Consider the following 230,686-nt stretch of genomic DNA (forward strand, 5'->3'; position numbering starts at 1 on the left):
GCTGAGTGCTGAATAAGATCGAAAGAGGAGGCAGGATATCCTGCCTTTTTTAACGTTGTTTTCCTTGAGGTTTTATCACTGCTTCCTCATTTTTTTTACATATAAGATGTTGACTTTAGGTGTATTAACTTTTAGTATATGAACATATACTAATATAAACATATTTAGAGAATATCTTCGTTTAAGCATGTTATGAAAGGGTTCGAACAAACTAAGTATCGAGCTGGAGATACAGGCCTGGGAACAGTATCTGAGGCAGGCATTTATTATTTCTTAGATTGGAGGATGTGATGATGGGACATGGACATGATCATACACATGGCGCTAATAAGAAGGCATTAATGATCAGCTTCTTTTTAACAACAGGCTTTATGGTGATCGAAGCTATTGGAGGTTTTCTGACTAATAGTCTGGCACTGCTATCGGATGCCGGTCATATGTTAAGTGATTCTATTTCACTGGGGGTCGGTGTGCTGGCTTTTACTATGGGAGAACGAGCCGCGAATTACAGCAAGACCTATGGATATAAGCGATTTGAGATTTTAGCGGCTGTTTTTAATGGAGTTACTCTTGTACTGATTTCTATTTATATTTTTTATGAAGCTTATAAACGATTTACCAATCCTCCTGAAGTGGCTTCTACAGGAATGTTAGTCATTGCGGTTATTGGTTTGTTCGTAAATATTCTCGTGGCATGGATGCTTATGTCTAAAGGAGATACGAAGGAAAACTTAAATTTAAGAGCTGCTTTCCTTCACGTTCTCGGTGATTTGCTGGGATCCGTAGGGGCAATTGCAGCGGCGCTGCTGATTCTCTTCTTTGGATGGGGCTGGGCTGACCCGCTTGCCAGTGTGATCGTGGCGGTTTTAATTTTGATAAGCGGTGCGAGAGTTACGAAAGACGCTGTCCATGTTTTAATGGAAGGAACCCCTAAAAATGTAGATTTAGATAATATTATTCAAACAATAGAAGGGGTGCGCGGGATTTTTGGCATACATGATCTGCATATATGGAGCATTACAAGTGGACAGAACGCCCTTTCCTGTCATGCGGTAGTTGATGCTGATTTTACCATTCAGGAATGTCAGGAGATTTTAAGGGCTGTGGAGCATGAGCTCGAGCATATGGGCATAGGTCATGTCACGATACAGATGGAAAGTGACAGTCACCCCCATGAAGATGCTCTTCTGTGTAAGAACGAAAGCGATGATTCCGCAAGTCATGGGCATTCCCACTAAGGTTTGATATCTTGATGTTACGAGAATTATAGGAGAGAATGAAAGGACTTCCTGCTTGCAGGAGGTCCTTTTGAAATAACTAAAGACGAAATAAAGGAGAGGCCGTTTTGACGAGAGATAACCTGGAAAGTCAGCAGGTGTGGATTTATATGGCTGCGCTTTTTCTAGCGGTCGCCTTTGGTTTTATTATGCCCGGCTATGCCGATCGTTTAGGAGCCCTCATTTCTATTATTATTGCATTCTTAATGTATAGCATGTTTTCACAAATTCCATTTACGTCTTTAAAAAAAGCGTTTGGAAATCGTAAATTTATTAAAGCTTTACTAATGACTAATTTTATCATTGTGCCGATAGTGGTCTGGCTGTTATCTCAGTTTCTGCCTGATAATCCTGCACTGTTGATCGGATTTTATCTAGTATTATTAACGCCTTGCATTGATTATGTCATCGTTTTTACTTCTTTAGGAAAAGGGGATGAAAACCTCGTTCTCACCTCAACTCCTCTTCTGTTTGTGGCGCAAATGGTACTATTACCATTATATTTGTGGCTGTTTATGGGAAAAGACGCTTCGGGAATCGTAGAGGTAACTCCATTTTTAGAAGCATTTTTTGGATTGATTGTTTTACCTTTAGTGGTTGCCTTGTTATTTCAGCTTGCCGCAAAACGAGGGAATTTTGGGAAAAAGGTAGTGGAAGGTTCTGCCTGGATGCCTGTTCCTTTCATGGCTTTGACCCTTTTTATCGTTGTGGCTTCTCAAGTTATTAAGCTTCCTGACTATGGCAATCAGGTCATAAAAGTGATCCCATTATATATTGTGTTTATGGCCGTCATGCCAGTTATAGCTAGATATATAGCCGTATGGTTTCACTTAGGAACGGGACCAAGCAGGGCGCTTATTTTCAGCAGTACGACAAGAAATTCATTAGTTGTTCTGCCCCTTGCTTTATCTTTGCCGGAAATAGGGAATGTGGTGGCAGCTGTGATCATAACACAGACAATAATCGAACTCATCAGTGAGCTTGTTTATATACGGGTGGTTCCAGCTAAATTGCTGAAGGACGAAAAAACTTAAGGCTCAGAGCAGTGGAGAGACTGTTCTGAGCCTTTTTTGCTTATTTTAGCTTTTTGATTCCATATACTGATACTCGGCAAACGTTCCCCAGTACTCTTTTCTATTAAACCGTGGACTGACGGATACAAAATAAACAATAATCGGCACGTCGTCCAGCTCGGGATGGGCAGCGAAGAATTCACGGTCACCGTAGCGGATGGCCTGCAGGGCAAGCGGCAGTTCGCGTCGGAAGACATAGTCTCTTAATGTGACAATATCCTTGTGAAAAGGACCTTCACCGTCTACAAATACATAGGCCCAGTAATTGTAGCTTCTTCCAGTGGGCGCCCACTCACCGAGTACTTCATCACGCATTCGGCTCAGCTTAGAGAAGTCATATTTGGGACCGATTGTTAAAAAGAGTTCAGCCGTATAATCGGAATGGGTTAACGTATAGCGCCTTGGCTTGATCGGAGCGGTTGGAGTCACTCCTTCTTTAAAATTGACGGACAGTTTCTGTGGATTAAAGTCCATTATGGTCACTTCCTTTGTCAGCCCCTGCACCAGATGATGACTCGGTAAGGAGTCGTTTGGGCGGGAATGCTTTTCGTGCTGGGACCGTAAATGACGATCAGGTTACGATTGGCCGGGTTACTAGTAAACGCCTGCCCATTGGTGAGGAGCAGCTGAGTTGAAGGTGACAGGTTCAGCTGTAATTGGCCGTCACGGCTAACGAGCTGGCTGTCAAAATAATCAACGGTTACATTTTGGTAAGGGCTGACTTTTGCCATAATTAAGGCTTGATATTGAGGCGGGTAAATGAGAGGCACCGGTGCGTTTCCATCATAATACCCAGTCACCCTGTCTCCTGTAAGAATCATGGCATGGTCGATAAAATAAGTGGCAGGAGAGACGATAAAATGGACGATGGAGCCGAGGTGATTTTCTACGGTTATAACTTTATAACAGCCCTCTCCTTCACCGTCTGTTCCGAAATTGTAGTCGCTGATTGCTGTGACTGTCCCTGTAAAGGATTGAAAATGAATCATACAGGCCCTTACCGTCCTTCCTGGAAGAGAAAATTTTATATAATTTATGTATCAAATGGAACAGGGGTGAGCGCCTAATGGAAATTGCAGTGAGAAAAATACAGAATCGCCCATTAATAAAAGAATTTATTTTAAAACACTGGCATGCGTCTTATGTGGTAAGGCTTGACGAAAAGGTATTGATAGATCAGCTGCAAGGGATTGCCGCTGGAAAGGTAGTGGGCATGCAGGTGAACGGAGAGTGTGACGGAGGGAAATGCCGGAATAGGGACGGCTTTGATAAAAGCACTCATAAAGCTGAACAGCGGCTGGGAGAGAATCTGGCTGATCTCTACAAACGATAATATGAAGGCATTAAACTTTTATCAGAAAATCCATCAAAATGCTTTAGAGAAAGCACGAGCCATTAAGCCGGACGGGACAGACGGAATATTTCTGAGAGATGAAATCGAGCTTGAAATCTGTTTTACATAAAAAAAAGCCAGCTGCAGCAGCCGGCTTTACTCTAGGAGAAGACGTTAATATTGTAAGCTTCTAGTACATTTTTTGGAATGAAAAATCTTGCGGTTTTCAGCGGATCAACAACCTGGCTGACCTGTACTTGTCCGACAGCGCTCATTAGCATTGTAAGCTCGGACAACGTTAAGTCTGTCTGAGGATGAAGGTAGTCAATCATAAGTTCAACCGCTGTATCGACCGCTTCATCTAGCGTTTTTTTAGAGACTAAAACTGCCAGCCCTTCTTCATTTTGCAAAAACGGGTAGTCTATCGACTGTCCTTTTACGACTTCCACGGTTGCCGTTACTTTCGCTGGAATCTCAATACCTGAAACACTGATTTCTCCATCTCCCATGGCTGCGTGAAGGTCGCCTAAAGAGAACAGAGCACCCTTGTGAAAAACAGGAAAATACAGTGTGGCTCCAGTCGTTACGAGCTTCGTATCCATGTTGCCGCCATGAGCACCCGGAGTTCCGCAGTTGATCCCTTCACCTTCTGGAGCTACACCAATGACGCCGATCATCGGGTTTAGCGGCAGCTTGAGTTTTTCATTAAAAATCGCCTCATTGTCCTGGATGGGAATGATTTTCGCCTGAAATTCGGTCATCCGATGGCCCATCACACCGAGTTCTGGCCCTGTCAGCATAACGCCCCGCTCGCCAAGTTCAATATTGTCTATGTGTACTTTTAATATATCCCCGGGCTCTGCCTCTTCTACGTATAAAGGTCCTGTTGCTGGATTGATCCGGTCCCAGTCCAGCTCATCAATCGGCATCGTTTCCGACTGGATCTGATTCTCAAAGCAGTCATATGTATCAATGACAACCTGGTCACCTGATTGAATGGTTACCGCCGGTTTATTCTCTTTGTCCATAGCATAAACAAAGTGATCTGTGCTTACTTGGATAGACATAGGATACACTCCTTTTTGTAAACATTATACAGGAATTGGGAGAAGGTCATGTAACAAAAAGCTCTGAAAAACAAAGGATCAGCTGGATGTCAGCTGATCCTTTTTTCTCGTCTGGTAACGATTTCGCTTATCATACCGCTTCTTAAATTCCCAGAACGAAATCACTTCCATGTCATTCGCAGCTTGTACAAGGCGGAGGGAGATTTCCTGTTTCAGATCCTCACGCTCCTGGTAAGCGGTGTTCTGGAGGCCTCGTTTAATACTCGGCTTCATTTGCTCTATGATTTCTACTACTAAATAGTTTCTAGTCATACGTATACACTCTCCTTAAATCATGAATGGCCTGAACCTTTAATTTGGATATATTCTGCGGACTGCACGCTAAGTAAGAGGCAATTTCTTTGTTCGTAAGCTGCTTCATAATGGATAGGTCGAGGACCGTTTTCTTCTGATCGCTGAGAGATTCGTAAGCTTCTTTAAGTTTTGGGTCTGTGATGAGATCCGGGATGCAGCGGGCGATCTCGTCTTCATGATCCTCTTCACCGGCAGGGATTTGGTCAACAAGCGATGTCTGCTTTTCTTCCTCTGACTGAACAGTTGTATCTAACGTAAGTTCTGAACGCTGCTGTCTTAACTTTTGATCATAGGTTTTTGAGTAAAAGCTGGCTATTTTATGGAGATAGCCCGTCATTCTTACCTTCAAATAAAATTCTTCAAAGCGCTGATCCAGTTTTCTTGAGGCGAAAGGGTTTCTGTCTTCAACAGCGGCTTTTAAGAGTGCGAGGTTTTCTTCTTCTTTTATAAATGATTGAATCAGGGGTTCGTTGAAAAAGTCGTAATTTTTCTGCTTGAAGGCTTCCAGGGAATCCTTTTTATTTATCATGTACTTCACTCTCCTTATTTCCCTCCTGTATTCCTTAAAGAAGAAATACGGGGAAATAAACAACTTAAAAGGGAACATATGTTCTATTTTGATCCATAAATACTAGAAAAACAACCACTTTTTTCATGGAATGGTTGTTTTTCTACGGTCTTTTCTTCTTTTTAAAAGGGAGACTAAGGAGGTGAATGAAGAAAATGGGATGAAAGTTTGTCATGGGCATTACATTTCACCATGGCTCTATCTCCCTGCAGGAGTCTCGCGATTTTCCAGACGCTTACCTTTTAGTAGTTGAAACGGAACAATAAAATCTTTGCAGCTCAGAACAGCAATAAAAAGGTCACGTGGCAGAGGAGGAAAGACATCAGCAGTACGGCCTATGACTAGAGGAATTTCTATATAAATACCGTCTATTTTCACGTATGAAGTTTTGGCTTTTCTATCTATAGGGCTATCTTTGGATAAATTTACCTTCACAGTCACAATTTTCTGTATAATTACAAATAGATTACATAATAAAGGAGAGGTTATATGATTAAACGGAAAATTTCTTTGCTTTCCCTTATTGGAATCATGTTTTTGAGCAGCTGGTCGTTTGGACCGGTACAGGCTGCAGCTGCAGATACTCCTTACTACGGCAAGGATTATTCTCAGCCTGAGCAGGTTCTTGAACTATTTGACGAGCCGGATGTTGAGTTTAACACCCCTGCTTTCCAAAAAGAAACGCAGTTTACGACACAGGAAGAAATGCTGGAGTTTATCGATAGCCTGGATAAGAAGAGTAAAAACTTAGAAGTTCAATCGATAGGAAAATCGATTGAGGGACGCGACATACCGGCTCTTTTCTTTTCCAAAGATAAGAAACGGAAGCATTTCTCAAAAAAACCGATCGTTTGGCTGCAGGGGCAAATTCACGGGAATGAGCCTGCCGCAGGGGAAGGCGTACTTGTCATGGCAGAGAAGCTGACCGGCGATTTTGGTGATGAGGTCCTTAATGATGTCAATATCATCGTTGTGCCCCGAGTAAACCCTGATGGATCATATGCTTTCGATCGCCGAATGGCTAATGATCTTGATGGTAACAGGGATCATATTAAATTTGATAACCCGGAAACCCAGGCGCTGCATGATTTGTTTAATAAGTACCAGCCAGAAGTTACGATTGATGCCCATGAATACAGTGTAGGAAGTGGAGTACTCGAAGAGCGGGGAAATGAAGGGTACTTAAAGTATCACGATTTATTGATCCTCAGCGGTAAAAACTTAAATATTCCAGAGAAGATTCGTACAACTTCTGATGAGTTATTTATAGACACGGTACATGACGAATTGAATGAGGAAGGCTATACAAGCGCTGATTACTATACAATGGGCCGGGATGGCGATGACATTGAAATCCGTGAAGGCGGGACGGATCCGAGAATCGGAAGAAATGCTTTCGGATTGACACCATCGTTTTCCTTCCTTGTAGAAACCCGCGGCATCGGCATCGGAAGAGAAAACTTTAAGCGTCGTGTAGCCGTACAGGTAGAAACACATACGTCCTTGATTGAAACAGCGGCTGACAATGCTAAGTCTATCCAAAGACTCGTATCTAAAGAAAAAGCACAGATTATTAAAAAGGGTGCCTTTGCCCATGATAAAGACCAGATTGTTATTGAAGATGAACAAAAAGAAATTCCTGATCAGACCCTCACATTAATTGATATTGAAACAGGAAGTCTTGTCGATGAACCGGTAAACTATTATAGTGCGACAGAAGCCCAGCCTACCTTGACTCGCGACCGTCCAACCGCCTATCTTCTTGATCGTGATCAGGGAGAAGTGGTAGATAAGCTGAAGAACAGCGGCGTAAAAGTCTTCCAGCTGCCGCATAATATGAAACTGCCGGCGGAAGCTTATACCGTGACGAATAAAGAAGCAGACGGGATATATGAAGGACATCAATTGGTTGATGTAGATACTCAGTTGACGAATGAGTGGGTTGCTTTTGAAAAAGGAACCTATGTGGTATCAATGGCTCAGCCGAATGCGAACCTTGCAGCCGTTGCTTTAGAGCCTGAATCTAATGATAGCTTCGTTACATTTAATTTTGTGGATTCTGTGGAAGGAGAACAGCTACCTATTTATCGTTTTACCAGGGGTCTTAACGGAAGTACTTTTAAATAAAGGTAAAAAAGGAAACGCGTGAAATCAGGTAACTGGTTTCACGCGTTTTTGTGTGTTCCGTTTACCTTGCTTTAAAAAAACGAGCCTGGGGAAAGACTCGCTTTCCATGGGCGAACGGTGAGCTTCCTCGGGCTTTAGCCCTCCGGGATCTCACCTTGTTCTATCCTCCCATAGGAGTCTCGTCGTTTCCCCTGTCCCTTTATGTTTTTTAGAGTAACGGAACATTGAGTAAGAGAAAACTATTTTCTGTAAAGTAGTTACTGAAACTACAGCGTTCCGTTTATACCACCAACGGTAAAGAGGATGGGAAATGGTGAGACTCCTGCAGGGAGATGAGCCAAGGTGAGATCCGCGAGTGCAGCGAGCTAGCTCACCGGCTCCCCGCGGAAAGCGAGCTATTTCCAAGCCGATTCTCTCTTATTCCAGTAAACGGAACCGTCTTATTTCCCTTTTCAAATGAAGAGAAAAAAGGAGCTCTTTCCCTTATGAAAAACGAGCCCTTTCTCTAAAACAAGAGGACTCCTAAGCAGGAGCCCCTCTTTACATTATACTTATACAAAAATAAACCAAAGAACAGAGGTTACAACAATCGCCGTCAGCCCTTGAAGCAATGTAGCCATCGTCTGCGCTTTATAGGCCTGAGTAATCGTCATCCCGCTAAATTCTTTAACCACCCAGAAGTAGCTGTCGTTCACATGAGAGACTACCATCGCACCTGCACCGACAGACATGACAATTAGAGCAAGCGGGACAGCTCCTTCAATACCCACCTGCGGAAGCAGTGGAGCGACAAGTGTTGATGTAATAACAATCGCTGCCGTGGAGGACCCTTGTGCACTTTTTAGTGCAGCGGCTATGATAAACGGAATAAAGATGAACAGAGCACCGGCCGCCGTATCATTTCCAGCGATCCCTTTAATTAGATCAGCAATGCTGGTAGAGCTGATCACAGAACCAAACGCCCCGCCGGCTCCAGTAATTAATAAAATCGGTGCCGCCTCTTTAATGGCGATGCCTATCCAGTCTGTTAATGTTTCCTGATCGAATTTCGGAAGCAGTGTAAAGGCGATCAGCACACCGACGAGCAGGGCGACGACAGGGGCTCCTAAGAATAGGAAAAAGTCGAAAACACCGCCCGACCAGCCGGCAAACGTAATGACAGAGCTGAAGCCAATCAGAAGAATCGGAACGACGATCGGCGCGAAGGCTTTTACGGCAGAAGGCATCTCACCGAAGCTTTTGATAACTTCATCGTAATCATAATTTTTGCCGTCTTCATCGCTTTCAATGTGGATGTTAGTACCTGCCTTGATGGCCCATAAGTAGCCGACAATGATGGCAGGAATCGCCACAACAAGCCCGATTAAAATGACTGTGCCCAGAAAGTTTTCCGCACCGATATTTCCAGCCGCTGCAATCGGACCTGGAGTAGGCGGGACGAGTGTATGGGTAGCAAATAAGCCTGTTGATAGAGCAATGGCCATCGAAGCGACGGTCACGCTGGTTTTATTCGCAAGCGCTTTCTTTAAAGAGGATAAAATAACATATCCCGAATCACAGAATACTGGGATACTGACAATCCCGCCGATCGCACTCATCGCAAGCTGTGGGCGTTTTTCACCGACAAGCCGCAGCACAACTTCTGCCATTCGCAAAGCTCCGCCTGATTTTTCTAAAATCACTCCGATAATTGTACCGAACACGATGACAAGGCCGATACCTCCCATTAGGCCGCCAAAGCCTTCATTAACTACAGTGACAACATCCGGCAGCGGCATCCCTGAGAAGATCCCGATACCAAACGCCGCAATGAGCAATGACAGGAACGGGTGCAGGTTAAACTTGGCGGTAGCCACGATCACAAAGAGAACACCTAACAGAATAATTAAAATAAGTCCAAAACCGTCCATTTTCCATTCCTCCTTTATTTTATAAGTAGGCGGGCGACTTGCTGTGCCGCCTGATACAAGTTATGCTCGGCATTTTCTATACATTCCTCAAGCGAGCATGGTCCGGGAACTATAGACAGGCAGCTCGTAAATAGCTCATTCAATTTTTCATAATCTCCGCTGATACTTCCTGACATGAGAATGACAGGGGTTTTATTTTCCCTGGCCAATTCTGCGACATACCCCGGGGCTTTCCCGTAAAGTGTCTGTTCATCACTTTGTCCTTCTCCTGTCAGAACAAAATCAGCCTCAGCAATAGCTTCTTTAAGATCAATGGCTTCAGCCACAAGTTTCGCTCCCGAAGCTAATTCTGCTCCAAGGGCCAGAAAAGCAAAGCCAAGACCTCCGGCTGCGCCAGCTCCAGGCACGTCCATTAATTCCCGGCCAAGTGCTTCCTCGATTAGACGGCCATACTTCCCAAGTGCATGATCGTAAGCTTTCACCTGTTGTTCATCTGCTCCTTTCTGCGGGCCGTAAATGTGACTGGCTCCTTTAGGGCCGGTCAATGGATTATCGACATCACACGCAATTCGTATGGTCGCTTCCTTAAGACGCGGGTCAAGAGAAGAGAGATCGATCTGTTCCATTTGAAAAAGATCTTTTCCAAGGATACCCGTCTGCTTGCCATTTTTGTCATAAGCTTTCATGCCAAGCGCCAGAAGCATTCCGTGTCCGCCGTCATTTGTGGAGCTGCCGCCGATGGCGATGATTAAGTTGCGCTGGCCAGCATCTAACGCGTGGCGAATCGCTTCACCGATTCCATAAGTGGTCGTGTGGTCAGGATTTTGTTTCTCCTTCGGCACAAGCGGCAGACCAGAGATATTTGCTCCTTCAATGACAGCACGATCGTCATCGAGACGAATATACCAGCTTTCTGATGCATCCCCAAGCGGACCAGTGCATGTAAAGGAAACTTTCTCATGACTCGTTGCTTTTGCCAAAGCTTCAAGCGTTCCTTCACCACCGTCGGCCATTGGTTTAGTTATTGTCGTAATGCCCTTATCTACCGATTGAAAAGCACGAGCCATTCCTTCTGCCACTTCAATGGATGAGAGGCTTCCTTTAAACGAATCCGGTGCACATACGATGTTCATCAACCAATTCCCTCCTAAAGTAAATACTTACTTTTATTCAAAAGCAAAAAAACGATAAGGACAATTGATAAAAACACCAAATATGTAAGCGTATTCTTGTGCATTTGCACAAGCGCTGGTAGGAAGACGAAAACTGCCATGTAACCCTGTTTCATTCCAGTGGGCATGTGGTATAATGAGTATTGAAAAAGTATATATTAAAAAAGACCGCAGATGCTCGTAACATCTACGGTCGTGTAATAGAACGGTCCCTTCAAGGGGGGCGACACTGATGGTATAATAATCCACCTGAGCCGGTTAACTCAAGGGTGGATTATTTTTTATGGTTAATAGGTTTTAGTCCTCTAAAATCTTTTTCAAAAACTTCTCCCGATGCTTCAGGAAGTAACTTGTAATCTGATAGTGATCTGTGTCCTCATAATCAATCTCCTGAATATCTCCATCATCAAAACTTAAAATCGATGCCCCGGGATATCCTAGCAGGATCGGCGAGTGTGTCGCGATAATAAACTGACATTCACCTGAAGCTGAAAGATCATGAAGAATTCTTAGAAAAGACAGCTGGCGCTGCGGGGAGAGGGCGGCTTCGGGTTCATCAAGCAGATAGATTGCTTTTTTATGAAATCGGTTTAAAAACAGAGATAAAAACGACTCACCATGGGACTGATTGTGCAGGGACTGGCCTCCATATGAATCTGCGGCCCCAACGGCATCAATATGTGAAGCAAAGTTATAAAAGGACTCGGCTCTTAAGAAAAAGCCGCTCGTCACTTTTGGCAGCCAGGAAAGCCGGATATAGTCACCGAGCGCCGATTCGGAAGCCTCGACGTCATAGGTGTTGTTGCGTCCACCGCCGGCTGTATGAAAGCCGCATTTATCAGCGACCGCTTCCATAAGGGTGGATTTACCGGAGCCGTTTTCTCCGACGAAAAAGGTGACACTACTTTTAAGCTCAAGCTTTTGTAAGCTCTGGATCGCAGGAATGGTAAAAGGATATGTATCATGAGAGGTTATTTTATCTTCTTGAAGTTCGATTCGTTTTAAAAAAATGTGACCACCTTCCTTAGCTAAAAGTTATTTCACGCTGCAGGAAAAGGACTCTATAGTAAAGGTCGTGCGTTCAATGCTGACTAAGCCGCCCCTGTCATAGCAGTCACTCGTCAGCCCTTTCACTTCAAGGTGAGTGAAGTACATTTTTGAAAAAACGAGCAGGAATCCGACTATAAGTACTGTGCTGATCAGCAAGCCGACAGCCAAATGTCGTTTATTACTGTTCATAAAGAGTCACCTTCTTTTACATAGTATAAATTGTAGCCATGACAGCAAATACAAAGCCAGCCGAACCGAAGGAAATAGCGGCATATCCTATCTTTTGCCGGCGTAATTGATAGATCCCCGTCATTAATACGAGCAGTCCCACGGAAAGAAGGGCAGCATGCAGAAAATATGTACTGTCAAAAAGCAGACTTAGCACTGCCAAACTCACAGTAATAATAGATAAAATAATTCTAAGTTTTTTTAGCAATAGATTCACCTCTTAATATTTAAGTAAGAATAGAGGGCAGCTTCCAGCAGATTAACTAGCAGGAGATAAACGAAGATAGCACCCGGCATCCCGATCTCATTCGGACAGCTTCGGCTGTTCTCTCAGCTTTTAGGAAATAATCTCACTCTTTACTTTAACATACCTGATTATTCCAGCGTATCTCTTGGAACTAAATAAGCCGAGGGGATGGTGATAGCTTCCTATAAAGCCGGATTTAGAGACTATATGAAATTGCTTGTTGGAATATTTTTCATTATACTGAATTTAATAAAAAATCAGTATAAAGGGGAGAAGAACCATAAAAGACTTAGATTCCAGCCAATTACATAGTGGCATTGATCACACATTAAGTGATTTTGATGATTCCTTTGAGGGTGCGGCGCTAAGACAGGAGAAATTTATCGTTGCATTCAAGAATTAGAAAAAAAGACGGAAAATCTTGGGCAAGAGTACAATTCTAAAATGAAAGAACCAGAAAATAAATTCAATAACTAATAATGATAATGAAACCATGTAATAAGCTAAATTCATAAAAATACACCAGCGACTAAAATCAGGAGAATGGTAATATGAAACGATGGATCATATTTTTAGCGGCCTTCCTCGTTTTAGCCGTAGCAGCAGGATGCAGCAGCGCTGACGCTGCCGAAGAGGAATTCGAGAAATATAACAATGAAGACCGTATAGAGCTTTTCGAAAAATCCGAGAAGATTACGGAAATGGAACCAGAGCTCATTAATCTCTATTCTGAACCCGAAAAAGCAAAAGATTACGTAGATCAGGAGATTCTTCCTCTTTTAGATGATGTGAAAAGTCAGGCAGAGGAAGTGGATGAGCAGTTGGAAACCGATGAAGTGAAAGAGCTTCATGCTCTTTTTCTGAATCAAGTATCAAAGCTGACAGAACTGTTTGAGCTTCAAGCGGAATTGCTGGAGCTGCAAGCCCCTCCGGTAAGTGAAGAAGAGCAGCAGCAGACAGAGGAGAAGTATCCGGAAATGCAGCAGCTGTCTGAAGAAGTAGATGAAATCGGGCAGGAATACGGCGACCAGCGTAAAGAACTTGAAGAAAAATATAACAGCTCAGCCTCATAATTTTATACATGGAAAAGCCCCGGTTTTACGTCCGGGGCTTTTTATTATTCATAGTTTTCTCCATATGTTCTTTGAATTCTCTCATCTTCTCGTCAGGCTGTAAATTCAATTCCTTTTCTTTTCCTTCAAAAGCACGCTTCGTATCTGTTGTGACGCCCATCTGGGCACCCTTAGCATCATTGATGACAGATTCTCTTTTGCCATCAGGGTGAGGGGAAACCTCAGAATGAGTGTTTTGCGAATCATTCGGCATAATCTCATCCTCCTTTTTCTTAAAATGAGTGAGTGGAGGGGAAATTATGCAAAATTCTTCTTCGTTAAAATACTCTTCAACAAAATGGCGTCATTAAAAATGCGAGGATCGAGTCCAACTTTTTTACTGAGCTGGTCGAGACGGTAGATCAGCGTATTTCGGTGTATATGAAGGGCTTCAGCCGTCTGATTCATCTTTAAGTCATTTGCGAAAAAGTGTCGTAATGTTTCGGTATAGGAATAATCCAGCTGCCGCAGTATTGTGTAATAACTCTCTGTGACTTCCTGAAAAACTTCTGGATCGATATGGTGAAACAGCCGCTCTGTTTTTAGCGATTCACTGTATATCATTTTTCCCTTCTCCCCGGCAAGCTCAATCGCTTCACGTGCCTGTCTGTAGGATTGGCGAATGCCTTCCATCGAAAAGCCGGGCTCACCTACGCCGATCAGTGCGTCCTTAAGCGCGGGAATAGGGAGTTTTTTTCCGTCAAAAGGGAGAGGAGCCGCCACTGTATTTTCCTCATAGGGGAGAATGAACAGCGGGTCTAACGCTTCAAGCTGAGGCCGGACTTTTTCGGACAGCTCAAAAGCATTTTTTGACTGAAAGACGACAACCTGCCATTGTTTATGAACATCTACGTGCAGCGTGTACTTCGCTTCTCTTTCCAATTCTTCTATATTGGGTTCGGAAGGGTGAAGCAGCTGCTGCATCCACTGATTCCACTGACGTTCCTGGAAAAAGGCCTGCTTTTGTATGTGCATCTGCTCTAAAGTAATCTCGACAGATCCTTGTGTCATCCGCGCAGCCTGCATGACCTCTTCCGGATGGCCTGTCAGTCCGACAACACCCGCCAGCTCTCCGCGATGAAAAATGGGCAGGTTCACTCCTGGTTTGGCATTGGAAAAGGAATCGGCGTCTTGATGTGTGATCATTTGCGGTTCGCCGGATTCAATTACGGCACGTGCTCCGCCATGAAGCTGTCCGACTCTGTTTTTATCTGTGCTTGCAACGATCTGACCGTGCGCGTTCATGAGGTTGATGGGGACATCAATGTACTTGGATAAGCGTGAGATAATTTCCCGGCCCAGCTGCTCTGTCAATTCCATGGAGGCGCCTCCTTTTGTCCTATCATACCAGAAGCTGAACACCTTCATCTATAAGGCGGGCTGAAGGGGATCGGGCCTGGGGGGACTCACCCTGTTCTATTTTCTGAAGGAGGCTACTTTGATTCTCACTTAAAGGAGAAGAGAGTTTCCGTTTACCTTGATATAGAAAGCCGGGCATGGGGAAACAGCTCGCTTTCCATGGGCGAACGCTGAGCTTCCTCTGGCTAAAGCCTTCCGGGATCTCACCCTGTTCTATCCTCCCATAGGAGTCTCGCCGTTTCCCCCGGCCCTTTATTTTTTTGGGAGTAACGGAACATTGTGTAATAGGAAGCTGTTTTCATTAGAACGGCTACTGAAACTACAGCGTTCCGTTTATACCATCGCCCGTAAAGAGGCTGGGAAATGGCGAGACTCCTGCAGGGAGATAGAGCCATGGGGAGATCCGCGAGTGCAACGAGCTAGCTCACCGGCTCCCCGCGGAAAGCGAGCTATTTCCAAGCCTCAATCCACTTTATATAGTAAACGGAACAGCTCTCTCGGAAAGAGAACTTCTCCATAAAAAAGCCTGACCCTTTAAGGATCAGGCTTTTTGCTTATGCGTTTTGGTAGACGAGGTTTTTGGCAGCTTCTGCTACTTTTTCAAGACCCTGCTGTACGATTTCATCCGCTTTGTCAGGCTGGGCATTGTGGCCTTCGATAATGACTTCATCTTTCACCTGCATGCCGAACAGGCCGCCAAACATATTGCGCATATAATTTAAGGACATTTCCATTGGTGCCATGGACGGATCTGAATACACTCCGCCGCGCGCGTTTAAGAAGATAACACGTTTATCATTCATCAACGGCTGAGGGCCTTCTTCTGTATATTTAAAGCTGAATCCAGCTTCTGCAAGGTAGTCGACAAATGTCTGCAGCTTCGCAGGGATCGTGAAGTTCCACAGCGGGAAGGCAAACACGATAACATCAGCGGCGCTTACCACATCTTTAGCTTTTTGCTTTGCATCAAGCAGACGCTGTTCTAATTCAGTAAGTGCAACACCTTCGTGCTGTTTGCCAAGGCCGCTGAACAACTCCTGCCCGAAATATGGCGTGTCTTCTTCAAACACATCATAGGTTGTTACGTTGGTGCCTTCACTGTCTTTAATATTTTCCAGGAATGTGTCGTGCATTTTTGTAGAAATACCGTCTGGACGGTTATTTGCTTTTACTACTAATACGTTCATTTATTGGTCCCTCCATATTGGATAGTTTTATTCCTAATTAGTCAACAGCAGTTATTATAAAACCTTGAAGGTGAGATTTCAATATATCTGCTTTCAGCTTTTTCATATTAATGGCTACTTGATTCATACTATAAAGAAATCCGACTAAAGGTCTGTTTTATTGATAAATGACAGAATATTACTAAAATTCCAGCTGTGTTTTGGTATTGTTAAAGTATTACTACTATTCAAGGGGGAACCTACATATTTATGCTGACGAAATGGAAATCTCTTATGATCCTGATGTTTACTGTGCTTTTGCTTGTGACTCCTTACCAGTCTTATGTAGATCAGCCGGTGAACGCTTCTTACGAGAATGCGGAGCTTACCGACAAACTTAACGTAATTTTAACCGATGAAAAACTGAATGGTGCGCTCGCGGGTGTAAGTGTACGTTCATCAGATACAGGTGAACTGATTTATGAAAATGACGGCGACCTTCGTTTAAAACCGGCGTCTAATATGAAGCTGATTACCGGAGCGGCCGCTCTTGACACGCTTGGGCCAGAGTATCAATTTACGACAGAGGTGCTGGCAGAGGGAGAAGTAAAGGGAAATGGAAAAATGCTGCAGGGCGATCTTTACTTAAAGGGGAAAGGTGATCCGACCTTAATGGTCGAGGATCTTGAAGCGATGGCCCAGTCATTAAAAGAGAAAGGAATCCGCCAGGTGAAAGGCGATGTAATTGCTGATGATTCGTGGTATGACGATATCCGCTTATCTGAAGATATTTCCTGGAATGATGAAACGAATTATACGGCTGCCCAAATATCAGCACTGACGGTTTCTCCTAATGAGGATTATGATGCCGGCACTGTTATTGTTGAAGCCTATCCTTCTGATCAAAAAGGAGAACCAGCCGAGATAAAGGTTACCCCTGAAAATGACTATGTCAAAATCGTAAATAAAGCGAAAACTGTGGCAAAAGGGGAAACAAAGGATATTTCCATTGAGCGAGAGCATGGTACAAACCAGATTGTCATTGAAGGGGAAATCCCGTTAGATTCCAGCCGCTCCCGGGCGTGGGTAGCCGTGGATGCGCCTGCTATGCTTGCGTTGGATTTATTTGAAGAAGCCCTTAAAAAGCAGGGGATTCAAGTGAAAGGAAAGCAGAGCTACGGAAAAACACCTGAATCAGCGGAACTCCTTGTTTCTAAAGAGTCGATGCCGCTGAAAGATCTGTATATTCCATTTATGAAGCTCAGCAACAACGGTCATGCTGAAGTTTTAGTAAAGGAAATGGGCAGAGTAGAGCATGAAGAGGGAAGCTGGGATAAAGGGCTTGATGTGGTAGAAGCTTTCCTTTCTGAAGTAGGAGTCAATACAAATACCTTAAGAATCCGTGACGGGTCAGGCATGTCTCACGTCAATAATATACCAGCGAACGAATTCACGAAGCTGCTTTATGAAGCAAGAGATAAAGATTGGTTCCCGGCTTACTTGAAGTCGCTGCCGGTAGCTGGAGACAGTGACCGTCTTGTCGGCGGAACACTGCGTAATCGTTTGGCAGGGACGGCAGCGGAAGGAAATGTCCAGGCGAAAACCGGATCGATCACAGCCGTATCTACGATGTCCGGTTATGTGACCACAAAAGACGGAAAAGAACTTGTATTTTCCATTCTTTTAAATAATTACATGGATTCGGTGAGAGATATTGAAGACCAAATAGCAATTACGCTGGCAGAACACGAATTTGAAGAATAAAATAATAACTCCATATAAAAAGGAACTTCCCTCGCGTTAGGAAGTTCCTTTTTAATTTTCTATTTATGACAGGCTTCATAAGTATTTTCTCTAATAAACGCCGGCACTTCACGTAAGGAATTCAGTGTCTGCACGTTATGATTGTGAAGAACATTCGTCTCAATTTTATTATTATACTTCCATTCAAGCTCAGCGGGGATATGGATGGTGTTTAAACCGAGCTTAACTCCCGGAGTTATATCCGTCCTTAACGAATTGCCGATCATCCACGTAGCGTTCCGGTCACAATTAATTGTTTCCACAACTTCCTCGAGAGCAGTCGCGTTTTTATGGATATAAATAAAGATCCGGTCACCAAAATAAGCATATAATTCGAGCTGGTGAACTTTGCGATGCTGATTATCTTCATCTCCGCCCGTAAATAAGTAAAGCTCATGCCCATCTTCTTTCAGCTCATTTAACACTTCATACATATGGGGAAGCGGCTGTACTTCGACCTGAAAGACGCTCTGGGCGATGGTACGGATCCGCTGGACTTCACTTTCTTTAACCGGCCGGTCGTATGTTTTGGAAAAATAACAATACGTATCGACGAGCGACTCTGGAAAGCGAGCGGAGTTTAAGCCGTGTTTTTCAATGTTTTTAATATCAATCTCGAGCTGTTTTTTCTTAATTTCTTGAAGTGATGCCGATGGGAACCAGCTGTTCAGCTCACTTGTAAACTGATCAATGGCTTCCTTGAAATATTTATTGCAGTGAACCAATGTATCATCTAAATCAAAGATTAGTACTTGAGGAGTGGTCATGGTGTGTATCTCCTTTTAAAGGTAAGTACACTTATCATTAGATGGATCGTAAAAAATATGTATAAAGCGGGAAAAGTGCCCGGGAGGCAATTCTCCGGGGCAGTGGAGGGGGAGTTAATCGGGAATAAACAGCAGAGGCTGCGGGAGACCTTCTTCTATCTCCTCGCGTATTGCTCTTGTGGAATTTATAGCTTCTATGCCCGCTCCAATAGATTGAAGATAAGAACCATTGGCCGCTATAATGTCGGCTCTGATTTCTTTTTGCGGATCATCTGTAGAGACTTCGGCTACCACTCCAACAGTACCGACGATCTCGCCAATGGCCTGTACCCACACTCCTAGTAAAATGCCCTCGTCTGCTGAGGATAATTTTCCGTCCCTTTCCTCCTGTATACTGTAGAGTTTAGTGAGATTAATGGCCATCCATAGCTGTCCGGCAGCCTTCAGGATGGAGCCGTAGGCAATATTTTCCTCAAGCTGTCGTTCAATTTTTGGCTTTTTTATCTTTTTCAACCACAGCCTCCCCCTCTCTTAATGTTTCGTGAAGCTTATGATAGCCTATGCGAAAAATGCCTAAGAGAGGTGGGCGGGGATGAAAAAGTAAAAAAGCAAGGGTTACGAAATCAGCTTCCACACCTTTACGACGAGAGATCGAATATCATCTGCCCATTCGCTGTTTTCAGAGGCGGCTTCCATCGAAGCAAGGACACTTTCCATTAAGAAATGACGCGGCTGCTCTGTCTGCAGTTCATTATATAAAAACTCCAGAAAATCCTTCGTTTTACCGGCAGTTTTCGCTTTCAAGTCCTCAATTTCAGTGAGTGCCTCCTGAAGCACATCGTTTAAGTCGGTTTCCGGCGACGGACCGAGCCAGTCTGAAGGCAGTATCAGGTCTCCACGTTCTATTTGCTCCGGAAGCATGGATTTCGTACGGTCCAGGGCATAGCGGACGAGTTTTTTTACATCTACGTCCTGACTGGAGCCGAGCTTCCAGACGTGCATGAGATGATGGATCAATCCAGACAGCATCACGGCATGCTCGAACGTGAAACGGTCCGCATTAGCTGGATAGATGTCTGAGAGCCGGGCGGATATCCAGCGCAGCTCCTCTAAGTGCTGTTCTTTCATATAAGCTTTCAGTTCAGCATCATCAGAAAAAGAAACCGACTCAAAAACAGCAAGTAACCGGTGCTGGCGGCTGATGTTCATACGGACTGTCATTTGATCAATAAAGACTTCCTCATCTTCTGACTCCTTGCCGGCTGCCAGCTCTCTTCGTTTCTGATCCACTTGTTCCTTTATATAATCCAAGATGGCCATTAAGCATTCATTCTTGGAGTTGAAATAGTTATAAAATGTGCCTTTCGCAATGCCTGCTCTGTCTAATATGTCCTGTATCGATGTGGAGGAAAATCCTTGATCGATAAATAGCTTCAGGGCAGCATCGACAATCTGTTTTCTTTTTTTGTTCAATTTTTATCACCTTTTATACTGTTAGTCTACTTCTATTTTAGCTTTTAAAACGCTTAACATCAACACTTTAGAAATGGAAGTATTTTTTTGTTGATATTTTTATACTACGAGTATAAAATATATACTGCTATTATATTTAACGGAAAGAAGGTCTGATGAACATGTCAGAAACCAATCACAATAAAACTCCTTACGGCATGATCGCCATATTATTTATCGGGGCGTTTGTGGCGATCTTAAATGAAACTCTGCTTAATGTTGCTCTTCCATCAATCATGAACGAGTTTGAAGTAAATGCCACGGCCGTACAGTGGCTGTCTACAGGGTATATGCTGGTTAATGGAATTCTCATCCCGGCCAGCGCCTTTTTTATTCAAAGATTTACCGACCGTAAGCTGTTTATGACAGCGATGACTCTGTTTACTTTAGGAACATTTCTAGCGAGCATTTCCCCATCCTTCGGCGTTCTGCTGACGGCACGGATGATTCAGGCATCCGGTTCAGCAATCATGATGCCGCTGTTAATGAACGTCATGCTGACTGCTTTTCCAGTGGAGAAGAGGGGAGCGGCCATGGGAACGTTCGGGCTTGTCATGATTACAGCACCGGCGATCGGTCCGACTTTATCCGGATGGATCATCGAGCATTACAGCTGGAGAATGCTGTTTGACATCGTACTGCCTATTGCTTTACTTACTCTTGCGATTTCAATCTTTAAGCTGAAAGATGTAACACCACAGCGCTCGCTAAAGCTGGATGTATTTTCTCTTATACTATCGAGCATTGGTTTTGGTGGTTTGCTGTACGGTTTTAGTTCAGCAGGAGATCGCGGCTGGGACAGCCCGATTGTCTATGGAACCATTATTGTCGGCGCTGCCGCACTTATTACGTTCATCCTGCGACAGCTGAAAATGGATGATCCGATGCTTGAGTTTAGAATTTACAAATATCCAATGTTTGCTCTATCCTCCGCCATTTCAATTGTCATTGCCGTGGCAATGTTTTCAGCGATGATTTTAATGCCGATCTATGTTCAGACAATACGCGGCATTTCACCGCTTGAATCCGGATTATTAATGCTTCCCGGCGCAATTGTAATGGGGATCATGTCACCGATTACGGGAAGGCTTTTTGATAAGTATGGAGCCCGTGTGCTTGCCGTTACAGGATTAACGATCACAGTCATTACTTCTTATATGTTTAGTAAAATTGGTATGGATACACCGTATTCGACGCTGGTTCTTCTCTATACATTGCGGATGTTCGGGATGGCGATGGTGATGATGCCAGTGATGACAAATGGATTAAATCAATTGCCAGCAAAAGAGAACCCGCACGGAACGGCAATGAATAATACGCTCCAGCAGGTTTCCGGTGCAATTGGATCAGCACTGCTCATTACCGTTATGAACATAAGGACAGAATCAGAAGCGAAGGACCTTGCAGCATCTGCCGCTGCTAATGCGGCTTCAGCTCCAACTGCTCAGGGTGCGGCTGAAGCACAGCAGCAGATTATGAATCAGGCAATGTTAACAGGCATTAACTTTACGTTTCTTATTTCCACACTGATCGCTATTGTAGCTTTAATTCTTGCCTTCTTTATTCAACGGGTTGAGCCGCCGAAAGAGAAGCAGGTGGAAGCAAAGAAAGAAGCCATGCCTTCTCAGCAGGTTGTTACAGAACCATAAAAGTAAGATAGAACAAACGTAAACGCTCATGTTTACGTTTGTTTTTTTATCTCGATTTTCCGAGAAGAGATGAATTCTGTTCCGTTTACTGGGGCAGGAAAAAAGCGGCTGGGAAATAGCTCGCTTTCCGCGGGGAGCCGGTGAGCTAGCTCGCTGCACTCGCGGATCTCACCTTGGCTCTATCTCCCTGCAGGAGTCTCGCCATTTCCCAGCCTCTTTAATGAGGATGGTGTAAACGGAACGCTGTAATCTCAGTAAGCTCTTTAATGGGAACGCTCTTCTAAAATGTTCCGTTAGTCCGAAAAACATAAAGGGCCGGGGGAAACGGCGAGACTCCTATGGGAGGATAGAACAGGGTGAGATCCCGGAGGGCTAAAAGCCCGAGGAAGCTCACCGTTCGCCCATGGAAAGCGAGTGGTTTCCCCAGGCCCGGTTCTCTATATTCAAGCAAACGGAACTCTCTTCCCGTTTAACTGGGAAACAAGAAGCCTACTTGGGAGTTCACCGTGCTGCCATGAAAAGCGGCTCTTTCCCCAGATCCGACCCATCTCATTGAGATAAACGGACCCAGGTTCCCGTAAGCTTTCACAACAAGTATACAAAAAAAAGAGCCTTCCCGGCTCTCTTTTTTAATCATTCATTTTTGCAGTTCAATTACATAACTTCCCCGATCTGTAATCAAAGAAAAACGCCGATCATCATATTGATACTGCGCCGAATCCTCCAGCGGAATCTCATACACAGGAGAAGGCAGGGGTTCATATTCTCCTCTGTCCGTTTCCGTTTGTCCTTTACCAGTTAGCTGCAGCTCATGCGCCGGCTCGTATTCATCCGAACGCCGGGTATTTGTGGAATAGGAGACTTCATTCAAATCCATAAAAATCGTATCTTCATCTCCCTGTTCCTGCTTCGTAATTTTAATCGTCTGTCCGCTCCATTGCTGCAGCTTTTCGTTAAACTGCTCAATGCTTAATTGCTCGCTCATGAAGATCCCTCCTGTTCTTTATGTTTTCCCAGCTTTTAGGAATCATACCCTCAAGCGTCCCCAGTAAAACTATTTCAATTTCAAAATTTTTTACGGGCTGCAAACTCAGTGATAGCAATGCGTGAGTACAAAGTAATGCTCCCTTTTTTCTACAAAATTTTCAGAATATTGTTGACTCTGATGTATATACAGGATTATAATTTAAATGTAAGCCTTTTCATATATTTTTTGGTCGTTCCCTAAAACGTTTTCGTATGATTTGAAGTAAAGATACTTTGATAGCCGTAAAATGATTTTTTTCATTTTATTGACTATATACTTTTTAGAAAAAGGGGAGGAATAAACATGACATTTGGGAAAAAGATGCTCGGCATTCTGATTTTAATGCTTGTTTTCTTGGCAGCGTGCAGCGGCGGGGATTCGGGGAATGAAAGTGCGGAAGGCGAGTCTGGCGGCGATTCTTCAGGATCAGCAGACAGTATTACGATTTTCCAAAGTAAAGTTGAAATATCTGATCAGCTTGAAGCGCTGGCGGAGCAATATACAGAGGAAACTGGAGTCGATGTTGAGATTTGGGGGACTACGGGAGATGACTATTTCTCACAGCTGCAAATTCGTTTGAACAGCAACCAGGGTCCATCTATTTTTACACTTGGTAATGAAAGAGAAGCAGAGAGACTGGAATCTTACTTATATGATATGAGCGGGGAATCCTTTACAGAGGATATCGCGCCTAATATGGAATTAGCGCTTGATGACCAGATTGTAGGTATTCCATATGGAGTAGAAGGTTATGGACTTGTTTACAACAAAGACTTAGTGAATGCGGAAGACATTACAGACTATGATTCTTTCGTAAGTACAATGGAAGAATTAAAGGGACAGGATGTAAATCCGCTCAGCCTTTCACAGGAAGCTTTCTTCTTAATCGGCCATATGAGTAACTATCCTTTCGCTCTTCAGGATGATTATCGCGAATTTGTGAATCAGCTGAGCGCAGGGGAAGTAACGATGGCGGAGACAGAAGAATTTCAGGAGTTCGGCAAGTTCCTTGAAGCGATTAAAGCGAACGCTTCAAACCCGATGGACGTTAACTATGACGAGCAGATGGGTGATTTCGCTACAGGTGAAACCGCAATGGTTCACCAGGGGAACTGGGCGTATGGCATGCTGGCAGACTATGATGTAGATTTTGAAATCGGCATGATGCCTTTTCCACTAAATGGCAATGATAAGCTGGCAGTTGGTGTCGGTGGAAACTGGGCTGTTAATGGTACGAAGGATGAAGGAGAAATCCAGGCAGCTGTTGATTTCCTTGAGTGGATGCATACGAGTGAAGAAGGCAAGCGCTATATCGTTGAGGAGTTCGGATTCGTTCCGGCAATGACAACGATTGAAGCAACTGATCTTGACCCGCTTTCTCAAGCAGTCTATGAAGCTTCTAACAGTGGAGAAACGATTCCTTGGGCTCAGAACTACTTCCCGGCTAATGTCATCCAAAATGACTTTACACCGGTTGCCCAGGAGTTCTATTTAAATGAAGATATGACAGGAGAAGAAATGATCGAGCAGCTGGATGCCGCCTGGCAGAATGCCTCACAGTAATTTTTACAAAAAGGGGACTGGTTCTTTTAAGGAAGAACTTGTCCCCTGCTCTTTCATTTAATACTGCAGGAAAGAAGGGATGGACGTGAACAAAAAGAAAAACTGGGCATGGTTCCTGCTGTTTACAGGACCATTGATCCTTATCTTTGCCACGGTCGTCATTATCCCATTTATTATTGGTATCTTTTATTCATTTTTTCAGTGGGATGGAATTAGTGCTAATCCAATGGTGGCCAATGGGATCGACAACTATACAAGGCTCTTAGACGATACACGGTTTATCGATTCCGCGTGGATCACGATTAAGTTCACCGTCCTGTCGGTGATATCTGTAAATGTAGTCGGCCTCGCTTTTGCCTTGTTTGTTACTTCAAAGCTTAAAATTGCAAACACGGCGCGCACAATGTTTTTTATGCCTTATTTAATCGGCGGTCTGATTCTTGGTTACATCTGGCAGTTCGTTTTCTCTGATGTGCTTGAGCTGATCGGGGAAGTTACAGGGCTGGAGAGTGTTTTCTTTAACTGGCTGAATAATGCAGACTTTGCTTTATACGCTCTCGTTTTCGTATTTACGTGGCAGATGGCAGGATATGTGATGATTATTTATATTACCGGCATTCAAGGGATTCCTAATGAGATTATTGAAGCCGCTAAAATTGATGGGGCAGGGCGCTGGCAGCAGTTAAGAAAAATTACGTTTCCTCTGCTTATGCCTGCCTTTACGATCAGTTTATTTCTTGCTTTATCACAGGCCTTCAAAATTTACGATGTGAACCTTTCCTTAACAAACGGCGGACCGGCCAATGCTACGGAACTGTTTGCGATGAACATTTTTAATGAAATCTTCGGCTATGGCAACTACGGGTACGGCCAGGCAAAAGCCATTGTTTTCTTTTTAATCGTTGCGGTCGTTTCCTTAACTCAGGTGTACATTACGAAGAAACGGGAGGTGGAGATGTAATGAAAAAACCAGGAAATTACGTAAAAGAAGTCCTGCTTTTCTTACTGGCTCTCTTGTTTCTTTCCCCGATCTACATAATAGGGGTTAACTCGTTTAAAGATCGGGCAGCGCTTTATGAAAATGTCCTCGCTTTGCCGGAAAGCTTCAGTCTGGAGTTCTACAAAAAAGCGATGGAGGAAATGAATTTCATGACGGCACTGTATAACTCTTTATTCATCACCGTTATTTCGGTAATTATTATCGTTATTTTATCTTCGATGACAGCGTGGATGCTGGCTCGTACCAACCGTCCGATCAGCCACATTATTTTTATGACGTTTATCGCGACGATGCTGATTCCGTTCCAGACGATTATGATGCCGCTTATGCAGCTGATGGATACGATCATGGATACGACAGGTCTTCAGATGCTGAACACAAGAGGCGGGCTCATCTTTATGCACGTTGGTTTTAACTCAAGCATTTCCGTGTTTTTGTATCATGGATTTGTTAAATCGATTCCGATATCACTGGAGGAAGCAGCAACGATTGATGGGGCCTCGAAGTTCGGGATTTTCTGGAGAATTATTTTCCCAATGCTTAAGCCGATCACGGTGACGGTGCTCATTATTAATGTTATCAGTATTTGGAATGACTACCTGCTCCCATCTTTAACGTTAACATCTACAGATTTGCGGACGATCCCGCTGTCGACGTTCTATTTCTTCGGTGAATTTACGATTCAATGGAATCTGGCAATGGCGGGTCTTGTATTAACGATCATCCCTGTCATCATTTTCTATGGGCTGGCTCAGAAGCACATTATTAAAGGCATCGGAGAAGGTGCCGTTAAATAACAGCAAAGGAGGAGAAGGATATGCAGAGCTACTCGGGAATCTTCGGGGCGCTTCATTTTATTACCACATGGTTTATGCGGCTGACGTCGATTAATATCATTTGGTTTATTATCAACCTGCCTGTTTTTATCGTGGGTGCAAGTGTAATGATCAGCTACAGGACCCCCGCTGATATCGTTTATCTGTCTCCTTTGCTGCTGCTTGTGCCGGTGTTGTCTTTCCCGGCAACGACAGCGCTGTTTGCTATCGCCCGGGACTGGATGATGGAACAGGACCATGATTCTCTCACAAAATCTTATCTGTCCTATGTAAAAGGAAATTATAAAAAGAGCATGACGGCCGGATTTATCTGGGTTCTATTCTGGGTCATCTGGGCGGTGGATTTGTACCTTTTAACTGGAATAAACAGCTTGCTTGCGGCCGTTTTCGCCATGCTCGGTGTTCTGCTCTTTGTAACGACGATTCACTTTTTCTCCTTAAGTGTGCACTATCACATGAGCATCCGGCAGCTTATTGTAAACAGCCTGATGATGACCGCCGGAAAACCGCTGCTTACTATAGCCACAGGACTTATCAGTGTATTCCTGCTCTATATCAGTACAGAGATCTGGTTTCTCGTTATCTTTTTCACAGGCTCGCTGACCGCCTGTATTTCCTTTTATTTATTTTACCGTTCCTACTTAAGGATCAAGCATGAATAAAGCTTGAGATCCTTGTTACTTCACAGGGAACTTTATAGACTCCTTTTCTATGGCTTGAGATCTCTTTTCTATAAGCTTCAGATCATCTATGCTGAGAGAAGTGAGCTATTTTAATTCATAACGCGTGCAGAAAGCGGGGGAAATGCATGTCCACCATCAGGGATGTAGCCAAAGAAGCGGGGGTATCGGTGAGTGTCGTCTCTAAAGCCTTTAACAACTATGCCGATATCAATCCAAAGACAAGGGAGAGAATATTAGAGATTGCTATGGAGCTCAATTATTCTCCCAACCTTGCAGCGAAAAATCTATCTTCGAAGAAGCAGAAGAATATAGGATTAATCTCATCAGCTGTATTGAATCATAACGAAAAAGATACGAATGCCTATGAAGTCATTAAAGGGATCTATACGGCTGTAGAAAAAAGAGGCTATGATCTGTCGATTTTCTTAATAGATTCACAGAAGCAAAAGCAGAAGAGTTATGCCCAATTCTGCCGGGAGAGGAACATCGGCGGTGCGATTCTGCAAGGCATGAGGACAGATGATCCTTATTTCAAAGAATTGGTAGATACGAAAATACCGTGTGTTTGTGTCGACATGCATACAGATGATACCAACCCCTATATCGGCGGTGTATCGCTCGATAACCGTGCGGCTGCCAAAGAAGCAGCCGTCCATTTGCTTGAAAATAATCATAGAGAAATCGTCATCGTAGCCGGAACAAAGGAGACGATGGTGAATGAGGAGCGTCTGCAGGGAGTAGAAGACGCTCTGAGAGAGACTGGCCTTACTATAAAAGATATCCATATTTTATATGCGGATTTTTCAGAAGAAAAGGCTTATCAGCTGGCGAAAGAGCAGCTGAAAACAAAACAGCCGAGTGCTTTTCTCTGCTTCAGTGATCTTATGGTATTCGGTGTCATGAAAGCTGTCCGGGAGGCCGGCTTACGCATTCCGGAAGACCTGTCGATTACAGGCTTCGATAACCTGCCCTTCAGCAGCCTGACGTCACCGCCTTTAACAACGATCCAGCAGGATTTCTTTGAAATTGGAAATCAATCGGCCCGGCTGTTAGCTGATTTAATGGAAGGAAAACTCGATCGTCATCATATTTTTGTAAACTATGAACTTGTGAAAAGAAAAAGTGTCCGAAAAATACAGGCAAAGGAGTAAAGAGATGGACTATCGTGTCATAAAGGAAGGCGATGTATTTCTTACGACAGAAAAAAACGGCGACATCGCAGCAGGGGATGGGAAAGGATACGGTCTTTATACTCAGGATACGCGATTCTTAAGCTGTTTTGAGCTGAAGTTGAACGGAAAGAAACCTGCACTGCTTTCATCGAGGGATGATCAAAATTATCGAGCGACGATGGTTCTTGTTGAAAATGAAGAAGACGTTGGTGCCATAGAAGCCGTCCGTAATCGGTTTATTTACGGGGGAATCCTATATGAACGTCTGACGTTTACCAATTATTTTTTGGAAGCGAGCCAATTTGAAGCGTCTGTAAGCTTTGATGCCGATTTTCAGGATATGTTTATCGTCCGCCAATTTCAAAGCGGTGAAGTAGGAAGGCGGACGGGCCATGCGGTTAAGCCGCAATCGGTCGTCATCAGCTATGAAGGAAAAGACGACACAGCCCGTGAAACGGTGATTGAATGGGACGCTCTTCCCCATCATATCAGCAGTGAGGGAACCATCCACTTCGCATTTGAACTTCAGCCGAAGCAGCAGCAGTCCGTTACGATTACCGTTACTCCTGTAATTGATGGACAAAAGAGAGAGGCGCTCCCTTTTGAAGAAGCGCTCTCCCTGCTTGAGGCTTCCTACCATAACTGGATGGCGGAGGGGACTAAAGTAAGAAGTGACCATTCCATTTTTGACGAAGTATATAAGCGCGGGGTCCTTGATGTGAGAATGCTGATGACAGACGTTGGCTTCGGCCGCCTTCCTGTGGCAGGGGTCCCGTGGTTTTCCGTGCCTTTCGGAAGGGACAGCCTGATTACTGCTTTATTTATGCTGCCTTTTCGGTCAGACGAAGTAAAAGGGACGCTCCGGACGCTTGCCCACTACCAAGGGAAAGAAGAGCGACCGGAACGCGATGAGCAGCCAGGGAAAATTATGCACGAAATTCGTTATGGAGAATTGGCTAAGACAGGGCAGATTCCGTTTAGTCCATATTATGGCACGGTCGATGCGACACCGTTGTTTATTATACTTGCCGCTGAGTATTACGAGTGGACAGGTGATCTTGCGTTTATCCGTGAACTGAAGCCGGCCATTGATGCTGCCTTTCAATGGATCGATACTTATGGAAGCATTAATCAGGACGGATTTATTCAGTTTGCGAAAACAACAGCGCACAGCTTCATAAACCAGGGCTGGAAGGATTCTGATAACTCGAACGTTCATCAAAATGGCACACTGGCAGAAGATCCGATTTCCTTAGCTGAAGTCCAGGGATATGTTTATCAGGCCAAGCAGCATATGGCTGTGATTTACCGGCAGCTCTCGGAGGTAGACAGAGCCGGGCAGCTGGAAAAAGAAGCCGCAGTACTAAAAGAGAAATTTGAAAATACCTTCTGGATGGAAGAGGAACAATTTTACGCTCTGGCGCTTGACGGGGAAGGGAAGCGTATCAAAGCGATCACTTCAAACCCGGGCCATGTGCTTATGTCCGGCATGCTGGAGGAAGAGCGGGTGAGGCGTACAGCTGAAGTATTGACGAAGCAGCCGTTATTCAGCGGGTATGGTGTAAGGACGATGTCGAGCGAATCTGTCGGCTACTACCCGATGAGCTATCATAACGGCAGTGTCTGGCCCCATGATAACGCCATGATTCTGCTCGGTTTAAACAAAACCGGGTGTAAAAAAGAGGCCCTTACCATTATGGAGGGCATGCTTGAGGCTGTTCAGTCGTTTGAGAACCTGCGGCTGCCGGAATTGTTTTGTGGATATGATAAAGAAATTGGAAGCTTAGTACCTTATCCAACGACATGTTCTCCCCAGGCCTGGGCTGCTGCATCTGCTTTTGTTTTTTTACAAACCATAATCGGATTTTTCCCTAACGCTGTAAAAGGCGAAATAAAGGTAAATCCCTGCTTTTTAAAAGAAATGAATGAAATCAGGGTGGAGGATATGCGTGTTGGAAACGGGGTCATCTCGTTGAAAATTACCCGCATAAAAGAAAGTTATCAAGTCGAGGTAATAAAAAACACTTCAGGCTGGAAGCTGCGCCAGCTGTGAAATTGGAGGCTGTCGATCGATGGTCGACAGCCTTATAGATACATCATTGCACTTTAACTTCGATCTGTTCTACGGCATTATAACCATAGCCTTTTCTATTCCAAAACGCCTCCATCGGCTGCACGCGTCCTGCTGAATCACGGGCTCTCGTCATTATCGTATATTCTCCTTTTTCATAAGCCGGCCATTGCCACGTCCACGAGACCCACTCATAGGCTGAAGGACGGCGCTCTAAAAGAACAGGGGCCCATGATTCTCCACCGTTTGTGCTGATTTCTACTTCTGTAATTGTACCTTCTCCTGTCCAGGCAATCCCTTTTATTGTATGTTCTCCTGTATCCAGCGTATCGCGATTGACCGGCTGCTGAATGGTTGAGTTAACGTTTAGTGTTGTTACTGGAAAAGCGCCCTCATTGCTTTCTTTATTCGGGTAGTAAATATAATCTATCGCCTGAAATGGACCTTCAAATGAAGATTCTGTCACAGTAATCTGCTTAATCCATTTCACTGAAGCCATCGCATACCATTGTGGCACAATTAATCGTAATGGCTGACCGTGTTTATAGGGAAGCGGTTCACCGTTAAACTGAAAGGCAACTAGCGTGTCCGGATGAAGGGCTTTATCAAATGGCAGGCTTCTTTTGAAGGGATGGACCTGGTCTGTATCCGGCCGTTTTCCTTCATCATATCCTTCAATGACAACTTCTTTTGCCTGACTTGAGATTCCGCAGTATTGCAGGAGGTCACGAAGCGGGACGCCCGTCCAGTACCCCTGGCTGATCGCTCCCTTTTCCCACTGCTCGCCAAATACTTTCGGCTCAAAGAAGCTGCGTTTATTGCCGGCACATTCTAATGCCACTTTAAGCGTTTTAGAAGGAAACCGACTCAAATCTTCCATAGAAAAAAGTGTTGGGCGCTGAAGAGCTCCATTTACCGGCAGCCAGGAGCTGCTAGAAGAAAGGCTCGGGTATGGAAAGTGATTCCGCCGGTAAAAGAGCTCGTGCTTTATTCGATCGGCCTCTACAAATGAAACCGGCATTTCCTGGTTTTCCGGAATGACACTGCGGGTGATTAAATAAGGCTTTGAAAAGTTATAGCTGCTCATCATTTACCTCCTGTTGCAAATTCACATAATAATTGGTGTCTGTCTGTTATAGTTATAAGTAAAAGGATATGTGGAGTGTCATAATGAAACGAAAATCCATTCTTGAGAAAATGAAAAATCATCAACCGAAAGTGATTGGCCAAAAGAACTTAAACAAGTATTCCCTTCTGCTGCCTCTTATTGAAAAAGAGGGGGAGCTTCACCTTCTGTTTGAAGTGCGCTCCCTCAACATGAGGCGCCAGCCTGGAGAGATTTGTTTCCCTGGAGGAAAAGTCGATAAGGAAGATCAGGCTGCTAAAGATGCCGCGGTAAGAGAAGCGAAGGAAGAGCTCGGAATCAGCGACTTGGATATCCAGAATGTTTATCCGTTTGATTACATGGTTTCCCCGTTTGGAATGATGGTAACCACATATGTGGGATTTTTAAACTGTGAGGAGAATTTACTTAAGCCAAATCCGGCCGAGGTAGAGGAAGTTTTCACAGTGCCGCTGTCTTTTTTTAAAAATAACGAACCCGACATCCATTACGTGAATTTTGAAGTGAAACCGGATGAAGGGTTTCCTTTTGATTTGATTCCAAACGGAAGAGAGTATGAATGGACGACAAGACAAGCGGAAGAATACTTTTATCATTACGAAGGACGGGTGATATGGGGGCTGACAGCAAGGGTGCTGCATGCTTTCATTGAAAACCTTGAATAGGTGTGATTATAAAAAGGAGTGCTCTTACAGAAGAGCACTCCTTTTTATTAGAGAAGAATGAAATGCCAGTCTCCGGTAAAGTCTAGAAATAATGGTATTTCACGGAGGGGCATTATGGAAGAACATTATGAAGTCATTATACGCTCTATTATTGCGTTCAGCTTATTGATTGTGGGAGCCCGGATTCTTGGCAAGCAGACGATTTCCCAAATGACGATCTTTGACTTTGTCGCATCCATTTCTCTGGGGGCCATTGCGGCGAACCTGGCCTTTAATACATCAGTGAAGATTCATCATATCGTATTGGCCTATACTATTTTTGTTATTGTGTTATATTTGATCGCGCTCTTGTCTTTGAAAAACAGGAAAAGCCGGAAGTTCTTTGCGGGCGATCCTACCGTTATTATTGAAAATGGAAAAATCTTAGAGCATAACATGAAAAAAATGCGCTACACCCTTGATTACTTAAACCAGCAGTTAAGAGAGAAGGATGTATTTGACATTAAAGAAGTGATGTATGCGCTAATTGAAACGAACGGCTCGCTTACTGTTCTTAAAAACCCGGAGAACCGGAATATTACGAAGAAGGACATGTTGCAATACGTCCAGCCTGAACAGCAGCTTCCCATTGAATTAATTATGGATGGATAGATTATTACCCAAAATTTAAAAGATAATAACCTCACAGATTCCTGGCTGCAGGCAGAGCTTGATAAGAGAAAGGTTACCATTCAGTAAGTAAATTATGCGGTCATGGCTGCAAATGGAAGTGTTTATATCGATACTTACAAGGACAACATTCAGTCACCGGCAGATCAGGAGTAACTACCTTCTCGCCAGTCCCCTTTCAAAGGCTGCCAGGTGGTTTCGTGAGGCATCGCGAAGGCGGGTAAAAACTCGCCTCATGTCTGCTGGTAAATTGAAGGTTAGAAATTTTTCGTACATGGCAATGTTATCGATTTCTCCCTGAACCCCGGCAGCATAAGCCCCTTTAATAGTCGCGGGAGTTGTAACAAAACTGGCTGCGATCCCTGGATCAGGTACCTGCACCTGATATATTCGAAACAAAGTTAGAAGGGCCCGGATATGTTGAAGCTCCGCCTGTTTAATCCGCGTAAACGTTTGAATATAGCCGAAGTTCTGCAGGATGTTATTATAGCGGGCCTGGGCCAGGTATTCATCCTCCATGGCATATTGAAGCATTTGATTTAGTGTCAGGCTTTGAGCCTGGAGAGCTCCTTTAGCTCCATAATTTTCCTGAGTAGGCTGTCTCTCCTTTCTTACAGCTTGTTTAAAAAATATAAAAACCAGACCGCGTGGTTCTGTTCATCTGCTGCCGCGCGATGAAAAGATTCTTTCACAAATTGATTAGGCGCATTTTCAGCAATATCTAAATAAAAATCTACCGTATTTTGTTCATCCTTAAAGGCGGAGTCGATTCCTTCTGCAAAGGTTCCCGGACATTCCTCTACTAGTTCAGGCGTGTACTGCTGACCCGTCAGCTGTGTGTAAATGGACGAAAAAGTCTGGAAGTGACGCTCCTCATCACCTCTTATTTCTAATATCTTTTCCTTTGTCTGCTCATCTGGAGCCATTTCCGCTAGCTTTTCATAACACGTGATTGCTGTGTACTCCCCGTTGATTGCCTTTTGCAGGTCGGCTGTTAAATCTCTTGTTCTCTGGTAATCCTGGGCATAGTAAGGGTAATTCTGATAGTAATATGGATTCGTATACATATTGGCATATCCCCCTAAATCATAAACTTATTTTATCGTATGAATTAGGAGAGGGGGCTTATGCCTGTTTGTCTAAAAAAGCTTGTCCTGCGATTTCTGCAGAATGGGCTTTAAGAGTATTGGAGAAGCCGGCGAGCGAGCTAAATTGCATTCACGGATCTTACCCTGGATATATATTGCTGCAAGAGTCTCTTTATTGCTTCGTTTTTTCTCAATGGTGAAAGAGAAAGAGCTGTTCCGTTTATCAAGTACGGATAAAAGCGGCTGGGAAATGACTCGCTTTCCGCGGGGAGCCGGCGTTGCACTCACGGATCTCACCCTGGCTCTATCTCCTGGAAGAAGTCTCGTTATTGCTTCATTTTCTTCTTAATGGTGAAAGAGAAAGAGCTGTTCTGTTTATCAAGTACGGATAAAAGCGGCTGGGAAATAGCTCGCTTTCCGCGGGGAGCTGGTGAGCTAGCTCGTTGCACTCGCGGATCTCACCCTAGCTCTATCTCCCTGCAGGAGTCTCGCCATTTCCCAGCCTATTTACCGGTGATGGTGTAAACAGAACATTGTATCTAGAGGAAAATCCTCTCTCTAGTTTTCTTATCTTGATGTTCCGTTACTCTAAGAAAACATAAAGGGTCGGGGGAACGGCGAGACTCCTATGGGAGGATAGAACAGGGTGAGATCCCGGAAGGCTTTAGCCTGAGGAAGCTCACCGTTCGCCCATGGAAAGCGAGTCTTTCCCCAGGCCCGGTTTTCGATATTAAAGCAAACGGAACTGGACACTCATATTTTTGAGAATCAAAGAAGCCTTATGGAAACACGGAACAAAGGTAAGATCCTGTAAGGCTTTAGCTAGTGTAAACTACCCGTTGGCCCATCGAAAGCGAGCTGTTTCCCCAGGACCCGATTCTCTTCATCAAGGTAAACGGAACGGATCACCTTCCCGGGAGGTAAATTCTGAGGCAGATGTGCGTTCACCTATGGAAGCTCCCATGGGCTGGTCAGCCGCTTAAAGAGGTTTAACAAAATGAAAGCCTGTCCTGCAAATTTCCACAGGACAGGCTTTTTATGTTTAATAATTGACAGCTTCTTCCCTACGCTGTTGTTCCTGTACTTCCTTTTCCGTCTTCTTGATGTCCCGCTTCATCAGCAGGGAAAGGATAAAGGCCAGCGTAATCAGGGCGAAGAATACATAGAATACGGCCGTGTAGCCGTCGGTTCTTTCACGGATTTGAGTAACAAGCATCGGTCCGAAAACGCCCCCAAGTGACCATGTTGTCAGCAGGTAGCCGTGAATAGAGCCGAGCTGCTTCGTTCCGAATAAGTCGCCGATAAAGGCAGGTAAATTGGAGAATCCTCCACCGTAGCAGCTGACGACAAGGAAAATGAAAAGCTGGAACAAGATAACATTTGTCGTAAGCGGCAGTGTAAAGAAGGCGACCAATTGAATGATAAAAAATATGAGAAATACATTAGAACGGCCTAGGTAGTCAGACGCTGCGGCCCAGCCTATACGGCCTCCACCGTTAAAGATTCCCATAATCCCGACCATTGCGGCTGCAGAAGCGGCGGACAGCCCAACGACTTCCTGAGCCATCGGGGAAGCAACCGAAATCATCATGATTCCGGCGGTTGTGTTAATGAGCATCATGCCCCAAAGCAGCCAGAAACGCCTCGTCTTCACAGCTTCTCTTGAAGATAACTGCTGCAGGTCTTTTTTGAAGACCTTCTTTCCAGACGCAATATTCTTCTTCATAGAGGCCGGCATCCAGCCTTCAGGAGGCGGGGCAATATAAGAAGCGCCCAGCATGATGAAAACAAAATAAGCTGTACCGAGAATATAAAAGGCGTTTGATATGCCGACTGTGGACATGAGCTGATCGGCTACTGGTGCGGTAATTAATGCACCGGTACCAAACCCGAGGACGGCGAGTCCTGTTGCAAGCCCTCTGCGGTCAGGAAACCATTTGACGAGAGTCGATACTGGTGAAATATAGCCAATCCCGAGACCGAGCCCACTGGCGAGCCCGTAAGTCAGCAGGAAAAAAATCAGAGAATCAGAAGCAATGGCTAGACCAGAGCCTGCCTGTCCCAGACCAAATAGAACGGCAGAGACCATCGCCGACTTTCTCGGTCCGGCTTTTTCTACGAATTTTCCAAACATGGCGGCTGATGAACCAGCAAGCGCCATCATAATTGTAAAGGCGATCGTAACTTGTGTTGGAGTCCATCCCATTTGTTCACTGACAGGGGTTGTATACACACTGTAGGCGTACGCTCCTCCAATCGATAAGTGAATGGCAATGGCGGATAATGCAATGAACCATCTGTTCTTCGTGGCTTTCATGTAGATCCTCCTTCAGCATCTTTGCAAACGTATACATATGAGAATACATACTAAGCGGTATAAAATCAAATTATTTCGAAAAATTTAAAATATCTGCAAATTATTGTGGGATTTTGTAAAAATTTAAAAAGCCCGTCCCTTCAACTGCAAATTCGCACACATAGTTCTATTGAATTATTTATTTTGTTCTTTTTAATGAAAAAACAAAGGGATTTTAAGTAATTAGCACGATTCTCAATTTTCTGAAATTGACATATAGTTAATATGTTGGAAAATTATACATAAATGGGGAGTGTGTAAGTTTGAGGTCAAATAAAGCTTTTTCAGTGGCAATGGTCGCAGCTTTAAGTTTTGGGTTGCTGACAGGACCAGTATCTGCACAGAAAGTACAAGCAGCTGATCCCGCTTCAGCAAAACAAGGAGTAAAAACAGAACAGACCCATGGTCAGGGTCCTTTTGATTTAGCAGTCGCTAATGAAGAACGGCTGATTGAGATGTTAAAAGAAAGAGGAGAGATTCCTGAGAACGCTTCTGCTGAAGAGGCAGACAAAGCACTCAATCAATTTTTAGAGAAGAAGTCGGAAGCCGCGAAGGAAATGGATAATGAGGGAGAACTCAATGAAGAGAAGGCCAAGCTTGAAAAGGAAGTTAACGAAAAACTGAAAAAAGATAATAAAGGAAAAGCGAAAGGTAAAGGGAAGAAAGGGAAGAAAAACCTCGACTCTGTTGTGGAAGAGGAGTATAACGGTGATGTCAGAAAAGACAACGTCCTTGTACTTTTAGTTGAGTTTCCTGATCACCCTGCCAGTCAAATAAACTCTGATGATACAGATATGTATTATGACGATTATTTAAAAGAGCACTATGAGGATATGGTGTTTGGAGAAGACGGATATGAGGGACCGAACGGGGAAAATCTCGTATCTATGAAACAATTTTATGAAGAACAGAGCAACGGCGCTTATACGATAGATGGACAAGTTGCCGGCTGGTATAAAGCTAAAAAACCGGCCGCTGAATATGGCACGAATGTGCCGGCGCCTGATGGAAGTGACAAGGATGCAAGAGGCCTAGTAAGAGAGGCGCTTGAGGCTGCAGCAGCAGATCCTACTATTAATCTGGCAGACTATGACCAGGAAGACCGTTATGATTTAGACGGTGACGGAAACACACGCGAGCCGGACGGGCTTGTCGACCACTTAATGGTTGTTCACTCTGCCGTAGGGGAAGAAGCAGGGGGCGGACAGCTTGGTGGAGATGCGATCTGGTCTCACCGCTGGAACCTTGGAAGTGTATTTGCAATCCCTGGAGCTCCTGATGCTGAAGTTCCTTACTGGGGCGGCGGAATGGCAGCTTATGACTATACCGTTCAGCCGGCTGATGGTGCGGCTGGAGTGTTTGCTCATGAATACGGGCACGACTTAGGTTTACCAGATGAATACGATACCGCTTATTCTGGTGCAGGAGAAGCGGTCGCTTACTGGTCGATCATGGCGAGCGGAAGCTGGGCCGGAGATATTCCAGGCACAGAGCCGACAGGATTCAGTGCTTATGCGAAAGAGTACCTGCAGGCAGCCCACGGCGGCAACTGGCTGAAATATGAAGAAGTGGATATCAACGAAATTAATAAAAAAGGCAGCGAATACTTACTCGACCAGGCTAATACGAAAGGTACAAACTTAGATGCCCTTCGTGTCAACCTGCCGGATAAAGTAACTCAAATCAACACACCGTTCAGCGGGGAGTATCAATATTTCAGCGGAAGCGGCAATAACCTTGATAACTCAGCGATTATGAACGTGGATTTATCAAATGCCGATTCTGGTGAGCTGGTGTTTAAAGCGTGGTATGATATCGAAACCGATTGGGATTACGGTTCCGTACAAGTAAGTGAAGATGGAGAAACGTGGGAAGCAATTCCTGGTAACATTACAACAGATACCGACCCACACGAGCAAAACCCTGGCCACGGAATTACTGGTCAATCAGATGGTTGGATTGATGCCAAGTTTGATTTAAGCGACTATGCTGGCAAGAATATTCAAGTGAAAATTAATTACTGGACAGATGTGGCGGCAGTTCTTCCTGGTCTATATGCAGATGATATTACTGTAAATGTCGATAGTGAGAAAGTATTCTTTGACGATGCGGAAGGTGAGCCGAAAGTAGAGCTTGATGGATTTACGAAGGATGACGGTTCGAAAACTTCCGAGCATTACTACTTGCTTGAGTGGAGAAACCACGAAGGTGTCGATGAAGGATTAAAGCATATCCGCCGCGGCGAGAGCTTAATGGTATATGATCCAGGCTTAGTCATCTGGTATGTTGATAATCAATATAGTGATAACTGGACTGGTGCTCATCCAGGTGAAGGCTACCTGGGAGTTGTGGATGCGGATCAAAAAGGTATTTTGAGAAGTGACGGCGAACCTGCTTCGACTCGCTTCCAAATTCACGATGCAGCGTTCAGCCTTCGTCATGACGAGAAGATGTTTATCGATTACCGTGACACTTTAGGCTATACGATTGAAGATAAGAATAAACAGTTTGTAAAAGCTTTTGATGATAGCAAAAATTATTTAAACCCAGTCCTTCCTGATGCAGGACGCAACGTTCCTGAATATGGACTGAATATCGAAGTAACCGGCGAAGCGAAAGATCGTACGGTTGGAAAAGTTAAATTGACTAGAGACTAATTTTAAAGAAAAAAATAAGCCCGGCATTTTGGAGGTCCTTCCTGCCAAAATGCCGGGTTTCTTTATAGTTACAATGACGAGTGAATGACTTTTTTATAGTACATTACAGAAAGAAGGCCGAAAATGGAGTAAAGGACCGTATACACACCCATAACGATAAACATAGGCGCCCACAGTTCGGTTCCAAACAAGAACCAGCCAGATTGGACGGCAAAGTAACTGTGGAAAAGGCCAACGATCAGCGGAATACCGAAGTTAAATACCTGCTTGCCTGTAATCCCCCTGATGAGGTCGCCTCTTGTGAATCCTAGTTTTCGTAAAATTGTATAATTTGACTTCTCTTCTTCACTTTCCTCCATTTGTTTAAAGTAAAGAATACAGCCGGAAGTGATTAAAAAGGTAAGACCGAGGAACCCGACGATAAACATACCCAGTCCCATATTCTCCTTCTGCATCTGCTGATAATAGGCTTGAGACTCATTGCCGTATTCCTCGCTTAGCGGCATCGACTGAAAGATTTCATCGGCTTTATTGACAGCTCCTTCGTCTTTCAGGTCAAGGCCGATAAAGTGGGTGTATTCCTGCTCGATGTCTTCGACCGGATGCTGAGCTGCTGCGTCAAAGGTGTCCTTATCAACAACCAGGACAGGCATTCCCCACGTCGCGGAATTCGGAAGCACCGCATTCTTTTCCATGCCGAGATATTTTTTAGTCAGTGTCTGATTCTGCAGGTGTATCGTAATATCTCCTGAATCCTCCAGATCCATCAGCTGCAGGACAGCATCATTATAGCCCAGAAAAATTGCAGTTTCTTTATTAAGTTTGATACCTTCAATTTCTGTATCAGGGATAACAGCTAAATTCGTTTCTTCTCTAATATCAGCAAGGTTGCCGGAGGCTGGGCTCATAATATCCTCAAGTCCCACTTTCGTTCTCGCAAACTCTGTCATGTGCTGACTATACTCAATGTCCTGTTCTTCAAGCTCTGAGGCAAAGGATTCTGCATCATCCATATTTAGAAAGCTGAAGTCTGCCGGCACGTTATTATCCGCACCGTTGACGGCTGAGTAATAGGAAATATAGCTTAAAGACAGCAAACCTATCGCTAATGCTGAAACAGTTGTGATGATCGTCAGCAGGAGAGAATTTGATTTCATTCGGAACATAATTGAAGTCAAAGATAACACTTCATTAATATTCAAGTAGCCATTTTTATTTTTCCGGATCAGATTGGCAAGAAACCGCACAGATCCTTTATAGAAAAAGTAAGTCCCAATAATCACAGCTGCTAAAATAAAAATCATGGCCATAAACAAAGTTTTTATAGAGGTGAAATCACCACCGAATAATTTCGAGGACACATAATAGCCCGTTATGATCAGGCCGAGCCCAAGAACTCCCATTAAAATTTCCCAAATGGAAATACGCTTAATGCGTTCCTCTGTTTTGGAGGTGAAATGGAACAGCGAAAGGATACTTTGTCTTTTAATAAATACATAATTCATCAGCAAAATTAGCAGATAGATGGCAAGAAAAAGGGCAACTGTCTGCAGAAACGCCATTTCCGAAAAGTGCAGCGAAGCGACAGCATCTACTCCTGTAATTTTAAATAAAATCATGGCGGTCAGCTTTGAAATGGAAAACCCGAGTAACGTTCCAAGAATGATGGAACCAGAATAAATGAGAAAGTTTTCTGCGGATAGGATAAAAAAGATTCGATTTTTAGTCATACCGATCAGCTGATACAATCCAATTTCTTTACTGCGCCTTTTAATAAACAGTTTATTGGCATAAAGAACAAATATAGCGGCAATTGCAATCAGCAGAACAGAAGCCGTACGTATTCCGGCTGCGCCCCTTAACGTACCGCCGGCTTCATCCATGGCCGGATCGTATTGAAGGGTAACAAATGCGAAATACAAGGCGACCGTGAAAATCAGGGCGAAGACGTACAAATAATAGTTTTTAATATTCTTTTTCAGGCTGCGAAGGATCAGCTGATTAATGCTCATACTGCACCCCGCCAAGCACACCCTGTGTCTTCATAATGTCTTTAAGGAAAGCCTGCCGCGACTCGTTCCCTTTATTAAGCTGCGTGTAAATTGCGCCGTCTTTTATAAAGATCACCCGGCTGCTGTAGCTGGCGGCCACAGGGTCATGGGTGACCATCGCAATGGTCGCCTGCCGCTTTTTATTAAGGTCGCTCATTTTGTTCAGCAGGTCAGAAGCTGACTTTGAATCAAGAGCACCCGTCGGTTCATCGGCAAAAATGATGCTCGGATCGTGAATGAAAGCCCTTGCCGAAGACGTTCGCTGCTTCTGACCTCCTGAGATTTCGTTTGGATACTTATTTTCAATATCAGTAATACCGAGCTCCCCGGCAATGGCATTGAATTTTTCATTTGCTTCCTTTTTAGATGCCTTTGTGATCGAAAGAGGAAGAAGAATATTTTCTTTAACGGTCAGCGTATCCAGTAAATTATAATCCTGAAAAATAAAACCTAAATGATGCTTTCTAAATTCAGCCAGCTGCTTATCCTTCTGTTTTGTAATTTCTTCGCCTTTAATTCGAATAGATCCGCTGCTGACACGATCTATAGAGGAAAGGACATTAAGCAATGTCGTTTTACCAGAACCGGACGCCCCCATGATCGTAAGAAATTCACCCTTTTCAATCCGTAAATCAATACCCCTAATAACTTCCTGTTTCGTAAATTTATTTCCATAGCTTTTATGGAGCTTTTGAGCTTCTAAAATCATCATTATTGTTCCTCCCGATTAGTTGATAGCTTTATTGTAAATCCTGTAGAACGGTTAAGTCCTTTCATGAAACGAACAAAATAGAAAAGCATGTGACAGTTTTGTCACACGCCCTGTATTTTAAGGAATTCATTTTCTGTAGGAAATTTAAGGGTGAATGTCGTTCCTTTTTCCGGAAAAGAGGCCACATCCATTTGAACCTTTAAAGAATCGGCCGCTTTCTTAGCAAGGTATAGTCCCATGCCGCTTGCTTCCTGATTATAGTGATCTCTCGTTGAGGTGAAACCCTTTTCGTAAATACGCGGCAGGTCTCTTTCCTTAATACCAGGTCCATTGTCAGTAACGGATAAAAAAATATGGCCGTCCATCACACCGCTTTTTACGATTATTTCCGAGGAAATAATACTATATTTTACGGCATTGCTCAAAAGCTGTCGGATAATAAAACTCAGCCATTTAGCATCTGTTAAGACAGACGGAACATGTAACTGAACATCAAAACCGATGCCTTTCTGCATGCACCAGGAGCGTAACGTATGTATTTCATTGAAAACAAGCGCTTCAAGGTCCACTTTCTCGATATATAAATCATTCTCTATGGAGGGGATACGTTTCTGATGGAGCTGCTGATCCAGCAGTAAATGAATCCTTAGCCATTCATACGTCAGCTGTTTTTTAATCTGTTCCTCATTGATTCGGTCAATGATCAGGTGCATGGCTGTCAGGGGTGTTTTCACTTCATGGATCCATGCGACCAGTTCATCTTTTTCATGTTCAAGTGAAAGATCGTTTTGCACAGCCTGCTGCCTGGCAAGTCCAATCGAGCGGGAGAAATTCTCTTCCACAATCTTTTCAAAAGGGCTGGAAGGTTCAGGGAGACTGGAAGGATCAATGTCATTCTCTCTTTCATCAAACGCTTTGAAAAACTTAGACTCACGCTGGTAACGGAAGAAAAGAAAGATGGTAAACAGTATGATGGATAAAAACACGTAATAAAAAATAGAGTTCACAGAAATAGACGGGTCTAAATAAGCGATCAGCAAGACGAGGAGCTGGAGGAAAACAAACAGTCCGATCCAGCTGGCGCGTTCTACCAGGAATTTTCTTATCATAACGACTGCTCCACTGCCGTATACCCCTGCCCGACTTTCGTTACTATAGAATGACCTAATTGAATGTCGGTCAGTTTTTTCCTCAGCCGATTAACATTAACAGTCAGCGTGTTATCGCTCACGAAGCGTTGATCATCCCACAAGCGGTTCATTAAGTCTTCGCGGCTGACAATCTGATTTTTCCGCTCCATTAGGACTTTAAGAATAAACATTTCATTTTTAGTGAGTTCAACAGCTCCGTGCTCATTGCTGACACGATTTCTTTCATAATCAATCGCCGCTCCAAGCCACGTCTTTAGTTCAGGAGCTTCGGTGCTATAGTTATAAACACGGCGGAGGATCGCCTGAATTTTCGCGATAAGGACCTCAAAGTTAAAAGGCTTTTGTACGAAATCATCTGCTCCAAGATTCATCGACATGACCATGTCTGTCGGGTGATCGCGTGATGATAAGAAGATGATCGGAACATTGGAATGCTCTCTAATTTGGCGGCACCAATGGAACCCGTCGAACTTCGGGAGCTGTATATCAATAATGACCAGCTCAGGCTGAACCTGTGCATATCTCTCCATTACTCTTTGAAAATTTTCAATGCCGTACACCTTATATTCCCACTGTGCCAGCCTGTCTTTCATCTCCTGAAACAGTGAATGGTCGTCTTCAATTAGTAAAATTTTAAACAATGATCGTCACCCCTCTTTCATGGAAATTATAGCAAATTTTCACTAAGATTAGCAGTGGAGCTAAGTCTTACTCCAATTGACGAAAAGGAGACACAATTCCCCTCGGCTAATCGGCTGGACGTTGGAAAATATTTGACCAATGGAACGGCTGTCTTTAAAATTTTTATAAAATAATAGCTTTATAAGGAAGGAAGCGTTTAAATGTATAGAACAACCATCGAACCCCGTGTATCAGAAACAGACGGAGTCGGTCATATTAACAATACGGTTCTGCCCGTCTGGCTGGAGGCCGGCCGCAATCCAATCTTTAAGCTGTTCACACCTGATGATAACTTCGCCCATTGGAAAATGATCATTTTGAATATGAACATTGAGTACACGAGCCAGATCTTTTTTGGTGAAGGTGTTGAGGTGCGGACATGGGTCAAGAAAATAGGAAATACGAGCCTGCAGCTGTATGAGGAAGTGTGGCAGAACGATACGCTATGCTCGAAAGGCCATACCACTTATGTTAATTACAATCTGGAAAAGCAGGAGTCAGAAAGAATTCCGGATGGTATTCGTGAGGAGCTCGAAAAGCATGTATATGAAGAGTGAGAAGCAGCCTGATCTGTCAGGCTGCTTTTGTTTGTTCTCATAATAAAAACAGCTTTATATATTGATCGCGAGCCTGTTCAGGAATTTTTTCTCAGGTCACTTGGCTTGCCTTGAAAATAAGCGGTGGCCAATAAAGAAGATAGTAATATCAGCTCAAATATATTTGTGACAGCGCCGCTTTCTACCGGAAGCTCAACGGCGCTTCCGATGATCATTAATAGCGATCCGATGAAAAACCAGGCCCACTTTTGCTTCCGCCAGATCACTATCGAAGCAGCAAGAAGAACGAAGGAGACCATCAGAACCATAAGCGGCGGTCCGCCTGACGTCTCGGCACTGCTATAGCTGAGAACACCGTATTCCAAGCGTGGCTCTAATTCTAGACCAAAAACTTCTGTAAAAAGTTCAAGGAGTATTAAAAGAAGAGTTAATAGAAAAGCAGAAATCCGGGTGATTGAGCTTTTTGCCCAGCTGATCTCAGCCTGATCGAGCGTTTTCCAGGAGAACAGGGTGAGAAGGGGAGTGAAAAAGGCATGAATCCAGAAACGGACCAAATTTAAACCTTCCAGCAGGGGGCCTTCACCGATAAATCGGCCGGAAGCAATAATTCCATTATCATAAACAAGTCCTGCGATTACCGGCAGCAGGAACAAGACACTGCCCACCTTAAAAATCCTGAGAGCTAAAACGAGCAGAATGAAATAAGCCAGTGACAATAAGCTGAAAAGTAATGTATCCATTATTATTTCTCTCCCCATTCTTCATAATTTTTCTATGCTTACTACACCTTCCCAATTGCTTTTACTCCTAATCTTATTAAAAATAACCTTCACAATAACCAGGATGGATTTCCTATTTTCTATTTTTTCAGAAAATTACATAGATAAATTCCTTTAAATAAGTTAGAATATTAACTAAATTACAAATTGTATACAATTATTGTACACAATAAGAGGATGAAAAGCTTATGGCTAATCGAAAGAATAGTGAGGAGCTTGCTTTTGAAAAAGTGAAGCGGGCGATCATGCTTAAGAAACTAAACCCTGGTCAGCGAGTGACAGAGGAATGGGTAAGCAAGGAGCTGAAGATGAGCCGGACGCCAATCCGTGCAGCGTTTAAGAGATTGGAGAATGCCGGGTTAATTCAGCTGATACCAAATAAGGGGGCGGTTGTATATAACCCATCAGATGAAGAATTGGAAGACGTTTTTAATCTGAGAATTGTTCTCGAAAGATATGCGGCTGAATTAGCCGTCAAAAAATTGACAGAAGAGAATATAAAGACGCTGGAGCTTCTGCAGCAGCAGGAAATCAAAGCCTATCAAGAAAGAGATTTTGAAGAGTTTATGAGAGTCAATGGGTTAATTCATACATTTCCTGCCACCATCTCAGGAAATAAGTTTTTGTTAGAAGAAGTAGAGAAGCTCAATCAATGGTCAGACGGCTATCTCATTTTGCGTGATGAATTTTATTCAATACCTTTTGATGAAGTGAAGTCCATCCCGGAGCATCACGCGATCATAAGTAAATATAAGGAAAGAGATAGAGAAGGATTATGTCAGGCCATTGAAAACCATCTGCTTTCAACCTTGAACGACTTGTCCGAAAGATCATCTATTTTTAATTAAAAAAGGAGAGAGAAAACATGACAAAAAATGCTGTAGTAAGTACGAGCCTGCCAGGACCGCGCGCGAAAGAGCTTCTTGAAAGGCGTCATCAGATCGTACCCGATGCGGTCAGCTATGGAATTCCTACATTTGTAGAAGAAGCAGAAGGGGCACGGGTAACGGATGTGGATGGAAATACGTTTATTGATTTCGCAGGGGCAATCGGTACGATTAACGTCGGCCACTGCCATGAAAAAGTGAAAGAAGCCCTGCACGACCAGGTGGAGAAGTTTATTCATACAGGCTTTAATGTCATGATGTATGAACCTTACATCGCTTTAGCCGAAAAGCTCGCCGAGTTGGCTCCTGGTGAACACGATAAAAAAGTTCTCCTGCAGAACAGCGGAGCAGAAGCGGTGGAAAATGCCGTGAAAGTGGCCCGCAAATATACCGGCAGGTCAGGAATCGTGACGTTTGCCAATGCATTTCATGGCCGGACATTAATGACAATGTCGATGACGAGCAAAGTAAAGCCTTATAAATTCGGCTTTGGTCCATTTGCTCCTGAAGTGTATAAAGCACCTTTCCCATATGCCTATCGTCGTCCTGAAGCAATGAACGAGGATGAATATATCGATTATATGATTGAACAGTTTCAAGATTTTCTTATTAAAGAGGCAGCTCCGGAAACAATTGCTGCGGTCGTTATGGAGCCTGTCCAGGGAGAGGGCGGATTTATCGTTCCTGATCCGAGGTTCGTGCAGGCTGTAAAACGTCTTTGTGAACAGCATGGTATTTTGTTTGTTGCTGATGAAATTCAGACAGGCTTTGGCCGGACCGGCCGTTACTTTGCCAGTGACCATTATGATATCATTCCTGATTTGATTACGGTTTCCAAGTCTTTAGGTGCGGGTATGCCGATCAGCGGTGTCATCGGACGCAAGGAAATAATGGATGCCGCTGGACCAGGGGAACTGGGGGGTACATACAGCGGAAATCCGGTCAGCTGCCGTGCAGCGCTTGCCGCTATTGAAATCATTGAAGAGGAAAACCTGAATCAACGGGCAGAAGTGATCGGCCAGCAGGTAAAAGATGTTTTTTACGATTTAAAGGAAGAAGTCGACTGTATTGGAGATATCCGCGGCTTAGGTGCTATGGTAGCTGTTGAAATTGTCAGTGACAGAGAAAAGAAAACACCTGATAAAGAAGCCACCGCTAAAATGCTCGCTTACGCTCAGCAGCAAGGTCTGCTCGTATTGGGAGCGGGTGTATATGGAAATGTGATCCGTTTCTTAATGCCACTTGTTATTACAGATGAAGAACTGGAAGAAGGGTTAAGCATTATTACAAAGGCTGTCCGCGAAGTGTGGAGCGAGAAGTCACAATATTCCGTATAAAAGGAGTGGTTTCATGGGAGAAGACAAGAAACTGAAAAAAGTGCTGACTAACTTTGATTTACTTTTCTTAGCTTTAGGGGCCATGCTCGGCTGGGGCTGGGTCGTCCTTTCCGGGTCGTGGATTACTTCCGCTGGCTCATTCGGAGCAGTGATCGCTTTCTTAATCGGCGGCCTTCTCGTCATTTTTGTCGGTCTGAATTATGCCGAGCTGGCTTCCGCTATGCCGAAAGTAGGCGGTGAGCATGCGTATGTGCACCGTGCGCTTGGGCACAATATGTCGTTTATCGCTTCCTGGGCGATAACGCTCGGTTATGTCTCTGTCGCGACTTTTGAAGCGGTGGCTCTGCCAACCGTCATTCATTTCCTAATGCCGGATTATGAAGCTGGTTATTTATGGACGGTAGCCGGTTTTGATGTGAACCTGAACTGGGTGCTGATTGGATCGGTCGGAGCTCTCATCATTACCGCAATTAATTATATCGGTGTAAAGCAGGCGGCCGCATTTCAAACCTTTTTAACACTATTAATTGTTGGTGTAGGTCTTCTGTTAATCTTTGGGGCCGGTCTGAATGGAGAACCTGCCAATTTGTCCCCATTCTTTATTGATGGAGGCGCCGGAATTATGACGGTGCTCGTCATGGTGCCATTCTTATTTGTAGGTTTTGACGTCATCCCGCAGGTGGCAGAAGAAGCAAACCTTCCAAGAAAACAAATTGGAAAGCTGCTCATTTTTTCAGTATCAGCTGCCATTATATTTTATTTAGCCATTGCGCTTGGTGTTGGCCTTGGATTAAATCAGTCACAGCTCGAAGGTACAGAATTGGCCACAGCTGATGCGATCGCCAGCCTTTTCGGTTCACAGTTTTTTGCCCAGCTGTTAATTGTCGGCGGGGTAGCCGGGATTATTACGAGCTGGAACTCCTTCATTATTGGCGGAAGCCGTGTCCTCTATGCGATGGCAGAGTCCGGTATGCTGCCATCCTGGTTTGGCAAGCTCCATCCTAAATACAAGACACCTTCCAATGCTGTTTTATTTATTGGTGTGCTGTCTATGCTCGCACCGCTTCTCGGTGAAGCTGCACTCGTCTGGATTGTGAATGCCGGCGGACTGGGGATTGTGACGGCTTACTTTTTAGTTGCACTATCTTTTATTGTTTTACGAAAAAGAGAACCAGAGATGGAACGTCCTTTTCGGGCAGCAAAATCACCTATCTACGGCTATCTCGCCCTTATTTTAAGCTTTGGATTTATTACACTGTATATGCCGGGAATGCCGGCGGCTCTTGTCTGGCCTTACGAATGGATTATGATTGCCGGCTGGACACTGCTTGGAGCATTTTTCTTTTTTAAATCGAGAAGCGGAGCTTATGATCAACAGACAGTCAGTAAGAAAGAAGCTTTATAGGAGGAGAAGAACAAATGGATATATATATTAACGGCAAAACTCACAGCACAACTCAAGTAATCGATGTCCTTAATCCATTAAATCAAGGAAAAATTGATAATGTTCCCGATGCCGGTGAAAAGGAAGCAGAGCTGGCTGTTGAGGCTGCCTTTGAAGCTTTTCATAAGTGGAAAGAGACAGCAGCAGAAGAGCGGGCGGATTTCCTATGGCGCTGGAATGAATTGATTGATGCTCATAAAGAAGAACTTGCTGAAACAATGACAAAGGAACAGGGAAAGCCACTTAAAGAAGCATTAGGGGAAGTGGACTACGCCAACCAGTACATTTCCTGGTACGCAGAGGAAGCCAAACGAATTTATGGAGAAACGATTCCCGCTTCCAAACGCAATAAGCGGATTTTGATCCAGAAGCAGCCTGTTGGGGTGATGGCCGCCATCACTCCTTGGAACTTCCCGGCAGCTATGATTACGCGTAAAGTGGCTCCTGCCATTGCCGCCGGCTGTTCTGTTTTAATTAAGCCGGCAGAGCAGACGCCGCTTACCGCCATCAGGCTCGTAGAACTCGCCCATGAAGCGGGAGCGCCGCCCGGACTGATTAATATTGTCACAGGTGATGCAGCGACCATCAGCGATGTATGGCTGTCCGATTCCCGTGTGCGCAAGCTGTCCTTTACAGGATCTACAGAAGTAGGCAAGCTGCTGATGAAAAAGTCGGCAGATACGATGAAGCGGATTTCCCTGGAGCTTGGCGGGCAGGCACCTTTTGTCGTATTAAAGGATGCAGACTTAGATAAAGCAGCCGCCGGGGCTGTTGCTTCCAAGTTCCGCAATGCCGGGCAGACTTGTGTTTGTTCAAACCGCTTCTATGTTCATGAATCAATCGTAGAGCCTTTTACTGAAAAGCTTAAAGCAGCTGTAGAGAAGCTTAAGGTGGGAGACGGATTAGAGGAAGAGACCGATATCGGGCCGCTTATTGATAAGGATGCTTATGAAAAAGTAACCCATCATATTCAAGAGGCAGAAGAAAATGGTGCGTTAGTAGCGGTCGGAGGCAAAGGTTTTGTATCGAATCAGGGTTTCTTTGTAGAACCTACAGTGCTGACAAATGTTGAGGATTCCATGCTCTGCATGAGAGAAGAGACCTTTGGGCCTGTTCTGCCGATTTCCACTTTTATAGATGAAGCTGACGCCATTCAACGAGCAAATGATACACCATTTGGCCTGGCTGCTTATTTATTCACAGAGAATCTTACGAAGGCGCTGACGCTTTCTGAGCAGCTGGACTATGGAATTGTCGGGCTAAATGATGGTGCACCCTCAGCCGCTCAAGCTCCGTTTGGAGGATTTAAGGAAAGCGGCTTAGGAAGAGAAGGCGGCCATCATGGATTGGAAGAATATTTAGAAACAAAGTATATCTCTATAGGATTATAATTACCGGGTGAGCACCTCCAAGACGGAAAAGGTGCTCACTTTTTTACTCTGCTGCTAAAAAATTCAACTTTTCAGAAAACTATGATACGATGACGTTATTATCGAAAGGAGGGGAAATATGGAATTTTTCGCAGCAGAAAAAGTGAATGAATTATTGCAGATGGATGAAACCATCCGCTCCATCGAAGACTTCTATCTAGATGAGAAATCAGGCGACATCATTATGCCTGACCGGATGCACATTGAGGACAACGGCAATACGAGCCTGCTCATGCCCTCTTATTTTGGCGATTATTATGCAACAAAGCTTGTAGGAGTCGCTCCTAAAAACACGGAGCTCAACAAACCGACCATACATGGTCTGATGGTCCTCTACAGCCGGCAGACAATGGAGCCGCTTTTCATGTGTGATGCCGTGCCGATTACCGCACTGAGAACGGGGGCACTTGGAGGACTCGGAATGAAATATCTAGCAAAAGAAAATGCCTCCTCATTAGGTATTATCGGCACAGGTACTCAAGGGTGGAGCCACCTGCAGTCCGCCTATGCGGTACGACCGATTCAAAGAGTAACAGTATACAATCGAAGCGAGGAAAAACTGGATAGATTTATAGAAAAAGCGCGTCAATCTTTTCCGGACTTACATATCGAAAAAGCTTCTATGGAAGAACTGGTCACCACCTCAGATATTATTGTCACCACGACAACCTCAGAAACCCCTGTCCTTCCCGAACTCCCGCCTGAAAGCTATAAAGGAAAGCTGATCACAGGCGTCGGATCATTCCGCAGAGCTATGCAGGAAATTCCTGATGCTGTGCTGAAGCAGGCGGATGAAATCTATGTAGATGCCAAAAGTGCTTTTCAGGAATCCGGCGATATGATTAAAGCTCAACAGCTCGGCACAGATCCGGATCAGACGCTTTCCCTGAAAGAAATTATAGAACGTCAGCATCGACCCCAGCATCTCGAAAACAAGTCTATTATTTTCAAATCTGTCGGTGCGGCAATTTTTGACTTAGTTACCGTAAAAGCACTCTATGAAAAATTGAAATAAGGTGTCAACTTATCGCGTTTTCCATGGGAGTTCTTTTGAGGTGGGGTACCAGGTTCCGTTTGCCGGAATAAAGAGAATCGGGCCTGGGGAAAGACTCGCTTTCCATGGGCGAACGGTGAGCTTCCTCGGGCTAAAGCCCTCCGGGATCTCACCCTGTTCTATCCTCCCATAGGAGTCTCGTCGTTTCCCCTGGCCCTTTATGTTTTTTAGAGTAACGGAACCTTAATGTAAGAGGACTAAGTTAGAGAATATCCCTCCAAACATAGTGTTCCGTTTATACCATTACCTGTAAAGAGGCGGGGAAATGGCGAGACTCCTGCAGGGAGATAGAGCCATGGTGAGATCTGCGAGTGCAACGAGCTAGCTCACCGGCTCCCCGCGGAAAGCGAGTCAATTCCCAGCCTCGTTTCTCTTACTACAGTAAATGGAACAGTCTTATTCCTTCTCAAAAGTGAGAAAGAGCAAAGAAATTGTGAGTCCCTGCATATAGATTGAGTCAAATAAGAGAGGATGAAGCGGTTTGAAAGAAATAACGAGAGCGAAGTGGAAGGATCCAGGTATCATTATGGTCATCACCCTTCTGCTGATTTCATCAGTAGTATGGATCTGGTGGCCGACCGAAATTTATTGGATGGGCATTTCACTGGCAGGATGGCTGATGTTCTTTTGCTTCTTCATCTGGCTGCTGCTTACGTTCATCTATGTAATTTGGATTGAGAAAATAGAAAAAAGTGAGGAGGGGTAGGACATATGCAGGTAATGGAAGCATCCATCTTAGCCGTTTATCTACTATTTATGACGTTTATAGGAATCTATTTTGCTAAAAGAGCCCACTCTTCAGAGGATGATTACTGGACGGCAGGCAGGAATATTAACAGTTTTGTAGGATCATTCGCTTTGTTTGCTGCCGTAGCCAGCTCAAGCTCATTAATGGGAGCCGTCGGATCAGGGGTGACACTCGGAATCCCTTTTTTATTCGCCTACGGTTTTGGTGCAGTTGCGATTCCTTCATTTGCCCTATTTCTTATTTCCGGGCAGATCCGGCGTGCAGGCGTTAAAACAATGCCGGAATTTTTCCTCATTCGATTTGGCAAGCCTGTCCAGATCGTAGCCGCTGTAATTGTTGTACTCAGTATGACCTTCTATATGGTGCCTCAGCTTACAGCCTCTGGTTTAATCGGTTCTTACGTACTGGGCATTGATTACACTACAGCGGTAATTGTGCTTGGCATAGGGTTTACGCTTTACGCAGCCTTAGGCGGCATGTGGGCGATTACATATACGGATTTGATTCAGGGAGCAGTTATGGTCATCGGAATGTGTGTGCTTGCCATTCTGATTCTCGTCGATCATGAAGGATTGGGCACACTGATCCAGGATGCTCTTGCTGCCGATCCTGCCTTCGGAGAAGTTACACAGCCGTGGATGTCTTACTTTGGGTTATTTCTCGCCTTTCTTTGGTTCGGTGTTGTTTCACCATCAGCAGTTATGAGGAATTTTGCCTCCAGAGATGCAAAAACAGCACGTCGTTCAGCGCTTGGTGCTTGTATTTTATATTTGTTTGTTTTTATCTTTGGAGCGATTATCGCTTCCGCCGGTGCAAGCCTCGGCATTATTGATTCCCTTAACAATCAGGATATGATTTTTATTTCAGTCATTGAACACTACATGCCGCCGGTACTCGCCGGAATTATGCTCGCTGGTCTCCTGGCTGCGATTATGTCTTCAGCGGATGCGATGCTGCTTGCGATATCAGCCGGAGTGGCCCATGACTTGTATAAAGGTCACCTTAATAAAGAAGCATCGGAAAAAAACGTGACCCGTCTTGGATTTATTGTTATGATTCTGGCCAGTCTTGTTGGTATTTATTTTGCTATTGATCCTCCGCAGCTTATTGCCATTATGGTCGGCTGGGTCAGCGGTGCCATGCTGTCTGCCTTCGGTTTTCCGATCGTTCTCGGCATCTGGTGGAAGCGGGCCAATATGGCAGGAGCTTTAGCAGGAATGCTGGGAGGCTCGGCCGCCTTCATTATTATGGCTGCCCTGCCGTTCGCTCTCGTAGCTGAACCTATTGTAGCAGCTCCTGTATCCGCCATACTGATGATTATCGTCAGTCTGATGACACCACCGCCATCTGAAACAATGCAGCGTGAAGTCGATCGTTATCACTCCCATATTGAAACAAAAGGATGAGTCTTATGAATCAAGTAAGCAGCAAAACCCTTCAGCTGATCGGTACAGGCGAAGGGGTGAAAAAAGAAGAATTGTCAGGGCTGATTTATAGAAGTTTGGGAGTGCAAGTAAAGTTAAACAAACGTTTGACCAAGGACTACCTTAAGGATCATATTACAGAACAGCAGATGTTTTATCACCCATTGTGGGTAGGCAAGCTGCTCGTTATCGCCGACCGTAAACCATTTCCCCCGAGAAAAAAGCCGAATATGGTATTTATCGATGCGGTTTCCGGGTATCGCGGTCTTTTTCCGAGTGTACCTCCACTGAAAGGAGCAGAAGCATCTGCTGCTCAAACCGTTGGAGCTGAAATCACAAAACAGGAAGCCGAAGAGAAATACATCATCGATATTCAAGAAAAACAAATCAACCGCAGTTATGTATTAAAAAAGCCGCGTTACGAATTGAGAGAACTTTTTCTCACATATCTTCCCCTCTGGAAGATCCGTGTTGATTCTAGCTATTTAACGAAAGAATTTGTGATCAACGGAAACACGGGAGAATCTGAAGAATTTATGAGCAAGCTGTGGAAAAGCCGGGAATGGCGGCTTTAATGGAAGAGTCCCCTGCCGGGAATAGAGCAGGGGACTTTTTTAGTGAACATTAGAGAAAAGCCGTCACTTTAACTGCAGCTTTGTAACCAAAATAAAGGCCAAGGCTGATCAGAACAAGGCTGGCTGCATATGTAACCAGCTTCAGCACTCCTGGCTTTAACATGGATTTACTAAAATGAACAGTGAGCGCCAGATTTAGATTCCATAAGCCGATGCCGATAAAGATGGCACTGCTAATATAGAAGGCCCGGAGAATATTATCATCCTTTAAAGAATCACTGAGGACTGATCCGTAGATACTCAGCCAGAATAATAGATTTAAAGGATTAAACGCAGCTAAGGATATCCCCGTCAGGTAGGGGCGTATTAAACCTGATGTTCCCCCGCGCTGTTCAAGCGATTCTACTTCCGTGTCCAACCTATTCAAAAAGCTCTGAATACCTGTATAAGTTAACACAAAGGCGCCAAAAATGAGGAGGATGATCTGGACCCAGTTTAAAGCCAGGTATTCTGAAAGGCCCTGGTACATTAAGTACATAATTGTGAGATCAGCTGTCATGCCCCCTGCGCCTACAAGCAGAGAGGGCCAAAAACCTTGATGAATTCCTCTTCTGATGATCTCAATATTGATAGGGCCGATAGGGGCTGCAATCGATAATCCAAGTACAATCTGTCTTATTAATAGTAAGAACATGCCATGCCCTCCCGGGTTAAATAAGCTTGTCCTTACATTTATGAGTGATGAAGTAAAATTAGAAGTAAAAGAAGGGAGGTCCTTTAAGAAAAGGAGGAACTCCCCTTTTTAAGAGAGCTTCCTTTCCTCCATCAGCCTTCTATCTCACTCGTTAACGCGTGCGTATTGCCTTCCGTGTCATTGAAAAAAACCAGCCAGGTTTCTGTTGTTTCCATTTTGGCTACCGCGTGTGGTTCCCCACGGAAAGAGACGCCGTTCTCCACCATGTTTTGATAAGCCTCTTTTATGTCATCGACATGAAAGTAGAGGACAGAGCTCTTATGGTCAAATTCTTCTTTTTCGGGAAGGCTTAAAAGCAGACGGATCTCCCCACATTCCAGAAAAGCCATATTTTCTGTATGAAACTGCAGTTCTAACCCAAGATTGCTTTTATAAAATTCGATCGCTCTGTCAATGTCTCTTACATTAATACCGATCTGGCTGATTCTCTCAATAGTTCCCTGCATAAAACCTCTCCCTTTTGAGTTTTCCTTAATTATACTGGATATCAAGAAAAACCCTCTACCATTTATTTGGCAGAGGGATTTATTCTACAAAACGACTTGCTTACGAACCTCCTGTGCTGCATGTTTCGGTTTGAAATAAATGATACTTGCGATAAACAGAACGAGAGCGTTAGAGAAAATAAACAGCCCAATGATTCCTGCACTATGGAGCGGCTCATAAAACAGAACATTTACTGCTAAGAGTGCAACCACCGCAATGACAGTGACCGGTCCTTTTACAGAAGGAGCTCGATTAATTTTCCATTGGCCGGCATTAAGTAAAACCGTAATGATAACCATCGTCAGGACGTTGACACTCATGCCGATCCACACTGGGTGAATGTTCAGATGAAAATCTGTCGGGCTCCACCCGCTTAAATAGTACCAGAGGAAACCGGCCGAAAAGCCTCCAAACAGGGAACTGACAACAGCTCTTTTTGTAACAAGCGGCCAAAATAAAGCTGCCACAACAGGTGCAAACGTAGCTGAGTTTCTAATCGTCCATGCGAGCACGTTCCACCATGCAGACTGCTCGGTTCTTAAGAATCCAAAGACAATCATTAATCCTGTGAGAATCAGCAGAGACCATTTCGTATAGCTTACCAGCTTTTCTGGTGACGCCTCTGGAAATATTGCGCTGCCGACGTCTTTTCCTAAGCTTGTTGCGCCGGAGAATTGGCATGGGGCTCCCCAGCCAAGCGCACACGCCCAAATGCCAAGAAAGAATAATCCGGCGAGCGGTGCAGGAAGAACTTCCATGAAATATTGAGGAAGCGCCACAAGACCAAGGCTTTCATTCGGCACGACAACAGCTGCAGCTAAACCGAATAAAACGCCTAATACAATAAAAGGGATCCCCATAAAGCTGGCCACAATCAGTCCTTTTCTGCCTTCTTCAGGAGTTCGGCATGATAAAGCCATTTGGAAGGCCGCCTGAGCCAAAATAACGTTTACGAGAAATGTGGCAAACCAGACGAGAATAACCTGAAGTCCGGCGCCGCCCCAGTCAAACATTTGCGGCTTGTCTACAGCCAGCTGCTGAAGACCCGAAATTCCCGGGTTTATGAAAAAAGCGATCGTTCCGATAATAAACATAATAGCAAAAACGATAGAATTCATCGTCTGGGTAAAAGCTACAGACCACATGCCGCCGGCTTGCAAATAAATAAAGAGTAAAATAGCAGAAAACGCAACGGACAGAGACAGCGAAATCCCTGTAAATACGTGAAAAGCCGAAGCAAAGGCAATCGCTGTCGCTACAGACCACATGGGGAAAGCAACAGCCGTTATGATACCTGCCAGCCCTTTGGCGGTACGGCCGAAATTATCACCGATTAAACCGGAAATAGTAACAATAAGCTTTTCACGAAAGGATTTAATCAAAAGCAGGGCAATTATTAAAACCTGAATAGTTTCAGCGACTCCGTACCAAATCGCAGAAACACCCGTCAGATAAGAGAGCTCCACAATTGATATATAGGTAGACCCGGAAAACAGTCCTGTAATACAGAAGGCAACGGTCCACCAGCGGAAGGTGCGTCCCCCGACAAAATACTGGTTGCCGCGGCGGGCTTTTCGTTTTGCAGCATTTCCAACAATAATTAAAGCCGTGGTATAAAGCAAAGCAAGCAAAATCATCCATATTCCATAAGACGTCATCCCTGTACCTCCTCATTGATTTTCCAAATCAGTTCAATTTGAATGCCTGCATCTTGAAAAAGATTAAAAGCAGGACAGCGTTTTTTTACTAAATAAATAAAATGATACGCATCGATTTCCGGCTCCGCGAATTTAATATCCACTAACAGTGACACATGCTGGAAGTGAGGACTGACATCTGCCGTTCCAGCAAGGCCGGCTTTATCAATCGTTCCTTCAGATGAGGAGTCGAGACGTTCAATCGTCCAGCCATTTTCCTTAGCAATCATTTCGATTACGATCATTAAACAGCCGTTAAAGGATCCAAGAACATATTCCATCGGAGTCATTGCCTGATTCGTCCCTCCGAGCTTCTCAGGCTCATCGATCAGGAATTCAAAATCACGAATGGAATGTTTATTTTGAAACGCGTTGGTACGTGAGCTTTCTGCCTTAATCGAACGTAATGTTGACTTTGTTTGATTTTCCATTGATAATCCCTCCATTTATAGATAAATAAAAAAGCCTCCAACTTTTCTGAATGAAAAATTGAAGGCTTGGAAATGATGCGTCCCGGCTCTTATCTTTCAGACAGAAATGTCTGCTGGAATGAGCACCTTGTTTAAATAAACAGGTTGCCGCGGGATCACAGGACCAGGTTCCTTCTCCGCTCTTGATAAGAAAATTATGAAATTACTGAACATTGTAGAGCTTTGTTTCATTAAAGTCAATGGTAAATCCTAGGGGGATACTTGGTTTTTAAAAAGGATTTTACAAACGGAGGTTATAGTTAGAAGTGAAGGGGCATAGAAAAATAGAAGCCTTGGATATAAACTTCTTTCATTTTTGCTTAATTTAGTTAACTGTGTCTGGGAACAGGCTTCTAGGTTTCATAGTTCCGTTTACCTTTATAAAGAGAAGCGGGCCTAGGGAAACCACTCGCTTTCCATGGGCGAACGGTGAGCTTCCTCGGGCTTTTAGCCCTCCTGGATCTCACCCTGTTCTCTTCTCCGATAGGAGTCTCGCCGTTTCCCCCGGCCCTTTATTTTTTTAGAGTAACGGAACCATGAGTAAGAGAGCTTCGTCATTGGAGATCTTAATGAACCTACAGCGTTCCGTTTCCACTACTAACAATTAAGAGGCTGGGAAATGGCGAGACTCCTGCAGGGAGATAGAGCCGTGGTGAGATCCGCGAGTGTAACGAGCTAGCTCACCGGCTCCCCGCGGAAAGCGAGTTATTTCCCAGCCGCTTTTCTCTAAACGAGATGAACGGAACCGCTTATTTCGTGCAGTAATCACCAGAAATAAGAGAAATGGCGAGACTCCTGCAGGGAGATAGAGCCATGGTGAGATCCGCGAGTGCAGCGTGCTAGCTCACCGGCTCTCCGCAAAGGGAGTCATTTCCCAGCCTCTTTTCTCTACTCCAGTAAACGGAACCGCCTCCTTCTCATCAATCAATTCAAATAAAAAATACAGGCAGCATCGCCTGTATTTTATGGATTTATAAAAATGGCTTCAAGCGGCGGCTGTTCTCCCGCAAATCCAACAGCCACAATGGTATAGCTTTCGTTTGGATTCAGCGTAACCCCTGGTAGGGTCAGCACAACATTTGGCGTTCCGGCTGCGCGTACTTCGAGATCAACGGTTCCCGGCTGCAGGGTGAGATAGCGAGTAGCTTTGCCGAACGGCACATTTCGAAACAGGATATCCCCGCCTTTTACTGCTATATCAACGGCAGGGGCATTTGGAGACAGATGCCAGAATCGCACTTTGGCTTTACCGGAGGACACACTATCACTGTCTATCACGGCAAGGAGGTGCAGGTTTTCTACTGGACCTGCGGCCGCAACGGTATACATGTTTCCGGCGCCAACCTCTACCATTTGGGTGAGGACAGGCTGGCTCGTTTGTCCAGACGGATAAATATCTATTTTATATTGTCCGGCAGGAACGGTTAAATAGTCACTTCGCTGCTTATAGGCGAACCTTTCTAAAAGCGGCTGTCCATTTACATATACGTCTACTTCCGGAGCATTAGGGGAAGCATGAAGTAAGCGAACCCTGGCTTCTCCGTTGATTCTCAATGTATGATCCTGACGTTCACTCATCATCCTTTGCATACACTCCAAGTGTTTTTGGTAATAATAAATATGCATTTGAGGGTTGCTGTACTTATAAAATTGGGACATTAAATCATACTTGGCCGCTTCCCATGCTAGTTGATCAAAATTTTTCTGGTCCATTTCCGTACTCCTTTCAAACAAACTGACACCATTAGCCTATTCATCTTTTTACATTAGGCATCTTGTCTGTTTTATTTATACGAGGGATAATAAAGGTGGAGTAAATTGGAAATGATTGATGATCTCTTATTAATATAGATAAAAAAAGGGGAAATTACATATGAAAAAATGGATGGTTCTCGGTTTATTTCTCTTTCTTTTAACCGGATGTGTCAAAGGGGATTTCGCCGTTAAAATCAACAAGGACGGCAGCGGTGTAAATACAATTACCATTGGAGTGGAAGAAGAGGTGCTCGAGCAGTTCGGATCAGAGGATGGAACGATTTCTGCTCCTTATGAAGACTTGGAAGCCCAGGGGTATACAATTAAGAAAATAAATGAAGAAGGTTTTACCGGATTCCGGGCGGTCAAGGAATTTGAGGATGTCAGGGATATGAAAGTCATTCCGGAAACCGAGCAGATGAAGCAGGAATCCTCCGAAACAAATACAGCAGCCCCTGAGGAGCCGCCGATCGATTTTAGTGTAGAGGAAGGATTTTTTACAAACACATATAAACTTGAAGGAGAAGTCGATCTTGAGAATTCGCTCGGTCTTGGAGGGGGAATGGACCGGCTGCTCTCAAATCAGATGGATTTAACGTTTACGCTAGATCTGCCGGTCAAAGCCTCTGAACATAATGCTGATCAAGTGGATGGTCGGGCATTGACCTGGCAGATTGAACCGCTTGGCGTTACAAATATAATGGTTGAAGCTAAAGCACCAAATATTAAAAATATCATTTGGACAGCTGTCGGATTACTAGTGGTAGTGATCCTGGTTATCTTCGCGGTGAAAAAAAGTCAAAGGCGCAAAGAACTTCCGTAGCTAGGAAGTTCTTTTTTATTCCTCTTCTTTTATGTCTTCCCGCTTGGGCTCCTGACCATCCCGATCGAGCGGATTGACTTCATTACGAATCAATCGATCAGTTTTATCGTCATTTTCATCATAGACATTGCTGCGGTTGTTATGGGTTCGTTCAATCGGCGGACCTTCATCGCCTGGATGGTTGGTACGTTCATATAATAAGTCATCTGTCCTGTTGCCGTTAATGTTACAGGCCGATAAAAGGATGGCGGTAAGAACAAAGGTTAAACTTAAGATTTTAGAATTCAATTTCATATTTCTATCCCTCCTGTTCACTAGCTGTTTACCTTTAATATCTGCGTTAATTTTGCCAAATATCTATGGTAATAAAAGACAAGCTGGCTATTAAAAAAAGAATTGTCTTTTCATAAGAAAAGGCTTACACTATTATTGAACAGGTCATCTGATGACCTTACTAATTTATAACTTATTTAATGTAAGCGTTCGCAGCTGAGGAGGAACCAGGATGTTATTGTTAGTGGCTTTTAGTGCAATTATTGCTCCATTTGTTTTTCTCGTGCTTTTTAGGATGCCTGCAAGGAAGGGGATGTTTCTCAGTGCACTTATCGTCATTTCTCTGGCGTTCTTCGTTTGGGGAATGAACAGTAATGTTATCGCAGCTTCAATATTACAGGGGATACATAAGACGTTAACCATTCTGTTTATTTTATTTGGTGCGATTGTATTGCTTAACACCTTAAAACGTACGGGTGCTGTCAATCGAATAAACGAGGGATTCCGCAGTATCTCCACAGATATGAGGGTGCAAGTGGTTATTGTCGCTTTTCTGTTTGGCTCGTTAATCGAAGGTGCCGCCGGATTTGGTACACCGGCTGCGGTTACGGGTCCTCTGCTCGTCGCGCTTGGATTTACACCGATGGCTGCCGCGGTAGTGGCACTCGTAGCAGACAGCTCGGCTGTTCCGTTTGGTGCTGTTGGAACTCCTGTACAAGTGGGCTTAAGCAACCTGCCGAACGCAGGACTTGAGTTATTCAGAGAAATTGGTGTACAGATTGCCTTTTTGGACTTATTTGCTGGGACATTCATTCCTTTTGTGATTATTGTGCTTTTGACTGTATTTTTTGGGAAGAAAAAAGGTTTTAAAGATGCTCTTGAACTTTTGCCTTGGGCGCTTTTTATCGGGATTGTCTATACGTCATCGTCTCTGTTATATGCTTTTTTGTTCGGTTTCGAGTTTGTGGCGATCCTTGCCTCGCTGACAGGGTTAATTGTTGCTGCCTTAACAGCGAAAAAAGGGTTTCTGCTGCCGGCTGCCACCTGGCAGGATGCGCTTGAAGATGTAAAAGAAAATGAAGCAGCCGCAGCAGGTGAGCCGTCATCCATGCCTCTGCTGACTGCCTGGGCGCCTTACTTAATTATCGTTGCTCTTCTGTTGCTGACCAGAATTGTTCCATCTGTTAAAGAGGCAGCAATGACATGGGTTGATCTGACGTGGAACAACATTCTCGGTGTGGAAGGGGTCACTTCGGCCTGGGAGATCCTTTATTCGCCAGGAACGGTACTGGTAGCAGCAGCCCTCTTATCTTTAATCATTCAGAGGAAATCATTTCAATGCTTTACAGGGGCATCTAAGGAATCCTTTTTATCTATGAAGGATGCCGCTCTGGCCTTAGCAGCCACACTTGCCCTTGTGCAGGTGTTTACGAATTCAGGCATCAATACGAGTGACTTGATCAGCATGCCGGAATATATTGCTCAAACACTGGCTAGCAGCTTTGGTCCGATCTGGGTATTTATGGCGCCTTTTCTTGGAGAGCTGGGTTCTTTTATAACAGGAAGTGCTACAGTATCTACTCTTACATTTTCTCCAATTCAGTACAATATTGCAGAACAGGTGGGTTTTGACACAAACACGGTGCTGTCCCTGCAGATTATTGGAGCCGCTGCCGGCAATATGATTTGTGTCCATAACGTCGTGGCCGCAGGGACAGTTGTCGGTCTCTCCGGAAAAGAAGGAGATATTATTCGAAAAACGATTGGCCCGGCGCTGCTTTACGGACTTTTCGTAGGAATAGCCGCGTTCATCTTCGGAGCTATTGTTTAAGTCACAAATTTTCTCGTTCCGTTTTATCTCCATTAAATAAGGGCATATGCCATATCAATAACTTAAAGTAATAAAAGGAGCGATTTGGTGACATCTCATCCATTAATTAACTCTTCTGTTCTCTTATTTACGCTTACTTTCTTCAGCGTCTGGTTTGCTGTTACAAATTCTGGTGGCGTAAAGTATCTCTTTGTCGTCCTAGCCATCCTTTCATTCGCTGGAGGAGTTTACAGAAGCTTAAAGTACGGAAAGAAAAGGAATGTCTGATACTCCCTCTTTTTCTTAATCCCTCCTTTTGGAGTACAATAGAAAAAAGAAGGGTAATGGAAAGTTGAGGGACAAACGTGCAATACAAACCAATTCGACCAAAGAAAATTTATGAGCAGGTGGCTGATTCTCTGCTGGATTCGTTGAAAAATAATGAATTGAAGCCTGGGGACAAGCTTGATAGTGTGGAACAGCTGGCGAAGAGCTTTAATGTAGGTAGATCGGCGATCAGGGAAGCCTTAAGTGCTTTACGGGCAATGGGAATTTTAGAAATGCGTCAAGGAGAAGGAACGTATGTGAAAGCTTTTGAAGCCAATCGGTTCTCACTGCCGATTTCTGTAGCATTTTTGATGAGCCGCAAAGATGTTGTGGAGCTGCTGGAAGTCCGTCAGATTCTTGAAGTCGGGGCTGCTGAATCCGCAGCACTTCATCACACGCAGGAAGATTTAAAGCCGCTGGAGGATGCGCTGATCGCAATGGAAGAAGCAAAAGGCAATGGAGAACTTGGGGATCAGGCAGATCTTGCTTTTCATGTTGCATTAGTCAAGGCGACACACAATCAGATGCTTACTCATCTCATGCAAAGTGTTGCCGACATTATGGTTCAAGCCATGAGAGAAACGAGAAAGCTGCTGCATACCGATGAAGGAACGGAGCGGCTGCTTGAAGAACATCGTCAGATTTTTGCCGCTGTTACTGAACGGAATGAAAAGAAAGCACGTCAGGCGATGAGTGAGCATTTGAGAAAAGTAGAACAGTCGTTAATGGATTACTTAGAGGGTTAAAAGAAGAAAGGTGAAAGACTTTCTTCGACTAACTCATCAGATGACCTTATGTTAAAAGGGAGGAAATTCAAATGAAGGTATCCTTATTTATCACATGTCTGTGTGATATGGTGACTCCTGACGTAGGAAAAGATACGGTTCAGCTGCTGGAGAGATTTGGATGTGAGGTCGATTTTCCAGCCAATCAGACATGCTGTGGACAGCCCGCCTATAATAGCGGCTATGTTAAGGAAGCTAAAGAAGGCATGAAACAAATGATTAAAGCTTTCGAGAAAAGTGATTATGTCGTAGGGCCGTCCGGTTCCTGTGTTCACATGCTGAAGGAGTATCCGAAGGTATTAAAGGATGAACCGAAATGGAAGGAAAGGGCGGAAGCATTAAAGGAAAAATCATATGAGCTCACACAGTTCCTTGTTGAAGTATTAGGAGTCAAGGACGTCGGCTCTACCTTTAAAGGAACCGCAACCTATCATCCTTCCTGTCATATGACGCGCCTGCTCGGCGTGACGGACGCCCCTCGGATTCTGCTTGAGAATGTAGAAGGCTTAAACATTATCGACCTGCCGTTAAAAGAAGACTGCTGTGGATTCGGCGGAACGTTTGCCGTGAAAAATGCAGCCGTGTCAGGGGAAATGGTACAGGAAAAAGCGGAACACATTGATGAAACGAAAGCCGAATACTTAATTGGCGGAGACATGGGCTGTCTTATGAATATGGGAGGAAGGCTGCGCCGAAATGATAAAGAGGTCAAGGTTCTTCATATTGCTCAAGTATTGAACAGTCAATAAGAAAGGAGACCGGAAATGAGTATAAAAATCAGCGAAAAGACGTACGCAGAGCGAATACAGGCAGGCATTGACAATGCGTTTATGCGGCAGGCTGTCTCCTCAGCACAAGGACGGTTTCGAACGAGAAAGGCAGCGGCCGCAGATGAACTCGGTGACTGGGAAGACTGGCGGACACTTGGTGAAGAAATTAGAAGCCATACCTTAGAAAACCTTGATTACTACTTACAGCAGCTCAGCGAACAAGTTGAAAACCGGGGCGGCACCGTATTCTTTGCCAAGACAGCAGAAGAAGCGAACGAGTATGTACAAAAGATCGCTCAGGAAAAACAAGCTAAAAAAGTCGTAAAAGCCAAATCAATGGTAACGGAAGAAATCGGCTTAAATCATGCCCTCGAGCAAACAGGGTGTGAAGTCGTTGAATCTGATTTAGGAGAATGGATTTTACAGCTTGACGAAGATCCACCTTCTCATATTGTCACACCCGCCCTTCATAAAAATAGAAAAGAAATACGGGAGACTTTTATGGAGAAAAGAGGCTACACCGGCTCGGACGACCCTGAAGAACTAGGAGCATTCGCCCGCGAGCAGCTGAGGAAGGATTTCCTGGCGGCAGACATCGGAATTACAGGCTGTAACTTTGCTGTTGCTGAATCTGGCACCGTTACGCTCGTAACAAATGAAGGAAATGCCCGTATGGTCACTTCACTTCCTGATACGCAAATTTCTGTCATGGGGATGGAACGAATTGTCCCGACTTGGGAAGATCTTGAAGTGGTGGTCAGCCTGTTGACCCGCTCAGCTGTCGGTCAGAAGCTGACGAGCTATATTACCTCACTTACCGGCGCAAGACAGGAAGGGGAAGTCGATGGACCGGAAGATTTCCACCTCGTCATTGTCGATAACGGACGCTCGAAAATTTTAGGAACCGAATTTCAATCCGCACTGCACTGCATTCGCTGTGCAGCCTGTATAAATGCCTGCCCGGTTTACCGGCATGTCGGCGGCCATTCCTACGGATCTATTTATCCAGGACCGATTGGAGCTGTACTTACACCGCTGCTTGACGGTTATGAAGATCATAAGGAACTTCCTTACGCTTCGTCTCTCTGCGCGGCATGTACCGAAGCCTGTCCGGTAAAAATTCCGCTGCACGAACACTTAATCAGACACCGCGAAATCATTGTTGAGAAAGAAAAAATGGGGACGAAGGCAGAAAGCGCCATGATGAAAGGCTACGCCAAGTGGGCTTCCAATCCGGCCGCTTACAAACTGAGCACGAAAATGGCCCATACCGCCTTAAAGCCCTGGACAAAAGACGGACACATCGAAAACGGACCCGGTCCGCTGAAAGGCTGGACAGATTCGCGTGATTTCCCGTCACCTGCCAAGGTCAGCTTTAGAGATTGGTATAAGAAAAGAGAGAAAAGGAGGGGACACTAATGGCCGTCTATAACCGGGAGAGTTTTTTAGATCATGTTGCTGAAAACTTAGGACGCCCCCGTAAAACAGAGGTGGCTCCTCCTGAATATTCTGTTCATCCCCAGTCACGTGTACTGGCAGATGCTACTGCCGAGGAGCTCGTCGACGTTTTAGAGAAGCAGTGCGATGTTATTCACACCACTTTTAAAAGAACAACGGCAGAGGGGCTTGCTGAAGCTTTAAGAATTACTTTAGAGGAGTATGGGGCGAGGGAGGTCGTGGCAGCCGGCGGACCGCGTAACGAATCGACAGGGCTCAATAACTGCTATGAGATTTTAAAGCATGACGGCTACAATGTTCATATCTGGGATGAAAAGGAAGGGAGCCGCAATCTGACCCTAGCAGAACGAGCAGGGGCCGGAATTGTGTGCAGCGACCTTACCCTTGCTGAATCTGGGACGGTTACGCTTTTTAACGACAGATTCAACGGTCGCTCGATCAGCCTTCTGCCTGAAACGTTTATTGCCGTTATTCCTAAAAGTACGCTCGTCCCGCGCATAACGCAGGCTGGGCAGTTAATTCATGCGGAAGAGCAGAAAGGGAATGCTGTTTCTTCCTGTGTCAGCTTTGTCACCGGACCAAGCAACAGTGCCGACATTGAAATGAATCTGATTGTCGGTGTACACGGTCCTGTTAAAGCCACATACATTCTAGTTGATGATCTATAACGTGCAGAACCAGTCTGAAAAAGGCTGGTTTTGTTGTATTTTACGAGGGCTAACTCGTTTTCCAGAGACCGATGGCGAGCTTCTAAGCTTTGGTCTATGATCCTATACCGTTTCTTAGAACCGAGAGAAACGGTTCCGTTTGCTTTTTATAAAAGAATCGGGCCTGTGGAAACGACTCGCTTTCCATGGGCGAATTGTGAGCTTCATCGGGCTTTTAGACTTCCAGGACCTCACCCTTGGTCTGTACTCCCATAAAGGCTTCTTAGATTAAAGGGAATTTTGTTCCGTTTGCCTGAATGTGGAGAACCGGGCCTGGGGAAACAACTCGCTTTCCATGGGCGAACGGTGAGCTTCCTCGGGCTTTTAGCCCTCCGGGATCTCACCCTGTTCTATCCTCCCATAGGAGTCTCGTCGTTTCCCCCGGCCCTTTACGTTTAATAGGAGTAACGGAACACTGAGTAAGAAAAGACCATTTCCTTAAGAGAGGTTACTGAAACTATAGTGTTCCTTTATACTCTCCATGGTAAAAGAGGCTGGGAAATGGCGAGACTCCTGCAGGGAGATAGAGCCAAGATGAGATCCGCGAGTGTAACGAGCTAGCTCATCGGCTCCCCGCGGAAAGCGAGCTATTTCCCAGCCGCTTTCTTCTTACTTCCGCAAAACGGAACAACCTCTCCCTAGGTCAATCCATTATGAACGAGAAGAGGTTAAACAAAAAGGAAAGGAATGATATGATAGAGCAATCAAATGATCGTATGAGAGGCTGAATACAATTGGAGATCGTATGGTTTCTTCTGATTATTTTTATCGCATCCACATTGCAGACAAGCACCGGTTTTGGCTTCTCCATAATGGCCACCCCTTTTTTACTGCTGCTTTTCGAGCCAAGGGAAGCTGTGCAAATTAACCTCATATTATCACTCGTCATATCTTTAGCTATGCTTAACAAGATCAAAAAGGATATAAATTACGGGATCCTTAAACGATTTACAGCAGGCAGCACAGTCGGGCTGCCTGTCGGTATTTTTATATTTCTTATCCTTCCTATCAATATGCTGAAGCTCGTCGTAAGTATAATCATTCTTTCTTTAACGACGGGTCTCATCCTGAAATTTAGAATCAATCAGACGAAGGGGCGGGATTTGGCAGCCGGAAGCTTATCGGGCACATTAACGACAAGCATAGGAATGCCGGGTCCTCCGCTGCTGCTGTATTTTTCAGGAACAGACACGGAAAAGGCAGTATTACGAGCCACTACGCTGGCTTTTTATTTATTTATCTATTTAGTCAGCTTAATCATTGATATTTGCTGGTACAGACTCATTGATTTGGACATCAAGCTTACTTGGCCTGCCTGTATTAATCATTGGTTTGTTTGTGGGACAGCTGATTTATAAGTGGATCAGCCCTAGCATGTTTCAATGGTTTATATACATCCTGCTGTTATTTACCGGCTTCTACATGCTTTTTGAAAATACAGCAAAGATTATCTAAAACGGACAGGGAATTTTACGAGATCCTGAACACTTCCATCATTCGCACTCCGGGTGTAAACAAATATTTCTCCTTCCGCTGAAGCAGGAGAGGAGTCAAATTTTACAGGGATTGAAAAAGTGCCGTAGAGAGGACCAGCAGCCGATGCCTGAATAGGTGCTTCTTCTGTCACTACACGTCCCGAGCTGTCTGTAATCCGATACAGGATGCCGCCTTCATATGCTCTTGCAAACCCGCTTAAAGGGCTGCCTTCCTGAACGATGGTAGACGGAAACGGGCTGGTTACTAAAATGTTGACAGATGAAGGAAGGGGCACGGCTAAATAAAAACCTGGATAAATGACGTCAGGTGAAAGACCCGGACGATATTTATTAGCATTGAGAAGAGCAGACAGGGATATGCCAAAACGACGGCTTAAGCTGTTAAGTGTATCCCCAGACTCTACTTCATATATAAAAACAGGCACATTTAGAAACTGATTGGGATAAATAAACATCGGATTCGCTACTTGAGGATTAATTCCTTGGAGCAAATCCACACTGGCTGAATATCTTTGGGCAAATGAATAAAGGGTATCTCCTTGACTGACCATCTGGTAAGTTTTGTGAAGACCGGGACGAGTCAGCACCAGCACCTGCCCGGGATAGATTAAACCAGGGTCAGTAATAGGAGGATAAAGAGCATTAGCAGATACAATCAGAGAGACATCTGTTCCGAATCGATTGGCTAACGTATAAAGAGTATCTCCCGGTTGAATGGTGTAGAGAAAGTGAGTCTGGTCGACGAACGGCATTTTCCTTCACTCCTTGTATTATAAAAAACGTATGCTGTAACATATTCGTTTTGAGAAGAAGGGGTGAGCACCTAAGCGGAAGATAGTTCGTCCTTTGCGATAAAATAGAAGTTGAGGAGTTTAGAGATTGGGGAAAGCTCATCTTTGAGCAAGCAGGGGAAGAGTCCTAAGGTGTCGTGAAAAATACCGTAAGGATGATAAATCCAATAAAAAAAGGTGCCTGCATGAAGAGGCACCTTTGTGTTAAAATTTTAGTTTGTTGAATCAGCAAGCTTCACGAGTACGTGGGACATATGCTTCCGTTCTTCTTCGTCTGCAAATTTCCAAAGCTCGTTTAACAATTTTTGCTCACGGTTACGGGGATCTTCGTGCTTGGCGAGATAATCGCCAACTCGCTTAGCGCCTTTTGCAAGTCCATCTTCCCCTAATCCGAGCTTTTCTCCCTTATTAACCTGGTCACCTAGATAATCCTTAAACGTTTGAAAATTTTGCATAATATCATCTTTTTTGTCTTCGCTCATCTTTGCTGCTGCATCTTTTGGATCTTGATTAGCCATTGTATCTCTCCTTTCGGTAGTATAGTTCTTCAAGTTCCACTTGTCAGCTTTTCTGAAACGTATAAGAGCTTCTGGATGTGCTATTGAAATAATAAAAAATATTATTTGGAAGCTTCATCGGTGAAGATGGGGTTTGTAAAAAGTATATTATTAAAATTATAAGTGAATTTGTTTACTTGGCATGCATACCGGGGTGATATTTTATAAAGAAAAAGAAAGGAGGCGGGTTGTTACGATGAAGATCATTCGAATTGTTTTGCAAATCTCTATTTTCTATCTGTTTTACTTAATAGGTGAAGGGCTCGGTGAACTATTAAACCTTCCGATTCCAGGCAGTATTATCGGGCTCATCCTGCTGTTTTGCTGCCTTTCTTTTAACCTCTTTTCTGTACGCTGGATTGAAGAGGGATCGATTTTTATGCTCTCTTTTCTTCCACTGTTTTTTATACCAGCTACGGTGGGAGTCATGAAATACCCGTCTTTCCTTTCTCTGAATGGTATCTTTCTAGTCATTATCGTTAGTGTCAGCACATTACTTACTATGGCTGCAGCCGGAAAAGTAAGTGAAATCTTTTCGAAAAAGGGGGAGAAGTGACATGCAGGCAGTCTTCATGTTTGCTGGAACGATTTTAATTTTTTTAATGATGAGTCGTCTTTATATTCGCTTTCATTATTCATTTTTTGTCCCTGTCTTAACCTCAACGTTTCTTATCGTGACACTGCTTGTCCTTTTCCAAATCCCTTATGAAACTTATATGGATGGAGGGAAGGTGATCGATTTCTTTTTAGGACCAGCTGTTGTAGCACTTGCCTACCCGATGTATAAGCAGCGTAAGGAAATTAGGGCATATATCATTCCTGTGGCTTCCGGTGTGCTTGCTGGTCTTGTGACATCACTTGTCACAGGCGTTTTGTTTGCAAAAGCTTTTGGAATTGACCGCATTCAAATCTTATCCATGGTTCCTAAATCATTAACGACACCTGTCGCCATCCCGGTTTCTGCTGAGATTGGCGGAGTTCCTTCCATGTCAGTTGTTTTTACAATGATTGCCGGTTTTACAGGGATTATTATCGGCCCACACCTTGTGAAATGGATGCGCCTGAAGGGTTCAATGGGGCAGGGGATTGCTTTTGGAAGTGCTTCTCATGCTCTCGGAACTTCGAAGGCACTGGAATATGGAGAGGAAACAGCCTCTATGAGTTCAGTGGCCATGAGTTTAACAGCCATCTTTGGTTCTGTACTTGGCCCGCTGTTCGTCTGGCTGTTTCAAATTTAGAGTGGAGTTCTGTTCCATTTATGATGAGTAGAAAAAGCGGCTGGAGAGAAATGACTCGCTTTTAAGCGGGGAGCCGGTGAGCCAGCTCCTTGCACCCTCGTGTCTCACCATGGGTTCTATCTCCTGTAGGAGTCTAGCAGTTTTCACTATCTTATTCACATATTTGAGGAGGGCAAAGACGGTTTCGTTTACTTTATAAAGAGGAACGAGGCTGGAAATAGCTCGTTTTCCGCGGGGAGCTGATGAGCTAGCTCGTTGCACTCGCGGATCTCATCTTGGCTCTATCTCCCTGCAGGAGTCTCGCCATTTCCCCGCCTCTTTTACCGTTCGGGGTATAAAGGAACGCTATAGTTTCAGTACCCGCTATTAAGGAAATGGTCTTTTCTTACTCAGTGTTCCGTTACTCCTAATAAACGCAAAGGGCCAGGGGAAACGGCGAGACTCCTATGGGAGAGAAGAACAGGGTGAGATCCCGGAAGGCTTTAGCCTGAGGAAGCTCACCGTTCGCCCATGGAAAGCGGGTTGTTTCCCGAGGCCTGGTTCTCGTTATTCAGGCAAACGGAACAGGTCTCCATAATATAAGTTTTCAAAACTTTCGAAAATGTTTCACGTGAAACAAAAAAGGAGGGAACCCCCTCCTAATCACATAAGCCTCGTTATAAATGCAGTCGCAATCCCAAAATAAATAAGCAGTGATAATATATCGTTAATCGTTGTAATCAACGGTCCTGAAGCAATAGCCGGGTCTATTTTCAGCTTATACAAAATAAGAGGGATAATCGTACCCGCAATGGTGCCGATCACCAGGGTAAGCAGAAGAGAACTCCCTACAACAAGACCAAGCGTAATATTACCCCGCCAGAAATAAGCGATCAATGAAATTAACACCCCGCACGTTAAGCCGATAATAATACCTACCCAAAGTTCACGACCCACCAATTTAACGACTTGACGGAAATTCAGATCCTGTGAAGCTAACCCCCTGACGACAACTGCGAGCGACTGGGTACCGGTATTCCCAGTCATACCGGCAATCATGGGCATAAAGAAAGCCAGAGCCACGACAGTTTCAAGGGTTGACTCAAAGCTGCTGATAATACTTCCTGAAATCAGTCCAATAAACAACAGTAATATCAGACAGGGCAGACGGCGGTAAGCAGCGACGAGCGGCTTTGTTGTAAAGTCAATCGACTTACCTGAAGCGGAAAGTTTTTCAATATCTTCATTGGCTTCCTGATACACCACATCCAGGACATCATCTACAGTAATAACTCCTACGAGACGGTCCCCATCTTCAACGATTGGCAGCGATACAAAGTCATAGCGGTTAATGATGCTTGCCGCTTCCTCCTGGTCTGTAAGTACATCGGCTTTTACAACTCTAGTGTACATAATATCCTCGATTTTATCGGTGATTTCTCCAAGAATTAAGTCTTTGTAGGATACGACTCCCACTAACCTTTTTTCTTCATCAATTACGTAAAGGTAGTTTAAATACTCTGCCAGCTCTGCAAAGACCTTAAGCTTATCAACAGCATCTCTGATTGTATAGTGACGGGGAATCCAAACATAGCGGTTGTTCATAATCCGACCAGCAGTTTCGGGAGGGTAATTCATCATATTTTGAACAATTTGTGATTCTTCCGCTTTCATGGAGGAAAGAAGTTCTGTAATCTTTTCGGGTTCCAGGTCTGTCAATAAAGAGGCTAAGTCATCATTCTCCATCAGATCCAGTACCACTCTGGACTTCTTCTTACCAAGCCGCTGCAAGACATCTAGCTGGTCCTCACGCTCAAGTTCTCCCATAAGGCTGGTCAGCTGCTCAAGCGGTAAGTAAAGCAGGAACTTGTCTGAATGCTTATTCGGGATGTGATTGTACTGCCGGGCAATATCGTATGGCTGAAGTTCTGCGATAATGTTTTGGAAAGCTCTCCTCTTCCCATCTTTCAATGATTGGATAAGGGCCAGAGTAATTTCATTTTCCGAAAGCGCAATAGACATGGGTATCCCTCCTCCCGTTTTGTTTGTATACCTAACTTTCCCTGTTCTTAAATTTAATATGAAAAAGACTGAATATAAATGAACCGGACAAAAAGGACAAAGAAGAGGTTTGGTGATATGGGTAAACGTACAATCAGTAGCCGTTTGTCCTGCGTATATAAATTATGTAACGTAAATAAGCAAAAGAGAGGAGGCTGGTTGAAATGAACAAAGCTTTTCACGGATTTCACGGCCAGAACCCTAATGATATGGTGATGGGGCAAATGGAAAACAACATGATGATGGGGCAATCGGAAAATAATATGATGATGGGGCAATCCGACATGGTGCCAAATATGATGGGGCCTGATCAAGGGCAAGTTATGGGTGAAAGTTATGAGGAAAACGGTAACCAGGTGGCGCCTGCTGTACAAGAGCCAACAGAAACGATGCCTGCTCAGGTAGAGCCTGTACGGGAATTCACCGAGAATTTTAATCGTGAGGTGTTAATTCCAGTCGTTCATCCGAGTCACACAACACAAATTCATCATACGCATTATAAGTATTTACACTCTTTCCCACATACGTGCTCAGTAGTAAACACTTACTCTTGTGAGAATGTCACTGTTCCTTACCCTCCGCAAAACTGGATGGGGGCGCAGCGTCCTAGATGGTAACTCAGAAAGTATGATTAGAAAAGATATAGGGATGCTCGCTCCTCCTATATCTTTTTTTCCAAGGCGGTCTGGACAAGCACGTATGAATCTCCCTTCGCTTGTTAAAAATAATCGTAAGGGAGGTGTATCACATGGCGAAAGATGTGCTTTGTGAAGTAAACAACTGTAAATATTGGGAGCATGGAAATCATTGTACAGCTGAAGCGATTTATGTGGTCAGCCACAGCGGGAAGCAGGCTTCTAAACAGGAAGAAACCGACTGTAAGACATTCGAACTTGAAAAGCATTAAGAAATGATGAAAGGAGTCTGGAAAAAGTATCTGCCAGGCTCCTTTATTAGTTCATCGATTTTTTCTCCACGGCTTTATGACTCCTAGTAGCAATAGAAGCAGGAGATAAGTAAGCATCGTCACAAAGACTGAAACACTAAGCAGAAGAATCTGATTGGGTGTTACAGAGCTTAAATAATCAAAAGTTCCGTGACCGATGATCCCCATAAGTGCTCCTGATATCCCCACTTTTATAAAATCTCCAGGAACGAATCGAAGACCGACGAGTTTGGATATGGTAGCAAAGTGGAGCAGTGTTCCTAAAATAACGCTGGCGCTGATTCCTAAACAGACTCCGTAAATGCCAAAGTCTGGACGCGACGCTAAGAGGAAGATAAACCCGAGTTTCGCGGAATGGGCAATTAAATCGTTCACCATAACGAGATTGGCTTTTCCTAATCCGATAATCACGGACTGCAGAGGAATTCTAAAATATTGAAGCAGATGAAAAGGAGCCATCATTTTTAATAAAATTGCAGCTTCCGGCGAGTTGTAAATGACGGTCGTCAGCTGATCAGCGAACAGCCACAGAACAAGGGAACTCGGCACCCCGACGATCAGGGCAATCCGAATCGACTGCTGGGTCCTTTTATGAATCATGTCACTGTTCTTATGCTCCTTTGCTTCACTGATCGCAGGAACTAAAGGAATGGACATGGAATTCGTTACAAATCCCGGCAGCATTAATAAGGGCATAACAAAGCCCATAACAATACCAAACTGCTGTGTAGCCATGGCTGTCCCGATTCCCGCAATCGCCAGGCTTTGTGTAATCAAAATCGGCTGAACGACTCCGATTAAGGAATGGATCAAACCATTTCCTGTGGTTGGAAGCCCTGTCTGCATGAGATCAGTAAAGACCTTTTTACCCTTGTCCACTTTGGAAAAAGGCTCGCGAAACGAAAATCGCCGGCGTTTAAACCATTTAAATGCAGACATTAAATACAGCAAGGAAAAAGCCTCGCCAATAATCCCGCTTAACACAGCTCCTGCCGCAGCGAATTCTAATCCATAAGGCAGCAGCCACTGGACGAATAAAAAGATAAATCCAATCCTTGAGAACTGCTCAATAACTTGAGAAATGGCGATTGGTGTCATATTTTGTTTTCCACGAAAATATCCCTTAATAACGGAGGAAACCGCTATAATAGGAATGATCGGAATAACAGCAAGTAATGAATAATAGGCACGCTGGTCAGTCAGGAAAATGGAAGCCAGCACTTTTGCTCCAATAAGAGCACCGCCCATTAAAAGAATACCGATCACACTGGTTATCGTTAAAGATACGATCAGTATTTTTTTTACCCGCTGTGGGTCATTATTTACCTCTGCTTCAGCTACAAGCTTTGAAATCGCTACAGGCAGACCGAGTGTCGTCAGTGTTATCAATAAACCTGTAAGAGGCATCGCCATCATAATAAGGCCGACCCCTTCAGGACCCAATACATTTGCCATGACAATCCCATTAGCAAATCCTAAAACCCGTGTAATCAGGGCGCCAATGGTAAGTATAATCGTTCCTTTGAGAAGGCTTTGTTTAGTCATGTGTTCACGCATCCTTTACCTTGTCCATATATGATATATATGGCAGGGAAAGGGGAAGTTGCTCTATTTCATTAAAATCTTTTTAAATACTTTTAGCATAGGAGAGAATTACGTGAAGAGAGGAAATATTATTTTTCTTAATGGAGTATCAAGCTCTGGCAAAACGACATTAGCTTTTGAGCTTGCTTCAAAGCTTCATCATCACTTTCCGCTAAGTCTTGACCAGTATGATGATCTAATCGCAAGCATGGAGAACCGTGAACAGGAAAAACTGATCCCGGTTCCGACCGAGCATTTCTTTCACCAGACGATTACTATGTTTTCCGATCGAGGTATTGATTTAATCGTGGATCATCTTTTACATAATGAGCATACCATGCAAGATGCCTTTGCCGTTTTAAAAGATTATCCAGTTTTCTTTGTCGGCGTACACTGCCCTTTAGAGGTGTTAAATGCCAGGGAAAAAGCGAGAGGAGACCGTACGATCGGCCAAGCTGAAAAACAGTTGGAGTTTGTGCACCAGCAGGGGGAAGTGTACGATGTTGCAGTCGATACGTCTAAAGAAGGGGCAGCAGATATTATCCTTAACCTATTGAAAAAGCAGGAAAGGTATCAGGGATGGAAAACGACGGTTCAAAAAAATCCTTTGCCTTAAAGGACTGATATGATAAACTTAAACTATATTGCAAAACAATATAGTGTTTTTTAACTAACTAGCTTGTATAACAACATAGATGGTAAAGGAGCGATCCATTTGTCTTCAAGTCAAATGTTAAAAGGAATTCTGGAAGGATGTCTTCTCTCCATCATTGCAAAAGGGGAAACCTATGGATACGAAATGATGGAAAAGCTGAATGAGCATGGCTTTTCCATGGTCAAGGAAGGAAGTATTTACCCCCTGCTGCTGAGGATGAAAAAAGAGGGCCTTGTCAAAACGACTCAAAAGAAACTGCCATCAGGTGGTCCAAAGCGAAAGTATTATACATTAACAGACGAAGGGAAAAAGGAGCTGAACCATTTCAAAAAAAGATGGGAAGAGATTTCCTATAGTGTTGATCACTTATTAAAGGAGGAGAAAAGAAGTGACATTATCTAAGAACAGCCAGGAGTTTCTCGGTAACTTACGGACATATTTAACGGCTTCCGGGAAGGGTGAGGCGGAGATTAATGAAATTGCAGGCGAACTCGAAGATCATCTAACAGAAGCCGAGAAACACGGAAAAAACATGGACAGTATCACTGGACAATCACCTAAGGAATATATGGAGCAGATATCTGCAGAAATGCCTGTGAACAGCCGGACGATCATTCAGTATATCTCCATGATTTTATTAGGAGCCTTTGCCTATATTCTTCTTGGTGATGTAGTGAATGGAGGCATCACAATAAGTATGGTAGAGCTCGCTGGTTATCCAATCATTGTTCTTCTCTATGTTTTCCTTACCGCGGCGGTATTTCGGTACATTGCCAGCTCCACTCCTCGCAAATCGAAAGAGTGGCTGCTCTTTGGTTTGCTTGGAACTATCCCTGCTGTCCTGTTTCTTGCATTGATTTTTATGAGTCAGTATTATCCGGTAAGTACGATTACATTCAATACTGCTGCAAACTCAGCGGCAGCGGTCGGGTGTATTGCTGTATTTATTGGAATGGCGCTCTGGAGTAAAACATGGTTTACCATTATTATTCCCCTCCTGATGTTTGTTCCTCAGCTGATCGTCAAAGTGACCGGGTTTGCAGAAGAGACACAGCTGGCAATATCAAGTTCTGTAATGTTTATTGGCATAATGATCTATTTAATTTTAAGCGGGCGTAAATTAAGAACAGACGAAAAAAGACCTTCCTCCCTTTAAGAGAGTGAAGGTCTTATTCTTAAGCAACTTCTTTTTCAGGAGATGGGTCTGGTGTGGCCCCATCGACCATTAAGAAAATTGCGGAGAGGATATGCATAATCATTCCGATGACAGGGATCCAGCCGATACAGGAAGTAATAATTCCTAGTACACTTCCTCTGGAAGCGCCCTTATCCTTTTTCGTCAGGACTAAAGTAATAATGTGAAGAGCTAGCATAACAGCAAGCGGTGTCCAGTAAAGGGAGATAATAAGAGCACCACCGAAGAAAGGAATAGCAAGAATGGCTTCAAGACTGCCTGTAACCCATTTTAAGATTCTCGATGCTGACAACTGTTTGGCCTCCTTAGAGAAGAATGAACTCAACTTCGTAAGGATAGTATACGGAGGGGGGACACCAGGTAGAACTGCTGGTATTTCCACTTTCTAAATGAGGGGTTATTTTCCTGATTGTGGATAAAAGGATATTGAATTAAATCTTAATCCCTATTACCATGGACTCAGCTGTAATAATAAAGGAGGAAGGCTGTTGAAAGGAATCGGGATCGGCTTATCGATTGTTATTTGCTTAGGCGTTTTCGGCGCTATAGGCTATATGGCATTTGATATTATAACAGGCGACGTAAAAGAGACGACACAGACTGAAGAAAGCACGAGTACAGAGACTCAAGAACAGAAAGTAGAAGAGTTATCCCGAAAAAAATTTGCAGAAGGAGACGAAGAGGATTTAAACCCTTTTGGTGACTCAAAGAAGCAGATGGATTTAACAAGTTCGGACTATCAGGAATACATACACCAGATGTCTCACCAGAAAGTAAAGGCAGATAAAAAGTGGGGCTTTTATTTAATTACAGAGGAACGGATTGACTGGCTGATTGAAGGATTGGAAGTTGTAAATCTAAAGCAGAAAGACCGATACTCCAAGATACTAAGTACCTGGCAGAATGGAGACTTTTCAGCAGCTGATGACCATCACAATGAGATGTGGAGACTGCAGGGGGGTACTGTAGGAAAAGCATTCGGTATATTATCAGAGGCAGAAGAAGAAGCATATATTGAAAAAAGCAGACATTAAGAAATCCCGAAGGCCGCTCTTCGGGATTTTTTTGAGGTAACATAATTTTCTCCTTTAGCATTTTCAGGAGAGTCCTTTAAAAAATTCCTTGTTATTTGTAAAAAGACGCTCCAATAATAACAAGAAGAATAAACAACACAACGATGAGCGCGAAGCCTCCGCCTCGGCCGTAACCGCCATAACCGCCGCAGCCCCAGCCGCCATAGCCGCCCCAGCCACCAAATCCGTAGCCCATATTGTTCACCACCTTTATTTGCATTTGTAGCATCTTATGAAGAAGAGGATACATATGGAAAGGCTATTGTCGGATATGTATAAAAAAACACTAAAATACGGGATTGGAATATAGATATTTAAAAAGCTGCGGGAGTGAGAAGATTGAGGAGTGATCCAACTAAAACAGCGAGAGGCTTTATCGAGGAATACTTTCCACATTGTGAAGCTGCCTTGTTATCGGGAAGTGTTGTCCGGGGAGAACACACCTCTTCATCAGATTTAGATATCGTCATACTGGAAAAAGATACTTATCGAAAATCGTTTGTCTATCAAGAATGGCCTATTGAAGCATTTGTATATAATGAAGACTCCTTAGATTATACTTTTTTTATTGAAAAACAGCATGGAGTTCCACTCCTCACACGCCTCTGTGCAGAGGGTGTCATCATCAAAGGGGGAATGAGAGCAGATGCGTTAATTGAGGAGGGGAAGAAAAGCCTATTAGAAGGGCCCAATCCTCTGCCTGCTTATAAATTAGACCAATGCCGGTACATGATCTCTGACCTTCTTGATGATTTAGAAGGATCTGCCTGCAAAGCGGAGGATATCTTTACAGTTTCTGCTCTGATCGGCCAGCTGCATTCCTTTATTTTAAGGGCTGAGCAAAAATGGACGGGTGAAGGGAAATGGATGTATCGTTCTCTAAAAAAACATAATCCACTGATCGCCAGGAGGCTCGCTGAATGTACAGAGACCTTTTACAAAAGCCATCAAAAAGAGGACATCATCCAGCTGGCTGATGAACTGCTCAAACCTTTTGGAGGCAGGCTCTTTCATGATTTTATGTCACGGCACTAGCGGAAGAGTGAAATGAGGGAATGAAAAAGTGATATAATTTTTAAAATTGCTTAATGAAGGAGGTAAAGCGATGAACAGCAAGGATCTCATAGACCATCTAGGGTTAATACCTCATCCAGAAGGAGGTTTCTATAAACAAACCTATCATTCAACATTGGGGACAAATACACCCAGGGGACAAAGGAGCTTATATACAAGCATTTATTTTCTGCTGCGCTCAGAAGATGTTTCCCACTTTCACAGGCTTCAATCGGACGAACTATGGTACTATCACGGCGGCAGCACGCTAACCGTCCATATGATTACTCCAGAAGGGGAATACAAGCAAATAAAACTGGGATTGAATGTCGCTAGAGGAGAGGTGCCTCAGTTTGTTGTGCCAAGGTATACAATTTTCGGCTCGTCTGTTGATGAGGAGGATACGTTCTCTTTCGTAGGATGCATGGTTTCTCCTGGGTTTGATTTTAAAGACTTTGAACTATTTGATAAACAAGAACTTCTGGATAAATATCCGGAGCATCGTGATGTTATAGAAAGGCTCGCCATTGAGGGTAAATAACATGCTCAAGTGGAACTCCTTCCCTAACCTTTCCCCATTTACCATTTTGAGGAAGTATAAAGACTGTTCCGTTTACTGTAGTAAGAGAAAAGCGGCTGGAAATGACTCCCTTTCCGCGGGGAGCCGGTGAGCTAGCTCGTTCCACTTGCGGATCTCACCCTGGCTCTATCTCCCTGCAGGAGTCTCACCATTTCCCAGCCTCTTTACCGGCGATGGCGTAAACGGAACTCTATGTTTGTAAGAAAATCCTCTACTTTAGTTCTCTTACTAAATGTTCCGTTACTCTAAAAAACATAAAGGGCCGGGGGAAACGGCGAGACTCCTATGGGAGAAAAGAACAGGGTAAGATCCCGGAGGGCTAAAAGGCCGAGGAAGCTTACCGTTCGCCCATGGAAAGCGAGTGGTTTCCCCAGGCCCGGTCCTCTTTATCAAGGTAAACGGACCAAGGAAATCTCCTTCAACTATCTATCGGAGGAGCATAAAACAGGGGAAAGTGGTTTGCCTTTTTAAATAAATCATTCGTCATTCGCATCCCCTAATAAATTTAGACATTGTGATTACAAACATGAAAAAAATGGGGTTTATGTCAATGATTCCAGGGAATTCTACCTGTAAGAAGTTGTTTGATGAAGGAGGTATTTCAAGGTGTTCACCATTCTTCCAAGCCGGGATACGTCCACGGTGGCTGTGGAAATTGAAGGAAAAGCAACAGGTGAGGATGCCAGGAAACTTAACGAGCATATCGAGAAACACTTTGGTGAAGAGAAAAAATTTAACGTCCTTGCAGTTATTCATGAGCTGGAAGGAACGACAGCAAAAGGAATAATGGACGGGATAAAGGTGGATGCCAAAAGGTGGGACCAGTTTAATAAATTCGCCGTCCTTAGTGATAAAAAGTCGATTAACGTGTCTGCAAAGGCAGGCAGCTACCTGCCTGGAGTGAAAGCAAAAGACTTTGATAAAGATGAGATAGAAAGCGCTTGGAATTGGATTCAGGAAAAAAATTAAATGTCTTTTCGATTCTCGACAGTAAAGGAGCCTCCTGGAAAGGAAGGCTCCTTTACTATGATTTCTGCAGCGGCCAAAACACCACTCTTCTGGATTCTGCATAATGAAAAAGCATTTGCCCTCCCGACAAGGAAGAAGGAGACACAGGAAGCAGGTTATGAGTTTCAAAATGACCCTCTGCATCTTGAAGACTCCAAGGAAGATGATGCACACCTACTGTATATATTTCATTTCGAATCGGTGTAAACAAATAGTAGCGTTCCACCAGCCAGCTTGCGAGACTGCCTTTTTCAGGATAATATGCCTCTGCACCAATCTGCCAGCTTCCTTCCAGGAAAGCTCCTGACTTTCCTCTGCGCCTGCTGTAATAATGGAAGCTGTCTTCGTTACGATGCATTCTCATATCAGCATAGTAATAAGGGAGGGTGGTCATTCGCGCACCAAGTACGTCCAATAATTTTTCAGCATCAAGGCTGAAGAAATAGATGCCGGGAAGACCGTTGCGCTTTACATATGTACGGACATTCAGCTCTAAAAAATGATGAAGGTAAGGGATTTTGGGGGTCAGGCGAAAATGCATGCCGCTTACAAGAAACGGCAGGACGGTAATCCATGCCTTTCCGTTATATGTATCCAATTCGAGGCCTTCTGGTAATAGAGGAGTAAGGGCCTCATTTTTAACAGAATGATGCATAAATAATGTATGATCCCATCTTTGTGAAAAAATCCACGGTCCTTTAGGAAGAGGAGAATCACGATGCTCTGTTGTTGACAGGATTTCTTTATATCTCATTTATGTTCTCTCCTAAAACAAGCAGGTACGGCCGGGAGAGGGGGAGGTTCAACCTGGCCGTACCTGTGTTTATAAATTCACTTTACCCGCATTGGGCATTAATTATTCCCTTTTCCTTTAGAAACTTCACTTACGATATCAGCTGCTACTTCATTAGCACCTTCAATGCCGATATCTCCAAGGCTTACAACCCCTTGAATAGAATCATTCTCAATGACAAGCAGACGCTTGATCTGATGATCCTGCATAAGTCTTGCTGCTTCTTGAACATCCATATCAGGATATCCTGTCACTACATTCTCTGTCATAACATCGGATGCTTTAATATTATCAGGAGAACCTTTTGCGAGTCCTTTAACGACAATGTCGCGATCAGTGACTACACCGACGTATCTGTCATTCTCAACGAGCGGAATGAAACCAACATCTTGTTCTTTCATGTGTTTCGCTAAAGTCTGTAAATCATCGGACGCATTGCAAGAGGCTAGATTACTTGTCATATAGTCTTTTACGACACTCATTAGTTATCCACCTTTCAAATATTGATGTTATTTTGATATATATTTCTGTTTCCGTATTCCAGAAAATTTAAACATAAAAAATTCGACAAATGTTGATAACACAGGGGTTTAGTGAGCGGTGGAAGAAACATTTTAGTTTAGTGATATAAAAAGTATGGGAAGGGTTTCATGGTAAAAAAGACAGTATGATAAAATATAATGAAACCGCTGCCATAAAGGAGCTGAGTCTTATGCTGTCGATAATTAATAAATATAAAGATGGAATTTTTGAAACACTGTTTGAAAATGTGAATCAATGTATCGTGATCGTTGATAAAAAAGGCTATATTACTTATATGAATGAAGGCTATTGTGAGTTTTTACAAGTAGATAAAGCAGAAGTTAAAGGGAAACACGTCACGGAAGTGATTCATAATACTAGAATGCATATTGTCGTTGAAACCGGAAAAGAAGAAATGGCGGACATTCAGTACATCCGCGGCAATTATATGATTGCCAACCGTGTACCGCTGCGCTCTGAAGGTGAAATTGTCGGTGCCCTTGGGATGGTTTTATTTCGTGATACAGAGGAATGGCTGAAGATGAACAGCCATATTAAAACACTCCTCCTGGAACTTGAAAATTACCGTAATCAAATGAATAAACAGAACGGTACAAGCTACTCACTTCACGACATTATAACGGCTTCCCCTAAAATACAGGAAGTTAAGGACAAAGTGAAAAAGCTGGCAGCCGGGGAGGTTTCTGTACTGTTAAGGGGAGAAAGCGGGACAGGTAAGGAGCTTTTTGCCCACAGTATTCATCAGCTAAGTGAACGCCATATGAAACCTTTTGTAAAGGTGAACTGTGCGGCTATACCGGAAAATTTATTCGAGTCCGAGCTCTTTGGTTACCAGGAAGGGGCTTTTACCGGAGCTAAAAAAGGCGGCAAGCCGGGGAAATTCCAGCTTGCCGATGGAGGTACTATTTTTCTAGATGAAATCGGTGACATGCCATTACATGCCCAGGTGAAAATTTTAAGAGTGCTGCAGGAGGGTGAGGTTGAAGCGATCGGTGCTGTAAAACCGAAGAAAATCGATGTGAGGGTGGTGGCGGCAACCAATCAGTCGCTCGAAGATTTAATCGAGAAGCAGGAATTCCGAAAGGACTTATTTTACCGAATAAATGCCATGCAGGTGTTTATCCCTCCATTAAGGGAACGTTCAGAGGATTTGCGGGTGCTATCCAAATACCTGTTACAGAAGCTGACCGATCGAATCGGGAAACGGGTCACTGACTTTTCAGCAGAAGTTTACAGCTGTTTTCAACGCTATAACTGGCCGGGAAATGTAAGGGAGCTTGAGAATGTAATAGAGTCAGCAGTTTATTTAACGAATGATGAAACGATCCAGCTTGGCGACTTGCCTGATCATATGCAAAGAGAATTCCAGCCGGCCCCGAAAACTTTAAAGGGGATTCTCGAAGATACAGAAAAGAAGGCACTGGAACAGGCTTTAAAAAGGTTCAAGAATGACAAAGCGGCTGCCGCTAAATCGCTGGGAATCGGAAAAACCAGCTTTTATGACAAACTGAAAAAATACAGGCTGTGAGTCATTCCGTGAATCCGGAAGTTTATTCCGGGTAAGCGGAATGATTTTTTTATGCCTTCAATGTAAGGGTTTTCATGAATGTAGTAAATGAACATAATAACCAATTCCGGATTTCCGGAATTAAATGATGACGAACCCTGGCGAATCCTTAGTTTAATTGTTGGCACGAATCTTGCATATAAAAGGGTGAAGGGAGTGTTAGGAAGATGAAAACGATATATTCATCATTTGAACAAGCTGTTAAAGAAATAAAAGACGGATCAACGATTATGGTTGGTGGCTTCGGACTTGTAGGAATACCGGAGAACCTGATTCTTGCATTAGTAGATTCAAAAGTGAAGCACCTGACCGTTATCTCTAACAACTGCGGGGTAGACGACTGGGGTCTTGGACTGCTTCTTAAAAATAAGCAGATTGATAAAATGGTAGGATCCTATGTTGGAGAAAATAAAGAGTTCGAACGTCAGGTTCTTTCAGGGGAGCTTGAAGTCGAGCTGACGCCTCAGGGCACCCTTGCGGAAAGAATACGTGCCGGCGGAGCAGGAATCCCGGCCTTTTATACACCAGCAGGGGTAGGAACGCCAATCGCAGAAAACGGTGAAGTCAGAAACTTTGATGGAAAAGACTATCTTCTTCAAACCGGCCTTCGCGCAGATTTCAGCCTTGTGCGTGCGGTTAAAGGAGATAGACAGGGGAACCTTGTCTACAACAAAACGGCCCGTAATTTCAACCCGATGATGGCGGCTGCGGGCAAAGTAACAATAGCTGAAGTTGAGGAGCTTGTGGAAACAGGAGAGCTTTTTGCAGATGAAATCCATACTCCCGGTATTTATGTTCAAGGACTGATTGAAGGAGAACAGGAAAAGCGGATTGAACGACTGACGCTTGCTCAAGCATAACTATAGGAGGGGAAAATAATGAAATTAGATAGAGCTAAAGTGAGGGAGCAGATTGCCCGTCGAGCTGAACAGGAAATTGAAAGCGGTTACTATGTGAACCTGGGCATTGGTATGCCGACAATGGTTGCGAATTATATTCAGGGTGATAAAGAAGTTGTCCTGCAGTCAGAAAATGGCCTGCTCGGGATTGGACGGTCTCCTTATGAAGAAGAGGTTGATCCTGATTTAATCAACGCCGGAAAAGAAACCGTAACAGAAGCGATAGGAGCGTCCTATTGTGACAGTGCAGAATCTTTTGCCATGATCCGCGGAGAACACCTCGACCTGGCCATACTCGGAGGAATGGAAGTTTCTGAAACAGGAGATCTTGCCAACTGGATGATTCCCGGAAAAATGATTAAAGGCATGGGTGGAGCAATGGATATCGTTCACGGAGCGAAAAAGATTGTTATCATCATGGATCATGTCAATAAACACGGGGAGCCGAAGATTTTAAAGGCCTGCAGCCTGCCGTTAACCGGTCAAGGAGTAGTAGACCGTATTATTACCGATCGGGCAGTGATTGATGTCACGTCAGAAGGCCTAGAATTGATCGAAGTGCTCAATGGTTTTTCAATAGAAGGAGTAAAAGCTTCGACTGAAGCTGAATTGCACGTCAGCGAAAAGTTACTGACTAATAATTAGGAGGTTTTACAGATGAGTCAAGTTGTTTTTATTACAGGTGCTGCCAGCGGAATTGGTTATCAAATTGGTACGGCTTTTGCAAAGGAAGGAGCAAAGGTGGTTCTTAGCGATGTAAATGAAGAGAAAGTCAAAGAGGCAGCCGAAACTCTAAAGAAAAAAGGCTGTGAATGTATCGGTCTTAAGTGTGATGTCACAAAGGAAGAAGAGCTGAAGAATTGCATTGATGAAACGATCACAACTTATGGACGTCTTGACGTGTTAATTAACAATGCCGGCCTGCAGCATGTCGCTTCAATTGAAGAGTTTCCTACCGAGAAGTTCCGTTTTATTACAGATGTGATGCTGGTCGCCCCATTTATGGCGATAAAGCACGCTTTTCCAATTATGAAGAAGCAGGGATTTGGGCGGATTATTAATATGGCATCTATTAACGGGTTAATTGGTTTTGCCGGGAAGGCAGCCTATAACAGTTCCAAGCATGGTGTAATCGGCTTAACAAAAGTGGCAGCGTTGGAAGGAGCCGAACATGGGGTTACGGTTAATGCGATCTGCCCTGGCTATGTCGACACACCATTAGTTAGAAACCAGTTGGAAGATTTAGCGTCCAACCGCGGGGTTTCCCTTGAAAAAGTTTTAGAAGAGGTTATTTATCCGCTAGTTCCTCAGAAACGGCTGCTTTCTGTTGAGGAAATTGCCGACTATACGATGTTTTTAGCAAGTGAAAAAGCAAGAGGTGTTACAGGCCAGGCAGTCGTTCTAGATGGCGGTTATACAGCCCAATAATAAAGGAGGATGTTCAATGAGAGAAGTATATATTTTAGAAGGCGCCCGCACCCCGTTTGGCAGTTTTGGAGGCAAGTTAAAAGATTTAGATCCAACGACGCTTGGGGTGACGGCAAGTAAAGAAGCCATCAGAAGAAGCGGAATTTCTCCTGAGCAGATAGACTTTTCTGTAATTGGAAATGTGATTCACTCCGCTAAGAATGCTCCCTATCTTTCAAGGCATATTGCCTTAAACACCGGAGTCCCTCAAAGCAGCCCGGCGCTTACAGTTAACCGGCTGTGCGGGTCAGGCCTCCAGGCTGTTGTTTCAGCTGCCCAGTCGATTCAATTAGGCGAAGGTGAAGCGGCATTAGCCGGAGGGGTGGAAAACATGAGCCTTTCACCTTATGCCCTAAGAGGGAGCCGTTTTGGAACAAAACTTGGCACACCGAAGATGGACGATATGCTGTGGGCGGCCTTAACCGATGAATACATAGGCTGCGGAATGGGGGTAACAGCGGAAAACCTTGCAGAGAAATACGAAATCAGCCGTGAAGAACAGGATGCCTATGCCGCTATAAGCCATAAGCGGGCGGCAGCGGCAAGAAGAGAAGGAAGGCTGGCTGAGGAAATTACAGCCGTAGAAATCAAAAGCCGTAAAGGGACATTGGAAGTAACGGAAGATGAGCATATCCGTGAAGATACAACGCCAGAAGGGCTTTCGGCTTTAAAGCCTGCTTTTAAAAAGGACGGCAGTGTAACCGGAGGAAACGCGAGTGGAATTAACGACGGAGCTGGTGCAGTCGTTGCAGCAAGTGAAGATTTTGTCAGAGCTAATAACAGCACCCCGATCGCGAGAATCATTTCCTGGGGAGTAGCAGGGGTAGATCCAGCTTATATGGGCATCGGACCAGTCTCCGCCATTAAGAAAGCTTTACAGTCAGCAGCTCTTACGCTTGAGGATATGGATTTAATTGAAGTAAACGAAGCGTTTGCTTCCCAGTACTTAGCCGTAGAAAAAGAGCTGGGGCTTGATCGTGAGAAAGTGAACGTTAACGGCGGAGCAGTCGCACTCGGACACCCGATTGGTGCAAGCGGTACACGAGTATTGTATTCATTAATTAAAGAGCTGAAACGCCGTAACAATAAATATGGTGCAGCTTCGCTTTGTATTGGCGGCGGACAGGGAATCGCCATGATCGTTGAAGCTTTATAAAAATAAAGGGGGAGATTATCTATGCTTGGCATATTACTAGGACTTGTTGTCTTAATGGCTCTGGCTTATTTAGGATGGTCGATCATCTGGGTCGCACCGATTGCAGCCGGAGTTGTTGCGGTAACCGGGGGACTCGATCTTCTCGATGCCTATAAAAATACGTACATGGAAGGATTCGTCGGCTTTGCGAAAGACTGGTTTCCAGTCTTTATGCTCGGTGCCATCTTCGGAAAACTCATGGAGGATACGGGCATGGCCCGAACGGTTGCTGTTGCTTTAACTAAGCTGGTCGGTACGAAACGGGCGATTTTAGGAGTACTCGTTTCAGCTGCGGTTTTAACATACGGGGGAGTAAGTTTATTCGTTGTCGTATTCGCCGTATATCCTTTAGCATTATCACTTTTTAGAGAAGCCAATATCAGCCGCCGGTTAATCCCGGCGACTGTAGCACTGGGCGCCTTTACATTCACAATGACGGCTATTCCAGGGACACCACAGATTCAAAACCTGATCCCGATGGAATACTTCAAAACAGACGCCGCAGCAGCGCCTGTGATGGGAATTATTGCTGCTATTATCATGGCAGGAGGGGGCTATTTTTATCTCCGCTGGCGTGAGAAGCAGCTCACAGCAAAAGGAGAAAATTTCACCGAACCGAAGGATAATAAGATTACGAAAGAAAACGGGAAAGCTCCTAACTTTATTTTATCCTTACTGCCGCTGCTCACCGTTTTGATTACGCTCAACCTGTTGAAGTGGGATATTGTTACAGCATTAATTTCAGGAATTGTACTCATTATGCTTCTTAACGTACAACAGTTCAAAGGGTTTACAAAATCCCTTAACAGTGGAGCAGGAGGATCAGTTATTGCGATTATTAATACAAGTGCAGCGGTTGGTTTTGGAACAGTCGTAAAAGCGGTGCCCGGTTTTGAACGCCTGACCGAGGTGTTAATGGGGATTAAGGGAAATCCGCTTATCTCAGAAGCTGTGGCCGTAAACGTGCTTGCTGGGGCGACAGGCTCTGCATCAGGCGGTATGGGGATTGCCCTTGAGGCGCTTGGATCGAAATACTATGAAATTGCCATGAACAGTGGAATAAGTCCAGAGGCTTTCCATAGAGTAGCCTCATTATCTTCAGGAGGACTCGATGCCCTGCCTCATAATGGAGCTGTTTTAACGCTCCTTACGATTACAGGCATGTCACATAAAGACAGCTATAAGGATATCTTCGTTGTCGCTGTCTTAATTCCAGTAATTTCTGTTGCCGTTGTAATCTTACTTTCTTCTATTGGTATTTTATAAGGTTTATAAATGCTGGAAATTTGATAGAAAGCTGGAGGGAATTCCCTTGTTCCGTTTCCCTTGATAAAGAGGGGCGGGCCAGGGGAAATAACTCGCTTTCCATGGGCGAACGGTAAGCTTCCTCGGGCTTTGCCCTCCGGGATCTCACCTTGTTCTATCCTCCCATAGGAAGTCTCGCCGTTTCCTCCGGCACTTTATGATTATTAAAGTAAAGAAACATTGGAATAGCGAGGAAAAAATCCGATAGAAAGTTGGAGGGAATTCCCTTGTTCCGTTTCCCTTGATAAAGAGAATCGGACCTGGGGAAAGACTCGCTTTCCATGGGCGAACGGTGAGCTTCCTCGGGCTTTTAGCCCTCCGGGATCTCACCCTATTCTATCCTCCCATAGGAGTCTTGCCGTTTCCCTGGTCCTTTATGTTTTTTGGAGTAACGGAACGTTAACGTAAAAGGAGTAAGGTAGAGAATGTTCCTCCAACCTTTGGGTTCCGTTTACACCATCAACGTTAAATAGGCTGGGAAATGGTGAGACTCCTGCAGGGAGATAGAGCCATGGTGAGATCCGCGAGTGTAACGAGCTAGCTCACCGGCTCCCCGCGGAAAGGGGAGCTATTTATCAGCCGCTTTTCTACGTACTTGATAAACGGAACAGGCTGCTTTCGAACAGTCTATCTGTATTATAAAATTTACCATATAACACTAAATTAAAGGATTTCTATAATTGGAAATCCTTTTTTTCTGTACTGCTTAAACGTAAAACAGAATCTTAAGCCGGAAACCTTTAAAAAACCTTCACTTGGGCGTACAATAGTACTAATATTGCGTCTCTTTCACTTAGACGCTAATACAGACAAGAAGGAGCCAAGGAAGATGATGACAGACCAAGAATTGACCATTGCAAAAAGCAACGATCGAAAACCAAAACCGACACAGGACCAAATCCCATTTGGCACAACATTCACTGACCATATGTTTGTAATGGATTACGAAGAAGGAAAAGGCTGGTTCGAACCAAGAATCGTACCTTATGAGCCGATCACCTTAGATCCGGCCGCGATGATTTTTCATTATGGCCAAACCGTTTTTGAAGGATTGAAGGCATACCGCGGGGACAACGATAACATTCTGCTTTTCCGTCCAAAGGAAAACTTCAAACGTTTAAATCAATCAAGCGACCGTTTAAGTATTCCGCCGATTGATGAAGACAAAGTTCTGAGTTATCTTACAGAACTAATCAATCTTGAAAAGGACTGGGTTCCGACAACAGAGGGAACCTCACTATATATTCGTCCATTTATTATAGCAACAGCTCCAAATCTTGCCGTTGCTCCATCAAAAACCTATAAGTTTATGATTATCCTTTCTCCGGTAGGTTCTTACTTTTCCGGCGGAATACATCCTGTGAAAATTAAAGTAGAGGATAAATTCACCCGTGCTGTCAAAGGCGGAACCGGTATGGCAAAGACAGCCGGTAACTATTCCTCGGGCTATCAGGCTCAAGCTAAAGCCTATCAAGAAGGAAGTGCAGACGTTCTTTGGCTTGATGGTATCGAAAAGCGGTACATAGAAGAAGTCGGCAGTATGAATATCTTCTTTAAAATTAACGGGGAAGTGATTACCCCAGAATTAAGCGGCAGTATCCTTAAAGGAATCACAAGAATGTCCATTTTAGAAGTTTTACGAGAATGGGGCGTTCCTGTCACAGAACGGAAGATTTCAATTGATGAAGTTTATGAAGCCTATGAAAGAGGGGAAGTAGAAGAAGCATTTGGGACGGGTACAGCTGCAGTCATTTCACCTGTTGGCGAATTGAACTGGCAGGGGCGTAAGATGACTATTAATAATAACGTAATCGGAGAGCTGTCTCAAAAGCTTTATGACACGATCACAGGCATTCAAAAAGGAAAACTGGAAGATCGCTATGAATGGGTAGTAGAAGTGAAATAAAAAGGTAAAACCAGGCTGAACTCCAGCCTGGTTTTTTTGTAAAAGAAATTTATTTTGGTGCTATGATAAATGTATTCCGTTTCCCTATCAGTAGTAAAAAGTCTGGGAAATGGCGAGACTTACTGCAGGGAGGTAGAGCCAAGGTGAGATCCGCGATTGCAGCGAGCTAGCTCACCGGCTCCCCGCGGAAAGCGAGTGTTTTCCCAGCTATTTCTACAGTAATCGGAACAGTCTACTTTTCTTACACTAATTCATATACATATGAATTCCAGGACCAAACGGAATTCCAAGAACGGCAAAAGCAATCAGCAAAATAATCCAAATGACGAAGAAAATAATACTGTATGGCAGCATAAGAGAAATAAGCGTGCCTAATCCAGCCTTTTTGTTGTATTCTTTCATAAACGCCAGAACTACAATGATGTAAGGGTTCATTGGTGTAATGATATTCGTAGATGAGTCAGCAATACGGTAAGCCATCTGGATAAAAGCCGGATGATAGTCTAATAGATAAAACATCTGCAGGAAAATAGGAGCTTCCAGTGCCCATTGGGCAGAACCGCTGAAGATTAACAGGTTCATAAAAGCGGTTAGTATGGAAAAGCCAACGACAACGGGAAGGCCTGTCATATTCATAGCTTGCAGAGTGTCAGCCCCGCTGACCGCAATCCATGTACCTATATTGGTCCAGTCAAAGTACGCGATGAACTGAGCAGCGGCAAAGATAAGAACGATAAAACCGGACATATCCTTCATCGCTTCACCCATAAATCCAGAAATGTCACGTGTAGATTTGATCTTTTTTACTGTTACACCATAAACAATGCCAATGATAATGAAGAAGAAGAGAATAATAGGAACAATTCCATCAAGGAATGGAGAAGGAACCAGCCCTCCTTCTTCACCTCTAAGGGCAGAATTCGGCCAGGCAATGGCAGTTATAAGCAGAGCAATAAAGATAAAACCGGCAATTATAGAATTTCGGAAGCCCCTCATTTCCACAGCGGAACTGGCTTTTAGCTCGCTTCCAGCCTCGCCTTTATATTTCCCTAAGCGGGGTTCGATAATTTTTTCAGTGATCAGCGCACCAGTAATGGAGAGGACAATAACAGAGGCAATCATAAAGTACCAGTTGTCTACAGGGGTTACGACAATATTAGAATCCATGCTTTGCATAACTTCAGTAGAAATTCCGGCTAACAGGGCATCTGTTCCTGTAATAATAAAATTTGCTGTGAAACCTGAACCTACACCAGCAAATCCGGCAGCTAACCCGGCAAGCGGGTGACGACCAATCGTGTAAAATACCATGGCAGCTAAAGGGGGAATGATTACAAAGGCTGCATCTGAAGCGATGTTGCCAAGTATCCCTACAAGAATAATCGCATATGTGACCAATGATTTAGGTGCTTTAAGAATCGTACTTTTAATAGCGGTTTCGAGTAAGCCGACTTTATCAGCCAGCCCTATCCCAAGCATCATGGCTAATACTAAACCGAGGGGAGCGAAGCCGGTAAAGTTGTCCAGCATAGAGGTGAGGATGAATTCTAATCCTTCTCCAGAAACTAAGCTTTTGATAGCAACTTCTTCTCCAGTGCCTGGTTCCTGAACGGTTACACCAAATTGAGAAATAATCCAGGAAAATAGAATTGTAAATCCTGCCAGGTAAACGAAGAGCATAAAAGGTTCGGGAAGCTTGTTTCCCACCTTTTCAATCCCATTAAGAAATTTTTCTAAAACTGAAGTTTTTTTCTCTTTGTGATGCATTTCCTCTTTCTTTAATTGACTCATATTCCTCACCCTTTTCTTATTTTTGGAAATTTTCCTTTAACCTTCCGAATTAGAGTGTCATTTATGATTCACCTGTTACAAATTGATAGACTTTCCTCGGACGTCCTCTCTCTCCGGATTGAGATTCTCCGGCCTGTTCAACGATACCAGCTCGCTCCATTTCAGTTAGAATTCTTCGTCCGTTTCTTTCCGAGCTTTTCAGCCAGCGGGCGAGATCCTGAGAAGAAAATCGGTCTCGTCCGTACTGTTTAGAATAAGCCGCTATTTTTGAAATAACTCCAGGACTCAAGTGAGCCTGTTTAATTCTTTCCTTCCAGGCGGAGCCTACTTCAGAAGTCTGGTAATTGATCTCTTTTCTTTGTTCCTTTAATGAAATGGACTGGTCTTCGTCTACGACGAGGATGACTGGTTTTTCATATTCTTTAATATGCCGGAACCCAAGCCTCACATTCTGCTCTGCCTGGAGGACGGTTTCCCCGTAGCCGACAGAGACTTTAGCCTGCAAGTTTGTCTGCATCCGAATTTCTTCGATTAAGGTAAAAATGTCTGAATCGGATTCTGCACTTAGTTCACCCCGCGTTGTAAAAATAAAGAATAATCCGTCTCCCATCTGCATAACAGACCCATTTGTTTTTTCAGCAATAGCAAGGAGCTGACGTCTCACATCAAGTTCTTGATATTTCGTTTTAAACGAATAATAGTTTTCGTCGAGCTGGTTTGGACTCATTTCAACCCGGCATCCGATTACAGCCACTTGGGAATTGCGGTAAAGTTTAGACTGGGCGCGCTCTTCAAGAAACTGAATAATCATTTTAATAGAGAGATAGGAAGGTGTCACTCGAAATACAGGAATATTCTGACTCTTTAAAGTTTCATATACATCTTTAATGGATGTAATCACTACTTCTGTTTTTCTTTCATTGAATAAATCGGCATGAAACTCAATAAGCTCCTCGGAACTTTTTCCACTTTCAAATGGATGATTATAATAGGATAGGTTTTCGAGCTGGTAGAAAGACAGAATTTTTTCAAACTCTTCATCTGCAATCGTATCGATACTGAATCGGCGGCAGACTTTATTTATAGCAAGCTGTGCTTCCAGCAGAATGCCGAAAAAGCTGGACCCGTGAAGGGGAGGAAACGCCCCCTCTTGCTCGGTAATCAGTTTGTTTTCCATTGCATACGTATGATTCAAAACCCCTGAGAACAGCCACTGATCAACTTCATAACGATGATTGGTTAATATCGTGCGGACTTCCTCCAGCTGATTATAGGCATGGGGCACAAATGTGATATCTTCAAATTCTTTCGCCACATACATGATTCTCTCTAAGGAATCGTGGGGAGCAATGACACCAATTGTGGTTTTCATGATAATCCACCTGCTTCATTCTTAAGATACTGAGCAAGGACCTGTGTTCCTTTCCAAAGATCATCTGTAGAGGCGAATTCTTTAGGGTGGTGACTGATCCCTTTTTCACAAGGGATAAAGAGAAGTCCTGAAGGCCATTTGTGGGTCATATTCATGACATCATGACCTGCTCCGCTGTCCAGCAGTAAATGTTCCATTCCTAACTGGCGGCTGGCAGCTGTTAACTTTCTTTGTACTTCATCATCAAGAAAAACAGAGGCGTTATCGACGAGCTTATCTAATTGAATGGAGACGCCTGGCCGGTCTTTCTCTGTTTCTTCACAAAATTGCTGAATCTTTGCGGCCATTTTATTTTTTAAACGGTCGTCTACACTGCGAATATCTATGCCAAGCTCCACTTCTTCAGGAATAATGGTCAAGGCATTAGGGGAGAGGTGGATGGTACTCACAGTAGCAACTAAAGGGACCTTCTGTTCTTCGTTAATGATATGAGCTTGTTCCTCGACATAACGTATTAGCGGAGCAATGGCGGCAAATGCGTCAGCCCGCCGGTTCATTGGAGTTGTACCTGTATGGTTGGCCATGCCGGAAGCTGTTACTTTTAAACGGATGGGACAGGCAATGCCGCGAACCACTCCAATATCTTTCGCTTGATCCTCAATCCGGGTCCCCTGTTCAATGTGCAGTTCGATAAAGCTCTCCAAGAAATTATGATCACGCTCGGCTTGCTCGATGTTTTCCCATGACAGGTCAAAAGATTCGACAGCCTCTCTTATAGAAATGCCGTTTGCATCTGTGATCTGTTCTAAGCTGGTTTTATCGAGCAGACCTGATACCGCTTTGCTTCCAATTGTAGAAATTCCAAACCGTGCAGATTCTTCTGAAGCAAAACAGACGACCGCTAGATTTTTCTTTGGGGAGAAACCTGAATCTTTTAAATGCTTGATTGCCGCTAATCCTGTGAGGACACCGGCAGCTCCGTCAAAACCTCCTCCTGAATGAACCGTATCCAGGTGGGAGCCTATAGCGATGAGCGGGGCTTGTTTCTCTACTTCCCAAACCGCCCAAAGATTGCCGGCAGCATCTCTTGTTACATTCAGATTTAAATCCTGAGCAATCTTTTTAAATTCTTCGTGTGCCTGCATTTCTTCCGTACTGTAGCCCAGCCTTGTAAATCCTTTTTCAAAGTCCATTTGATTTACTACATTAAGTTGATTTAAATGCGTTTCCAGCCATTTATGCAACAGAGTGACCTCCTTTAACAATTTGTATATAGGTTTCCAGTGCGGTTACGAGCACATGTTCATCAAAATCAAACAGCGGAGCGTGGTGATTAGCGGGGAGAGGAGTGCCAAAAAGCATATATGTCGCCTGTCCGCCGTTTGATTGAACTTCATTTATCATAAAACTTGCATCTTCAGAACCGGAAACCTTAGCAAAATGATCTACCTTCTGAATATATCGGCTTTCTTCACAGGCGGTTGTAATGGAGGAGATCAGTTCCTCGCTGCATACTATTTCTTCGGTCTGACCTACGAATTCGATAGTTACATCTACATCGTGCATGTCAGCAGCTGACTGAAGGATACGCTTAGCCTGTGTTTGCATGTATTCATTGATGGCCTGTGTTTCTCCGCGGGTTTCAAGCTCCATATATCCTTTATCAGCAATGATGTTCCGTCCGCTTCCGGCTTGCAGCTTCCCTACATTGACGCGGTTTACACCTTCACTGTGTCTTGGGATGGCATAAACTTGAGTGGCTGCTGATGCAGCAGCCAGTAAAGCATTACGGCCATCTTCGGGCTTCATTCCAGCATGTGAGGATTGACCAGTAAAAGCAGCATTCAGCTTGGATGACGCCAGGAATCCCCTGGTTGAGGCTGCAATCGTGCCTACAGGGAGCTGCTGGATTCCAATATGGCCGGAATAAAAGCGGTCGACATCACTTAGCCAGCCTTTGTCTGTCATTGCTTTTGCTCCACGTCCGCCTTCTTCAGCAGGCTGGAACAGCAGCGTAAATGTGCCGTTTAGCTGCGCGTGGTTTTCGGCAATGTAGTGAGCCAATCCTAAACCAGTCGCTGTGTGGCCATCATGTGCACAAGCATGCATGACACCTTTTCGCTGTGATAAAAAGCTATGCTTAAAAGGGAAATGATTATCGGTCTCGGCTTCTTCAATAGGCAGGGCATCAATATCGAAGCGAAAGGCGCTATGTTTTCCATCCTTGTTCGTATCCCAAACAGCGACTAATCCGGTATGTCCGCCTTCCATTAGGTTCATTAATTGTTCTGAAACCCCGGCTTCTCGAGCGGATTGTTCTGCTTTCTTCAATTCTTCAGATGGTGGGACTCCATAACGGGACTCGCTCTCTACAGCATCTTTACCTGCATAAATTTGAAACCCCAGCTCATTTAGTGTTTCAGCAAGAAAAGCTGTCGTTTCATATTCCATAAAGCCAAGCTCCGGCTGTTCGTGTAGTTTACGGCGCCATTCAATAAGCCGGGGCTTCATATTGTCAAGAAATAGCTCGGAAGACATCAGGACACCCTTTCTTTATGAAGTTTGTTTAAAGTATCAATCGCTACCTGTGTTAAATAGCTGCTGCCGATAGGAAGAGCTTTTTCATTAATCTTGAAGCCTGGATCATGTAAAGGCTTTTGATTCGGCTGATCCTCAATCTGTGTACCCAGCCAGATGAAAGCACCTGGATATTCCAGCAGAAAGCGGGAAAAATCTTCACCGGCTAGTGCCGGAGCGACTTCTGGTACAGAATCTTCTCCAAGCAGGTTTCTGGCTGAATCTCTTGCCAGCTGGGCCCATTTAGGTGTATTAATCGTGGCTGGATAACCGTCGTAATAATCAATCACTGCTTCACCGTTAAAAGCTTCCACTGTTTGTTTAATAATTGTATGAAACCTGTCTTTCACAAGGTTTTTGACTTCTTTTTTGTAGGTTCTTACTGTTCCTTCAAAAGTCACTTGATCAGGAATAACGTTATAGCTGTAGCCGCCTTCGATTTTACCAATTGTAACAACGGCCGATTCCAAAGGATTAACGTTTCTGCTGACAATTGTCTGCAGAGACGAAATCACCTGGTTTGTCATGATCAACGCATCATTTCCATCATGAGGCATGCTGGCATGTCCGCCGCGGCCTTTAATTGTAACTTTAAAACGATCCGACGCTCCCATCATTTCTTTGTCGCGTATCCCCATCTGTCCCACAGGGAGGCTTGGCCAGACATGCTGTCCATAAATGACATCTGGCTTAAACTCGTCGAAAACGCCGGCATCCATCATAGGCTTAGCACCTCCATAAGGAGAAACCTCTTCAGCTGGCTGAAACACTAAAAGAACCGTTCCTTTAATTTCATGTTTCAGTCGGCTGAGTGCATAGCCCGCGCCCAGCAGCATAGCTGTATGGGCATCATGACCGCAAGCATGCATTTTGCCAGGCTGTTTTGAAGAAAATTCAAAACGATTAACTTCCTGAATCGGCAATGCATCCATGTCTGCACGCAGTGCTACTGTTTGGCCCGGGTGATCCCCATGAATAATTCCGAGCACCCCGGTTTTTGCAAATCCATCCCTCCATTGGATGCCAAATTCCGTTAATTTTTCTTTAATGAGAGAGGAGGTCTGATATTCTTCATTACTTAATTCTGGATGTTGATGTAATGTTCTTCTAATATTTATAATTTCATTTTCAATTGTTGAGATTAGTTCTTTGATGGCAGTCAAAAATGATCCTCCTGTTATTTAAGGACATTGTCCTTTAATATTCCGTTAATTAAGATTATAACAGAAGATAAAAGAAAATCATCCCTTATTAGACAAAATGTTGTGAAAATTAACAAATCTCCTCCTGGAAAAATTAAATGGAAGCTTGGTAATACACACTTTTGAAAAGAATAAAGAAAATAAAAAAACTTCTTCCCGAATAAAAACGAAAAGAAGGTTTTACCATTTTATTCTATTTTCTATCCTCTAATTTGGCCGATATTAAGCCGTAAAGTATTCCGAAAATACCTCCCCCAAGAACCTCGATCGGCTGGTGACCGAGCTTTTCTTTCAGCTCTTTTTCCCGTTCTACAAAATCAAAATCAATACTTGGATACTTCTCTGAAATTTCCCCAAAGTGGTCTTCCAAATCGTTAACGAGCTGTGCGATTTCTCCAGTATGCCGGCGGATTCCCTGGGCGTCATACATAACGATTGACCCAAACACAACGGCAAGAGCAGTTTCAATATGCCCTGTTCCCCGATTGGCGGCTATGTACGTGGCGAGCGAAGCCACTCCAGCAGAGTGAGAGCTCGGCATTCCACCGGTCTGAATGATCGGCCGCCAATCCCATTTCCCAGTCAGCCGTTTGTTCGTAATTATTTTAAGTCCTTGTGCGATTCCTATTGCTGATATAGCTGTAACAATTCCTCTATTCATTATCTGGCCCCTTCCATAAAAAATCTATTATAGATTCTTTCCCTAACGGAAGGTTTTTTATTCCTTCTAATGACCTTGGAGGAGGGGGAATTGTTAAAGAGACTAAACGGAGTTGCTGGAAGTTTCATTAGAGCTCAAAAGCGCCGAAAGGGATAGCAGGACCTCCAATAAAGCTTCTCGAAGCATCGAAAGGAGAAGGGGAACGGTCAAAAGAGCTTAGAAGCGCTGAAAGAGAGCGCAGGACCGCGGATAAAGTATCGCGAAGCGTCAAAAGGAGAAGGGGAACGGTCAAAAGAGCTTAGAAGCGCCGAAAGAGAGCGCAGGACCGCCGATAAAGTATCTCTAAGCGTCAAAACGCGAGGAAGAATGGTCGAAAGAGCCGAGAATAGCTGAAAGGGAGAGCGGTCCCGCCGATAAAGACTCTCGAAACATCGAAAGGCGAAGAAGCACCACCGATAGAGACCAAAAGAAGCGCAAACCTCCCGCTATCTTCAAAAAGCTGTCTGGATCCCTCCAGCCCGATTCGCCTAATATCAGCAAAATAAAAAGAGAGCCGTATTTCGGCTCTCTTTCAAAAATTATATGGCGTACTCTTTATGTCCGTGAGGAATAAATTGGGCGAGTGCATGTCTCTCTTCAGCCGTCAGTTCAACGAGCGGAAGACGGACACCGCCGACAGGAACGCCTGTCATGTTAAGTGCTGCTTTCACCGGGGCAGGACTTGGCTGGGCAAATAAAGCTTTCATGGCTGGCAGAAGTTTTCCATGCAGGTTAGCTGCATATTGAACATCGCCTTCAAGGAAGCTGTTCACCATATGTTTCATTTCGTTACCAAGCACGTGGGAGGAAACAGATACGATGCCAGCTCCTCCAACTGCCATCATTGGCAAAGTGAGGCTGTCATCTCCGCTGTAGACAGAAAAGTCATTCGGTGTCTGGCTGATAATGTGTGTAACAGCATCCAGGTCGCCGCTTGATTCTTTTACTGATACGATGTTTTCAATCTGGGAAAGCCGGATAATGGTTTCCGGAGCCATATTTACGGCGCTGCGGCTTGGTATGTTATAAAGCATGACAGGCAGGGAAGTAGCTGCTGCAATCGTTTGGAAATGCTGATATAAACCTTCCTGTGAAGGTTTATTATAATAAGGAGTGACGAGCATAATTGCATCGACTCCTGTTTTTTCAGCCTGCTGGGTAAGTTCAATAGATGCTCTCGTATTGTTAGAGCCGGTACCGGCAATAACAGGGACACGATTATTCGCGACTTGAACGACATATTGAAAGAGCTGAATTTTCTCTTCCTTTGTCAGTGTAGGAGATTCTCCTGTCGTTCCACCGACTACTAAACCGTCCGAACCGTTTGTAATTAAATGATTGACTAATGCCCTCGTTGCGTTGAAATCAATTTCGCCGTTTGCATCAAACGGAGTCACCATGGCTGTTAACACTTGGCCAAAGTTCATAATTACACACCCTTTTGTAAAATTTTTTGTTCTTAATATGAAGGTGACAGGCCATTAACGTTAAGGTATAACCACAAAAAAGCAACAGCGAGGGTACGCTGCTGCTGAGAAACAACTTCTTATAATCGTTTCCGCGTCAGATAGCCCTCCATATAGTCTCCTATATGACAGTCCTGTACTTATTCAATAACAGAACCAGCCTTATGAGATTATGAGACTCTCTCCAGCTTCGGCAAATCCCCCTTTTCACAATGGTCCCAGGGTCTCATCCCCTCGCATTGTGTACTAATGGTCTTCGCACCTCTATCCTCTCTTCATATTTGAAGAAAGAAATATTTAGTTGCCTGAACTATATCAAAAATTAAGCGTAACTACAAGGGGTAAATCGTACTTTTTTTGAATATAATGGGAAAAGTTTATGTTCCTGGGCTTTTCCCTATAATAGGAAAAGAAGAAAGAAATAAATTCTCATTTATTTCGATCTAGTTTACTATAGGTATAGGAAAGAAAATCCCATAGATGTTCAAAAGGAAGGGTATAGATGTCGATTAGTGAAGAGAACATTACAAGGATTCATTTAAACGATAAAGAACTGATTTTAATAGGAACCGCCCATGTGTCCCGCCAGAGCGCGGAGCAGGTGAAGGAGGTTATTGAATATGAACGACCGGATTCTGTCTGTGTTGAGCTGGATCAACAGCGTTATGAATCAATTAAAGAAGGCAACAGCTGGAGAGAGACAGATATTTTTAAAATCATTAAAGATAAAAAAGCTACGCTTCTGCTCATGAACCTGGCCATTTCTTCCTTTCAAAAGCGAATGGCCAAACAGCTTGGCATTCAGGCCGGCCAGGAGATGATTCAAGGGATTGAATCAGCTGATGAAATTGGAGCTGAGCTCGTACTCGCTGACCGAAATATCCAGATAACGTTCGCGCGGATCTGGGGGAATTTAGGCATGGGTGGACGTGCCAAGCTTCTCACTCAGGTGATGCTTAGTATTTTCAGTAATGAGAAGATCTCTGAAGAAGAACTCGAAAAGCTGAAGACACAGGATATGCTGAATTCTATTTTGCAGGATTTCTCTGATAACTTCCCTCGTCTTAAGAAACCACTAATTGATGAGCGTGATCAGTATTTATCACAAAAAATTAAAGATGCGCCAGGGAAAAAAGTTGTCGCTGTGTTAGGAGCTGCTCACGTCCCGGGCATCAAGGAAGAAATTCATAAAGAGCATGATTTAAAGAAACTGAATCAAAGGCCGCCAAAGTCAAAAGCACCGAAGATTATTGGCTGGACCATCCCGGTTATTATTCTGGCGATTATCGCTTATACCTTTTATACAAATCCGGCAGCAGGAACACAGCAGACGATTAGCTGGATTCTTTGGAATGGTTCGTTTTCCGCGTTAGGAGCTGCCATTGCACTTGGACACCCGCTTGCTGTATTAACGGCATTTGTAGCGGCGCCGATTACATCCTTAAACCCGCTGCTTGCAGCAGGGTGGTTTGCCGGAATTGTCCAGGCCTATTTCAAACGCCCGAATGTGCGTGATTTTGAAACACTTGCCGAGGATGTTACAAGTGTGAAAGGGTTTTGGAATAACAAAGTTACCCGAATTTTATTAATTGTAGTTTTAGCTAATCTTGGAAGCTCATTGGGAACGATGATCGGAGGAGCAGATGTGCTTCGGGTATTTTTCGAAAATCTTTAAAGCAAAGAAGCTCCCGAAAACCGGGAGCTTCTTTGTTTTCATTTTCTTCTTGGCTTTTCACACGGACTGCTGGCTTTTTGATCACATTTTACTACGATTGTCGTCAGCGGTTCCACTTTAATTTCCTTGGCATTTTTTCTGAAACCAGAAGGGGAGCTTACCCTGTCTGATCCTGCTTCATCTTCATCAACTATAACTTTTCCAGGCGCTAAGTTATAGTCATTCATCGTAAATGTTCTTTCTTTGCTATCTGCATTAATAAAGACAAAGTAGTCTCCTGTGTTATCTGTAGATTCAGCTTTAAAAGCAAGGGCCAGATCATTCTCTTTAATTTCAGGTATGTTAAGCCGTTTAATATTTGAATCTACTTCTTCTTTTGTACCTAACCGGAAAGCGTTCGTTGATCTGCGGAGTTCAACAAGTCCGGCTGTGTACTTTCGAGTAACATTATGAATAGGGTACATTTTTTCGTTCGTGGCTTTTTGCCAGTCTATCTTGTTGATTGCATCCGAAGAATCATAAGAATCATGGATAAAGTAAGGGAAGGTGAATGGATTTCCTTGTTCATCTTCCATATACGTTGACTTATAAGGAGCTTCGTTTGTCACTTCTCTAAATTGCTTTGTCCTTCCATATTCCTGACCGGCATGAAGAAAAGCAGTTCCTTGAGAAGTTAATACCATTGAATTGCCGAGGCGAATTCGCTTATGGATTTCTTCAGCGTCCTTATCAGGATCTTTCTTAATGGATTGGGCGATCACGTCATGCAGCGTTAAATTATCGTGGGCTGCGATGTAAGTAACGACATCTCCCGGGTCAGACGTTTTAAAGTTATAAGGCTGGGCTTTCATATTATTGAAAATTTGCTCGATACTGCGCGCGCCTCCTGTAATAAAGCGAGGCTGCCCTTCAATTCCAAAGCCGGATTTTAGTTCATTTCTAAAATCGTCAGAAAAAACTCCGACACTGTCCGTATCGGTCATCCAGTCTTGATCGGCAGGCTGTACATCGCTGCTGATCTCATCACCGGCATATGTTCTCCACCCTTCTCCAATCATCAGGATATTTGGGTTTAGCTTCACTGCTTCATCATAGGCCCTCTGTATACTTTTTGCGTCATGGTCGCCCATCATATCAAATCGGAATCCATCTACTTTGTATTCATCTACCCAGTATTTAATAGAATCTACCAGGATTTTTCGCGACATTTCATGAGTAGTCCCTAAGCGTCCTCCGCCAAAGCTTGTGCGAGGTGTGCCGTCAGCATTCATAAAGTGATAATAATTAGGAACTAAATCTTCAAAGATATTTACATCGGCAGTATGGTTATAAACGACATCTAAAATAACTCCCATATCCCGCTTATGGATTTCATTGATTAAACGTTTGAGCTCCTTTATACGAAGTTCCGGGTCAGCGGGGTTCTCGGAATACATACCGGTTGGAGAAAAATAACTCTGTGGATCATACCCCCAATTATAGTTATTATCTTGCGAATCGTAGTTTAACATTCTCTCTCCATTTGCAGTTTCATCTGCGAAGAAATAGCTCATAACTGGTAGCAGCTGGATATGTGTCACACCAAGGTCTTCAATATAATCTAACTTTTCGATAAAAGCTTCAAATGTACCAAACTGTGAAGAGAGTTCCCCCTCTATACTGGGATCTGAAGTGAAGTCACGGACATGAACTTCGTAAATGATGGCATCTTCACGTTTTTCATAGGCTGTAATATCAGCATAATTGAGTTCGGGTCCTATAGAAGAAGGGTCAACAATCGCGGCTTTTCCAATGGAGTCCCCTTTGCTGCTATTCCAGGAAGCCATCGATTTAGCATAAGGATCAAGGCCAATCTTTGTTTCACCATCACGTTCAATCTCGAGATGGTAGTAATAACCGGTTAAATCATGGATCCCTGTAGTATTTTCATCTAGAGTCACAGACCATACCCCGCGGTCCCCGGGCTGCATATCTACATTGGCTATTACTTTATCCTGGTCGGCTTTATCATAGAGCTTAATAGACGTACGCTCAGCTCCGGGTGACCAGAATTTCATATCTGCACTTCCGTCGCTGTTTAGTTTCATACCGAGGTCTCCATCGTAACCGTATGTATCATCGATATAGCGCCAGCTGACATTGGCTGTAACAGATTTTTCCTTAAAGGTAATACGGTAAGGGGAGTTTTTCATATCAAATGGACCTGTAACTTTTATTGTTCCGTCATTGGATAGTTCAATTTCATTAAAAGAGATTGCCTTATCTTCCTTGTCTCTAATCTTTAACTCTTTACGAATCAAGTCTTTATTAAGTCCATCCTCTGAAGAGAAGTGAATTTCTATGGTTTTTTCATTAACCAGCTGGGCTGATTGAAGTACTATTTCTGGAAGGTATTCTGGGTTTGTGTATACCGTATCATCACCCTCACGAATATAGAGGTTTTTATATTCACTGACGTTAGTAAATACCTTGTCATTTCCGTCTTTGCTTCCATTTTCCGTATTAACAACTACCATACCCAGGTCTTTTGCATTCTCCTTTAACTCTACATCTAAGTAAGCTCCCTGTCCGCCTGATTGGTCTTTAGAAAAATTGGAAGCCCCTGTCGGCCATGGCCCTGACTGTTCGGATGGCACAGCTACATCTTCAAACAACCATAACCCCCAGTCTTTATAGTTAGCATCATCCCTGTCGTAGTGGATACGGACCGTATTTTCTCCAGTTTCTGCCTTTGTTGACTCAGGTGAGAAAATACTAAAACCAAGTAATGCAGCCAATAAAAGATAAACATTTCTTTTAACCAATAAAACCTCTCCTTTATGAATTTTATGAAACCGCTTGCATTAATTATAATGTGAATTGTAATTAAATAACAATAGGTTTTGGTAAGATAGAACTTAAGTTGTGCGTGTAATTCGGACAACCGTTTGCACAAATTTCCGCGGAACTTCTTTACATAAGGAGAAAATTAAAAAAATACTCTACCAGCACTCGATTTGATAGCAAGGGGCAAAGAGTTAAATTGCCGTTTACAGATGTATAAAAAAAGATGGTCTTCCACAAAAGGGTGGAAGGCCATCTTTTTTGAATGAAGACTTTAAGCATGTTTACGTTTATATTTCCACATCATATACCGGTAGCGAATCGTACAGCCGATGCAATATCCGAGCAGAGCGGTACCTGCAGCAGCAATGACCATTATACCGAAGATGGTCCCGATAACGGACCAGCCTGTAAAAATAAACAACATGGAAAGTCCAATGCAGATTGTAGCGATCCACTGATTAAAGAGCTGTTGGTCTTTGTCTTCTGCCTGATATTGATTTAGCGGCTTATTTAGAAAGTTTTTCCCGAGCATAATAACAGGATTTTTCCTTGAAATCAGAGTATAAACTCCATTGATAAAAGGAAGCAGCAGCAGGGCCGGATAAAAAAGCAGTCCTGCGCCGACAGTTAAGATAATAAACGATTGATTCAGCTGTACGAGCGGTTTTGGAATACTCATAGGGGCACTCCTTTTTTAATGTTTATTATATAGGGTGATTTACTCGGAATAAAGATTTCAGCTCATTTATTTTTTAAAAAAAAGAGGAAAAGGTTACAAATGGAGGAAATTCGGGGATAGAAAAGTACAACTGTAGAGGAGGCTTCTGATTCATGAAGAAGATTATTAATTATGTGAAAGGTATAGTGTCAGAGTTTCAAAAAGATAATGTACCATTACTCGGTGCAGCCCAGGCTTATTATTATTTATTGGCTATCTTTCCACTGGCAATTTTATTGTTATCCATTTTGCCCTATTTAAATATCAGTCCTCAAGAAGCGATGAAGTTTATGAACAGTACCCTGCCTTCAGAGACAGCAAGTCTGATAGAGGATAATATTCTTGAACTGATTCAGACGCCGAATGGAGGACTTCTAACCGTAGGTATACTCGGTACTCTCTGGTCCGCTTCAAACGGTGTTAATGCTTTTATCCAATCTTCCAATATCGCTTATGATGTGGAAGAAACCCGTTCATTTATTAAGGTTCGTTTACTGTCAATGCTTCTGACAATAGGAATGATTGTCACTATTGCTGTAGCGCTTGCACTGCCAATTTTTGGGGAAGTCATTATATCGACAATCAGCAGCTTTTTAAATCTTCCGGAGCAGACTGTTGTTCTATTCCAGGTGCTTCGCTGGGTTATTAGTATTGTAGTCATGACTCTTAGTTTAATGGCTCTTTATCATTTTGCTCCTAATAAGACGTTTCCTTTTAAAGAGATTATTCCTGGAGCCATAATTACAGCCGTTCTTTGGCAGGTCGCTTCTCTTGGGTTTTCCTTTTATATAGGTAATTTCTCCAACTATTCCGCAACATACGGAAGTCTTGGAGGAGTGATTATCCTTATGCTGTGGTTCTTTATCACAGGCATTATTTTAATGGTCGGAGCCGAAATAAACGTCATCCGCCACCGCAGGAAGCAGAGAAGGGCACGTGCAGCATAGATGGGATCATGACGGGAATGAGTTTCCCGGCTTGAAGAAGCTCACCGTTACCCCGTGAAAAGCGAGTGCGGCTATCTTAATTCATTCAGCCGCATAAAAGAGAGGTACCATACCTCTCTTTTTTTATGTTCCCAGATCAAAATTTATAAAAAGTGGTATAAATAAGTAGAGAACTCGTACAAGTAATAGTAAGCGGTAAAAAGGGTTTAGGGGGAAGGCGAATGAAAAAGCGGTTAATGATCGGTTTGTTTATCTTATTTCCTATATATATTCTAGTTGTTTATTTATATTTGTTTCAATGGACAACACCTGGAGTACCGGAAGCCTATCAGGGTTCGGCGGCTGATCCAGCGACCTTTATGACAGCACAGGAAATGTCTCTGAGTGAAGAATATTCACGATACAGAAACCTTTTGTTCTTCATAGGTCTTCCTCTCGAGTTGCTTATATATATAGCCATTCTCGTTTTCGGCTGGTCGCCTGTTTTTAAACAGTTTGGTGAAAAGGTCTCTCGCTTTTCTATTGTTAACATTCCGATTTTTGTTCTGCTGCTCTCTACCGTCGTTTACATGATCAGCTTTCCGCTTGATTTTGTGGGATACCGGCTGTCATCTGCTTATGGAATTTCTACTCAAACCTTTTCAAGCTGGATGAAAGATGAGCTGATCAGCTTCTGGATAGGTTTTGTTATGATGGCACTTTTAGTAACCGTGTTATATATGCTGATTCGAAAAGCACCAAAGCGCTGGTGGCTGTATGGGTGGGGGCTGTTAATACCTTTTTTGGCTTTCATGATGTACATCCAGCCTGTAGTTATCGATCCGCTTTATAACGAATTTTCCGAGCTGAAGGATGCCGAGCTGGAAACTAAAATTTTATCACTGGCAGAAGAAGCCAATGTGCCGGCTGATCATGTGTATGAAGTAGATATGTCAGAAAAGACTAACAGCATGAACGCGTATGTCAACGGTATCGGTGATAATCTGCGGATTGTACTATGGGATACGACACTGAACCGTTTAGATGATACAGAAACACTTTTTATCATGGCTCATGAAATCGGCCACTATGTGATGAATCATCTGTATATGAACTTAGCAGGGGTTATTTTCGCAAGCTTCATCGGTCTCTATTTAACGTATAAACTGCTCATAAAGGTTATCACAAAGTGGGGAAGGGACTTTGGAGTTAAAAGTATTTCTGATATATCATCACTGCCTGTTCTTCTAGTACTGCTGACGGCGCTTTCGATTGCGTCCACTCCAATTGAGCTGCTGGTTTCCCGGCAGGCAGAAAAGGCAGCAGATGAATATGCTATTGAAATGACGCAGGACAAGGAAGCTGCCATCGGATCATTTCAGGAGTTGACCGTTAACGGCCTCAGTGAGGTAAACCCTCCGCTGCTCGTCAAGTGGTTCCGTTACAGCCACCCTACAATGATGGAGCGTATTCATATGCTTGAAGATTATGAAGAGGAATAAGAAAAGGCAAAGAGCACACAGGCTCTTTGCCTTCTTTTTTATTTAAACCAGCCTTTGTCCCGGAAGCGGGAAATCGCTTCAATTCGATTGGAAACTTCGAGCTTGTCTAAAATGACTGAAATATAGTTTCTTACCGTCCCTGTTGTAATGTATAACTGTTTGGATATTTCTTTCGTCGTTTTTCCATCGGCCATCAGCTGGATCACCTGTTTTTCACGTTCGGTTAACGGATTTTCTTCAGCAAAGGCGACATCGATCAGTTCAGGAGCAAATACTTTCTGTCCCTCCATAATCTTACGAATTGAATGGGCAAGCTCCTCACTCGGACTGTCTTTGAGCAGATAGCCAGTGACACCCGCCTTCTGGGCGCGTTCAAAATATCCGGCCCTCGCGAAAGTAGTCAATATGATCACCTTGCATTTATGATCTTTCAGTTCTTCTGCTGCATCAAGACCATTTTTGATAGGCATTTCAATATCCATAATGCAGACATCAGGGTTTAGATCATTGACTAAATCGCAGGCTTCTTTCCCGTTTTTTGCTGTTCCGATAACTTCCATGTCCTCTTCCAGATCAAGCAGAGAACCGAGCGCCCCCAGCAGCATTCGCTGATCTTCGGCAATAATAATACGAATCATAGCATTTCCTCCTGTTTCGGACTTTGATTGAGGTAAGGAACACTAATGGTAATTCTTGTCCCGTTATGAGAAGCAATTTCCAGACTGCCATTTACGAATTCCAGACGTTCTTTCATTCCTTGAATCCCGTGGCCGTCGAGTGAAACCTGAAGTTTACTAAAGCCAATACCATTATCCTGTACACGCATTTCAAAATCTTCTGGTGTTAATTGAAAACTCAGCCAGCACTCCGTCGCGTCACTATGCTTTACGACATTATTGACCGATTCCCGCAGGCACATACTCAGTACATTCTCCACGAGAGGAGGCAGGGGAGAATAGTGAAGCTGTTCAACGGAAAATTTGATTCCGGCTGCTTCCAGCACCTGCCGGACTCGCAGTATTTCTTCTTCCAGTTTTACACGTCTCATACTTGAGACCATTTCTCGGACTTCATTTAAGGCTGTCCGTGCTGTCTGGTTAATATCATGGATTTCTTTTTGGGCCGCTTCTGGTTTCTTTTCCACAAGCTTGCCGGCAAGATCGCTTTTTAACCCAATCAATGACAGCTTTTGTCCAAGGGTATCGTGAAGATCCCTGGCGATTCGTTCTCTTTCCTCAACCACCATCAGCTGGGCAATTTTTTTATTCGCATCCTCAAGCTGCCCTTCCAGCTTCTCCCGCTTAATCCGGTAATACACGGTGAATGGAAGCAGGATCACTCCGATCACACAAATAATAATGAAAGGAAGCTGTGGAAACAGGGCTTCATTTTGAGTAAGAAAAACAGTGGTGATTGCGGCAAGCGTTGTGACAAGGTTAACAATGTATAGTGTCAGAAATCCTGACAGCCGCGGGATATTTCCGATGAAAAAGGCAAGAAAAAGGGCAAAGTAAATGTAACCATAAAGCAGGGTCATCGTAACGCTGATCACCATTTTGAGGCTGACCCATACATAGACACTTTTGCTATGGGATATAAAGGACAGTCGATAAGCCAGGAAAAACACCAGGATCATCGAAACTCCAAAGAAAATTTCAAGGAGTGATGATGAACGGACTATGAAAAAGAAAGGAAGTAAACAAAAGATAATCCATATATATGTGCTGAGTCCCGTATTCTTAGGGATAATTTGAAACCAGTTTTGCATAATGTTCTCCTTTGCTTGTAGGTCTCTTTATTTTAACAAAAGAAGCCCTATTCCTGGAATAGGAATAGGGCTTTCTCTATTTATTTCTCAAAACTCGGATTCTTAATCGATACTTTCTGATTACGTTTTTTTACCTCTCTAAAGCTGACAAATGATTTGTTTTTCGTATCATACAGCCTGAAACGAAGTGACTTCAGGCTTGAGGCGAGCGTAATCGTCGTTGCTTTCTGCAGAGGAGGTGTCGATTCGTGAGCTTCTTCAAGCTTATAGTTTGGAACTCTTGGGCTTAAGTGATGAACATGGTGATAGCCGATACTTCCGGAGATCCACTGCAGGATTTTCGGAAGCTTATAATAGGAGCTTCCATCAACAGCTGCTTTAACAAAATCCCACTCTTTTTCATCTTCAAAGTAAGAATCCTCAAATTGGTGCTGTACATAAAAAAGCCAGATGCCAAGAAAGCCGGATATATACAAAATCGGAACATTAATCAGTAAGAATGCCTTCCAGCCGACAATGAAAATAAGAAGGCTGTAAAGTATGGCGACCGCTGCGTTTGTAAAATAAGTGTTCAGGCGCTCTTTCCTCTTTGGTCCTTTACGATTAAAGCGGTTGGTAAGACAGAACAGATAAAGAGGTCCTAAACCAAACATAACGAGCGGATTGCGGTAGAAACGGTAAGTGAGACGTTCTTTAAGAGAAGCTTTTTTATACTCCTCTACCGTCATAATCCAAATGTCCCCGGTTCCGCGTTTATCTAAATTACTGCTTGTTGCGTGGTGAATCGAATGTTCTCTTTTCCATTTTTCAAAAGGAAAGAGGGTAATGATGCCGGTAATATTTCCGATGATTCGGTTCGCTTTTTGATTTTTAAAAAAGGACATATGTGTACAATCGTGAAAGATGATAAAGATTCTGACGACAAAGGCTCCGGCTGCAAGTGAAAATGGCAGGGACAGCCACACAGAAACCGATAAGCTCTGATAAGCAAGAATCCAAAGAATCACAAAAGGCACGATTGTATTAATTAGTTGAAGAATGCCGGCTTTATTATCTGCCTTGGCAAAGGATGAGACGTCTTTTTTTAATTGTGCCTGTTTACGTTGGCTCATTTGATAACCCCTTTTTTGCTCTTTATTGTCTTCTAAGCATATTAAAAATATGTAAGTAATGTAAGACATAAACGTCAGGTGACAGGTATGACATTTATCATGGGTGTGAAGAGTTTTGACTTAATTTTTAAAATATTCCATAATTGACACTATCTTTTTTAGAAGGGAATGGATAGAGATTGGGATTAGAAAAAGAAGATTCACAGCCTGAGAGCCAACCGCGGAAAAAATGGGAAATGCCTGACACTTATGTCATTCTATTTCTTGTATTATTACTGGCTGTTGCCGCTACATATTTTGTTCCTTCAGGTACATTTGATCGAGAGACGGTTGATGGGGTGGAGCGGGTCATTCCGGACACCTTTTCATCAGTAGATGGTGAACCGACTGGATTTATGGAAATATTCCTTGCTTTGCAGGGAGGGATGGTAGAGTCCGCCGGCTTAATTTTCCTCGTCTTGTTTGCCGGTGGTGCCTTTGAAGTGATTGAAAGGTCGGGAGCCATAAAAGGCGGGATATTAAAAGCTGTACATAAGACGAAAGGGAAAGAATTCTTTTTAATCGGCGTTGTTTCCCTGCTTTTTGCTATAGGAGGAGCGGTCGGGGCAATCGCTAATGCCGTTATTCCATTTGTAGCCATTGGTGTAATCATCGCCCGGGCTCTGAAGCTTGATGCAATTGTGGCCGTCGCTATCACATTTGGCGCGACCTTTGCAGGGTTTAATGTTGGATTTATGAATCCTTATACGATCGGAATTGCTCAGTCAATTGCAGATCTGCCGTTGTTTTCCGGAATGGCGCTTCGACTGGCAGCATTTGTCGTAATTGTAGGGGTTACCATCTGGTACACGTGGCGTTATGCGAAAGGGATATTGAATGACCCATCGAGAAGCTTGATTGGCGTATTAGATAAAAGTGGCTCTTCAACGGAAGATTTAAAGGCCCCTTTTACGATGAGGCATAAACTGATGCTCAGCTTTGTCGGGCTGGCTTTAGCTTTCTTTATTTTTGCCACCATTCAATTCGAGTGGACGACAGACCATATGGCTGCTTTCTTTATTATTATCGGTTTAGTATGCGGCATAATTGCCGGGATGAATTACAATAAGATCGCTTTAACGTTTCTTGATGGCTGTCAAAAGCTTGTCTATGGTGCGCTTATTATCGGTGTGGCCCGGGCTATTTTAATTGTTATGGAAAATGCCCAGATTCTCGATACTGCTGTAAATGCTTTAGCAGTGCCGCTTGAAAGCATGACACCTATAATGGCAGCTATGGGGATGTTTGCCGCCAATGGAGTGATGAACTTCCTCGTCCCATCGGGAAGCGGCCAGGCGATGATTGCCATGCCTATTTTGACTCCACTGGCAGATATGGTGGGAGTAACCCGCCAGGTAGCCGTGCAGGCATATCAGTTCGGTGATGGATTTACAAACAGTATCTTTCCGACATCCGGCCCACTAATGGCCAGTCTGGCTGTTGCCGGTGTACCGTGGCTTAAATGGGCAAAGTGGATGCTTCCGCTCCTGCTTATATGGATGGTTATTGCTGTGGTTATGTTAAGCATTGCTGTTCTGATTAACTGGGGCCCTGTTTAAGAGATGGAGGGGCAGTTCCTGTATAAATAGGAGCTGTCTTGTTTAATTTGTAAGGGTTTTCATTATGTGTGATATTATGGATGTAGAACAATAATGGAGGAGGAATACGGTGGGAAATCACGGAAACCAAGTTCAATTTCAAGTGTATCAAACGATGCATAACCCTGACCCTGACAGGCTGCCTGTTATTTTTGAAGAGTGGGAAGAGAAAGCACGTGAAGTATTAGCTGATGGGCCTTATTATTATGTAGCCGGAGGAGCCGGCGGAGAAAGTACGATAAAAGCCAATGTTCAGGCTTTTGATGAATGGAAAATAATTCCTCGTATGCTCCGTAATGTAGAAAAACGGGACCTGTCGATTGAACTTCTTGGCCATTCGCTTAAGTTTCCTATTTTACAAGCCCCGATAGGCGTTCAGTCGATTATTCATCCAGATGGAGAACTAGCTTCAGCCCAAGCTTCCGCAGAGATGGGTATCCCTTACATAACGAGCTCAGCAGCTACGGTGCCTATGGAGCAGATTTCAACAACTATCGGTGAAGCACCTCGCTGGTTCCAGCTCTACTGGAATAAAGACCCCGAGGTGACTGCAAGCTTTCTAAAACGGGCGGAGAATGCCGGTTACTCAGCGATCGTTATTACGTTAGATACCCCGATGATGGCATGGCGGGAGAATGATTTAAAAAATGTATATCTGCCGTTTTTAGCAGGCGAAGGTGTAGGCAATTATTTTACAGATCCTGTTTTTTGCTCCCGCCTTTCACAGTCGCCAAAGGAAGATCCCACAGCTGCTATTACGCAGTGGACCCAGACCTTCGGAAATCCTGGCCTAACGTGGGAGGAGCTTTCTTTTATTCGTAAACATACCACTCTTCCGATTCTGTTAAAAGGCATCCTTCACCCTGAAGATGCACAGCTCGCTTTAGAACATGGGGTGGATGGAGTCATCGTATCTAATCATGGGGGCCGCCAGGTAGATGGGGCAATTAGTGCCTTACATGCTCTGCCATTAATTCAGGAAGTTATTCAAGATCAAATCCCCGTGTTAATGGACAGCGGGATCCGGCGCGGGGCTGATGTGATCAAGGCGCTGGCACTCGGAGCGAAAGCGGTGCTTGTCGGGCGCCCTTGTATGTATGGCTTAGCAGTGGCAGGGCAGCGCGGTGTCCGGGAAGTGCTGAGAAATTTAACAGCAGATCTGGATATTACGCTTGCTTTAACAGGAGAAAGTACGGTAAGAAATTTAGATGCTTCTCATTTATATAAAATGTAACATTGGGTAAGATCCTGATAAAAAGCATCAGGGTCTTTTTATTTTTGAGCTTTTTCGACATAATAAGAGGGACTTATTATTCGGGGAGGTCGATTTATGAAAAAACCAGCTATTACAGTCGTAGGAAGCCTCAATATGGATCTCCTTACAACGGCTTCGAGAATACCGGATCAGGGGGAGACGAATTTCGGTGAGTCTTTTTCCATGAAGCCCGGGGGAAAAGGAGCAAATCAGGCCGTAGCAGCGGCCCGTCTTGGTGCTGACGTTTCATTAATAGGCAAGGTCGGAAATGATTCTATCGGGGAACAATTAATCCAGCATATGAAGCAGGAAAACATAAATACAGAGTTTATTGGGTCTTCAAATACACAGGCAACGGGTGTGGCCAACATCCTGCTCACGAACAAGGATAACCGGATAATGGTTATATCCGGTGCAAATAAGGAAGTAACTCCTGATTTGTGCACTCTTTTAAAGAAAAACTGCTGAAAAGCGATGTTGTCCTGAGTCAGCTTGAGGTACCGATTGAAACGGTAGAATGGACGGCGGATTACTGTCATAAGCATGGGGTTCCATTTATTTTAAATCCTGCACCCGCTGTGCCTCTTGCTAAGACTGTATGGGAGAAGTGCAGCTATATCACACCAAATGAGCCGGAAGCTTCTCTATTATTTTCTAAGTGCTCTTATGACCAGCTGATTATGACCTTAGGTCCGATCGGGGCAAAATTTAAGGAGCTGATTATTCCGGGATATCCTGCAAAAGTAGTGGATACAACAGGAGCGGGCGATACCTTCAACGGGGCTCTTGCCTTTTCATTGGGGGCGGGCTATGCTGTAGAGCAGGCGATCGGGTTTGCGAATGCAGCTGCTGCTTTTTGTGTAGAGAGTTTTGGGGCACAGTCTGGCATGCCGACTTTTGAACAAGTCGAAGAGCGGATGAGACTTAACGCCTAAAGATTAAATTTCCTTTTATTTCCCAGGGGAAATTTGATACGATAGAAACTACAATTTAATCTCTTATCAAGAGAGGTCGAGGGTATGGCCCGCAGACGCCTCAGCAACCTGTGTTTTTAACGCAAGGTGCTAATTCCTCCAGGTGATTGGACCTGAAAGATAAGAAGAGTCATACGTACATAAAACGGTCTCTTCTTATTTATAAAGAAGAGATTTTTTTGTGGAAAATCATTCAGAGGAGAGGATAGACATGATTAAGACAGAACAGGCACCGTTTAAAGCAGACCACGTGGGAAGCCTTCTTCGCCCGAATCGAATAAAGGAAGCGAGAAATCAGAAAGAGCAGGGAGAGATATCTGCAGAAGAATTGCGTAAAATAGAAGATGAAGAAATTATTAAGCTTGTTGAAAAACAAAAGCAGACAGGCCTCCAGTCAATTACTGATGGTGATTTACGCCGTTCATGGTGGCACTTTGACTTCCTTGAAGGATTAAAAGGGGTAGAAGGATTCACACCTGAAGAAGGAATAAAGTTTAAAGGGGTAGAAACGAAAGCTCATTCCGTCCGGGTAATTGATAAAGTAGACTTTGACAGGCACCCGATGCTGGAAGATTTTAAATTTCTGCATTCTGTAGTTGGACCGGATCATGTCGCGAAATTTACAATTCCGAGCCCGAATATGCTCGTTTTCCGGGGCGAAATCGACAGAAACGTTTACTCAGATGATGAATCGCTCCTAAAAGATCTTACGAAAGCTTATCGAAAAGCGATTCAGGCTTTTTATGACGAAGGCTGCCGCTACCTTCAGCTTGACGATACTTCCTGGGCTGCCTTTTTCTCAGAGGAAGGACGTCAGAAGATAAAAGACCGCGGGCAGGAACCTGAGCGGCTTTTACAGCTTTTTATTCAAGCGATTAATGAATCAATAGCTGAAAAACCCGAAGACATGGTTATTACGATGCATATCTGCCGCGGGAACTTCCGCTCAACCTATACAGCGGCAGGAGGCTATGACACGATTTCAGAGACATTGTTTAATGAACTGAATGTTGATGGGTTATTCCTTGAATACGATACGGAACGTTCAGGCGGATTAGAGCCGCTCAAGCAAGTAAAACGGGACGATTTAAAAGTGGTGCTTGGATTTGTTACTTCAAAATTTCCCGAGCTTGAAGATAAGGAGAAAATCAAAGCTCGATTGAGAGAAGCCGCTCAGCTTGTACCTAAAGAACAGCTTTGTTTAAGCCCTCAATGCGGATTTGCATCAACCGAAGAAGGGAATATTATAACGGAAGAGGAGCAGTGGGCAAAACTGCGCCATGTTGTAGAAATTGCTGATGAGGTGTGGAACTAGAAGCAAGCAGGAATAGGAGTGAAAGCCGATGGATTCTTTTTTGAAACGGGTAGAGCCTTACTGGAATACAAGTGATGAAACAGTCTTGAAAATTATTATGCTTTCATTAAGGGGACAGGCAGGTATACCTGACCGACTAATCGCCGAAAGTTTAAGAAATAGCAGGCAGAACGGCTGGTTTCCTTATATATCCTGGTTAAATGGAATCACTCTTAAAGAAGAAGCTGTACAGGAACTCACAGTATCCCTGAAGGCTTCAGAAAATCCTCATTTTTTTCAGCCGCTGATAGAGAAGATAGACATTGGGGTTCTAGCCCGGTATAAAGATGAGCTTTACTCCTTTATAACGAATGACGTGTGGGATTACTATGAAAAAATCCTCTCTTGTAATACAAAAAACGAACTTTATCCACTTTATACGGAAATTATTCGAAAGCTCGATGAGAATTATGAACCGCAATTTTTAATTTCAGCTAAAATGGCTGTTGATTATATGGTGAAGAAAAACTGGATGGATGGAGAAGAAGCGGTTGGTGAGTTAGAAGAAGCTCTTCAATCGCCTTCCACTTCCTTTCATACTGCAATGAACGCCTATGCGCTTAGTTACTTCCCTGATGATCGATATGTATATCCATTAGTAAAAGCCTTGACCAGTGAAGATATTCTTCTCCGGGGTATGGCTGCCCAAACACTGTGTACTTATCATTCAAGTGCCGTTATAGAAGAACTTTATCCACTTTGCCAGATGGAAGAGGAAACACTCCCTCTTCAAGTTCTTATCCAGATAAAAACGGATGAAGCTTTACAGGCTCTGCGGCAGCTGTATTCAGAATCGAAGGATTTGGAGTACAGGGAAGCAATTGTGGAAGGGATGTGTCTCCACTTTTCCGAGGATACACTGCATGAAATTGAGGAGTTTATGGAACAGGGACAATTTACAGGGCTAATTGATCTCGATGAAGTAACCTATGTTTATTACAAAGTTGTAGATTTAGACCGGATCCGGCTTTTGCTTTGGAAGGATCATGAAGAACAGGAAAGCTCGTAGAGGACGATTTAGACATTTCTAATTCGTCCTCTGCCTGTGTTATAAGATATTAAGTGTGGCTGAGTTTTTCTTTTAATGCGGAAGCAGTGTGTAAAGCGGCTTTATCATTATGGATTTCGCCAGGCTTATTGGCTTCTCCTAATATGTAACCATTTAATGTGGTTCCAAAGAATTGAAGAATATATTCAAACTGCTGAATGAGCGGAAGCCCTTTGACAGAAGGCTGATCCCCGCCAACAGCAATTACATATACCCACTTTGACTGCATCTTCTCTTTAAAATCTTTATATTTTTCTTCACGCAGTGATTGTGAAAAGCGGTCAATAAAGGTTTTCATCACACATGTCATGCTGTACCAGTAAATCGGTGTAGCAAATATAATGACTTCATGTTCTAACAGCTGGTCAAAAATATCGCTGAAATCATCAGTGATTGGCTCAAATCCTTCTGCTGAATGACGACCATCCTTAATAGGGGTAATCTGATGATCCCTTAAAAAAACATGAGTAGTTTCATCAGGAGGAACCGCGAGCATGGCTAGTGTTTCCGTATTTCCATTCGGTCTTGTTGATCCGTGAATCACTAAAATCTTCATTGTTCTCCCTCCTTTTCACTAGATATTAATACCATATACTAATTCTTTATTTCGTTCCATAGCCAGTGTGTAAACTTTTTCTTGAATAATATAGTTAGTGGGTTCTATCAGCTGTAAAAGGGTATATGGAAAATGAGGTGTTCTGTGAATAGCTTTTTGTTCATTTAGTTTAAAAGCTTCCTATTTAAATGAAGCTTACGGAAAATGACTCCCTTTTTGAGCGGCGAGCTAGCTTGATTCGCTTGCGTGTCCCGCCATTTCTCAGCCTCTTTAACGATAATAGTGGTAACAGAATGTTAAATTTTCGTAAAGTTCATGGGGAGAAGCACGAGAAATTTTAAAAGACCGTTTATACTTATAATCATAGCCGGGGAACGGTGATAATCCTATCGGAAAGAAGAACAGGGCAAGATTCCGGAAGGCTTTAACCTGAGAAAGCTCACCATTTGCCTATGGAAAGCGAGTCTTTCCCCGGCCCCGGTTTTCAAAAAGCAAACAGAACCTCTTTTCCGATAATGGAACAAAAAGAAGTCTTCAAATATTTTCCTTTTGATGCTGAAACCCGCAGCTGGTTTCGTTCGTATTATAAGAAAACCTGTCACGGAGGAAACCAAAATGAGTAATCAATCCGTACTCCGCGTAAACCAGTGTCATGTCTATATACGGGAGGAAAAAATTCTTTCAGACATTTCTTTTGAGGTCCCTAAAGGTGTCATAACAGCGCTTGTCGGTCATAATGGTGCTGGAAAATCGACTCTAATGAAAGCTATCATCGGCAGTCTGGAACGTTCTGAAGGAAGCATTAAAATTAATGACATGGATCAGGATGAAAACTATGCAGATTACAAATATCAATACAGTTATATCCCGGAAGAACCGCTTCTTCTGCCTGAACTGACTGTATTTCAGCACTTTCAGCTTTATCAGAAAAGTTATGACATTCCAGATGAAATTTTTATTCCCCGTGCCAATCATTACGCGGAGACTTTTGAACTGATTGATAAACTCGATGAATACCCGGAGGCACTGTCTAAAGGAATGAGACAGAAAACACAGGCTATTTGCGCGCTTCTCCCTGATGTTCCCCTCCTTTTAATAGATGAACCGTTTATGGGGCTGGATGTATACGCAGGAGCCTCTCTTATTGAAGTTCTCCAAGATAGAAAAAATGACGGGACAAGTATATTGCTTACAACTCACCAGCTTGACAAAGTACGAAATCTGGCTGATGAATTTGTTATGCTGACGGGCGGGTCTGTTTCTGATTCAGGAGCCATTGAAAATTTTGAGACACTGGATCGGAGGGAATCTTGATGAACCTTTCGACATGGGAAGTGTACAGATGGGTCCGTGGTCAACGTATTAAAAAAAAGTTTGATCTTTATAAACAAGGGTTCAGGCTTGTCTTTGATTGGACGGTTTTTATTTACATGGTGGTCTTCGGAATGGTGTTTCTCATTATGCTGGCCGATTGGCTGACACATTTTCTCCCTGTTATTGCAAGCTGGGAGATGAGAGTGGAACAGTGGCTGTGGATTCTTCCTTCAGCACTGCTCGTAAAAGCCGTTCTCCAGTCATTCACACACTCAGGTTTAACTTTTACCTCTTCTGAATTAAAGCTCAGCATGCTTCCTCATACTCGGAAAGATATGCTTTGGCACATGGCTTTAGTATATGGGTTCTGGCAGCTCCTGGCTGTTTTTGGGCTGGCGGCCATTATCGGGATCATGACGCCTTTTACTAATTCATTTACATTTCGAATGGCTGCCGTTTATTTTCTCTTTTTTACTTTAACGATCGTTGTTCAATGGAAATTGTATTCTGTTTCAAAATGGAAAAAGCTGTTGTGGGTGGTTTTCATACTGGCTTTTGTAGCCGGGATGAGAGGAATGACAGAGTCCTTTCAGTGGGATAAGGCATGGATCGGCTTATGCCTGGGTTTAATTCTATTAGCGGTAAATGTTTACCTGCTTCCGCGTCTTCTTCATGGGGTAAATTGGGGAAGAGTCGTTGAGGTGAATGATGCAAGGGTTTGGAATATACGCTTAATCAGCCAGATGACAAGTGTAAATATCAGACCGCCGAAAAGGTATGGAATAGTCCAGACTTATTTCAGAAGCCGTAGTGCCAAACAGAGGTTTACCACCATTTACCAGCTGTATCACAGAATGTGGCGGCGTTATTTTCTGCAGAATTTCGGTTATATATGGAAAACAATGGGCATCTGCCTTCTTGTAATCGGCCTTTTTCCACATCAGGCGTCGTGGCTGATTTACTTTGCATGTCCCATAGCGTTATTTGTGTATGTTGAGATTTCTGGAAGCTTATTCATCAATCATTTTACTGAACATCCTTTATTGTCTGTTGTACCTATTGAAGAGAAAGGCTGGCAGGAAAGCTACTTTCGGTGGGGAGCATGGGGGCTTGTTCCTTTGCTGTTTGTCTTCTTTATTACAGGGTGGAGTATTAAAGAAATAAGTTTGTTTTTAATTATTCAAACAGGATGTATGGCAGTATGGGGATTAATTGACCTGAAGCAGATCCTGTTGATTCGAACACAGATTTATCTTAGAAAAAGAACAAGACAGCAAAACTGGCTGCGCCTGTTTGGATATCTCGTGATAGGAGCAGGGATTTATTTTCCGCCTGCCCTTTTAGGATTGCTCGTACCTTTTTATGTAAACCGGCAGATTCATCTTCTCTTTTTGCGACCTAAAGTTTAATATATCTGAGATTTTTATTTTTTTCATATAATTTAAATATTTAATTTTTTGTAAACTGCCCCTAAAACCGACAAAAACCGGCAAGCGGGGCGGAATGTTATATAGTTGGAAAAATATTGGTTGTTTGTGAAATTTATAGGGTACTAGGTACTAGATATTATGTTACGATAGAATGGCGAGCGTTTTTTCAAGACAGCTCATCTTTATCTGGGAGGAAAGTTCTATGAGTGAATTAGTATATCTGATGATCTTTGCGGTTTTGGTCATTGTTTTCGGGCTTCGGGAGAGACAGTCATTGGACCGCCGGTTAAAAAGGATTCCCACCCGGATTCTAGTGAACGGTATTCGAGGGAAATCAACGGTTACCAGACTCGTAATGGGGATTTTAAAAGAGAACGGTGATAGAGTAGTTGGTAAGACGACCGGAACTTCTGCCCGTATGTTTTATTGGGATAAGGAAGAAGAAGAGCCTATTGTTAGAAGTCTTCAAGGTCCGAACATCAGCGAGCAGATGCATATGGTCAAGAAGGTTGTAAGGAAGAGAGCCGACGCTTTTGTGAGTGAGTGTATGGCGGTAAATCCTACATACCAGGAAGTATTTCAGGAAAGACTTGTCAAATCAAATATTACTATTATTGCAAATGTGATAGAAGATCATCTCGATGTTATGGGTCCTACATTAGATGATATTGCTAAAGCGTTTAGTTCTACCATTCCGTACGATGGATATGTAGTTATACCAGAAACACCCTACCAATCTTACTTTGAAAAGATTGCGAAAAAGCGGGGCAGTCAAGTGGTGGTGGCTGATGAAAGCTTGATAGATGAAGAGTATTTGAAGAAGTTCCCGTTTATGATCTTTCCTCAGAATGCTGCATTGGCATTAGCTGTAGCTGACATATTAGGGATAGATCGAGACACGGCCATGCAGGGTATGCTCACAGCACCTGTTGATCCCGGAGCGATGAGGGTTCACCATTTAGGCGATCCACATGCTCCGAAATACTTTTTCAATGGATTTGCGGCTAATGATGTGACTTCAACTCTTAATATCTGGAATAGGATTAAAGAATTAGGTTACCCAACGGAAGACGTCACGGTTGTTGTAAACTGTCGTCATGACCGTGTAGAGAGAACCATCGAATTTGCTGAAAAAGTACTGCCGAAAATGGATATAGATCGTCTTGTTTTAATCGGACGAGAAGTTCATCCGATTTTAACGGCTTATGATGAAGGAAAGATTTTAACAAAATATATGGTGAATCTGGAGAAGCAGCCAGTAGAAGAAGCCTTGGATTACATTGAAGGCTTGCCTCCTCATGCCGTCATTTATGGTATTGGAAACATTCATGGAGGCGGGGATGAGCTGGCAGAAGCCATAGAAGCAAGAGAAAGCTCGCCTGCTCAAATCAAAGAAGTATTCATAGAGGAAGAGAAAGAAGAGAAATACTCTTACTCTGCCACTGGAGCTAAGAACAGCTTCCAGGCCAATAAGTATTAGAATAAAGGGGTTGGACGTACAGTGTTCGGTACGGATTTATATATAGCCATTGTCATAGGGGTTTTACTAAGTTTATTATATGCAGAAAAAACAGGCATTGTCCCGGCAGGACTAGTTGTCCCCGGGTATATTGCCTTAATTTTTGACCAGGTCATGTATGTGCTTGTCGTAGCTTTAATCAGTGTAATTACATATTTGCTGGTGACGCAGGTGCTTTCAAGGTTTACAGTTTTATACGGACGGAGAAAGTTTGCTGCTATGCTGACAGTAGGCGTACTGTTAAAGATGTCTATGGACTATCTCTACCCACTAACCCCGTTTCCGGTAATGGAACTCAGGGGGATTGGAGTTATCGTGCCAGGATTGATTGCCAACTCCATTCAAAAGCAGGGTGTCATTCCTACGTTTAGTTCTACTTTCGTGATTGCCTTCTTTACCTTTGTTTGTATTACGGTCTATCACTTGATCTAGGGGAGTTTATTTATGAAAGAATCAAAATTAAAGTCATTTATGCAGGTGTGGGTTAAAAAACACCGGCAGAGAGCTTTACCGCATTCTATTATTCTAGCGGTGCTTTTGGCCATTCCTTTTTTTGCCCATGGGAAAATTGATGAAGTCGAGCCGCCTTCTAATACGAGACCTGACAATGTAGATTACCGTGTCTCTATGGTTGGGGACATGATGCTCGGGCGGCACGTTCAGGAAGCAGCTGACAGAAGCGGTGAATCAATCGGTCGTGTTTTTGACTATGTAACACCATATTTTCAGGAATCTGATTATTCAACGGGAAACTTTGAATCACCTATTATAGATGCAGAGAACCCGGAAATAGAAAGCCAGATGGAAGATTATGAGCTTCATAATAAAAACATTCATCTCTATTCAAATAAAGGAGCAGAGCAGGCAATTGTGGATGCCGGCTTTAATTCCGTTAACATGGCGAACAACCATGCGATGGATTATGGAAACCTCTCTTTAACGGAAACGTTAAAGCACATGGAGACCGTTGATCTTGATTTGCTGGGGATTGGGGAAGTACTCGATTCCGGGGAGGCCCGGGGTGATGTAGAAAATCCTGAGCACCTGGAAGATGTTAAGGATGCTGGTGAAATCAAATATTTTGATATTAATGAGAACTATAAAGCCGCTATCCTGGGATTTACGGATGTCTATGTTAGTGGATACAGTGCCGGTGATTATGTAGGCGGCGTATTGACGAATGATGGATTAAATGTCCTCCAGGATAGAATTAGAGAAGCGAAAGAACAGGCTGATATCGTTATTGTTCACAGTCACTGGGGAGAAGAATATCAGGTGGGCTCCAGCCGTGAGCAGGAGAATTTAGCCTGGCTGATGACAGACATAGGCGCTGATATTATTATTGGACACCACTCCCACGTTCTTGAGCCGGTAAGTATTGTAGAAACAGCAAATAATAAGTCTCTTGTGATGAACAGTTTAGGGAATTTTGTTTTTGACCAGGGATGGTCACGGACGAAAGAATCAACATTGGCACAGCTTGATTTCCTTGACGATGGAAGTGTCGATTTATCGTTTGTTCCAATGCAGATTTCAGATACAAGACCGAGAGAGACATCAGGAATTTTAAAACCATATCGTGATTACAGAATATACCGCACGCTCCGCAAAGAAATAGATAGAGATCTGTGGCGTGTGGAAGACGGCCGCTTAAAAATTGATGTAGAGAAAGCAGGCGTACTTGATTACGGGGGGTCTGCTTCATGAAAAATTACAAAGTTTATTTAAGAATTACTAACATTACCGCTATCATAGTTTTTATCGGCCTGGTAGCGTGGAACTATTATTTCGAAGATGAATTTGATGCTTTTCGCGAGCCTTATCAGGACCAGCAGACCTCTGATACGATTCAAGTAGACACAGAGGATGATAATGCATTCGTCTACGGGGTAAGTGCCCTTCACCCTCTTGCTGTTGAAGCAGGAATGGAAGTACTAAATAATGGCGGAAATGCTGCAGAAGCCGCGATTGCAGTTTCCTTTACATTAGGTGTAGTTGAACCTTATGGGTCAGGAATCGGCGGAGGCGGACAGATGATTGTTCATGAACCAGGAAAACAAGCCATGACATATGATTACCGTGAGGCAGCTCCAGTGAGCGGATCCTGGCCCGAACGGGGAGTGGCCATTCCTGGTTTTGTAAAAGGAATGGAAGCTCTCTATGAAGACTATGGCGAAAATGTAAAGTGGGAAAGCTTGCTGGATCAGGCGGTTACTTACGGTGAAGAAGGGTTCGCCGTTGGACGGATTTTTAATGAGCAGATTCAGAGCTCAAACCGTTATCTGGATATGCCTCCAGCACAACAGGAATTGTATTATCCGCAGGGTCAGCCAATTGCGATGAATGAAACACTCGTTCAACAGGAGTTAGCTGATACCTTAAAGGTCATTCAGCAGCAGGGAGCGGACGGCTTCTACGGTGGGGAGCTCGGTGCACAATTGACAGCTGAACTTGGTCTGCAGGAAGGAGACCTGGCTTCCTATGAGGTAGCCAAACGAGAAGCCCCCTCCGGAACGTTTAAAGGACAGAAAGTATATGCTGGATCTTCACCGACATCAGGTATTATCGTCATCCAGGCGTTAAAAATGATAGAGGATTTAGAAGGAAATCTGGACGAGGTCATAAACCAGGAATTTGCTGATCAAAATGGCCAGCTCCCAGAATTTTTACAAAATGGGACTCCGGAAAATATGGAGGATTTAATAAATAATCCTCAATGGAGGCCTATTTACATCCATTTGATCAACAAAATGTCAGACGCGGTCTACTCAGATCGAGTCAAGACACTGGGTGATCCTCAGTTTGTAGATGTCGATCAGCAGAAATTGACCTCTGATGCCTATGTGGACAGTCTTTTCCAGGAAGAGTTCCAGAATGGAGACGGATTGACCAGCTCTAACGATTGGTTCAGCAGTCCAAATGACTTCAAAGATTCTCGAAACACGACACACTTTGTAGTTGTAGATAAAGACGGCATGATGGCATCTGCGACAAACTCATTAGGAGAGTTTTTCGGTTCAGGCCGCTATTCTAACGGCTTCTTCTGGAATAATCAGCTGAATAACTTCGATACCGCAGAAGGATCGATGAACGAATATCAGCCGGGGAAACGTCCGCGTTCCTTTGTTTCACCAATGATATTTGAAGAAAATGGAGAAGCTGTGTTGGGACTTGGATCTCCAGGAGGTTCCAGAATCCCGGCAATGCTGTTCCAAACGATCCTTCAGTATGAATATGGTCTAACCGAAGATAATGAAAAGCTGTCACTTCAGGATGCAATTATGAGATCACGCTTCTATACCGAAGATAATGTTGTTCATTTAGAAAATATGATCGCCCCTGAATCAGTGGATATTTTGCGAAATGAACTGAATTATTCAGTAATTGAACATAACTCTCCGCTCTACTATGGAGGGGTTCAAGGTCTCGGTATTCGAACAGAAGGAAATACGAAAGAAATGTACGGCGGCGGTGACCGCAGACGTCTTGGGACATGGCAGATTGCCGACCAGGATGGCCTTGTAGAAGATGAAACAGAAGAATAAAAAGGAAAGACTGTTGAGCGTTAGCTCGGCAGTCTTTTTTTCTATATACAAACCATATTTAGTGAAATAAAATTTCTAAATATGAAACATATTATTGACAAAATAATTCAAAGGAAATATGATAAAGATACCTTCATAATTGTCGCAATTTTTACAATACTATATTAAAGCGTTTACATAGAGAACCATTATCTTCAATATATAAAACCAACCATAGATATTAAAGGTAAGGAGAAGATCGGGCGCATGGAGTTATCGAAATTAACAACAGAGCAAAGAAACAAAAATAGTTACAGCCTGGATAAAATGACAATAATGGAAGCCTTACATACGATCAACAATGAAGACAAAAAAGTAGCCCAGGCCGTAGAAACCGTTCTTCCAAAACTTAATAAATCAATAGAGAAAATCTATGAATCTCTATCTGCGGGAGGACGGCTGTTTTATGTAGGAGCCGGTACTAGTGGAAGATTGGGAGTGCTGGATGCTTCAGAATGCCCTCCCACTTTTATGACACCTCCAGGCATGGTTCAGGCCGTAATGGCCGGTGGAAGTGACGCCTTTTTCAACGCGGCAGAAGGATCTGAGGATAATGAGGAACAGGGTGCTGCTGACCTGAAACAACGTGATCTTAAGGCTGGAGATGTAGTCATTGGGATTACAGCCAGCGGGCGGACACCATATCCAATCGGTGCCTTAAAATACGCTAAAAAGATCGGAGCGTACGCTATTTCACTTTCATGTAATGAAAATTCACTGATCAGCCAGTATGCGGATTGCGATATCGAAGTAGTGGTGGGGCCGGAGGTGCTGACAGGTTCTACAAGGATGAAAGCAGCAACTGCCCATAAGATGATCCTAAACATGATCAGCACGACTACAATGGTTCAGCTTGGAAAAGTTCATGAAAATCTAATGGTCGATGTTCACGCCAGTAATTACAAGCTGATGGAACGGGCTAAACATACGATCATGGAGATTACCAATGCAAGTTATGAACAAGCAGAGAATGCCCTTAAGCAAACAAATCATGAGGTAAAGCCGGCTGTAGTCATGATTGAAACAGGGGCAAGCTGTGAGAAAGCCGAGCAGGCGATTAAAGAAGCAAAGGGCTATGTAAGAGAAGCAATCGCTAAAATAGTAAATCAGCAGCGCACGTAAACTTCAGAAACTACATCAGCAGCTCCTTTTTCAGCTATTGATGCGTTTCATATACTTAACAATTATTTAAAAGGGGGAAGTATTTTGAAGAAGCTGTTTCAAGGGCCAAAGGCTTTATTATGGACAGGATTATTAATGTTGATTCTTGTCGTGGGCTGTTCATCCAATGAATCCTCTTCTGAAGGTGAAGGAGGTTCATCCGAAGGGTCTGGAGAAGGAGGAGTCTCCGGGGAGCTTGAACTGCAATACTTTGTCGGTGGTTACGGCGATTCCTGGTGGAAAGAAGTCATTGCAGACTTTCAGAAAGAGTATCCTGATGTATCCGTCGTGGAACATGCAGGACCTAATATTAATGAGGAAATGAGATCGCGCTGGGTCTCCGGCGATCCGCCTGATGTTGTTTATATCGATGGAGCAGGCTCGAGTGAAACGCAAATGGTGGAAGACGGTCAGTTAATGAACTTAACCGATTGGGTGAAAGAACTGGAAGTCGAAGGCGACCCTCTTATGGATAGTTTTCTCGTAGAACCAGCTACTTATGATGGTGACATTTACTCCCTTCCTTTAGTGTTTGATACGTGGGGCACATGGTACAACAAAGCCATGTTTGAAGATAAGGGTTATGAAGTTCCATCAGACTTTGACAGCTTTATGAGTACGATGGGCGAGATTCAGAAAGGTGAAGATATCGCACCTTTTGTTACAACAGGTCAGCATCCTTATTATTTCTTAAGAGGTGTATTATATCCGGCGTTTGGCGCAGCTGGAGGGGATGAGCTTCTTACAGATGTTATTACAGGAGCTGAAGGTGCATGGACGAGTGAGCCAGTCCTTGAAGTTATGAAAAAAGTAGAAGACATGCAGAAAGCGGGATACATTGATGATGGATTTGGCGCACTGAACCATACCCAGTCTCAAATGGACTTCCTGCTCGGAAAAAATGCTTTTATCCCAGTAGGATTCTGGCTTCCAAATGAAATGAAGAATGATGTGCCTGAAGACTTTACATTTGGTTTTATTCCTTCTCCAATGCAGAACGAGGGCGAGCCGTTCTCTATCGTCCCTGACCTGCGTCCGCTGGCAATTGCGGAAGGAGCAGAAAACCCTGAAGCTGCAAAAGCTTTCGTGGAGTTCGTATTCACAAGAGAATATGCAAAATCATTCTCTGAGCATACCGGAGCCATTATGAACTTAAATGGTGTGGATCTTGCAGAAAGTGAAGGAGTACCAGAGTACTTGATTGAAGCAAACGAAATGATCAACGATCCTGAGAAAGTTCAGCTGAATAATAAGCCTCACCCAATGAGTGCAGATCTGGAAGAGCCGATCAGTAATGCACTTGTATCCTTAATGCTTGGAAATATTAGCGCTGAAGAATTTACGGAAGAAGCAGAGAAAGCCGCAGAACAATACCGTAACAGCAACTAGGTGACTGATGGATATGGAATATAGAGGCAGCGCCTTTATATTCCATATCTTATTTCATAAAGAAAGAGTGATTGGGTGGTACAGTCTAAGAAACAAAAATATACGTTTTTAGCCTTTTGTTTAATTCCGACATTCATTATGTTTTCAATCTTTACTCTCTATCCATTATTTAATGGATTATATTCTTCATTCTTTGATTGGTCAGGTGCCTCGCAAGCTAAAATCTTCGTTGGATTTGACAACTACATAAGGCTGTTCAATGACAGTATAATTCCCCGCACAATCTACCACGATTACTTTTTAGTCATCACAAAGGTTGTAGGGATCATGATACTGGCTCTTTTCTTTGCCGTAGCTTTAACACAGCTGAAGATAAAAGAAGCTCCGTTTTATCGGATTATCTTCTTCTTTCCCAATATCATGTCTGTAGTGGTTATCGGTATTTTATGGGCCTTTATTTATAACCCGAGCCTTGGATTAATTAACTCTGGTCTTGAAGCAATTGGACTTGAAAGCTGGACCCGCCCCTGGCTTGGAAGCGAAGATTGGGCCCTGCCAAGTCTAGTGCTGCCATCTGTGTGGGCAGGAATTGGCTTGTTTATGCTGATGCTGATGGGCGGCATTGCTAACGTATCAAAAAGTTATTATGAAGCGGCGGAAATTGACGGTGCGAATGAATGGCAGCAGTTTTGGAAGGTTACATTGCCGCTCGTCTGGCCGCAAATTAAAATCTCTATTCTATATATTGTCATCACTACACTTAATGGCTCATTTATAATCGTCCAGGTTATGACTGGCGGCGGACCTAATAACTCCACTCATGTCATGGGCTCCTACTTGTACCAGCAGGCGTTTAAGCAATATAACTTCGGCTATGGTGCAACAATTGGAGTAATGATTCTCATTTTTTCATTAATCACTGTTCTCATTCTTCAATTCTTTATGAGACGTGAGCGTGTGGAATATTAGGAAGGAGGGAAAACCTGTGCATAAGAAAAGAAGTGTCAGTCAAATACTTGGCAGAGCAGGAATACGAATCCCGCTCATCCTTTGGTCAATTGCTGTTTTATATCCGATTCTATGGATGTTTATTGGTTCATTTAAATCCAATGGTGAAATTTATGCTAACCCATGGGGGCTGCCGGCAGAATTCAAGCTCGATAACTTTATTCAGGCCTGGTCCGATTTTAATATCGATACGAGCGTTTTTAACAGCTTGATCGTCACTGTGCTTGGAGCTGTTCTAACTTTAATGATGGCCATTCCAACGGCCTATGCAATAGAAAGAGTCCGATTTAAAGGGAGTCACATTCTCTTTATCATCTATGTGTCGGCGATGATGATTCCTATGGTGCTCGGATGGATCCCTTTATTTTTCTTGCTTCAGCAGATTAACCTGCTGAATAATATTTACGGTTTGGCCATTGTTTATGCAGTCAGTCAGCTGCCCTTTACCATTTTTGTGCTTACTAGCTTTATGGGGACTATTCCAAAATCACTGGAGGAGTCCGCGTCAATGGATGGCCTTTCCCCATATGGCATTCTTTTAAAGATTATTACACCTTTATCTATGTCAGGGATTATTACAGTTACAATTATGAATGCTATTCAGTTTTGGAATGAATATTTTATGGCTCTTATCTTCCTGCAGACAGAAGAAAATTATACGCTCGCTTTAGCCATCGACTATATCAGCAATGAAGCCCAGTATACAAATGCCTGGGGAACGCTTTTTGCCAGTCTTGTTATTGCGATCGTACCTGTTATTATCTTATACGCCATTTTCCAGCAGCGGATTGCTAAAGGAATGACGGAAGGGGCAATTAAAGGTTAATATGGAAAACTTCTATACCACCCTGCTGATAGAAAGCCGATTTTGGCTTTCTTTTTTTTGCTTTAAATAGATTGTCCTGTTTAACGTGGTAGAGAGAACCGGGCCTTGGGAAACGGCTTCCTCCGGTTAGAATATTTCGGAACGAGCCCTGATCATTGTTTTCCATGGAGGGTACTTTGTTTCTCACTAAAGGGCAAATGGTTCCGTTTAACATGGTAGAGAGAACCGGGCCTGGGGAAAGACTCGCTTTCCATGGGCGAACACTGAACTTTCTCAGGGAAAGCCTTCCGGGATCTCACCCTATTCTTCCCTACCATAGGAGCCTCTCCACTTTCCCCGGCCCTTTGTGTTTATAGTAAAAATACATTGGAATAGCGAGAACATATTCCATAGAAAGTTGAATTGGATTCCTTTGTTCCGTTTACCTTGATAAAGAGAAGCAGGCCAGGGGAAACAACTCGCTTTCCATGGGCGAACGGTGAGCTTCCTCGGGATTTAACCCTCCGGTATCTCCCCCTGTTCTATCCTCCCATAGGAGTCTCGCCGTTTCCCCCGGCCCTTTATGTTTTCTTAGAGTAACGGAACATCAAGGTAAGAAAACTAGAGAGAGGATTTTCCTCTAGATACAATGGTCTGTTTACACCATCACTGGTAAAGAGGCTGGGAAATGGCGAGACTCCTGCAGGGAGATAGAGCTAGGGTGAGATCCGCGAGTGCAACGAGCTAGCTCACCAGCTCCCCGCGGAAAGCGAGCTATTTCCCAGCCGCTTTTCTCCGTACTTGATAAACAGAACAGCTCTTTCTCTTTCGCCATTGAGAAGAAAATGAAGCAATAACGAGGCTCCTACAGGGAGAAGAACCATGGTGAGATCTGCGAGTGCAACGAAATAGCTCCCCGGCTCCCCGCGGAAAGCGAGTTATTTCCCAGCCGCATTTATCTAAACATGATAAACGGAACAGTTTCTGCTCTGTACGAAATCGTTGTAAGGATTATGCAGAGAGAGCTTAGTGATAGATTTAAGTGGGAATAAATGAATTTTTTTGATTAGTAAAAAAAGATCTTCCGAAATAGAAAAATTCTAAGAGACTGATAAATTAATAAACCTTTTTCCATTAAAAGGTTTCAGACAATACAAATTAGGTAAAAAAAGTAATATAAAGCGCTTTCATTCATATCTCGACAAAACCAGACATAATTTTCAGATATTTTTAACAAAATTTAATTGATATCGTTACACTAACCTTTTATGCTTAGTAATAAGCAAATGAAGCAGGAGGTGATGGCGTGTTAGACACAACAGCATTTGAGCACGATATTTATTTATTCCACCAGGGAAATCTTCGATACAGTTATCAGCTCTTTGGAGCCCATCCTCATAAGAAGAATGGGAAAGAAGGGATTCGGTTTGCCGTTTGGGCGCCGAATGCCAAACAGGTCAGTATAGTTGGAGACTTTAACCAGTGGGACGGCCGGGAACACCCCATGAAAAAGGTTAATGATAATGGCATCTGGCAAGCGTTTATTCCAGAGCTTGAAAAAGGAACGATTTACAAATATGAAATATTAACCCCGCATGGGCATCTTCGATTAAAAGCTGATCCTTACGGCTTTTCCAGTGAAGTAAGACCCAACACCGCCTCAGTTGTTTACCCTCTGACTGAATATGATTGGAGTGACAAGCAGTGGATGAAGAGACGGGAAAGCTTAAATATCTATGAAACTCCTATTTCGATATATGAGCTTCACCTCGGGTCGTGGAAGAATATCGAAGAGGAAGTGTACTATAACTACCGGGATTACGCCGAAATGGTCATTCCGTATGTGAAGGAGCTTGGCTATACTCATATTGAATTGCTCCCAATCAGTGAGCATCCTTTCGACCGCTCCTGGGGGTACCAGGTGACGGGTTACTTTGCTCCTACTTCGAGATACGGCACTCCAGATGATTTTAAATATTTCGTGGATGAGTGTCATAAGAATGGACTTGGCGTAATTCTTGACTGGGTTCCCTCCCACTTTTGCAAAGACGAACATGGATTGCGAATGTTCGATGGCGAAGCGGTGTATGAATACAAGGATCCAAGAAAAGCGGAAAAGCCCCAATGGGGAACCTTAACATTTGATTTTGGCCGAAATGAAGTCCAAAGCTTTCTAATTTCCAACGCTATCTATTGGCTGAAAGAATTTCATCTGGATGGCTTGAGAGTAGATGCGGTCGCCAGTATGCTCTATCTCGATTTTGGGAAAGAAGATGGCCAGTGGGATTTAAATGAACATGGGGGCCGTGAGAATCTTGAAGCGGTTGCTTTTATTAAAAAACTGAATGAAGCAATTTTTGAAGAAGTACCGCACGTGTTAATGATGGCTGAAGAATCTACATCATGGCCGTTGGTCAGTGCTCCCACATACATAGGGGGGCTGGGTTTTAATTACAAATGGAATATGGGCTGGATGAATGACATGCTCAAGTATATTGAGATGGACCCTATATACAGAAAGCATCACCACCATCTCATTACATTTTCTCTGTTTTATGCGTTTTCTGAAAATTTTGTCCTGCCGATATCTCACGATGAAGTGGTTCATGGTAAGAAATCTCTTCTTAATAAAATGCCGGGGGACTACTGGAAAAAGTTTGCGAACTTAAGGGCGTTTCTTGCTTTTATGTACGCGCATCCAGGGAAGAAGCTGCTCATGATGGGGACAGAATTCGGTCAATTTGATGAGTGGAAAGACTTAGAAGACCTCGACTGGGAACTGCTGGATTATGAAGCACATGCTTCCACCCTGGAATACACAAAACAGCTTCATCAATTTTATCAGGATATGCCGGCATTGTGGGAGCTGGATCATAAACAGGAAGGTTTCTTCTGGATTGATCCTAATAATTTTGAGCAGAGCATCGTTTCCTTCGCCCGAAACAGCCGTAAATCTTCGGATCAGCTTATCGTAGTCTGTAACTTTACTCCGGAGGTTTACCACAATTATAAGGTGGGCGTTCCTGAAGAAGGAGAATACGAGGAAATTTTCAACAGTGATGCCACTCACTTTGGGGGATCTGGTCAGACCAACGCCCTCCCATTATCTACAATTAAACAATCGTGGCAAGAACAAAGCCAGCATGTGGAAATGACGATTCCTCCACTTGCCGTCAGCTTCCTCAAACGAAAAACATCATCAAAGGAGGACAAACAATGAAAAGTAAAGAATGTGTAGCTATGCTCTTAGCGGGTGGGCAGGGAACACGATTAAAATCATTAACGAAAAAGATTGCCAAACCTGCCGTCTATTTTGGAGGAAAGTACCGAATCATAGACTTTCCACTTAGTAACTGCACGAATTCTGGTATCGATACCGTTGGTGTTCTTACTCAATATGAACCCCTCATTTTAAACAGTTATATTGGAATTGGATCATCATGGGATCTGGATAGAAGTTACGGGGGTGTATCGGTGCTTCCCCCTTATATGCAAGCTGAAGGAGGAGGATGGTATACAGGTACCGCAAATGCGATTTACAGAAATATAGATTTCCTTGACCGCTTTGATCCTGAACACGTTCTTATCCTTTCAGGAGATCATATCTACAAAATGGATTATAACGATATGCTGGAAGATCATATTAACAAAGGAGCGGACGCTACCATCTCTGTTCTTGAAGTTCCATGGAACGAAGCAAGCCGATTTGGCATTATGAACACGAATGATAATGGAAGAATTATAGAATTTGATGAGAAGCCTGAGGTTCCGCTCAGTAATCTGGCGTCCATGGGTGTTTACATTTTTAAATGGGATGTATTAAGACGCTACCTGATCGAGGATGAAGAAAATGAGCATTCCTCCCACGATTTCGGTAAAGATATTATTCCTGCCCTCCTTGGGGACGACAGATTACTAAATGCTTATACGTTTGACGGTTACTGGAAGGACGTCGGAACAGTTGACAGCTTATGGGAAGCCAATATGGATTTATTACGTGAAGGCCGTGAAGAACCAGAGCTGAATTTAAGTGATAACAACTGGCGTATTTATTCTAAGAACCCTAATCAGCCGGCCCAGTATATTTCATCAAAAGCAACTATAAAGAATTCTCTTATTAATGAAGGATGCCGCATCTACGGAAACATTGATACATCGGTTGTTTTTTATGGAGTACGTGTAGATGAAGGGGCGGAAGTGAAGGATTCCGTCATTATGCCGAATGTAAAGATCGGAAAGAATGCAAAAATTAACCGCGCGATTATTTCTGAGGGCAGTGTTATTGAAGACGGTGCTATTATCGGGGACGAGACACCAAACAGCGCGATTACACTAATTGCAGAAGAAGGAAGCGTAATGGCTTCAAGCTATGCAACTATTAAATAAGGGGTGAAGGTATGGACCGGATCGCAGGAATTATTAACTTGGACCATGAACAAGACTTACTAGAAGAATTAACTTACTTTCGTTGCGGAGCGGCTGTCCCTTTTGCCGGACGTTATCGATTGATAGATTTCACAATTTCTAACATGACCAATTCACGGATAGAATCTATCGCTGTATTTGCGAGAAGAAAGTACCGGTCGCTTATGGACCACTTAGAACAGGGGAAAGCCTGGGATTTAGACCGTAAGCGCGGAGGATTATTTATCCTTCCGCCGGACTGGAATGATCCGACCGATATTTCACGGGGAGATCTCCAGCATTTTCATAACAACATTGATTTTATTAACCGCACGTATGCGGATTATGTAGTCGTTTCTGGTTCACAGAATATATGTAATATAGATTACCGTGAAGTAGTGGAATCTCACAAACAATCTGGAGCGGATGTCACGGTTGTCTATAAAAAGGTGAAAGAACTTTATCCAGAGTACAACCTCTCTCATAAACTAACCCTCGATGACAGCAACCGAGTGATGGCGATTCACAATGATCAGCAGGGGACAAATGTTTATATGGATATGTATATCCTTTCAAAAGATTATCTCCATTATCTTGTAGAAAACTGCATTGCCCACGGGTGCTCTCATTTGTTCCTTGACGGCATTAAGGGCAGGCTGCCTGACATAAACATTCATGCGTATGAGTATAAAGGGAATCATTCACTAGTGAACTCTGTGGAAAGCTACTTTAGAAATAGTAAAGAGCTGCTCAATGAACAAAATCATGATGAATTATTTAAAGAAGAATCCCCAATCTATACAAAGGTGAAGAATGAGCCTCCTTCTAAATATATGGCTTCTTCTAACGTAAATAATACCCTGGTAGCCAATGGCTGTATTATCAATGGAGAGGTCGAGGATAGTATTTTATTCAGAGGAGTCCGGGTAGGAAAAGGCGCTGTAATAAAGAATTCAATTATTATGCAGAGGTGTGATATTGAAGAAAATGCTGTGCTTGAAAACGTTATTTTAGATAAGGATTGTTCAATCTCGCCTGGCCGCACCTTGATAGGGGCTCCTGAAAAACCTTTTGTCGTCGCCAAACGAAAAAAGATGTAAATAGGATAAAAAAGGCTGTCTGAACGTCTGTGTCCAGCAGCCTTTTTTCATTATTTGATGAGTAAAGGAGTGGAAGTTAGTGAACGTGTTGATGATTGGTTCAGAATGTACCCCTTTTGTAAAAACTGGAGGATTAGCCGATGTACTCGGTTCCCTGCCTCACGCTTTAAAGGAGCAGGGACACGATGTACGTGTCGTTCTTCCCAAATATGAAACTATGGATGATGAATGGAAAATGAAAATGGAAACATTGGATACGTTCGGTGTCGAACTTGGCTGGCGTAACCAGTACTGCGGAGTGCAATTCATAGAACACGAAGGAATTCCTACTTACTTTGTTGACAATGAATATTACTTTAAGCGTTCCAATTTGTACGGATATGACGATGAAGCGGAACGATTTGTATTTTTTAATAAAGCGATTATGGAAATGGTAAGGAAAATGGATTGGAAGCCTGATGTGCTGCACTGCCATGACTGGCAGGCGGGACTGATTCCTGTGCTTCTTCATACGCATTATGGTAACAATCCTTATTTTCACGATATGAAAACCGTTTTTACGATTCATAATTTAAAGTATCAGGGAATTTATCCAGATGCTGTGCTTTATGATCTGCTTGGCTTTGATGAAAACATGATGACAGCTGAGGGGATGGAGTTTTTCGGGAACATTAATTTCATGAAAGGCGGGCTTAATTACGCGGATCATATCACAACAGTGAGCGAAACATACGCAAAAGAGATTCAAACACCTTATTATGGGGAAAACCTAGATGGAGTACTTAGAGAGCGCTCAGAAATTTTAACAGGAATTGTAAATGGGATCGATGATCAAGCATACAATCCTTTAAAAGACCAAAGTTTAGCTTTTCCTTATCGCAGTTCATTTGTGAAAAAATCTCTTAACAAAATGTGGCTTCAAGAGGAGTTAGGCTTACCCGTTCGGAAGGATGTCCCTATGATTGGGATCGTTTCCCGTCTTGTTGAACAAAAAGGCTTTGATTTAGTGGCAAGAGTCATCAGTGAATTACTGGAGACTGAAGATGTACAGATGGTTGTTTTAGGGACAGGGGAAACAGAGTATGAGGATTTGTTTCAATGGGCACAATCCAAGTATCCGACAAAGTTGTCCGCGAATATTATGTTCAGTGACTCCCTCTCCCGTCAGATTTACGCAGCAAGTGATTTATTTTTAATGCCTTCACGCTTTGAGCCTTGCGGAATCGGCCAGCTGATCGCTCTCCGATATTTATCAGCGCCGATTGTACGCGAGACAGGTGGGCTGGCGGATACTGTTCAGCCATTTGATGAAACGACTGGAGAAGGCAACGGATTTTCGTTTACCAACTATAACGCTCACGACATGTTGTTTACAATCCGCCGGGCGGTAGAAATATATAATGATCCAGCCGCCTGGAAGCAGCTTGTAAAAAACATGGGAAAAAGCCAGTTCCCATGGAAGTACTCTGCAGGCAGGTACAGCGAATTGTATGAGGCAACGTTAGAGTAGTGAGGGAATGAATGGAGGAGACCGTATGTTCAGCGGTAAAGAGGAATTTAAACAGTTATTTTCTGAAAAACTCGAAACAAGCTTAGGGAAAAAAGTAGAATCAGCAACAGAGGACGATGCCTATCGGGCTCTTGGCTCATTGCTCTCAGACAAAATTAATAAGAATTGGCTGGAGACGAACAAGCAATATGAAGAGAACCAGGAGAAACAGGTGTATTACTTTTCCATGGAGTTCCTCATGGGGCGCTTACTTGGAAATAATCTTATCAATATGCAGCTGTACGATACCGTTCAAAATGGGCTGAAGGACCTCGGGTTTTCCATCACCGACCTTGAAGAGCAGGAATGCGACGCAGGTCTTGGGAATGGAGGATTGGGCCGATTGGCAGCATGTTTCCTAGACTCCCTGGCTTCCTTAAACATCGCTGGGCATGGATACGGCATCCGCTATAAGTATGGAATGTTTGACCAGAAAATTATCGATGGCTATCAAGTAGAACTTCCTGATGGCTGGCTTTCTAAAGAGTATATATGGGAAGTCAAAAGGCCGGAAGAAGCCGTAAGTGTTAACTTTGGCGGAGAAGTAGATATGATTGCCGGAAAAGACGGCAAGCTGGAATTTAAAATGAATAACTACGAGCAGGTACGAGCAATGCCGTATGATGTTCCGGTTGCGGGCTATAACAATACGACCGTTAACACGCTGCGTTTATGGTCGGCAGAGCCTACTGAAGTGGATACCCTTCTTAAATCCGCTCGTGATGAAAACTATGAAAACTTTCTCGACCACAAGCGCTCACTTGAGGAAATCTCGGGCTTTCTTTACCCTGATGATTCACATGAAGATGGCAAGAGACTTCGCTTGAAGCAGGAATATTTCCTTGTTTCTGCAGGAGTACAGGATGCCGTACGCCGTTTTGAGCGTCGAGGATTGCCGTGGAGCGATTTTCATAATCACGCCGCGCTTCATATCAATGACACGCACCCTGCCCTTGTCATTCCTGAATTAATGAGGATACTGTTAGACGATAAGGGACTCGGATGGGAAGAAGCCTGGGAGATTACACAATCTTCGGTTTCGTATACAAATCATACAACATTGAGTGAAGCCCTTGAAGTATGGCCTGTAGATATGGTCCGCTCTCTGCTTCCAAGAGTTTTTATGATTATCGAGGAGATTAACGAACGCTTCTGTCAGTCTCTATGGGAAAAGCATCCTGGAGAGTTTGACAGAATTGCCAGCCTTGCGATCATAGCAGACGGTTATGTGAAAATGGCACACCTTTCCATCGTAGGAAGCCACAGCATCAATGGGGTAGCTAAGCTTCATACAGAGATCTTGAAGAAACGGGAAATGAAAATCTTTTATGATACATTCCCGGAGCGGTTCAACAATAAGACGAACGGCATTACTCACAGGCGCTGGCTTATGCATGCAAACCGGCCGCTTTCGGATTTAATTACAGAATCGATTGGTGAACAGTGGAAGACACAGCCTGAACGTCTGCAGGACCTTTTGAGCTATCAGAATAGCTCAGCCTTCTTAAATGAATTAAAGCAAATTAAACTGAAGAAAAAGGAAGAGCTTGCTGAATTTATTAGAAGCTTCCACGGAATCGACATAGATCCGACTTCTATTTTTGATGTGCAGATTAAACGTCTGCATGGGTATAAGCGCCAGCTTCTTAACGCGCTTCATATCATGCACTTATATAATCAATTAAAAGAAAACCCTAATCTTTCAATAACTCCTCGTACTTTTATATTTGGGGCCAAAGCAGCGCCAAGCTATCATTTTGCGAAGAAGGTCATTAAGCTGATTCACACGGTAGCCGATGTAGTGAATGCCGATCCCGCGGTGAATAAGACTTTGAAAGTAGTGTTTATGCCTAACTATTCCGTTTCTCTGGCCGAACGTATTATCCCGGCAACAGACGTTAGTGAACAAATTTCCACAGCTGGTAAAGAAGCCTCTGGGACAGGAAATATGAAGCTGATGATGAATGGGGCACTCACACTTGGCACAATGGATGGGGCGAATGTGGAGATTCATGACCTTGTTGGGGATGAGAATATTTACACATTTGGTCTGACTTCAGAGGAAGTATTGGAATTCTACAATAATGGCGCGTATCGCTCCTATGAAGTATATGAGCAGGAGGAAAGCGTGAAGAAAGCAGTTAATCTCCTGGTGGGTGACGGCCCATTTGCAAAAGGCGGCTATGAATTCCAGGATCTCTATGACCACTTGATCACATATAACGATGAGTATTTCCTTCTCAAAGATTTTCCAAGCTACATGGCTACACATGAACAGATTGGCAGGGACTATCTGAAGACGGAAGAGTGGACGAAGCGGAGTCTGGTTAACATCGCAAAATCCGGAAAGTTTTCAAGTGACCGCACGATTCAGGAGTATGCAACAGACATTTGGAATATTGAGTCATCCGGGGTGTTAAAGTAAATAAGTGTGAAGGAGGACTGCATGTGAAGCAGATGGATGTTTATCATAACAGTTTCGACCCAAAATACAGAGAACCCTTTGGGGCTGCCCCAAAAGGATCCAATGTAACACTTACAATTGACGTGCCGAACCGTCAGAATGTTTCGCGTGTTGTGCTTCATTACATCTACGATAAAACTGATAAAGAACATACCATCGAAATGGATGTCTATAGTGAAGAACACCAGAACAATTCTTTTGAAGCTACAATCGAAATGCCTGAGGAGCCTCAGCTTGTTTGGTACTATTTTGAAATTGTGACAAAGGATAAGAGCTTTTATTATGGCAGGGTAAATATTGAAGAAAGCGGGGAAGGGACACTTTACGAGCAGGTGCCTCCTTCCTGGCAGATTACAGTCTATGATGCCGATTATGATACACCGTCATGGTGGCGTCATTCAACGATGTATCAAATATTCCCCGACAGGTTTTACAGAGAGGGGCCGCCTGATTTAAGCAAGGCGCCGAAAACAAGCCTCATGCACTCCCACTGGGAAAATGATCCCTACTATATCCGCGATGAAGACGGAGGAGTTGTACGCTGGGATTTTTTTGGAGGAACACTTCAGGGCATTATTCAAAAGCTTGATTATATTCAATCCCTGGGTACAACGGTTATATATTTGAATCCTATTTTTGAAGCAGAAAGCAATCACCGGTATGATACTGGCGATTACCATTCAATTGACCCCCTTCTTGGAACGAAAGAAGACTTTGAAGAGCTGATTCGTAAAGCCGAAGGGCTTGGAATGGAAGTTATGCTTGATGGGGTATTCAATCACACAGGAAGCAACAGTATCTACTTCAACCAAAAAGGAGAATATGATTCCCTGGGAGCCTATCAGTCACAAGACTCTCCTTATTATCCGTGGTACCAGTTTCATAGCTTTCCAGATGAATATGAAGCCTGGTGGGGAGTAGGTACACTGCCGACGATTAACAAGGATGAAAAAAGTTTTCAGAATTTTCTCATTCATGACAAAGACAGCGTCCTTAAAACATGGCAGAAATCCGGACTAAACCATTGGCGGCTTGATGTAGCCGATGAATTAACGGATGATATCATCCGTCAGATCTATCAGCAAATTAAGCAGAAGAATTCTTCAAGCGTGCTCCTCGGTGAAGTCTGGGAGGATGCTACTAACAAAATAGGACATGGAAAAAGACGGGAATACTTCCTTGGCGGGGTGCTTGATTCTGTAATGAACTATCCCCTGCGTGATTTAATGCTAGGTTTTGTACAAGGAGAAGTGGATGCTCTCTATATTCATAGACGTCTGAAGACGTTGCAGGAACATTACCCAAAGGCGAACTTTTTCTCGCTTATGAATATGCTCTCCAGTCATGATGTGGAGAGAGTCCTAACGATGCTTGATAATTTTCTGCCTGAGGAAATGGAAGAGGAAGAGCGCAAAGAAACGATATACGCTCAAGTAAAAGCTCTTAGTCTATGGCTCTATGTTTTCCCAGGAGTTCCTTCTCTTTACTACGGCGATGAAGCGGGAGTAACCGGAGGGAGTGATCCGGATAATCGCAAACCTTACCCGTGGGGAAGAGAAGATGAAGAACTTCTCTCATGGTATAAAACCATAGGGTCCTGGAGAAAGGATCATCAAGCCTTGAGGACGGGAAGCTGGAATGCTTACGCCCCTCATCAGGACATCTATGCATTTGAACGCTCGATTGATAATAATGTAGATTATTTCGGAGATGAAGCAGCGAATGAGCATCTGATTTACGTATTTAACCGAAATCTCCACGAATCCATTGAGTTTACCTTGCCTGCACGCAAGGGGAAATGGCAGCACCTGGAGAATAAAAAGCGGATTTTTAAAGCAAAAGACGACAAACTCACTCTATCGCTTCAACCCTCAGAATCCATGCTTCTGCGTCATATGCATTAATAATAAGGCCAGCCCGTTATGGGCTGGCCTTTTGAAGGTTTTAGAGAAAGGAGAAAAACAGTTCTGTTTACATGAATTTAAAGGAGCAAGGCCTTCTTATTCGAATGTACCTGTAACCATTGGCTTTTTTTGTTGAACCATAATCTGTCCCATCGCGATAACTGTATCAATTTCAAGGGTAGTTTCATCTAATAGCACCATATCTGCATCCTTACTTTCCTCAATTTTCCCTTTATTTTGCAGACCTAGAATACGAGCAGGGTTGGAAGTGATCAGCTTTAAGGCATCTGCTATATCAATTCCATACTTGATGGTATCGAGAAAGGCTTCGTACAGAGAACTTATTTTTCCAACTTTCAACCCAATTAGTTCTCCTTTCTTATTAAAGTCAGGCAGGCTGCCCTGGGCATCAGAGGTAAACGTCATCTGCTCGATTGGAACACCGGCATTAAGCATTTCCCGTACAGCACGGCTGCACTTTACTTCCCCGTCCTCTAAAAATTTAGGAATTGTACTAGTCGTGAAATCTACATATCCTCCTTTCTTAGCAAATTGAATGCCAGCTTCAAAAAGTTCTTTTGTTCGGTTAATATGTGTTGGATAAAATTGAGTGATCGGTATATCTGTCTCTTCTACAATTCGTTCAATAAGTTTTAAATGGGATGGACTGTCGCCTATATGAATATTGACAATTCCTTTTTTGCCGGCGAGCATACCGCCAATCCGTGCCTGGGAAGCAATTCTGGCTAACTCCGAAATGCTTGGCTGTGAAGACCTGTGATCCGCAATGGCGATTTCCCCTGCCCCTATCAACAAGTCAACGAATAGAAGATCGTCTTCTATTTTCCCTGTAAGAGTGCGCACGGGTACCTGGTAGGAGCCTGTATGGGCGTAGCAGGAGATTCCTTCTTCTTGAAGCATTCTAGCTTTGGCTATCAAATTAGTCATAGTCCGAGTAGTTCCATCAGTGCCTATGACACCAACGATCGTTGTCACGCCACTAAGAGTAGCATCAGTAAGTTTAAGTTCAGGGGTACGCGTATGGAATCCTCCTTCTCCACCGCCCCCTGCAATATGGACATGGCCATCAATAAAACCGGGAACAAGAATTTTTTCGGTTCCATCTAAAACTTCTAAATAATCGCTGGGATTAATGTCTATATGTTCACTGATCCTGGCTATGCGCTGATCAGCAATTAGAATATCCATTATACCTATATATTCCGGCTTATAAATTTTAACTTTTTTGATGAGCTTTAACATAGAAGTATCTCCTATCTATTAGTTGAAATTAATCAAAACGGCCGCTATTATAAACAGGCTGGATAAGCCAAATAAGAGCAGCTGAAACTTTATAATAAACTTAAACCACAACCCCCAGTCCAGACGGGCTGCTCCAAGACTTCCCATTAAAGCAGCGGAGGTAGGTACTATAATATTTGTTAACCCGTCACCCAGCTGGAAGGCAAGGACTGCGACCTGCCGCGTGACACCTGCGATATCAGCAAGAGGGGCCATAAGCGGCATCGTTAAGGCTGCCTGGCCAGAACCAGAAACGACGAAGAAATTGAAGATCGATTGAAAGAGGTACATTAACCAGGCGGAAAGCACTTCCGGCATACCGTTAAATATTTGGCCTGCTGAATGGAGAATAGTATTCAATACAGAAGCTGATGCTGGATCATCCCCGCCAAGAATAATAATGATTCCTTTGGCCATTCCTACCACCAGCGCAGCTGGAAGCAAGTCTTTTGCTCCTTGAGCAAACCCTTCAGCGATATCGTTCACTCTCATATTGTTCAATTTAAAAATAACTCCAATAATACCGGCAACAAGGCCAATGGTAAAAAATTGACTCGCTATTTCCGGAATATAGTAGGCATTCTCGATGACTCCCCAGATAATCCAGCTTATACCTGCAGCAACGGTCAGAATAACAAGCAAATGTCCCTTTTTAAAATTGACATTGAGATCATTCTGTTCAAAGTCCTTTCGAAAATATTCATCTGAGGTATATGAGAGAGAACTGGCAGGGTTCTTTCTCACTTTATTTGCATATCGCCATGTATACCACGTCCCTATTGTTGTAAAAACAATCCACATAAGAATGCGAAACGGGGATCCCGACAGTACAGGGACATCTGAAACTCCCTGAGCAATAGCCACACCGAAAGGATTCATCCAAGAGGTTGCAAATCCAATTTGTGTAGCCACATAAGTAATCATTACCCCCGTTATCGCATCGTAGCCGAGGGCAATAACTAAAGGAATTAGAATCATCGCAAAGGCAATGGCTTCTTCACCCATCCCAAATACTGCTCCACCAAGTGAGAATAAAAAGAACAGGATGGGTATTATGAGTGCTTCCTTTCCTTTTGTCTTATCAATTACTGATAGAATGCCCTCTTCTATGGCTCGCGTTTTCATAATAATACCGAAAGCACCGCCAATTATTATAATAAAAGCGATGACTCCAACAGCAGATCCCCATTTATCACCACTGACAAGTCCTTCAAAAACATAGTTAAGAAGGCCTGTTTCTCCTCCACCTTCGAATAAAGTAGTTTTAACGGCTTCACCTTCTTCTGTTGAAAAGCTATCGGGGATTAATACGGTTCTCGTTTCCTCCGTACCAGAATTGTTATAGGTTACTTCTTCTGTTTCAAATGTTCCTGCAGGTGCAATATAGGTGAGAATAGCAGCGAATAATACGACGAAAAATATAATGACGTACGTGTGCGGCATTTCCCAAGCTTTTTTTCTTTTTTGCAATTTTATCCCCCCATTACTTTTGTTATTTTTAAATATGCAAATTCCGTGCCAACTTTATTTTCTGAAAATTCCAAGGGTAATAGAGGGTATTGTGTTAAATTGGTTATAAAAGGTTCTTACTGTAGTAACCAAAAGGAGCAAAGTATGAACAAACATTTAACACTTATTACGGGTACCTTGGAAACGAAAGTCGCTCTTCACAGGCAGCTAAAAGATATAATGGGAGAATTCATTGAGATTACAAGCTTTGCAGCAGATGAATTTTTACCAGATGTCATTCCTGAAGACTTGATTGTTTATTCTTCAGACCAGATTGAAAAAGAAACTGGTCATATTGCAGGGGAGGACTGTACTACCCTGACAGCAGAAAGAGCTATAAATTATCAGTATATTGAAGGCTTACTCCACCTTCCTGAAGGAACTAAAGTTCTATGTGTAAATGATTCACGGCAGATGACCGAGCAGATGATAGATACACTGGAAAAAACAGGATTAAACCATGTTTCCTATTTCCCTTATTACCCGGGGATAGACAAAGGTTTCAAAAAGGTAAAGGTGGCGGTGACTCCTGGAGAGGTTCCTATTATACCGAAGGGAATAGAACGTATTGTGGATGTCGGTGTACGGCTGATCGATATTACTACTTTAATGGATATACTGGAACACTTTCATTTAAAGGAGCAGCTGGGAGGTTTGATATCCAGCCGCTATACGGGTAAAATTATTGAACTTAGTAAAAAAATTGTTCAGATGAACCATAAAACCGAGATTCTAAATGAACATTTAAAACAGGTTGTTGACGGAGTGAATGATGGCATTATGGCAGTGGATCATAATGGGAAAGTTACTGTCTTTAATCCATTTATGGAGCAATACACGGGTATTTCTTCTGAACAGGCGGAAGGAAAAAATCTCTCACAGCTTTTTAATCAGCATGATCTTTTACAGTTTCTTTTACAGCCACAGCAAGAGGGCAGGTTTTTTACAGTTAATACTTATAATGTAATGGTGTATCGCTGCCAATGGGAAGATACAAATAGTATAATTTTTATTTTTAAAAATACAGATGAAACGATCTCAATGGAAAAAGCCGCTCGAAAAGAGCTTACCAGGACAGGATATATCGCAAAGTATCACTTTTCGGATATAATCGGGAACAGCCCGTTAATTGAACAGACGAAATCGATTGCTAAAAAACTGGCCAAATCAAATCTGCCAGTATTAATTGAAGGTGAGAGTGGAACAGGGAAAGAATTATTTGCTAGTGCGATCCATAATCATTCTGAAAAAAAACTGGAGCCCTTTCTGGCTGTTAATTTCAGTGCCCTGCCTGAAGATCTGTTGGAAAGTGAGCTTTTCGGTTATGAAGAGGGGGCATTTACAGGGGCAAAAAAAGGCGGGAAAAAGGGATTGTTCGAGCAAGCGGACGGAGGCGCGATTTTTCTTGATGAAATCGGTGATATCAGTTTGAAGCTTCAGGCCCGGCTGCTTAGAGTGATACAGGAGAAAGAAGTAAGAAAAATAGGCGGCAATAAAAATATTCCTATTGATGTGCGTGTCATTGCAGCAACAAACAAAAATCTTCTGGAATTAATAAAAGAAGGCAAGTTTCGAGAGGATCTCTATCATCGCCTAAAGGTACTATACCTTCAAGTCCCTTCACTTAGAAAAAGAAAATCAGATATACCTATTCTTGTCCGGCAATTTCTCATTGAAAATGGAGAAAGGAAAAAGCAAATAAGTCCGGACTTAATAGATCATTTGCTATCTTACAACTGGTACGGAAATGTTAGAGAGCTCCAAAATACAATTTCCTATCTAATCACCGTATCCGAAGGTGAGAAGATTTCAAGTGAAGATCTGCCTCAATCGGAGTTTTTTCAGCACGAAAAGGAAAAGGTTAAACAGCCAGGAAAGCTTTACCTGCAAAAGCATGAAATCGTCTTATCTATTTTATCTGAGCTAAACAATTCATATAAAGGCGCTAGCAGGAAGAAGATAAGCGAGCGGAGTTACCAACTAAAAAGTCCGCTTTCTGAACAGCAAGTACGAAAGATTATAAAGGAACTTGAAGAACGGGACTATGTAAATGTGAAAAAAGGAAGAGCGGGTACGGAAATTACTCCTGCAGGGCAAAGTTATTTAAATGAACTTCAGCTGTAAGGAGAACTTGAAAATCAGCGTAAAATCAAGGAAAATAAACATAACGACAAAATGGAAAAGAGGAGCAGCATGAAGCTTGAGTTAAGCCATAATCAGTCGACCCGTTTGAAAATGACGAATGAGCTGCGCCAGGCTATTTCCTTATTACAATATTCTGCTAAGGACATGGTTGAATTTATAAGAGATCAGGCTTCAGAGAATCCGCTACTTGAAGTAGAAGAAAGGCAGCCCGCCTCTTATACAGCAAAAGCCGGGGATGTGGAAGACTTTCCTGATCAGGAACAAGACTGGCGCCAAATGTTAATGGAACAGGTTCAGTTTTTAGAACGCCCCTCTGAAGAAAGAAGAATTCTTCTCTTGCTGATTGAAACGCTCGATGAGCATGGTTTTCTCCCATACTCTTTGCATAAAATTGCTGAACTTTTCCAACTTACCGAAGAGCAGGTCCATCAAAGCGTAGAACAGCTCAAACAGCTGGACCCCGGAGGTTTAGGCTGCAGAAATTTCACAGAATACCTGCTTTTTCAAATTGAAGATGTACATTCTTTAGCTCCCATTATGAAAAAGCTGGTTAGTGATCACCTGGCAGATGTCGCGGAAGGGAAATATAAATATTTAGCTCAGCAGCTGGAAGTAGACTTAACAGAGGTTGAAGAGGCTGTCTCGGCCATTAAAGAGCTTCAGCCGCGGCCGCTGCTTCCTTCAGCTTCACGTCCGGAATACATTATTCCTGATTTTTATTTAATTAAATCAGCCAGCGGCTATGAGGTTCATATCAATGATGGAATCCTGCCAAAGGTACGTTTTAACTCGTTATACAGTGATTATAAAGATCTCGGTGAAGATTTTATAAAAGAGGCTTACAATCAGGCATCCTGGCTTTTAAGGAGTATTGATAGAAGGCAGTTGACAATGAAAATGGTCGCACAAAGCATTGTGGACAAACAGACCAGCTTTTTTGATCAAGGGGGAGGGCCATTTAAGCCGCTGACGCTTCGGTTAATCGCTGATGAGCTCGATATTCACGAATCAACAGTCAGTCGTACTATTGCTTCTAAATATATCGAAACTGAGGCAGGTCCTATACCGCTTACAATGTTTTTCACTTCTCGTCTTTCTAATTCGCAAGGAGAGGATGTTTCTTCTTCACATGTTAAGGACTTAATCCTGCAATACATTAAGGCAGAGGACAAGCGGAGACCGTTATCTGATCAGAAAATTAAAGAACAGCTTCACCAGGATCACCATATTCAGGTTTCCCGGCGAACGGTCGCTAAATACAGGGAGGGCCTTCATATCCTTTCTTCGGTAAAAAGAAAACACCAGGCTTAAAACAACAATGAAACAAAGGAGATAATCAATATGAACTCGTATATCCAAGAACAAATCCGCTCTTATCAGGAGAAATACAAGCATACTGGACGGCTGTTAATTAAATGTCCGGATCAGCCAGGAATCGTTTCAGCTGTTACTCAGTTTCTGCATAAACATGAGGCCAATATTATTGAATCAAATCAGTACACGACAGACCCGCATAACGGCCTGTTTTTTATGAGAATCGAATTTGATTCACCTCGGCTTCCTCAAGAAGAAAGTGTTTTGAGAGAGAAGTTTAAAGAAATTGGTGATCAGTTTAATATGACGTGGACACTAAAAGGAGCCTATAATATTAAGAAAACGGCAATTTTTGCTTCAAAAGAGCTTCACTGTCTGCGTGAACTTCTTCTCGAATGGCAGAGTGGTGACCTGATTGCCGACATTCAAATGGTTGTCAGTAACCATGAAGATGCAAAAGAACTGGTAGAATCCTTTAACCTGCCTTTTTATCACATCCCGGCGAATAAGCATATTCGCAAGCAGGTGGAAGAACAGCAGCTTCAGCTTTTAAAGGACCATGAAATTGATGTCATCGTGCTTGCGCGCTACATGCAGATCCTGACGCCTGAGTTTGTAGCGGCTCACCCGTTTAAAATAATCAACATTCACCATTCTTTCCTTCCTGCTTTTATCGGGGCAAACCCTCATAAGCGTGCACATGAAAGAGGAGTAAAGCTGATAGGAGCGACGTCTCATTATGTAACGAATGACCTGGATGAAGGGCCGATTATTGAACAGGATATTATGCGCGTTGATCATCGGGACAGTGTAGATGACTTGAAGAAAATGGGGCGGTCCATAGAGCGTAGTGTTCTGGCGCGTGGAGTGAAATGGCACTTAGAAGACCGCTTGATCGTTCATGAGAATAAAACTATTGTTTTTTAATAAAGCTTACTATTGATACGATTAAAATGAGCTTCCGCAAAATCGGAAGTTCTTTTTTGTGTCTTAATAAACGAGTGAGATCACTTTAAGTAAAAAAAGAGAGCTCTCGGAAGGCTTTAGCCTGTGGAAGCTTATTTCAGGCAAACGGAACTCACTACTGTAATAATTGAAAATCAAAACATACACAAAAAGGGCTGTCCTGGAAAGTCTGTTTAGACTTCAGGACAGCCCTTTATTTTATATAAAAAGGGGGAGGCCTTTTATATTAATTGTGGAGTCTGATTAAATCAGCCCTTAAAGGGAGGACTACTTGAACCAGTTAATAGCTTCAGGCTTTTTGTTTCTGAAAATGTGTTTAGTTTCCGTGTATTCTTCTAAACCTGGACGACCCAGTTCACGGCCGATGCCGGACTGTTTATAGCCGCCCCATGGAGCTTGGGCAAAGTATGGGTGGAAATCGTTAATCCAGACTGTACCCATTCTAAGTTTAGCTGCTACAAATTCTGCCTTTTCGATGTCTGTTGACCAAACAGCACCAGCGAGACCATAGATAGTATCGTTAGCAAGAGATACAGCCTCCTCTTTCGTAGAGAATTTTTCTACTGTTAATACAGGTCCAAATACTTCTTCCTGAACAATTTTCATGTCAGATGTACAGCCTGTAAAGATAGTTGGAAGGTAGAAGAATCCGTCTTGCAGTTGAGGATCCTCAGGACGCTTGCCGCCAAGCGCAAGGTGTGCACCTTCTTGTTTACCGATTTCTACAAAGCTTTCTACTTTATCGCGGTGCTCTTTTGAAATAAGCGGTCCACTTTCAGTATCTTCGTCGAAGCCATTACCGAGCTTAATTCGACTTGCGCGTTCTACAAGCTTTTCAACGAATTTATCGTGAATGCTGTCCTCGACAAGCAGGCGGGAACCTGCAGAGCATACTTGTCCCGCATGGAAAAATACCGCGTTTAATGCTTGATCGACAGCTGTATCAAAATCAGCATCGGCAAATACGATATTCGGGTTCTTACCACCTAATTCAAGGGCGATATTCTTAACGTTGACGCTGGCCGTCTGCATAATTTTTTTCCCAGTTTCAATACCGCCTGTAAATGAAATTAAGTCGACATCCGTATTTGAAGCAAGTTCAGCACCGACGTTGTGGCCAGGGCCAAGCACGAGATTGGCAACACCTTTTGGAACACCGGCTTCTTCCATTAGTTCAAATACTTTAACTGTAGTTAATGGAGTGATCTCACTCGGTTTAACAATAATGGTATTTCCTGCAGCCAGTGCCGGAGCAATCTTCCAGGCAGCTTGAAGCAGCGGGTAATTCCAAGGAGTAATCTGGCCGCACACCCCTACAGGCTCGCGTACCACTTTACTATCAGAATCCGGGAACGGTGAGTTGATTACCTCTCCACCTTCTTTATCAGCAAGACCGGCAAAGTAAAGGAATACATTCGCGATGTCATCCATATCTGCACGGCTTTCTTCAAGCGTCTTACCTGTATCGAACGTCTCTAAACGTGCAAGTTCTTCATTGTTCTCTCTAATTAATTGGGCAATCTTAAGAACGATTTCCCCACGTTCTTTAGCCGGAGTTTCTGCCCAGTCACCTTGATCGAAAGCCTTACGGGCAGCTTCAATCGCTTTTTTAGTGTCACGTTCGTCGCCTTCAGCTGCTTCGGCAACAATCTCTTGATTATAAGGATTAATGATCGTCCGGGTATTTTTTGAAATGGCATCTACCCATTCGCCATTAATAAACATGCGTTGTTTTTCCATACTTTACTTTCACTCCTTTTAAACCAATCGTAAAAATTGTTAAGAAAAAATTTAACGTTTTTAACTGTTTTTACTTTATCAGCTTCGAGAATTCTTGTCAAAGAATAATAAGCGGGCAAAAAAATAAAAATTTCTATAACCTATGAGCTGATAGGTCTTAGTGCGTTTTTTTGAATATTTAATTTTGACAAGCTGAAATTATTCGTTAAGATATAATTTGTAAAGAAAAAACTTAACAAACTTAACTCTATGGCCGAGAGGAGGTTACAAATGGCTGAGAATCAGGAGGAGAGTGCACGTGCTTCTATTGATGAGGCCAAATCACTGGTCATTGATTCAATTGCGGAAACGATGGATCTATATGGAGTGACCCGAAGTGCAGGAACCTTATATGGGACCATGTATTTTGAAAAAGATATGACCCTTGATGAAATGCGCGAAAAACTTGGCATGAGCAAACCAAGCATGAGCACTGGAGTTAAAAAACTTCAGGATTATGACGTCGTAAAAAAAACCTTCCGTAAAGGAACCCGCAGACAAACATATGTAGCGGAGAAGGATTTCTTTCAGTTCTTTGCCAGCTTTTTTACGAAAAAATGGCTTCGTGAAGCTAAAATAAACTTAAGTGCCATCGAAAAAGCCAAAAAAGAGCTGGATAAGGTTTTAGCGGAAGAAAATGTCGATGAAGAAGTCCGTAAAGAAGCCTTATTCGTTTATCAACAGTTGGAATCTTCCATTCCTTATTATCACTGGCTGCAAAAGCTGGTCTTTGCGATTGATAGCGGTGAGCTTTTCGATAAGCTTCCAATTGAAGAAGAAGAAAATAATAAATAAAGAACTATGCGCCTTTCCTGAATAACTATATGTTATTCAAGAGAGACGTACGTCTTTTATAAAATACAGAATATTCAAAAAACGACTGTTAATTTGATAGGAGTGAAGCTGATGCAAGATCAATCGAATCAATCATTTATTAAAAAGAACTCTGCCGTTCTTATATTAGGTGCAATTATGGCTGTGTTTACCATTTATATCGCTTTTACGAGTGAAGATATTCAGTGGGGCGGCTTTATCGCTATGATTGTCTTCTATGCGGCGGTTTATTACATCGGAGCCGTTATGGCATCTAAGAAGACAAACTCTCTCTCTGACATGATGGTGGCCAAACGAAGCATGCCTTTAGGTGTAGCAATGTTTACAATGGCTGCAACCTGGGTGGGCGGCGGTTATATTAATGGTACGGCCGAATCTACTTATGTCGATGGTTTAGTTTGGGCTCAAGCCCCATGGGGATATGCCTTAAGCTTGATTATTGGTGGTATCTTCTTTGCCAGGAAAATGCGCCGTTATGAGTTCATGACAATTATTGACCCACTTGAGCAGCGTTTTGGAAAGAAGATGGCTGGAGTCTTGTACATTCCTGCCTTATTGGGAGAAATGTTCTGGAGTGCAGCGATCTTAACCGCTCTAGGTACTACTTTCGGAACGATTCTAAATATTGATTTCACAACATCTATTATTCTTTCTGGAGTTATTGCGATTGCTTACACTGTAGCTGGAGGGATGTGGGCTGTAGCCTATACAGACCTTTTCCAAATGGCAGTTCTGCTAATAGGTTTATTCCTTGTACTTCCATTTGCCCTAGGACATGCAGGAGGTCTCGGCAGCGCATGGGGTGACTATTCCACAGAGCTTGGTTCTTTTGCAAACCTACTTCCTCCGATGGATGCACTCAGCGATCCGGAGTGGGGTAACTACTTTTGGAACTGGCTGGATTTTGCTTTACTATTAATCTTTGGTGGTATCGCATGGCAAGTTTACTTCCAGCGTGTACTTTCTGCAAAAAATGAAAAGACAGCTATGTGGCTTTCTATTACTGCAGGTGTTGTCTGCCTGATCGCAGCGGTTCCTGCCGTACTTATAGGAGTTGTAGGGTTTAACATTGATTGGGCTGGTATGGGGCTTCCAACACCAGACAATGCATCTGTTATTCTTCCACATGTGCTTAGGTATCTTACTCCTGAACTTGTTGCCGCAATCGGGTTAGGGGCACTAGCCGCTGCCGTTATGTCTTCTATGGACTCTTCCATTCTATCTGCCTCTTCAATGGCCTCATGGAACATTTATCGTCCATTAATTAACCCAAAAGCTGACGACGAAAAGCTTAAGAAGGTAATTAAGAGGACAATTATTATTGTAGGTGTAGGTGCGATGATTATCGCATTGAACGTTCAGAGTGTTTATACCTTATGGTATTTGGCATCTGACTTAGTTTATACCGTACTGTTTCCACAGTTAACGATGGCGTTGTTTTATAAAAATGCGAACTTATACGGTTCCATCGCCGGGTTTGTTACCGCACTCTTCTTAAGACTTGGCGGGGGAGAGCCTGCCCTAGGATTGCCGGCCTTTCTGCCTTATCCAATGATTGAGGACGGGATTGTATTATTCCCATTCCGTACGCTTGCTTGTATTTCTGCATTTACAATGATCTTTTTCGTCTCAGAATTAACAAAGGCGAAATGCAAGCCGCAGTCTCTTATTCTTCCTTCTGAAAAAGAAGAAAAGAAAACTGCATCATAATATGAAAAGACCCTGTTTCCTCTATATAAAGAGGGGGCAGGGTTTTTGTTTTGTTCTTAGCTTTTTTTGTTTAGAATGTTTCTTAATTCTCAGCTTTTTGAGAAGTGAGTGCCGGGCCTGGGGAAAGACTCGCTTTCCATGAGCGAACGGTGAGCTTCCTCGGGCTTTTCGCCCTCCAGGATCTCTCCTTGTTCTACCCTCCCATAGGAGTCCCACCGTTTCCCCCGGCACTTTGTGTTTATTAAAGTAAAGATAGATTGGAATAGCGAGGACGACAAATCCGCTAGAAAGTTGAAGGGAATTCTCTTGTTCCGTTTACCTGGATATGGAAAATCGAGCCTGGGGAAACACCTCGCTTTCCATGGGCGAACGGTGAGCTTCCTCGGGCTTTTCGCCCTCCGGGATCTCACCCCTGTTCTATCCTCCCATAGGAGTCTCGCCGTTTCCCCTGTCCCTTTACGTATTTTTGAGTAACGGAACATATAAGAAGAGAGGATTGATTTCATTAGAGAGCTTAATGAGATTACAGCGTTCCGTTTCCCCATTAAATGTAAAGAGGATGGGAAATGGCGAGACTCCTGCAGGGAGATGGAGCCATGGTGAGATCCGCGAGTGTAACGAGCTAGCTCACCGGCTCCCCGCGGAAAGCGAGCTATTTCCCAGCCGCGTTTCTCCGTACTTGATAAATGGAACAGCTTATTCTTTTCATAAGAAAGGAAAGAGACACGGAACAGCCCTCCCTCAATGTTCAAACTAAGGCTTCTGGAGGGAGAAGAGCCAGGATGAGATCCGCGAGTGCATCGAGCTATTTCCCAGCCACAAAACGGAACTTTCTCTCTTCCCGTGAATAGACGCTTACAGGAATATATTATCCTTTTAAAGTAATCCCATAACTCTGCATCAATTCCCTAAGGGATGCGCGGTAATTCCCGTCTCTTCCTGTAACTGGCTCAGCAGCAGTGAGCGAGTTCAGGACAGCTTCTTCCACAGCTTCACCGGCCGCTCGAAAAGCATGGTCTATTTCTTCCTCGTGGATGGAAGCAATAGATAAGGGACGGCCAATAGGGTTATGAGGAATCTTTGTAAATGTTGAGAACCCTAAGGCTATATCCCCGCTGCCATTAGAAATAATACTTCCTGTCCGCGCAAGACCGGCTGAGCATCGCTTAAGAATCCGATTAAGCTGACGGTCAGTTACTGGCAAATCACAAGCTAAAATGATCATAACAGAACCTTTGTCCGTACCTTCCTCACCTTTTTGTATCTCGGCCAGCTGTATACCAACAGGCTGTCCGCCTATTTTAAGATCACTTAACTGGCCAAAATTGGTGACCACTAATACCCCAATTGTATAGGATCCGTGGGGAAGCCGGATAATTCTTGAAGAGGTACCTACGCCTCCCTTTAAGGAATAGCACACCATTCCTCTTCCTGCTCCAACTGATCCTTCTTTTACATGGGTAGTAGCTTCAGTTAATGCCTGTAGAACATGTTCTTTTTTAACAGCCTGTGCCCGAATATCGTTAAGAATCATATCATTGCATTCTCCAATAACAGGATTGACAGTGCCGGTTGTCCGGCCGATTTGGGGGTGGTCTCTCAGGATAAAGTTTATAACAGAATCTGCTGCCGTCCCGATGCTTAATGTGTTGGTAAGAACAATTGGTGTCTCTAGTGTACCGAGTTCTTCTAACTGAATACTTCCCATTGTTTTGCCAAATCCATTAATGACATGTGAGGAGGCGATCAGTTTTTCTTCAAATATGCTTCCCTGATGAGGTAGGATAGCCGTAACTCCTGTTTGAATAGGACCTTCATTTAAAGTAACATGACCTACCGTAACTCCGTGTACATCCGTAATCGAGTTTTTAGTCCCTAATTCAAGATTGCCTATATTAATTCCAAAGTCCCTTATTCTCATTTGGCACATCCCTTTGTGTATTTTAGTGATTAATTATACATAAATTGACGGTTTTCTTGTATAAAGTGCAATTTTTTACCAAAAATTCAAGGTCTAAGAAGAGTATTGTTAAATTTTTTTACATAAATATGATTACGCTTACAATAATTTATTAGTTTTTGAAAAATCCAATCATTACGGGCGTTTTCAGCTAAATTTAAATAGTTGAAAAATTCTGATAATAGGGTGAGAAACCCTCTGTCATCGCATTATCTACGTGAAAAGTGCTGTCCTTCATGCTATACTGTATACAAACTGAAAAAAACAGAATTTTGTCACTTTTGTGCAGAACTTCGATGAATAGTTAATGAGGGGGAACATATATGCAAAAACACGGATATCCAATCCCACAAGGATTATATCATCCTGAGAACGAACATGAAGCTTGCGGCATTGGGATGCTTGCAAATATTGATGGAACAAAATCACATAGCATCGTAGAAAACGCCATTACTATTCTTTGTAATTTAGAGCACCGCGGAGGCCAGGCGGCCGATATAAGTACAGGAGATGGAGCAGGAATCTTAACACAAATTCCTCATTATTTTTTCGAGAAGCAGTGTGAGAAAGAAGATATTGAGCTTCCTCCTGAGGGGCAGTACGGAGTGGGAATGATATTTTTCCCGGAAGATCATAAGTCTCGTCTGCGCTGTAAGCAGGTGTTTGAACGAATCGTTGAAGAGGAAGGGCAGCACTTCCTGGGCTGGCGGACTGTACCTATCAACGATTCCTTTGTCGGTAAAGATGCAAAGAAAACAAAGCCGTTTATCCGCCAGGCGTTTATTGCTCCAGCGGAAGGAATTACGGAGCACTTAGAAATAGAGCGTCGTCTATACATTATTAGAAAACGTGCTGAAATCGAAATTGCGAAAGAAGAAGGCTATGATGATTTTTATATCAGCAGCCTGTCTTCCAGAACGATTGTCTATAAAGGGATGCTGATTCCAGAGCAGCTGGACTCTTTTTATATTGACCTAAATCACCCGGACTTTAAGACAGCCCTTGCCCTTGTGCACTCTCGCTTCAGTACAAATACATTTCCGAGCTGGAAGAGATCTCACCCGAACCGTTATACGATTCACAACGGGGAATTCAATACCCTTCGCGGAAACGTAAACTGGATGAGAGCTAGACAGGAACTTTGCAGCTCCAAACACTTTAGTGATGAAGATTTAGAAAAGCTTCTTCCTGTCATCGATTCAAACGGAAGTGACTCTTCCATGTTTGATAACGCTTTTGAATTCTTATATTTATCTGGTCGTTCTCTCGCTCATACGGTGATGATGATGGTTCCAGAACCTTGGGCGAATGATGATTCCATCCATCCTAAGAAACGTGATTTTTATGAATATCACAGCTGCTTAATGGAGCCATGGGACGGACCGGCAGCCCTTGCTTATACAGATGGAAAGCAAGTCGGTGCGTGTCTTGACCGTAATGGTCTGCGTCCAGCTCGTTATTATGTTACAAAAGACGGCATGATTGTACTTGGCTCTGAAGTTGGTGCCCTGGACATTTTTGCTGATGATATCCTTTATAAAGATCGTCTTCATCCAGGGAAAATGCTCTTAGTCGACCTTGAGAAAGGTGAAATTATTCCTGATGAAGAGATTAAACTCGATGTGGCTAACCAGGAGCCTTATGGCGAATGGCTTAAAGAATATAAGATGGATCTTGAAGAGCTACCGAAGCCGGTAGAAGAGCCTGGGCATAAAATTGACAGCTTAATAGACCAGCAGCTTGCCTTTGGATATACAACTGAAGAGCTGAATAAAATCTTGAAGCCTCTCGTATCCGGTGGAAAAGACCCTGTTGGATCAATGGGATATGATTCCCCGCTAGCTGTTCTTTCGAAAAAGCCTCAACTGCTATACAGCTATTTTAAACAGCTGTTTGCACAGGTTACCAACCCTCCGATTGACGCCATTCGAGAAAAACTTATTACAATGGTTGAAACAACAATTGGGGCAGAAGGAAACCTTGTGGATCCTAAGCCTGAGAGCTGCCGCAAGATCCGCCTGGCAACTCCGCTGCTGAGAAATGATCAGCTGGAGCAGCTGCGCCAACAGGACCTTGATGGTTTTAAAGCAAGTACACTTTCTATTTTGTTTGAAGCTAAAGAAGGCGAAAACAAAATGGAGAATGCTCTTGAAGAATTATTTACTAAAGCAGATAAAGAGATCGAAAATGGTACCACTTTATTAATTTTATCTGATCGTGGAGTCAACAAAGAAAATGCTGCCATTCCGGCTCTGCTTGCAGTTTCCGGTCTTCACCATCACCTCATACGACAAGGCACACGTACGAAAGTGAGCCTCCTGCTTGAATCCGGTGAACCGCGTGAAGTCCATCATTTCGCAACATTGCTGGGCTACGGAGCAGAAGGAATTAATCCTTACCTTGCGTTCGAATCATTAAGCGACCTTATGGATAAAGGATCTTTAGAAACCGATACGCTTGAAATTGCCGTTAACCGCTATATTAATGCTGTAACAGACGGTGTTATTAAAGTGCTTTCTAAGATGGGGATTTCCACTATACAGAGTTACCGTGGAGCTCAAATTTTTGAAGCTGTCGGTATTCACCCTAATGTAATTAACCGCTACTTCACCCGCACCTCTTCTCGTCTTGGAGGTATTGGTGTTGACACGATTGAAAAAGAAGTACTGATGCGCCATGCTGAGGCGTATGGTGATGAGCGTAAGAGTGATAAGGGGCTTGATGCAGGTGATGATTATCAATACCGTGCAAATGGTGAAGATCACCAATACAATCCACAGACCATTCATACACTTCAGCATGCCTGCCGTACGAATGATTATAATCTCTTTAAGTCTTACTCTGAGATGCTCACAGATGAAACGAACAATCTGCAGTCATTAAGAGGCTTGATTTCGTTTAAAAAGCGTCCATCTATTCCAATTGAGGAAGTGGAGTCTGTAGATGAAATTTGCAGGAGATTTAAAACTGGCGCCATGTCTTATGGATCCATTAGTAAGGAAGCACACGAAGCTCTTGCTGTTGCTATGAACCGTGTTGGCGGCCGAAGCAATACAGGAGAAGGCGGGGAAGATCCTGACCGTTTTACGCCAGAAGAGAACGGAGACTCACGCCGCAGTTCGATTAAACAAGTAGCTTCCGGTCGTTTTGGGGTAACGAGTCATTATCTTGTAAATGCAGATGAAATTCAGATTAAGATGGCTCAAGGTGCAAAGCCTGGAGAAGGTGGACACCTGCCTGGTAAAAAAGTTTATCCGTGGATTGCCGAGGTGCGTGGATCTACTACAGGTGTAGAATTAATTTCACCGCCGCCGCACCATGATATCTACTCCATTGAAGACTTAGCTGAATTGATTCATAACCTGAAGAACGCCAACCCTAAAGCTCGTATCAGCGTAAAACTCGTATCCGCTGTCGGTGTAGGAACGATTGCCGCCGGTGTAGCTAAAGGACGTGCCGATTTAGTTTTAATCAGTGGGTATGATGGAGGTACAGGGGCTGCCCCTCGTACAAGCCTGAAACATACTGGGCTTCCGTGGGAGATCGGTTTAGCCGAAACTCACCAGACGCTTATGCTCAACCGTCTGCGTGACCGTATTGTTGTTGAAACCGACGGTAAGATGATGACAGGCCGTGACGTTGTAGTCGCTACGCTCTTAGGAGCTGAAGAATATGGGTTCTCTACTGCACCGCTTGTTGTTCTTGGTTGTGTCATGATGAGAGTCTGTCACTTAAATACATGTCCTGTTGGTATTGCTACACAGGATCCAGAGTTAAGGGAGAAATATAACGGCGACCCTGCACACGTAGCAAACTTCATGCGTTTTGTCGCACAGGAAGCCAGAGAGGTTATGGCAGAGCTAGGTTTCCGTACGATTAACGAAATGATCGGACGTACAGATATTCTTGAAATTAATAAAGACATTGATCATTGGAAGGCAAAAGATGTGGACTTGTCTGCTCTTCTTTTCAAACCAGAAACCAGTGGAGACGTTGGCCGTTACGCTACAGAGAAACAGGATCACGGCTTAGATAAAGCCCTCGATGTGGAAGAACTTATGCCGATGTTTAATGATGCAATGGAGAAAGGTGAACGTTTTACAGGTACAGGTTCCATTCGAAACATTCACCGTGTAACAGGTACAATCTTAGGAAGTGAAATTACCCGCCGCTACGGCGAAAAAGGTCTGCCTGAGGATACGGTTGATCTTACGTTTAAAGGATCTGCCGGACAGAGCTTTGGTGCTTTTATTCCTAAAGGAATGACATTGAGACTTGTAGGAGACGCCAACGACTACGTCGGAAAAGGACTTTCAGGTGGTAAAATCATCGTTCGTCCTTCCAAGAAGTCTACCTTTGCTCCTGAAGAGAACACGATCGCGGGTAACGTATGCTTCTATGGTGCCTCAGAAGGAAAAGCCTTTGTTAACGGACTTGCAGGCGAACGCTTCGCTGTCCGAAACAGTGGGGCGGAAGTAGTTGTTGAAGGAGTCGGAGACCACGGTTGTGAGTATATGACAGGCGGAAAAGTAGTAGTGTTAGGCGCTACTGGCCGAAACTTCGCAGCGGGTATGTCCGGCGGTACAGCTTATGTACTTGATGAAACAGATAACTTTATTGCTAAATGCAACACGGAACTTGTCCAGGTGAGCCCGTTAAAAGATGATGAAGAAATTACTGAACTATATAAATTGATCCAGCAGCATGTAGAGTATACAGGAAGTCCTAAAGGACAGAGAATTCTTGATAACTGGGAAGAAGAACTTCCTAAATTCAAGCGAGTCATCCCTGAAGCTTACCTTACAATGCAGCAGAGAATTAAAGTGCTTAAAGAAGGCGGACTTAATAAGTTTGACGCTGAGATGACCGCTTTTGAAGAAAGCACAAAAGAACCAGTGAAAGCCAACTAAATTACAACAGGAGGGGATTCGATGGGAAAGCCAACTGGTTTTATGGAATATAGCCGGCAGACGCTGAAGGAAAGAAATCCTGCCGAGCGTACGCAAGACTGGAAGGACTATACACTTCCTCTGTCTGATGAAGAAGTACAATTACAAGGAGCACGCTGTATGGACTGCGGCGTGCCTACCTGCCAGTCTGGAATGGAGATAAGTGGATCTACAACAGGTTGTCCTGTCTATCACTTAATTCCTGAGTGGAATGACCTTGTATACAACGGTCAGTGGAAGGAAGCTTTGAAAAAAGAACACGAAATGAACAACTTCCCTGAATTTACAGGTTTCGCCTGTCCGGCCCCTTGTGAAGGAGCTTGTGTGCTGGGAATTAACGAGCCTCCTGTAGCCATTCGGACAGTAGAACGCTCAATTATTGAAAAAGGCTTTGAAAACGGCTGGGTTACGCCTCAGCCTCCAAAACAGCGTACGGGCAAGCATGTAGCTGTTGTAGGATCAGGTCCTGCCGGTTTAGCAGCTGCGGATCAGTTAAATAAAGCCGGCCACTTTGTAACGGTTTATGAGCGTAATGACCGTATAGGCGGATTATTAACATATGGAATTCCTGAGATGAAGCTTCCATACTCCATAGTTAAACGCCGTATCGATATTTTAGAGCAGGAAGGCATCAAGTTTGTAACGAACACAGAAGTCGGGCGTCATTTTCCTGTATCCCGTCTTCGTGAAGAATATGATTCTGTGATTCTTTGCGGCGGTGCTACGGTACACCGTAATATCGATGTAGATGGAAGAAGCTTAAAAGGAATCCACTATGCAATGGATTTCCTTCACTCCAACACGAAGAGCCTTTTAGATTCTGACCATAAAGACGGAAATTATATCTCTGCTAAAGACAGAGACGTTATTGTTATCGGAGGAGGAGACACGGGTACAGACTGTCTGGCTACCTCTGTCAGACACAACTGCCGCACCCTGACTCAGTTTGATATCTACGATAAGAAAACGGAAGACCGTGATGATTTAACAAATCCATGGCCGCAGTATCCAATCGTGCACCGAGTGGAATATGGACATAAAGAAGCCGCTGCTAACTTAGGGCGCGACCCGCGTGCATATGCGGTCATGACGAAAAAGTTTGTCGGAGATGAAAATGGCCGCGTAAAAGAAGTTCACACGGTAAATGTTGAATTGATCTTCGATGAGAAGGGCAACCGTGAACGTCGCGAAATTCCTGGTACAGAAAAAGTTTGGAAAGCTGACCTTGTGCTGCTTGCCATTGGTTTCAGTGGACCGGATCAGGATTTAATTGAAAAAATCGGAGTGGAAACGACCGAACGTTCTACTATTAAAGCCGAGCATGAAGACTACAGAACAAATGTAGAAGGTGTGTTTGCTGCAGGAGATATGCGCAGAGGCCAGAGCCTGATCGTTTGGGCCATTAATGAAGGACGAGGAGCTGCACGGGAGTGTGATCGTTATTTGATGGGTTCCACTGTTTTACCATAAATCAGTTCCCTTAGAACTAGACTGGATGCCAGTCTGGTTCTTTTTTTATGCTCGATCTGAGAATTTTGAAGGAATTCGTATATTTATTGTTTGAGAAAGAGATAAATAAGGTAAGTAAGTAGTAGTAGTAAACAACTTGCAGGGAGGATTCAGGATGCTTAGAACGATATTAATGATTATTGGTGCCATCGTAGTCATATCATTTATTTTATCAATGCTATAAAAACGAGAGAAAACTCAACCCCCATTAGGGGTTGAGTTTTTTACGTGTTCACCTCTTTCGTTTATAATAAACAGGGGATTAGAAAAATTTAAAAAATATTTAGAGGTGATGAATTGGGAAAGGTAACAACCGTTTTTTGGATTTCTCTTATTATCTGCGGGGCCGTTGTTATATTTGGTGCAATATCCCCAGATTTACTCCAAACCTATACAACCAGTATCACTGGATTCTTTTCTAATCAGTTTGGCTGGTATTACTTACTTATTGTTGTTTTAATGCTTCTATTTTGCATCTATTTAATTTTTTCTAGACTGGGAAAGATTAAGCTGGGAAAAAAGGGAGATACTCCTGCCTTTAGTCTGCCTACATGGTTCGCGATGCTGTTTAGTGCTGGAATGGGAATGGGACTAGTGTTTTGGACCACAGCCGAACCATCTTCTCATGCTTTCTTAGCACCACCGATAGAAGAAGCCGGATCAGATGAAGCGATGAAGGATGCTCTCAAGTATTCTTTCTTTCACTGGGGTGTTCACGCATGGGCTGTTTATGGAGTCGTTGCACTTTCACTCGCTTATTTTAAATTTCATAAAGGATATAAAGGGCTGATCAGCTCTACTCTTATTCCGATATTCGGGAAAAAGGCAATGAACAGCTGGCCAGGGAAGATGATTGATATATTAGCCGTAGTAGCTACCGTAGTAGGGGTAGCCTCTACTCTTGGATTCGGCTCTGCTCAAATAAAAGAAGGTCTCGTTTTCCTATTTGATCTACCCAATACGTTTGGCCTTCAGCTCATCATCCTCTTTATAGCTACCATCCTTTTTATCTTTTCAGCCTGGTCTGGGATCAGTCGTGGGATTAAATACTTAAGTAACATTAATATGGGTCTTGGTTTTTTACTTATGATTATGATGTTTATAATTGGGCCCACTGTTTTAATCTTAAATATGTTTACTTCAACACTGGGCGCTTACTTAACAGATTTCTTTAATATGAGCCTGCGTCTGTCTCCGCTGAATAATGACAACAGGACATGGATTAACAATTGGACGATTTTTTATTGGGCCTGGTGGATATCCTGGTCTCCGTTTGTGGGGATTTTTATTGCCAGAATATCAAAAGGAAGAACCATTAAAGAGTTTATGCTTGGGGTTTTAATTGTTCCTTCTGTTGTCTGTTTTATTTTCTTTGCTGTATTTGGTGTATCCGCAATGGATTTAGAACAAAAAGGCATTGCGGCGATTTCTGAATTTCCAATGGAGACGGCAACATTTGGAATGCTTGATCAATATCCTTTAGGATTTCTAATGTCGATTATTACGATTTTCGTTGTGGCCATTTTCTTTATTACATCTGCCGATTCAGCGACATTTGTCCTGGGGATGCTTAGCACGGAGGGCTCACTGAATCCTGCAGGTTCTGTGAAAATAATTTGGGGAATCGCACTCTCAGCAATGGCTGCCACAGTTGTTTACTTTGGAGGAACAACAGGCTTGCAGAATGTCCTGATTATTGCAGCTTTCCCTTTTTCTATTGTCATTTTGTTAATGGGAGTTTCTTTCTTTAAATCAGCTCGGCAAGAAGCCCCTTCAGCGAAAACTCATCGGTAATTCCTGCCGGTGAGTTTTTTATAGGTGATGCATTAACCTTTTATTATGTACATCATAGACAATAGGAGGATTGAGGTACTTTCTATTATAAGTGTATCTTCTATATAATAGAGAGAAGAAAAAGGAGGCCTAGAGTATGAAAGAGTTAGTTCAATTACATAAAGATCAATTTATTGATGAATTGAAAGAGTTCCTCAGAATTCCCAGTATTTCAGCTTTGTCCGAGCATAAACAGGATGTTCAAAAAGCAGCTGAATGGCTGGCAGGGTCATTAGAAAAGATGGGGATCGAGAATGTAGAAGTGATTGAAACGAAAGGGCACCCTATCGTTTATGGAGACTGGCTTCATGCAGAAGGGAAACCAACTGTTTTAGTATACGGTCATTATGATGTTCAGCCTTCTGTTCCGCTTGAGCTATGGGAAACTCCTCCGTTTGAGCCCGTTATTCGCGATGGTAAGATATTTGCACGTGGGGCTACCGATGATAAGGGGCAGCTGATGATTCATGTGAAAGCTGCAGAGCTTTTATTGAAAGAAAACAATGGAGAACTGCCTGTAAATTTGAAGTTCTGCATCGAAGGGGAAGAGGAAGTCGCCAGCCCTAATCTGTCTCCCTTTATTGAAGAAAACCTGACCAAGCTGGCGGCAGATGCTGTCGTGATATCGGATACATCATTTATTAATAAAAACCAGCCGGCAATCGCGACATCGCTTCGCGGGGCGCTTGCTTTAGAATTAAAACTTACGACAGCGAATACCGACCTGCATTCCGGCTCTTATGGAGGAGGCGTACCTAACGCGGTTCATTCTATTATCCGCCTGCTGGATTCCATGCATGATGAAAAAGGAAAAGTAGCGGTAGAAGGGTTTTATCAAGGAGTGGCAGAGCCGACAGGTGAACTGAGAAAAGAAGTGGCTGAAATTCCCTTTGATGAAAACTCTTTAAAAGAAGAGCTTGGAATTGATGAACTGGATGGGGAAGAAGGGTTTACATTCAATGAGCGGACAGGCATAAGGCCGACTCTGGAAATTAACGGTGTTGGCGGAGGGTTTACAGGAGAAGGGTTAAAGACCATTGTCCCCGGTGAAGCGGTAGCAAAGATCAGCTGCCGGCTTGTAGGTGAGCAGGATCCAGATAAAGTGTATGAAAGTATTCAGAAGCATGTGGAAAGGTTTAAGCCTGCAGGAAGCAGAGTGGATATTAAGAAATTGATTGGAGCTCATCCTGTTTCCCTGAATTCAAATAATCCTATGATACAAAAAGCAGCAGATGCTTATGAGAAGGTATACGGGGTCCGTCCGCTGTTTCCTAAAGAAGGAGGATCCATCCCTATCGTTGAAGTGTTCGCCCGCGTTCTCGACGCTCCTGTGGTGCTGATGGGCTTTGGTTTGAATACAGAGAATCTTCATGCTCCGAATGAGCACTTTCATTTAGAGAATTATACAAAAGGTATAGAAACTGTCTGTAACTATTTAACCAGTCTATCGAGAGAGCTTCCTTAACGGGAGCTCTTTTCTTTTTCCTCACAGGCAAAGCAACGAAGCTTGCGGTCTTCACTAACTACCCCATTTAAAAAGCCATCCTCACAGTACACTTTCTTATCACAGGCTGCACATCTTCCTACCAATTCTTTCACTTCGATTACCCCCTTAGTTTAATTATAACTAATAAAAAACCCGGGAAAAGTGCTATCCCGGGTTTTAAAAAATTATTTAACAATTTCTGATACAATCTCATATGATCGCAGTCTGGCTTCGTGATCATAAATTTGAGAAGCAATAATCATTTCATCAGCCTGTGTATCATCAAGGAAACTTTGAAGGTGTTTTTTCACTTTTTCAGGACCGCCGATGACAGATGCCCCAAGCTGCTGCTGAAGGGCATGCTTTTCGTGCTCCATCCAAATATCATCCATATTATCCACCGGAGGCTGAAGCAGCTTGTTCGTGTTCCTGATGATATTCAGGAACTGCTGATAAAGAGATGTAGCAAGGCGTTCAGCTTCCTCATCAGTATCTGCAGCAATTACATTAACCCCGACCATCGCATAAGGTTCATCAAGCGTGTCAGAAGGCTCAAAGTTCCTGCGGTATAAATCCAGCGCTCCTAATGTATTGTTTGGGGAGAAATGGCTCGCAAAAGAGAATGGCAGACCAAGACGGCCGGCAAGTTGGGCACTGAAGCCGCTGGAGCCTAACAGCCAAATGGGAATATCGAGTCCTTCACCAGGAAAAGCGCGAACACGGCGGATACCGGTAGTAAGCTCAGGATTGAAGTATCCCCTTAGTTCATCAACCATAGCGGGAAAATTCTCTGCATTGCTGTCTAAGTGGCGTCTCAGCGCATATGCTGTCGTTTGATCTGTTCCAGGAGCGCGTCCGAGGCCTAAGTCAATTCGGCCGGGGAAAAGCGTCTCAAGCGTTCCAAACTGCTCTGCAATGATCAGGGGAGCATGATTAGGAAGCATAATGCCTCCAGAGCCCACTTTAATTGTGGAAGTATGGTGAGCCACATGGCTGATCGCCACTGCTGTAGCAGAGCTTGCAATGGCCGGCATGTTATGGTGCTCAGCCATCCAGTATCTCGTATAGCCCCATTGCTCCACATGCTGAGCTAGATCAGCTGAATTCTGAAACGATTCAGCGGCATTGCCTCCCTCTTTAACAGCTGCTAAATCAAGAACGGAGTATTTTATATCTTGAAGTTTTTTATTGGTCATTAGAATCTTCCTTTGTAAGGTTTATTTCAATTCATCGTATCAGGATTATTTCGGGACTCAAAAGAATTTGCCTGAGTTATCTATAGTAGTGGATAGTCTTACGAAATTGCTCTTCAACGCTTGTTTAATTCAATGAGATTGGAATTCTGGGTTTCTTTTCATATTGTCTATCTGCCTTGATATACTAACTCAAAATCATTAACATATAGGTTAATGACAAAGAATAGGAGACTTCTATGAGCAGTGAAACAATTTTAAAAGTCAAACAAAACCATTCAGGAAAATATCGTAAGGGCTATCCCCTGATTTCAAAGAACGCTATTACTGATATTAAATTGCTACGGGAAGAAGGACAAATCATTAAGCTGACAGATGAAAGAGGAAAGTTTATCGGCCGGGGGTATTATGGTCATCAAAATAAAGGGATTGGGTGGGTGCTGACACAAAAGGAAGAAGAAGCAATAGACCAGGGTTTCTTTCATAAAGCCATTCAGACAGCAGTTAATTTTAGAAAGAAACTATATAATGATCCCGAAACGACGGCTTTTCGTGTTTTTAACGGAGAAGGCGATGGGATAGGCGGCCTGACCATTGATTATTTTGATGGGTATTATTTAATTAACTGGTATAGTGAAGGAATTTTTGCTTTTCGTTCTTTCGTACTTCAATCTTTGGAAAACCTGGTAGAATACAAAGCTATTTATGAGAAGAAGCGGTTCGGTAAACAAGGTCAGTACATTGATGATGATGAGTTTGTTACCGGAGAAAGAGGAGATTTCCCAATTATAGTTAAGGAGAATGGCGTTAATTTTGCCATTTACTTAAATGAAGGAGCAATGGTAGGTGTGTTCCTTGACCAGCGGGAAGTGAGAAAAAGAATTAGAGATCATTATTCTAAAGGGAAAAAAGTACTTAATACCTTCTCATATACAGGAGCTTTCTCCCTCTTTTCGGCACTTGGCAGCGCTTCTCACACTACCAGCGTTGATCTCGCCAACCGCAGTTATGCCAAAACTATAGAGAACTTCAGTTTAAATGGTATAGACTATGAAGCTCACGATATTATTGTAGAAGATGTCTTTAAATACTATAAATATGCCAACCGTAAGAACCTTAGTTTTGACTTAGTCATTCTCGATCCTCCAAGCTTTGCACGCTCTAAGAAGACAACTTTCAGGGCTGAAAAGGATTATACAGCCCTTCTCCAGCAAACCATCTCTATTACCGAATCAATGGGGACAATTGTTGCCTCTACTAACTGTAGTAAATTTAATATGAACAAATTTAAAACCTTTGTGGATCGTGCTTTTAAAGACTCTGACCATCAATATAAAATTATCGAAGAATACTCTCTCCCTCATGATTTTAAATCTATTCCCTCTTTTCCAGAAGGAAACTATCTCAAAGTTCTTTTTATACAAAAACTTACTTAAAAAAAAGCTGCTTTTATTTTGCAGCTTTTTTTATGCCAAAATATATTTTATGTTTACATTTATGTATACTTGCGTACAAAAATGTATTTATGTATGCATATTTGCATTCATTTGCATTCATTTATGTATACTTGCAAACAAATTAGTACGCATGTTGATTTATAGGTATGCGTGCAGTTTTGTATTCGTGTGTACGTTAATGTACACAATTGTACACAAAAATGTATATTTGTATGCAAATACGAACACGTAAATAGTCACATTGACTAATAGGTTCAGATCTAATATGTTTAATATATAGCTAGAAAAACTAGCAAATCTTTCTATTAAAGGAGAACTATTTATATGACAAAAACTAGAATTGCTGCAGTTGACGTGGGGAATGACGCAGTAAAAGCGAATTTCGGCAAATTAGAATCAGAACTATATATCCCAAATGTAATTGCAAGAGATTTAGAAGATCGTCCGGTTATTGGAATTGAGGAATTAGATGAGAAGGAGCCGATTGATAACTTACATATTCGTGTTCATTCTCCTGCATTAAAGGAAAACAACGCGATTTACCGTGTAGGAAATCTTGCAGCTAAAAGCGATAACTCTACTGAACTGGATCCAGGAAGCAGCAAGTCTGAGGAAGACCAGACACTTATTATGCTGTTTGCTTCAATTGCTCTAGATGCTGTATCAGATAAAGATGCTAAATCAGCTCAAAATAATGTAATAGAAGCGAATTACACATTAGGCACAGGACTTCCGCTTCGAGAAGTAAAAGAAGGCAAAGATGTAGGGTACCGTTCTCAGCTGCTTGGCTCCGTACACCAGGTGGAATTCCTCGTAACTCCTCGTTATCAGGGGATGAAAGTAAATATTAAGTTTGACGAAGTGAAAGTATATCCTGAAGGCTTTGCGGCATATGTAAATCTTGTAATGGATAATGACCTTAACATTATCAACAAAGAACTTATAGACAAGCAGATTTTAATTCAGGACATCGGCGGGTTATCTACAGATATTGCAGTTATCCGTAACCGCAATGTAGATGATGATAAAGCACAAGGATTTAACCTTGGTGTAGCAGAGTCGCTGGAGCAGATCCGTGATGAAATCCTGACAAAACATGGAGTTGAGCTTGACAGCCGTCGTGATGTAGTCGATATCATTACAAGAAAAAATGACCGTCATCATATCATGGTAAGAGGTAGCCGTACAAGCGTCCATGACATTACAGACCGTATTCTTCTGGAGCTTGCGAAGAAACAGTACCGTTTCTTAAGAAATGTATGGCAGAAAAACTCCCAGTCTGAAATCTGCTATTTTGTAGGTGGAGGATCTGCAGTATTGAAAGATTATATTAAATCCTTAAACAACAAGCTTGATGGGTTCAACATTGACTTTTTCGAAGACGAGAATGAAAGCATCTGGATGATGGCAAATGCATATTACAAGCTCATCTCAGACTTTATGCGAAAATCTGAAAGGGCTAAACAGCCAATGAAAGACAAAAAAGAAAAAGCAGCATCAAAGTAAGGTGATTAGATGAGCAATGGCAAGAGGGCTATAGAGAGGGGGCAGTCGATTACGTTCAGAGTCCCTTCTGATACGCCTGATCATTTATTGAAACAGCTTTCCGATCTTAAAGAAACGGAACGGCGAAACTTCTCCAGCAAAATCGCGCAGTTTGTGATGGAAGGGGTTACCAACTCTTTAACAAAAGAGAAAGAAACCGTTACGATTCCCCTCCCCCGCCAGCTCACGAAAGAGCAGCGTAACTGGATGAAGCATGAGCATTCCGAAGCTTTGATGGGGAGCATAATTTATCAATTAATGAGTGACCCTACAAGAGCTATGACATTACTGGCTTCTCTTAACAGTAATTCTGTCAATATTGATGATGCCTTGTTTCTTCAAGAAGCAGCTCCTACTGAAGAGGCCTCAAGCAAAGAAGAAGAGGCCGGAGAGGTTTCATCTTTAACTGTTGAGAAGGAATTTGATGATAATGATCTGGACGACTTAGATCTAGATAGCCTTCAGGATGACCTTCATACTGCAAAAGATAATGATTTTGAGGAAGAAGATGAAGATCCACTTGGAGATTTCCTTTCAGCTATGAATAAATAAAAGAAAGCCCCTGGAGAACACTCCAGGGGCTTTCTAATTTGCGGACTAACTTTTTCAAAAAGATGGACTAAGTCAATGGGTTATGTTCAGCGAAGCTTAAGAAAGTGCGCTCATCTTCAATAAGACCGCAGGCTCCACACTGAACTTTATATTCTGGTCCCTGATAATCCATATGATACGACGCCAGCTGACCATTGCTGCATTCTGAAATTACTTCTCCAGAACGGGGATCAAGCTGGATAGAAGTGGAAACTTGCTTAATTCTATTAAATCGTGACCGGTTGGTTTTACAGTTGGGACACAAATAAGGTTTCATAGATTTCTTCTCCTTTATTTCGTATTCCTTGTTTTATTATTATGGTGTATAAAGGAAAAGAATATACATGAGTGCCTATTTCCCGGGAAATTAATGAAAAATAATGAAGCAATACAGATGGCCGTTATTTTATATGTGTTGAATCTTCTTCATTATCCATCCATTCTTGGGACCATGACTCTATATTTTTAATAATCGGTGTTAAGGATTGACCTTTTTCCGTTAAAGAATACTCTATACGAACGGGCGTCTCAGCGAAAACTTCACGTTTTATCAATCCCTGCTGTTCCATATCCTTAAGTCGATCGGATAATACTTTGCCGCTGATACCGATAGCCGTTTCAATATTCTTGAAACGTTTGCTGCCATCCAGTAGTTGGTGAATGATAAGTCCTGTCCAACGCTGACTTAATATTTTTATTGCTCTTTCGAACCGGGGACATACGGATTTATTCATGATCATCACTCCTAGTCTAAATATACCATATTACACACCCCAGTTACATAGGAGAGATTCATGGTTGTAGCGAGTTAGCGCCAGAGTTTTATTACGCTGGTTTTCAGTGGGGATGGGCAATGTAAAGAGAGAAAGAACTAAAAAAACCCCGTTGCTGGGGCTTTTTTTGCTGGAAATGAAAGTTTCTCAGTTTGTAAATATCATGGGAATGGCTCACTCTTCTATAAATGTCAATTCAGGCAGCCATTGTGAAAGATGGGATTTTGTATCAGTCATAACTTTCTCTTTATTTGGAAGAAGTTCCTTCGAAATTTTATGTAATGGGATAACCTTAAAAGCTTCTTTGTCTTCGGAAGTTACATAAGTTATCACAAAACGAGGATTTTCTATGCTTGTTTCCTCCTGTTCTTTTAGAACATCAAATTTCATAATCCCTCCTATCCTTTTTTCATGTGACTCCTGTCCTGAGAAAAAATTTCCCAGGGAATAGACTGTCAGCATTTGATGTCCGCCTTTTCCTTTTACCCATTCCATAGGCTGAAGAACATGAGGATGGTGGCCAATTACGACATCGACACCTAAATCTGCTGCATATTGCACAAGATCTTTCTGATAATCGTTCGGGTAAGGTTCATACTCATCACCAAAGTGAAGACTTAAAATGGTTATATCACTTAGTTTCTGGGCTTTTTTTACATCGTTTGCGATTCTCTTTTTATCTATTAGATTCACTAGGTAAGACTTATTTTTAGGAACAGGGATACCATTCGTTCCATATGTATAGCTCAACACCGCTGTATCAATACCTTCTTCTGTTTCCACAATTCTTATTTCGCTGCGGTCTTTTTCATTTTTGTAGGCCCCCGTATACACCATTCCAATTGAGTCCCAATGACTTAAAGCTTCCTTGATGGCTTTCTCGCCCCGGTCCAGCGTATGGTTATTGGCAAGCGTGACGATATCAACGCCTAGTTCTTTTATTTGGGTGCCAAATTCTTTTGGACTGTTAAAGCTGGGATAGCTGGATAAGCCGATTTCTTCACCACCAATCATTGTTTCCTGATTAGCGATAGTAAGAGTCGTATCTTCGAGGTAAGGCTTCACGTCCTCCATCATCGGCATGAAATTATATCCACCATTTGTTTCTGCATTTTCGTATACCCGATCATGCAGCAAAAGGTCTCCTACAGCCGAAATGCTGATTCTGCTTGTAAATCCTTTTTCTTTTAATGTGGGAGTAATATTTGAGTAGGAATGGGGTTGGGCAATCTGAGGCTGATCCCCACAGGCTGTTGTGAAAAGACAACAAATGATTAGTAATATTTTCTTCAACCAAACCTCTCCTTTACAATGAAATACACAACTTTTTACCTGTTCTATCAAAAAATGAAAAAGAGTATTCATATTAGAAGTTACATAGGTGGTCAAGCGGCTTTAAAAAGGCTGTCCGATAGCAAGGATATTCGAGTAAGACGTCTTCTGGCTTTAATACCGATCCAGCTTGCCAGGAATGCTTTAACAAAACCTCCAATAAGAAAGGGGTAAAAACCGGCTGCCAGCGCGCTGTTCCAGTTAAAATTGAGGTGGATCTTCAGCCATATCGTTCCAAAGAAAAGAGTGACAAACATTCCCGCCGTATTTGCAACTAATGCCGCGGGGATAGTAAAGCAGGTTTTTTCTAAAATGATACCAATTATGGCAACTGCAGCTATGAATCCGATAATATATCCCCCTGTTGGACCTGTAATGACTTGAACCCCACCGCTGAAACCTAAAAATATCGGTGAACCGACAGCGCCAATTAAGGCATACTCAGCCATAGCTGCTGCACTTTGACGGCTGCCTAAAATAGTAGCCGTCAGGCCAACAGCCAAGGTTTGTCCGCTGATAGGAATGAGGGAGAGGGGGATTTCAATTTGGGCGAGCCCTGCAGTTACAGCTGCGAATACAGTACTGTTTCCTATGAATCTGAGTTTTTTGTTTTTTATAGAGAGCCACCTTCTTTGTTAATTTCTGTTAAATACAAATTTACCATATTTACATTTGGAATCCTATAAAGGGGATATTTTTGAGAAAAAACTTTATTATCTATATTAATTGGTATATAATGGACGGATACTCTATTTTTTATTCTACTACTCTTTAAATTGCTTGAGTAAAGGAATCTAAAGTAGATTTTTCTATATGTAGTTACGTTTGCTTATTTTGAAATTCTCAAAATGAAGACACTGCATTATAAGTTTTTTAAGTAAAACGCCAGCCATACGGGATGAGAGAGCCTTTAGAGAAAAGGGCTTTTTTCACGTGTAGGCCATAACTACTAATGTTTGTGACAAAACTGAGTACATTTTGTTACAATTATTTCAATTTATTAAAACTCGATCGTTTTAAGTACAAAAAATAGGGGATATAAGGTAAAATAAGTGAGTGCAAAATTAACGGAGGTTTTACTATGTTTACAAAAAATAAACATTCCAAACGAGACAAACGAGATGGAAATTATAAACAAAAGATTTTAATTTACACTTTAGTCATCGCTCTTTTCTGGGCGAAGATGTACTTCATACAAGGAAGCATTTTTACGCTGGGAGTAGAGAACTCCAATGAAGCAGCTATCCTTGCATTTAACCCGCTGAGCAGTATTTTCTTACTGTTTGGTTTAGGTGTGTTCCTTTTTGGAAGAAAGGGTTTATTAGCTACTTATATTTTTGGTTCTGTACTTCTATATGTGAACGTTCTATTTTATCGTGAATACAATGACTTTATTACAATTCCAATGCTGGGACAGGTCGCTAACCTAGCAGGATTAGGCAGCAGTATTACGAACATTCTATCTATTTCTGACATTCTATTGTTTGTAGATGTTTTTGTCGCTGTATTTCTATTATTCTATGTAAAACCTTCTCGTTTTACTTTCTTTATACCCAAACGCAGGGAAGGTTTAATCCTAGCAGTTATTGCAATTCCTCTTTTTCTTGTAAACCTTGCATGGGCAGAAACTGAGCGTACAGATTTACTTGAGCGGGCTTTTGACCGCAATATGCTTGTTAAATATATCGGTGTAATGAACTATCATGTATATGATATTGTGCTTCAAGGCCAAACAGAAATGAAGAAAACATTTGCTGATAGTAACGAATTAGTCCCTGCTATTAACTATTTAAATGAGAAGCATACAACGCCAAACAAAGAGATGAAGGGTGCCGCAGAAGGCAAGAATGTCATCATGATATCGCTTGAAAGTACTCAGACATTTGTTGTAGACAACACACTAAATGGTGAAGAAATCACCCCTTATTTTAATGAATTAAAAGAAGAAGGGGCGTATTTCAATAACTTCTATCATCAGGTCAAGCAGGGCCGTACGTCAGACTCTGAGTTTATCACTGAGAACTCCCTATATGGTTTGAACCGTGGAGCCGCCTTCTTTACTCATGCAGGCAATGAATATGAGGCCTCCCCAGAATTGTTAGGAGAGAATGGCTACTATACAGCAAGCATGCACGCGAATGATAAATCATTCTGGAACCGTGATGTTATGTATGACTCCCTGGGTTATGATAAATTTTATTCAAAAGCTGATTATGAAGTAACAGAAGATAAATCGTATGGCTGGGGCTACTTGGATGAATATTTCTTCGAGGATTCATTAGATAAAATGGAAGAAATGGAACAGCCTTTCTATACGAAGATGATCACATTGACGAATCACCACCCGTTTGTACTGCCTGAAGATAAGAAATATATTGAGGAAGGCGATTTCTCAAGTGGTACATTGAATCGTTACTTCCAGACAATGCGCTACCAGGATGAAGCTCTAAAACAGTTCGTTGAAGATTTTAAGCAATCTGATCTTTATGATGATACAATTTTAGTAATCTATGGGGACCATGAAGGTATTTCCGAGAACCATACTCAAGCGATGAGTGAATATCTGGATAAAGATATTAATGATTATGAGCAATTCCAGCTTCAGAGAGTACCGCTTCTTATCTTAGGTGAAGGAATTGACGGAAAAGAGTATGATACAGTTGGTGGTCAGATTGATCTGCGTCCGACACTTATGAACCTTCTAGGAATAAAAGACGATAACCCGGTTCAATTCGGTCAGGATCTCTTTAGTGAGGATCGACGAGAGATGATGATTACTCGTGATGGGGATTTTGCTAATGAAGAATATGTAGGTGTGAAAGACCAATGCTATGACCGTGAAACAGGGGAACCAGTTGAAGGTGAAGCTTGTGCACCTCTATTTGAAGAAGCACAAGAAGAGCTGGCCTTGTCTGACTCCATTATATACGGAGACTTACTGCGTTACCTCGATGAAACAGAAGTCGTTGAGGAAATGGAGAGCGAAAAAACTGAAGAAACAAATAAGTAATATAAAAGCCTTCACTCTTAAAAAGAGTGAAGGCTTTTTAGTATTTCGAGAAAGGCTGCTCTGTTGTTTTAAAAGAGGGGAACCGACAGCTCGTTATGCTCGCGGATCTCGCCTTGGCTCTATCTCCCTTCAGGAGTCTCGCCATGTCCCAGCCTCATTATCGGGGGGCGGTGTAAAAGGAACATTATGGTTAGAGAAAGATCGTCTGCCTTCGTCCTTTTACGGTAAGGTTCCGTTACACTAATAAACATAAAGGGCCGGGGAAACGATGAGACTCCAATGGGAGAAAAGAACAGGGGGAGATCCCGGCTGAGGAAGCTCACCGTTGGCACACGTAAAGAGAGCCTTTTCTACAGACCGGTCTTCTATATGAGGACAAATGGAACCAAAAAAGCTTTCACTCATATAAGAGTGAAAGCTTTTTTGGTCTAAGGGCTGTTTAAAAAATATCCCACCAGATTTTAATAGTTGTAACCAGAATCAGAATGGCAAGAATCGATTGCAGCACCTTCGTATTCATCACTTTTCCTGCTTTCGCTCCTAGAGGGGCGGCAAGAAGACTTGCTATAATCATAATAAGTGCTGCCGTATAATCAACCTGCCCTGTTGTAATTTTGCCTATAGTAGCTCCAATAGAAGATATCAGCGTGATAGCCAGTGAAGAAGCAATCGTCATTCTCGTTGGTATTTTTAAAACGACGAGCATAATAGGAACTAACAGAAAGGCTCCGGCAGCCCCGACAATTCCAGCTCCTATACCGACGATTAATGCCAGACCAGAAGACAGCCATTTAGGGAATGTAACCTGATCAAAGGGAATATCATCGATTCCTTTTTTAGGAACGAACATCATTATAGCAGCAATTAATGCAAGCAGACCGTATACCATGTTAATAGCTGATTCCGGCATAAACCGTGAGCCGAAACCTCCGATGAAGCTTCCAATTAAAATACTCACACCCATGTACAAGATGAGCTGTTTATTGAGATAGCCGCCCTTACGGTAGGCCCATACTCCGCCAATCGTGGCAAAAAATACTTGAACAGCACTGATTCCTGAAACTTCATGAGCTGTAAAGGCGGTCATTCCGACAAGAGGAGGTATATATAAAAGCATAGGATATTTAATAATTGAGCCGCCTATACCTAACATTCCAGATACGTAAGAACCTATAAAACCGATAATAAATATTGTTATTATTAATCCTATTTCCATTTTGATTCCACACCTTCCTAAATAGAGAGAGGAACCTGTGCAGGTTCCTCTTTCTTAGCCTTTTTTAATCCAGAATTTCAGCACATCTGCTTCTTCTTCACTTTGCAGAAGCTCATGGTCTCCAGACTTAGCCCAGGCTGTAAGATCACTCTTTGCGCCTTTATCTGTTGCGTGAATTTCTAAAATGTCTCCTGTATTAAGTTCTTTCATTGCTTTTTTTGTCTTTACTATGGGCATCGGGCATGCTAAGCCTTTGGCATCTAATATTTTTGTAGAATTCATTGATAATCCCTCCGATAATGTGATTTGATTTGTTTTTTATCTAACCGCACAGCGGTTAGGGCCGATTTCCATTTCGCGCTGTTCTTCTGCTTCCGGGTTAATTTTACCCATGTTTGTTTCTCTGATTTGCTCATAAGCATTGGGCTGTAGCGGCAGATTCTCTGTAACCATTTTTCTAAACTCTTGATCGTCCGTCATGTTTAAGCCGTGGTTCTTCTCAAAGAGCGTACCCAGCTTTTCAGCGACTGTACCATCATCATTAAGTTCTTCCATGATCATAAAGTGGGCAGGAAGTACAATTAGCGCTTCAGATAATTCTTTATAGCGGTCGTAAAGTGTATCACGCAAATCTTGTACCCAGTCTTCTGCTTTACCAGCTAAGTCTGGACGGCCGATGGAATCAACAAACAGGATATCTCCTGAAAGCAGGTATTGATCATCAATGATGAAAGAAGTAGATCCTTTCGTATGGCCGGGTGAATACAGGGCATTAATTGAGATTTCTGTATTACCTACTTGAACAACGTCTCCGTCTTTTAGAGCTTCATAAGAAAACGTTACTTCTTCCGCGTCTTCAGGGGGCAGCCAGTAAGCTGCTCCTGTTTGCTCAGCAATAGTACGTCCACCGGAAATGTGATCGGCATGAAGGTGAGTATCAAAGACATGCTTAATGGTGGCACCTTTTTCCTCCGCGAACTGTGTGAAAATATCCGTCATACGAGTGGCGTCTACTATTGCTGCTTCTCCTTCAGAAATGACCATATAAGATAAGCAGCCTTTTCCGATACGGACGAATTGATAGAGTTCTCCGCCGTTAGACAAGTCTCCTGCTTTAACGGGATGGAGGTATTCACTCCAGGCTTTCATTCCGCCTTTAAGATAAGAGACATCTATTCCTTCCTCTGAAAGCATTTCAGCAACCATTACGGATGAGCCTTCTTTCGCACACACTACTATAATTTCCTCATCCTTCGGCAGCTGTTCCATAATCTCTTCAACACCATCCAGAAGTTCAAAATAAGGGATGTTCAGGTAGGAAAGGTTTTCACCTTCAATTTTCCAGTCTTTAAAAGCATCTTCGTTACGCACGTCTAAAATAAACATCGGTTTATTATTAAAAATACTATTAGTCACTTGTTGAGCTGTCATAGCTTTAACTGTCATCTTTTATTACCCCCTAAGGTATTATTTTAGTTAAAAAAATTTAGTTTTCTTTTACAGTTTCGCCTTTCCATTGACTCATGCCTGGTTCTACATTATAAACTTTCTCAAACCCTTGATCAGAAAGCTTTTGAGCCGCCATGTCACTGCGGTTCCCTGTATGGCAAACGACATAAATTTGTTTCTCTTTATCCAGTTCATTGACACGTATATCCAGCTCTCCGAGTGGAATGGAAACAGCACCAGGAATGTGTCCAAATGCATATTCTGCAGATTCGCGGACATCAAGGATTAAAGAATTTTCCGAAAGAGAAGCAATTGATTCATTATCCACTACTTGCGGATGTTTCTTTTCCTGTTTCTCTTCATCCGACGATTTACGAATGTAGTGATAAAGTACTTCGTCTTCCTCATGGGTTCCTAAATACTGCTGGCCGGTCTTCTCCGACCATGCTTTAATATCAGCCGTAGATCCTTTATCTGTCGCCTGCACTTCAATCACCTGGCCGGGTTTAAGTTCTTTGATTGCTTTTTTAGTTTTTACTATTGGCATAGGACATGCTAAACCTTTTGCATCTAAAAGTTGATCAGCTTTAATAGCCATATTTACATCATCCTCCTGTTATATTGTTTTACCTTCATAGTTCATCATACCGCCATCCATATTGGAGACTTTATATCCTTGCTTCTCAAGAAATTGCGTGGCCTGGCCGCTTCTGCCTCCAGATCGGCAGACCATAATATACTCTTTAGCTGAATCTAATTCATTCATTTTAAATTGTAATAGACCAAGGGGTATATTTACGGCTCCTGGAATTTTTCCTTCAGCCACTTCTGATGTTTCCCTAACATCAATAATGTTTAAATCCTGATAAGCTTTTTCAACTTCTTTTGGTGTAATTGTTTTCAACTTCAATTCCTCCTTTTATTAGATAAACAGGTTAACTTGTCCATCTTCCGCTTCGCCAAGGTAGGCAGCGACTCCCGCATACTCAATATGGTCGAGGAGCTCTTCTTTCTGAAGTCCAAGTAAATCCATTGTCATTGTACATGCAACCAGGTTTATATCCTGTTCCTGAGCCATATCAATCAAATCTGGAAGAGGCATTGCGTTATGCTTTTTCATTACATTTTTGATCATTTTTGGACCAAAACCGGCATAGTTCATCTTAGATAAACCCATTTTGTCTGCGCCTCTCGGCATCATTTTTCCAAACATTTTTTCAAGGAAGTTTTTCTTCACAGCGACATGACCGTCTTTTCGAAGGGCGTTAAGGCCCCAAAATGTGTGGAAAATCGTCACTTCATGGTCATAGGCTGCAGCTCCATTGGCTATGATATAAGCTGCCATCGCTTTATCGTAATCTCCGCTGAATAAAATAATATTAGTTTTCTTTGTTTCTGACATTAATATTTCCTCCTTATTAATTATACATATACATGTATGGGTATATGAAAAGATAAAAAATTTTATCTGCTTCTAACTAGCAGGTGAACAGCTTCATTAATTGATTCTTCTTTTGTTTCTTCGTCCTCAGCCTCTTGAATGCAAGCGGCAAGGTTTTCACTGACAACAAGACCGATCGTGCGGTCAAGCCCGCTTCGTGCAGCGGACAGCTGGGCAATGACATCTTTACAGTCTTTGCCTTCTTCCATCATTTTTAGAACTCCGCGCAGTTGACCTTCCATCCGTTTGATGCGGTTTTTAACAGCTGTATTGTATTCCATAATATGAGCCTCCCTTTTTGGAAGTGTTGTTTTTATTTAAAATGATCACATGACACATAATATACCCCATGAGGTATAATGTCAACAGTTAAAAATAAACTTTTTGGTTACGATAAAAGAGAAGGAGGATTGTACGATGGATATTCTATTAGAAAGTGTGAAGGTATTAGGAAGAATTGCTACAATACTTCCGCTGCTCCTTGCGATCGGCTTATACATGGGGAAAAGGTCAATGGGTGAACTCCCTGTGTTTGATTTTCTTGTTGTACTAGTGCTTGGTTCCGTTGTTGGAGCAGATATAGCTGATCCAAAAATTAATCATATTCATACGGTAATTGCTATGATAGCTATCGCGATTCTCCATCGGTTGATCACCTATTTGAAATTAAATTCCCCCCGATTTGGAAGAATGATTACTTTTCAGCCGACAGTTGTTATATATAATGGTCGTTTTGTTGATAAAAATATGAAAAAAGTAAAGTTTTCTATCGATAACATTATTCAATTGCTTCGAGAAAAAAATATTTTCACAGTAAAGGATGTCGAAATAGCGGTTGTAGAAGCGAATGGACGTATATCGGCTAAATTGAAAACAGGGAAAGAGTGGGTGACTAAAGAAGAATTTGGTCTCCGGCCAGTGCAAGGAGAATATGATATTCCTGTCATATTGGATGGTTATGTACAGGTAGATTTACTGAACCGAATGGGCAGAGATGAAAACTGGCTGCGTCAGCAATTAGCAAAAGATAATATTACAAATTTTCAGGATATCTTTTACGCCGCACTTACCCCTGGAGGTACATTTTTATATTCACAAAGAGATGGAAAATCGTCGCAAATTCCTCCTATAGACCATTAAAGCCAAGAAGTAATCGAATATTACTCCTTGGCCCTTTATTATTATTAAACAGCTTTATCCATACAATCTATTAGCCGCTCTTCAATATCCTGTGCAATGGTTTCAAGCTTTTCGTCATTTACCATGCTGATTAAAGAGGTAGGTCTTGGCATGCCGATTTTCGTCTTCCCGCCGTCTTCATATACTACCATTTTACATGGGAGGAAGTAGCCCGCCATTTGATTCTCGGTTAATACTTTCTGGGCTTCCTTCGGGTTACACACTTCAAGCACTTTGTATTCCTTATTGAAATCCAGTCCTTTTTCCTGAAGTTTATCTTTAATATCAAATGTCCATAATACCCCGAATTGTTTATCCTTTAATTCTTGTGTCAGACTGTCTACGGCATCATTCATATTTTTTGAAGTCTCTACAGTATAATCAAACATTTAATCGCCTCCTAAAGTTATTACTTCTATAAAAATATACCCGTATATGTATATAATTAATCGTAAATAACCTGAAAAACTTAGTCTGTATAACTGTATCATTTAGCTTATTTGTATTAGAATAAGGGGAGCATTAAAGAAGGACGTGACACGAAGATGGAATCAGAGATTAAATTAATCGCATTAGATATGGATGGAACACTTCTTAATTCAGACGACATTGTCAGTGAAGCAACAAAAGAAGCTATTCAAAAAGCAAAAGACCGGGGAATTCATGTAGTGATCAGTACGGGCCGTTCCTTAGACAGATGCCGGGAGATTGCTGAGTCGCTGGGACGCTCATCTTATATAGTAACAATCAATGGCGGTGAAATTTACAATGAGAAGTTCGAGCTTGTGGATCAGACACTTCTGGAGCCTAAGCTTGTTGACCGCCTTTGGGAACTCAGAGAACAGCACAATGTACACTTCTGGTCTTCTACAGTAGAAGGGCAGTTTAACTCGGACAGCCCTTTTGAAAAAGAAGTTAATGAATATCAGTGGCTTAAATTTGGTTTTGATATTGAAGATGATGAAGTACGGCAGGTTATTCTTGATGAGTTAAATGCCAATGATCAATTAGAGGTTACAAACTCAAGCCCTACAAATATCGAAGTTAACCCAGCGGGAGTTAATAAAGCGGCCGCCTTATTGAAGGTATGCGAACGTCTTAATATTAAGATGGAAAACGTAATGGCCGTCGGAGACAGCTTAAATGACTTGGCGATGATTCGCGAAGCAGGCTTAGGAGTCGCTATGGGCAATGCTCAGGAAGATGTAAAAAAAGAAGCAGCCTGGGTTACTTCGGCTAACGATGAAGATGGTGTAGCCGAAGCGATTGAACGATTATTAACTGCTCAGCAATAAGTTATAAATAAGCGGGGATACTCATAAAATAATAACACCCTACCTAAAGTCTCCTCCTATTTAAAAAGCACAGGCCGATCCTGTGCTTTTTTATTTTTCCCTTGTGCGTGTAAAAAGCTGCTTTGTAATTACTTGCTTTTAAGCAGGGAGCCATGATGCCAGCTCGAACTAAACAAGTCTTTCCCTCCGGCCCGTCTATCTGTAAATCAGAAAACGGCACCTGCTCTTTTTCTTCAATACCTATCGGTAATTCTTAAATATCATCGATTGATTCTTAAATAACGGGGACCGTTTCGCTACTATCTCCTCACTACCTGTACCAAATTGCAGATTCATTCTAAATCTGCAAAGAAAACGCTTTCTTTATTGGCAGGAAAAAGGGATTATAGCAAGAACTATATAGAGAGAGGTTTTTTAATTTATAAAAGTAAGATAAAACGAATAAACAGAGGGAGTGTGAGTATCTGGTGAATGAAGTTGTCATCGTAGAAGCAGTCCGTACACCAGTGGGAAAAAGAAAAGGTCTTCTTAGTGAGATAAGGCCGGACGAGCTGCTGGGCAGAGTTTTTCGAGAAGTTGTTGACCGTGTGAACTTAGATGCAAAGGAAATAGATGATGTTATTGCAGGATGTGTATCCCAGGTTGGGGAACAGGGAGGAGATGTAGCACGAATTTCTGCGTTAATCGCAGGTTTTCCTATAGAAGTGCCGGGAGTAACCATTGACCGTCAGTGCGGCTCCAGTCTTCAGGCCGTCCAATTTGCTTCTCAGGCTATTGCCTGTGGGGATATGGATATAGTTGTAGCTGGCGGGGTGGAAAGCATGTCCCGGGTGCCTATGTTTTCTAATATGAAAGGTGTGAACTACAGCGCAAAGCTTACAGATCAATTCGAAATGATTAATCAGGGATTATCAGCAGAAAGAATTGCCGATCAGGCAGGCTTTCCCCGAGAAGAGCTTGACGCGTTTGCAGTAAGAAGTCATGAAAAAGCGTTTAGCGCGATGAAAGAAGAGCGATTCGAACGGGAGATTCTCCCGATTGAAACACAGGACAGACAGGGATTGCCTCTCATGATGAAGGAAGATGAAGGACCGAGAAGGGGGACGTCTGTGGAGACGCTGGCTGACTTAGCACCAGCCTTTGAGGAGCATGGAAAAATTACTGCAGGAAATGCAAGTCAGATCAGTGACGGGGCTTCTGCTGTGCTGTTAATGTCGCGAACAAAAGCGGAAGAGCTTGGCTTTAAGGCGCGCTGCAGGATTATCGCGCGTTCTGTTGTCGGTTCAGATCCGACACTTATGCTGACAGGACCTGTGCCTGCTACTCAGAAAGTTTTAAAGAAAGCTGGACTGCAGCTGAGTGATATTGATTTATTTGAAGTGAATGAAGCGTTTGCTTCTGTGCCGCTGTATTGGTTGAAAGAAACAGGGGCCGATGCAGGCAGATTAAATGTGAATGGCGGAGCAATTGCCCTTGGACATCCTCTAGGTGCCACAGGTACGAAGCTTCTGACCACATTAGTTCATGAGCTTGAACGATCACAAAGCCGGTATGGGCTTTTAGCCATTTGTGAAGGATTAGGTATGGCGAATGCCATGGTTATTGAACGGATAAGCGGCTAGTTAAAAGACGACTAAATGAAATCGGAGGGGAAACAATGGGGCCAACTTTAAAAAGTATGTTTGAACAAACGGTATCCAAGTATCCAGAAAAGGAAGCTCTCGTAGATTTACGTTTAGGAACAAGGTGGACTTATAAGCAGTGGGATGAAGAAGTGAATAAACTCGCTAACGCTCTCCTTAGCGATGGAGTTGATAAAGGTGATCGTGTATCCACCGTTTTATTTAACACGGCAGAATTTGTTACAGTTTTGTTTGCTTGTATGAAAATAGGAGCTGTCTTTAATCCGATTAATTTCAGGCTCACTTCTCAGGAAATTGATTATATATTAAGAGATGCTGAACCGAAAGTCGTCTTTTTTGAAAAAGCTACATCAGCCTCTGTAAAAGAAACCGCCGAAGCCATGCCGGACACAAGTTTCTGGTGTATTGATGAAAATGATCTTTCTTACGCAGAAAATTACTATGACAGGACGAGAGACAAGCTGGTGAGACGCCCGGACTGTTTAGTAGAAGAGGATGACCTTTATGCTATTATGTATACTTCAGGTACGACAGGGGCTCCTAAAGGGGTTCTCCATACCCACAGAGACATGATAGACCAAGCCTTAATACTTACGGCTACCCTCAGGCTTACTCCTCATGACAGAGGATTATCCGTCGCCCCAATGTTTCATTGTGCTGAGCTTCACTGTGCGTTCTTCCCGAGGGTGCTGATAGGAGCCACAAGTGTTATTCTCCATCACTTTGATGCCGCACAAATGATCGAGACGGTAAAAGAGGAACAAATCACCACATTATTTGCAGCGCCTACCATGTGGAATATGGTGCTGCAGGAAGAGTTCGATCCGGCTGACTTTCAAACATTGAGGCAGGGATTATACGGAGGTGCCCCAATGGCTCCTGCCTTAACGACAAGGCTGCATGATGCTTTAGGGGTTCAGCTTCTACAGGCTTATGGGATGACAGAAATGGGGCCTGCGATTACCGCTCTTATGGAAGATGAACAAATAACAAAAGCAGGGTCTGCGGGCCGCCCGATATTAAATCATGAAGTTCGTGTAGTTCGAACGAGAGAAGGGGGGCCGGCTGATCCTGACGATATCTGCCTGCCGGGAGAGCTTGGGGAAATTGTCGTTCGCGGCCCGAGTACGATGAACGGCTACTACAAACGGCCTGAGGCTACAGAAGAAGCAATGTATAAGGGTTGGTACCACTCCGGTGATATAGGCTCTTACGATAAGGAAGGTTATCTATGGGTCAGTGACCGCGTGAAGGATATGATCATATCGGGCGGTGAAAACATCTATTCTCGTGAAGTGGAGGATGTTTTGTTTGATCATCCTGATGTCGTCGATGCTGCCGTTATCGGAGAACCTGATGAAATGTGGGGAGAGCGGGTCGTCGCTTATATTGTGAAAAAAGGGGAGCTGTCGATGGAGGAGTTAGAAAGATTCTGTACGTCGAGCAGCCGTCTTGCCCGTTATAAACGACCGAGACGTTATGAGTTCGTCGATGAACTGCCGCGAAACGCCAGCGGAAAGCTTCAGAAGTTTAAGCTGAGAGAAAAATTAAAGAGCCGAACTCCATAAGTGAAAAAGGACGCCCCGGCGTCCTTTTTTATTTTTTAAAAGACTAAAGTTCTTTCATCGTTTCATACGGCTGCAGCTCCCGGCATAGGTCATAACTTTCAAAAGGACAGCCTCTGTCCCAAATCCTTTCGATCACATTTTGAATCGTAAAATCAGAGGGTGAGAGGTGGTCAGTTAATTCACTCCAGAAAAGCGGTGTGGCTACACTAGCTTCATTTGTTGCTCTGGCTGAATAGGGAGCGATGATCGTCTTGCCTTCTGCGTGTTGAATATAATCGATATATAAACGATTCCCACGGTTCTTTTTTAATCGTTCAGTCGTAAAGAAATCTGGTTTTTCTTTAACTAAAAGAGAGGTAAGCTTCTCGGTAAACTGTCTTGTTTCTTGATAAGTCAAACTGCCTTCCGTAATAGGGATATGAATCTGCAGTCCCTTTCCTCCTGATGTTTTAACAAAGCTGTGGACCTCTAGTTTATCGAGGAGGTATTTGAGCAGCTGAGCGGCCAGGACAGCAAGGGGAAAAGCTGAGCGGTCAGGCGGATCCAAATCGAAGACAATTTCATCCGGGTGCTCGGCTTCCGCCCGCTGAAAAGGCAGGTGAAGCTCTAACGCCCCCTGATTTCCAAGCCATAGAAGCGGGGAGAGCTCATCTGCTCTCAGGGCTGTTTCTCCATCGCTCTGCTTCCATCCTTTCACATAATCAGGAGCATATTCAGGCAAATGCTTTTGGAAAAAAGACTCATCCCCTATACCGTGAGGATAGCGGATCACGGTCAGCTTTTTCTCTTTAAGAAAAGGCTTCATGTAAGGGAACACGTGCCTCAAATAAACTAAGTAATCTCTTTTCCGGATACCACCAGGCCATAACGGTTTATCTTCGTTCGTAAACTCAACATTTTCAGGAAGGAGAGCAAGATCCCACTTTAGTTTATCTACTGTACATTCACCAGGCTTTAAATCGAACCGAAAATTACTGAACAGCGGCTCCCTGAATTCGCTGTCTTCAACACCAAGACAGTGAATATCCACTACTATACTGGGGGATAAGCGCCAGTTTTCCCCTTTCTCTTTAAAAAATGTCCTTAGCGTTTCTCCCTGTTCATTAGAAAGACCATTTTTAAATCTCCCTAAAGGAACTTGTTTATCCTCAGCAAATATTTCGACAGTAAAATAATTATTTCCCGGGTAATATTCTGACAAAAACCCTGAAACTGTTCGCCACAGTTTAATTTTCAACCAATGTTTCGACCTTTTGTTGTAAGTGTAGCTGCTATTATTTTTTTTAACGACAATGCCTTCACTTAAGTGCTCAAAAGCTGTTTCATATATTTCTGTCCAATTCTTAAAAGCTTGTACTTCTTGGATATGAGAATGGTTTACTGAGTTGATCACTTTTTTTAATAGTTTTTTTCTGTCGATGTAAGGTGTGCCAGTGCGATCATCCTGATAATAAAGAACATCAAACGCCATAAATGTTGCCGGACGTTTCAATGCAAGTCTATCTACTTTATCCTTTCTTTTCGTACGTCCACGGATTTGGAGGTGTTCGAAATTGGCTTGAAATGGATTGTTTAAGATGACGAGCTCTCCATCAAGAATGAGCGGGAGATCTGCAGGAGGTTCCATGTAATCAGGATTGGTGATCTCAGGGAACTGAGCCGTCAAATCCTTCCCGTTTCGACTCGTCAGCGTAATGCCTTTCTTTGTCCACTCCAGAAGGACGCGAAAGCCATCGTATTTAATTTCATAACTCCATTCCTTAGATTTCGGAGCATTATCTGACAGGGTAGGCAGCATGGGGCGGTTAAACATTTCTACTCACCTTCTTTTTGTACGGTTAGTTTGACGCATACATGCCTGAATTAGTCATAAAAAATAGAAGAAGGCACATCCTAACCAAAAAGGAGTGTCGAATATGCATACAATGTGGAAAGGAACGATCAGCTTTGGTCTTGTAAATATTCCAGTGAAACTGCATGCAGCCACAGACAATAAAGACGTGAAGCTGAGACAGCTGCATGATGAATGTAAGTCCCCGATTGAATACAAAAAAAGATGCCCGGTGTGTGAAAAAGAAGTGGCGAATGAAGAAATTGTGAAAGCATATGAATATACGAAAAATAAATTTGTCGTCCTGGATCCAGAAGATTTAGAGAACCTAAAGCGGGAGCAGGAGGATAAATCGGTTGAAATATTAGATTTTGTAAAGCTTGAAGAAATTGATCCCATCTATTTCGACCGCAGTTATTACTTATCCCCGAATGAAGGCGGCACAAAAGCTTACGGATTGTTAAGGCAGGCTTTAAAGGATACAGGTAAAATTGGTGTAGCTAAAATTATTATCCGCTCGAAAGAACAGCTGGCGATTCTTCGTGTGTATGATAATACGCTCATTATGGAAACCATTCATTTTCCGGATGAGGTAAGGAATGCTTCAGACGTACCTAATGTACCTGAAGAAACAGACTTAAGTAAAAAAGAAATCAGTACGGCTATCTCACTGATTGACCAGCTTACAGAGGAATTTAAACCTGAAAAGTATACGGATGAATACCGTGAAGCTTTATTAGAGCTAATTGAAGCGAAGCGAAACAATGAAAAGGTTACAACTGCCAAGACAAAACCTCAGCCAGCAAATGTAACAAACTTGATGGAAGCTTTAGAAAGATCATTGGAAGAAACGAAAGAATCGAAAAAAGTGGCACCGAAGAAAAAGACAGCCGCCAAAAAGAAAACGACCAGCAAGAAAAAAACGTCTTAAATCCCTATTATGAAGCCATTTGTCGAACAATAACCCTGTCTAAAACCGCGAATTTGTAGTATAATAATAATAGACTAATTTGGTCGGAGGGTTGTTTTGATGAGGTTTCGTACAAACGAGCAGGCTGAAAGCTTAATCCATTCTGCTAAAGCTTCTATGGCTATTGAAGGTCTTCAGTTGACGAAAAAGGAAGAAAGCCTTGTAAAGAAACGCTTAACAGGCTCGATCACTGAAAAGGAGTTTTTAAAGCGAGCATTGGAATTAGCCCGTCATGCCTGAGTCCAGGTATGGAAGCGGCAAATCACGATATTGCTATGAAGGAACATCCATTCTTATCAATAATTATGATATAAAAGATGATCGTCAGCTCCAGAGTATGGAAAACATACTTTCAGCCCAGCGGCTGTCCGAACTGCAGGAAAAACCGGTGGAAGGGGAGTTCGATCTCCGGCATTTACAGCGGATACATGAATGCTTATTTAAAGGCTTGTATCCATTTGCCGGGGAGCTTCGAACTGAAAATATAACGAAGGGCGGTTTTTCTTTCGCCCAGGCCCAATTTATCAGGGAAGCTGCAGACCCCATTTTTTCTGAACTGCTTGAGGAAGACTGGGAGCATATGAACCGTGAAAAGCTGGCCGGTCGATTAGCATATTACATGGCAGAGATTAACGTGCTGCATCCATTTCGCGAGGGGAATGGAAGAAGCTTAAGGGAATTTGCCCGCTGTCTTGCTTTAGAAGCGGGATTCTCACTGGACTGGTCTGCTGTACCGCGTGAAGAAGTATTTGAAGCAAGCGTTGATTCTGTTCCAAACAGGCTTGAGAGCGTTATACACCGATCGTTAAGCCGTAAATAAGAAGAGGTCGTACTTTATCGTGCGGTCTTCTTTTTTTATATGTTTTTATCAGAATAATCAGAACTGAGGAGGTTCATATTATGTCGATTACACTACGCGAGATATGGAAGGCTAAGAAACGGATTGATCCAATCATTGAACGGACACCGCTTATATATTCGGAGGCTCTTTCGTTGAAAACTGGAAATCATATCCACCTCAAGCTGGAAAACTATCAGCCGACAGGCGCTTTTAAACTAAGAGGTGCAGCTAACAAGATTCTCTCGCTTTCTGATGAAGAAAAAGCAAAAGGAGTAGCAACCTTCTCTACCGGTAACCACGGAATAGCCGTATCCTATGTTGCTAAACAGCTTGGGATAAGAGCTGTCGTTTTTATATCAAATCGAGTGCCGAAGGAGAAAGTAAACAGGCTGAAGAGACTTGGGGCCGAGGTGGTCATTGTTGGAGAGAATCAAGATGATGCGGAAGCCGAGTGCTATGAACTTGAAAGAAAAGAAGGGGTAACTGTTATAAAACCGTTTGATGATCCTTATGTTATTTCAGGGCAGGGGACCATTGGACTTGAAATAATGGAACAATGCCCGGAAGTAGAGGAAGTGATTATTCCGTTATCAGGTGGAGGACTGTTGTCCGGAATTGCTTATACACTCAAAGAGATGGTACCTGAAATTATAATCCAGGGTGTATCTATGGAAGGGTCTGCGGTCATGAATGAAAGCTTAAAGCAGGGAGCTCCAGTAGTGATGAAAGAGTCCGCTACATTAGCCGACAGCCTGCTTGGGGGCCTAGGTCCGAATAATGATTATACGTTCACCTTAACGAGGGATTATATCGATGAAAGTGTTCTTGTATCGGAAGAATTAATAAAAAAAGGAATGGTTTTTATGATGGAATATCATAAAATGATCGTAGAAGGAGCTGCAGCCGTCGGGGTGAGCCATGCGCTTAACCAAGATGATCAAAGAGGCAGACATATTGTCATCTTGATCAGCGGCAATAATGTCGATCATCAGGCCATTTGCGATTTGTTATAAATTCAATCGGTGGGGGGGCAGTAACATGGGAATGCAAGTAAGAGAGGTTTTACAGCTGCCTGTAATGGCGCCGGCAAAGATTTTATCAGGAAATCATCTGCTTAGCGAAAGAGAAATAGAATGGATATCCGTTATTGAAACGCCAGTCGAGAATTTTGTGAGAAAAAATGAATTCGTATTAAGTACAGGCATAGGATGCAGTGATGACCCTGAGGCGCTTGAAGATTACGTGAAAGATGTCATTGATTCGGGGGCTTCAGCTTTGGCATTTGCCACAGGCCGCCACCTTTTTAAGATTCCGGACAGAGTATTGAAAGCTGCTGAGGAGCAGCAGTTTATAGTACTGGAACTGCCATGGGAAGTCCGCTTTGGGGATGTGCTTCATGATGTATTATCAGAAATTAATGAGAAGAAACAACTGGAGCAAAAGCAGGCAGAACAAATCAGGCAGGAGCTCATCAACTGTGTACTGAATGGAAAAGGTCTTCAGGAAATTATGAAAATCGTTTATGAGAATACTAATATTCCTGTCGCGATCAGCGATCATAATAAAATTGTCCGAGCTAATTATTATTTTAAACGACATATGATTGATGTGTTGAACGGAGATGCGGAAGGTGAGTATAAACTTCTGCCTTCAGAAGAAACACCTTTTAAAGATCATCCACTCTATCACTATATCGAAGAGTTTCAAATCGGAGAAGACCGCTGCTATCAGCTGACGATTTTATCCAATTATAAAAAGCAGGGATACCTGCTTTTTAAACCAGAAACAACGGGTGAGCTGACATGGTCTAATTTAAATATTTTAGAACATGCTCTTACGGCCTGTGCTTTGTATTTTGTAAAAGAAAATGCGATTGAAATGACGGAAATTCGTCTTAAAGACAATTTTCTGCTTGATTTAGCTAAAAAAGATATTGAGATGGATAAACAGCTTCAGTCGAAAGCGCAGCTGCTTGGATATGACTTAAGCAAGCCTTATATTTGCCTTGTCGGTGAGATTCGCTTTTCAAAAGCAGCCGATGATTTAATTAAAGGATCGGAGCATTCCGTTTTGTCTTCCTCTATGCACAGCCGTAACTACTATATTCAAAAAGAAGTAGCACATGCGGGAGATGTGCTGAAAAGAAGAACAATGGCGACTTTTGAAGATGGAGAGGTCATCGTCTTTTTAGAAGCTGATAACAGCAGCTCCTATGTTGAAACTGCTAATCAATTTCTTGATTTAGTGGAGCGGCGATTGAATGAATTGTTGGCGGGTCTTAATATTTCCTGGGGAATATCGATGAATAAAGACGGAATTTATACTTTTAACAAAAGCTATAATGAAGCAGTTACTGCATTTAACATCGGCCGTCAGCAACATGAGCTGGGTGAACGAACGTTTTTCAGCGACACGCGTATGAATCGGCTGCTTATGGCTTTAAGTCATGAGAAGGAAATTGAAGAAATTGTTAAAAATACGCTTCATAAGCTAATTGAATATGACCAGAAACGGCAAACCGATTTGATTCATACGTTTATTGTTTATAACAAATACAACAGCAATGTCAGCCAGACAGCGCGTGCGTTAAACCTGCACCGTCAATCGCTGCTCCACAGGCTGCGTAACATCGAACAGCTGACAGGGCTCTCGCTTTTAAATGCGGATGATATGTTTCTGCTTGAGCTTAGTGTAAGACTTTGGATGCTGAAGAAAGTGGAAAATTAGAGCAAAGATAGGGGATGTCCTGTAGTCTTTGAAAGACTGTAAGGATAGCCCCTTTTAAGCTCTTAGCCTTCGAAATTTCGATCGGGAACCATGACTTTCTCTGTTCCGCTTTCCGTAACGGTGGAGCGCATTTTGATCACCCATTGGTCCTGATCTTTATCATAAGTCATACTTTCAACAGCAAGGGCATTGCCGCGGTCTACCTCAGACAAGGCACTGGCAAGAGCCTGATTTTCATTTAAGTCGGCACCTTCTGTATCTTCAGGTTCCTGGACACTGACTTCCCCGGCTTCTGCCTGCATTGGATAAGATTCGGCAACAGGGCCGTCTATAGTGACTTCGACAAATTTACCAAGCCACATGTCCTTTTCGACCCCTGTAATCCAAATCGGTGAGCCCCCGTTATTTTCAATTTTATCTACAACGAGGATACTGTTTTCCTGCTGATCCATAACATATCCAGAAAAGGTGTCGTTATCCGGCTGTTTATCTGCAGGCTCTTCTGTTCCTTCCTGACTGCTGCACCCAACAATAAGTAAGAGCAATAGTAATCCCCATTTTTTCATTGTGCAGACTCCTTTATAAAAATCTGGTGAAACAATTTAGACTTTACACCCATTTTAAAGCTCTTTCACAAAATGTTACACCTTATTTCATGACAAATCAAAGAACCTTTGATAAGATATTACCATCCAATTGAATATTTTTTAAACTACTAGGGGGGCCCAACTTGGGCTGAGAGGAAAGCAATTCTTTCCGACTCTTATGCACCTGATCTGGTTAATACCAGCGGAGGGAAGTAGTGACGTAACTGTCTATTACTTATACATAAGCCAGCTCCTCTAGAGAAGCTGGCTTTTTCTGCTTTCTCCTTTAGAATTCTTACCCCCTTATAGAGAAGGGAGGATGTAAATGAGCCGCACTCGTTTATTAACGACGATGGCTGTATTCGTGGCGATAGGCACATTTAGTGCTCAGTTGATATGGTTTCCGGCAGGGATCGCCAAAGCTTATCCGGTACAGCATGCGGTAAACGTTATGGCTGCCATCACCTTAGGACCGATCCCCGCTGTCAGCATAGCGTTTACGATTGGTTTACTGAGAAACCTGCTGGGCCTGGGAACACTGCTTGCTTTTCCAGGAGGCATGGTGGGAGCCTTGCTTGCCGGATGTTTTTACAAGTGGCTAAAACGGAAAGGAGCCGCACCTGTAGGGGAAGTTATCGGTTCAGGAGTGATAGGTGCCCTGTTTGCTGTCCCTTTTGCACAAGTATTAATGGGAAGTCCTGCAGGTGCCTTTGCTTTTGTTCCATCGTTTCTAATCAGCAGCATCAGCGGATCACTGCTTGGGTGGTTCGTCACATTAAAAATATTGAAAACGGCAAAAATTCCACAGCTTTCACACTAAAAGGAGGAGAATTGTATGAGTTTTACAGAAGATCTCAGAAGGGAAAACAATGATATATTCGAAGCGATTTTTCAGCACCCGTTTGTTGATGGAATTGGTAAAGGAGAAGTACCTGATGAGTCCATTTCCCATTACATTAAAGCCGATTATGAATATTTGAATGCTTTTATGCGTATCTACGGCATTGGAATTTCTAAGTCGGCAGATCGTAAAGACATTGAATACTTTAATGAACAGATTTCTTTCACATTGGATAGTGAAACACATCCTCATCAAAATTTTTGCAAAGTAATAGGCGTGGGATATGACGAGCTTCACGGATATCCGCTCCCGCCGACAGCTGACCATTATGTAAAGCATATGGAGCATCACGCTTTAAACGGCAGCTTAGGAGAACTTATTGCAGCTGTCCTGCCCTGTCCGTGGACTTACCTTGAAATAGGGCAGCATCTCATGGAAAAGTACCAACCCTCTAAAGAGCATAAATTTTACCCATGGATTAAATTTTACGCAGACTTAGAATTTGAAACATTATCTGAAAATATGTGCAGACGCCTCGATGAACTGGCCGAACAAGCTTCAGAAACTGATCGTGAACGGATGAAAGAAGCATTTCGTAAAAGCTGCCAGCTTGAGTGGAAATTCTGGGACATGGCTTTCACTTGTGAAGAATGGCCGGAAGGTAAAGAGGTGAACATTCGATGAAACGCGTATCTACAGCATTAACTATTGCAGGAACGGATCCAAGTGGAGGGGCCGGCATTCAGGCTGATTTAAAAACGTTTCAGGAACTTCAAAGCTATGGAATGAGTGTTATAACTTCTGTCGTTTCGCAGAATACAACAGGTGTTAAGGATGTCCATCACCTGCCTGCAGATTTTATAAAAAGCCAACTTAAAGCTGTTTCTGATGATATTGCGATAGATGGATTTAAAACAGGAATGATCGCCACCAATGAAATGATGAAAGTCATCGCTGATTGGATTCCACAAACGTCAGCTCCTTATGTAATGGATCCTGTTATGGTAGCCACAAGCGGTGATTCTCTTATCGATGAAGAGGCAAGAAGCCTGTTGAAAGAACACCTGCTTCCTCTTACTTCATTAGTAACACCCAATATACCAGAAGCAGAATTTTTACTGTGTGTGAAAATAAAAAACACAGAAGATATGAAATTTGCAGCAGAAGAGATTTGTAAAAGATTCCAGGCAGGTGCTGCTTTAGTCAAAGGAGGACACTTAGAAGGGGAAGCCGTGGACTATTTATTTGACGGGTCTAATATGCATACCTTCTCAAGTGAACGGATTGAGACAAAAAACACCCATGGAACAGGGTGTACCTACAGTGCAGCTATTACAGCTTATCTAGGTCAGGGGGTGCCGCTTCCACTGGCTGTTGAAAAATCAAAACAGTTTGTAACGGAAGCGATACGCTATTCATTTAATCTTGGAAAAGGAAACGGTCCAACCAACCATTTTGCAAGCAGGGAGGGAGTAAAAGATGACAATTAAGCTGGTTAACGAAGTCCGGGAAAACAAGCCGCTGATTCATAATTTAACCAATCAGGTTGTCATGAATTTCAGTGCCAATGGTCTTCTCGCCTTTGGAGGGTCACCGATTATGGCAATGGCTGTAGAGGATGCCGCTGATATTGCCCGCTTATCGGATGGGGTTTTGATCAACATTGGCACTTTAACAGAACAGCATCTTCAAGCGATGATTCTGGCAGGTAAGGCAGCCAATGAAAAAGGAATTCCTGTCGTAATTGATCCTGTCGGAGTAGGAGCTTCCGAGTTTAGAACAGAAGCTTTTAAAAGAATTATCAATGAAGTGAAGCCGGCAGCTATTAAAGGAAATCTGGGTGAAATGGCACATATCATCGGTGTCTCTGTGGAAACGAAAGGTGTCGATTCAGTCGGTGAAGGAAATGAAGAAGAAGTTGCAAAAAAAGTATCCGAACAGTTCGATACGCTTGCGCTTATTACAGGGAAAACCGATGTTATCAGTGATGGCAGCGAAGTGATTCGTAATGAGACAGGCCATGAATGGCTTGGCAGAATTACAGGTTCCGGGTGCCTGCTCGGTTCTATTTTAGCCGCTTGTCTTTCCACATCCGGTTCTCCTTTAGACCAAGCTCATGCGGCTGTCCGTTTTTATGGTCTTGCTGCTGAGAAGGCGGCCCGCCACCGTAATGTAAATGGTCCTGGAACGTTTGCGGCAAGGTTTATTGACGCCCTTTCTATGGACTTAACAAAAGTGGAGGAAGCGTAGGATGTGTCTTACAGACCAGTTAAGAAAATATTTAATTATGGGTTCTCAAAATTGTGAACGGCCTCCTGAGGAAATTTTACAGGATGCGATTGACGGAGGAATTACTGCTTTTCAATTTCGAGAAAAAGGACCTGGATCTTTATCGGGTCATAAAAAATTAGAGCTTGGTCAAAGGCTCCGTGAGCTTTGTCGAAACCATGATATTTTATTTATTGTAAATGATGACATGGAATTAGTGGAACCCTTAGAAGCAGACGGCATTCATGTTGGACAGGATGACCAGCCTGCCGAAGAGCTTAGAAGGCTTTATCCCGATAAAATTATCGGTCTTTCCATTTCTAATGAAGAAGAGCTTAAGAGAAGCCCTGTCGATGTCATCGATTACCTTGGAGCCGGTCCGGTCTATCAAACGTCTACAAAAGTAGATGCTAAAGAAGCTGTAGGCGTTGAATGGATCCAGCGCGTTAAAAGTCTTTATCCTAATGTGCCACTCGTTGGAATCGGGGGGATTACACAAGACAATGCTAAAGATGTGATTAGAGCCGGAGCGGAAGGTGTATCCTTTATTACAGCCGTCACAATGGCTCCTGATATAAAAAAAGCTGTCTCTCAATTATAGAGAGACAGCTTTTTTTATGCAGTCCATTTAAAAAATCAATAATATTTTGTGAAAAATGTGTGACAATAATAGGAATAATTTGTTACAATTAAATATAATAATATGAATGCGGTTTCATAAAACATTTACGTAAGGAGATGATTGCTGTGGGAATCACTTTTATGTTCATGCTTCTCGCCACAATTACACCATTTTTATTAATCCAGATGAATAAGCTTACACTGGCTATTGTTCAGAGCGTCCTGCTTGTGGGGATGTGGCTGTACTTTCTTGAAGCGACATTTAATATTGCTCCTGGAGCCTTCTCATATCTCTGGGTATTCTTCTACTTGAGCTTGTTTGCGGCAGAAGTGGCCTATATTATGTATGTGATTTACCTTGTAAAAACACCAGCGCCTTTCAGCAAAATAGTAGGTGAGTAATATTTAATCTCAAGGGGAGGGACTTCCTCTTCTACCGATATAAATAAAAACCCCTTTTCCTAAAATGGAAAAGGGGTTTTTATTTAACTAACTGTCCGCTTTACTTGTACATGATAAAGCTGAAGAACAGCCTGAACAAAAGCAACGCCTGCCAGAAGAACAAGAACGAATTTTGGTGAATAACTGGTATAGAAAGCTCCCCAGAGAGCTGAGGCTGTCAGTATAATACATAGCGTAAAGCCTAATACATGCTTCCAGGGTAATAAGTTCATCTCCTGGTGTGGATAGATATCTTTATTTTTTTCCATTAGTTCCTCACCGCCTGATTCGTTTTAGTGGCCTTCATGCTCTTCCTGGTCCATCTGGTGCTGTTCACTGTCAGAATCGTTGTGTCCGCCATTATCGTCATGGTTATGTGTAAATCCAAAGGACATCGTGAATAGGGAGCCTGCTACTACTATGGCTGCCAGTACGAATCCGTGAAACATCATATTCCATGGGACATGGCCGCCGCCGCTTGCTTTTTCTGTGATGTGCATAAACATGAACAGCTGTATACAAGCCTGAAGAACAGCCAATACCATAATGGAAATAACGATCCATGTTGTCGGCATATCTGAACCCAACACTGCCCATACGGCAAGAAACGTTAAACCAATTGATGCTAGAAAGCCGATAATGTGCTGTGTCGGTACGCGTTTAGATTGATTTGCCATTTATAACACCATCCCAATCAAGTACACGCCTGTAAATATGAAAATCCAAATGACATCAAGGAAGTGCCAGTATAAGCTTACAATGAATGTTTTACGGCTTGTTACTGGTGTAATTCCCCGCTGTTTTAATTGAATCATCAGGAGAATGGCCCAGCCAATCCCTAAAGTAACGTGCAGCCCGTGAGTTCCTGCAAGGACGAAGAAGGCAGACCAGTAAGCACTGGACGGTAATGAAGCCCCTTCGTGTACATAGTGAACGAATTCAAAGATCTCAAAGCCAAGGAATCCCAGTCCTAAAGCCAGCGTAATGGAAAGCCAGATGATAAGGCCTTTTAGGTTTCCTCTTCGCATTTCGCTTATGGCAATGCCACACGTGAAACTACTGATGAGAAGGAGGAATGTCATAACTAGTACAATTCCTGGTTCAAACAGCTCAGCAGGTACCGGTGCATCAGCCGTACGTCCGAACAGTACAGCATACGTGGCAAACAAGGTGGAAAACAGGACAACTTCGGCTCCAAGGAAGATCCAGAAGCCGAGAATTCCCATTCGTCCTTCTAGAGTTCGATATTCTAATGGTCCTGATTTAAGTTCGTGGCCACTCATTTACGTAACCCCCTTGCTGAGCGTTCTGTCCGCTTAATTTCATCAACTTGTACATAAAAACCGTCATCATAATCAAAGGACCTGATCCCCATACAGACAACCACTGCAATTAAGCCGGCAATGGCTAGTGGAATCCATTCAAAAATAAGGGCAAAGCTGGCGAAGCCGGCAAATGCCATCATAATGATCGGCTTTCCAGAATTACTTGGCATATGAATCGGTTCAAGCTGGTCCTCTTCAAATGTCGTAACGCCTTTTTTCTTCATTTCAAGGAAGGCGTCATGATCATTTACATGAGGGACAGTCGCAAAGTTATAGAATGGAACCGGAGTAGGTGTTGCCCATTCCAAAGTCCGCGCATCCCATGGATCGCCAGTTGTTTCGCGCGGGCTGTTTCGGTAACTGTAATAGATGCTAAATACGAAGATCGCAAAACCAACACCCATTCCGAAAGCACCTACGGTTGAAATAACGTTGAGCGGCATCCATTCTGGAATAATTGAGAATACCCGTCGCGGCATTCCGTCAAGACCAACGAAATACTGAGGGAAGAAGCATACATGGAAGCCGATAACAAACCACCAGAAGCTCCATTTTCCAAGTCTTTCATTAAGCTGGTGACCAAACATCTTAGGATACCAGTACACAAGACCTGCGAAGCAGGCAAATACGGTACCTGCAATTAACACGTAGTGGAAGTGTGCTACTAGGAAATACGTGTTATGGAACTGATAATCGGCGGCTGCCATACCGAGCATAACCCCGGTGACACCACCCATAACAAAACTCGGGATAAACGCCAGAGACCACATCATGGCGACTGACATCTTAATTTTCGATTTATATAAGGTTCCAAGCCAGTTGAATATTTTAACCCCTGTCGGTACAGCAATTAACATAGTGGAAACAGAGAATACAGAGTTAACGAATGCTCCAGCTCCCATTGTGAAGAAGTGGTGTACCCAAACGAGAAAGCTTAATCCAGCAATTAAAATCATAGACCAAACCATCGCTTTGTATCCAAACAGGCGTTTTCTCGCAAATGTTGCAATAATTTCAGAGAAAATACCAAAAGCCGGCAGAATTACGATATAAACCTCTGGGTGTCCCCACATCCAGAACAGGTTCGCCCACATCATCGGCATTCCTTCACCCGTAAGCGTAAAGAACTGTGCACCGAAAATACGGTCGATCGTCATAAGAGCTAAAGCTACTGTTAAGATCGGGAACGCGAAAACAATAATAAAGGATGTGACCAAAGTAGACCACGTGAAAATCGGCATTTGGAACAATTTCATTCCTGGTGCACGCATCTTAAGGATGGTTACCATAAAGTTAATACCGGTAGCCAATGTACCAATCCCTGATAATTGCAAGCCCATCAGGTAGAAGTTCTGGCCTGGACCAGGACTCATCGCTGCCCCCGCTAAAGGAGTGTAGCTTGTCCAGCCTGCATCAGGTGATCCCCCGATAACGAAGGAAATATTAAACAAAAGAGCACCAAACAGGAAGGACCAGAAACTCATGGCGTTTAAGAATGGAAACGCCACGTCCCGGGCTCCAATTTGAAGCGGTACAACTACGTTCATTAATCCAATGAGGAACGGCATTGCCATAAAAATGATCATTACTGTTCCATGGGTCGTAAAGATTTCATCATAGTGTTGTGCATTTAAAAAGTTCATATTAGGAAAGGCTAATTGTGTTCTCATCATTAGGGCGTCAGCGCCGCCTCTAAACAACATGACTAAAGCACTTAAGATATACATAATTCCAATTTTTTTATGATCAACAGTCGTTAACCACTCTCGCCATAGCCAGCCCCACTTTTTAAAATAAGTAAGGATGAAGATGATGGCGGAACTAACGAGCACGATGGAAACCATCCCACCGTATATGAGCGGTTCGCCTGTAACAAAAAACTCATCGAGTTTCATGATGTCACCAACTCTCTTTCAGTATTAATGATCACTGTCTTTGTCTTCATCGTCGTTATCCAGCTTGTCTTCTTCAGGATGAAATCCGACGTATTCGTTGTCATTTGCCAAGTGCATCAGCTCACTGTAAGCATCAAGGTGCTGATTAATCGCATAATCACGGCCTTCGTTAGTTCCATGATCTACAAATTCAAGGTGAGTCGTTGAAAATTCTGCTGTATCTTCCATAAGGCCAGGTTCAAGCATAGCGATATATTGGTCTTCCGTGAGCTCGGGCGCCTCATTCTGCACTTGCCCTACCCAGCTCTCGTAGTCCTCGGAGCTTTCTGCGTAAACTTCAAAGGTTTGTTTTGCAAAGCCTTCACCATTAAAGTTAGAGTTTCGCCCATCATATACTCCTTCTTCATCTGCTTGAAGATAGAGTTTATTTTCCATACCGGCCATATTATATTTCATTCCTCCTAGTTGAGGAATCCATAGGGCGGCCATTGAATCAGCTGAGGAGAGGCGGAACTCAATCGGCCGATCGGTTGGGATGTGTAAGTAATCAACGGTTTCAATACCTTCTTCCGGATAACTGAAAAACCATTTCCAGTCTGCTGCCGTCGCATAAATTACAAGCGGCTCTTCATTAGTAGTAGAAACTGTCGGTTCTTCCAGATCATATAGAAGAGTAACCGTAGGAATAGATAAAGCAATGACGATAATAAAAGGAATAATCGTCCATACAACTTCTAACTTGGTATTACCGTGCTGGTTGGGATCATAGTCTTTATCACCGCGGCCCGGACGGTCACGATACTTAAATACCAAATAGGCAAATAAGGCAAATACTACAACTACGATGAATAACATGAAATAGATTGAGTACATAATCAAATCTCTCTGGCTTTCAGCTACAGGTCCTTTAGGATCAAGAACCATCATTTCGCTACAGCCACTGAGAAAAATGACAAGACCAAGCGGCAGAAAAGCCAGCCATCTTTTTATATTCACGTGTTGACACACTCCTTTACACAATAGATGTTATCGTTGGAATCCATTTCATAAATAAAAGCCCTTGAAGGAAGAGCTGAAAGATTATGAAATAAATTCAATAATATTATTAAGCGCTGAAAATAGTATAGCAGAATCGGTCGAATTTTAGAGTTTGTTAACAAAAATGTCAAAGAAAGATCACGATTCTGATGAATTTTAGACACAAATTATTCAAATTTAAAGTGGTTTTTATAACAAATGAGGAAAAAAGAGTTAAAAACTGTAGAAAAATGGAGGGGCGGGAGGGATACAACAGGGAATAAGTAAGACTGCCGAGCGGTTATCGACAGCCTTACTCCATGGAAAAATACAGCGGATAATGTAAGCTGCATTTTTCATTAAATGGGTGGCGGCAGCTGGGGCAGCGGGGGGTATTCATATATTGCTCAATCGTTAATTCATTCTGACAGTTTCCACACAGTATAGCTTTCGTATTGAAATGTTCTTTTGGCCATTTCTGTGGAGGGTGATCAGCTGCTTCTTCGTGACAGTAGTAACATGAATAATAGGTTTGGCAGCAATAAAATTTAATAGCAATAATATCAATATCTGTATGGTAGTGAGCGCAGCGGGTTTTCTCATCAACTTTTACGCCGAGAACTCGATGGCGTTCCATACGACGGCCTCCTTTAACGGCTGAATTTTAGGCGATTTGGGGTTTGCGTCTTAAGTGGACGATAGCGTACGCGATTACGGCAGACATCAAGGAAACAACAAATGGAAGATAATTCACGTTTCCAAAAGAGGTGACCGCTGTGTGTACAGCTGGTTCAGATAGGGGAGGTTCATATGAAAATGTTAACAATATTCCAGCGACCGTCTGGAAAATAAAAAATAATATAATGAAACTAGTGATAAATACTAGAAACCCCTTCACTCGAAATCTTCCTTTCCATGATGGTAAGTTTTTTTAGTACATAATGAAATAATTAATAAAATTAGGCCTATAAAGCCTATGATAAACTCAGCGATAAAAAAATCGCCATCTCTCATGAGACGTATGACGAACTGTCCACCGAAAATACCAAAAATGAGTAAACCAAAATAGAGAAGCCACTGAGAACGATTCACCCTACAGGCTCCTTTCTTTAAAACGTTTGATATTCCTTATACGAATAAGAAGAGAAATCGTTTCATTTCCTTAGAAATTCCCATGTAAACCACCGGCCATGACCATCGGTTTCTCCAATAACGAGTTCCTTAGTTTCTCCATTTATAATCATATCTAAATGAAGTTTTTCATCCCACATATTATTATATAAATGTACGATGTTTCTTGATTGTCCGATCTGTTTGAGCGTTTCTTCAAGCTGATATTTTACTTCATTTACAATCTGATTGGCTACATGCGTGTGAAACACACAAACGATAGAATCATCGGGTATCTGTTCGATAATTTCCGGAAGCAAGTCCACACCGTTTCCTTCAATCAACTGCAGTTGGTTTTGCTGAACGATCTGCGCTGCTTTTAAAAATTGTTCTCTTCTTTCATGGTGTTCCGGCCAAATTAAAGCTTTCAGCCATGCTAAATCTTCCTCATTTTTCAAATCGTTAACGTGAAGGTCAATTCCAAATCTGTGAGAAACCGGCGGTGGCAGGACTGGCAGCACAGGAAATGTCCCACTTTTAATCTCAGCTTCAATTGTCACACTAGCATTAGGAGTACCGCTGGTTATAATGCCATCATAACAATAGCGGTAATGATCCCATAATAACTGCAAGCCAGCACTCGTCCCAATTTCAATAAGAGCTAGCGGCTTATTGAACTGTTCATGTACATAAGAAAAGCAAGGATAGAGATAACTGCATCGGCCCACTTCGTTTGTTTGAACAAGCTTGCTTTTTAAAAGTTTTCGTATTTCACTGGCATTAAGGCGGCAGAAATCTCTAAATTCAAGGAAAGCCTCCTCTTTTCTTAGAGGATGTAAAGTAAGGCTTGGGAAATATTTACGGAGAGGATGGTTGTTTCCTTGAAGAAGAAGATAATGGACACTACCGAGAAGCAGATTAGGATTGGGCTGATCTTTGTTAGCAGCAGCCGCAAGTTCCAGAATTTCCTCATCTTCCGCGATCTTTTCCGATAAAAAACTATACAATACACTTGATCCTTTTTGGGCTTCCTTGGAAAAGCGTTTGTATAAGGGGGACAACTGGAGTGGTTTCATACAAAAGAGTCTCCTTCCAGATGGAAATATGTACCTTTATATGGTAACATGGCCATTTAAAATAGGGAGCGGTTCTTACATATAAAAAATCTTCCACTTTCCTTCCTATATGGTAAAATGTTTTATGAATCAAAGATAGTAAAAGGCTGGTTGTTCCTTCTTCTCTTTGGTACAAAGACATAATGAAATGAAAGGCGTGAGTCCCTGAGAAAGGGGGAAGGAAATATGACGAATTTCGAAGAACGCTTCGATTGGAAGCTTTTTTTTACGATGTGTTTATTTTTAGCAATAAGCTGCTTAGCTTTATATAGCGCTCAGCAAAGTCCTCAATATAATGATAACTTTATGGTCAAGCAGATTGTTTGGTATATTGCGGGTTTTACAGTTATAGCAGGTATGCTTTATTTTGAACCTGATTTTTACAAAAAAATAAGCTGGCCTCTCTTTATTGCTGGTCTCGTCGTCCTTTTGGTATTAATGATTGCTCCTGCTTCTATAGCGCCTATAGTCAAGGGGCAAAAAAGCTGGTTTATTTTCCCTGGTTTGGGAAGTATTCAGCCATCAGAGTTTATGAAAGTCGCTACTATTTTACTTCTGGCAAATGTCGTAACGGAACACAATGAGAAATCACGAGTAAAGGATTTAAGAAACGATTTAATGCTGCTCGGGAAAATTGTCGGTGTAACCGCGCTGCCTCTGTTGCTTATTATGCAGCAGCCTGATTTGGGGACCGCCCTTGTGTTTATAGCCATCATGTCGGGAATGATCGTTATTTCCGGAGTGAGATGGCGTGTGATTTTGCCGATATTTGGCGGAATCGGAGCTGTAGGCACAACCGTCATTTGGATGGCGATTCAATTTCCGCAGCTTCTCGATCAATACTTAGGAGTAAAGCCGTATCAGCTCGGTCGAATATATGCCTGGCTGAACCCTCAACAGTACAGCTCGTCTGAAGGCTTTCAGCTTATTAGAGCGATGAGAGCCATTGGATCAGGGCAGATGTATGGAAAAGGTTTCGGAGAGAGAGAAGTTTATCTTCCGGAAGCTCAAACGGATTTTATTTTCAGCATCATTGGTGAAGAGTATGGATTTTTAGGGAGCTGTGTCGTTCTACTGGCCTTTTTCCTGTTTATTTACAGATTGACTACTATTGCCTCAAGAGCCAATCATAAGTTCAGCAGTTATGTTATGGTCGGGCTTATCTGTATGGTGTCCTTCCACGTGTTTCAAAATATAGGGATGTCCATTCAGCTGCTTCCGATTACGGGAATTCCACTACCGTATATCAGCTATGGGGGAAGCTCGGTGCTGGCCTTTTTAATAGCGGCCGGCCTTGCCTTTACGATATCGTTCCATCACCGGACTTTTATGTTTGGAGAAAATTAAACCGGAATATATTCTTTATTCAGCCCGCATTTTTCGCGGGCTTTTTATTTTGTGAAAAAGCTTGGAATACTTGATTCTCACTTAAAAGGGTAGACTGTTCCGTTTAACATGGCATAGAGAACCGGGCCTGGGGAAAGACTCGCTTTCCATGGGCGAACGGTGAGCTTCCTCAGGCTAAAGCCTTCCGGGATCTCACCCTGTTCTTCCTCCCATAGGAGTCTCGCCGTTTCCCCCGGCCCTTTATGTTTTCTTAGAGTAACGGAACCATAATGCAAGAGGACTAAGGTATAGGATCTTCTTCCAAAAATAGTGTTCCGTTTACACCATCAACGGTAAAGTGGATGGGAAATGGCGAGACTCCTGCAGGGAGATAGAGCCGTGGTGAGATCCGCGAGTGCAACGAGCTAGCTCACCGGCTCCCCGCGGAAAGCGAGCTATTTCCCAGCCGCTTTTCTCTTTCACAGTAAATGGAACCGTCTTTACCCTCCTCAAATATGTGTATAAAATAGTGAAAATTACTAGGCTCCTGCAGGGAGATAATGAGATCCGTGAGTGCACCGAGCTAGCTCATTGGCTCCCCGCGGAAAGCGAGTCATTTCCCAGCCGCTTTTTTCTACTCTCGGTAACCAGAAAAGCACTTTTTCTGACATTAAAAATACATGCATTCCTATGAATTTGCTTCTTCCAATCAAAAAAAATAAGACAAAAATAAACCAAAAGGATGTCGAGATTTTTCTCGGCATCCTTATTTTTACCGTCAAACAGAGCTGATAAATGTCGAAGGTTAGTCCAGGGTTTTGAAAAAGCATTTTTGTATAAAAAGCAAAAGAAAAACTTCATACATTTTTTACATTACATAGAAAAACACAAATGAATAGAATGAAATTAGAAATAAAAATATTCAGATAATGGGGGAGGGATCGTATTGGTACTGCCATTTGATATTTTAGAATATCACCAGCGTTTACAGGATACGAAAAGAAGGATGGCTGATAAAGGGATAGAGGTTCTTCTGATTACAGACCCGGCGAACATGAATTACTTATCAGGCTATGATGCGTGGTCTTTTTATGTTCATCAGATGCTCGTAATCGTCATCGATGAGCCTCAGCCGATTTGGATCGGACGCCTTCAGGACGCAAATGGTGCCAGAGCGACGACTTGGATATATGAAGAAAATGTGATTGCTTACCCTGATTATTATGTTCATTCCAATACCCATCACCCGATGGATTTCATTTCAGAAATCCTGACACAAATTGGTCAGGGAAACCGGACGATTGGTGTAGAGATGGATCATTACTATTTTACAGGAATGGCACTGGAGCGTTTAAAGAAAGGCCTTCCAAATGCTAAAATTCTCGACGCCTCTTTACTTGTGAATTACGTAAGAATGGTGAAGTCAGACCAGGAAATTGAATATATGAAGAAAGCAGCGATCATTGCTGATCTTGCAATGGCGAAGGGAGTAGATAGCATAAGGGCCGGACAGAGAGAGTGTGATACGGCTGCTGACATCTACTACCAGCTTGTAAGGGGGACACCGGAGTTTGGCGGAGATTATCCATCCATTGTTCCGCTGCTGCCGACAGGCGACCATACATCTATTCCGCATTTAACATGGTCAGACCGGCCGTTTGTAGATGGAAGTCCTGTGATTCTTGAATTGGCAGGCTGCTTCAAACGGTACCATGTCCCTTTGGCACGAACTGTTTCAATCGGTGAACCGAGTGAGAAGCTATGTGCTTTAGCGCCGGTTGTTCTTGAAGGAATAGAAAATGTGCTCACAGCGGCTAAGCCCGGAGTTACGTGCAGTGATCTTGAAGAAGTATGGAGAAAGTCGATTAAAAAATACGGGTTTGAAAAGGAATCCCGGCTCGGCTATTCTGTCGGTTTGAATTATCCGCCAGACTGGGGAGAGCATACGGCCAGTATTCGAAAAGGAGATATGACGGTACTTCAGCCGAATATGACGTTCCACCTTATTCCTGCCCTTTGGTTTGATTATGATGGTATTGAAATTAGTGAAACCTTCCGTGTAACTGAGACTGGTTGTGAACGGTTCACGACCTACCCGCAGGAATTGATCGTAAAGAGCGAGCCATCGATCTTCGAGGTAAACAGCGGCGACCAAATCAGTTAAGGGGGCGATGAAAATTCAGTTATATAAACGAGATGAAATTGAGCGTGTGATCCGACTGGATACAGACCTCATTCAGGAAGTGGAAACAGCATTTACAGCATTGGCAACAAAGCGGGTAACCATGCCGCCGATTATGAGGATAGATGTCCCGGAGCATAATGGCGAAGTAGATATTAAATCTGCTTATATCGAAGGAGTTGACAGCTTTGCTGTCAAACTCTCTTCAGGATTTTTCAATAATCCAGAAATCGGGCTGCCCAGTGCTAATGGGATGATGATTTTATTAAATTCAAAAACGGGAGAACCGCAGGCCATTTTTGCAGACAACGGGCTGCTGACAGATTTAAGAACAGCTGCTGCAGGAGCTGTCGCAGCAAGTTATCTCAGCCGTCGGGACAGCAGAACAGCTGGTATTATCGGCACAGGTGCCCAAGCACGTTATCAGCTGCAGGCGCTGCTGGCCGTTCGTCCTATTGAAAAGGCCATTGTATATGGCAGGAACGAAAAGAAAGCGTCATGCTTTAAACAGGATATGGAGAATACACTCGGAATATCAGTACAGACAGCGGATACTCCTGAAGAAGCTGTCAGGAACAGTGATGTCGTTGTGACCACGACTCCATCTACTGAACCTATCGTGAATGGGGACTGGCTGTCGCCTGGTGTTCACGTTACGGCTATGGGTTCCGATGCGGAACATAAAAAAGAACTGAAACCAAGTGCGATTGATAAAGCTGATCTCTTTGTCTGTGACACCATCGAGCAGTCAAAAAGATTGGGAGAACTAAGGGAGATTCACTCTGGAGGGCTGACTCCTATTGAGCTGGGAGAAATTACTTCCGGCCATAGGCAAGGCCGTTCAAGCAAAGATCAAATTACCATTTGTGATCTGACAGGGACGGGTGTGCAGGATACAGTAATTGCTCGTTATGCCTATCATTTACTGGAATATAAGGAGGAAGATATTCATGAAAGACGCTAAATTCGCAACAAAATCAATTTGGGCTGGAGAAAAAGACGCACTCGCTTTTGGAGCTACACAGGTGCCGGTCGTGCACAGTGTTTCCTTTGGATATGACGATATGGATGAATGGTATGAAGTTGCGGTCGGAAACAAAGAAGGACATATTTATGGCCGAAATACGAATCCGACTGTCGGTGCTTTCGAAGAGAAAGTACGGATTTTAGAAAATGCTGAAGCGGCAACCAGTTTTTCTACAGGAATGGCTGCGATTAGTAATACACTCGGTACTTTTCTTCAGCCAGGTGACAGAATTATTTCTATTAAAGACACGTATGGCGGTACAAATAAAATTTTTACAGAGTTTCTTCCAAAACAACAGATCGAAGTAGTTCTTTGTGATACAGGGGATCATGAAGCAATCGAGCGTGAAGTGGCCAAAGGCTGTAAAGTTCTGTATTTAGAAACACCAACAAACCCAACGGTGAAAATTACAGATATTAAGCGGATGGCGAAGGCTGGAAAAACAGTAGGAGCCACTGTAGTGATCGACAATACCTTTGCAACACCAGTTAATCAGAATCCACTTGATTTAGGAGTGGACCTCGTTCTGCACAGTGCCACGAAGTTCCTGGGAGGGCATGCTGATGCATTAGGCGGCGTCCTCTGTGGAAGCAAGGAACTTGTGGAACAGGTGTATCACTATAGAGAAATCAACGGGGCAACACTTGATCCGATGGCTGCATATCTTCTGCTTCGCGGAATGAAAACCCTGCACCTCCGTATTGAAAAACAAAATAAAAACGCTATGGAGATCGCTGAATTCCTTAAAGGCTTTGACATAGTAGAAGGTGTGAATTATCCAGGGCTTCCTGAACATCCGGGCCATGAAATTGCAAAAGAACAGATGAAAGGCTTTGGCGGCATGCTTAGCTTTTCAGTAAAAGGCGGTGTCGATACGGTTCGTCACCTGCTTCCTAAGCTCAAGTATGCGAACCGTGCAGCCAACCTTGGATCGGTTGAAACCGTAGTAGGTCCTGCCCGTACTACAAGTCATGTGGAATGTACGCCGGCTGAGCGTGCAGCTATGGGAATTCCAGAGGGGCTTATCCGCTATTCAGCCGGTATTGAAGACATTGAGGACTTAAAACAAGATCTTACAGAAGCCTTTACATCCCTTCCTGCGGCAGTGCTGCAGAACTAAAGAGGGGAATGGGCTGTGAGAACCGCAGAAAAGGCATCGAGAAATCTGCTTTCTCAATTAATTTCCTGGAGACGTCATTTTCATCAATATCCTGAACTGAGTTTTCAGGAAAAACGAACGAGTGAGAAGGTTGAAGAAGTCTTAAAAGGATTTAAAGTTTATGATATTCAAACCAAAGTAGGGGGTTATGGCGTTATCGCCACCCTCAATTTTGGGGAAGGGCCAGTCATTGGGTTCAGGGCCGATATGGATGCCTTGCCGATTGCTGAGAAATCTTCCCATAACTATGTATCAAAGACACGAGGTATTATGCACGCATGCGGGCATGATGCTCATACGTCAATATTACTCGGGCTGGCCAAAGTTTTGGCCGACAGCTATCCGACCTCAAGGCTGAAGGGAACGATAAAGCTCATTTTTCAGCCGGCAGAAGAAAGCTGTGACGCTCTTGGGGAAACAGGTGCTGTGAAAATGCTGAATTCCGGGTACCTTGATGACTTGGATGCTGTTATCGCCCTCCATATGTGTCCATGGAGAAAAAGAGGAAGTATTCAAATTCATGACGGGCCCAGCATGGCTAACAATGATGAGTTTGAGCTTATCATTAAAGGCAGCGGCGGGCACGGAGGCTACCCTCATGAATCTAAAGATCCGATCTGGATGAGCAGCTTTGTTTTACAAGCCCTTTACAGCTTAAATGGGAGAAAAGTTGATCCGCTTCAAGTAAGTGCATTAAGCATCGGTCAAATTCATGGTGGCGAAGCCAATAATGTCATCCCTGATACTGTAACCATTAAGGGAACGATGCGATCTTATTTAGCTTCTGTACGGGATCAGCTGATTAAAGAAGTGGAGCAGGCGGCATCTATTGTGAAAACGTTAGGCGGAGATTTTGAACTTCATGTGCAAAAGGGAGAGCCGGCATTAAACAATGAGCCCGCCCTCAATCAAATTATCAGAAAAGCGGCGGAAGGGTTTCATCAGGTGGAGGAGCCTTTTGGAATGGGCAGTGAAGACTTTAGTTATATAACAAACCGTATAAGCGGTACGATGTTTTTTCTCGGAAGCGGTCCTGCAGAAGCTTATGGACTTCATCACCCGATGTTCGATATTGATGAGGCAGCTATGGAGGATGGTGTGAAGATTTTTATAAAGAGTGCAGAGATTCTGTTATCTAGTGAAGGAGGGGGATTATGACAACAAATATTGCGTTTGTTGGATTTGGCGGAGTTGGCCAGGCGCTTGCTGAAATTCTCTTGGAGCGCAGAGAAAGTCTTCTGGATGACTATGGGCTGGATGCAAAAGTAGTAGCAGTAGCAGACATGATGAAAGGATCGATTTATGATCCGGACGGACTTGATATCGAACAGCTGCTTCAGGCAGTCAGGCAGAAAGGAACCGTTGAAGCCTATTCAGGAGGAGCAGGAGTCATTACCGGATTAAGCAGTATCGAAACGATCATTCAGACAAACGCCGACGTTATTGTGGAGGTTACCTTTACAGACGTAAAAACAGGTGAACCTGCAATTACGCACTGCCGAACGGCTTTTGAACACCATAAGAGCGTGGTTACAACGAATAAGGGGCCAGTTGCCCTTGCTTATCAGGAGCTGAGCGAACTGGCAGAGCAGAAAGGCGAATTTTTCGGCTTTGAAGGCACAGTTATGAGCGGAACACCGGCTTTGAGAATGCCGGTTGAAACGCTGGCAGGCAATGAAATCAAAAGTATTCGAGGAATTTTAAATGGGACGACAAATTATATTTTAACAGAAATGGAAAAAGGCCAATCCTATGAAGAAGCGCTTTCTAAAGCGCAGAAGCTGGGATATGCCGAAGCCGACCCGACTAGTGATGTAGAGGGATATGATGCCAGATATAAAGCGGCGATTCTCTCTAATTACATTATGGGAGTACCGATTGCTCATACAGAAGTAGAATGTGAAGGCATTACGAATATGAGCCAGGAGCAGGTTCAGTCGGCTCTGAAAGAAGGAAAACGATGGAGACTCATCGCTGATATTACAAAGGTTAATGGAGGAGTGAAAGCTTCTGTTAAGCCTGAGTGCATTGAAGCATCAGATCCTTTAGCCAGTGTTTCCGGTCCGACCAATGCTATTCTCTATCAGTGTGACTTAGCAGGTCCTATTTTATTGACAGGAGCAGGCGCCGGTTTAAAGGAAACAGGTTTTTCTTTACTCATTGATCTCATTCATTATCAGAAAACAAATCAGCTCGCGAAAATTAATTAGGATGGGGTGATCCGATGCATACACAGATTTTGTCAAAAAAGATGTTAGTCGGAGGGAAATGGATAGCCGGTGAAAAAACTTTTGAGGTTCGCAACCCGCAGGATAACGCTCTGATCGCACGTGTTCCGGCAGCTTCCAAAGAGCAGATGAAGGAAGCCATAGAAGCCGCAGAGCGTACGTATCGTTCAACAAAAGTATGGCCGGTTCACGAACGCATGACCATCCTAAATAAAGTAGCCCAGTATATGAGAGATCACGCGGAAGATTTTGCTGAGATCATTGCTAGAGAAGGAAGCAAAACGATCAATGAAGCCCGCGGTGAAGTAAAGAGAGCTGCTCAAACGATTCAAATCAGCGCAGAAGAAGCCAGAAGAATAAACGGTGAAACGATCAATTTCGATCAGAATGAAGGCAGTGAAAACAGAGTAGGATACTTTTACCGCTTTCCAGTGGGGGTTGTTGGTGCGATCACACCTTTTAATGATCCGCTGAATATGGTCGCCCACAAAATTGGTCCTGCGATCGCTTCGGGGAATGCCGTCGTTTTAAAACCGGCTTCTGTAACGCCTCTCAGTGCCATTAAGCTGGCAGAAGCATTTATGGAAGCAGGTCTTCCTGAAGGGTTCTTATCTGTTGTCACTGGCTCAGGAAGAGAATTAGGAGATACGCTTGTGACACACCCTGCAGTGCAAATGATATCTTTTACAGGAGGATCTTCAGCCGGTGAAAAAATCACCGAGAAAGCCGGTGCGAAAAAAGTCTGCATGGAGCTTGGCTCCAATTCACCTGTCATTGTGTTAAAAGACGCAGACCTTCATGATGCGGTTCAATCCACAGTGTCCGGTGCTTTTGCAGCCGTTGGCCAAAACTGCCTGGGTGTTCAGAGAATATATGTGGAAAGGTCGATATATCCACAGTTTCTTACCACTTTTATTAACCGGACGACAGAGCTGAGAATTGGAGATAAGATGGATGAATGGACAGATGTCGGTCCGTTGATTACAGAGAAGGAAGCGAAGCGGGTTGAGGAATGGGTGAATGAGGCTGTCAGCAAAGGAGCGATCGTTAAAGCAGGAGGCTATCGTGAAGGTGCTTTTTATGCACCGACGGTTTTAACCAATGTTTCCGAAGACGCAAAGATTGCAAAAGAAGAAATTTTTGGCCCTGTTGTTCTCATTTACCCAATTGATTCTCTGTATGAAGCTGTGGAAAGATCCAATGACGTAAACTACGGACTGCAGGCCGGTATATTTACAAATGATATCAACCAGGCCTTCTATGCCATCAAGAATATGAACGTCGGCGGTATCATGATCAATGACAGCAGTGATTACCGGATAGATGCTATGCCATTTGGCGGAACGAAAGGATCCGGAGTAGGCAGAGAAGGTATTAAATACGCGATCGAAGCTATGACAGAAGCTAAGGTTGTATCATTTAGACTGCAGGAAAACCTGCTTTAATATAGCAAAAGCCGCTGAATTCAGCGGCTTTTTTACTTTTTAAGTAGAGCCGAATTAAAAGAACGACTAGACTCCACCGCTTCTTCCTGCTTTTTCAAGGAGAGTTTTCCCTGAAATCGAGCAAATTATAAAGGAGAAAACCTTAGGAGGAAACCTCATTGAAAAAAGTGATTTTTAGCACCTTCATCCTTATGATGCTGGCTGCTTGCGGTACGAACAACAACGAAACGATGGATAGAAGTGCCTATGATTACAATAGAGTATCATTTGGCACTAAGGATGTAGGCGATAAACGTGTGGTGGATGATGTAAACTTCCGTGGAAACAATTTTCCTGATCAAGGAAGAGGTGCGATTCTTCCCCACGGACAATATGGCATGGAAGAGCCGAATGCCGATCAGCGTGTGGAAGTGGACAATCAGGGCCGTGGAGAACTGAGCGAAGCGGAACAGCATGTTATCGAACTGACGAACGAGCATAGAGGGGCGCAGGGACTAGAACCGCTTAGTCTTAATAAACAATTGGATGATGTAGCGCAAATGAAGTCAAACGATATGGCGCAAAATAATTATTTTGCCCATAATTCACCGACATATGGAAATCCTAGTCAAATGCTGAAAAGCAAAAATGTTGACTTCCAAAAAGCGGCTGAGAACATTGCCCATGGTATGCGTTCTCCAGAAGAAGTTGTCAATGGCTGGATGAACAGTCCATCCCACCGCAAAAATATCTTAGATCCGGACTTAAAAGAAATCGGTGTAGGGTATTCAGAAAATGGAAACTATTGGACACAGATTTTTATAACAAAATAAGCATTTAAAGCCCCTCTTTCTTGAGGGGTTTTTTGCTGTAAAACTGGAAGAAATAACTGTGACTGATTTAAAGCGGAAACAGGAATGCTAAAAAAAAGAAACTAAAAGTAAGAAGGGAGTCTGCAGGCATGAAAAAGGTTTGTGTCCTTCTATGCTTCCTCTTTTCCATAAGTTTATTTTATCCTTCCTCGCTAAGGGCTGAATCTTCCCAGCAGCTTGTAGCGATTGGTGATTCTATTCCATATGGATACAATCTGACGACAGAAAACATCAGCCCTCCTGGTGATGCTTTTCCGTATTTGATTGGAAAACAAGAAAACCTGGAGGTTACCAATTTAAGTATACCTGGCCTGACTTCGAAGGAAATGCTTTTTGCCATTCGCGAAAATGAGCTGTTCAGGGAAACCATAAAAGAGGCGGATTACGTGGTGTTATATATAGGCGGGAATGACCTGTTAAACTTATTGAAGAAGCATAAAGGTATTCAAGGGGTTAAAATGGATGAAATCGCTTATGTAGTGCGTAATCTCTTGTATAATGTGTATTCAATAGCTGTAGAACTGGATCAGTTAACAGAAGGCGAGATTCTCGTTTATAATTTGTACAATCCGTATCCTGCCGAGGGAGAGGATCTGGAACAGCCTTTAGAGCTCATAAATAACCAGTACAGCTCTTTGATAGAACTCCTAAGTCACTTTACCAGTATTAAGCTGGTGGACGCTTACCATGCGTTTAAAGGCCATCCAGAATATATCATTCCTGGAGACGTCCATCCTTCCAGAGAAGGGCAGAGAGTATTGGCGGAAATTGGATGGAAGCAGATGCAGAAGGAATAAAAGTACCGAAACTTTTCATCGGTACTTTGTACATAATATAATCTTGTTATAATAAAAATAAAACTAGCATAAGGAGATTTTATACATATGGTTCGTTTTGGCACAATTGGTACTAACTTTATTACAAAACATATGATTGAAGCAGGCCGTCATTTAGACAATTTTGAACTAAAAGGGGTTTACTCGAGAACTTCTGAAAAGGCGGAAGAATTCGCCAGTGAATATGGAGCCTCCCTTACCTTTACCGCTATCGATGAACTCGTTGATTCTGAGGAAATCGATGCCGTTTATGTAGCAAGTCCAAATTCTTTTCACGTGAAACATGCCATATCCGCTATGTCGAAGGGAAAGCATGTCCTTTGTGAAAAGCCGCTTGCTTCGAATGAGCAGGAAGCTGATCAAATGGTTACAGCGGCCCGGGAAAACGGTGTTGTTTTTATGGAAGCCGTAAAGTCAACGCTCATGCCCGGCTTCTTAAGGATTAAGGAAAACCTCCACAAGATAGGGGAAGTCAGGCGGTATGTCGGGAATTTCTGTAAGTATTCTTCCCGCTATGATGCCTATCGGGAAGGGACGGTGCTTAACGCATTTAATCCTGAATTCTCCAATGGTTCGCTTATGGACCTCGGGGTATATGGCATCTATCCTATGGTAGTTCTCTTTGGAAAGCCTGAGAAGATTTTAGCCAATGGGGTCAAATTAGAATCTGGTGTGGATGGAGCAGGAAGTCTGCTGGCTGCTTACCCAAATATGGAAGCTGTCATCATACATTCGAAAATAAACCATTCCCACAGTCCATCTGAAATTCAGGGAGAAGAGGGTGTGATTATCATCCCAAATATCTCTGAGCCTGCGGGAGTATATATCCGCTATAACGATGGAACTACGGAAAATTTGGATAATGAGAATGATTTTCCTCCTATGTACTATGAGATTGAGGAATTCATCCAATTAATTGAAAACGGCGAGAAGCAGTCGGAGATTAATTCACACGAGGCTTCATTAATTACTTCTCATATTCTGGAGCAGGCACGTAAGCAAATGGGAATCGTCTATCCTGCAGATAAATAAAGCGAGGCTCTCTCTTTTCTTAGCTTGTTGGTTTAAAAATAGGAGAAGCATGTTCCGTTCGCCTGAATTAAGAGAACCGGGCCTGGGGAAAGACTCGCTTTCCATGGGCGAACGGTGAGCTTCCTCGGGCTTTCAGCCCTCCGGGATCTCCCCCTGTTCTATCCTCCCATAGGAGTCTCGCCGTTTCCCCTGGCCCTTTGCGTTTATTAGGAGTAACGGAACACTGAGTAAGAAAAGACCATTTCCTTAAGAAAGGTTACTGAACTACAGCGTTCCGTTTACCCAATCAACGGTAAAAAGGCTGGGAAATGGCGAGACTCCTGCAGGGAGATAGAGCCGTGGTGAGATCCGCGAGTGCAACGAGCTAGCTCACCGGCTCCCCGCGGAAAGGGAGCTATTACCCAGCCGTTTTTCTCTTTGTACGGTAAACGGAACAGCTCTTTCTCTATTTATCATTAAGAAAGAGCCACCAAAATGGCGAGACTCCTGCAGAAAGATGAAGCTAAGATGAGATCAGCGAGTTAACGAACTAGTTCATCGGCTCCCTGCCGAAAGCGAGCTATTTCTCAGCTGCTTTTCTCCAAACGAGATAAACGGAACCGTCTATTATCCCAAAAGGAACAGGAACGACGGGATAGTTCACCAGAACCTTTAGAACAAGGCCTGATTTTTTTCTTTCAATGCGAAAGCCATGTAATATTACGGTTTCATTAACAAAGGACATTATCACACTCTGATTAAAGAGAGGCAAATGCCTCTCTTTTTTTATACCGCGCCTATTCATCAGTACCTCTCAGTTCTATCTTCATTCTAATATTTAGTATAATTAAGAAGAACCTATCTCTATCGGAGGCCCTTCATATGAAAAAAATCTTTCAATATTCTCTGCCTTATAAATTTTCCGCAATAATTGCGATACTTCTTATGCTGATAGAATTAACCGTGGAGCTGGTACAGCCTCTGTTAATGGCAAAAATTATCGATGACGGGATCATGCAGGAAAACTACACGACGATCTCTATTTGGGGAGGCGTCCTTGTCGGGCTCTCACTCCTCGCTTTTGCTGCGGGTATTATTAACTCCTATTTTGCCGCACACGTCAGTCAAGGTGTAGGCCATGATCTAAGACGTGATCTCTTTAAAAAAGTTCAGTCCTTTGCGAGTGAAAATTTTCAACACTATTCAACGCCTAACCTGGTGACACGGATCACTAACGATATTCTGCAAATTCAAAACCTTGTACTGATGCTGATGAGGATTGCTTTAAGAGCTCCACTGTTTATTATTTTTGCTGTCGTTATGGCGTTTACGGTAAACGTCCAGCTGGCGCTCATTCTCGTTATGGCCGTTCCTGTGCTGGGCGCCTTTCTTTTTTGGGTGTTAATTCGCGGTGTAAAACTTTTTAAAAATGTCCAAAGAAAGCTCGACGGGGTAAATACGGTCATTCGCGAGAATTTAGCAGGTATACGGCTGATTAAGGGCTTTAACCGTGGATCGTATGAAGAGGAACGATTTGATCGTGTTAACAGGCCGCTTCTAAAAGAAAATAAACGTGCGCTCTGGCTGATGGAAACAGCAATGCCTGTCATTATGCTTGGTATGAATGTTATCATCCTGATACTTCTCTGGGTCGGGGCTGTTCAGCTTGATATTGGAAGCGCGCAGGCTGGGGAAGTCGTAGCCATCATTAACTATGCGACTAGAATCATGTTCACATTTTCCATCTTTTCTTTTTTAATCATGGTTTTCTCCAGGGGGAATGCTTCAGCTAATCGTGTAGTTGAGGTACTGGAAGAGCGCACATCTGGTTATTTAAAGGAAACAGGGAAAAAGACAGCTTTACATGGGGCTATTACGTTTGAAGATGTTTCATTTTCCCATGCAGATATGCCGACTATAAAAAATATTTCGTTTAAAGCGGAAGCAGGACAGACCATCGGAATATTAGGTGAAACCGGCTCAGGCAAGTCTTCACTGCTTCACTTAATACCGCGTCTGCTGGAAAAGGACAGCGGTAACTTGCTTTTAGATAATGAAGAGATTTCAAATTTAGATATAAAGTCAATTAGACAGCAGATCAGTCTCGTCCCACAGGAGGTTCAACTATTTTCGGGAACGGTTAAAGAAAATATTGCCTGGGGGAAAGAAGAGGCCTCAGACGACGAAGTAATTGAAGCTGCAAAACAAGCTGAAATTCATTCATTTATTACTACACTTCCAAATGGGTATCATACGAATATCGGCCAGAAGGGTGTAACTTTTTCCGGAGGACAAAAACAACGGCTTTCCATTGCCAGGGCGCTCGTAAGGAAGCCGAAGATTTTAATTTTAGACGACAGCACAAGTGCACTTGATGCCCATACGGAAGCCAGGCTGCTTCAAACGCTGAAAAAGCAGGATTGTACTGTGCTGATGGTTGCCCAGAAGATCAGCTCCTTAAAAGAAGCTCATAAAATACTCATCTTATATCAAGGAAAGCTATTAGCTCAAGGTGTACACGAAACCTTGCTTGAGAAAAATTCATACTATCGTGAAGTTTACCAATCCCAGCAGGAGGACGTGATGTAATGGCAGAAAGAAATAACCGTGCACCAATCCGTCATCATCATGGGATTGGAACGAAGCCGCCGAAAGTTGACGATATGAAAACTACGATAAAACGTATTTGGAAGTATATGGCGCGAGAGAAAAAGCTGTTTTACAGTGTGATTATTATCCTGTTTATCAGTTCGGTTCTTTCTCTATTAGGGCCTTACCTTCTCGGAGTCGCTGTTGACCGGGTGATTGCTGATCCCGCCGGTAACACGCTGATAACGATGATTGGAATTCTGCTCGTTGTTTATGTTTTTCATTCGTTATTTCAATGGCTGCAGAATTACTGGATGATTGGTATTTCACAAAATACGGTATTTGAAGTGAGAAACCACTTATTTTCCCATCTGCAAAAACTGCCGGTTTTATTTTATCAGGAATATCAGCAGGGCGAGCTGATGAGCCGCCTGACGAATGACATTGAGAACGTCAGCCGTACGCTTAATACGGCCGTTGTTCAGTTTGTAACCAGTGTGCTTACGATTCTTGGAACGTTAATGATTATGCTCTGGCTTAGTCCGCTGCTCACACTATTGACGATAATGATTGTACCTGTGATGTATTTCGGAATGAAGTGGATCACAAAAAGAACGGGGCGATATTTTAAGGATCAGCAGAAGAACCTCGGTGATGTTAATGGATATGTTGAAGAAATGTTCTCAGGACAGATGATTATTTCAATGTTTTCCCGGGAAGAGCGGGTGATGGAGGAGTTTGAAGAAAAAAATGAGGCGCTGCGATCCTCAGGCTACTGGGCGCAGACGTATTCCGGCTTTATTCCGAAGCTCATGAATATGTTAAACAACGTCAGCTTTGCCATTATCGTCGGTGCCGGAGGACTGCTCGCGTTAAACGGCCATATTTCTATAGGGGTTATCGTAACCTTTACGACATATTCCCGACAGTTTACTCGTCCGCTGAATGATCTAGCCAACCAATATAACATGATTTTATCTGCAGTAGCCGGGGCTGAGCGGGTCTTTCAGGTGATTGATGAAGAAGAAGAGGCGCAGGATGAGCGGCAGGCTGAACCGCTGCCTGGTATCCGTGGGGATATTGAGTTTAAAAGTGTAGATTTTTCCTATAAAACAGGGGAGAAGACGCTTGAAGATGTCAGTTTTCATGCTAAACCAGGGGAAACGGTGGCACTGGTCGGCCCTACAGGTGCAGGGAAAACGACCATTATCTCTCTCCTCTCCAGGTTTTATGAAATCGATAGGGGAACGATTAAAATCGATGGGACCGACATTCAAAAGATCACTCGCAGCAGTTTAAGAAGCCAGATGGGCGTAGTTTTGCAGGATGCGGTCATGTTCAACACAACGATAAGGGAAAATCTCCGCTATGGTCGTCTAGAGGCAGGGGATGAAGAAGTTGAGCAAGCAGCAAAAGCCGCTCATGCTCACGAATTTATCATGCAGCTGCCTGATGGATATGATACAATGCTTGATTCCGACGGCAAGGGTGTCAGCCATGGGCAGAGGCAGCTGCTTTCGATTGCCCGCGCCATGCTCGCCGACCCCGCACTTCTTATCTTGGATGAAGCGACAAGCAGCATTGATACGGTAACTGAGTTGAAAATTAATGATGCGTTAAGAAAGCTGATGAAAGGGCGGACGAGCTTTGTTATTGCTCACCGGCTGAATACGGTCCGCTCGGCTGATCAAATTCTTGTTTTACAAAACGGGAGAGTCACAGAAAAAGGGAATCATAAAGAGCTATTGCAGCTTGGCGGTTTTTATGCCGACCTTGTCAAAACACAGCAGGCCGATAAAGCTTCTGTTTAAAAAAGCCGCATTTATGTGCGGCTTTTTATTGAGAGGAAAGTCCAAATAATAAAAAATGAACGGTCCGATCAATTTCTATTTCATCTTCCCACTCGAGCTGGGGAGCTACGATAAAACGAGTAACCATTAAACCAATGACAGTGGTCATAACCATTCGAATAATTGAGGAGGATGGAAAATCAACAATAATTCCTTGTTGCTTGTAATGTTCAATTACTCTTTCAAACCGGGGATAAACCTCCTGTAAAAAAGTCGTCTGAAGCTGAACTTGAAGTTCTTCGTGAAAGGCGACTTCCTGCAGCATAATTTTCAAAAGTGGGGCATTATCTTTTACAAAATGATACCTGTTTTTAATGAGCGTTTTAAGAAGTTCTTCCAGGTTTTCCGGTGATTTCTCAAAAACTTCTTTTATAAAATGTGAAGCGAAAACAGGCAGAGTAAATCTGGCCATTACTGGGGTAACAATCGATATTAGCAGGTCTTTTTTTGTTTTGTAGTGTCGGAAAATTGTTCCTTCCGCCACGCCTGCTCTACTGGCGATTTCACTTGTAGAAGTTGAAGCATAACCCTTTTCAGCAAAGATTTCTACGGCAGCTTGTAAGATTAATGCTTGTTTAGGAGTTGTTTTTGTACCGCTTTCTTCAAGAATATGAAGTAAATCATTTAAATCACTCATAGTATCCCCCTTATTATTGAAACCATCTTACTATAGCCTTCTATATCTCTTCAAGGCTGTTATGTTAAGGGTAGTGAAGAGAAGGATAAAACCAAGTAAAATATACAAGTTTAATTGGATATCCTGAAGCGATTCTCCGCGAAGCATGATGGCTCGCATGGCATCTGCCCCATATGTGAGCGGCATGATTCTGCCAATTGCCTGAAGCCACTGTGACAGCCCTTCTATTGGGAAAAGTCCGGAAAAAAAGACTTGAGGGACAATAACTAAAGGAATGAATTGAATCATTTGAAATTCATTTTTCGCAAATGCGGATAATAAGGTGCCAAGACTAAGGGCGGATAAAGCTAATAAGAAAGTGACTAATAGCACATAAAAGAAATTTCCGTCCATAAAAACATCGAGTACGAAGATAGTATAGGCGGCTATTAAAATGGATTGGAAAATGGTAAAGAGTCCGAAACCGGATAAATATCCGAGGACGAGCTCCCACCGTTTCAAAGGTGTGGAAAGGATTCGCTCTAATGTCCCTTGCGTACGCTCCCTTAAAAATGAAACACCTCCGACAATAAATACAAAAAAGAAAACAAAAAAACCTATGAGAACCGGTCCTATATAATCAAATAAGTCCAGATCCGCGGCGCCATGAAGGAACTTGAAATCCGGCTGGAGATGATCTGGTTCTGAAAATGACTGTTGAAGTATCTTTTGAATGGAGGAGGTCGTATTAGGGTCACTTCCCTCTACGGTAATAACAGGCCTTTCTTTTTTCCATTCAAACACCGCTTCGATTGACTGGTTTGATAAACTTTTTTCTGCATCCTTTTTCGACATTCTCGTCAAGACGAGATCATCATTATTGATTTGTTCCACAATGCTGTCAGGGACATTTACGGCAGCTATATGGAATTTTTCCTGCTTACCGTTTAATACGAGCCACATTAAGGTGAGGACGAGAATAGGGGCCATAATCATTAAGGCCATGCTTCTTTTATCCCGGCGAAACTGTGAAAGAATACGGCTCATTACTGTCCAAGTATTCATTTTGTATCACCTCCATAGTATAAAAAAACATCTTCAATTGTCTTAGCACCAACTTTTTGTTTGAGCAGGTGAGGGGGGTCCTGAGCAATGATCCGCCCATCGAGCAGCATGGCCAGACGATCGCACTTTTCTGCTTCGTCCATAACATGAGTGGTTACGACTATTGTGACTCCTTGCTGTTTTAAACGATACAGTTCTTCCCAAATAGATTGTCTTAATACGGGATCAATCCCTACTGTGGGTTCGTCAAGAACAATAAGCTCAGGCTGATGAAGTAAAGCTGCAGCTAATGAAAGTCGGCGTTTCATTCCTCCTGAAAAGGTCTCTACTCTTTGGTCCAAATATTCACTTAGTCCCACAAGTTCCATTACCTCTTGAATTCTTATTTTCTTAGTGTTTTTCTGTAAACGATATATGGAAGCGAAGAAGTTTAAATTTTCATTGGCCGTCAGTTCTAAATAAAGTGCATCTGATTGAGCCATAAATCCATAACTCTTCATCTGCTTTAAAGAAGGCATTTCTTCACCATGAACAAAAATATTTCCCTTAGAAGGTTGAAGTAGACCTGTCATCAGTTTGACAAGAGTGGTTTTACCAGCCCCTGAAGGACCTAATAAACCAAAGATTTCTCCTTGATGTATGGTCATGTTGATGTCTTTCACAATCCACCTTTTACTGAAACGGTGAGAAACGTTCTGTAAATCCACCGATTTTTCCATAAAAATGACCTCCTTTTTGTGAGTGATTACTCACTTTTATAATAATGAGTTTCATGTGAATTGTAAAGTGAGTAATCACTTATAAATGATCGCTTAAAAAAAAGAGACAAGTTTTCCTGCCTAACCTGCATATATTGTTGTGAGGGAAGGGGCGATGATCGTGAAGAAGGCGTTTGTTTTTTCTGGGAAACGGGTGATCTTCACCTTGAGCACCATTATTATTTTAACAGCGGCACTGTTAGTGGGGAGTTCATTTCTAAGCGATTCTACCCCTGTATTTAACGGCGGGGAAAGAAACGGTGTTCGTCCGATTCAAATAGTCACAGGCGAATTTACGGCGAAAACACCTGAAGGAAAAACGATCGAAACATACCGCTGGGATCCAGGAACTATCTTTGTGAAAGAAGATGAACTATTGAAGGTCAGTATACTAGGGGTGAACGGCAAAGAGCATCCTTTTATCATTGAGGGGCTGGACAAGGCCGGGGTTGTAAAACAGGGGAGTGAGACGGTATTTGACCTTCAGTTTGACAAGCCGGGAGTCTATCGGCTGCTTTGTACAACCCATAAGGATTTTAAATCAAATGGTCCGATGATTGCTTATTTTATTGTTATGGAAAAGTAGAAAAGAAAAAGGCCACTACCCATTAACCTGGAGCGGCCTAAAAGTTTTTATGAAATTATCCGTTACCATTACCGTTATCGCCATTGCCAGGGAATAAAACAGGACATTGCGGCGGAATTGTTGGGTTTGGACACTGCTCAATAAGAATGTCGCGCGGCTCACAGAAATCAGCCACAAGTTCAAGAGTAACATCTGCAACACTTTGAATACTTTGACACAAGTTCAGCACGATATCTACACTTGTTAAAGTTTCTTCCGTACAGTTGACGGCTACATTACAATCAACATCAGAAATTCTTACAACGAGTCTAGTTCCTGTTGGAGCACAAAGGAAAATAGTCTCAGGAATTTCTATAGTTATTGGGCTGGTTTGTTCTACAAATGGAGTAGTGCCATCAAAACCGCTAAATTCTACGACAAGAGAAAGGGTTTTGATAAATGTAATTCTCTGCAATGTAACAAGAGCTCCGTCAATTACAAATGTACGGTCCTCACGTTCTCCAACTTCTACAACATCAACTTCAGCATTTGTAGGAAGAGGATCTCCGTTCTCGTCTACTAAAAAACATCTGGTCGAAAGTCCACTGACTGTAGCAGCACATGGATCGATCGGTAATACGTCAAAGGCCGCTGCAAGGACGGTCTGGTTAACACTTGCTTGAAGAATTACCCAGTCATAAACTTTTTCTGCATTTATACAGAGGAGTTCCTGGGCTCCCTGTAGTGATTGACTTTGCATGTCATCGACTCCTTTTCATTTTCGTGATTCAGTAACAGGATATGTTTAAAACCCTTGTATGTTACGTTATAAATGTCTATTTTCAGGAAAAACGTCCAAAATAGGCCAGATATCTAGAGAGAGCTTTTGTTTCATCACAATTTTTTTAAATGCGCCATAGGCTGAAATAAAAATGATCATCAGTTAGGAGGATTATAAATGGACGAAAAAAAATTAGAGCAACTTTCTGATGACCTTGTAAAAACTGCGGATTCAAACCCTGCCAAAGATGACATCATCCTGGAACAGCAGGAGGCGATTAAGCTGCTGCAGCAGGAGCTGGCCGAAGTGAAGGCTGAGCTGGAAAAGCTTAGAGCCGAAAAAGCTTTCCTTCCTTCTCAGAATCAGGCTAATAACACAAAGAACACTTCTCTCCGTCACCCGATTAAAATCAGGCCGGTTTCAAAAGAGCTTCCTGGTCAGGCGGGACCACCTGTAATAAAAGCAGGTATGGGTCAATCAGCCTCCCTTCCGAATAAGATTCCTCCCGTTCTTTATTCGCAATTAAGAAAGAAAAACAAAGAACAAAGAGCAGCTGTTAATAATAATGTATCTGTTAGAAAAATAAAAAATGAAGAAGTATTAAAACGGTCGGTTCTAAAGCATATTCTTCAAAACAAGAAAAGATAGCAGAATAAAAAAACATCTCTTCGCATAAGAGATGTTTTTTTTATAGCCTCCACACGTTAAAAGTGTCCAATATATCCCCGTTGAGCACTCCTTTTAAATCAACGAGTACAGAAGCTTCACTCTTCATTAATTTCTTTAATTGCTGTTTGCTAAGATGTCGAAATACATCATGAGAAACAGCCAATATTACGATATCTGATGGTTGAAGATCAGCCATAGACACAGCCGTAATACCTAAAGCTGCCAATTCTTCTTCAGAGGCTGCCGGATCACATACTGTTACATCAATATTATAATCTTTCAGCAATTCCACAATTTTTAATGCTTTTGAATTTCTTAAATCTGGGATGTTTTCTTTAAAAGTAACTCCCATAACGGCCACCTTTAAATTACTTACATTCATTTTTTCCTTAATGATTCTTTGAATTAATGACTGCGTGATAAAAGCAGGCATGCTGTCGTTTAATTTTCTGGCGGAAATTAAGAATGAGGGCTCATAACCGAATTTTTTAGACTGGTGGATTAAGTAGTAAGGATCAACACCAATACAGTGTCCTCCTACTAACCCCGGGATAAAGGGGAGGAAATTCCATTTCGTATTAGCTGCTTCAAGTACTTGATACGTATCGATATTCATATAATGAAAGATGTGACTCAGCTCATTCATGTAAGCAATATTTATATCTCTTTGTGTGTTTTCCACGACCTTGCTTGCTTCTGCCACTTTAATGGAAGGGGCTTGATAAACCTCGGCTTCCAGAATGCTCTGATAGACGTGCGTGATTTTTTCAAGGGAAACTTTATCTTGAGAGGCGACGACTTTATTAATTGTTTTAAATGTGTGAATTTTATCTCCTGGATTAATTCGTTCTGGAGAATACCCGACGAAAAAGTCACTCCCTGCTTTTAATTGAGAATTTTGCTGGAGTATGGGGATACACACATCCTCTGTCGTCCCTGGGTAAACGGTCGATTCATAGACAACAATGGTACCTTTAGAAAGGTTTCGTCCGATTACAGCAGATGCCTTTTTTATTGCTGTTAAATCAGGTTCTAAGTCATCACTTATTGGAGTTGGAACGGCTACAATAATAAATCCGCACGTGTTTAGGTATTCTTCTTCAGTAGTGAAGTGAATGGAAGATTTCTTAAGCTGCTCCCTGGTTACTTCTCCTGTTATGTCCTGATGCCGGGACAGCTGATCTACACGCTTTTGGTTTACGTCATATCCAATCACTTTATATTTTTCGGCGAAGCTGACAGCTACTGGCAGACCTACGTAGCCCAGCCCTACCAAACCTATAGTGAGTGAAGGCGCTGATCCCTCCCAAGATTCTTCCTTTATCGATGTCATTTAAACATGTTCCTTTCATAAGTCCGTGATCTATTACTTTATATGAAACGTTTATAAATAGCGTGAGTAGGCGGATATAAAACAGGCTTCCGCACCAGATGAAAATCATTTAGCCGTGGCTGTATGGGTGGCGTTCAATAACTTATTAGGGAGTTTACTGATTCGACAAAAGAGAAGGAGAATCAAAATGTTGCCATTTATTGATTTAAAGAAGCAGTTTCAGGCAAATGAGGCAGAGATTTTGATTGAAATACAGGAAGTAATAAGAAGTGGCCAGTACATCTTAGGCCCAAAGGTTAACAAATTAGAAAGAAAAATAGCTGACTATGCAGGTGTGGATCACGCGGTAGGTGTGGCAAACGGAACCGATGCCCTTGTATTGACCCTTGAAGCATTTGATATAGGAAAGGGGGATGAAGTCATAACCACTCCTTTTACCTTTTTTGCGACAGGAGAAGCAATAGCAAGAGTAGGAGCCACTCCGGTTTTTGTGGATGTGGAAGATAAATATTACACCCTTGATCCAGGAAAGATTGAGGAAAAAATAACATCTTCTACAAAAGCGATCATGCCTGTTCACATTTTCGGTCAGTGTGCTGATATGAAGAAAATAAATAAAATAGCTGAAAAACATAGCTTGTATGTAATAGAAGATGCATGCCAGGCATTTGGGGCCTCACATCATGGTGAGAAAGCCGGCAGCCTGGGAGATGCGGCATGTTTTTCTTTCTTTCCAACAAAGAACTTAGGAACGATGGGTGATGGAGGCATCATCTTGACTTCTCATAAAGATATCGCAGAAAAGATTCGTATGCTTCGTGTTCATGGAAGTGTGACAAAGTATTATCATGATGTTCTTGGCCATAATAGCCGTTTAGATGAAATACATGCTGCAGTTTTACTTGTCTGTTTAAATCATCTGGATGAATGGAATGAGCAACGCCGAAAGATTGCTGCTAAATATAATGACTTCATTACACATCCCTTAATAACTACTCCTAAAGATGCTTCACACAATCGCCATGTATATCATTTATATTGTGTGAAAACAGATCAGAGGGATCAACTGGCTGAATACCTTAACCGCTCAGGAATATCTACAGGAGTTTATTATCCTCAATGTTTGCACCTTCAGAAAGCTTTTCAGCTGTATAACAATAAACGAGGAGATTATCCCGTCTCTGAAACTCTATCAGAAAGTTTACTGGCTGTTCCGATATTTCCATATTTAGAGGAAAGTCACCAGGATCAAGTGATTGCTGCGATTAATAATTGGAAGTGTTCCTCATGCTGAGGGTTGGTTTAATTGGCTGCGGATACATTGCCCAAAAGCATATCTCGACAATAGCTAAGGTTAAAAATTTAAAGCTGATCAGTTTAAGTGATCTGGACACTAAACGAATGGATGAAATGGAAAAGTTTCACCAGCAGGAATCGTTGCAGTCAAACTCTCTTTCAAAATTTAAGGATTATGAGGAGATGCTTGGCGATTCTTCCATTGACGTTGTCATTATTGCTGTTATATCAAGTCTTCATGCCCGTATGGTGAAAGAAGCTCTTCAAGCCGGTAAGCATGTTGTTGTTGAAAAACCATTGGCTTTATCCATAAAAGATGCAGAAGAAATAGTGAAACTCGCAGATGTCCACAACAAAAGAGTGCTGGTTTGTCACCAGATGAGGTATAGGCCGTTGATTTCAAAGGTGAAAGAGTTAATTGATAACGGAAAGCTTGGTGCCCCTTACCTTGGTGTCGCTTCTCTCCGGTTAAACCGATCCATTGACTATTATAAGTCGGCATCTTGGCGGGGGAAATGGAGCACAGATGGAGGCATGCTGATTAATCAGGGCATACACTTAGTGGATCTTTTGATTTGGTTTCTTGGCGACATTAACTCTGTTTATGGCGATCTCGGTCATTATCTGCCTGTAAAGGAAACGGAAGATACGGCCGCTGCTGTCTTTACGTTTAAGAATCAGGCGAAAGGTATTATAGAGGCTAATACAGTTACACAGCCTAATAACTTAGGGTTTGGGCTTTCTCTGTTTTGTGAGCATGGAACGATTAGTATTGAAGGAGCAGGGCTTAATCAGGTCGTGCGCTGCCATGTTTCGGGCCATCCTGAAATGGAAGAAATATTAAAGAAACTGAGCAGTGATCACGAGGACCGTTTTTATATGTATCAAAACTTTGTAGAAAGTGTTCTTGACGATGAGATTGAGTTAGTGGCTGACGCGCGAGAAGCTAAGCGGGCATTGGAAGCTATCTTTGGTATCTATAAATCCCATCAAATGACGACACCTGTTTATTTTCCAATCACTCAATTTTCAACTGGAGATATGAAAAAGAGGGGGAGCGATGGATGATAGATCCAACAGCATCTATAGGAGCAAATGCAGAACTTGGAGAAGAAGTGATTATTGAACAGGGAGTCACCATAGGAGAAGGAGTCACGATTGGTCATCATGTCGTTATAAAAAAAGATACCTCCGTTGGAAATTTTGTAAGGATTGATGACCACAGTGTAATTGGCAAGATGCCGGGGACCAACAAAAAAATGGCCAGAAAACCATCCTCTCAGCTGAAGCCTCTAGTCATTGGAGATGAAGTAACAATTGGAGCTAATTGTGTCCTTTACTGTGGAAGTACGATAGAAAATGGCGTATTTGTAGGTGATTTGGCGAGTATTAGAGAAAAAGTCACAGTAAAGGAAGACAGTATAATAGGAAGGAATGCAATTATAGAAACCAGTACTGAAATTGGCCGAAGAGTAACGATTCAGACAGGATGCTATGTAACGGCAGATATGTTCATTGAAGATGAAGTGTTTATGGGACCTTGTGTATCTACATCTAATGATAAATATATGGGGAGCGGAGGCTCTCCCCATGCAGGACCTATTTTAAGAAAAGGAGCAAAAATCGGAAATAATGCCACATTGCTTCCTGGAATTGAAATTAAAGAGAATGCCATTGTAGGAGCAGGGGCGGTCGTTACAAAAGATGTTCAGGCAGGGTGTGTAGTGGTGGGGAGTCCTGCAAGAGTTTTACGAAGTAAAGCCGGTGGATAATTTATTCACTCGGCTTTTTTAAATGAAGCATTCAATGATTTTCTAGTAGTTCTGTCTCTGTGTGATAGAAACATTTTTTGAAAATAGGGATAGCTTCACTACTCACGCCAATCACTTTAGACATAAGATATCTGGAGTTTCAATAATAGCACAAATTTTTATTGAAATATCTGTTTTATGATAGGAGGGAAACAATTGTCTATTAACAATTTAATTTTTAATGGCGGTTTTGAGACAGGAGACTTAACAGGTTGGGATTCCTTTAATACAACCATCTCTGGTGAAAATCATACGGGTGATTTTTCAGCAAGATTTGGTGCAGGAGTTGCCCCAGCCTACCTTTCTCAAACCGTACCAGCAAGTGAAGGACAAAGTTATGAGTTTTTGGTTTCTTTATCTAAATCAACGACGGCAAACAGTCCATATATTTTTCTGCAAGTTATTTTCCGAGATGCGTTTGATAACTTCCTTGGTTATGGGTTGGATGCCCAAGTAGATTTTGGAGCATTACCGATCATCACAAATGATACGTGGTTAGAAGTATATCTTACTACGAGTCCAGCGCCTGCAGGAACCACTCAAGCGGAGGTTCTTATTTCTAAGCCATCAAGCGCTTTAAATACACCGGCTGTTTTTGTTGACGATGTATCACTTTTAGAAGCTGAAGATGTAGGAGCGACAGGTCCGACAGGAGCGCCCGGCCCAACAGGAGCCACCGGCCCAACGGGAGTCCCGGGTCCAACGGGTCCAACGGGTCCAACCGGTCCAACAGGCCTAACAGGAGCGACAGGTCCAACCGGCGCCCCAGGACCTACAGGAACGACAGGTCCAACAGGAGTGACAGGCCCAACTGGGATACAGGGACCTCCAGGGGGAGCAACAGGAGCTACCGGTCCAACCGGTCCGACAGGCCCAACAGGAGCAGGAGTTACCGGTCCAACTGGTCCAACAGGACCACCAGGAATAACAGGACCAACAGGACCAACAGGACCAACCGGTCCTTCGGGAATAACAGGTCCAACTGGGCCAGGTATTGGTCAAATAGTTGGGTCTCAATCAACTGATGGAGCTATAGTTATAGATCCTGATACAGAAACTACAATTCTTACAGTGAATGTTGACACTATAGAAGGCCAGACATTGAAGATAGATTCAATGGCTCAAGTATTTAATTTTAGCTTGGATCCAGGTGCCTATCAATATTCACTCGAATACCGCCTATACCGGAATGATGACCTGCTTACAACATTCTTTGTAACCGGGGCAGGTACTGCTGGTGCAACACCAGATGTTTTCACTGAGCTTCCAAATCTCACCTGGCTTGATAGTGATCAAGGAACAGGAACACAGACTTACACGGTACGTCTTTTTGCAGATCTAGCAAGTAATACCAACGTATCAACTTTTACAGCTGGAACCAGATCGATAAATATCATTGTCTTTGAATAGTAAGAACTAAGGCTTCGGAATACTCCGAAGCTTTTTAATATAAATAATATTTATTTCTTTTTTGTCCAAACCTTTAAAGAAAAGCACCATACCTTTAATAAAGGAAGTATATTTGCTTCTAAACTATGAATGAAAGGAGGTGAGTTTAAATGATCGAGAACCGAATTTTAAATGGAGGATTTGAATCAGGGTCACTTGCTCCCTGGGTAGGTTTTAATGCAACCGTCACTCCATTGGCAAGTCACACAGGTAATTTTAGCGCACTTTTAGCTCCGCCTGGCAGTCTAGCCATACTCAACCAAGCTTTCCCTGTCAGTGAAGGGGAGAATTTTGAATTTCTTTCCTCCTTTGCCAGAGCAAGTAGTAACCCCAACCCAACTATATCCATCACTTTAACGTACTATGATGTAAGTTTGAATCCGTTAAGCACAGGTTTCACTATAAATATTCCTGTGAATAGACTTTCAGCCGTTGGGGAGTGGTTAGAAGTCTATGGAACTTCTACTCCAGCCCCAGCCGGGACAGTGAGCGGTGTTTTATCTATTCGAAAGCTTCCTCTAGCAGGAACCTCTAACGTTTATGTAGATGATGTTGCTTTATTAACGGTTGAAGGAACAGGTACCACTGGGCCGGCAGGAGCCACTGGAGCAACAGGAGCAACAGGAGCCACGGGAGCGACAGGAGCCACAGGAGCCACGGGAGCTACGGGAGTCACAGGAGCCACGGGAGCGACGGGAGTCACAGGAGCCACGGGAGCTACGGGAGTCACGGGAGCAACTGGTGCTACAGGAGCCACAGGAGTAACGGGAGCCACGGGAGCCACGGGAGCGACGGGAGTCACGGGAGCGACAGGAGCCACAGGAGCTACAGGAGTAACGGGAGCCACGGGAGTAACCGGAGTAACTGGAGCGACCGGGGCCACTGGAGTAACCGGAGCGACAGGAGCAACAGGGGCCACCGGAGTAACTGGAGCGACCGGAGCCACGGGAGCTACGGGAGTCACGGGAGCAACTGGTGCTACAGGAGCCACAGGAGTAACGGGAGCCACGGGAGCCACGGGAGCGACGGGAGTCACGGGAGCGACAGGAGCCACAGGAGCTACAGGAGTAACGGGAGCCACGGGAGTAACCGGAGTAACTGGAGCGACCGGGGCCACTGGAGTAACCGGAGCGACAGGAGCAACAGGGGCCACCGGAGTAACTGGAGCGACCGGAGCCACGGGAGCTACGGGAGTCACGGGAGCAACTGGTGCTACAGGAGCCACAGGAGTAACGGGAGCCACGGGAGCCACGGGAGCGACGGGAGTCACGGGAGCGACAGGAGCCACAGGAGCTACAGGAGTAACGGGAGCCACGGGAGTAACCGGAGTAACTGGAGCGACCGGGGCCACTGGAGTAACCGGAGCGACAGGAGCAACAGGGGCCACCGGAGTAACTGGAGCGACCGGAGCCACGGGAGCTACGGGAGTCACGGGAGCAACTGGTGCTACAGGAGCCACAGGAGTAACGGGAGCCACGGGAGCCACGGGAGCGACGGGAGTCACGGGAGCGACAGGAGCCACAGGAGCTACAGGAGTAACGGGAGCCACGGGAGTAACCGGAGTAACTGGAGCGACCGGGGCCACTGGAGTAACCGGAGCGACAGGAGCAACAGGGGCCACCGGAGTAACTGGAGCGACCGGAGCCACGGGAGCTACGGGAGTCACGGGAGCAACTGGTGCTACAGGAGCCACAGGAGTAACGGGAGCCACGGGAGCCACGGGAGCGACGGGAGTCACGGGAGCGACAGGAGCCACAGGAGCTACAGGAGTAACGGGAGCCACGGGAGTAACCGGAGTAACTGGAGCGACCGGGGCCACTGGAGTAACCGGAGCGACAGGAGCAACAGGGGCCACCGGAGTAACTGGAGCGACCGGAGCCACGGGAGCTACGGGAGTCACGGGAGCAACTGGTGCTACAGGAGCCACAGGAGTAACGGGAGCCACGGGAGCCACGGGAGCGACGGGAGTCACGGGAGCGACAGGAGCCACAGGAGCTACAGGAGTAACGGGAGCCACGGGAGTAACCGGAGTAACTGGAGCGACCGGGGCCACTGGAGTAACCGGAGCGACAGGAGCAACAGGGGCCACCGGAGTAACTGGAGCGACCGGAGCCACGGGAGCTACGGGAGTCACGGGAGCAACTGGTGCTACAGGAGCCACAGGAGTAACGGGAGCCACGGGAGCCACGGGAGCGACGGGAGTCACGGGAGCGACAGGAGCCACAGGAGCTACAGGAGTAACGGGAGCCACGGGAGTAACCGGAGTAACTGGAGCGACCGGGGCCACTGGAGTAACCGGAGCGACAGGAGCAACAGGGGCCACCGGAGTAACTGGAGCGACCGGAGCCACGGGAGCTACGGGAGTCACGGGAGCAACTGGTGCTACAGGAGCCACAGGAGTAACGGGAGCCACGGGAGCCACGGGAGCGACGGGAGTCACGGGAGCGACAGGAGCCACAGGAGCTACAGGAGTAACGGGAGCCACGGGAGTAACCGGAGTAACTGGAGCGACCGGGGCCACTGGAGTAACCGGAGCGACAGGAGCAACAGGGGCCACCGGAGTAACTGGAGCGACCGGAGCCACGGGAGCTACGGGAGTCACGGGAGCAACTGGTGCTACAGGAGCCACAGGAGTAACGGGAGCCACGGGAGCCACGGGAGCGACGGGAGTCACGGGAGCGACAGGAGCCACAGGAGCTACAGGAGTAACGGGAGCCACGGGAGTAACCGGAGTAACTGGAGCGACCGGGGCCACTGGAGTAACCGGAGCGACAGGAGCAACAGGGGCCACCGGAGTAACTGGAGCGACCGGAGCCACGGGAGCTACGGGAGTCACGGGAGCAACTGGTGCTACAGGAGCCACAGGAGTAACGGGAGCCACGGGAGCCACGGGAGCGACGGGAGTCACGGGAGCGACAGGAGCCACAGGAGCTACAGGAGTAACGGGAGCCACGGGAGTAACCGGAGTAACTGGAGCGACCGGGGCCACTGGAGTAACCGGAGCGACAGGAGCAACAGGGGCCACCGGAGTAACTGGAGCGACCGGAGCCACGGGAGCTACGGGAGTCACGGGAGCAACTGGTGCTACAGGAGCCACAGGAGTAACGGGAGCCACGGGAGCCACGGGAGCGACGGGAGTCACGGGAGCGACAGGAGCCACAGGAGCTACAGGAGTAACGGGAGCCACGGGAGTAACCGGAGTAACGGGAGCCACCGGAGTAACTGGAGCGACCGGAGCCACCGGAGTAACTGGAGCGACCGGAGCCACGGGAGTAACCGGAGCGACAGGAGCAACAGGAGCCACCGGAGTAACTGGAGCGACCGGAGCCACGGGAGTAACCGGAGCGACAGGAGCAACAGGGGCCACCGGAGTAACTGGAGCGACCGGAGCCACGGGAGTAACCGGAGCGACAGGAGCAACAGGGGCCACTGGAGTAACGGGAGCGACCGGAGCCACGGGAGCCACCGGAGCCACTGGGCCAACGGGAGCAACAGGAGTCACGGGAGCAACAGGAGCCACGGGAGCAACAGGAGTCACGGGAGCCACCGGAGCCACGGGAGTCACGGGAGCCACAGGAGCCACGGGAGCCACCGGAGTCACGGGAGCGACCGGAGCCACGGGAGCCACCGGAGCGACAGGAGCTACAGGAGC

209 protein-coding genes, 2 pseudogenes and 4 riboswitches (2 of these 215 running past the window's edge) are annotated in these 230,686 nt (G+C 43.3%); of the genes and pseudogenes, 125 read left to right on the forward strand and 86 right to left on the reverse strand.

What is annotated here, in order from left to right; genetic code table 11:
* The 3 genes from B7E06_RS01015 to B7E06_RS01025 all read left to right on the forward strand — a co-directional run.
* A protein-coding gene (locus B7E06_RS01015) for a YdhK family protein (RefSeq protein ID WP_082232103.1) crosses the window boundary here: on the forward strand, positions 1 to 16 show its final stretch. It extends 554 nt beyond the left edge of the window; only the last 16 of its 570 coding nucleotides appear in the window; its start codon lies beyond the left edge, outside the window; it ends in the stop codon at positions 14 to 16.
* 277 nt (positions 17 to 293) lie between these two features.
* The gene (locus B7E06_RS01020; protein WP_082232104.1) at positions 294 to 1,238 is read left to right on the forward strand and encodes a cation diffusion facilitator family transporter; all 945 of its coding nucleotides are present in this window, start codon (positions 294 to 296) and stop codon (positions 1,236 to 1,238) included.
* Positions 1,239 to 1,387: 149 nt separating this feature from the next.
* Positions 1,388 to 2,311 (forward strand): arsenic resistance protein, encoded by a 924-nt coding sequence (locus B7E06_RS01025; RefSeq protein WP_245807788.1) that lies wholly within the window; start codon positions 1,388 to 1,390, stop codon positions 2,309 to 2,311.
* 45 nt (positions 2,312 to 2,356) lie between these two features.
* Here the strand turns inward: B7E06_RS01025 and B7E06_RS01030 are convergent, their stop codons facing one another.
* Both B7E06_RS01030 and B7E06_RS01035 read right to left on the reverse strand, forming a co-directional pair.
* Positions 2,357 to 2,824, reverse strand: coding sequence for a staygreen family protein (locus tag B7E06_RS01030; RefSeq protein ID WP_082232105.1), 468 nt, complete (start codon positions 2,822 to 2,824; stop codon positions 2,357 to 2,359).
* 17 nt (positions 2,825 to 2,841) lie between these two features.
* Positions 2,842 to 3,339, reverse strand: coding sequence for a hypothetical protein (locus B7E06_RS01035; RefSeq protein WP_082232106.1), 498 nt, complete (start codon positions 3,337 to 3,339; stop codon positions 2,842 to 2,844).
* Between the two features lie 77 nt (positions 3,340 to 3,416).
* On the opposite strand from B7E06_RS01035, the gene B7E06_RS21650 reads away from it, so the two are divergent.
* Both B7E06_RS21650 and B7E06_RS22375 read left to right on the forward strand, forming a co-directional pair.
* A complete protein-coding gene (locus B7E06_RS21650; protein WP_082232107.1) occupies positions 3,417 to 3,683 on the forward strand; it encodes a hypothetical protein in 267 nt (88 codons plus the stop codon).
* Entirely contained in the window at positions 3,583 to 3,813 is a 231-nt protein-coding gene (locus B7E06_RS22375) for a GNAT family N-acetyltransferase (protein WP_143414428.1), read from the forward strand. The genes B7E06_RS21650 and B7E06_RS22375 overlap by 101 nt, the downstream gene beginning before the upstream one ends.
* 31 nt (positions 3,814 to 3,844) lie before the next feature.
* Here the strand turns inward: B7E06_RS22375 and B7E06_RS01045 are convergent, their stop codons facing one another.
* From B7E06_RS01045 to B7E06_RS01055, 3 genes are all read right to left on the reverse strand, one after another.
* On the reverse strand, positions 3,845 to 4,750 hold the full coding sequence (locus tag B7E06_RS01045) for an acetamidase/formamidase family protein (RefSeq protein ID WP_082232108.1): 906 nt from the start codon (positions 4,748 to 4,750) through the stop codon (positions 3,845 to 3,847).
* Positions 4,751 to 4,828: 78 nt separating this feature from the next.
* Entirely contained in the window at positions 4,829 to 5,062 is a 234-nt protein-coding gene (locus B7E06_RS01050; RefSeq protein WP_082232109.1) for a hypothetical protein, read from the reverse strand.
* On the reverse strand, positions 5,055 to 5,633 hold the full coding sequence (locus B7E06_RS01055; RefSeq protein ID WP_082232110.1) for a sigma-70 RNA polymerase sigma factor region 4 domain-containing protein: 579 nt from the start codon (positions 5,631 to 5,633) through the stop codon (positions 5,055 to 5,057). Before B7E06_RS01055 ends, B7E06_RS01050 begins: the two co-directional genes overlap by 8 nt.
* 528 nt (positions 5,634 to 6,161) lie before the next feature.
* Here B7E06_RS01055 and B7E06_RS01065 point away from each other — a divergent pair.
* A complete protein-coding gene (locus tag B7E06_RS01065) occupies positions 6,162 to 7,799 on the forward strand; it encodes a M14 family metallopeptidase (RefSeq protein WP_082232112.1) in 1,638 nt (545 codons plus the stop codon).
* A gap of 551 nt (positions 7,800 to 8,350) precedes the next feature.
* Here the strand turns inward: B7E06_RS01065 and B7E06_RS01070 are convergent.
* From B7E06_RS01070 to B7E06_RS01090, 5 genes are all read right to left on the reverse strand, one after another.
* On the reverse strand, positions 8,351 to 9,709 hold the full coding sequence (locus B7E06_RS01070) for a GntP family permease (RefSeq protein ID WP_082232113.1): 1,359 nt from the start codon (positions 9,707 to 9,709) through the stop codon (positions 8,351 to 8,353).
* Between the two features lie 14 nt (positions 9,710 to 9,723).
* The gene (locus B7E06_RS01075; protein WP_082232114.1) at positions 9,724 to 10,842 is read right to left on the reverse strand and encodes a glycerate kinase; all 1,119 of its coding nucleotides are present in this window, start codon (positions 10,840 to 10,842) and stop codon (positions 9,724 to 9,726) included.
* Between the two features lie 336 nt (positions 10,843 to 11,178).
* Positions 11,179 to 11,892, reverse strand: coding sequence for an AAA family ATPase (locus B7E06_RS01080; RefSeq protein WP_082232115.1), 714 nt, complete (start codon positions 11,890 to 11,892; stop codon positions 11,179 to 11,181).
* Positions 11,893 to 11,916: 24 nt separating this feature from the next.
* Entirely contained in the window at positions 11,917 to 12,120 is a 204-nt protein-coding gene (locus B7E06_RS01085; protein ID WP_082232116.1) for a hypothetical protein, read from the reverse strand.
* A gap of 16 nt (positions 12,121 to 12,136) precedes the next feature.
* The gene (locus B7E06_RS01090) at positions 12,137 to 12,367 is read right to left on the reverse strand and encodes a DUF3953 domain-containing protein (protein WP_082232117.1); all 231 of its coding nucleotides are present in this window, start codon (positions 12,365 to 12,367) and stop codon (positions 12,137 to 12,139) included.
* Positions 12,368 to 12,957: 590 nt separating this feature from the next.
* Between B7E06_RS01090 and B7E06_RS01095 the strand changes: the two genes are divergently transcribed.
* The gene (locus B7E06_RS01095; protein ID WP_082232124.1) at positions 12,958 to 13,479 is read left to right on the forward strand and encodes a hypothetical protein; all 522 of its coding nucleotides are present in this window, start codon (positions 12,958 to 12,960) and stop codon (positions 13,477 to 13,479) included.
* 25 nt (positions 13,480 to 13,504) lie between these two features.
* On the opposite strand, the gene B7E06_RS01100 is transcribed toward B7E06_RS01095, so the two are convergent.
* From B7E06_RS01100 to B7E06_RS01110, 3 genes are all read right to left on the reverse strand, one after another.
* The gene (locus B7E06_RS01100) at positions 13,505 to 13,732 is read right to left on the reverse strand and encodes a hypothetical protein (protein ID WP_082232125.1); all 228 of its coding nucleotides are present in this window, start codon (positions 13,730 to 13,732) and stop codon (positions 13,505 to 13,507) included.
* A 44-nt stretch (positions 13,733 to 13,776) separates the two neighbouring features.
* Positions 13,777 to 14,838, reverse strand: coding sequence for a CdaR family transcriptional regulator (locus tag B7E06_RS01105; protein WP_179133911.1), 1,062 nt, complete (start codon positions 14,836 to 14,838; stop codon positions 13,777 to 13,779).
* 593 nt (positions 14,839 to 15,431) lie between these two features.
* The gene (locus B7E06_RS01110; RefSeq protein WP_082232129.1) at positions 15,432 to 16,064 is read right to left on the reverse strand and encodes an FMN-dependent NADH-azoreductase; all 633 of its coding nucleotides are present in this window, start codon (positions 16,062 to 16,064) and stop codon (positions 15,432 to 15,434) included.
* A gap of 249 nt (positions 16,065 to 16,313) precedes the next feature.
* Between B7E06_RS01110 and dacB the strand changes: the two genes are divergently transcribed.
* Positions 16,314 to 17,807, forward strand: coding sequence for a D-alanyl-D-alanine carboxypeptidase/D-alanyl-D-alanine endopeptidase (gene dacB / locus B7E06_RS01115; protein WP_082232130.1), 1,494 nt, complete (start codon positions 16,314 to 16,316; stop codon positions 17,805 to 17,807).
* Positions 17,808 to 17,866: 59 nt separating this feature from the next.
* Here the strand turns inward: dacB and B7E06_RS01120 are convergent, their stop codons facing one another.
* The 3 genes from B7E06_RS01120 to B7E06_RS01130 all read right to left on the reverse strand — a co-directional run bounded on the left by B7E06_RS01120 (position 17,867) and on the right by B7E06_RS01130 (position 20,086).
* Positions 17,867 to 18,613, reverse strand: a complete 747-nt coding sequence (locus B7E06_RS01120) for an HAD family hydrolase (protein WP_082232131.1) — start codon at positions 18,611 to 18,613, stop codon at positions 17,867 to 17,869.
* Between the two features lie 114 nt (positions 18,614 to 18,727).
* Positions 18,728 to 19,126, reverse strand: a complete 399-nt coding sequence (locus tag B7E06_RS01125; RefSeq protein WP_082232132.1) for a hypothetical protein — start codon at positions 19,124 to 19,126, stop codon at positions 18,728 to 18,730.
* A 102-nt stretch (positions 19,127 to 19,228) separates the two neighbouring features.
* Complete coding sequence (locus tag B7E06_RS01130) at positions 19,229 to 20,086, reverse strand: TetR/AcrR family transcriptional regulator (RefSeq protein WP_082232133.1); 858 nt, start codon at positions 20,084 to 20,086, stop codon at positions 19,229 to 19,231.
* 155 nt (positions 20,087 to 20,241) lie between these two features.
* Here B7E06_RS01130 and B7E06_RS01135 point away from each other — a divergent pair, with 155 nt between their 5' ends.
* Complete coding sequence (locus B7E06_RS01135; RefSeq protein WP_143414429.1) at positions 20,242 to 21,774, forward strand: DHA2 family efflux MFS transporter permease subunit; 1,533 nt, start codon at positions 20,242 to 20,244, stop codon at positions 21,772 to 21,774.
* Positions 21,775 to 22,411: 637 nt separating this feature from the next.
* Here the strand turns inward: B7E06_RS01135 and ymzB are convergent.
* On the reverse strand, positions 22,412 to 22,759 hold the full coding sequence (gene ymzB, locus B7E06_RS01140; protein WP_082232135.1) for a protein YmzB: 348 nt from the start codon (positions 22,757 to 22,759) through the stop codon (positions 22,412 to 22,414).
* Positions 22,760 to 23,104: 345 nt separating this feature from the next.
* Between ymzB and B7E06_RS01145 the strand changes: the two genes are divergently transcribed.
* The 6 genes from B7E06_RS01145 to B7E06_RS01170 all read left to right on the forward strand — a co-directional run bounded on the left by B7E06_RS01145 (position 23,105) and on the right by B7E06_RS01170 (position 30,108).
* Positions 23,105 to 24,364 carry a sugar ABC transporter substrate-binding protein gene (locus B7E06_RS01145; protein ID WP_082232136.1) on the forward strand — a complete coding sequence of 420 codons (1,260 nt, stop codon included), beginning with the start codon at positions 23,105 to 23,107 and terminating at the stop codon, positions 24,362 to 24,364.
* A 79-nt stretch (positions 24,365 to 24,443) separates the two neighbouring features.
* Positions 24,444 to 25,325 (forward strand): carbohydrate ABC transporter permease, encoded by an 882-nt coding sequence (locus B7E06_RS01150; protein WP_425432178.1) that lies wholly within the window; start codon positions 24,444 to 24,446, stop codon positions 25,323 to 25,325.
* On the forward strand, positions 25,325 to 26,161 hold the full coding sequence (locus B7E06_RS01155) for a carbohydrate ABC transporter permease (RefSeq protein ID WP_082232137.1): 837 nt from the start codon (positions 25,325 to 25,327) through the stop codon (positions 26,159 to 26,161). Before B7E06_RS01150 ends, B7E06_RS01155 begins: the two co-directional genes overlap by 1 nt.
* 20 nt (positions 26,162 to 26,181) lie before the next feature.
* The gene (locus tag B7E06_RS01160; RefSeq protein ID WP_082232138.1) at positions 26,182 to 26,862 is read left to right on the forward strand and encodes a YesL family protein; all 681 of its coding nucleotides are present in this window, start codon (positions 26,182 to 26,184) and stop codon (positions 26,860 to 26,862) included.
* Between the two features lie 146 nt (positions 26,863 to 27,008).
* Positions 27,009 to 28,034, forward strand: coding sequence for a LacI family DNA-binding transcriptional regulator (locus B7E06_RS01165; protein WP_082232139.1), 1,026 nt, complete (start codon positions 27,009 to 27,011; stop codon positions 28,032 to 28,034).
* Positions 28,035 to 28,038: 4 nt separating this feature from the next.
* On the forward strand, positions 28,039 to 30,108 hold the full coding sequence (locus tag B7E06_RS01170; protein WP_082232140.1) for an amylo-alpha-1,6-glucosidase: 2,070 nt from the start codon (positions 28,039 to 28,041) through the stop codon (positions 30,106 to 30,108).
* A gap of 43 nt (positions 30,109 to 30,151) precedes the next feature.
* Here the strand turns inward: B7E06_RS01170 and B7E06_RS01175 are convergent, their stop codons facing one another.
* Positions 30,152 to 31,213 (reverse strand): sulfite oxidase, encoded by a 1,062-nt coding sequence (locus B7E06_RS01175; RefSeq protein WP_143414430.1) that lies wholly within the window; start codon positions 31,211 to 31,213, stop codon positions 30,152 to 30,154.
* 83 nt (positions 31,214 to 31,296) lie between these two features.
* Between B7E06_RS01175 and B7E06_RS01180 the strand changes: the two genes are divergently transcribed.
* Positions 31,297 to 31,914 (forward strand): NUDIX hydrolase, encoded by a 618-nt coding sequence (locus B7E06_RS01180; RefSeq protein WP_082232142.1) that lies wholly within the window; start codon positions 31,297 to 31,299, stop codon positions 31,912 to 31,914.
* 114 nt (positions 31,915 to 32,028) lie between these two features.
* Positions 32,029 to 32,739: pseudogene (locus B7E06_RS01185) on the forward strand (DUF421 domain-containing protein).
* Here B7E06_RS01185 and B7E06_RS22300 read toward each other — a convergent pair.
* A complete protein-coding gene (locus tag B7E06_RS22300; protein WP_342743609.1) occupies positions 32,740 to 33,117 on the reverse strand; it encodes a ferritin-like domain-containing protein in 378 nt (125 codons plus the stop codon).
* A gap of 77 nt (positions 33,118 to 33,194) precedes the next feature.
* A complete protein-coding gene (locus B7E06_RS22305) occupies positions 33,195 to 33,650 on the reverse strand; it encodes a ferritin family protein (RefSeq protein WP_082232144.1) in 456 nt (151 codons plus the stop codon).
* Positions 33,651 to 33,846: 196 nt separating this feature from the next.
* Here B7E06_RS22305 and B7E06_RS21655 point away from each other — a divergent pair, with 196 nt between their 5' ends.
* Positions 33,847 to 34,020 carry a hypothetical protein gene (locus B7E06_RS21655; RefSeq protein ID WP_179133912.1) on the forward strand — a complete coding sequence of 58 codons (174 nt, stop codon included), beginning with the start codon at positions 33,847 to 33,849 and terminating at the stop codon, positions 34,018 to 34,020.
* 693 nt (positions 34,021 to 34,713) lie between these two features.
* Here the strand turns inward: B7E06_RS21655 and B7E06_RS01205 are convergent.
* Positions 34,714 to 35,988, reverse strand: coding sequence for an L-lactate MFS transporter (locus B7E06_RS01205; protein ID WP_082232146.1), 1,275 nt, complete (start codon positions 35,986 to 35,988; stop codon positions 34,714 to 34,716).
* Positions 35,989 to 36,290: 302 nt separating this feature from the next.
* Between B7E06_RS01205 and B7E06_RS01210 the strand changes: the two genes are divergently transcribed.
* A complete protein-coding gene (locus B7E06_RS01210; protein WP_245807646.1) occupies positions 36,291 to 38,684 on the forward strand; it encodes an immune inhibitor A domain-containing protein in 2,394 nt (797 codons plus the stop codon).
* Between the two features lie 68 nt (positions 38,685 to 38,752).
* Here the strand turns inward: B7E06_RS01210 and B7E06_RS01215 are convergent, their stop codons facing one another.
* The 4 genes from B7E06_RS01215 to B7E06_RS01230 all read right to left on the reverse strand — a co-directional run bounded on the left by B7E06_RS01215 (position 38,753) and on the right by B7E06_RS01230 (position 43,239).
* Positions 38,753 to 40,696 (reverse strand): ABC transporter permease, encoded by a 1,944-nt coding sequence (locus B7E06_RS01215; RefSeq protein WP_082232147.1) that lies wholly within the window; start codon positions 40,694 to 40,696, stop codon positions 38,753 to 38,755.
* Complete coding sequence (locus B7E06_RS01220) at positions 40,686 to 41,447, reverse strand: ABC transporter ATP-binding protein (protein ID WP_082232148.1); 762 nt, start codon at positions 41,445 to 41,447, stop codon at positions 40,686 to 40,688. Before B7E06_RS01220 ends, B7E06_RS01215 begins: the two co-directional genes overlap by 11 nt.
* 101 nt (positions 41,448 to 41,548) lie before the next feature.
* Entirely contained in the window at positions 41,549 to 42,556 is a 1,008-nt protein-coding gene (locus tag B7E06_RS01225) for a sensor histidine kinase (protein ID WP_082232149.1), read from the reverse strand.
* A complete protein-coding gene (locus B7E06_RS01230; RefSeq protein WP_082232150.1) occupies positions 42,553 to 43,239 on the reverse strand; it encodes a response regulator transcription factor in 687 nt (228 codons plus the stop codon). Before B7E06_RS01230 ends, B7E06_RS01225 begins: the two co-directional genes overlap by 4 nt.
* Before the next feature lie 201 nt (positions 43,240 to 43,440).
* Here B7E06_RS01230 and B7E06_RS01235 point away from each other — a divergent pair, with 201 nt between their 5' ends.
* Complete coding sequence (locus B7E06_RS01235; protein ID WP_082232151.1) at positions 43,441 to 43,836, forward strand: acyl-CoA thioesterase; 396 nt, start codon at positions 43,441 to 43,443, stop codon at positions 43,834 to 43,836.
* Positions 43,837 to 43,913: 77 nt separating this feature from the next.
* On the opposite strand, the gene B7E06_RS01240 is transcribed toward B7E06_RS01235, so the two are convergent.
* Entirely contained in the window at positions 43,914 to 44,576 is a 663-nt protein-coding gene (locus tag B7E06_RS01240) for a hypothetical protein (RefSeq protein ID WP_082232152.1), read from the reverse strand.
* 227 nt (positions 44,577 to 44,803) lie between these two features.
* On the opposite strand from B7E06_RS01240, the gene B7E06_RS01245 reads away from it, so the two are divergent.
* The 8 genes from B7E06_RS01245 (at position 44,804) to B7E06_RS01280 (ending at position 53,514) form a co-directional block, all read left to right on the forward strand.
* A complete protein-coding gene (locus B7E06_RS01245) occupies positions 44,804 to 45,463 on the forward strand; it encodes a GntR family transcriptional regulator (protein WP_082232153.1) in 660 nt (219 codons plus the stop codon).
* Between the two features lie 17 nt (positions 45,464 to 45,480).
* Positions 45,481 to 46,839: a 4-aminobutyrate--2-oxoglutarate transaminase gene (gene gabT, locus B7E06_RS01250; RefSeq protein ID WP_082232154.1), complete on the forward strand. Its 1,359-nt coding sequence runs from the start codon at positions 45,481 to 45,483 to the stop codon at positions 46,837 to 46,839.
* A 13-nt stretch (positions 46,840 to 46,852) separates the two neighbouring features.
* Complete coding sequence (locus B7E06_RS01255) at positions 46,853 to 48,244, forward strand: APC family permease (protein ID WP_082232155.1); 1,392 nt, start codon at positions 46,853 to 46,855, stop codon at positions 48,242 to 48,244.
* A 14-nt stretch (positions 48,245 to 48,258) separates the two neighbouring features.
* Positions 48,259 to 49,674, forward strand: coding sequence for an NAD-dependent succinate-semialdehyde dehydrogenase (locus tag B7E06_RS01260; RefSeq protein ID WP_082232156.1), 1,416 nt, complete (start codon positions 48,259 to 48,261; stop codon positions 49,672 to 49,674).
* A 118-nt stretch (positions 49,675 to 49,792) separates the two neighbouring features.
* Positions 49,793 to 50,728: an ornithine cyclodeaminase family protein gene (locus tag B7E06_RS01265; RefSeq protein WP_082232157.1), complete on the forward strand. Its 936-nt coding sequence runs from the start codon at positions 49,793 to 49,795 to the stop codon at positions 50,726 to 50,728.
* Between the two features lie 520 nt (positions 50,729 to 51,248).
* A complete protein-coding gene (locus B7E06_RS01270) occupies positions 51,249 to 51,473 on the forward strand; it encodes a hypothetical protein (RefSeq protein ID WP_245807647.1) in 225 nt (74 codons plus the stop codon).
* A gap of 5 nt (positions 51,474 to 51,478) precedes the next feature.
* Positions 51,479 to 52,921, forward strand: a complete 1,443-nt coding sequence (locus B7E06_RS01275; RefSeq protein ID WP_082232158.1) for a sodium:solute symporter family protein — start codon at positions 51,479 to 51,481, stop codon at positions 52,919 to 52,921.
* A 5-nt stretch (positions 52,922 to 52,926) separates the two neighbouring features.
* Positions 52,927 to 53,514 (forward strand): hypothetical protein, encoded by a 588-nt coding sequence (locus B7E06_RS01280; RefSeq protein ID WP_143414431.1) that lies wholly within the window; start codon positions 52,927 to 52,929, stop codon positions 53,512 to 53,514.
* A 49-nt stretch (positions 53,515 to 53,563) separates the two neighbouring features.
* On the opposite strand, the gene B7E06_RS01285 is transcribed toward B7E06_RS01280, so the two are convergent.
* From B7E06_RS01285 to B7E06_RS01305, 5 genes are all read right to left on the reverse strand, one after another.
* Entirely contained in the window at positions 53,564 to 54,208 is a 645-nt protein-coding gene (locus B7E06_RS01285) for a LysE family translocator (RefSeq protein WP_082232160.1), read from the reverse strand.
* Positions 54,209 to 54,339: 131 nt separating this feature from the next.
* Positions 54,340 to 54,714, reverse strand: a complete 375-nt coding sequence (locus B7E06_RS01290; RefSeq protein WP_082232161.1) for a VOC family protein — start codon at positions 54,712 to 54,714, stop codon at positions 54,340 to 54,342.
* An 84-nt stretch (positions 54,715 to 54,798) separates the two neighbouring features.
* Positions 54,799 to 56,412, reverse strand: coding sequence for a sodium:solute symporter family protein (locus B7E06_RS01295; protein ID WP_082232162.1), 1,614 nt, complete (start codon positions 56,410 to 56,412; stop codon positions 54,799 to 54,801).
* A complete protein-coding gene (locus B7E06_RS01300) occupies positions 56,409 to 56,882 on the reverse strand; it encodes an OsmC family protein (protein WP_179133913.1) in 474 nt (157 codons plus the stop codon). The genes B7E06_RS01295 and B7E06_RS01300 overlap by 4 nt, the downstream gene beginning before the upstream one ends.
* 86 nt (positions 56,883 to 56,968) lie before the next feature.
* A riboswitch (SAM riboswitch) is annotated at positions 56,969 to 57,074 on the reverse strand.
* Between the two features lie 810 nt (positions 57,075 to 57,884).
* Positions 57,885 to 58,634: a DUF4397 domain-containing protein gene (locus B7E06_RS01305; RefSeq protein ID WP_082232164.1), complete on the reverse strand. Its 750-nt coding sequence runs from the start codon at positions 58,632 to 58,634 to the stop codon at positions 57,885 to 57,887.
* Positions 58,635 to 58,794: 160 nt separating this feature from the next.
* Between B7E06_RS01305 and B7E06_RS01310 the strand changes: the two genes are divergently transcribed.
* Positions 58,795 to 59,499 (forward strand): LppM family (lipo)protein, encoded by a 705-nt coding sequence (locus tag B7E06_RS01310; protein ID WP_082232165.1) that lies wholly within the window; start codon positions 58,795 to 58,797, stop codon positions 59,497 to 59,499.
* Positions 59,500 to 59,514: 15 nt separating this feature from the next.
* On the opposite strand, the gene B7E06_RS01315 is transcribed toward B7E06_RS01310, so the two are convergent.
* The gene (locus tag B7E06_RS01315) at positions 59,515 to 59,793 is read right to left on the reverse strand and encodes a hypothetical protein (RefSeq protein ID WP_082232166.1); all 279 of its coding nucleotides are present in this window, start codon (positions 59,791 to 59,793) and stop codon (positions 59,515 to 59,517) included.
* A gap of 211 nt (positions 59,794 to 60,004) precedes the next feature.
* Here B7E06_RS01315 and B7E06_RS01320 point away from each other — a divergent pair, with 211 nt between their 5' ends.
* From B7E06_RS01320 to B7E06_RS01350, 6 genes and pseudogenes are all read left to right on the forward strand, one after another.
* Positions 60,005 to 61,603, forward strand: a complete 1,599-nt coding sequence (locus B7E06_RS01320; protein WP_082232167.1) for an L-lactate permease — start codon at positions 60,005 to 60,007, stop codon at positions 61,601 to 61,603.
* 344 nt (positions 61,604 to 61,947) lie between these two features.
* A complete protein-coding gene (locus B7E06_RS01330) occupies positions 61,948 to 62,655 on the forward strand; it encodes a FadR/GntR family transcriptional regulator (RefSeq protein ID WP_082232169.1) in 708 nt (235 codons plus the stop codon).
* 71 nt (positions 62,656 to 62,726) lie between these two features.
* Positions 62,727 to 63,443, forward strand: a complete 717-nt coding sequence (locus tag B7E06_RS01335) for a (Fe-S)-binding protein (protein WP_082232170.1) — start codon at positions 62,727 to 62,729, stop codon at positions 63,441 to 63,443.
* Positions 63,444 to 63,458: 15 nt separating this feature from the next.
* The gene (locus tag B7E06_RS01340; protein ID WP_082232171.1) at positions 63,459 to 64,883 is read left to right on the forward strand and encodes a LutB/LldF family L-lactate oxidation iron-sulfur protein; all 1,425 of its coding nucleotides are present in this window, start codon (positions 63,459 to 63,461) and stop codon (positions 64,881 to 64,883) included.
* Positions 64,883 to 65,590 (forward strand): LutC/YkgG family protein, encoded by a 708-nt coding sequence (locus B7E06_RS01345; protein WP_082232172.1) that lies wholly within the window; start codon positions 64,883 to 64,885, stop codon positions 65,588 to 65,590. The genes B7E06_RS01340 and B7E06_RS01345 overlap by 1 nt, the downstream gene beginning before the upstream one ends.
* 773 nt (positions 65,591 to 66,363) lie before the next feature.
* A pseudogene (locus B7E06_RS01350) lies at positions 66,364 to 67,084 on the forward strand (sulfite exporter TauE/SafE family protein).
* On the opposite strand, the gene B7E06_RS01355 reads toward B7E06_RS01350, so the two are convergent.
* Positions 67,077 to 67,877 carry a LysM peptidoglycan-binding domain-containing protein gene (locus B7E06_RS01355; protein ID WP_082232173.1) on the reverse strand — a complete coding sequence of 267 codons (801 nt, stop codon included), beginning with the start codon at positions 67,875 to 67,877 and terminating at the stop codon, positions 67,077 to 67,079. The pseudogene B7E06_RS01350 and the gene B7E06_RS01355 overlap by 8 nt on opposite strands.
* A 251-nt stretch (positions 67,878 to 68,128) precedes the next feature.
* Positions 68,129 to 68,434: a DUF3243 domain-containing protein gene (locus tag B7E06_RS01360; RefSeq protein ID WP_082232174.1), complete on the reverse strand. Its 306-nt coding sequence runs from the start codon at positions 68,432 to 68,434 to the stop codon at positions 68,129 to 68,131.
* Between the two features lie 235 nt (positions 68,435 to 68,669).
* Between B7E06_RS01360 and B7E06_RS01365 the strand changes: the two genes are divergently transcribed.
* Complete coding sequence (locus tag B7E06_RS01365; RefSeq protein ID WP_082232175.1) at positions 68,670 to 69,029, forward strand: CidA/LrgA family protein; 360 nt, start codon at positions 68,670 to 68,672, stop codon at positions 69,027 to 69,029.
* 1 nt (position 69,030) lies between these two features.
* Complete coding sequence (locus B7E06_RS01370; RefSeq protein WP_082232176.1) at positions 69,031 to 69,711, forward strand: LrgB family protein; 681 nt, start codon at positions 69,031 to 69,033, stop codon at positions 69,709 to 69,711.
* Between the two features lie 642 nt (positions 69,712 to 70,353).
* On the opposite strand, the gene mgtE is transcribed toward B7E06_RS01370, so the two are convergent.
* A complete protein-coding gene (gene mgtE / locus B7E06_RS01375) occupies positions 70,354 to 71,712 on the reverse strand; it encodes a magnesium transporter (RefSeq protein WP_082232177.1) in 1,359 nt (452 codons plus the stop codon).
* Between the two features lie 203 nt (positions 71,713 to 71,915).
* Between mgtE and B7E06_RS01380 the strand changes: the two genes are divergently transcribed.
* Positions 71,916 to 72,368, forward strand: a complete 453-nt coding sequence (locus B7E06_RS01380; protein WP_082232178.1) for a CotD family spore coat protein — start codon at positions 71,916 to 71,918, stop codon at positions 72,366 to 72,368.
* 131 nt (positions 72,369 to 72,499) lie between these two features.
* Positions 72,500 to 72,658: a DUF1540 domain-containing protein gene (locus B7E06_RS01385; protein WP_082232179.1), complete on the forward strand. Its 159-nt coding sequence runs from the start codon at positions 72,500 to 72,502 to the stop codon at positions 72,656 to 72,658.
* 51 nt (positions 72,659 to 72,709) lie between these two features.
* On the opposite strand, the gene spoVB is transcribed toward B7E06_RS01385, so the two are convergent.
* On the reverse strand, positions 72,710 to 74,242 hold the full coding sequence (gene spoVB, locus B7E06_RS01390; protein WP_082232180.1) for a stage V sporulation protein B: 1,533 nt from the start codon (positions 74,240 to 74,242) through the stop codon (positions 72,710 to 72,712).
* A gap of 112 nt (positions 74,243 to 74,354) precedes the next feature.
* On the opposite strand from spoVB, the gene B7E06_RS01395 reads away from it, so the two are divergent.
* The 3 genes from B7E06_RS01395 (at position 74,355) to B7E06_RS01405 (ending at position 76,092) form a co-directional block, all read left to right on the forward strand.
* Entirely contained in the window at positions 74,355 to 74,897 is a 543-nt protein-coding gene (locus B7E06_RS01395) for a phosphotransferase-like protein (protein ID WP_179133914.1), read from the forward strand.
* Between the two features lie 99 nt (positions 74,898 to 74,996).
* Positions 74,997 to 75,338: a PadR family transcriptional regulator gene (locus B7E06_RS01400; RefSeq protein ID WP_082232182.1), complete on the forward strand. Its 342-nt coding sequence runs from the start codon at positions 74,997 to 74,999 to the stop codon at positions 75,336 to 75,338.
* Positions 75,325 to 76,092, forward strand: coding sequence for a DUF1129 family protein (locus B7E06_RS01405; RefSeq protein ID WP_082232183.1), 768 nt, complete (start codon positions 75,325 to 75,327; stop codon positions 76,090 to 76,092). The genes B7E06_RS01400 and B7E06_RS01405 overlap by 14 nt, the downstream gene beginning before the upstream one ends.
* 19 nt (positions 76,093 to 76,111) lie before the next feature.
* Here the strand turns inward: B7E06_RS01405 and B7E06_RS01410 are convergent, their stop codons facing one another.
* Entirely contained in the window at positions 76,112 to 76,423 is a 312-nt protein-coding gene (locus B7E06_RS01410) for a hypothetical protein (protein WP_082232184.1), read from the reverse strand.
* A gap of 196 nt (positions 76,424 to 76,619) precedes the next feature.
* On the opposite strand from B7E06_RS01410, the gene B7E06_RS01415 reads away from it, so the two are divergent.
* Positions 76,620 to 77,165, forward strand: a complete 546-nt coding sequence (locus B7E06_RS01415; protein WP_082232185.1) for a DUF6241 domain-containing protein — start codon at positions 76,620 to 76,622, stop codon at positions 77,163 to 77,165.
* Between the two features lie 91 nt (positions 77,166 to 77,256).
* On the opposite strand, the gene B7E06_RS01420 is transcribed toward B7E06_RS01415, so the two are convergent.
* Complete coding sequence (locus B7E06_RS01420) at positions 77,257 to 77,400, reverse strand: YjcZ family sporulation protein (protein ID WP_082232186.1); 144 nt, start codon at positions 77,398 to 77,400, stop codon at positions 77,257 to 77,259.
* 143 nt (positions 77,401 to 77,543) lie between these two features.
* Here B7E06_RS01420 and B7E06_RS01425 point away from each other — a divergent pair, with 143 nt between their 5' ends.
* From B7E06_RS01425 to B7E06_RS01435, 3 genes are all read left to right on the forward strand, one after another.
* Positions 77,544 to 78,239, forward strand: a complete 696-nt coding sequence (locus B7E06_RS01425) for a nucleotidyltransferase domain-containing protein (RefSeq protein ID WP_179133915.1) — start codon at positions 77,544 to 77,546, stop codon at positions 78,237 to 78,239.
* Between the two features lie 70 nt (positions 78,240 to 78,309).
* A complete protein-coding gene (locus B7E06_RS01430) occupies positions 78,310 to 78,798 on the forward strand; it encodes a cupin domain-containing protein (RefSeq protein WP_082232188.1) in 489 nt (162 codons plus the stop codon).
* A gap of 645 nt (positions 78,799 to 79,443) precedes the next feature.
* Positions 79,444 to 79,806, forward strand: coding sequence for a SpoIIAA family protein (locus B7E06_RS01435; protein ID WP_082232189.1), 363 nt, complete (start codon positions 79,444 to 79,446; stop codon positions 79,804 to 79,806).
* Positions 79,807 to 79,861: 55 nt separating this feature from the next.
* Here B7E06_RS01435 and B7E06_RS01440 read toward each other — a convergent pair whose 3' ends face one another.
* Together B7E06_RS01440 and B7E06_RS01445 are read right to left on the reverse strand one after the other, a co-directional pair.
* Positions 79,862 to 80,599, reverse strand: a complete 738-nt coding sequence (locus B7E06_RS01440) for a YqjF family protein (RefSeq protein ID WP_082232190.1) — start codon at positions 80,597 to 80,599, stop codon at positions 79,862 to 79,864.
* Positions 80,600 to 80,697: 98 nt separating this feature from the next.
* Positions 80,698 to 81,120: a CBS domain-containing protein gene (locus B7E06_RS01445; protein WP_082232191.1), complete on the reverse strand. Its 423-nt coding sequence runs from the start codon at positions 81,118 to 81,120 to the stop codon at positions 80,698 to 80,700.
* A 230-nt stretch (positions 81,121 to 81,350) separates the two neighbouring features.
* Here B7E06_RS01445 and B7E06_RS01450 point away from each other — a divergent pair, with 230 nt between their 5' ends.
* From B7E06_RS01450 to B7E06_RS01480, 7 genes are all read left to right on the forward strand, one after another.
* On the forward strand, positions 81,351 to 82,709 hold the full coding sequence (locus tag B7E06_RS01450) for a sigma-54 interaction domain-containing protein (RefSeq protein ID WP_082232192.1): 1,359 nt from the start codon (positions 81,351 to 81,353) through the stop codon (positions 82,707 to 82,709).
* A 206-nt stretch (positions 82,710 to 82,915) separates the two neighbouring features.
* On the forward strand, positions 82,916 to 83,608 hold the full coding sequence (locus B7E06_RS01455; RefSeq protein ID WP_082232193.1) for a CoA transferase subunit A: 693 nt from the start codon (positions 82,916 to 82,918) through the stop codon (positions 83,606 to 83,608).
* Between the two features lie 18 nt (positions 83,609 to 83,626).
* Positions 83,627 to 84,292 carry a 3-oxoacid CoA-transferase subunit B gene (locus B7E06_RS01460; RefSeq protein WP_082232194.1) on the forward strand — a complete coding sequence of 222 codons (666 nt, stop codon included), beginning with the start codon at positions 83,627 to 83,629 and terminating at the stop codon, positions 84,290 to 84,292.
* A 12-nt stretch (positions 84,293 to 84,304) separates the two neighbouring features.
* A complete protein-coding gene (locus tag B7E06_RS01465) occupies positions 84,305 to 85,075 on the forward strand; it encodes a 3-hydroxybutyrate dehydrogenase (protein ID WP_082232195.1) in 771 nt (256 codons plus the stop codon).
* Positions 85,076 to 85,091: 16 nt separating this feature from the next.
* Positions 85,092 to 86,270: an acetyl-CoA C-acetyltransferase gene (locus B7E06_RS01470; RefSeq protein ID WP_082232196.1), complete on the forward strand. Its 1,179-nt coding sequence runs from the start codon at positions 85,092 to 85,094 to the stop codon at positions 86,268 to 86,270.
* A gap of 21 nt (positions 86,271 to 86,291) precedes the next feature.
* Entirely contained in the window at positions 86,292 to 87,575 is a 1,284-nt protein-coding gene (locus B7E06_RS01475; protein WP_082232197.1) for a GntP family permease, read from the forward strand.
* Positions 87,576 to 88,446: 871 nt separating this feature from the next.
* Entirely contained in the window at positions 88,447 to 89,520 is a 1,074-nt protein-coding gene (locus B7E06_RS01480; RefSeq protein ID WP_082235859.1) for a branched-chain amino acid aminotransferase, read from the forward strand.
* A 246-nt stretch (positions 89,521 to 89,766) separates the two neighbouring features.
* Here the strand turns inward: B7E06_RS01480 and B7E06_RS01485 are convergent, their stop codons facing one another.
* The 7 genes from B7E06_RS01485 to dapA all read right to left on the reverse strand — a co-directional run bounded on the left by B7E06_RS01485 (position 89,767) and on the right by dapA (position 98,589).
* Positions 89,767 to 91,287, reverse strand: a complete 1,521-nt coding sequence (locus B7E06_RS01485) for an AbgT family transporter (RefSeq protein WP_082235860.1) — start codon at positions 91,285 to 91,287, stop codon at positions 89,767 to 89,769.
* A gap of 85 nt (positions 91,288 to 91,372) precedes the next feature.
* Positions 91,373 to 92,683, reverse strand: a complete 1,311-nt coding sequence (locus B7E06_RS01490; protein WP_082232198.1) for a helix-turn-helix domain-containing protein — start codon at positions 92,681 to 92,683, stop codon at positions 91,373 to 91,375.
* The gene (locus B7E06_RS01495; protein ID WP_082232199.1) at positions 92,680 to 93,927 is read right to left on the reverse strand and encodes a M20 family metallo-hydrolase; all 1,248 of its coding nucleotides are present in this window, start codon (positions 93,925 to 93,927) and stop codon (positions 92,680 to 92,682) included. The genes B7E06_RS01490 and B7E06_RS01495 overlap by 4 nt, the downstream gene beginning before the upstream one ends.
* A complete protein-coding gene (locus B7E06_RS01500) occupies positions 93,920 to 95,221 on the reverse strand; it encodes an amidohydrolase (protein WP_082232200.1) in 1,302 nt (433 codons plus the stop codon). The genes B7E06_RS01495 and B7E06_RS01500 overlap by 8 nt, the downstream gene beginning before the upstream one ends.
* A complete protein-coding gene (locus B7E06_RS01505) occupies positions 95,221 to 96,423 on the reverse strand; it encodes a M20 metallopeptidase family protein (protein ID WP_143414432.1) in 1,203 nt (400 codons plus the stop codon). Before B7E06_RS01505 ends, B7E06_RS01500 begins: the two co-directional genes overlap by 1 nt.
* A 232-nt stretch (positions 96,424 to 96,655) precedes the next feature.
* Positions 96,656 to 97,123: a divergent PAP2 family protein gene (locus tag B7E06_RS01510; protein WP_082232201.1), complete on the reverse strand. Its 468-nt coding sequence runs from the start codon at positions 97,121 to 97,123 to the stop codon at positions 96,656 to 96,658.
* A 578-nt stretch (positions 97,124 to 97,701) separates the two neighbouring features.
* Positions 97,702 to 98,589 (reverse strand): 4-hydroxy-tetrahydrodipicolinate synthase, encoded by an 888-nt coding sequence (gene dapA / locus B7E06_RS01515; protein ID WP_082232202.1) that lies wholly within the window; start codon positions 98,587 to 98,589, stop codon positions 97,702 to 97,704.
* A 133-nt stretch (positions 98,590 to 98,722) separates the two neighbouring features.
* Positions 98,723 to 98,903: riboswitch (Lysine riboswitch) on the reverse strand.
* A 227-nt stretch (positions 98,904 to 99,130) separates the two neighbouring features.
* Here dapA and B7E06_RS01520 point away from each other — a divergent pair.
* Entirely contained in the window at positions 99,131 to 100,303 is a 1,173-nt protein-coding gene (locus B7E06_RS01520) for a TraB/GumN family protein (RefSeq protein ID WP_245807648.1), read from the forward strand.
* Positions 100,304 to 100,341: 38 nt separating this feature from the next.
* Here the strand turns inward: B7E06_RS01520 and B7E06_RS01525 are convergent, their stop codons facing one another.
* The gene (locus tag B7E06_RS01525; protein ID WP_245807649.1) at positions 100,342 to 103,107 is read right to left on the reverse strand and encodes a pullulanase; all 2,766 of its coding nucleotides are present in this window, start codon (positions 103,105 to 103,107) and stop codon (positions 100,342 to 100,344) included.
* A gap of 293 nt (positions 103,108 to 103,400) precedes the next feature.
* Positions 103,401 to 103,808 carry a DUF4395 domain-containing protein gene (locus B7E06_RS01530; protein ID WP_082232204.1) on the reverse strand — a complete coding sequence of 136 codons (408 nt, stop codon included), beginning with the start codon at positions 103,806 to 103,808 and terminating at the stop codon, positions 103,401 to 103,403.
* Between the two features lie 152 nt (positions 103,809 to 103,960).
* Between B7E06_RS01530 and B7E06_RS01535 the strand changes: the two genes are divergently transcribed.
* Positions 103,961 to 104,794, forward strand: coding sequence for a YihY/virulence factor BrkB family protein (locus tag B7E06_RS01535; protein ID WP_082232205.1), 834 nt, complete (start codon positions 103,961 to 103,963; stop codon positions 104,792 to 104,794).
* A 221-nt stretch (positions 104,795 to 105,015) separates the two neighbouring features.
* The gene (locus B7E06_RS01540; protein ID WP_082232206.1) at positions 105,016 to 106,275 is read left to right on the forward strand and encodes a M48 family metallopeptidase; all 1,260 of its coding nucleotides are present in this window, start codon (positions 105,016 to 105,018) and stop codon (positions 106,273 to 106,275) included.
* A 38-nt stretch (positions 106,276 to 106,313) separates the two neighbouring features.
* Here B7E06_RS01540 and B7E06_RS01545 read toward each other — a convergent pair whose 3' ends face one another.
* The 3 genes from B7E06_RS01545 to desA all read right to left on the reverse strand — a co-directional run bounded on the left by B7E06_RS01545 (position 106,314) and on the right by desA (position 109,155).
* Entirely contained in the window at positions 106,314 to 106,913 is a 600-nt protein-coding gene (locus tag B7E06_RS01545) for a response regulator transcription factor (RefSeq protein ID WP_082232207.1), read from the reverse strand.
* Positions 106,910 to 108,043, reverse strand: coding sequence for a sensor histidine kinase (locus B7E06_RS01550; RefSeq protein WP_082232208.1), 1,134 nt, complete (start codon positions 108,041 to 108,043; stop codon positions 106,910 to 106,912). Before B7E06_RS01550 ends, B7E06_RS01545 begins: the two co-directional genes overlap by 4 nt.
* An 80-nt stretch (positions 108,044 to 108,123) precedes the next feature.
* Complete coding sequence (gene desA, locus B7E06_RS01555; protein ID WP_082232209.1) at positions 108,124 to 109,155, reverse strand: Delta(5) desaturase DesA; 1,032 nt, start codon at positions 109,153 to 109,155, stop codon at positions 108,124 to 108,126.
* A gap of 179 nt (positions 109,156 to 109,334) precedes the next feature.
* On the opposite strand from desA, the gene B7E06_RS01560 reads away from it, so the two are divergent.
* The 6 genes from B7E06_RS01560 (at position 109,335) to B7E06_RS01580 (ending at position 115,384) form a co-directional block, all read left to right on the forward strand.
* Positions 109,335 to 110,753 (forward strand): YfcC family protein, encoded by a 1,419-nt coding sequence (locus tag B7E06_RS01560; protein ID WP_245807650.1) that lies wholly within the window; start codon positions 109,335 to 109,337, stop codon positions 110,751 to 110,753.
* A gap of 109 nt (positions 110,754 to 110,862) precedes the next feature.
* The gene (locus B7E06_RS01565; protein ID WP_179133916.1) at positions 110,863 to 112,026 is read left to right on the forward strand and encodes a lactate 2-monooxygenase; all 1,164 of its coding nucleotides are present in this window, start codon (positions 110,863 to 110,865) and stop codon (positions 112,024 to 112,026) included.
* 96 nt (positions 112,027 to 112,122) lie between these two features.
* The gene (locus tag B7E06_RS22310) at positions 112,123 to 112,515 is read left to right on the forward strand and encodes a PfkB family carbohydrate kinase (RefSeq protein ID WP_342743611.1); all 393 of its coding nucleotides are present in this window, start codon (positions 112,123 to 112,125) and stop codon (positions 112,513 to 112,515) included.
* The gene (locus B7E06_RS22315; protein WP_342743612.1) at positions 112,488 to 112,982 is read left to right on the forward strand and encodes a PfkB family carbohydrate kinase; all 495 of its coding nucleotides are present in this window, start codon (positions 112,488 to 112,490) and stop codon (positions 112,980 to 112,982) included. Before B7E06_RS22310 ends, B7E06_RS22315 begins: the two co-directional genes overlap by 28 nt.
* A 60-nt stretch (positions 112,983 to 113,042) precedes the next feature.
* Positions 113,043 to 113,148: riboswitch (SAM riboswitch) on the forward strand.
* An 84-nt stretch (positions 113,149 to 113,232) separates the two neighbouring features.
* The gene (locus tag B7E06_RS01575) at positions 113,233 to 114,336 is read left to right on the forward strand and encodes a 5-methyltetrahydropteroyltriglutamate--homocysteine S-methyltransferase (RefSeq protein ID WP_082232211.1); all 1,104 of its coding nucleotides are present in this window, start codon (positions 113,233 to 113,235) and stop codon (positions 114,334 to 114,336) included.
* Positions 114,337 to 114,364: 28 nt separating this feature from the next.
* Positions 114,365 to 115,384, forward strand: coding sequence for a HEAT repeat domain-containing protein (locus B7E06_RS01580; RefSeq protein WP_082232213.1), 1,020 nt, complete (start codon positions 114,365 to 114,367; stop codon positions 115,382 to 115,384).
* 49 nt (positions 115,385 to 115,433) lie between these two features.
* Here B7E06_RS01580 and B7E06_RS01585 read toward each other — a convergent pair whose 3' ends face one another.
* On the reverse strand, positions 115,434 to 115,979 hold the full coding sequence (locus tag B7E06_RS01585; protein WP_082232215.1) for a flavodoxin family protein: 546 nt from the start codon (positions 115,977 to 115,979) through the stop codon (positions 115,434 to 115,436).
* Between the two features lie 615 nt (positions 115,980 to 116,594).
* Between B7E06_RS01585 and B7E06_RS01590 the strand changes: the two genes are divergently transcribed.
* The 16 genes from B7E06_RS01590 (at position 116,595) to B7E06_RS01665 (ending at position 139,610) form a co-directional block, all read left to right on the forward strand.
* Complete coding sequence (locus B7E06_RS01590; protein WP_082232217.1) at positions 116,595 to 117,293, forward strand: ATP-binding cassette domain-containing protein; 699 nt, start codon at positions 116,595 to 116,597, stop codon at positions 117,291 to 117,293.
* The gene (locus tag B7E06_RS01595) at positions 117,293 to 118,702 is read left to right on the forward strand and encodes a hypothetical protein (RefSeq protein WP_082232219.1); all 1,410 of its coding nucleotides are present in this window, start codon (positions 117,293 to 117,295) and stop codon (positions 118,700 to 118,702) included. Before B7E06_RS01590 ends, B7E06_RS01595 begins: the two co-directional genes overlap by 1 nt.
* Positions 118,703 to 118,925: 223 nt before the next feature.
* A complete protein-coding gene (gene pgsB / locus B7E06_RS01600; RefSeq protein ID WP_082232221.1) occupies positions 118,926 to 120,203 on the forward strand; it encodes a poly-gamma-glutamate synthase PgsB in 1,278 nt (425 codons plus the stop codon).
* A gap of 21 nt (positions 120,204 to 120,224) precedes the next feature.
* The gene (gene pgsC, locus B7E06_RS01605) at positions 120,225 to 120,674 is read left to right on the forward strand and encodes a poly-gamma-glutamate biosynthesis protein PgsC (RefSeq protein ID WP_082232223.1); all 450 of its coding nucleotides are present in this window, start codon (positions 120,225 to 120,227) and stop codon (positions 120,672 to 120,674) included.
* Positions 120,675 to 120,686: 12 nt separating this feature from the next.
* Entirely contained in the window at positions 120,687 to 121,949 is a 1,263-nt protein-coding gene (locus B7E06_RS01610; RefSeq protein ID WP_082232225.1) for a CapA family protein, read from the forward strand.
* The gene (locus B7E06_RS01615; protein ID WP_082232227.1) at positions 121,946 to 123,787 is read left to right on the forward strand and encodes a gamma-glutamyltransferase family protein; all 1,842 of its coding nucleotides are present in this window, start codon (positions 121,946 to 121,948) and stop codon (positions 123,785 to 123,787) included. The genes B7E06_RS01610 and B7E06_RS01615 overlap by 4 nt, the downstream gene beginning before the upstream one ends.
* Positions 123,788 to 124,033: 246 nt before the next feature.
* Positions 124,034 to 124,948 (forward strand): N-acetylmuramic acid 6-phosphate etherase, encoded by a 915-nt coding sequence (murQ, locus tag B7E06_RS01620; protein ID WP_082232229.1) that lies wholly within the window; start codon positions 124,034 to 124,036, stop codon positions 124,946 to 124,948.
* 135 nt (positions 124,949 to 125,083) lie between these two features.
* Positions 125,084 to 126,376 (forward strand): ABC transporter substrate-binding protein, encoded by a 1,293-nt coding sequence (locus tag B7E06_RS01625; protein ID WP_143414542.1) that lies wholly within the window; start codon positions 125,084 to 125,086, stop codon positions 126,374 to 126,376.
* Positions 126,377 to 126,451: 75 nt separating this feature from the next.
* Positions 126,452 to 127,345 carry a carbohydrate ABC transporter permease gene (locus B7E06_RS01630; RefSeq protein ID WP_082232233.1) on the forward strand — a complete coding sequence of 298 codons (894 nt, stop codon included), beginning with the start codon at positions 126,452 to 126,454 and terminating at the stop codon, positions 127,343 to 127,345.
* A 16-nt stretch (positions 127,346 to 127,361) separates the two neighbouring features.
* Entirely contained in the window at positions 127,362 to 128,210 is an 849-nt protein-coding gene (locus tag B7E06_RS01635; protein WP_082232235.1) for a carbohydrate ABC transporter permease, read from the forward strand.
* Positions 128,211 to 129,495: 1,285 nt separating this feature from the next.
* Complete coding sequence (glgB, locus tag B7E06_RS01640) at positions 129,496 to 131,409, forward strand: 1,4-alpha-glucan branching protein GlgB (RefSeq protein ID WP_082232237.1); 1,914 nt, start codon at positions 129,496 to 129,498, stop codon at positions 131,407 to 131,409.
* Positions 131,406 to 132,575, forward strand: a complete 1,170-nt coding sequence (locus tag B7E06_RS01645; RefSeq protein ID WP_082232239.1) for a glucose-1-phosphate adenylyltransferase — start codon at positions 131,406 to 131,408, stop codon at positions 132,573 to 132,575. The genes glgB and B7E06_RS01645 overlap by 4 nt, the downstream gene beginning before the upstream one ends.
* 11 nt (positions 132,576 to 132,586) lie before the next feature.
* On the forward strand, positions 132,587 to 133,693 hold the full coding sequence (gene glgD, locus B7E06_RS01650) for a glucose-1-phosphate adenylyltransferase subunit GlgD (protein WP_082232241.1): 1,107 nt from the start codon (positions 132,587 to 132,589) through the stop codon (positions 133,691 to 133,693).
* Between the two features lie 79 nt (positions 133,694 to 133,772).
* Positions 133,773 to 135,203, forward strand: coding sequence for a glycogen synthase GlgA (gene glgA / locus B7E06_RS01655; protein WP_082232243.1), 1,431 nt, complete (start codon positions 133,773 to 133,775; stop codon positions 135,201 to 135,203).
* Positions 135,204 to 135,228: 25 nt separating this feature from the next.
* Entirely contained in the window at positions 135,229 to 137,667 is a 2,439-nt protein-coding gene (locus B7E06_RS01660) for a glycogen/starch/alpha-glucan phosphorylase (RefSeq protein WP_082232245.1), read from the forward strand.
* Positions 137,668 to 137,699: 32 nt separating this feature from the next.
* Positions 137,700 to 139,610: a glycoside hydrolase family 13 protein gene (locus B7E06_RS01665; protein ID WP_245807790.1), complete on the forward strand. Its 1,911-nt coding sequence runs from the start codon at positions 137,700 to 137,702 to the stop codon at positions 139,608 to 139,610.
* A gap of 96 nt (positions 139,611 to 139,706) precedes the next feature.
* On the opposite strand, the gene iadA is transcribed toward B7E06_RS01665, so the two are convergent.
* Both iadA and yfcC read right to left on the reverse strand, forming a co-directional pair.
* Complete coding sequence (gene iadA / locus B7E06_RS01670) at positions 139,707 to 140,873, reverse strand: beta-aspartyl-peptidase (RefSeq protein WP_082232249.1); 1,167 nt, start codon at positions 140,871 to 140,873, stop codon at positions 139,707 to 139,709.
* A gap of 18 nt (positions 140,874 to 140,891) precedes the next feature.
* The gene (gene yfcC, locus B7E06_RS01675) at positions 140,892 to 142,382 is read right to left on the reverse strand and encodes a putative basic amino acid antiporter YfcC (protein ID WP_082232251.1); all 1,491 of its coding nucleotides are present in this window, start codon (positions 142,380 to 142,382) and stop codon (positions 140,892 to 140,894) included.
* A gap of 144 nt (positions 142,383 to 142,526) precedes the next feature.
* Between yfcC and B7E06_RS01680 the strand changes: the two genes are divergently transcribed.
* From B7E06_RS01680 to purU, 3 genes are all read left to right on the forward strand, one after another.
* The gene (locus B7E06_RS01680; protein WP_082232253.1) at positions 142,527 to 144,545 is read left to right on the forward strand and encodes a sigma 54-interacting transcriptional regulator; all 2,019 of its coding nucleotides are present in this window, start codon (positions 142,527 to 142,529) and stop codon (positions 144,543 to 144,545) included.
* Between the two features lie 69 nt (positions 144,546 to 144,614).
* Positions 144,615 to 145,877, forward strand: coding sequence for an RNA polymerase factor sigma-54 (gene rpoN / locus B7E06_RS01685; protein ID WP_179133917.1), 1,263 nt, complete (start codon positions 144,615 to 144,617; stop codon positions 145,875 to 145,877).
* A 30-nt stretch (positions 145,878 to 145,907) separates the two neighbouring features.
* A complete protein-coding gene (gene purU, locus B7E06_RS01690) occupies positions 145,908 to 146,807 on the forward strand; it encodes a formyltetrahydrofolate deformylase (RefSeq protein ID WP_082232257.1) in 900 nt (299 codons plus the stop codon).
* Between the two features lie 306 nt (positions 146,808 to 147,113).
* Here purU and betB read toward each other — a convergent pair whose 3' ends face one another.
* Positions 147,114 to 148,586: a betaine-aldehyde dehydrogenase gene (gene betB, locus B7E06_RS01695; protein ID WP_082232259.1), complete on the reverse strand. Its 1,473-nt coding sequence runs from the start codon at positions 148,584 to 148,586 to the stop codon at positions 147,114 to 147,116.
* Positions 148,587 to 148,856: 270 nt separating this feature from the next.
* On the opposite strand from betB, the gene cudC reads away from it, so the two are divergent.
* Together cudC and B7E06_RS01705 are read left to right on the forward strand one after the other, a co-directional pair.
* Positions 148,857 to 149,420 carry a choline uptake/conversion transcriptional regulator CudC gene (cudC, locus tag B7E06_RS01700; protein ID WP_082232261.1) on the forward strand — a complete coding sequence of 188 codons (564 nt, stop codon included), beginning with the start codon at positions 148,857 to 148,859 and terminating at the stop codon, positions 149,418 to 149,420.
* A gap of 111 nt (positions 149,421 to 149,531) precedes the next feature.
* Positions 149,532 to 151,169 carry a high affinity choline transporter 1 gene (locus B7E06_RS01705; RefSeq protein WP_425432183.1) on the forward strand — a complete coding sequence of 546 codons (1,638 nt, stop codon included), beginning with the start codon at positions 149,532 to 149,534 and terminating at the stop codon, positions 151,167 to 151,169.
* 868 nt (positions 151,170 to 152,037) lie between these two features.
* Here B7E06_RS01705 and B7E06_RS01715 read toward each other — a convergent pair.
* Complete coding sequence (locus tag B7E06_RS01715) at positions 152,038 to 153,099, reverse strand: DmpA family aminopeptidase (protein WP_082232265.1); 1,062 nt, start codon at positions 153,097 to 153,099, stop codon at positions 152,038 to 152,040.
* 353 nt (positions 153,100 to 153,452) lie between these two features.
* On the opposite strand from B7E06_RS01715, the gene gltB reads away from it, so the two are divergent.
* From gltB to B7E06_RS01735, 4 genes are all read left to right on the forward strand, one after another.
* Positions 153,453 to 158,039, forward strand: a complete 4,587-nt coding sequence (gltB, locus tag B7E06_RS01720; RefSeq protein ID WP_082232267.1) for a glutamate synthase large subunit — start codon at positions 153,453 to 153,455, stop codon at positions 158,037 to 158,039.
* A gap of 21 nt (positions 158,040 to 158,060) precedes the next feature.
* On the forward strand, positions 158,061 to 159,548 hold the full coding sequence (locus B7E06_RS01725) for a glutamate synthase subunit beta (RefSeq protein WP_082232269.1): 1,488 nt from the start codon (positions 158,061 to 158,063) through the stop codon (positions 159,546 to 159,548).
* Between the two features lie 336 nt (positions 159,549 to 159,884).
* Positions 159,885 to 161,381: a BCCT family transporter gene (locus tag B7E06_RS01730; protein WP_082232271.1), complete on the forward strand. Its 1,497-nt coding sequence runs from the start codon at positions 159,885 to 159,887 to the stop codon at positions 161,379 to 161,381.
* Between the two features lie 136 nt (positions 161,382 to 161,517).
* Positions 161,518 to 162,885, forward strand: coding sequence for a dipeptidase (locus B7E06_RS01735; RefSeq protein ID WP_082232273.1), 1,368 nt, complete (start codon positions 161,518 to 161,520; stop codon positions 162,883 to 162,885).
* Here B7E06_RS01735 and B7E06_RS21660 read toward each other — a convergent pair.
* Both B7E06_RS21660 and B7E06_RS01740 read right to left on the reverse strand, forming a co-directional pair.
* Positions 162,882 to 163,019 carry a hypothetical protein gene (locus B7E06_RS21660; protein ID WP_179133918.1) on the reverse strand — a complete coding sequence of 46 codons (138 nt, stop codon included), beginning with the start codon at positions 163,017 to 163,019 and terminating at the stop codon, positions 162,882 to 162,884. The two genes, B7E06_RS01735 and B7E06_RS21660, sit on opposite strands and share 4 nt — an antisense overlap.
* A gap of 72 nt (positions 163,020 to 163,091) precedes the next feature.
* Positions 163,092 to 164,102: an LLM class flavin-dependent oxidoreductase gene (locus B7E06_RS01740; RefSeq protein WP_082232275.1), complete on the reverse strand. Its 1,011-nt coding sequence runs from the start codon at positions 164,100 to 164,102 to the stop codon at positions 163,092 to 163,094.
* A 236-nt stretch (positions 164,103 to 164,338) separates the two neighbouring features.
* Between B7E06_RS01740 and B7E06_RS01745 the strand changes: the two genes are divergently transcribed.
* From B7E06_RS01745 to B7E06_RS01755, 3 genes are all read left to right on the forward strand, one after another.
* Positions 164,339 to 165,535, forward strand: a complete 1,197-nt coding sequence (locus tag B7E06_RS01745) for a class I SAM-dependent rRNA methyltransferase (RefSeq protein ID WP_082232277.1) — start codon at positions 164,339 to 164,341, stop codon at positions 165,533 to 165,535.
* Positions 165,536 to 165,880: 345 nt separating this feature from the next.
* Positions 165,881 to 167,062, forward strand: coding sequence for a ParM/StbA family protein (locus B7E06_RS01750; RefSeq protein WP_082232279.1), 1,182 nt, complete (start codon positions 165,881 to 165,883; stop codon positions 167,060 to 167,062).
* A gap of 9 nt (positions 167,063 to 167,071) precedes the next feature.
* Positions 167,072 to 167,653 carry a hypothetical protein gene (locus B7E06_RS01755; protein ID WP_082232281.1) on the forward strand — a complete coding sequence of 194 codons (582 nt, stop codon included), beginning with the start codon at positions 167,072 to 167,074 and terminating at the stop codon, positions 167,651 to 167,653.
* Between the two features lie 67 nt (positions 167,654 to 167,720).
* On the opposite strand, the gene B7E06_RS01760 is transcribed toward B7E06_RS01755, so the two are convergent.
* From B7E06_RS01760 to B7E06_RS01775, 4 genes are all read right to left on the reverse strand, one after another.
* Positions 167,721 to 167,969 (reverse strand): DNA alkylation repair protein, encoded by a 249-nt coding sequence (locus B7E06_RS01760; protein ID WP_082232283.1) that lies wholly within the window; start codon positions 167,967 to 167,969, stop codon positions 167,721 to 167,723.
* 124 nt (positions 167,970 to 168,093) lie between these two features.
* Positions 168,094 to 168,426: a winged helix-turn-helix transcriptional regulator gene (locus B7E06_RS01765; protein ID WP_082232285.1), complete on the reverse strand. Its 333-nt coding sequence runs from the start codon at positions 168,424 to 168,426 to the stop codon at positions 168,094 to 168,096.
* Positions 168,427 to 168,639: 213 nt separating this feature from the next.
* Positions 168,640 to 169,758 (reverse strand): CapA family protein, encoded by a 1,119-nt coding sequence (locus tag B7E06_RS01770; protein WP_245807651.1) that lies wholly within the window; start codon positions 169,756 to 169,758, stop codon positions 168,640 to 168,642.
* A gap of 92 nt (positions 169,759 to 169,850) precedes the next feature.
* Positions 169,851 to 170,414, reverse strand: coding sequence for a biotin transporter BioY (locus B7E06_RS01775; RefSeq protein ID WP_082232289.1), 564 nt, complete (start codon positions 170,412 to 170,414; stop codon positions 169,851 to 169,853).
* A 464-nt stretch (positions 170,415 to 170,878) separates the two neighbouring features.
* Here B7E06_RS01775 and B7E06_RS01780 point away from each other — a divergent pair, with 464 nt between their 5' ends.
* Positions 170,879 to 172,807: an LTA synthase family protein gene (locus tag B7E06_RS01780; protein WP_082232291.1), complete on the forward strand. Its 1,929-nt coding sequence runs from the start codon at positions 170,879 to 170,881 to the stop codon at positions 172,805 to 172,807.
* Positions 172,808 to 173,246: 439 nt separating this feature from the next.
* On the opposite strand, the gene B7E06_RS01785 is transcribed toward B7E06_RS01780, so the two are convergent.
* From B7E06_RS01785 to B7E06_RS01815, 7 genes are all read right to left on the reverse strand, one after another.
* Positions 173,247 to 174,023: a sulfite exporter TauE/SafE family protein gene (locus tag B7E06_RS01785; RefSeq protein ID WP_082232293.1), complete on the reverse strand. Its 777-nt coding sequence runs from the start codon at positions 174,021 to 174,023 to the stop codon at positions 173,247 to 173,249.
* A gap of 54 nt (positions 174,024 to 174,077) precedes the next feature.
* Positions 174,078 to 174,305, reverse strand: a complete 228-nt coding sequence (locus B7E06_RS01790) for a sulfurtransferase TusA family protein (RefSeq protein WP_082232295.1) — start codon at positions 174,303 to 174,305, stop codon at positions 174,078 to 174,080.
* Between the two features lie 36 nt (positions 174,306 to 174,341).
* Positions 174,342 to 175,469 carry an MBL fold metallo-hydrolase gene (locus B7E06_RS01795; RefSeq protein ID WP_082232297.1) on the reverse strand — a complete coding sequence of 376 codons (1,128 nt, stop codon included), beginning with the start codon at positions 175,467 to 175,469 and terminating at the stop codon, positions 174,342 to 174,344.
* Between the two features lie 40 nt (positions 175,470 to 175,509).
* Positions 175,510 to 176,070 carry a sulfurtransferase TusA family protein gene (locus tag B7E06_RS01800; protein WP_082232299.1) on the reverse strand — a complete coding sequence of 187 codons (561 nt, stop codon included), beginning with the start codon at positions 176,068 to 176,070 and terminating at the stop codon, positions 175,510 to 175,512.
* Between the two features lie 18 nt (positions 176,071 to 176,088).
* Positions 176,089 to 176,376 (reverse strand): rhodanese-like domain-containing protein, encoded by a 288-nt coding sequence (locus B7E06_RS01805; protein WP_082232301.1) that lies wholly within the window; start codon positions 176,374 to 176,376, stop codon positions 176,089 to 176,091.
* An 18-nt stretch (positions 176,377 to 176,394) separates the two neighbouring features.
* Positions 176,395 to 176,874, reverse strand: coding sequence for a DsrE/DsrF/DrsH-like family protein (locus B7E06_RS01810; protein ID WP_082232303.1), 480 nt, complete (start codon positions 176,872 to 176,874; stop codon positions 176,395 to 176,397).
* Positions 176,875 to 176,936: 62 nt separating this feature from the next.
* Entirely contained in the window at positions 176,937 to 177,194 is a 258-nt protein-coding gene (locus B7E06_RS01815; protein ID WP_082232305.1) for a metal-sensitive transcriptional regulator, read from the reverse strand.
* 136 nt (positions 177,195 to 177,330) lie between these two features.
* Here B7E06_RS01815 and B7E06_RS01820 point away from each other — a divergent pair, with 136 nt between their 5' ends.
* Positions 177,331 to 178,053: a DUF421 domain-containing protein gene (locus B7E06_RS01820; protein WP_143414433.1), complete on the forward strand. Its 723-nt coding sequence runs from the start codon at positions 177,331 to 177,333 to the stop codon at positions 178,051 to 178,053.
* A gap of 44 nt (positions 178,054 to 178,097) precedes the next feature.
* Here B7E06_RS01820 and B7E06_RS01825 read toward each other — a convergent pair whose 3' ends face one another.
* Positions 178,098 to 178,481, reverse strand: coding sequence for a DUF302 domain-containing protein (locus B7E06_RS01825; protein ID WP_082232307.1), 384 nt, complete (start codon positions 178,479 to 178,481; stop codon positions 178,098 to 178,100).
* Positions 178,482 to 178,637: 156 nt separating this feature from the next.
* Here B7E06_RS01825 and B7E06_RS01830 point away from each other — a divergent pair, with 156 nt between their 5' ends.
* The 3 genes from B7E06_RS01830 to B7E06_RS01840 all read left to right on the forward strand — a co-directional run bounded on the left by B7E06_RS01830 (position 178,638) and on the right by B7E06_RS01840 (position 182,598).
* Positions 178,638 to 179,387: a Cof-type HAD-IIB family hydrolase gene (locus B7E06_RS01830; protein WP_082232309.1), complete on the forward strand. Its 750-nt coding sequence runs from the start codon at positions 178,638 to 178,640 to the stop codon at positions 179,385 to 179,387.
* Between the two features lie 467 nt (positions 179,388 to 179,854).
* The gene (locus B7E06_RS01835; RefSeq protein WP_082232311.1) at positions 179,855 to 181,009 is read left to right on the forward strand and encodes a thiolase family protein; all 1,155 of its coding nucleotides are present in this window, start codon (positions 179,855 to 179,857) and stop codon (positions 181,007 to 181,009) included.
* A 35-nt stretch (positions 181,010 to 181,044) separates the two neighbouring features.
* Positions 181,045 to 182,598, forward strand: a complete 1,554-nt coding sequence (locus tag B7E06_RS01840; protein WP_082232313.1) for a fatty acid--CoA ligase — start codon at positions 181,045 to 181,047, stop codon at positions 182,596 to 182,598.
* A gap of 43 nt (positions 182,599 to 182,641) precedes the next feature.
* On the opposite strand, the gene ligD is transcribed toward B7E06_RS01840, so the two are convergent.
* On the reverse strand, positions 182,642 to 184,411 hold the full coding sequence (ligD, locus tag B7E06_RS01845; RefSeq protein WP_082232315.1) for a DNA ligase D: 1,770 nt from the start codon (positions 184,409 to 184,411) through the stop codon (positions 182,642 to 182,644).
* A gap of 103 nt (positions 184,412 to 184,514) precedes the next feature.
* On the opposite strand from ligD, the gene ku reads away from it, so the two are divergent.
* The 5 genes from ku to B7E06_RS01870 all read left to right on the forward strand — a co-directional run bounded on the left by ku (position 184,515) and on the right by B7E06_RS01870 (position 188,967).
* On the forward strand, positions 184,515 to 185,360 hold the full coding sequence (gene ku / locus B7E06_RS01850) for a non-homologous end joining protein Ku (RefSeq protein WP_082232317.1): 846 nt from the start codon (positions 184,515 to 184,517) through the stop codon (positions 185,358 to 185,360).
* A 99-nt stretch (positions 185,361 to 185,459) separates the two neighbouring features.
* A complete protein-coding gene (locus B7E06_RS01855) occupies positions 185,460 to 185,639 on the forward strand; it encodes a hypothetical protein (RefSeq protein WP_082232319.1) in 180 nt (59 codons plus the stop codon).
* Positions 185,632 to 186,219, forward strand: coding sequence for a Fic/DOC family protein (locus B7E06_RS01860; RefSeq protein WP_082232321.1), 588 nt, complete (start codon positions 185,632 to 185,634; stop codon positions 186,217 to 186,219). The genes B7E06_RS01855 and B7E06_RS01860 overlap by 8 nt, the downstream gene beginning before the upstream one ends.
* An 80-nt stretch (positions 186,220 to 186,299) precedes the next feature.
* The gene (locus tag B7E06_RS01865) at positions 186,300 to 187,253 is read left to right on the forward strand and encodes a threonine/serine dehydratase (protein ID WP_082232323.1); all 954 of its coding nucleotides are present in this window, start codon (positions 186,300 to 186,302) and stop codon (positions 187,251 to 187,253) included.
* Between the two features lie 25 nt (positions 187,254 to 187,278).
* Positions 187,279 to 188,967: a PucR family transcriptional regulator gene (locus tag B7E06_RS01870; protein WP_082232325.1), complete on the forward strand. Its 1,689-nt coding sequence runs from the start codon at positions 187,279 to 187,281 to the stop codon at positions 188,965 to 188,967.
* Between the two features lie 62 nt (positions 188,968 to 189,029).
* Here B7E06_RS01870 and B7E06_RS01875 read toward each other — a convergent pair whose 3' ends face one another.
* A complete protein-coding gene (locus B7E06_RS01875; protein WP_082232327.1) occupies positions 189,030 to 189,533 on the reverse strand; it encodes a DUF3221 domain-containing protein in 504 nt (167 codons plus the stop codon).
* A gap of 141 nt (positions 189,534 to 189,674) precedes the next feature.
* A riboswitch (TPP riboswitch) is annotated at positions 189,675 to 189,782 on the forward strand.
* Between the two features lie 97 nt (positions 189,783 to 189,879).
* Between B7E06_RS01875 and thiW the strand changes: the two genes are divergently transcribed.
* From thiW to B7E06_RS01905, 6 genes are all read left to right on the forward strand, one after another.
* A complete protein-coding gene (thiW, locus tag B7E06_RS01880; protein ID WP_082232329.1) occupies positions 189,880 to 190,374 on the forward strand; it encodes an energy coupling factor transporter S component ThiW in 495 nt (164 codons plus the stop codon).
* 15 nt (positions 190,375 to 190,389) lie between these two features.
* Positions 190,390 to 191,079, forward strand: coding sequence for a thiaminase II (gene tenA, locus B7E06_RS01885; RefSeq protein ID WP_082232331.1), 690 nt, complete (start codon positions 190,390 to 190,392; stop codon positions 191,077 to 191,079).
* Entirely contained in the window at positions 191,076 to 191,885 is an 810-nt protein-coding gene (gene thiD, locus B7E06_RS01890) for a bifunctional hydroxymethylpyrimidine kinase/phosphomethylpyrimidine kinase (protein WP_082232333.1), read from the forward strand. The genes tenA and thiD overlap by 4 nt, the downstream gene beginning before the upstream one ends.
* On the forward strand, positions 191,875 to 192,645 hold the full coding sequence (gene thiM / locus B7E06_RS01895; protein WP_082232335.1) for a hydroxyethylthiazole kinase: 771 nt from the start codon (positions 191,875 to 191,877) through the stop codon (positions 192,643 to 192,645). Before thiD ends, thiM begins: the two co-directional genes overlap by 11 nt.
* 1 nt (position 192,646) lies before the next feature.
* Positions 192,647 to 193,264 (forward strand): thiamine phosphate synthase, encoded by a 618-nt coding sequence (gene thiE / locus B7E06_RS01900; protein ID WP_082232337.1) that lies wholly within the window; start codon positions 192,647 to 192,649, stop codon positions 193,262 to 193,264.
* Positions 193,265 to 193,410: 146 nt separating this feature from the next.
* A complete protein-coding gene (locus B7E06_RS01905) occupies positions 193,411 to 193,686 on the forward strand; it encodes a hypothetical protein (protein ID WP_082232339.1) in 276 nt (91 codons plus the stop codon).
* A gap of 83 nt (positions 193,687 to 193,769) precedes the next feature.
* On the opposite strand, the gene B7E06_RS01910 is transcribed toward B7E06_RS01905, so the two are convergent.
* From B7E06_RS01910 to B7E06_RS01950, 8 genes are all read right to left on the reverse strand, one after another.
* The gene (locus tag B7E06_RS01910) at positions 193,770 to 193,994 is read right to left on the reverse strand and encodes a cytochrome C oxidase subunit IV family protein (RefSeq protein ID WP_082232341.1); all 225 of its coding nucleotides are present in this window, start codon (positions 193,992 to 193,994) and stop codon (positions 193,770 to 193,772) included.
* Positions 193,995 to 194,018: 24 nt separating this feature from the next.
* Positions 194,019 to 194,402: a cytochrome aa3 quinol oxidase subunit IV gene (qoxD, locus tag B7E06_RS01915; RefSeq protein ID WP_082232343.1), complete on the reverse strand. Its 384-nt coding sequence runs from the start codon at positions 194,400 to 194,402 to the stop codon at positions 194,019 to 194,021.
* Complete coding sequence (gene qoxC, locus B7E06_RS01920) at positions 194,403 to 195,008, reverse strand: cytochrome aa3 quinol oxidase subunit III (protein ID WP_082232345.1); 606 nt, start codon at positions 195,006 to 195,008, stop codon at positions 194,403 to 194,405.
* Positions 195,005 to 196,945, reverse strand: coding sequence for a cytochrome aa3 quinol oxidase subunit I (qoxB, locus tag B7E06_RS01925; protein ID WP_082232347.1), 1,941 nt, complete (start codon positions 196,943 to 196,945; stop codon positions 195,005 to 195,007). Before qoxB ends, qoxC begins: the two co-directional genes overlap by 4 nt.
* A gap of 24 nt (positions 196,946 to 196,969) precedes the next feature.
* A complete protein-coding gene (qoxA, locus tag B7E06_RS01930) occupies positions 196,970 to 197,941 on the reverse strand; it encodes a cytochrome aa3 quinol oxidase subunit II (protein ID WP_245807652.1) in 972 nt (323 codons plus the stop codon).
* 334 nt (positions 197,942 to 198,275) lie between these two features.
* Complete coding sequence (locus B7E06_RS01935) at positions 198,276 to 198,599, reverse strand: CHY zinc finger protein (protein ID WP_082232349.1); 324 nt, start codon at positions 198,597 to 198,599, stop codon at positions 198,276 to 198,278.
* 27 nt (positions 198,600 to 198,626) lie between these two features.
* The gene (locus tag B7E06_RS01940) at positions 198,627 to 198,860 is read right to left on the reverse strand and encodes a hypothetical protein (RefSeq protein ID WP_082232351.1); all 234 of its coding nucleotides are present in this window, start codon (positions 198,858 to 198,860) and stop codon (positions 198,627 to 198,629) included.
* 256 nt (positions 198,861 to 199,116) lie between these two features.
* Positions 199,117 to 200,148 carry a DUF2332 domain-containing protein gene (locus tag B7E06_RS01950; RefSeq protein WP_082232355.1) on the reverse strand — a complete coding sequence of 344 codons (1,032 nt, stop codon included), beginning with the start codon at positions 200,146 to 200,148 and terminating at the stop codon, positions 199,117 to 199,119.
* 225 nt (positions 200,149 to 200,373) lie between these two features.
* Here B7E06_RS01950 and B7E06_RS01955 point away from each other — a divergent pair, with 225 nt between their 5' ends.
* The 12 genes from B7E06_RS01955 to B7E06_RS02020 all read left to right on the forward strand — a co-directional run bounded on the left by B7E06_RS01955 (position 200,374) and on the right by B7E06_RS02020 (position 216,652).
* Positions 200,374 to 201,534, forward strand: a complete 1,161-nt coding sequence (locus B7E06_RS01955; protein WP_082232357.1) for an FtsW/RodA/SpoVE family cell cycle protein — start codon at positions 200,374 to 200,376, stop codon at positions 201,532 to 201,534.
* Between the two features lie 931 nt (positions 201,535 to 202,465).
* The gene (locus tag B7E06_RS01965) at positions 202,466 to 203,677 is read left to right on the forward strand and encodes a M24 family metallopeptidase (protein WP_082235868.1); all 1,212 of its coding nucleotides are present in this window, start codon (positions 202,466 to 202,468) and stop codon (positions 203,675 to 203,677) included.
* A gap of 7 nt (positions 203,678 to 203,684) precedes the next feature.
* On the forward strand, positions 203,685 to 204,659 hold the full coding sequence (locus tag B7E06_RS01970) for a cyclodeaminase (protein WP_143414434.1): 975 nt from the start codon (positions 203,685 to 203,687) through the stop codon (positions 204,657 to 204,659).
* Positions 204,646 to 205,842, forward strand: coding sequence for a cystathionine gamma-synthase family protein (locus B7E06_RS01975; protein WP_082232361.1), 1,197 nt, complete (start codon positions 204,646 to 204,648; stop codon positions 205,840 to 205,842). Before B7E06_RS01970 ends, B7E06_RS01975 begins: the two co-directional genes overlap by 14 nt.
* Before the next feature lie 15 nt (positions 205,843 to 205,857).
* The gene (locus B7E06_RS01980) at positions 205,858 to 207,039 is read left to right on the forward strand and encodes a M20 metallopeptidase family protein (protein WP_082232363.1); all 1,182 of its coding nucleotides are present in this window, start codon (positions 205,858 to 205,860) and stop codon (positions 207,037 to 207,039) included.
* Positions 207,036 to 208,091, forward strand: a complete 1,056-nt coding sequence (locus tag B7E06_RS01985; protein WP_082232365.1) for a homoserine dehydrogenase — start codon at positions 207,036 to 207,038, stop codon at positions 208,089 to 208,091. The genes B7E06_RS01980 and B7E06_RS01985 overlap by 4 nt, the downstream gene beginning before the upstream one ends.
* 14 nt (positions 208,092 to 208,105) lie before the next feature.
* The gene (locus B7E06_RS01990; protein ID WP_082232367.1) at positions 208,106 to 209,554 is read left to right on the forward strand and encodes an aldehyde dehydrogenase family protein; all 1,449 of its coding nucleotides are present in this window, start codon (positions 208,106 to 208,108) and stop codon (positions 209,552 to 209,554) included.
* Positions 209,555 to 209,721: 167 nt separating this feature from the next.
* On the forward strand, positions 209,722 to 210,366 hold the full coding sequence (locus B7E06_RS01995) for a CAP domain-containing protein (RefSeq protein WP_245807792.1): 645 nt from the start codon (positions 209,722 to 209,724) through the stop codon (positions 210,364 to 210,366).
* A 128-nt stretch (positions 210,367 to 210,494) separates the two neighbouring features.
* Positions 210,495 to 211,202, forward strand: coding sequence for an SGNH/GDSL hydrolase family protein (locus B7E06_RS02000; RefSeq protein WP_082232369.1), 708 nt, complete (start codon positions 210,495 to 210,497; stop codon positions 211,200 to 211,202).
* Between the two features lie 87 nt (positions 211,203 to 211,289).
* The gene (locus tag B7E06_RS02005; RefSeq protein WP_082232371.1) at positions 211,290 to 212,273 is read left to right on the forward strand and encodes a Gfo/Idh/MocA family protein; all 984 of its coding nucleotides are present in this window, start codon (positions 211,290 to 211,292) and stop codon (positions 212,271 to 212,273) included.
* Positions 212,274 to 213,134: 861 nt separating this feature from the next.
* Positions 213,135 to 214,841, forward strand: a complete 1,707-nt coding sequence (locus B7E06_RS02015; protein ID WP_082232375.1) for an ABC transporter ATP-binding protein — start codon at positions 213,135 to 213,137, stop codon at positions 214,839 to 214,841.
* On the forward strand, positions 214,841 to 216,652 hold the full coding sequence (locus tag B7E06_RS02020; protein WP_082232377.1) for an ABC transporter ATP-binding protein: 1,812 nt from the start codon (positions 214,841 to 214,843) through the stop codon (positions 216,650 to 216,652). Before B7E06_RS02015 ends, B7E06_RS02020 begins: the two co-directional genes overlap by 1 nt.
* 25 nt (positions 216,653 to 216,677) lie before the next feature.
* Here the strand turns inward: B7E06_RS02020 and B7E06_RS02025 are convergent, their stop codons facing one another.
* Genes B7E06_RS02025 through B7E06_RS02035 form a run of 3 tightly spaced genes read right to left on the reverse strand, consistent with a single transcriptional unit; the run spans position 216,678 to position 219,091 of the window.
* A complete protein-coding gene (locus B7E06_RS02025) occupies positions 216,678 to 217,328 on the reverse strand; it encodes a TetR/AcrR family transcriptional regulator (protein WP_082232379.1) in 651 nt (216 codons plus the stop codon).
* A 30-nt stretch (positions 217,329 to 217,358) separates the two neighbouring features.
* Positions 217,359 to 218,372, reverse strand: coding sequence for an ABC transporter permease (locus tag B7E06_RS02030; protein ID WP_082232381.1), 1,014 nt, complete (start codon positions 218,370 to 218,372; stop codon positions 217,359 to 217,361).
* A complete protein-coding gene (locus B7E06_RS02035) occupies positions 218,369 to 219,091 on the reverse strand; it encodes an ABC transporter ATP-binding protein (protein ID WP_082232383.1) in 723 nt (240 codons plus the stop codon). The genes B7E06_RS02030 and B7E06_RS02035 overlap by 4 nt, the downstream gene beginning before the upstream one ends.
* Positions 219,092 to 219,251: 160 nt before the next feature.
* Here B7E06_RS02035 and B7E06_RS02040 point away from each other — a divergent pair, with 160 nt between their 5' ends.
* Positions 219,252 to 219,716, forward strand: a complete 465-nt coding sequence (locus tag B7E06_RS02040) for a hypothetical protein (RefSeq protein WP_245807653.1) — start codon at positions 219,252 to 219,254, stop codon at positions 219,714 to 219,716.
* Positions 219,717 to 219,771: 55 nt separating this feature from the next.
* Here the strand turns inward: B7E06_RS02040 and B7E06_RS02045 are convergent, their stop codons facing one another.
* Entirely contained in the window at positions 219,772 to 220,455 is a 684-nt protein-coding gene (locus tag B7E06_RS02045) for a BMQ_0737 family morphogenetic spore coat protein (RefSeq protein WP_082232387.1), read from the reverse strand.
* 198 nt (positions 220,456 to 220,653) lie between these two features.
* Between B7E06_RS02045 and B7E06_RS02050 the strand changes: the two genes are divergently transcribed.
* Entirely contained in the window at positions 220,654 to 221,124 is a 471-nt protein-coding gene (locus tag B7E06_RS02050; RefSeq protein WP_082232389.1) for a hypothetical protein, read from the forward strand.
* Between the two features lie 40 nt (positions 221,125 to 221,164).
* Here the strand turns inward: B7E06_RS02050 and B7E06_RS02055 are convergent, their stop codons facing one another.
* Positions 221,165 to 222,478 carry a nucleotide sugar dehydrogenase gene (locus B7E06_RS02055; RefSeq protein ID WP_082232391.1) on the reverse strand — a complete coding sequence of 438 codons (1,314 nt, stop codon included), beginning with the start codon at positions 222,476 to 222,478 and terminating at the stop codon, positions 221,165 to 221,167.
* 187 nt (positions 222,479 to 222,665) lie between these two features.
* On the opposite strand from B7E06_RS02055, the gene B7E06_RS02060 reads away from it, so the two are divergent.
* The 5 genes from B7E06_RS02060 to B7E06_RS02080 form a co-directional block, all read left to right on the forward strand.
* Positions 222,666 to 223,772, forward strand: coding sequence for a DegT/DnrJ/EryC1/StrS family aminotransferase (locus B7E06_RS02060; RefSeq protein WP_082232393.1), 1,107 nt, complete (start codon positions 222,666 to 222,668; stop codon positions 223,770 to 223,772).
* A complete protein-coding gene (locus tag B7E06_RS02065; RefSeq protein ID WP_082232395.1) occupies positions 223,766 to 224,842 on the forward strand; it encodes a Gfo/Idh/MocA family protein in 1,077 nt (358 codons plus the stop codon). Before B7E06_RS02060 ends, B7E06_RS02065 begins: the two co-directional genes overlap by 7 nt.
* Complete coding sequence (locus tag B7E06_RS02070; RefSeq protein WP_082232397.1) at positions 224,839 to 225,546, forward strand: N-acetyltransferase; 708 nt, start codon at positions 224,839 to 224,841, stop codon at positions 225,544 to 225,546. Before B7E06_RS02065 ends, B7E06_RS02070 begins: the two co-directional genes overlap by 4 nt.
* Before the next feature lie 195 nt (positions 225,547 to 225,741).
* Positions 225,742 to 226,995, forward strand: coding sequence for an NTTRR-F1 domain (locus tag B7E06_RS21475; protein WP_245807654.1), 1,254 nt, complete (start codon positions 225,742 to 225,744; stop codon positions 226,993 to 226,995).
* Positions 226,996 to 227,144: 149 nt separating this feature from the next.
* Positions 227,145 to 230,686 carry part of the coding region annotated (locus tag B7E06_RS02080) for an NTTRR-F1 domain (RefSeq protein WP_082232401.1) on the forward strand (this coding region is incomplete at its 3' end). 877 nt of the annotated region lie beyond the right edge of the window, so 3,542 of the 4,419 annotated nt are shown.

It is taken from the genome of Halobacillus massiliensis (genome assembly GCF_900166625.1).
GTDB classification, from domain to species: Bacteria; Bacillota; Bacilli; order Bacillales; family Halobacillaceae; genus Halobacillus_A; species Halobacillus_A massiliensis.

What these genes read in the sequence shown, in the direction of transcription:
- B7E06_RS01825 (WP_082232307.1), bottom strand. Translation starts at nt 178,481, where the DNA reads ATGTTTGATTATACTGTAGAGACTTCAAAAAATATGAATGATGCCGTA.
- gltB (WP_082232267.1), top strand. Translation starts at nt 153,453, where the DNA reads ATGCAAAAACACGGATATCCAATCCCACAAGGATTATATCATCCTGAG.
- B7E06_RS01475 (WP_082232197.1), top strand. Translation starts at nt 86,292, where the DNA reads ATGCTTGGCATATTACTAGGACTTGTTGTCTTAATGGCTCTGGCTTAT.
- B7E06_RS01480 (WP_082235859.1), top strand. Translation starts at nt 88,447, where the DNA reads ATGACAGACCAAGAATTGACCATTGCAAAAAGCAACGATCGAAAACCA.
- B7E06_RS01820 (WP_143414433.1), top strand. Translation starts at nt 177,331, where the DNA reads ATGGATATTCTATTAGAAAGTGTGAAGGTATTAGGAAGAATTGCTACA.
- B7E06_RS01440 (WP_082232190.1), bottom strand. Translation starts at nt 80,599, where the DNA reads ATGAGATATAAAGAAATCCTGTCAACAACAGAGCATCGTGATTCTCCT.
- thiW (WP_082232329.1), top strand. Translation starts at nt 189,880, where the DNA reads ATGAGCCGCACTCGTTTATTAACGACGATGGCTGTATTCGTGGCGATA.
- B7E06_RS22300 (WP_342743609.1), bottom strand. Translation starts at nt 33,117, where the DNA reads ATGCTTCAATATGCCATGGAGGATGAATACCTGGCCCAGGCCCGCTAT.
- B7E06_RS01535 (WP_082232205.1), top strand. Translation starts at nt 103,961, where the DNA reads ATGAAGAAGATTATTAATTATGTGAAAGGTATAGTGTCAGAGTTTCAA.
- B7E06_RS01150 (WP_425432178.1), top strand. Translation starts at nt 24,444, where the DNA reads ATGGACGTGAACAAAAAGAAAAACTGGGCATGGTTCCTGCTGTTTACA.
- B7E06_RS01585 (WP_082232215.1), bottom strand. Translation starts at nt 115,979, where the DNA reads ATGAAGATTTTAGTGATTCACGGATCAACAAGACCGAATGGAAATACG.
- B7E06_RS01105 (WP_179133911.1), bottom strand. Translation starts at nt 14,838, where the DNA reads ATGGAATTGACAGAGCAGCTGGGCCGGGAAATTATCTCACGCTTATCC.
- B7E06_RS01455 (WP_082232193.1), top strand. Translation starts at nt 82,916, where the DNA reads ATGAAAACGATATATTCATCATTTGAACAAGCTGTTAAAGAAATAAAA.
- ku (WP_082232317.1), top strand. Translation starts at nt 184,515, where the DNA reads ATGCATACAATGTGGAAAGGAACGATCAGCTTTGGTCTTGTAAATATT.
- B7E06_RS01420 (WP_082232186.1), bottom strand. Translation starts at nt 77,400, where the DNA reads ATGGGCTACGGATTTGGTGGCTGGGGCGGCTATGGCGGCTGGGGCTGC.
- B7E06_RS01460 (WP_082232194.1), top strand. Translation starts at nt 83,627, where the DNA reads ATGAAATTAGATAGAGCTAAAGTGAGGGAGCAGATTGCCCGTCGAGCT.
- B7E06_RS01235 (WP_082232151.1), top strand. Translation starts at nt 43,441, where the DNA reads ATGTATAGAACAACCATCGAACCCCGTGTATCAGAAACAGACGGAGTC.
- B7E06_RS01265 (WP_082232157.1), top strand. Translation starts at nt 49,793, where the DNA reads ATGGAATTTTTCGCAGCAGAAAAAGTGAATGAATTATTGCAGATGGAT.
- B7E06_RS01165 (WP_082232139.1), top strand. Translation starts at nt 27,009, where the DNA reads ATGTCCACCATCAGGGATGTAGCCAAAGAAGCGGGGGTATCGGTGAGT.
- B7E06_RS01765 (WP_082232285.1), bottom strand. Translation starts at nt 168,426, where the DNA reads ATGAATAAATCCGTATGTCCCCGGTTCGAAAGAGCAATAAAAATATTA.
- B7E06_RS01800 (WP_082232299.1), bottom strand. Translation starts at nt 176,070, where the DNA reads ATGGCTATTAAAGCTGATCAACTTTTAGATGCAAAAGGTTTAGCATGT.
- B7E06_RS01595 (WP_082232219.1), top strand. Translation starts at nt 117,293, where the DNA reads ATGAACCTTTCGACATGGGAAGTGTACAGATGGGTCCGTGGTCAACGT.
- B7E06_RS02015 (WP_082232375.1), top strand. Translation starts at nt 213,135, where the DNA reads ATGAAAAAAATCTTTCAATATTCTCTGCCTTATAAATTTTCCGCAATA.
- B7E06_RS21650 (WP_082232107.1), top strand. Translation starts at nt 3,417, where the DNA reads ATGGAAATTGCAGTGAGAAAAATACAGAATCGCCCATTAATAAAAGAA.
- B7E06_RS01295 (WP_082232162.1), bottom strand. Translation starts at nt 56,412, where the DNA reads ATGACGTCTTATGGAATATGGATGATTTTGCTTGCTTTGCTTTATACC.
- B7E06_RS02025 (WP_082232379.1), bottom strand. Translation starts at nt 217,328, where the DNA reads ATGAGTGATTTAAATGATTTACTTCATATTCTTGAAGAAAGCGGTACA.
- B7E06_RS01665 (WP_245807790.1), top strand. Translation starts at nt 137,700, where the DNA reads ATGGATGTTTATCATAACAGTTTCGACCCAAAATACAGAGAACCCTTT.
- B7E06_RS01540 (WP_082232206.1), top strand. Translation starts at nt 105,016, where the DNA reads ATGAAAAAGCGGTTAATGATCGGTTTGTTTATCTTATTTCCTATATAT.
- B7E06_RS01950 (WP_082232355.1), bottom strand. Translation starts at nt 200,148, where the DNA reads ATGAAACCACTCCAGTTGTCCCCCTTATACAAACGCTTTTCCAAGGAA.
- B7E06_RS02050 (WP_082232389.1), top strand. Translation starts at nt 220,654, where the DNA reads ATGGACGAAAAAAAATTAGAGCAACTTTCTGATGACCTTGTAAAAACT.
- ymzB (WP_082232135.1), bottom strand. Translation starts at nt 22,759, where the DNA reads ATGAGCGAGCAATTAAGCATTGAGCAGTTTAACGAAAAGCTGCAGCAA.
- B7E06_RS01815 (WP_082232305.1), bottom strand. Translation starts at nt 177,194, where the DNA reads ATGGAATACAATACAGCTGTTAAAAACCGCATCAAACGGATGGAAGGT.
- thiM (WP_082232335.1), top strand. Translation starts at nt 191,875, where the DNA reads ATGACAATTAAGCTGGTTAACGAAGTCCGGGAAAACAAGCCGCTGATT.
- B7E06_RS01725 (WP_082232269.1), top strand. Translation starts at nt 158,061, where the DNA reads ATGGGAAAGCCAACTGGTTTTATGGAATATAGCCGGCAGACGCTGAAG.
- B7E06_RS01260 (WP_082232156.1), top strand. Translation starts at nt 48,259, where the DNA reads ATGGATATATATATTAACGGCAAAACTCACAGCACAACTCAAGTAATC.
- B7E06_RS01035 (WP_082232106.1), bottom strand. Translation starts at nt 3,339, where the DNA reads ATGATTCATTTTCAATCCTTTACAGGGACAGTCACAGCAATCAGCGAC.
- B7E06_RS02035 (WP_082232383.1), bottom strand. Translation starts at nt 219,091, where the DNA reads ATGGAAAAATCGGTGGATTTACAGAACGTTTCTCACCGTTTCAGTAAA.
- B7E06_RS01135 (WP_143414429.1), top strand. Translation starts at nt 20,242, where the DNA reads ATGAACATGTCAGAAACCAATCACAATAAAACTCCTTACGGCATGATC.
- B7E06_RS01075 (WP_082232114.1), bottom strand. Translation starts at nt 10,842, where the DNA reads ATGAACATCGTATGTGCACCGGATTCGTTTAAAGGAAGCCTCTCATCC.
- B7E06_RS01170 (WP_082232140.1), top strand. Translation starts at nt 28,039, where the DNA reads ATGGACTATCGTGTCATAAAGGAAGGCGATGTATTTCTTACGACAGAA.
- B7E06_RS01430 (WP_082232188.1), top strand. Translation starts at nt 78,310, where the DNA reads ATGAACAGCAAGGATCTCATAGACCATCTAGGGTTAATACCTCATCCA.
- B7E06_RS01625 (WP_143414542.1), top strand. Translation starts at nt 125,084, where the DNA reads ATGTTGATTCTTGTCGTGGGCTGTTCATCCAATGAATCCTCTTCTGAA.
- B7E06_RS01305 (WP_082232164.1), bottom strand. Translation starts at nt 58,634, where the DNA reads ATGGACCAGAAAAATTTTGATCAACTAGCATGGGAAGCGGCCAAGTAT.
- B7E06_RS01795 (WP_082232297.1), bottom strand. Translation starts at nt 175,469, where the DNA reads ATGACAGTTAAAGCTATGACAGCTCAACAAGTGACTAATAGTATTTTT.
- B7E06_RS01370 (WP_082232176.1), top strand. Translation starts at nt 69,031, where the DNA reads ATGCAGGCAGTCTTCATGTTTGCTGGAACGATTTTAATTTTTTTAATG.
- B7E06_RS01580 (WP_082232213.1), top strand. Translation starts at nt 114,365, where the DNA reads ATGGATTCTTTTTTGAAACGGGTAGAGCCTTACTGGAATACAAGTGAT.
- mgtE (WP_082232177.1), bottom strand. Translation starts at nt 71,712, where the DNA reads ATGTCTATTGCGCTTTCGGAAAATGAAATTACTCTGGCCCTTATCCAA.
- B7E06_RS01020 (WP_082232104.1), top strand. Translation starts at nt 294, where the DNA reads ATGGGACATGGACATGATCATACACATGGCGCTAATAAGAAGGCATTA.
- B7E06_RS01320 (WP_082232167.1), top strand. Translation starts at nt 60,005, where the DNA reads ATGTTATTGTTAGTGGCTTTTAGTGCAATTATTGCTCCATTTGTTTTT.
- cudC (WP_082232261.1), top strand. Translation starts at nt 148,857, where the DNA reads ATGGCTGAGAATCAGGAGGAGAGTGCACGTGCTTCTATTGATGAGGCC.
- B7E06_RS01175 (WP_143414430.1), bottom strand. Translation starts at nt 31,213, where the DNA reads ATGAGCAGCTATAACTTTTCAAAGCCTTATTTAATCACCCGCAGTGTC.
- B7E06_RS01465 (WP_082232195.1), top strand. Translation starts at nt 84,305, where the DNA reads ATGAGTCAAGTTGTTTTTATTACAGGTGCTGCCAGCGGAATTGGTTAT.
- B7E06_RS01545 (WP_082232207.1), bottom strand. Translation starts at nt 106,913, where the DNA reads ATGATTCGTATTATTATTGCCGAAGATCAGCGAATGCTGCTGGGGGCG.
- B7E06_RS01910 (WP_082232341.1), bottom strand. Translation starts at nt 193,994, where the DNA reads ATGGAAAAAAATAAAGATATCTATCCACACCAGGAGATGAACTTATTA.
- B7E06_RS01360 (WP_082232174.1), bottom strand. Translation starts at nt 68,434, where the DNA reads ATGGCTAATCAAGATCCAAAAGATGCAGCAGCAAAGATGAGCGAAGAC.
- B7E06_RS01255 (WP_082232155.1), top strand. Translation starts at nt 46,853, where the DNA reads ATGGGAGAAGACAAGAAACTGAAAAAAGTGCTGACTAACTTTGATTTA.
- B7E06_RS01485 (WP_082235860.1), bottom strand. Translation starts at nt 91,287, where the DNA reads ATGCATCACAAAGAGAAAAAAACTTCAGTTTTAGAAAAATTTCTTAAT.
- B7E06_RS22310 (WP_342743611.1), top strand. Translation starts at nt 112,123, where the DNA reads ATGAAAAAACCAGCTATTACAGTCGTAGGAAGCCTCAATATGGATCTC.
- B7E06_RS01315 (WP_082232166.1), bottom strand. Translation starts at nt 59,793, where the DNA reads ATGAAATTGAATTCTAAAATCTTAAGTTTAACCTTTGTTCTTACCGCC.
- B7E06_RS01470 (WP_082232196.1), top strand. Translation starts at nt 85,092, where the DNA reads ATGAGAGAAGTATATATTTTAGAAGGCGCCCGCACCCCGTTTGGCAGT.
- qoxC (WP_082232345.1), bottom strand. Translation starts at nt 195,008, where the DNA reads ATGAGTGGCCACGAACTTAAATCAGGACCATTAGAATATCGAACTCTA.
- B7E06_RS01110 (WP_082232129.1), bottom strand. Translation starts at nt 16,064, where the DNA reads ATGAACGTATTAGTAGTAAAAGCAAATAACCGTCCAGACGGTATTTCT.
- B7E06_RS02070 (WP_082232397.1), top strand. Translation starts at nt 224,839, where the DNA reads ATGATAGATCCAACAGCATCTATAGGAGCAAATGCAGAACTTGGAGAA.
- B7E06_RS01610 (WP_082232225.1), top strand. Translation starts at nt 120,687, where the DNA reads ATGAAAGAATCAAAATTAAAGTCATTTATGCAGGTGTGGGTTAAAAAA.
- B7E06_RS01740 (WP_082232275.1), bottom strand. Translation starts at nt 164,102, where the DNA reads ATGACCAATAAAAAACTTCAAGATATAAAATACTCCGTTCTTGATTTA.
- B7E06_RS01310 (WP_082232165.1), top strand. Translation starts at nt 58,795, where the DNA reads ATGAAAAAATGGATGGTTCTCGGTTTATTTCTCTTTCTTTTAACCGGA.
- B7E06_RS01830 (WP_082232309.1), top strand. Translation starts at nt 178,638, where the DNA reads ATGGAATCAGAGATTAAATTAATCGCATTAGATATGGATGGAACACTT.
- B7E06_RS01590 (WP_082232217.1), top strand. Translation starts at nt 116,595, where the DNA reads ATGAGTAATCAATCCGTACTCCGCGTAAACCAGTGTCATGTCTATATA.
- B7E06_RS01155 (WP_082232137.1), top strand. Translation starts at nt 25,325, where the DNA reads ATGAAAAAACCAGGAAATTACGTAAAAGAAGTCCTGCTTTTCTTACTG.
- B7E06_RS01065 (WP_082232112.1), top strand. Translation starts at nt 6,162, where the DNA reads ATGATTAAACGGAAAATTTCTTTGCTTTCCCTTATTGGAATCATGTTT.
- B7E06_RS01760 (WP_082232283.1), bottom strand. Translation starts at nt 167,969, where the DNA reads ATGAAACCTTATTTGTGTCCCAACTGTAAAACCAACCGGTCACGATTT.
- pgsB (WP_082232221.1), top strand. Translation starts at nt 118,926, where the DNA reads ATGAGTGAATTAGTATATCTGATGATCTTTGCGGTTTTGGTCATTGTT.
- thiE (WP_082232337.1), top strand. Translation starts at nt 192,647, where the DNA reads ATGTGTCTTACAGACCAGTTAAGAAAATATTTAATTATGGGTTCTCAA.
- B7E06_RS01865 (WP_082232323.1), top strand. Translation starts at nt 186,300, where the DNA reads ATGTCGATTACACTACGCGAGATATGGAAGGCTAAGAAACGGATTGAT.
- B7E06_RS01245 (WP_082232153.1), top strand. Translation starts at nt 44,804, where the DNA reads ATGGCTAATCGAAAGAATAGTGAGGAGCTTGCTTTTGAAAAAGTGAAG.
- B7E06_RS02020 (WP_082232377.1), top strand. Translation starts at nt 214,841, where the DNA reads ATGGCAGAAAGAAATAACCGTGCACCAATCCGTCATCATCATGGGATT.
- glgD (WP_082232241.1), top strand. Translation starts at nt 132,587, where the DNA reads ATGGACCGGATCGCAGGAATTATTAACTTGGACCATGAACAAGACTTA.
- B7E06_RS01025 (WP_245807788.1), top strand. Translation starts at nt 1,388, where the DNA reads ATGGCTGCGCTTTTTCTAGCGGTCGCCTTTGGTTTTATTATGCCCGGC.
- B7E06_RS02000 (WP_082232369.1), top strand. Translation starts at nt 210,495, where the DNA reads ATGAAAAAGGTTTGTGTCCTTCTATGCTTCCTCTTTTCCATAAGTTTA.
- B7E06_RS01345 (WP_082232172.1), top strand. Translation starts at nt 64,883, where the DNA reads ATGGCCGTCTATAACCGGGAGAGTTTTTTAGATCATGTTGCTGAAAAC.
- B7E06_RS02060 (WP_082232393.1), top strand. Translation starts at nt 222,666, where the DNA reads ATGTTGCCATTTATTGATTTAAAGAAGCAGTTTCAGGCAAATGAGGCA.
- B7E06_RS01520 (WP_245807648.1), top strand. Translation starts at nt 99,131, where the DNA reads ATGTCGATTAGTGAAGAGAACATTACAAGGATTCATTTAAACGATAAA.
- B7E06_RS01030 (WP_082232105.1), bottom strand. Translation starts at nt 2,824, where the DNA reads ATGGACTTTAATCCACAGAAACTGTCCGTCAATTTTAAAGAAGGAGTG.
- qoxB (WP_082232347.1), bottom strand. Translation starts at nt 196,945, where the DNA reads ATGAAACTCGATGAGTTTTTTGTTACAGGCGAACCGCTCATATACGGT.
- B7E06_RS01530 (WP_082232204.1), bottom strand. Translation starts at nt 103,808, where the DNA reads ATGAGTATTCCAAAACCGCTCGTACAGCTGAATCAATCGTTTATTATC.
- B7E06_RS02045 (WP_082232387.1), bottom strand. Translation starts at nt 220,455, where the DNA reads ATGCAAAGTCAATCACTACAGGGAGCCCAGGAACTCCTCTGTATAAAT.
- B7E06_RS01970 (WP_143414434.1), top strand. Translation starts at nt 203,685, where the DNA reads ATGAAAATTCAGTTATATAAACGAGATGAAATTGAGCGTGTGATCCGA.
- B7E06_RS01705 (WP_425432183.1), top strand. Translation starts at nt 149,532, where the DNA reads ATGCAAGATCAATCGAATCAATCATTTATTAAAAAGAACTCTGCCGTT.
- B7E06_RS01045 (WP_082232108.1), bottom strand. Translation starts at nt 4,750, where the DNA reads ATGTCTATCCAAGTAAGCACAGATCACTTTGTTTATGCTATGGACAAA.
- B7E06_RS01660 (WP_082232245.1), top strand. Translation starts at nt 135,229, where the DNA reads ATGTTCAGCGGTAAAGAGGAATTTAAACAGTTATTTTCTGAAAAACTC.
- B7E06_RS01975 (WP_082232361.1), top strand. Translation starts at nt 204,646, where the DNA reads ATGAAAGACGCTAAATTCGCAACAAAATCAATTTGGGCTGGAGAAAAA.
- B7E06_RS01445 (WP_082232191.1), bottom strand. Translation starts at nt 81,120, where the DNA reads ATGAGTGTCGTAAAAGACTATATGACAAGTAATCTAGCCTCTTGCAAT.
- B7E06_RS01050 (WP_082232109.1), bottom strand. Translation starts at nt 5,062, where the DNA reads ATGACTAGAAACTATTTAGTAGTAGAAATCATAGAGCAAATGAAGCCG.
- B7E06_RS01275 (WP_082232158.1), top strand. Translation starts at nt 51,479, where the DNA reads ATGCAGGTAATGGAAGCATCCATCTTAGCCGTTTATCTACTATTTATG.
- tenA (WP_082232331.1), top strand. Translation starts at nt 190,390, where the DNA reads ATGAGTTTTACAGAAGATCTCAGAAGGGAAAACAATGATATATTCGAA.
- B7E06_RS01615 (WP_082232227.1), top strand. Translation starts at nt 121,946, where the DNA reads ATGAAAAATTACAAAGTTTATTTAAGAATTACTAACATTACCGCTATC.
- B7E06_RS01205 (WP_082232146.1), bottom strand. Translation starts at nt 35,988, where the DNA reads ATGAAAGCCACGAAGAACAGATGGTTCATTGCATTATCCGCCATTGCC.
- B7E06_RS01490 (WP_082232198.1), bottom strand. Translation starts at nt 92,683, where the DNA reads ATGAAAACCACAATTGGTGTCATTGCTCCCCACGATTCCTTAGAGAGA.
- B7E06_RS01870 (WP_082232325.1), top strand. Translation starts at nt 187,279, where the DNA reads ATGGGAATGCAAGTAAGAGAGGTTTTACAGCTGCCTGTAATGGCGCCG.
- B7E06_RS01380 (WP_082232178.1), top strand. Translation starts at nt 71,916, where the DNA reads ATGAACAAAGCTTTTCACGGATTTCACGGCCAGAACCCTAATGATATG.
- B7E06_RS01575 (WP_082232211.1), top strand. Translation starts at nt 113,233, where the DNA reads ATGATTAAGACAGAACAGGCACCGTTTAAAGCAGACCACGTGGGAAGC.
- B7E06_RS01500 (WP_082232200.1), bottom strand. Translation starts at nt 95,221, where the DNA reads ATGTCTTCCGAGCTATTTCTTGACAATATGAAGCCCCGGCTTATTGAA.
- B7E06_RS01935 (WP_082232349.1), bottom strand. Translation starts at nt 198,599, where the DNA reads ATGGAACGCCATCGAGTTCTCGGCGTAAAAGTTGATGAGAAAACCCGC.
- dacB (WP_082232130.1), top strand. Translation starts at nt 16,314, where the DNA reads ATGCTGACGAAATGGAAATCTCTTATGATCCTGATGTTTACTGTGCTT.
- B7E06_RS01755 (WP_082232281.1), top strand. Translation starts at nt 167,072, where the DNA reads ATGAGCAATGGCAAGAGGGCTATAGAGAGGGGGCAGTCGATTACGTTC.
- B7E06_RS02005 (WP_082232371.1), top strand. Translation starts at nt 211,290, where the DNA reads ATGGTTCGTTTTGGCACAATTGGTACTAACTTTATTACAAAACATATG.
- B7E06_RS01100 (WP_082232125.1), bottom strand. Translation starts at nt 13,732, where the DNA reads ATGCCGAATGATTCGCAAAACACTCATTCTGAGGTTTCCCCTCACCCT.
- spoVB (WP_082232180.1), bottom strand. Translation starts at nt 74,242, where the DNA reads ATGACTAAACAAAGCCTTCTCAAAGGAACGATTATACTTACCATTGGC.
- B7E06_RS01085 (WP_082232116.1), bottom strand. Translation starts at nt 12,120, where the DNA reads ATGAACAGTAATAAACGACATTTGGCTGTCGGCTTGCTGATCAGCACA.
- B7E06_RS01840 (WP_082232313.1), top strand. Translation starts at nt 181,045, where the DNA reads ATGGGGCCAACTTTAAAAAGTATGTTTGAACAAACGGTATCCAAGTAT.
- murQ (WP_082232229.1), top strand. Translation starts at nt 124,034, where the DNA reads ATGGAGTTATCGAAATTAACAACAGAGCAAAGAAACAAAAATAGTTAC.
- B7E06_RS01510 (WP_082232201.1), bottom strand. Translation starts at nt 97,123, where the DNA reads ATGAATAGAGGAATTGTTACAGCTATATCAGCAATAGGAATCGCACAA.
- B7E06_RS01145 (WP_082232136.1), top strand. Translation starts at nt 23,105, where the DNA reads ATGACATTTGGGAAAAAGATGCTCGGCATTCTGATTTTAATGCTTGTT.
- B7E06_RS01645 (WP_082232239.1), top strand. Translation starts at nt 131,406, where the DNA reads ATGAAAAGTAAAGAATGTGTAGCTATGCTCTTAGCGGGTGGGCAGGGA.
- thiD (WP_082232333.1), top strand. Translation starts at nt 191,076, where the DNA reads ATGAAACGCGTATCTACAGCATTAACTATTGCAGGAACGGATCCAAGT.
- B7E06_RS01335 (WP_082232170.1), top strand. Translation starts at nt 62,727, where the DNA reads ATGAAGGTATCCTTATTTATCACATGTCTGTGTGATATGGTGACTCCT.
- B7E06_RS01220 (WP_082232148.1), bottom strand. Translation starts at nt 41,447, where the DNA reads ATGATGATTTTAGAAGCTCAAAAGCTCCATAAAAGCTATGGAAATAAA.
- desA (WP_082232209.1), bottom strand. Translation starts at nt 109,155, where the DNA reads ATGAGCCAACGTAAACAGGCACAATTAAAAAAAGACGTCTCATCCTTT.
- purU (WP_082232257.1), top strand. Translation starts at nt 145,908, where the DNA reads ATGAACTCGTATATCCAAGAACAAATCCGCTCTTATCAGGAGAAATAC.
- B7E06_RS01780 (WP_082232291.1), top strand. Translation starts at nt 170,879, where the DNA reads ATGTTTACAAAAAATAAACATTCCAAACGAGACAAACGAGATGGAAAT.
- ligD (WP_082232315.1), bottom strand. Translation starts at nt 184,411, where the DNA reads ATGTTTAACCGCCCCATGCTGCCTACCCTGTCAGATAATGCTCCGAAA.
- B7E06_RS01810 (WP_082232303.1), bottom strand. Translation starts at nt 176,874, where the DNA reads ATGTCAGAAACAAAGAAAACTAATATTATTTTATTCAGCGGAGATTAC.
- B7E06_RS01715 (WP_082232265.1), bottom strand. Translation starts at nt 153,099, where the DNA reads ATGTGCCAAATGAGAATAAGGGACTTTGGAATTAATATAGGCAATCTT.
- B7E06_RS01285 (WP_082232160.1), bottom strand. Translation starts at nt 54,208, where the DNA reads ATGTTCTTACTATTAATAAGACAGATTGTACTTGGATTATCGATTGCA.
- B7E06_RS01180 (WP_082232142.1), top strand. Translation starts at nt 31,297, where the DNA reads ATGAAACGAAAATCCATTCTTGAGAAAATGAAAAATCATCAACCGAAA.
- B7E06_RS01855 (WP_082232319.1), top strand. Translation starts at nt 185,460, where the DNA reads ATGAGGTTTCGTACAAACGAGCAGGCTGAAAGCTTAATCCATTCTGCT.
- rpoN (WP_179133917.1), top strand. Translation starts at nt 144,615, where the DNA reads ATGAAGCTTGAGTTAAGCCATAATCAGTCGACCCGTTTGAAAATGACG.
- B7E06_RS01340 (WP_082232171.1), top strand. Translation starts at nt 63,459, where the DNA reads ATGAGTATAAAAATCAGCGAAAAGACGTACGCAGAGCGAATACAGGCA.
- B7E06_RS01790 (WP_082232295.1), bottom strand. Translation starts at nt 174,305, where the DNA reads ATGAATTCTACAAAAATATTAGATGCCAAAGGCTTAGCATGCCCGATG.
- B7E06_RS01120 (WP_082232131.1), bottom strand. Translation starts at nt 18,613, where the DNA reads ATGACCACTCCTCAAGTACTAATCTTTGATTTAGATGATACATTGGTT.
- B7E06_RS01990 (WP_082232367.1), top strand. Translation starts at nt 208,106, where the DNA reads ATGCATACACAGATTTTGTCAAAAAAGATGTTAGTCGGAGGGAAATGG.
- B7E06_RS01215 (WP_082232147.1), bottom strand. Translation starts at nt 40,696, where the DNA reads ATGAGCATTAATCAGCTGATCCTTCGCAGCCTGAAAAAGAATATTAAA.
- B7E06_RS01450 (WP_082232192.1), top strand. Translation starts at nt 81,351, where the DNA reads ATGCTGTCGATAATTAATAAATATAAAGATGGAATTTTTGAAACACTG.
- B7E06_RS01300 (WP_179133913.1), bottom strand. Translation starts at nt 56,882, where the DNA reads ATGGAAAATCAAACAAAGTCAACATTACGTTCGATTAAGGCAGAAAGC.
- B7E06_RS01055 (WP_082232110.1), bottom strand. Translation starts at nt 5,633, where the DNA reads ATGATAAATAAAAAGGATTCCCTGGAAGCCTTCAAGCAGAAAAATTAC.
- B7E06_RS01785 (WP_082232293.1), bottom strand. Translation starts at nt 174,023, where the DNA reads ATGGAAATAGGATTAATAATAACAATATTTATTATCGGTTTTATAGGT.
- B7E06_RS01985 (WP_082232365.1), top strand. Translation starts at nt 207,036, where the DNA reads ATGACAACAAATATTGCGTTTGTTGGATTTGGCGGAGTTGGCCAGGCG.
- iadA (WP_082232249.1), bottom strand. Translation starts at nt 140,873, where the DNA reads ATGTTAAAGCTCATCAAAAAAGTTAAAATTTATAAGCCGGAATATATA.
- B7E06_RS01070 (WP_082232113.1), bottom strand. Translation starts at nt 9,709, where the DNA reads ATGGACGGTTTTGGACTTATTTTAATTATTCTGTTAGGTGTTCTCTTT.
- B7E06_RS01385 (WP_082232179.1), top strand. Translation starts at nt 72,500, where the DNA reads ATGGCGAAAGATGTGCTTTGTGAAGTAAACAACTGTAAATATTGGGAG.
- B7E06_RS01225 (WP_082232149.1), bottom strand. Translation starts at nt 42,556, where the DNA reads ATGATAAGAAAATTCCTGGTAGAACGCGCCAGCTGGATCGGACTGTTT.
- dapA (WP_082232202.1), bottom strand. Translation starts at nt 98,589, where the DNA reads ATGAACTTTGGCCAAGTGTTAACAGCCATGGTGACTCCGTTTGATGCA.
- B7E06_RS01875 (WP_082232327.1), bottom strand. Translation starts at nt 189,533, where the DNA reads ATGAAAAAATGGGGATTACTATTGCTCTTACTTATTGTTGGGTGCAGC.
- gabT (WP_082232154.1), top strand. Translation starts at nt 45,481, where the DNA reads ATGACAAAAAATGCTGTAGTAAGTACGAGCCTGCCAGGACCGCGCGCG.
- B7E06_RS01750 (WP_082232279.1), top strand. Translation starts at nt 165,881, where the DNA reads ATGACAAAAACTAGAATTGCTGCAGTTGACGTGGGGAATGACGCAGTA.
- B7E06_RS01160 (WP_082232138.1), top strand. Translation starts at nt 26,182, where the DNA reads ATGCAGAGCTACTCGGGAATCTTCGGGGCGCTTCATTTTATTACCACA.
- B7E06_RS01745 (WP_082232277.1), top strand. Translation starts at nt 164,339, where the DNA reads ATGAGCAGTGAAACAATTTTAAAAGTCAAACAAAACCATTCAGGAAAA.
- B7E06_RS01550 (WP_082232208.1), bottom strand. Translation starts at nt 108,043, where the DNA reads ATGCAAAACTGGTTTCAAATTATCCCTAAGAATACGGGACTCAGCACA.
- betB (WP_082232259.1), bottom strand. Translation starts at nt 148,586, where the DNA reads ATGGAAAAACAACGCATGTTTATTAATGGCGAATGGGTAGATGCCATT.
- B7E06_RS01355 (WP_082232173.1), bottom strand. Translation starts at nt 67,877, where the DNA reads ATGCCGTTCGTCGACCAGACTCACTTTCTCTACACCATTCAACCGGGA.
- B7E06_RS01365 (WP_082232175.1), top strand. Translation starts at nt 68,670, where the DNA reads ATGAAGATCATTCGAATTGTTTTGCAAATCTCTATTTTCTATCTGTTT.
- B7E06_RS01735 (WP_082232273.1), top strand. Translation starts at nt 161,518, where the DNA reads ATGAAAGAGTTAGTTCAATTACATAAAGATCAATTTATTGATGAATTG.
- B7E06_RS02030 (WP_082232381.1), bottom strand. Translation starts at nt 218,372, where the DNA reads ATGAATACTTGGACAGTAATGAGCCGTATTCTTTCACAGTTTCGCCGG.
- B7E06_RS01095 (WP_082232124.1), top strand. Translation starts at nt 12,958, where the DNA reads ATGAAACGATGGATCATATTTTTAGCGGCCTTCCTCGTTTTAGCCGTA.
- B7E06_RS01280 (WP_143414431.1), top strand. Translation starts at nt 52,927, where the DNA reads ATGAATCAAGTAAGCAGCAAAACCCTTCAGCTGATCGGTACAGGCGAA.
- B7E06_RS01680 (WP_082232253.1), top strand. Translation starts at nt 142,527, where the DNA reads ATGAACAAACATTTAACACTTATTACGGGTACCTTGGAAACGAAAGTC.
- B7E06_RS02055 (WP_082232391.1), bottom strand. Translation starts at nt 222,478, where the DNA reads ATGACATCGATAAAGGAAGAATCTTGGGAGGGATCAGCGCCTTCACTC.
- B7E06_RS22305 (WP_082232144.1), bottom strand. Translation starts at nt 33,650, where the DNA reads ATGTATACGAATCCATATTACTATCAGAATTACCCTTACTATGCCCAG.
- qoxD (WP_082232343.1), bottom strand. Translation starts at nt 194,402, where the DNA reads ATGGCAAATCAATCTAAACGCGTACCGACACAGCACATTATCGGCTTT.
- B7E06_RS01860 (WP_082232321.1), top strand. Translation starts at nt 185,632, where the DNA reads ATGCCTGAGTCCAGGTATGGAAGCGGCAAATCACGATATTGCTATGAA.
- B7E06_RS02065 (WP_082232395.1), top strand. Translation starts at nt 223,766, where the DNA reads ATGCTGAGGGTTGGTTTAATTGGCTGCGGATACATTGCCCAAAAGCAT.
- B7E06_RS01955 (WP_082232357.1), top strand. Translation starts at nt 200,374, where the DNA reads ATGACGAATTTCGAAGAACGCTTCGATTGGAAGCTTTTTTTTACGATG.
- B7E06_RS01240 (WP_082232152.1), bottom strand. Translation starts at nt 44,576, where the DNA reads ATGGATACATTACTTTTCAGCTTATTGTCACTGGCTTATTTCATTCTG.
- B7E06_RS01290 (WP_082232161.1), bottom strand. Translation starts at nt 54,714, where the DNA reads ATGCAGGGAACTATTGAGAGAATCAGCCAGATCGGTATTAATGTAAGA.